Source organism: Empedobacter sp. ULE_I140, assembly GCF_053482575.1.
The window spans coordinates 2,652,885-2,883,570 of record NZ_JBQMTX010000001.1 but is presented as its reverse complement, the minus strand read 5'-3'; the positions used below and the strand labels follow the sequence as shown (position 1 = coordinate 2,883,570).

212 protein-coding genes, 12 tRNA genes, 1 other RNA gene, 5 pseudogenes and 1 riboswitch (1 of these 231 running past the window's edge) are annotated in these 230,686 nt (G+C 31.9%); of the genes and pseudogenes, 111 read left to right on the top strand and 119 right to left on the bottom strand.

The annotated features are described in order from the left end of the window. Positions 1-152, top strand: partial view of a hypothetical protein gene (locus tag ACTS9J_RS13965; RefSeq protein ID WP_448353369.1) — the 3' portion only. 1,048 nt of this gene lie to the left of the window's left edge; the window shows 152 of its 1,200 coding nt (coding positions 1,049-1,200); its start codon lies off the left edge, out of view; the stop codon is at positions 150-152. 85 nt (positions 153-237) lie between these two features. Here the strand turns inward: ACTS9J_RS13965 and ACTS9J_RS13960 are convergent, their stop codons facing one another. From ACTS9J_RS13960 to ACTS9J_RS13935, 6 genes are all read right to left on the bottom strand, one after another. Then, positions 238-3,150, bottom strand: coding sequence for a M16 family metallopeptidase (locus ACTS9J_RS13960; protein WP_448353368.1), 2,913 nt, complete (start codon positions 3,148-3,150; stop codon positions 238-240). A 71-nt stretch (positions 3,151-3,221) separates the two neighbouring features. Further along, positions 3,222-3,602 carry a fluoride efflux transporter CrcB gene (gene crcB / locus ACTS9J_RS13955; RefSeq protein ID WP_448353367.1) on the bottom strand — a complete coding sequence of 127 codons (381 nt, stop codon included), beginning with the start codon at positions 3,600-3,602 and terminating at the stop codon, positions 3,222-3,224. A gap of 70 nt (positions 3,603-3,672) precedes the next feature. Continuing rightward, positions 3,673-5,241 carry an NAD(P)/FAD-dependent oxidoreductase gene (locus ACTS9J_RS13950; RefSeq protein ID WP_448353366.1) on the bottom strand — a complete coding sequence of 523 codons (1,569 nt, stop codon included), beginning with the start codon at positions 5,239-5,241 and terminating at the stop codon, positions 3,673-3,675. Between the two features lie 113 nt (positions 5,242-5,354). Beyond that, positions 5,355-6,548, bottom strand: a complete 1,194-nt coding sequence (locus tag ACTS9J_RS13945) for an aminopeptidase C (RefSeq protein WP_448353365.1) — start codon at positions 6,546-6,548, stop codon at positions 5,355-5,357. A 443-nt stretch (positions 6,549-6,991) separates the two neighbouring features. Further along, entirely contained in the window at positions 6,992-7,774 is a 783-nt protein-coding gene (locus tag ACTS9J_RS13940; protein WP_291064616.1) for a hypothetical protein, read from the bottom strand. A 37-nt stretch (positions 7,775-7,811) separates the two neighbouring features. Next, complete coding sequence (locus tag ACTS9J_RS13935) at positions 7,812-9,395, bottom strand: hypothetical protein (protein ID WP_448353364.1); 1,584 nt, start codon at positions 9,393-9,395, stop codon at positions 7,812-7,814. A 153-nt stretch (positions 9,396-9,548) separates the two neighbouring features. Between ACTS9J_RS13935 and ACTS9J_RS13930 the strand changes: the two genes are divergently transcribed. After that, complete coding sequence (locus ACTS9J_RS13930) at positions 9,549-9,845, top strand: DUF3817 domain-containing protein (RefSeq protein WP_448353363.1); 297 nt, start codon at positions 9,549-9,551, stop codon at positions 9,843-9,845. A gap of 119 nt (positions 9,846-9,964) precedes the next feature. On the opposite strand, the gene ACTS9J_RS13925 is transcribed toward ACTS9J_RS13930, so the two are convergent. The 3 genes from ACTS9J_RS13925 to ACTS9J_RS13915 form a co-directional block, all read right to left on the bottom strand. Continuing rightward, positions 9,965-10,037, bottom strand: a tRNA-Gly gene (locus tag ACTS9J_RS13925). Positions 10,038-10,063: 26 nt separating this feature from the next. Beyond that, positions 10,064-10,147: transfer RNA gene (locus ACTS9J_RS13920), tRNA-Leu, on the bottom strand. A 32-nt stretch (positions 10,148-10,179) separates the two neighbouring features. Beyond that, positions 10,180-10,252: transfer RNA gene (locus ACTS9J_RS13915), tRNA-Gly, on the bottom strand. Positions 10,253-10,395: 143 nt separating this feature from the next. Between ACTS9J_RS13915 and ACTS9J_RS13910 the strand changes: the two genes are divergently transcribed. Further along, positions 10,396-10,584: a hypothetical protein gene (locus ACTS9J_RS13910; protein ID WP_448353362.1), complete on the top strand. Its 189-nt coding sequence runs from the start codon at positions 10,396-10,398 to the stop codon at positions 10,582-10,584. A gap of 138 nt (positions 10,585-10,722) precedes the next feature. Then, on the top strand, positions 10,723-11,439 hold the full coding sequence (locus ACTS9J_RS13905) for a DUF2071 domain-containing protein (protein WP_448353361.1): 717 nt from the start codon (positions 10,723-10,725) through the stop codon (positions 11,437-11,439). 1 nt (position 11,440) lies between these two features. On the opposite strand, the gene cobC is transcribed toward ACTS9J_RS13905, so the two are convergent. The 4 genes from cobC to ACTS9J_RS13885 all read right to left on the bottom strand — a co-directional run bounded on the left by cobC (position 11,441) and on the right by ACTS9J_RS13885 (position 14,404). Beyond that, a complete protein-coding gene (cobC, locus tag ACTS9J_RS13900; RefSeq protein WP_291047139.1) occupies positions 11,441-12,001 on the bottom strand; it encodes an alpha-ribazole phosphatase in 561 nt (186 codons plus the stop codon). Then, on the bottom strand, positions 11,986-12,762 hold the full coding sequence (locus ACTS9J_RS13895; protein WP_448353360.1) for an adenosylcobinamide-GDP ribazoletransferase: 777 nt from the start codon (positions 12,760-12,762) through the stop codon (positions 11,986-11,988). The genes cobC and ACTS9J_RS13895 overlap by 16 nt, the downstream gene beginning before the upstream one ends. After that, positions 12,756-13,775, bottom strand: coding sequence for a nicotinate-nucleotide--dimethylbenzimidazole phosphoribosyltransferase (cobT, locus tag ACTS9J_RS13890; RefSeq protein ID WP_448353359.1), 1,020 nt, complete (start codon positions 13,773-13,775; stop codon positions 12,756-12,758). Before cobT ends, ACTS9J_RS13895 begins: the two co-directional genes overlap by 7 nt. 101 nt (positions 13,776-13,876) lie before the next feature. Next, positions 13,877-14,006: riboswitch (cobalamin riboswitch) on the bottom strand. Continuing rightward, the gene (locus ACTS9J_RS13885) at positions 13,985-14,404 is read right to left on the bottom strand and encodes a hypothetical protein (RefSeq protein ID WP_291047137.1); all 420 of its coding nucleotides are present in this window, start codon (positions 14,402-14,404) and stop codon (positions 13,985-13,987) included. Its footprint overlaps the riboswitch before it by 22 nt. A 344-nt stretch (positions 14,405-14,748) precedes the next feature. Here ACTS9J_RS13885 and ACTS9J_RS13880 point away from each other — a divergent pair, with 344 nt between their 5' ends. From ACTS9J_RS13880 to ACTS9J_RS13860, 5 genes are read left to right on the top strand one after another with little or no spacing between them, the layout of a single operon-like run. Further along, positions 14,749-15,060, top strand: coding sequence for a hypothetical protein (locus tag ACTS9J_RS13880; RefSeq protein WP_448353358.1), 312 nt, complete (start codon positions 14,749-14,751; stop codon positions 15,058-15,060). Positions 15,061-15,119: 59 nt separating this feature from the next. Next, complete coding sequence (locus ACTS9J_RS13875; protein WP_448353357.1) at positions 15,120-18,671, top strand: response regulator; 3,552 nt, start codon at positions 15,120-15,122, stop codon at positions 18,669-18,671. Positions 18,672-18,682: 11 nt separating this feature from the next. Then, entirely contained in the window at positions 18,683-19,039 is a 357-nt protein-coding gene (locus ACTS9J_RS13870; protein ID WP_291047135.1) for a response regulator transcription factor, read from the top strand. A 4-nt stretch (positions 19,040-19,043) separates the two neighbouring features. After that, entirely contained in the window at positions 19,044-20,108 is a 1,065-nt protein-coding gene (locus ACTS9J_RS13865) for a HEAT repeat domain-containing protein (protein ID WP_221854152.1), read from the top strand. A 2-nt stretch (positions 20,109-20,110) separates the two neighbouring features. Further along, positions 20,111-23,539: a sulfatase-like hydrolase/transferase gene (locus tag ACTS9J_RS13860; RefSeq protein ID WP_448353356.1), complete on the top strand. Its 3,429-nt coding sequence runs from the start codon at positions 20,111-20,113 to the stop codon at positions 23,537-23,539. Here the strand turns inward: ACTS9J_RS13860 and ACTS9J_RS13855 are convergent. From ACTS9J_RS13855 to tamL, 8 genes are all read right to left on the bottom strand, one after another. Next, positions 23,536-24,783, bottom strand: a complete 1,248-nt coding sequence (locus tag ACTS9J_RS13855) for a YaiO family outer membrane beta-barrel protein (RefSeq protein ID WP_448353355.1) — start codon at positions 24,781-24,783, stop codon at positions 23,536-23,538. The two genes, ACTS9J_RS13860 and ACTS9J_RS13855, sit on opposite strands and share 4 nt — an antisense overlap. 89 nt (positions 24,784-24,872) lie before the next feature. Then, positions 24,873-24,956, bottom strand: a tRNA-Leu gene (locus tag ACTS9J_RS13850). A gap of 24 nt (positions 24,957-24,980) precedes the next feature. After that, positions 24,981-25,053: transfer RNA gene (locus ACTS9J_RS13845), tRNA-Gly, on the bottom strand. A 29-nt stretch (positions 25,054-25,082) separates the two neighbouring features. Continuing rightward, positions 25,083-25,166, bottom strand: a tRNA-Leu gene (locus tag ACTS9J_RS13840). A 35-nt stretch (positions 25,167-25,201) separates the two neighbouring features. Beyond that, positions 25,202-25,274, bottom strand: a tRNA-Gly gene (locus ACTS9J_RS13835). A gap of 88 nt (positions 25,275-25,362) precedes the next feature. Continuing rightward, positions 25,363-26,211 (bottom strand): acetyl-CoA carboxylase, carboxyltransferase subunit beta, encoded by an 849-nt coding sequence (gene accD, locus ACTS9J_RS13830; RefSeq protein WP_115001651.1) that lies wholly within the window; start codon positions 26,209-26,211, stop codon positions 25,363-25,365. Between the two features lie 43 nt (positions 26,212-26,254). After that, entirely contained in the window at positions 26,255-27,322 is a 1,068-nt protein-coding gene (gene fbaA / locus ACTS9J_RS13825; RefSeq protein ID WP_115001650.1) for a class II fructose-bisphosphate aldolase, read from the bottom strand. Between the two features lie 37 nt (positions 27,323-27,359). Beyond that, positions 27,360-29,963, bottom strand: a complete 2,604-nt coding sequence (gene tamL / locus ACTS9J_RS13820; protein ID WP_448353354.1) for a translocation and assembly module lipoprotein TamL — start codon at positions 29,961-29,963, stop codon at positions 27,360-27,362. 4 nt (positions 29,964-29,967) lie between these two features. Here tamL and ACTS9J_RS13815 point away from each other — a divergent pair, with 4 nt between their 5' ends. The 4 genes from ACTS9J_RS13815 (at position 29,968) to ACTS9J_RS13800 (ending at position 33,146) form a co-directional block, all read left to right on the top strand. After that, positions 29,968-30,711 carry a TrmH family RNA methyltransferase gene (locus tag ACTS9J_RS13815; RefSeq protein WP_280045251.1) on the top strand — a complete coding sequence of 248 codons (744 nt, stop codon included), beginning with the start codon at positions 29,968-29,970 and terminating at the stop codon, positions 30,709-30,711. Positions 30,712-30,799: 88 nt separating this feature from the next. Further along, positions 30,800-32,068, top strand: a complete 1,269-nt coding sequence (locus tag ACTS9J_RS13810; RefSeq protein WP_448353353.1) for a serine hydrolase domain-containing protein — start codon at positions 30,800-30,802, stop codon at positions 32,066-32,068. A 145-nt stretch (positions 32,069-32,213) separates the two neighbouring features. Continuing rightward, positions 32,214-32,597: an HU family DNA-binding protein gene (locus tag ACTS9J_RS13805; protein ID WP_221854157.1), complete on the top strand. Its 384-nt coding sequence runs from the start codon at positions 32,214-32,216 to the stop codon at positions 32,595-32,597. Between the two features lie 180 nt (positions 32,598-32,777). Next, positions 32,778-33,146, top strand: a complete 369-nt coding sequence (locus tag ACTS9J_RS13800; protein WP_219033707.1) for a GxxExxY protein — start codon at positions 32,778-32,780, stop codon at positions 33,144-33,146. A gap of 339 nt (positions 33,147-33,485) precedes the next feature. Here ACTS9J_RS13800 and ACTS9J_RS13795 read toward each other — a convergent pair whose 3' ends face one another. Both ACTS9J_RS13795 and ACTS9J_RS13790 read right to left on the bottom strand, forming a co-directional pair. Next, entirely contained in the window at positions 33,486-34,598 is a 1,113-nt protein-coding gene (locus tag ACTS9J_RS13795; RefSeq protein ID WP_448353352.1) for an ABC transporter permease, read from the bottom strand. Continuing rightward, positions 34,598-36,670 (bottom strand): carboxy terminal-processing peptidase, encoded by a 2,073-nt coding sequence (locus ACTS9J_RS13790; protein WP_448353351.1) that lies wholly within the window; start codon positions 36,668-36,670, stop codon positions 34,598-34,600. The genes ACTS9J_RS13795 and ACTS9J_RS13790 overlap by 1 nt, the downstream gene beginning before the upstream one ends. Before the next feature lie 193 nt (positions 36,671-36,863). Here ACTS9J_RS13790 and surE point away from each other — a divergent pair, with 193 nt between their 5' ends. Continuing rightward, entirely contained in the window at positions 36,864-37,631 is a 768-nt protein-coding gene (gene surE, locus ACTS9J_RS13785) for a 5'/3'-nucleotidase SurE (protein ID WP_219033704.1), read from the top strand. A gap of 82 nt (positions 37,632-37,713) precedes the next feature. Here the strand turns inward: surE and ACTS9J_RS13780 are convergent, their stop codons facing one another. Beyond that, positions 37,714-38,910 (bottom strand): tetratricopeptide repeat protein, encoded by a 1,197-nt coding sequence (locus ACTS9J_RS13780; RefSeq protein WP_221854161.1) that lies wholly within the window; start codon positions 38,908-38,910, stop codon positions 37,714-37,716. Between the two features lie 3 nt (positions 38,911-38,913). Next, positions 38,914-41,487 (bottom strand): DNA gyrase subunit A, encoded by a 2,574-nt coding sequence (gyrA, locus tag ACTS9J_RS13775; protein WP_448353350.1) that lies wholly within the window; start codon positions 41,485-41,487, stop codon positions 38,914-38,916. A 364-nt stretch (positions 41,488-41,851) separates the two neighbouring features. On the opposite strand from gyrA, the gene rpmH reads away from it, so the two are divergent. From rpmH to ACTS9J_RS13755, 4 genes are all read left to right on the top strand, one after another. Beyond that, the gene (gene rpmH / locus ACTS9J_RS13770) at positions 41,852-42,010 is read left to right on the top strand and encodes a 50S ribosomal protein L34 (protein ID WP_019974979.1); all 159 of its coding nucleotides are present in this window, start codon (positions 41,852-41,854) and stop codon (positions 42,008-42,010) included. A gap of 83 nt (positions 42,011-42,093) precedes the next feature. Continuing rightward, a complete protein-coding gene (locus tag ACTS9J_RS13765) occupies positions 42,094-42,786 on the top strand; it encodes a cell division ATP-binding protein FtsE (RefSeq protein WP_291047124.1) in 693 nt (230 codons plus the stop codon). A gap of 81 nt (positions 42,787-42,867) precedes the next feature. Continuing rightward, positions 42,868-43,983, top strand: coding sequence for a hypothetical protein (locus ACTS9J_RS13760; RefSeq protein ID WP_448353349.1), 1,116 nt, complete (start codon positions 42,868-42,870; stop codon positions 43,981-43,983). A gap of 10 nt (positions 43,984-43,993) precedes the next feature. After that, positions 43,994-44,806 (top strand): 2OG-Fe(II) oxygenase, encoded by an 813-nt coding sequence (locus ACTS9J_RS13755; RefSeq protein ID WP_291075815.1) that lies wholly within the window; start codon positions 43,994-43,996, stop codon positions 44,804-44,806. A gap of 21 nt (positions 44,807-44,827) precedes the next feature. Here the strand turns inward: ACTS9J_RS13755 and ACTS9J_RS13750 are convergent, their stop codons facing one another. Further along, entirely contained in the window at positions 44,828-45,946 is a 1,119-nt protein-coding gene (locus tag ACTS9J_RS13750; protein ID WP_448353348.1) for a glycosyltransferase, read from the bottom strand. A gap of 18 nt (positions 45,947-45,964) precedes the next feature. Then, complete coding sequence (locus ACTS9J_RS13745; protein ID WP_115001637.1) at positions 45,965-46,198, bottom strand: uroporphyrinogen decarboxylase; 234 nt, start codon at positions 46,196-46,198, stop codon at positions 45,965-45,967. A gap of 76 nt (positions 46,199-46,274) precedes the next feature. Here ACTS9J_RS13745 and kdsA point away from each other — a divergent pair, with 76 nt between their 5' ends. The 4 genes from kdsA (at position 46,275) to ACTS9J_RS13725 (ending at position 49,701) form a co-directional block, all read left to right on the top strand. Then, entirely contained in the window at positions 46,275-47,084 is an 810-nt protein-coding gene (gene kdsA, locus ACTS9J_RS13740) for a 3-deoxy-8-phosphooctulonate synthase (protein ID WP_115001635.1), read from the top strand. A gap of 73 nt (positions 47,085-47,157) precedes the next feature. Then, the gene (gene hemN, locus ACTS9J_RS13735) at positions 47,158-48,519 is read left to right on the top strand and encodes an oxygen-independent coproporphyrinogen III oxidase (RefSeq protein WP_448353347.1); all 1,362 of its coding nucleotides are present in this window, start codon (positions 47,158-47,160) and stop codon (positions 48,517-48,519) included. A gap of 60 nt (positions 48,520-48,579) precedes the next feature. Further along, a complete protein-coding gene (gene hpt, locus ACTS9J_RS13730; RefSeq protein ID WP_038333090.1) occupies positions 48,580-49,116 on the top strand; it encodes a hypoxanthine phosphoribosyltransferase in 537 nt (178 codons plus the stop codon). 6 nt (positions 49,117-49,122) lie between these two features. Beyond that, positions 49,123-49,701 (top strand): adenylate kinase, encoded by a 579-nt coding sequence (locus ACTS9J_RS13725; RefSeq protein ID WP_125350758.1) that lies wholly within the window; start codon positions 49,123-49,125, stop codon positions 49,699-49,701. Between the two features lie 118 nt (positions 49,702-49,819). On the opposite strand, the gene ACTS9J_RS13720 is transcribed toward ACTS9J_RS13725, so the two are convergent. The 3 genes from ACTS9J_RS13720 to ACTS9J_RS13710 all read right to left on the bottom strand — a co-directional run bounded on the left by ACTS9J_RS13720 (position 49,820) and on the right by ACTS9J_RS13710 (position 51,677). Further along, entirely contained in the window at positions 49,820-50,851 is a 1,032-nt protein-coding gene (locus ACTS9J_RS13720) for a quinone-dependent dihydroorotate dehydrogenase (protein WP_291052576.1), read from the bottom strand. Between the two features lie 117 nt (positions 50,852-50,968). After that, positions 50,969-51,490 carry a hypothetical protein gene (locus ACTS9J_RS13715; protein ID WP_291052573.1) on the bottom strand — a complete coding sequence of 174 codons (522 nt, stop codon included), beginning with the start codon at positions 51,488-51,490 and terminating at the stop codon, positions 50,969-50,971. A 10-nt stretch (positions 51,491-51,500) separates the two neighbouring features. Then, a complete protein-coding gene (locus ACTS9J_RS13710) occupies positions 51,501-51,677 on the bottom strand; it encodes a hypothetical protein (protein WP_181816329.1) in 177 nt (58 codons plus the stop codon). A gap of 209 nt (positions 51,678-51,886) precedes the next feature. Between ACTS9J_RS13710 and obgE the strand changes: the two genes are divergently transcribed. Continuing rightward, the gene (obgE, locus tag ACTS9J_RS13705) at positions 51,887-52,873 is read left to right on the top strand and encodes a GTPase ObgE (protein WP_115001628.1); all 987 of its coding nucleotides are present in this window, start codon (positions 51,887-51,889) and stop codon (positions 52,871-52,873) included. Between the two features lie 23 nt (positions 52,874-52,896). After that, complete coding sequence (locus ACTS9J_RS13700; protein WP_291060570.1) at positions 52,897-53,217, top strand: YbaB/EbfC family nucleoid-associated protein; 321 nt, start codon at positions 52,897-52,899, stop codon at positions 53,215-53,217. Between the two features lie 32 nt (positions 53,218-53,249). Here ACTS9J_RS13700 and ACTS9J_RS13695 read toward each other — a convergent pair whose 3' ends face one another. The 3 genes from ACTS9J_RS13695 to ACTS9J_RS13685 form a co-directional block, all read right to left on the bottom strand. After that, complete coding sequence (locus tag ACTS9J_RS13695; RefSeq protein WP_260392035.1) at positions 53,250-54,029, bottom strand: rhomboid family intramembrane serine protease; 780 nt, start codon at positions 54,027-54,029, stop codon at positions 53,250-53,252. A 73-nt stretch (positions 54,030-54,102) separates the two neighbouring features. Next, on the bottom strand, positions 54,103-55,083 hold the full coding sequence (locus ACTS9J_RS13690; protein WP_125350526.1) for a hypothetical protein: 981 nt from the start codon (positions 55,081-55,083) through the stop codon (positions 54,103-54,105). Continuing rightward, positions 55,080-55,577: a hypothetical protein gene (locus ACTS9J_RS13685; protein WP_125350525.1), complete on the bottom strand. Its 498-nt coding sequence runs from the start codon at positions 55,575-55,577 to the stop codon at positions 55,080-55,082. Before ACTS9J_RS13685 ends, ACTS9J_RS13690 begins: the two co-directional genes overlap by 4 nt. 50 nt (positions 55,578-55,627) lie before the next feature. On the opposite strand from ACTS9J_RS13685, the gene ACTS9J_RS13680 reads away from it, so the two are divergent. From ACTS9J_RS13680 to rnpB, 3 genes are all read left to right on the top strand, one after another. After that, a complete protein-coding gene (locus tag ACTS9J_RS13680) occupies positions 55,628-56,278 on the top strand; it encodes an NRDE family protein (RefSeq protein WP_115001619.1) in 651 nt (216 codons plus the stop codon). Positions 56,279-56,397: 119 nt separating this feature from the next. Next, positions 56,398-58,923 (top strand): ATP-dependent Clp protease ATP-binding subunit, encoded by a 2,526-nt coding sequence (locus ACTS9J_RS13675; protein WP_286494732.1) that lies wholly within the window; start codon positions 56,398-56,400, stop codon positions 58,921-58,923. 83 nt (positions 58,924-59,006) lie between these two features. Continuing rightward, positions 59,007-59,316: RNase P RNA component class A (gene rnpB / locus ACTS9J_RS13670), an RNA gene on the top strand. On the opposite strand, the gene ACTS9J_RS13665 is transcribed toward rnpB, so the two are convergent. From ACTS9J_RS13665 to ACTS9J_RS13635, 7 genes are all read right to left on the bottom strand, one after another. Then, complete coding sequence (locus ACTS9J_RS13665; RefSeq protein WP_219033690.1) at positions 59,316-60,089, bottom strand: LuxR C-terminal-related transcriptional regulator; 774 nt, start codon at positions 60,087-60,089, stop codon at positions 59,316-59,318. The genes rnpB and ACTS9J_RS13665 overlap by 1 nt on opposite strands. Positions 60,090-60,274: 185 nt before the next feature. Beyond that, a complete protein-coding gene (locus ACTS9J_RS13660) occupies positions 60,275-61,216 on the bottom strand; it encodes a transketolase family protein (protein ID WP_180906861.1) in 942 nt (313 codons plus the stop codon). Further along, positions 61,216-61,920: a hypothetical protein gene (locus ACTS9J_RS13655; RefSeq protein WP_180905074.1), complete on the bottom strand. Its 705-nt coding sequence runs from the start codon at positions 61,918-61,920 to the stop codon at positions 61,216-61,218. Before ACTS9J_RS13655 ends, ACTS9J_RS13660 begins: the two co-directional genes overlap by 1 nt. 22 nt (positions 61,921-61,942) lie before the next feature. Next, positions 61,943-63,409: a hypothetical protein gene (locus tag ACTS9J_RS13650; protein WP_219033689.1), complete on the bottom strand. Its 1,467-nt coding sequence runs from the start codon at positions 63,407-63,409 to the stop codon at positions 61,943-61,945. Between the two features lie 24 nt (positions 63,410-63,433). Further along, a complete protein-coding gene (locus tag ACTS9J_RS13645; protein WP_125350518.1) occupies positions 63,434-64,279 on the bottom strand; it encodes a transketolase in 846 nt (281 codons plus the stop codon). A 286-nt stretch (positions 64,280-64,565) separates the two neighbouring features. Further along, positions 64,566-64,811, bottom strand: a complete 246-nt coding sequence (locus tag ACTS9J_RS13640) for a hypothetical protein (RefSeq protein WP_125350517.1) — start codon at positions 64,809-64,811, stop codon at positions 64,566-64,568. A 2-nt stretch (positions 64,812-64,813) separates the two neighbouring features. Next, a complete protein-coding gene (locus ACTS9J_RS13635) occupies positions 64,814-66,343 on the bottom strand; it encodes a sodium:solute symporter (RefSeq protein WP_291064605.1) in 1,530 nt (509 codons plus the stop codon). Between the two features lie 107 nt (positions 66,344-66,450). On the opposite strand from ACTS9J_RS13635, the gene recR reads away from it, so the two are divergent. Together recR and ACTS9J_RS13625 are read left to right on the top strand one after the other, a co-directional pair. Then, the gene (gene recR, locus ACTS9J_RS13630) at positions 66,451-67,065 is read left to right on the top strand and encodes a recombination mediator RecR (RefSeq protein ID WP_115001603.1); all 615 of its coding nucleotides are present in this window, start codon (positions 66,451-66,453) and stop codon (positions 67,063-67,065) included. A 1-nt stretch (position 67,066) separates the two neighbouring features. Continuing rightward, positions 67,067-68,137: a glycosyltransferase family 2 protein gene (locus tag ACTS9J_RS13625; protein WP_291052116.1), complete on the top strand. Its 1,071-nt coding sequence runs from the start codon at positions 67,067-67,069 to the stop codon at positions 68,135-68,137. Positions 68,138-68,156: 19 nt separating this feature from the next. On the opposite strand, the gene ACTS9J_RS13620 is transcribed toward ACTS9J_RS13625, so the two are convergent. The 6 genes from ACTS9J_RS13620 to rsfS all read right to left on the bottom strand — a co-directional run bounded on the left by ACTS9J_RS13620 (position 68,157) and on the right by rsfS (position 73,140). Beyond that, positions 68,157-68,420, bottom strand: coding sequence for a hypothetical protein (locus tag ACTS9J_RS13620; protein ID WP_291052113.1), 264 nt, complete (start codon positions 68,418-68,420; stop codon positions 68,157-68,159). 82 nt (positions 68,421-68,502) lie between these two features. After that, entirely contained in the window at positions 68,503-69,153 is a 651-nt protein-coding gene (locus ACTS9J_RS13615; RefSeq protein WP_219033686.1) for a phosphatidylserine decarboxylase family protein, read from the bottom strand. Then, positions 69,150-69,998, bottom strand: a complete 849-nt coding sequence (locus tag ACTS9J_RS13610; protein WP_286494729.1) for a phosphatidate cytidylyltransferase — start codon at positions 69,996-69,998, stop codon at positions 69,150-69,152. Before ACTS9J_RS13610 ends, ACTS9J_RS13615 begins: the two co-directional genes overlap by 4 nt. Before the next feature lie 2 nt (positions 69,999-70,000). Beyond that, positions 70,001-70,606, bottom strand: coding sequence for a hypothetical protein (locus ACTS9J_RS13605; RefSeq protein WP_448353346.1), 606 nt, complete (start codon positions 70,604-70,606; stop codon positions 70,001-70,003). A gap of 130 nt (positions 70,607-70,736) precedes the next feature. Further along, positions 70,737-72,749 (bottom strand): ATP-dependent zinc metalloprotease FtsH, encoded by a 2,013-nt coding sequence (gene ftsH, locus ACTS9J_RS13600; protein ID WP_038331821.1) that lies wholly within the window; start codon positions 72,747-72,749, stop codon positions 70,737-70,739. 22 nt (positions 72,750-72,771) lie between these two features. Continuing rightward, a complete protein-coding gene (rsfS, locus tag ACTS9J_RS13595) occupies positions 72,772-73,140 on the bottom strand; it encodes a ribosome silencing factor (RefSeq protein ID WP_038331822.1) in 369 nt (122 codons plus the stop codon). A gap of 93 nt (positions 73,141-73,233) precedes the next feature. Between rsfS and ACTS9J_RS13590 the strand changes: the two genes are divergently transcribed. The 4 genes from ACTS9J_RS13590 to ACTS9J_RS13575 are packed head-to-tail and all read left to right on the top strand — an operon-like array spanning position 73,234 to position 75,362. After that, positions 73,234-73,947: a biotin--[acetyl-CoA-carboxylase] ligase gene (locus tag ACTS9J_RS13590; protein WP_448353345.1), complete on the top strand. Its 714-nt coding sequence runs from the start codon at positions 73,234-73,236 to the stop codon at positions 73,945-73,947. A 27-nt stretch (positions 73,948-73,974) separates the two neighbouring features. Further along, positions 73,975-74,490 carry an isopentenyl-diphosphate Delta-isomerase gene (idi, locus tag ACTS9J_RS13585; protein ID WP_448353344.1) on the top strand — a complete coding sequence of 172 codons (516 nt, stop codon included), beginning with the start codon at positions 73,975-73,977 and terminating at the stop codon, positions 74,488-74,490. Positions 74,491-74,502: 12 nt separating this feature from the next. Then, positions 74,503-74,913: a 6-pyruvoyl trahydropterin synthase family protein gene (locus ACTS9J_RS13580; RefSeq protein WP_038331829.1), complete on the top strand. Its 411-nt coding sequence runs from the start codon at positions 74,503-74,505 to the stop codon at positions 74,911-74,913. Then, entirely contained in the window at positions 74,910-75,362 is a 453-nt protein-coding gene (locus tag ACTS9J_RS13575) for a peroxiredoxin (protein ID WP_448353343.1), read from the top strand. Before ACTS9J_RS13580 ends, ACTS9J_RS13575 begins: the two co-directional genes overlap by 4 nt. Here the strand turns inward: ACTS9J_RS13575 and ACTS9J_RS13570 are convergent. Together ACTS9J_RS13570 and ACTS9J_RS13565 are read right to left on the bottom strand one after the other, a co-directional pair. Next, positions 75,359-75,541 carry a hypothetical protein gene (locus ACTS9J_RS13570; RefSeq protein ID WP_038331833.1) on the bottom strand — a complete coding sequence of 61 codons (183 nt, stop codon included), beginning with the start codon at positions 75,539-75,541 and terminating at the stop codon, positions 75,359-75,361. The genes ACTS9J_RS13575 and ACTS9J_RS13570 overlap by 4 nt on opposite strands. Positions 75,542-76,345: 804 nt before the next feature. After that, positions 76,346-77,020, bottom strand: a complete 675-nt coding sequence (locus ACTS9J_RS13565) for a YiiX/YebB-like N1pC/P60 family cysteine hydrolase (protein WP_448353342.1) — start codon at positions 77,018-77,020, stop codon at positions 76,346-76,348. 43 nt (positions 77,021-77,063) lie between these two features. Between ACTS9J_RS13565 and ACTS9J_RS13560 the strand changes: the two genes are divergently transcribed. Beyond that, a complete protein-coding gene (locus ACTS9J_RS13560) occupies positions 77,064-77,426 on the top strand; it encodes a hypothetical protein (protein ID WP_115001578.1) in 363 nt (120 codons plus the stop codon). Between the two features lie 78 nt (positions 77,427-77,504). Continuing rightward, positions 77,505-78,581: a glycine cleavage system aminomethyltransferase GcvT gene (gene gcvT, locus ACTS9J_RS13555; protein WP_448353341.1), complete on the top strand. Its 1,077-nt coding sequence runs from the start codon at positions 77,505-77,507 to the stop codon at positions 78,579-78,581. 284 nt (positions 78,582-78,865) lie between these two features. On the opposite strand, the gene ACTS9J_RS13550 is transcribed toward gcvT, so the two are convergent. From ACTS9J_RS13550 to ACTS9J_RS13515, 8 genes are all read right to left on the bottom strand, one after another. Next, a complete protein-coding gene (locus ACTS9J_RS13550) occupies positions 78,866-79,366 on the bottom strand; it encodes a DinB family protein (protein ID WP_448353340.1) in 501 nt (166 codons plus the stop codon). Positions 79,367-79,455: 89 nt separating this feature from the next. Then, positions 79,456-79,896 carry a hypothetical protein gene (locus ACTS9J_RS13545; protein ID WP_448353339.1) on the bottom strand — a complete coding sequence of 147 codons (441 nt, stop codon included), beginning with the start codon at positions 79,894-79,896 and terminating at the stop codon, positions 79,456-79,458. Further along, entirely contained in the window at positions 79,877-81,685 is a 1,809-nt protein-coding gene (gene uvrC, locus ACTS9J_RS13540) for an excinuclease ABC subunit UvrC (protein WP_448353338.1), read from the bottom strand. Before uvrC ends, ACTS9J_RS13545 begins: the two co-directional genes overlap by 20 nt. Further along, complete coding sequence (locus ACTS9J_RS13535) at positions 81,685-84,795, bottom strand: UvrD-helicase domain-containing protein (protein WP_448353337.1); 3,111 nt, start codon at positions 84,793-84,795, stop codon at positions 81,685-81,687. Before ACTS9J_RS13535 ends, uvrC begins: the two co-directional genes overlap by 1 nt. Positions 84,796-84,976: 181 nt before the next feature. Further along, positions 84,977-86,626: a M56 family metallopeptidase gene (locus ACTS9J_RS13530; protein ID WP_448353336.1), complete on the bottom strand. Its 1,650-nt coding sequence runs from the start codon at positions 86,624-86,626 to the stop codon at positions 84,977-84,979. Positions 86,627-86,710: 84 nt separating this feature from the next. Continuing rightward, the gene (locus ACTS9J_RS13525; protein ID WP_038331851.1) at positions 86,711-87,088 is read right to left on the bottom strand and encodes a BlaI/MecI/CopY family transcriptional regulator; all 378 of its coding nucleotides are present in this window, start codon (positions 87,086-87,088) and stop codon (positions 86,711-86,713) included. Between the two features lie 124 nt (positions 87,089-87,212). Further along, positions 87,213-87,848 carry a porin family protein gene (locus tag ACTS9J_RS13520; RefSeq protein ID WP_291062575.1) on the bottom strand — a complete coding sequence of 212 codons (636 nt, stop codon included), beginning with the start codon at positions 87,846-87,848 and terminating at the stop codon, positions 87,213-87,215. 147 nt (positions 87,849-87,995) lie between these two features. Then, positions 87,996-89,252: a 3-deoxy-D-manno-octulosonic acid transferase gene (locus ACTS9J_RS13515; protein ID WP_291047107.1), complete on the bottom strand. Its 1,257-nt coding sequence runs from the start codon at positions 89,250-89,252 to the stop codon at positions 87,996-87,998. A 100-nt stretch (positions 89,253-89,352) separates the two neighbouring features. Between ACTS9J_RS13515 and ACTS9J_RS13510 the strand changes: the two genes are divergently transcribed. From ACTS9J_RS13510 to ACTS9J_RS13500, 3 genes are all read left to right on the top strand, one after another. After that, positions 89,353-90,468: a DegT/DnrJ/EryC1/StrS family aminotransferase gene (locus ACTS9J_RS13510; RefSeq protein ID WP_313253730.1), complete on the top strand. Its 1,116-nt coding sequence runs from the start codon at positions 89,353-89,355 to the stop codon at positions 90,466-90,468. Between the two features lie 96 nt (positions 90,469-90,564). Continuing rightward, a complete protein-coding gene (gene galE / locus ACTS9J_RS13505) occupies positions 90,565-91,578 on the top strand; it encodes a UDP-glucose 4-epimerase GalE (protein WP_291060545.1) in 1,014 nt (337 codons plus the stop codon). 3 nt (positions 91,579-91,581) lie between these two features. Further along, positions 91,582-91,986: an NUDIX hydrolase gene (locus ACTS9J_RS13500; RefSeq protein ID WP_291062581.1), complete on the top strand. Its 405-nt coding sequence runs from the start codon at positions 91,582-91,584 to the stop codon at positions 91,984-91,986. A 54-nt stretch (positions 91,987-92,040) separates the two neighbouring features. Here the strand turns inward: ACTS9J_RS13500 and ACTS9J_RS13495 are convergent, their stop codons facing one another. Next, positions 92,041-92,493, bottom strand: coding sequence for a copper resistance protein NlpE (locus ACTS9J_RS13495; protein WP_291060541.1), 453 nt, complete (start codon positions 92,491-92,493; stop codon positions 92,041-92,043). 85 nt (positions 92,494-92,578) lie between these two features. Between ACTS9J_RS13495 and ACTS9J_RS13490 the strand changes: the two genes are divergently transcribed. The 7 genes and pseudogenes from ACTS9J_RS13490 (at position 92,579) to ACTS9J_RS13460 (ending at position 98,145) form a co-directional block, all read left to right on the top strand. Further along, the gene (locus ACTS9J_RS13490; protein WP_448353335.1) at positions 92,579-93,085 is read left to right on the top strand and encodes a methylated-DNA--[protein]-cysteine S-methyltransferase; all 507 of its coding nucleotides are present in this window, start codon (positions 92,579-92,581) and stop codon (positions 93,083-93,085) included. A gap of 39 nt (positions 93,086-93,124) precedes the next feature. After that, complete coding sequence (gene lipA, locus ACTS9J_RS13485; protein ID WP_180905058.1) at positions 93,125-93,994, top strand: lipoyl synthase; 870 nt, start codon at positions 93,125-93,127, stop codon at positions 93,992-93,994. Positions 93,995-94,076: 82 nt separating this feature from the next. Next, entirely contained in the window at positions 94,077-94,844 is a 768-nt protein-coding gene (locus ACTS9J_RS13480; protein WP_448353334.1) for a GLPGLI family protein, read from the top strand. 103 nt (positions 94,845-94,947) lie between these two features. Then, complete coding sequence (locus tag ACTS9J_RS13475; protein ID WP_291064588.1) at positions 94,948-95,340, top strand: GLPGLI family protein; 393 nt, start codon at positions 94,948-94,950, stop codon at positions 95,338-95,340. A 36-nt stretch (positions 95,341-95,376) separates the two neighbouring features. Next, positions 95,377-95,589, top strand: a complete 213-nt coding sequence (locus tag ACTS9J_RS13470; RefSeq protein WP_115001551.1) for a hypothetical protein — start codon at positions 95,377-95,379, stop codon at positions 95,587-95,589. A gap of 55 nt (positions 95,590-95,644) precedes the next feature. After that, entirely contained in the window at positions 95,645-96,904 is a 1,260-nt protein-coding gene (locus ACTS9J_RS13465; protein WP_448353333.1) for a CinA family nicotinamide mononucleotide deamidase-related protein, read from the top strand. Positions 96,905-96,983: 79 nt separating this feature from the next. Beyond that, positions 96,984-98,145: pseudogene (locus ACTS9J_RS13460) on the top strand (dicarboxylate/amino acid:cation symporter). A 59-nt stretch (positions 98,146-98,204) separates the two neighbouring features. Here the strand turns inward: ACTS9J_RS13460 and ACTS9J_RS13455 are convergent. The 3 genes from ACTS9J_RS13455 to ACTS9J_RS13445 form a co-directional block, all read right to left on the bottom strand. Continuing rightward, on the bottom strand, positions 98,205-99,440 hold the full coding sequence (locus ACTS9J_RS13455; protein ID WP_448353332.1) for a DEAD/DEAH box helicase: 1,236 nt from the start codon (positions 99,438-99,440) through the stop codon (positions 98,205-98,207). A gap of 76 nt (positions 99,441-99,516) precedes the next feature. Next, positions 99,517-100,608 (bottom strand): RluA family pseudouridine synthase, encoded by a 1,092-nt coding sequence (locus tag ACTS9J_RS13450; protein WP_291072302.1) that lies wholly within the window; start codon positions 100,606-100,608, stop codon positions 99,517-99,519. Between the two features lie 11 nt (positions 100,609-100,619). Further along, positions 100,620-101,585 (bottom strand): PASTA domain-containing protein, encoded by a 966-nt coding sequence (locus tag ACTS9J_RS13445; RefSeq protein ID WP_291091410.1) that lies wholly within the window; start codon positions 101,583-101,585, stop codon positions 100,620-100,622. A 91-nt stretch (positions 101,586-101,676) separates the two neighbouring features. Between ACTS9J_RS13445 and ACTS9J_RS13440 the strand changes: the two genes are divergently transcribed. The 4 genes and pseudogenes from ACTS9J_RS13440 to ACTS9J_RS13425 form a co-directional block, all read left to right on the top strand. Beyond that, positions 101,677-102,666 carry a D-alanine--D-alanine ligase gene (locus tag ACTS9J_RS13440; RefSeq protein WP_416425791.1) on the top strand — a complete coding sequence of 330 codons (990 nt, stop codon included), beginning with the start codon at positions 101,677-101,679 and terminating at the stop codon, positions 102,664-102,666. Then, complete coding sequence (gene coaD, locus ACTS9J_RS13435) at positions 102,654-103,115, top strand: pantetheine-phosphate adenylyltransferase (RefSeq protein ID WP_416425793.1); 462 nt, start codon at positions 102,654-102,656, stop codon at positions 103,113-103,115. Before ACTS9J_RS13440 ends, coaD begins: the two co-directional genes overlap by 13 nt. A gap of 109 nt (positions 103,116-103,224) precedes the next feature. Then, positions 103,225-104,101: pseudogene (locus ACTS9J_RS13430) on the top strand (IS982 family transposase). A gap of 359 nt (positions 104,102-104,460) precedes the next feature. Next, positions 104,461-105,029: pseudogene (locus tag ACTS9J_RS13425) on the top strand (IS982 family transposase); the annotation flags it as partial. 61 nt (positions 105,030-105,090) lie between these two features. Here ACTS9J_RS13425 and ACTS9J_RS13420 read toward each other — a convergent pair. Beyond that, entirely contained in the window at positions 105,091-105,687 is a 597-nt protein-coding gene (locus ACTS9J_RS13420; protein WP_313252838.1) for a ribonuclease HII, read from the bottom strand. Positions 105,688-105,789: 102 nt separating this feature from the next. Here ACTS9J_RS13420 and ACTS9J_RS13415 point away from each other — a divergent pair, with 102 nt between their 5' ends. The 3 genes from ACTS9J_RS13415 (at position 105,790) to ACTS9J_RS13405 (ending at position 111,945) form a co-directional block, all read left to right on the top strand. Then, positions 105,790-109,011 (top strand): SusC/RagA family TonB-linked outer membrane protein, encoded by a 3,222-nt coding sequence (locus ACTS9J_RS13415; protein ID WP_286484830.1) that lies wholly within the window; start codon positions 105,790-105,792, stop codon positions 109,009-109,011. Positions 109,012-109,023: 12 nt separating this feature from the next. After that, the gene (locus ACTS9J_RS13410) at positions 109,024-110,460 is read left to right on the top strand and encodes a SusD/RagB family nutrient-binding outer membrane lipoprotein (RefSeq protein WP_286484829.1); all 1,437 of its coding nucleotides are present in this window, start codon (positions 109,024-109,026) and stop codon (positions 110,458-110,460) included. Between the two features lie 99 nt (positions 110,461-110,559). Beyond that, positions 110,560-111,945, top strand: a complete 1,386-nt coding sequence (locus ACTS9J_RS13405) for a T9SS type B sorting domain-containing protein (RefSeq protein ID WP_448353331.1) — start codon at positions 110,560-110,562, stop codon at positions 111,943-111,945. Positions 111,946-111,987: 42 nt separating this feature from the next. Here the strand turns inward: ACTS9J_RS13405 and guaB are convergent, their stop codons facing one another. Then, complete coding sequence (gene guaB / locus ACTS9J_RS13400) at positions 111,988-113,448, bottom strand: IMP dehydrogenase (protein WP_115002117.1); 1,461 nt, start codon at positions 113,446-113,448, stop codon at positions 111,988-111,990. A 251-nt stretch (positions 113,449-113,699) separates the two neighbouring features. Between guaB and ACTS9J_RS13395 the strand changes: the two genes are divergently transcribed. The 4 genes from ACTS9J_RS13395 (at position 113,700) to ACTS9J_RS13380 (ending at position 119,847) form a co-directional block, all read left to right on the top strand. Beyond that, positions 113,700-117,284, top strand: coding sequence for a glycosyltransferase family 117 protein (locus tag ACTS9J_RS13395; protein WP_448353330.1), 3,585 nt, complete (start codon positions 113,700-113,702; stop codon positions 117,282-117,284). A gap of 190 nt (positions 117,285-117,474) precedes the next feature. After that, positions 117,475-117,741 carry a hypothetical protein gene (locus ACTS9J_RS13390; protein ID WP_448353329.1) on the top strand — a complete coding sequence of 89 codons (267 nt, stop codon included), beginning with the start codon at positions 117,475-117,477 and terminating at the stop codon, positions 117,739-117,741. Positions 117,742-117,795: 54 nt separating this feature from the next. Beyond that, positions 117,796-118,674 carry an IS982 family transposase gene (locus ACTS9J_RS13385; protein ID WP_448353131.1) on the top strand — a complete coding sequence of 293 codons (879 nt, stop codon included), beginning with the start codon at positions 117,796-117,798 and terminating at the stop codon, positions 118,672-118,674. A 510-nt stretch (positions 118,675-119,184) separates the two neighbouring features. Further along, a complete protein-coding gene (locus tag ACTS9J_RS13380; protein ID WP_448353328.1) occupies positions 119,185-119,847 on the top strand; it encodes a porin family protein in 663 nt (220 codons plus the stop codon). A 76-nt stretch (positions 119,848-119,923) separates the two neighbouring features. Here the strand turns inward: ACTS9J_RS13380 and ACTS9J_RS13375 are convergent, their stop codons facing one another. The 3 genes from ACTS9J_RS13375 to ACTS9J_RS13365 are packed head-to-tail and all read right to left on the bottom strand — an operon-like array spanning position 119,924 to position 123,369. Continuing rightward, on the bottom strand, positions 119,924-121,135 hold the full coding sequence (locus ACTS9J_RS13375; RefSeq protein ID WP_448353327.1) for an FtsX-like permease family protein: 1,212 nt from the start codon (positions 121,133-121,135) through the stop codon (positions 119,924-119,926). Continuing rightward, complete coding sequence (locus ACTS9J_RS13370) at positions 121,119-121,760, bottom strand: ATP-binding cassette domain-containing protein (RefSeq protein WP_115001533.1); 642 nt, start codon at positions 121,758-121,760, stop codon at positions 121,119-121,121. The genes ACTS9J_RS13375 and ACTS9J_RS13370 overlap by 17 nt, the downstream gene beginning before the upstream one ends. Beyond that, on the bottom strand, positions 121,750-123,369 hold the full coding sequence (locus ACTS9J_RS13365) for a DUF4836 family protein (RefSeq protein ID WP_448353326.1): 1,620 nt from the start codon (positions 123,367-123,369) through the stop codon (positions 121,750-121,752). The genes ACTS9J_RS13370 and ACTS9J_RS13365 overlap by 11 nt, the downstream gene beginning before the upstream one ends. 213 nt (positions 123,370-123,582) lie before the next feature. Here ACTS9J_RS13365 and ileS point away from each other — a divergent pair, with 213 nt between their 5' ends. The 4 genes from ileS (at position 123,583) to ACTS9J_RS13345 (ending at position 128,501) form a co-directional block, all read left to right on the top strand. After that, complete coding sequence (ileS, locus tag ACTS9J_RS13360; protein WP_448353325.1) at positions 123,583-126,990, top strand: isoleucine--tRNA ligase; 3,408 nt, start codon at positions 123,583-123,585, stop codon at positions 126,988-126,990. A 4-nt stretch (positions 126,991-126,994) separates the two neighbouring features. Beyond that, a complete protein-coding gene (locus ACTS9J_RS13355) occupies positions 126,995-127,381 on the top strand; it encodes a TraR/DksA family transcriptional regulator (RefSeq protein ID WP_115001530.1) in 387 nt (128 codons plus the stop codon). A gap of 9 nt (positions 127,382-127,390) precedes the next feature. Beyond that, a complete protein-coding gene (locus ACTS9J_RS13350; protein WP_448353324.1) occupies positions 127,391-128,035 on the top strand; it encodes a lipoprotein signal peptidase in 645 nt (214 codons plus the stop codon). A 73-nt stretch (positions 128,036-128,108) separates the two neighbouring features. Continuing rightward, positions 128,109-128,501: a hypothetical protein gene (locus tag ACTS9J_RS13345; RefSeq protein WP_188319080.1), complete on the top strand. Its 393-nt coding sequence runs from the start codon at positions 128,109-128,111 to the stop codon at positions 128,499-128,501. Positions 128,502-128,540: 39 nt separating this feature from the next. Here the strand turns inward: ACTS9J_RS13345 and ACTS9J_RS13340 are convergent. The 6 genes from ACTS9J_RS13340 to ACTS9J_RS13315 form a co-directional block, all read right to left on the bottom strand. After that, positions 128,541-128,615, bottom strand: a tRNA-Val gene (locus ACTS9J_RS13340). Between the two features lie 41 nt (positions 128,616-128,656). Continuing rightward, positions 128,657-128,731 (bottom strand) — tRNA-Val (locus tag ACTS9J_RS13335). 50 nt (positions 128,732-128,781) lie between these two features. After that, a tRNA-Val gene (locus ACTS9J_RS13330) sits at positions 128,782-128,856 on the bottom strand. A gap of 50 nt (positions 128,857-128,906) precedes the next feature. Then, positions 128,907-128,981: transfer RNA gene (locus ACTS9J_RS13325), tRNA-Val, on the bottom strand. A gap of 50 nt (positions 128,982-129,031) precedes the next feature. Beyond that, positions 129,032-129,106: transfer RNA gene (locus tag ACTS9J_RS13320), tRNA-Val, on the bottom strand. A gap of 125 nt (positions 129,107-129,231) precedes the next feature. Continuing rightward, positions 129,232-130,125, bottom strand: a complete 894-nt coding sequence (locus ACTS9J_RS13315) for a lysylphosphatidylglycerol synthase transmembrane domain-containing protein (protein ID WP_171622364.1) — start codon at positions 130,123-130,125, stop codon at positions 129,232-129,234. A gap of 121 nt (positions 130,126-130,246) precedes the next feature. Here ACTS9J_RS13315 and ACTS9J_RS13310 point away from each other — a divergent pair, with 121 nt between their 5' ends. The 3 genes from ACTS9J_RS13310 to ACTS9J_RS13300 are packed head-to-tail and all read left to right on the top strand — an operon-like array spanning position 130,247 to position 132,438. Then, complete coding sequence (locus ACTS9J_RS13310) at positions 130,247-131,047, top strand: SDR family NAD(P)-dependent oxidoreductase (protein WP_448353323.1); 801 nt, start codon at positions 130,247-130,249, stop codon at positions 131,045-131,047. 3 nt (positions 131,048-131,050) lie between these two features. Then, on the top strand, positions 131,051-131,503 hold the full coding sequence (locus ACTS9J_RS13305; RefSeq protein ID WP_286494699.1) for a GNAT family N-acetyltransferase: 453 nt from the start codon (positions 131,051-131,053) through the stop codon (positions 131,501-131,503). Beyond that, positions 131,500-132,438, top strand: coding sequence for a hypothetical protein (locus tag ACTS9J_RS13300; RefSeq protein ID WP_286494698.1), 939 nt, complete (start codon positions 131,500-131,502; stop codon positions 132,436-132,438). Before ACTS9J_RS13305 ends, ACTS9J_RS13300 begins: the two co-directional genes overlap by 4 nt. 389 nt (positions 132,439-132,827) lie before the next feature. On the opposite strand, the gene ACTS9J_RS13295 is transcribed toward ACTS9J_RS13300, so the two are convergent. From ACTS9J_RS13295 to ACTS9J_RS13285, 3 genes are read right to left on the bottom strand one after another with little or no spacing between them, the layout of a single operon-like run. Beyond that, positions 132,828-133,718, bottom strand: coding sequence for a DMT family transporter (locus ACTS9J_RS13295; protein ID WP_286494697.1), 891 nt, complete (start codon positions 133,716-133,718; stop codon positions 132,828-132,830). 51 nt (positions 133,719-133,769) lie between these two features. Continuing rightward, on the bottom strand, positions 133,770-134,324 hold the full coding sequence (locus ACTS9J_RS13290; protein WP_225542804.1) for a DNA-3-methyladenine glycosylase I: 555 nt from the start codon (positions 134,322-134,324) through the stop codon (positions 133,770-133,772). 3 nt (positions 134,325-134,327) lie between these two features. Next, positions 134,328-136,331: a thioredoxin domain-containing protein gene (locus ACTS9J_RS13285; protein ID WP_448353322.1), complete on the bottom strand. Its 2,004-nt coding sequence runs from the start codon at positions 136,329-136,331 to the stop codon at positions 134,328-134,330. A gap of 76 nt (positions 136,332-136,407) precedes the next feature. Between ACTS9J_RS13285 and putP the strand changes: the two genes are divergently transcribed. The 8 genes from putP to ACTS9J_RS13245 all read left to right on the top strand — a co-directional run bounded on the left by putP (position 136,408) and on the right by ACTS9J_RS13245 (position 145,889). Then, on the top strand, positions 136,408-137,907 hold the full coding sequence (putP, locus tag ACTS9J_RS13280; protein WP_448353321.1) for a sodium/proline symporter PutP: 1,500 nt from the start codon (positions 136,408-136,410) through the stop codon (positions 137,905-137,907). 99 nt (positions 137,908-138,006) lie between these two features. Further along, entirely contained in the window at positions 138,007-138,288 is a 282-nt protein-coding gene (locus tag ACTS9J_RS13275) for a DUF2750 domain-containing protein (RefSeq protein ID WP_448353320.1), read from the top strand. A 204-nt stretch (positions 138,289-138,492) separates the two neighbouring features. Further along, positions 138,493-140,277 carry a DNA mismatch repair endonuclease MutL gene (gene mutL, locus ACTS9J_RS13270; protein ID WP_038331948.1) on the top strand — a complete coding sequence of 595 codons (1,785 nt, stop codon included), beginning with the start codon at positions 138,493-138,495 and terminating at the stop codon, positions 140,275-140,277. Between the two features lie 4 nt (positions 140,278-140,281). After that, entirely contained in the window at positions 140,282-141,022 is a 741-nt protein-coding gene (locus ACTS9J_RS13265) for a rhomboid family intramembrane serine protease (protein WP_448353319.1), read from the top strand. Positions 141,023-141,025: 3 nt separating this feature from the next. Next, positions 141,026-141,913, top strand: coding sequence for a rhomboid family intramembrane serine protease (locus ACTS9J_RS13260; RefSeq protein ID WP_038331955.1), 888 nt, complete (start codon positions 141,026-141,028; stop codon positions 141,911-141,913). Between the two features lies 1 nt (position 141,914). Next, positions 141,915-142,955, top strand: coding sequence for an endonuclease/exonuclease/phosphatase family protein (locus ACTS9J_RS13255; RefSeq protein WP_448353318.1), 1,041 nt, complete (start codon positions 141,915-141,917; stop codon positions 142,953-142,955). 32 nt (positions 142,956-142,987) lie between these two features. Then, on the top strand, positions 142,988-144,517 hold the full coding sequence (locus ACTS9J_RS13250; protein WP_448353317.1) for a helicase HerA-like domain-containing protein: 1,530 nt from the start codon (positions 142,988-142,990) through the stop codon (positions 144,515-144,517). A 4-nt stretch (positions 144,518-144,521) separates the two neighbouring features. Next, positions 144,522-145,889 carry an exonuclease domain-containing protein gene (locus ACTS9J_RS13245; RefSeq protein WP_448353316.1) on the top strand — a complete coding sequence of 456 codons (1,368 nt, stop codon included), beginning with the start codon at positions 144,522-144,524 and terminating at the stop codon, positions 145,887-145,889. Positions 145,890-145,986: 97 nt separating this feature from the next. On the opposite strand, the gene ACTS9J_RS13240 is transcribed toward ACTS9J_RS13245, so the two are convergent. Then, positions 145,987-147,378 carry an OmpA family protein gene (locus ACTS9J_RS13240; protein ID WP_448353315.1) on the bottom strand — a complete coding sequence of 464 codons (1,392 nt, stop codon included), beginning with the start codon at positions 147,376-147,378 and terminating at the stop codon, positions 145,987-145,989. A gap of 80 nt (positions 147,379-147,458) precedes the next feature. Next, positions 147,459-147,968: a 2-amino-4-hydroxy-6-hydroxymethyldihydropteridine diphosphokinase gene (folK, locus tag ACTS9J_RS13235; RefSeq protein ID WP_448353314.1), complete on the bottom strand. Its 510-nt coding sequence runs from the start codon at positions 147,966-147,968 to the stop codon at positions 147,459-147,461. 13 nt (positions 147,969-147,981) lie between these two features. Between folK and sppA the strand changes: the two genes are divergently transcribed. The 6 genes from sppA (at position 147,982) to rodA (ending at position 155,727) form a co-directional block, all read left to right on the top strand. Beyond that, entirely contained in the window at positions 147,982-149,667 is a 1,686-nt protein-coding gene (sppA, locus tag ACTS9J_RS13230) for a signal peptide peptidase SppA (protein ID WP_448353313.1), read from the top strand. 168 nt (positions 149,668-149,835) lie between these two features. Beyond that, positions 149,836-150,861 (top strand): rod shape-determining protein, encoded by a 1,026-nt coding sequence (locus tag ACTS9J_RS13225; RefSeq protein ID WP_038331974.1) that lies wholly within the window; start codon positions 149,836-149,838, stop codon positions 150,859-150,861. Between the two features lie 14 nt (positions 150,862-150,875). Next, positions 150,876-151,727: a rod shape-determining protein MreC gene (mreC, locus tag ACTS9J_RS13220; RefSeq protein ID WP_038331976.1), complete on the top strand. Its 852-nt coding sequence runs from the start codon at positions 150,876-150,878 to the stop codon at positions 151,725-151,727. Beyond that, positions 151,717-152,232, top strand: a complete 516-nt coding sequence (gene mreD / locus ACTS9J_RS13215; RefSeq protein ID WP_291048795.1) for a rod shape-determining protein MreD — start codon at positions 151,717-151,719, stop codon at positions 152,230-152,232. The genes mreC and mreD overlap by 11 nt, the downstream gene beginning before the upstream one ends. Further along, a complete protein-coding gene (mrdA, locus tag ACTS9J_RS13210) occupies positions 152,229-154,214 on the top strand; it encodes a penicillin-binding protein 2 (protein ID WP_280062860.1) in 1,986 nt (661 codons plus the stop codon). The genes mreD and mrdA overlap by 4 nt, the downstream gene beginning before the upstream one ends. Next, positions 154,183-155,727 (top strand): rod shape-determining protein RodA, encoded by a 1,545-nt coding sequence (rodA, locus tag ACTS9J_RS13205; protein WP_448353312.1) that lies wholly within the window; start codon positions 154,183-154,185, stop codon positions 155,725-155,727. The genes mrdA and rodA overlap by 32 nt, the downstream gene beginning before the upstream one ends. A 58-nt stretch (positions 155,728-155,785) precedes the next feature. On the opposite strand, the gene ACTS9J_RS13200 is transcribed toward rodA, so the two are convergent. From ACTS9J_RS13200 to ACTS9J_RS13135, 14 genes are all read right to left on the bottom strand, one after another. Further along, positions 155,786-157,081 (bottom strand): TlpA family protein disulfide reductase, encoded by a 1,296-nt coding sequence (locus ACTS9J_RS13200; protein ID WP_448353311.1) that lies wholly within the window; start codon positions 157,079-157,081, stop codon positions 155,786-155,788. 60 nt (positions 157,082-157,141) lie between these two features. Further along, positions 157,142-157,387 carry a hypothetical protein gene (locus ACTS9J_RS13195; RefSeq protein ID WP_313360158.1) on the bottom strand — a complete coding sequence of 82 codons (246 nt, stop codon included), beginning with the start codon at positions 157,385-157,387 and terminating at the stop codon, positions 157,142-157,144. Positions 157,388-157,394: 7 nt separating this feature from the next. Beyond that, a complete protein-coding gene (locus ACTS9J_RS13190; protein WP_312350939.1) occupies positions 157,395-159,467 on the bottom strand; it encodes a T9SS type A sorting domain-containing protein in 2,073 nt (690 codons plus the stop codon). Between the two features lie 63 nt (positions 159,468-159,530). Then, on the bottom strand, positions 159,531-160,679 hold the full coding sequence (gene clpX / locus ACTS9J_RS13185) for an ATP-dependent Clp protease ATP-binding subunit ClpX (RefSeq protein ID WP_115001489.1): 1,149 nt from the start codon (positions 160,677-160,679) through the stop codon (positions 159,531-159,533). 238 nt (positions 160,680-160,917) lie between these two features. Continuing rightward, on the bottom strand, positions 160,918-161,583 hold the full coding sequence (gene clpP / locus ACTS9J_RS13180; protein WP_115001487.1) for an ATP-dependent Clp endopeptidase proteolytic subunit ClpP: 666 nt from the start codon (positions 161,581-161,583) through the stop codon (positions 160,918-160,920). 50 nt (positions 161,584-161,633) lie between these two features. Continuing rightward, entirely contained in the window at positions 161,634-162,953 is a 1,320-nt protein-coding gene (locus ACTS9J_RS13175) for a trigger factor (RefSeq protein WP_038331998.1), read from the bottom strand. A gap of 279 nt (positions 162,954-163,232) precedes the next feature. After that, a complete protein-coding gene (accC, locus tag ACTS9J_RS13170) occupies positions 163,233-164,597 on the bottom strand; it encodes an acetyl-CoA carboxylase biotin carboxylase subunit (protein ID WP_115001485.1) in 1,365 nt (454 codons plus the stop codon). Between the two features lie 20 nt (positions 164,598-164,617). Continuing rightward, positions 164,618-165,100 carry an acetyl-CoA carboxylase biotin carboxyl carrier protein gene (gene accB / locus ACTS9J_RS13165; RefSeq protein ID WP_125348723.1) on the bottom strand — a complete coding sequence of 161 codons (483 nt, stop codon included), beginning with the start codon at positions 165,098-165,100 and terminating at the stop codon, positions 164,618-164,620. 125 nt (positions 165,101-165,225) lie between these two features. Then, positions 165,226-165,423, bottom strand: coding sequence for a 50S ribosomal protein L32 (rpmF, locus tag ACTS9J_RS13160; RefSeq protein ID WP_019975824.1), 198 nt, complete (start codon positions 165,421-165,423; stop codon positions 165,226-165,228). Positions 165,424-165,478: 55 nt separating this feature from the next. Beyond that, complete coding sequence (locus tag ACTS9J_RS13155; protein ID WP_125348725.1) at positions 165,479-166,060, bottom strand: YceD family protein; 582 nt, start codon at positions 166,058-166,060, stop codon at positions 165,479-165,481. Positions 166,061-166,132: 72 nt separating this feature from the next. Then, the gene (gene pdxA / locus ACTS9J_RS13150; RefSeq protein WP_125348727.1) at positions 166,133-167,206 is read right to left on the bottom strand and encodes a 4-hydroxythreonine-4-phosphate dehydrogenase PdxA; all 1,074 of its coding nucleotides are present in this window, start codon (positions 167,204-167,206) and stop codon (positions 166,133-166,135) included. Between the two features lie 9 nt (positions 167,207-167,215). Then, on the bottom strand, positions 167,216-167,692 hold the full coding sequence (locus tag ACTS9J_RS13145) for a hypothetical protein (RefSeq protein WP_125348729.1): 477 nt from the start codon (positions 167,690-167,692) through the stop codon (positions 167,216-167,218). Positions 167,693-167,701: 9 nt separating this feature from the next. Next, positions 167,702-168,088, bottom strand: coding sequence for a RidA family protein (locus ACTS9J_RS13140; RefSeq protein ID WP_125348731.1), 387 nt, complete (start codon positions 168,086-168,088; stop codon positions 167,702-167,704). 12 nt (positions 168,089-168,100) lie between these two features. Continuing rightward, positions 168,101-170,713: a putative LPS assembly protein LptD gene (locus tag ACTS9J_RS13135; protein ID WP_448353310.1), complete on the bottom strand. Its 2,613-nt coding sequence runs from the start codon at positions 170,711-170,713 to the stop codon at positions 168,101-168,103. 72 nt (positions 170,714-170,785) lie between these two features. Here ACTS9J_RS13135 and ACTS9J_RS13130 point away from each other — a divergent pair, with 72 nt between their 5' ends. From ACTS9J_RS13130 to ACTS9J_RS13075, 12 genes are all read left to right on the top strand, one after another. Next, positions 170,786-172,081, top strand: coding sequence for an N-acetylmuramoyl-L-alanine amidase family protein (locus ACTS9J_RS13130; RefSeq protein ID WP_448353309.1), 1,296 nt, complete (start codon positions 170,786-170,788; stop codon positions 172,079-172,081). 59 nt (positions 172,082-172,140) lie between these two features. Next, a complete protein-coding gene (locus ACTS9J_RS13125; protein WP_416410818.1) occupies positions 172,141-173,115 on the top strand; it encodes an MlaD family protein in 975 nt (324 codons plus the stop codon). 53 nt (positions 173,116-173,168) lie between these two features. Continuing rightward, positions 173,169-174,494, top strand: a complete 1,326-nt coding sequence (locus tag ACTS9J_RS13120; RefSeq protein WP_291062968.1) for a (Fe-S)-binding protein — start codon at positions 173,169-173,171, stop codon at positions 174,492-174,494. A gap of 71 nt (positions 174,495-174,565) precedes the next feature. Beyond that, entirely contained in the window at positions 174,566-174,994 is a 429-nt protein-coding gene (locus ACTS9J_RS13115; protein WP_125348737.1) for an LNS2 domain-containing protein, read from the top strand. A 39-nt stretch (positions 174,995-175,033) separates the two neighbouring features. After that, the gene (locus ACTS9J_RS13110; protein WP_038332021.1) at positions 175,034-175,825 is read left to right on the top strand and encodes a (Fe-S)-binding protein; all 792 of its coding nucleotides are present in this window, start codon (positions 175,034-175,036) and stop codon (positions 175,823-175,825) included. Positions 175,826-176,005: 180 nt separating this feature from the next. Continuing rightward, positions 176,006-176,473: an ABC transporter ATPase gene (locus tag ACTS9J_RS13105; RefSeq protein ID WP_125348739.1), complete on the top strand. Its 468-nt coding sequence runs from the start codon at positions 176,006-176,008 to the stop codon at positions 176,471-176,473. Positions 176,474-176,587: 114 nt separating this feature from the next. After that, positions 176,588-177,190 carry a LemA family protein gene (locus tag ACTS9J_RS13100; protein ID WP_180904995.1) on the top strand — a complete coding sequence of 201 codons (603 nt, stop codon included), beginning with the start codon at positions 176,588-176,590 and terminating at the stop codon, positions 177,188-177,190. Positions 177,191-177,195: 5 nt separating this feature from the next. Next, complete coding sequence (locus tag ACTS9J_RS13095) at positions 177,196-177,636, top strand: TPM domain-containing protein (RefSeq protein WP_286494678.1); 441 nt, start codon at positions 177,196-177,198, stop codon at positions 177,634-177,636. Beyond that, a complete protein-coding gene (locus ACTS9J_RS13090; RefSeq protein WP_280036030.1) occupies positions 177,617-178,429 on the top strand; it encodes a TPM domain-containing protein in 813 nt (270 codons plus the stop codon). The genes ACTS9J_RS13095 and ACTS9J_RS13090 overlap by 20 nt, the downstream gene beginning before the upstream one ends. Before the next feature lie 17 nt (positions 178,430-178,446). Beyond that, complete coding sequence (locus tag ACTS9J_RS13085) at positions 178,447-178,779, top strand: hypothetical protein (protein WP_221854340.1); 333 nt, start codon at positions 178,447-178,449, stop codon at positions 178,777-178,779. A gap of 79 nt (positions 178,780-178,858) precedes the next feature. Further along, on the top strand, positions 178,859-180,226 hold the full coding sequence (locus ACTS9J_RS13080; protein ID WP_448353308.1) for a deoxyguanosinetriphosphate triphosphohydrolase: 1,368 nt from the start codon (positions 178,859-178,861) through the stop codon (positions 180,224-180,226). Between the two features lie 139 nt (positions 180,227-180,365). Beyond that, positions 180,366-180,818 (top strand): GNAT family N-acetyltransferase, encoded by a 453-nt coding sequence (locus tag ACTS9J_RS13075; RefSeq protein ID WP_115001464.1) that lies wholly within the window; start codon positions 180,366-180,368, stop codon positions 180,816-180,818. 61 nt (positions 180,819-180,879) lie between these two features. Here the strand turns inward: ACTS9J_RS13075 and ACTS9J_RS13070 are convergent, their stop codons facing one another. After that, a complete protein-coding gene (locus ACTS9J_RS13070) occupies positions 180,880-181,410 on the bottom strand; it encodes an RNA methyltransferase (RefSeq protein ID WP_038332036.1) in 531 nt (176 codons plus the stop codon). Between the two features lie 80 nt (positions 181,411-181,490). Between ACTS9J_RS13070 and mutS the strand changes: the two genes are divergently transcribed. From mutS to ACTS9J_RS13040, 6 genes are all read left to right on the top strand, one after another. Beyond that, entirely contained in the window at positions 181,491-184,046 is a 2,556-nt protein-coding gene (gene mutS / locus ACTS9J_RS13065) for a DNA mismatch repair protein MutS (protein ID WP_448353307.1), read from the top strand. Positions 184,047-184,057: 11 nt separating this feature from the next. Continuing rightward, positions 184,058-184,861, top strand: a complete 804-nt coding sequence (locus ACTS9J_RS13060) for a M48 family metallopeptidase (protein ID WP_180904988.1) — start codon at positions 184,058-184,060, stop codon at positions 184,859-184,861. Between the two features lie 97 nt (positions 184,862-184,958). Then, on the top strand, positions 184,959-186,863 hold the full coding sequence (gene acs, locus ACTS9J_RS13055; RefSeq protein ID WP_448353306.1) for an acetate--CoA ligase: 1,905 nt from the start codon (positions 184,959-184,961) through the stop codon (positions 186,861-186,863). A gap of 180 nt (positions 186,864-187,043) precedes the next feature. Next, positions 187,044-187,691 (top strand): O-methyltransferase, encoded by a 648-nt coding sequence (locus ACTS9J_RS13050; RefSeq protein ID WP_286494672.1) that lies wholly within the window; start codon positions 187,044-187,046, stop codon positions 187,689-187,691. Then, positions 187,691-188,455: a C40 family peptidase gene (locus tag ACTS9J_RS13045; protein ID WP_219033619.1), complete on the top strand. Its 765-nt coding sequence runs from the start codon at positions 187,691-187,693 to the stop codon at positions 188,453-188,455. Before ACTS9J_RS13050 ends, ACTS9J_RS13045 begins: the two co-directional genes overlap by 1 nt. Before the next feature lie 140 nt (positions 188,456-188,595). Continuing rightward, positions 188,596-191,091 carry a cation-translocating P-type ATPase gene (locus ACTS9J_RS13040; RefSeq protein ID WP_448353305.1) on the top strand — a complete coding sequence of 832 codons (2,496 nt, stop codon included), beginning with the start codon at positions 188,596-188,598 and terminating at the stop codon, positions 191,089-191,091. A gap of 32 nt (positions 191,092-191,123) precedes the next feature. Here the strand turns inward: ACTS9J_RS13040 and ACTS9J_RS13035 are convergent, their stop codons facing one another. From ACTS9J_RS13035 to ACTS9J_RS13025, 3 genes are all read right to left on the bottom strand, one after another. Further along, positions 191,124-191,894: an alpha/beta fold hydrolase gene (locus ACTS9J_RS13035; protein WP_221854348.1), complete on the bottom strand. Its 771-nt coding sequence runs from the start codon at positions 191,892-191,894 to the stop codon at positions 191,124-191,126. A gap of 91 nt (positions 191,895-191,985) precedes the next feature. Next, on the bottom strand, positions 191,986-192,552 hold the full coding sequence (gene gmk, locus ACTS9J_RS13030; protein ID WP_221854349.1) for a guanylate kinase: 567 nt from the start codon (positions 192,550-192,552) through the stop codon (positions 191,986-191,988). Next, positions 192,552-193,412, bottom strand: a complete 861-nt coding sequence (locus ACTS9J_RS13025) for a YicC/YloC family endoribonuclease (protein ID WP_236688172.1) — start codon at positions 193,410-193,412, stop codon at positions 192,552-192,554. The genes gmk and ACTS9J_RS13025 overlap by 1 nt, the downstream gene beginning before the upstream one ends. A gap of 149 nt (positions 193,413-193,561) precedes the next feature. Here ACTS9J_RS13025 and ACTS9J_RS13020 point away from each other — a divergent pair, with 149 nt between their 5' ends. Continuing rightward, positions 193,562-194,872, top strand: coding sequence for a DUF4026 domain-containing protein (locus ACTS9J_RS13020; protein ID WP_219033615.1), 1,311 nt, complete (start codon positions 193,562-193,564; stop codon positions 194,870-194,872). Here ACTS9J_RS13020 and hutI read toward each other — a convergent pair. From hutI to hemH, 5 genes and pseudogenes are all read right to left on the bottom strand, one after another. After that, positions 194,862-196,091 (bottom strand): imidazolonepropionase, encoded by a 1,230-nt coding sequence (gene hutI / locus ACTS9J_RS13015; RefSeq protein WP_219033614.1) that lies wholly within the window; start codon positions 196,089-196,091, stop codon positions 194,862-194,864. The genes ACTS9J_RS13020 and hutI overlap by 11 nt on opposite strands. A 211-nt stretch (positions 196,092-196,302) precedes the next feature. Further along, positions 196,303-196,533 (bottom strand): annotated as a pseudogene (locus ACTS9J_RS13010) (GNAT family N-acetyltransferase); the annotation flags it as partial. A 491-nt stretch (positions 196,534-197,024) separates the two neighbouring features. Next, positions 197,025-198,077, bottom strand: coding sequence for a DUF3078 domain-containing protein (locus ACTS9J_RS13005; protein ID WP_286494669.1), 1,053 nt, complete (start codon positions 198,075-198,077; stop codon positions 197,025-197,027). 25 nt (positions 198,078-198,102) lie between these two features. Continuing rightward, positions 198,103-199,203, bottom strand: coding sequence for a DUF3078 domain-containing protein (locus tag ACTS9J_RS13000; protein WP_286494668.1), 1,101 nt, complete (start codon positions 199,201-199,203; stop codon positions 198,103-198,105). 81 nt (positions 199,204-199,284) lie between these two features. Next, a complete protein-coding gene (gene hemH / locus ACTS9J_RS12995) occupies positions 199,285-200,268 on the bottom strand; it encodes a ferrochelatase (RefSeq protein WP_286494667.1) in 984 nt (327 codons plus the stop codon). A gap of 108 nt (positions 200,269-200,376) precedes the next feature. Between hemH and ruvB the strand changes: the two genes are divergently transcribed. The 6 genes from ruvB (at position 200,377) to ACTS9J_RS12965 (ending at position 204,759) form a co-directional block, all read left to right on the top strand. Then, positions 200,377-201,414, top strand: coding sequence for a Holliday junction branch migration DNA helicase RuvB (gene ruvB, locus ACTS9J_RS12990; protein ID WP_038332085.1), 1,038 nt, complete (start codon positions 200,377-200,379; stop codon positions 201,412-201,414). Positions 201,415-201,614: 200 nt separating this feature from the next. Continuing rightward, a complete protein-coding gene (queG, locus tag ACTS9J_RS12985) occupies positions 201,615-202,562 on the top strand; it encodes a tRNA epoxyqueuosine(34) reductase QueG (RefSeq protein ID WP_286494666.1) in 948 nt (315 codons plus the stop codon). A gap of 60 nt (positions 202,563-202,622) precedes the next feature. Continuing rightward, entirely contained in the window at positions 202,623-203,303 is a 681-nt protein-coding gene (locus ACTS9J_RS12980) for a hypothetical protein (protein ID WP_286494665.1), read from the top strand. 46 nt (positions 203,304-203,349) lie between these two features. Then, the gene (locus ACTS9J_RS12975) at positions 203,350-203,664 is read left to right on the top strand and encodes a hypothetical protein (protein WP_038332094.1); all 315 of its coding nucleotides are present in this window, start codon (positions 203,350-203,352) and stop codon (positions 203,662-203,664) included. Between the two features lie 52 nt (positions 203,665-203,716). Beyond that, positions 203,717-204,211 carry a hypothetical protein gene (locus ACTS9J_RS12970; protein WP_038332097.1) on the top strand — a complete coding sequence of 165 codons (495 nt, stop codon included), beginning with the start codon at positions 203,717-203,719 and terminating at the stop codon, positions 204,209-204,211. Positions 204,212-204,240: 29 nt separating this feature from the next. After that, the gene (locus tag ACTS9J_RS12965) at positions 204,241-204,759 is read left to right on the top strand and encodes a hypothetical protein (RefSeq protein WP_052217554.1); all 519 of its coding nucleotides are present in this window, start codon (positions 204,241-204,243) and stop codon (positions 204,757-204,759) included. A gap of 52 nt (positions 204,760-204,811) precedes the next feature. Here the strand turns inward: ACTS9J_RS12965 and ACTS9J_RS12960 are convergent, their stop codons facing one another. Together ACTS9J_RS12960 and ACTS9J_RS12955 are read right to left on the bottom strand one after the other, a co-directional pair. Then, a complete protein-coding gene (locus ACTS9J_RS12960) occupies positions 204,812-205,861 on the bottom strand; it encodes an endonuclease (protein ID WP_416410656.1) in 1,050 nt (349 codons plus the stop codon). Positions 205,862-205,941: 80 nt separating this feature from the next. Beyond that, positions 205,942-206,820: a helix-turn-helix domain-containing protein gene (locus ACTS9J_RS12955; protein WP_416410655.1), complete on the bottom strand. Its 879-nt coding sequence runs from the start codon at positions 206,818-206,820 to the stop codon at positions 205,942-205,944. A gap of 196 nt (positions 206,821-207,016) precedes the next feature. Between ACTS9J_RS12955 and hemA the strand changes: the two genes are divergently transcribed. The 4 genes from hemA to hemE are packed head-to-tail and all read left to right on the top strand — an operon-like array spanning position 207,017 to position 210,890. After that, complete coding sequence (gene hemA / locus ACTS9J_RS12950; protein ID WP_219033603.1) at positions 207,017-208,264, top strand: glutamyl-tRNA reductase; 1,248 nt, start codon at positions 207,017-207,019, stop codon at positions 208,262-208,264. 7 nt (positions 208,265-208,271) lie between these two features. Beyond that, entirely contained in the window at positions 208,272-209,198 is a 927-nt protein-coding gene (gene hemC / locus ACTS9J_RS12945) for a hydroxymethylbilane synthase (RefSeq protein WP_221854357.1), read from the top strand. Next, positions 209,198-209,875: a uroporphyrinogen-III synthase gene (locus ACTS9J_RS12940; protein WP_181816324.1), complete on the top strand. Its 678-nt coding sequence runs from the start codon at positions 209,198-209,200 to the stop codon at positions 209,873-209,875. The genes hemC and ACTS9J_RS12940 overlap by 1 nt, the downstream gene beginning before the upstream one ends. Beyond that, a complete protein-coding gene (gene hemE, locus ACTS9J_RS12935; RefSeq protein WP_219033601.1) occupies positions 209,862-210,890 on the top strand; it encodes a uroporphyrinogen decarboxylase in 1,029 nt (342 codons plus the stop codon). Before ACTS9J_RS12940 ends, hemE begins: the two co-directional genes overlap by 14 nt. A 43-nt stretch (positions 210,891-210,933) precedes the next feature. Here hemE and ACTS9J_RS12930 read toward each other — a convergent pair whose 3' ends face one another. Then, positions 210,934-211,560, bottom strand: coding sequence for a hypothetical protein (locus tag ACTS9J_RS12930; protein WP_286494663.1), 627 nt, complete (start codon positions 211,558-211,560; stop codon positions 210,934-210,936). 151 nt (positions 211,561-211,711) lie between these two features. Between ACTS9J_RS12930 and ACTS9J_RS12925 the strand changes: the two genes are divergently transcribed. Continuing rightward, a complete protein-coding gene (locus tag ACTS9J_RS12925) occupies positions 211,712-212,491 on the top strand; it encodes a superoxide dismutase (RefSeq protein WP_286494662.1) in 780 nt (259 codons plus the stop codon). 69 nt (positions 212,492-212,560) lie between these two features. Here ACTS9J_RS12925 and ACTS9J_RS12920 read toward each other — a convergent pair whose 3' ends face one another. The 10 genes from ACTS9J_RS12920 to ACTS9J_RS12875 form a co-directional block, all read right to left on the bottom strand. Continuing rightward, positions 212,561-212,884 (bottom strand): T9SS type A sorting domain-containing protein, encoded by a 324-nt coding sequence (locus tag ACTS9J_RS12920; RefSeq protein WP_115001418.1) that lies wholly within the window; start codon positions 212,882-212,884, stop codon positions 212,561-212,563. Between the two features lie 140 nt (positions 212,885-213,024). Further along, a complete protein-coding gene (gene tsf / locus ACTS9J_RS12915) occupies positions 213,025-213,849 on the bottom strand; it encodes a translation elongation factor Ts (RefSeq protein ID WP_219033598.1) in 825 nt (274 codons plus the stop codon). Positions 213,850-213,963: 114 nt separating this feature from the next. After that, the gene (gene rpsB, locus ACTS9J_RS12910; protein ID WP_038334479.1) at positions 213,964-214,710 is read right to left on the bottom strand and encodes a 30S ribosomal protein S2; all 747 of its coding nucleotides are present in this window, start codon (positions 214,708-214,710) and stop codon (positions 213,964-213,966) included. A 124-nt stretch (positions 214,711-214,834) separates the two neighbouring features. Beyond that, positions 214,835-215,221, bottom strand: coding sequence for a 30S ribosomal protein S9 (gene rpsI / locus ACTS9J_RS12905; protein WP_038334481.1), 387 nt, complete (start codon positions 215,219-215,221; stop codon positions 214,835-214,837). A 9-nt stretch (positions 215,222-215,230) separates the two neighbouring features. Next, the gene (rplM, locus tag ACTS9J_RS12900) at positions 215,231-215,686 is read right to left on the bottom strand and encodes a 50S ribosomal protein L13 (protein WP_416410653.1); all 456 of its coding nucleotides are present in this window, start codon (positions 215,684-215,686) and stop codon (positions 215,231-215,233) included. A 334-nt stretch (positions 215,687-216,020) separates the two neighbouring features. Continuing rightward, on the bottom strand, positions 216,021-216,881 hold the full coding sequence (locus tag ACTS9J_RS12895; protein WP_125348772.1) for a fumarylacetoacetate hydrolase family protein: 861 nt from the start codon (positions 216,879-216,881) through the stop codon (positions 216,021-216,023). Positions 216,882-217,004: 123 nt separating this feature from the next. Next, positions 217,005-218,144 (bottom strand): acyl-CoA dehydrogenase family protein, encoded by a 1,140-nt coding sequence (locus ACTS9J_RS12890; RefSeq protein WP_115001412.1) that lies wholly within the window; start codon positions 218,142-218,144, stop codon positions 217,005-217,007. Positions 218,145-218,196: 52 nt separating this feature from the next. Next, positions 218,197-218,997, bottom strand: a complete 801-nt coding sequence (gene porT, locus ACTS9J_RS12885; protein ID WP_038334485.1) for a type IX secretion/gliding motility protein PorT/SprT — start codon at positions 218,995-218,997, stop codon at positions 218,197-218,199. Positions 218,998-219,023: 26 nt separating this feature from the next. Next, entirely contained in the window at positions 219,024-219,764 is a 741-nt protein-coding gene (gene ubiE, locus ACTS9J_RS12880) for a bifunctional demethylmenaquinone methyltransferase/2-methoxy-6-polyprenyl-1,4-benzoquinol methylase UbiE (protein ID WP_448353304.1), read from the bottom strand. 25 nt (positions 219,765-219,789) lie between these two features. Beyond that, on the bottom strand, positions 219,790-220,353 hold the full coding sequence (locus ACTS9J_RS12875) for a hypothetical protein (protein WP_448353303.1): 564 nt from the start codon (positions 220,351-220,353) through the stop codon (positions 219,790-219,792). Positions 220,354-220,476: 123 nt separating this feature from the next. Between ACTS9J_RS12875 and ACTS9J_RS12870 the strand changes: the two genes are divergently transcribed. Both ACTS9J_RS12870 and aroC read left to right on the top strand, forming a co-directional pair. After that, positions 220,477-221,550, top strand: coding sequence for a 3-oxoacyl-ACP synthase III family protein (locus ACTS9J_RS12870; protein ID WP_291090892.1), 1,074 nt, complete (start codon positions 220,477-220,479; stop codon positions 221,548-221,550). Between the two features lie 23 nt (positions 221,551-221,573). Beyond that, positions 221,574-222,632 (top strand): chorismate synthase, encoded by a 1,059-nt coding sequence (gene aroC / locus ACTS9J_RS12865; protein ID WP_291090890.1) that lies wholly within the window; start codon positions 221,574-221,576, stop codon positions 222,630-222,632. Between the two features lie 133 nt (positions 222,633-222,765). Here aroC and ACTS9J_RS12860 read toward each other — a convergent pair whose 3' ends face one another. Together ACTS9J_RS12860 and ACTS9J_RS12855 are read right to left on the bottom strand one after the other, a co-directional pair. Then, entirely contained in the window at positions 222,766-223,446 is a 681-nt protein-coding gene (locus ACTS9J_RS12860; protein WP_125348776.1) for a LytR/AlgR family response regulator transcription factor, read from the bottom strand. Next, positions 223,433-224,500, bottom strand: a complete 1,068-nt coding sequence (locus ACTS9J_RS12855) for a sensor histidine kinase (RefSeq protein WP_052217739.1) — start codon at positions 224,498-224,500, stop codon at positions 223,433-223,435. The genes ACTS9J_RS12860 and ACTS9J_RS12855 overlap by 14 nt, the downstream gene beginning before the upstream one ends. A 142-nt stretch (positions 224,501-224,642) precedes the next feature. Between ACTS9J_RS12855 and ACTS9J_RS12850 the strand changes: the two genes are divergently transcribed. Then, positions 224,643-225,467 carry a DUF5694 domain-containing protein gene (locus ACTS9J_RS12850; RefSeq protein ID WP_280038012.1) on the top strand — a complete coding sequence of 275 codons (825 nt, stop codon included), beginning with the start codon at positions 224,643-224,645 and terminating at the stop codon, positions 225,465-225,467. Positions 225,468-225,676: 209 nt separating this feature from the next. Here the strand turns inward: ACTS9J_RS12850 and rplI are convergent. The 3 genes and pseudogenes from rplI to rpsF all read right to left on the bottom strand — a co-directional run. After that, positions 225,677-226,174: pseudogene (gene rplI, locus ACTS9J_RS12845) on the bottom strand (50S ribosomal protein L9); the annotation flags it as partial. 21 nt (positions 226,175-226,195) lie between these two features. Next, on the bottom strand, positions 226,196-226,498 hold the full coding sequence (rpsR, locus tag ACTS9J_RS12840; protein ID WP_019976570.1) for a 30S ribosomal protein S18: 303 nt from the start codon (positions 226,496-226,498) through the stop codon (positions 226,196-226,198). An 8-nt stretch (positions 226,499-226,506) separates the two neighbouring features. Then, the gene (gene rpsF / locus ACTS9J_RS12835; protein ID WP_038334492.1) at positions 226,507-226,854 is read right to left on the bottom strand and encodes a 30S ribosomal protein S6; all 348 of its coding nucleotides are present in this window, start codon (positions 226,852-226,854) and stop codon (positions 226,507-226,509) included. Between the two features lie 338 nt (positions 226,855-227,192). Between rpsF and ACTS9J_RS12830 the strand changes: the two genes are divergently transcribed. Continuing rightward, positions 227,193-228,497 (top strand): aminopeptidase P family protein, encoded by a 1,305-nt coding sequence (locus tag ACTS9J_RS12830; protein WP_180904959.1) that lies wholly within the window; start codon positions 227,193-227,195, stop codon positions 228,495-228,497. A gap of 73 nt (positions 228,498-228,570) precedes the next feature. On the opposite strand, the gene pncB is transcribed toward ACTS9J_RS12830, so the two are convergent. Together pncB and ACTS9J_RS12820 are read right to left on the bottom strand one after the other, a co-directional pair. Next, the gene (gene pncB / locus ACTS9J_RS12825) at positions 228,571-229,773 is read right to left on the bottom strand and encodes a nicotinate phosphoribosyltransferase (protein ID WP_280062556.1); all 1,203 of its coding nucleotides are present in this window, start codon (positions 229,771-229,773) and stop codon (positions 228,571-228,573) included. Positions 229,774-229,869: 96 nt separating this feature from the next. Beyond that, positions 229,870-230,625, bottom strand: coding sequence for a hypothetical protein (locus tag ACTS9J_RS12820; RefSeq protein ID WP_286494656.1), 756 nt, complete (start codon positions 230,623-230,625; stop codon positions 229,870-229,872). Positions 230,626-230,686 lie beyond the last annotated feature (61 nt).

Genomic DNA, 230,686 nt, shown 5'->3' with positions numbered 1-230,686 from the left:
AACTCGGTTTCACAGAGAAACAAGTAAATACGATTCTTAATTTTAAACGTTCGTTAGGTGGGAGTTTTAAAGATGCAAAAACATTGAAAAGATGTTATGCGATAAGTGAAGAAAAGTTTAAGGAAATTGAGCCTTATTTGGTGTTTGAGTGATTATTCATTCATAGGTTAGTTTTAAAAAATAAACGCGTTTTAGGATTTCCTAAACGCGTTTATTGGTTTTTATAATGTCTGATTATTAATAGTTAAATAATTCTTCTAAAGTCAATTCTTTTACTTGTCCAAGTTTTTCAACAGATGGCCAGTCTAAGTTTTCTTTCTTACCAATTAAACCAACATTGAAGTTTTGACCTTTGATATGTTTTTGGAAAAATTGATCCAATTGTTCTAATGTTAATTTAGACGTTTGATTATAAATATCTTTATTGATATCATAATTTAGACCTTTATCTTGTAATGATAACCAATAAAAGAACACATTTGCTTTTGTATAACGACTTGTAGCGATTTGCTTAAGTGCTGCTTGCTTAGAATTATTGAATTGATTTTCTGCTTTTGGCATATTATTCATTAATTCTTTCATTGCGTCAACAGCTTGTGGCAATTTGTTTGCTTGTGTTCCAATTACAGCTCTTACATAATTGTAATTATCTTTTTTATTTGCATTAATGTAATAAGAACCAGCAGAATAAGCCAATGATTTAGACTCGCGAATTTCTTGGAAAACGATAGATGACAAACCTCCACCAAAATACTCATTGAAAATTCCTGTAGATGTCAACAAAGTTGGATCATATTTAGTATCACGAGCAAAGAAATTAATTTCCGCTTGTACCATATCGTAAGGAGCAAAATATACTTTACCATCTGTAGTTGGTTGTGGATATTCTTTTTTCTTAGGATAATCTAAATTTTTTCCGAAATTATGATGTTGTTCAATTGCTTTTTTCGTTTCTGCTTCATTATTTCCGTAATAGAAAATTTGGTGTTTGTAATTAAAGAAATCTTTAATGATTTGCGTTAATTCTTTTGGATCAATAGCTTTCAAATCAGCTTCAGAAATAATATCTCTCGAGCGATTATCTGGTCCGTATTGTGCATAAGTATTTAACAAAGAAGAAATCACGTTTTTGTTCTTTTTAGAATTTTCTCTTGATTTCAAAATTGTTTTCACATATTCTTGATACGATTCATTATTTGCAACGGCATCACTTAAAAGATGTTCAAATAATTTGATTCCGCTTGTTAAGTTCTTTTGTAAACCAGTGATATAAAGAGAAGTTCTTTCTGTACCAGGATTAACTCCATAATCAACACCAATTTTATAAAACTCTTTTTTCAAGTTCTCTGGCGAATATTTGGACGTTCCTAAATAATTTAAGTAATTAATCGCTAAACCAAGCTTTTTATTATTGTCCGATCCCATATCCGCGATATAGTAAACAGAGCTAATATCGTTTGTCTTGTTCTGAATCGAAGTGAATTTTGTATTTTTGATTTTACCTTCGTTCAATTCTTTTTTGAAGTCAACAAAAACTGGTTTAATCTCACTTGATTTGATCTTCATGAAATCTTTGTACCAAGTAGATTCAGCATCACGATTCAATTGAATTGGCGTAATTCCAGGATTCGAAACACGTACCAAATCCTTGTTTTCACCTTGACGTTTGTAAACAATTACATAATTATTCGTATAATTATTCTTTGCAAAGTCCATTAGTTCTTGCTTTGTTACACGACCCATATCATCATATTGATCGACAACTTCTGCCCAAGGAACATCATTGATATATGATTTGTACAAACTTGCTGCTAAAGAACGAGTATTTTCCCAGCTTTTCATACGAGATTTTCTTAAATCATTTACAACTGCTTCTATCATCCAATCATCAAATTCCCCTTTTTTGATTTTTTCAATCTGAGCAATTAATAAATCACGTACTTCTTCTAAACTTTGTCCCTGTTTTGGAGATCCTGAAAAAGAATGCATACCATAATCTCTAAAGAAAGAAGAAGAGCTTCCTGCTCCTAATGTTTTTTGCTGTTGATTGATATTTAAGTCGATTAATCCAGCTGTAGAATTACTTAAAATATAATCAATTAATGTTACATATTTTGCATCAGAACTTTTTGCTCCGTTAAAACGGTAAGCAAACTGAACACGTTCCGAAGATGGACTAAAAACTTCGCTTGTTACAATTTTTTTAATCGGCTCTTCTTTTGCAACATATTGTGCAGGAGCTGCTTTTGTAGCATAATTTCCAAAATATTTGTCAATCATTGGAACAGCCGTATCAAAATCGAAATCACCAATCAACATCACAGCCATATTGCTCGCTACATAATATTTATCGAAATAATTATGAATTGCAACCATTGATGGATTTTTTAAATGTTCTGAAGTTCCAATAGTTGTTTGAGTTCCGTAATGCGATTTTGGAAATAAGGTTTGCATTAGTTTATAGTAAACTAAACGTCCATCATTGTCTTGAGAACGATTAAATTCTTCGTAAACGGCTTCTAATTCAGTATGAAAAAGACGTAAAGTTAATTCTCTAAAGCGCTCAGATTCTACTGTTAACCATTTTTCTAATTCGTTATTCGGAATATTATTATGATAAATTGTTTCTTCTAAAGATGTATGCGCATTAGTTCCTGATGCTCCCAAAGATGAAATTAATTTATCGTATTCGTTTGCCACAGCATATTTGGATGCTTCTTGCGAAACTTGATCAATTTTTTTATAGATTTCTACTTTTTTTGCAGGATCTTTTTCTGCTTTGTGCTGTTCGTATAAATCTGAAATTTGTTGGATCAAAGGTTTTTCAACAGCCCAATTTTGTGTTCCGATTTTTGAAGTTCCTTTAAAAACCATATGCTCTAAGTAGTGAGCCAAACCAGTATTGTCTTCTGGATCGTTGTTAGAACCTGTTTTTACAGCTATATGAGTTTGGATTCTTGGTTCGTCTTTTATTTGAGCCAAATAGATTTTCAAACCATTTTTTAGCGTATAAATTCTTGTATTTGAAGGATCATTTTCTACCATTTCGTAGGTATATCCTTTATTGTCAGTTTTTTTCACTGTTTTTAATTGTGCGTGAGTAAATACAGAACCAAAAATGATTCCGCAGATCAAAATAGATTTCCTCATGTATTAATTTTTTAAGTTGCTTAAAAGTAATACATTAAAACGAATAAGAGAAAATTATTTTCGATATAGAGTTATTTTGTTAATCTAAAACCAATCATTGTAAATATTAATCCAATGAGTACACTCAAAAAAATATAAATAATTGGTGCGATGTAATTTTGTTGTTGAATTAAGTTGACATTTTCATACGAAAAACTTGAAAATGTCGTGAAACCTCCACAAAATCCAGTTATCAGTAAAAAATTGAAATATGTATTTCCTAAACCATTTTTGATTGAATATCCATATAAAGTGCCAATCAAAAAACAACCGATAATATTTGTCAAAAACGTAGCAAATGGAAAAGGTTGCGAATAATATTTTCCGATTCCGTATGAAATTAAAAATCTTGCAACACTACCAAAAGCGCCACCTAAACCGACAAATAGTATAGATTTTAAGAGATTCATCATTCCTAAAGATGCGAAGCTGAAATAAGTTCAGCTTGACATCTGTATTTTATTTTGAGTATTAAATATAAAACTATTTTTCGATAAAATTCTTCACAGCAATCGCAACTTTTGCTCCGTCCATTGCAGCAGAAATAATTCCACCCGCATAACCAGCTCCTTCAGCACAAGGAAATAAACCAGCAACTTGCGTATGTTCTAAAGTTTCTTCATTCCTCGGAATACGAACAGGCGAAGAAGTTCTGGATTCTGTTGCGACAATATTTGCGTTTTCGGTATAGTAACCATTCATTTTTTTACCAAATGTTTGGAAACCTAATTTCAAAGATTGATGAACTTCTTTTGGTAAAACTTCGCTCAATAAACCTGATGTTAGACCTGGTAAATAAGAACAATCATTCAATGAATTGGATAATTTTCCTGAAACAAAATCAGTCATTCGTTGCGCAGGCGCTTTTAATTTACCTCCACCAACTTGCCACGCTTTTTGCTCGACCATTTGTTGAAATTTCATTCCAGCCAAAGGTCCAGTAAAACCATATTTAGCAAAATCTTTTTCATCAACAGTTACAACCATTCCCGAGTTTGCAAAAAATCCGTCACGTTTGGAAGGCGACCAACCATTTACCACTAATTCTCCTTCATCTGTAGATGCGGGCGCGATAATTCCACCAGGACACATGCAAAAAGAGAAAACGCCGCGACCTGCTTCTTGTGAAACTAATGAATACGAGGCAGGAGGTAGAAATTCATTGCGCTCCGTTCCAATTGGACAATGGTATTGAGCAGAATCAATCAAGCTTTGGTGATGTTCTACACGAACGCCTAAGGCAAAAGGTTTTGCTTCAATTAAAACGTTCTTTTCATCTAACATTCTAAAAATATCACGAGCCGAATGTCCCGTTGCTAAGATCAAAGAAGAAGTTTTTATCTTTTTATCATGATTGATTTCAATTCCTTTGATTTGATTATTCTCGATGATAATATCCGTTAGTTTTGTATCAAACCAAACTTCACCACCACATTCGATAATTGCTTCGCGCATGTTAGCGATAATTCCAGGTAATTTATTTGTTCCGATATGTGGATGCGCTTCTTGTAAAATACGTTCTGTTGCACCGAAATGTACAAACCATTGCAAAGATTTCAGGATATTTCCACGTTTTGTAGAACGTGTATATAATTTTCCGTCCGAATAAGTTCCAGCGCCTCCTTCGCCATAACAATAGTTTGATTCAGAATTTACTTTTCCTTCTTTATTCATTGCTGCTAAATCACGACGACGATCACGAACATTTTTACCACGTTCGATGATAATTGGTTTCAGACCGTGTTCTATTAATTCTAACGCAGCAAATAATCCAGCAGGACCAGCACCAGCAATATAAACTTCGTGTTTGTTTTCTACATTTTGGAGATTTGGATGAAACTCGAAAGCATCAGAGAATTCTTCATTTACAAAAACATTGACTTGTAATTGGGAAATAATATTTCGGCTTCGTGCATCTAAAGAGCGACGAATAATTTGGTAAGCATTGATATTCTCCGGTTTTGTTTTAACAGCAGATGCTAAACGTTGTTTCAGAAGTTTCTCGTTTGCAGCTTCTGTAGGAGATATGCGTATTGTTACATTTTGAGGCATATTTATTGACTAAAAATTAGACTGCAAAAGTACATCAAACCATTTGAAATATTCGTTTTTAAACAAAAAAAGCTGTCTCATAAGACAGCTTTTCATTATTATATAAATTAAGATTATAATCCTAATTTTTTCAACGTTTGTTTTAGAACACCGTTTTTATGAACTAAAATATTTGTTGTTTTGTATTGAACAAAAGCTTTTGTTACATAAAGATATCCTTCGTAATCGTTAGTTAAACCCCAAGAGTTTTTCACGATATAGTAATCTTTTCCGTTTTGATCTTTCGCAATACCAACAATGTGCATTCCGTGATCATCAGTCGTTTGGTAATCATCAAAAGCAGCCTGACGCATATCTTCTGTAATTACTTTTTCTGGTTTTGGACCTTTGAACATATCTGCTTTTTGTTGCGCATTCATATCTGCAAAATCAACTTCTGGTACATACGCTACACCATTTTTCCAGCTAAATCCTTTTTCAGAAACGTCTGTTGCCCAAGCAACTGTAAATCCGTTTTTCAAAGCATAATCAATGTTGTCAGTCATCTCTGTCATCGGAACATTGTAGAAAGATTCGTACGCCCAGTTATCAGGAATCGCTAATACAAACGGTTTGTAATAGTCATGATCTTTGAAAGATGTAATCGCAACATAATCGTTTGGATTAATTCCTACTACTTGATCAGCAAATGTACGTGGTGTGTATTTTTTTCCGTTGTATGTGAATTCCTTTGGATATTTTCCTAAATAGCTATCCAAAACAGCTGTGTAGGCTTTTTCCCAGTTTGGTGTTAATTTACCATTTGGATTTGCAACAACCGCTTTCAAAACTCCTTCTTGAATGGCAGCCATCTCACCAAATTGATTTGTTTTTGTTCCGTAATTCAAACCTGTGTATACAGATTCTGGAACAGCTCCATATTTTTTGATTGTATTCAAAACATCATAGAAAGAACCACCGTCACCTAAAGTTGTTGCACCGTGCATGCGAACATATTGTTTTCCTTTCTCAACATATGTATTTCTCGCATTGAAAATTGGAGACAATTGAATAGGTTGTTTTCCCATTCTTAACATTTCTGATTCGAAGAAAGAATTTCCTGAATATGACCAACAAGTTCCTGATGAACCTTGGTTTTCTACTGGAGTTTTAGCTAAATTAATAACGTCAGTAAATTTGAAAGCTTCTTTACTATTTTCACTAACGTTTTTGTTCAAAGAATTAACTAAATTGTCTTGTGCAGACGCCAATTGAGCTGAAGCTAAAAATAAAGCTGAAGCTAAAACTGGATAAAAAATTTTACGCATTTTTAAATTTATTTTGTGTGAGTATTTTATAAGTAGCTAATTTCACGAAAATGTTAACAATAAACCTATAAAAATTTAAAGTTTTTTTAATAAAACTTCTTAGTATTCATTCTCACAATACATTTGGTAAGCTAAAACATACTTGTTTGTGATCAACCGAGTCCTCGGGAAAGGTAAAACAGACTTGTTTGTAATTAACTGAGTCCTCGGGTAAGGTAAAACAACCTTGTTTGTAATCAACTTAGTCCTCGGGAAAGATAAAACATATCTGTTTGTAATTAAATTTTCTTGATGAACATTACAAACATACTTGTTTATAATAAACCGAATGCTCGGGAAAGCTAAAACAACCTTGTTTGTAATAAAAGTTTCTTGACGGACATCGCAAACAGATATGTTTTAGATAAATGTAGATTTAAGTTGATTAAAAGTAACCTTTAAGATTAAGGATTTTGTTCAATTAATAAATTGAATTTATTAACGATATTTAAAGGTAAAGGATATTCAATTAGATAATTTTCCCAATAATTATTATAATAATTTGAAATATTAAAGTTGATTGAATTGTATTTTTTTCTTCCATTATCAAAATCAGAAAGGAGTTCTTTTGTTAGAAAAATTTCTGTTACAATCTCTTTTTTACTTCCAAATAAATCTTCATTTTGGATTAAAGTGAAAGATTGAGGAATTCCTTTTTTATCCCATTTTCCTAAATTACTTAATGATATTTTTATATTTTTTTTACGAGAAAAATTTAAAACAAAATTTATACTATCATTCTCAATTCCTTGATAATATTTACCAATTATAGAATCTCTACTGTTATAAACATCAAAATTATCTTTAGAAATTTCTACTTTTTTATATTTTTCATGACGATTATAACTAGGAATATTCCAAAATCCATAATAATCATTCATTATAGATACTTGCGTTTTTTTACTATTACTTTTTATCTCAGGATTATAAAAGTTTCTGTATTGTAAAACATACCTTTTTACTTTTAATTTATCTTTAAATTCTTCCTTTGGATAAAGATAATAAGCTTCACCATCTACAAAATCTGTTAAACTATCATTTTTGATTATCCAACTTCTAAAATAAGATTTTAATAAAATGTATTTTGTTTTATTCTGAATATTGACTTCATTTAAGTTTATAATATCATCTTTTTGACAAAATAAAGTTGGACTAAAGAGTAAAAATAGTAGCGATAAATATTTCATTATACAATGTTTATAAAAACTAAAGTAAAATATTTTTTTAAAACTGACTTAATATCCCAAAATGGATTTTAGATTCTTTGAAGTCGAATGAAGTTTCGTCTGTTTTACCAACTGCATAACTCAAATTGAAAATTCCCATCTTCGTTAAAAAAGAAATTCTAGTTCCGAAACTTAACAATGATGTATTTAGATTTGCGCGTTTGTTATCAATAAAACCATAATCGGCGAAAAGTCCAATATAAAAAGCTTCGCTTGGAACAAAACGATAATCTGCACTCAAAAATCCGTACATATTTGTTGTAATACTTTCTTCGTTAAAACCTCTAAAACTACCAAAACCACCGATTCTGTACAATTCGTTTTCGGAAAAATCATCGTCTTTCGTGAGCAAACCTCTAAATTCTGCACCAGCTTTTAAGAAATGCTTTTTGGATAATTCGAATAAACGAAACGTTTTTAGACCAACTTCAACTTGATTGACGGTTTTATTTTCCAAATCTTCTGTCCACGAAAAATTCTTTTCCTTTTTACGAATCGAATTTACTGCAACATTCAACATCGATTTTCCTTCCATCAAACGAAAAGGATGTTTCAGGAAATAGTGATAACTCAAACCAAAACCAATTTTCGAATAATCGTCGTAGCTCGATTTTAGATAGGAATCATCTTCCAACAAAAAGTTAGACGATTGTATAATTCCGCTTACACCAATATTCGAGTTGAGGTTGAGTTGATAAAATAATCGCTCCGAAAAATCTAAATTCACAAAAACAGAATCTTGCTTGAAAAGCTTGAAATTCGTTTCCGAACCAATCGCAGATTTGAACAAATAAGGTACTTTAACACCAATATTCAACGACGTATTTTTGTTTGCTGTTCCAATCCAATTTAACCTGATTTCTTCCAAACTATTGAACACGTTGTTCAACGAAAGTTGTATATTTCCGTTCAATCTAAAATCGCCGTTATCATCTGTTCCAAAACCTAAAACACCATCAAAATAATTTGAATTTACTTTGCGAGGATACAAATATAAAATCGTAGAATCTGGCTTAAATAAAGTTTGTGGTAATTGCGCTTCTGCAATATAATTGGTTTGTTGCATTAATGTCGAAATTGTTGCCAATTTCTGTTCATTGTATACTTCGCCAGTTTTTATATTGAGTCCATGACGCAAATAACCTTTGGATAATTTTTCGTAACCAACCAATTTTACACCATCAATTTTGCGCTGATTTCCTTTGTCTAAAACCAATTCAATTTTCTGTTCATTTTGTTCAAAACCATTTGGAACAAGTTTTATTTGCGCAAACGGATAACCTTGATTAGTGTTGGTTGTTGCTATTTTATTTAGAATAGAATCTAAATTATTTGTTGGGAAATAATTATTTTTATTTTCGAACAATTCATTGTTTTTCACCCAAATTGTTTGGTACAATTTTCCTTTATTTAGATAAACTTTTTCATTTTTTATAGAATCAATCGTCAACGTATAATAACCCGTTTTTTGAAGCGAATCTAAAGATGAATCAAGATTTTTGCTTTCAAAATCTTTTGTATACGATTTTGTATCATCATTATACCGTAAAAAATGATATGTTTTTTCTTGTCCAAAAAGCAAAATTGTTTGGATAAAAAAAAAGAATATGTAGCCTAAAAATCGCATTCTTGCTTATAATAACGTGTAAAATAGATGTTAAGTATTTGTTTTACTGATATCTATTAGTGTTCGTTTGAAAATTAAAAATTATTTTTGACTTCAAATTTAAGATGAATGTTGAAATTATTTAAAATTACTGGATATTTAGAAGCTATTTCTGCGATAGTTTTGTTTTTTATCGCAATGCCAATGAAATATATTTGGGAAGATCCGATATGGGTAACACACGCAGGATTGTTTATAGCTTATATTATATTGGTTTATTTATTGAAGGAAAAATACAATTGGTCTTGGAAAATTTTTATGATCTTTTTTGTTGCAGCAGTTATTCCTGGAGGAACAATTTGGGCGGAAAAAAGATTAATCGAAGGCAAAAAATATAAACAAATGTTGGCTGAAGAAGCGAAATAAGACAACGATTAGATAAAAAAGTAAAAACCTTAAACGTAATTGTTTAAGGTTTTTTTATGTTTTAGGAATCAAATTTTTCTAAATAAAAAAAGCCGAAGATTAATTTTCGGCTTTTATAGAGCGGGAAACGAGACTCGAACTCGCAACATTCAGCTTGGAAGGCTGACGCTCTACCAATTGAGCTATTCCCGCGTAGATCTTCAAATCAAATTAAAAAGTACCTCAGGCGGGACTTGAACCCGCACGTCCTAATGGACACAGGATTTTAAGTCCTGCGTGTCTACCAATTCCACCACCAAGGCAAAATTTGATTTTTGAATTTAATATTTCAAAGAGCGGGAAACGAGACTCGAACTCGCAACATTCAGCTTGGAAGGCTGACGCTCTACCAATTGAGCTATTCCCGCGTTGTGAGTGCAAATATAAGGTCATTAATATTACTTTTGCAAGTGTTTTTCGAATAAATTTTACAACTTTTTTCTAATAAATTAATTTTGAAATATTTGACTTGTTGATTTTTTTTAAGAAATTAGGGGGAAATATAATTTGAATGACATTTGATGAGTTATTAATACTAATTGAAAGAAATAATTTCAAGTCGAAAGTAGATTTTACGATTGCAATTAAACTTTTTGATGCAGAAAATGATTGGTCCGAAGAATCAATTACAATAAATGAATTTATAAATAACATTGAAATGGAAATTGGAAACGATATTTTATCAAAATTTAGTTTCTAAGTTAGATTCATATAATTCTATAAATAACGCTTGGAAAGTAGAAAGCTTGATGTCAGTGAAAGATATTTTAGAGCTTGATGTAACACGAAATTTCAAATCAATTATTAATGAATTTATTGAAAATAATAAAATAGAGTTATGAAAATTCCAACAATTCATGGTATTATAGAGCGCAGAATGTTAATCAATTTTTGTATAGAACCACATTATATTGAGAAGATTTTACCCCAACCTTTTCGTCGAAAATTGTACAAAGGAAAAACAATTGCTGGTATTTGTTTGATTCGATTGAAAGATATAAAACCAAAAGGTTTGCCTGATTTTGTAGGAGTGAATTCTGAAAATGCAGCGCATCGAATTGCGGTTGAATGGGAGGAAAATGGCGTGACAAAAGAAGGTGTATATATTCCGAGGCGAGATACTTCGCTAAAATTGAATACGCTTGTTGGTGGTCGAATTTTTCCTGGGAAACATTATTTTGCGAAGTTTAATGTTATAGAAGAAAACGATAATTATCATTTAGATTTCACGAGTTCTGACGATACACGAATTGAAATTGATGCAAAAAAATCTGTTGAATTTAATTCGAATTCGATTTTCGAAACGTTGGATGAAGTTTCAAAATTCTTCGAGAATGGTTCTGTCGGTTATTCTCCACATGGAAATAATTTTGAAGGTCTAAAACTCGAAACCTATAATTGTGAAGTAGAATCTTTGGAAGTTTTACATGTGAAATCAAGCTTTTTTGAAAATGAAACAATCTTTCCAAAAGGTTCTGTTCAGTTTGATAACGCAATTCTGATGACCAATATCGAACATGAATGGAAGTCGTTAGAAAAGATAAAATGTTTGTAGTTTATTCTTTGCTCAAAATAAAATCTTCCTCATTTGTTTTTCCTAAATTAAACTGAAACATTTCACCATAATTTATAGGTATTTTGAATGCATTTTTGATTGGTATTTGCAACAAATAACACCACATCAAACGTATGATTCCGCCATGTGTAACAATCAGCACTTTTTCGTGTTGAGTATTTCGTAATTCGTCCATAAAATTAAAAAGTCTTTCTGATATTTCTTGCATCGATTCACCATTTGGTGTTTTAGTTTCGACAAAATCGGCGTACCAAGGTTCTATTTCTAACGAAGGAATTTCGTTCCACGATTTCATTTCCCAATCTCCAAAATTGAATTCTTTTAATCGTTCATCAAAAATAATTTCATTCGAGAAAGTTTCTGCTAATCGTTGACAGCGACTCAGTGGACTTGAAAAAATTATCTCAAAGTCGTTTTCGATCTTAGTATGAATTTGTACTACTTCTTGATGAAAAGTATCAGCTAATTCCACATCAGTTTGTCCGTAACAAACCGATGAAGGAACATTAACTTTTGTATGTCGAATTACAGAAACTTGCATAGAATTAAAACGCCAAGATAAAACAAAACTTCGGTAACTTGTTGCACTGTTCCCAAGCAATCGCCCGTATATCCGCCAATATATTTTTTGAAATACCAGCCCAAATAAACTTTTCCTATGTAACAAAGTGGTAAAATCAACAAGAATTTCCATTCGCTAAAAACAATAAAAGGCAAAAGACAGAAAAGAGAACTTATGACAAGATTTTTTATCGGAAGTGCTTTATTTGCCATAGGTTTCGATTTACTTTTGTCGATATCTGTCACATATTCGTGGGTATAAATCATCATTCCAGAAAAAAAACGACTAACCGAATGTGCTGAAATTAAAGTAAAAATCATCAACCAAAAATTATTTTCTGCAATATGAACCAATGAAGTAAATTTCAATAACAACAATAAGATAACGCCAATTACGCCGTAAGCTCCAATTCGGCTATCTTTCATAATTGTCAAGATTTTTTCTTTGCCATAACCACCTCCAAAACTATCGCAAACATCGGTGAAACCGTCTTCGTGAAAGGCGCCAGTCAACAAAACACTTGTAATCATTGTCATAATAATGGCGATATCAACAGGTAAAATAAATTGACAAATAGTATAAATCAATGCGTTGAAAGCGCCAACTAATAAACCAATTGCTGCATAATATTTTTGTGATTGATTCATAATTTCGTTGCTATATGGAATTTTGAACGGAATCGGAATTCTTGTAAAAAACATCAAAGCTGTTAAAAAATAAGTGATTTCCTTTTTTAGCATTCTACTTCAGTTTCTTTGTTACTAACGCCTGCAGATTCGAAACTTGCCATGTCATTGTAAAAGTTTACAGCACTTTTGATAATTGGATAAGCCAACGCACAACCGGTTCCTTCGCCAACGCGCAAATTGATGTTCAGAATTGGTTCTTCGTTGAAATAATTCAATAAATATTGGTGTCCAGATTCATCACTTTGATGACAGAAAATAGCGTTATTTAAAATTTCTGGCTTTAATTTCGACGCAACTAAAATTGCAGCCGAAGCGATGTAACCATCAATCATCAACAGTATATTGTGTTCGTAAGCAGATAGCATTGAAGCTGTCATTTGAGCAACTTCAAAACCGCCAAAAGTGGCTAAAATTTGTTTTGGATCAGTAATTTTTCCATGTGTTTTCTTCGCTTCATTTAGAATATTCATTTTATTCTGTAATTGCTCATCATTCAAACCTGTTCCGCGTCCTACACATTGCTCCAAAGGTAAATCAGTCAAATAATGAACAAGCATTGACGAAGAAGAAGTGTTCCCAATTCCCATTTCGCCAAAACCAATAATATTTGTTCCGTTTTGAGCGATTTCGTTCACAATTGTCTTCGAATAATCAAAACATTGTTCCAATTGATCGAAGGTCATGGCAGGTTCGTACAAGAAATTTTTGGTTGATTTGGCTACTTTACAATTTTTCAAAACCGAATAATCCGCGAAATCATAATTTACACCAGCGTCAACAATGGTTAAATCAATCTCATTTTGATTACAAAAAACATTAATTGCCGCCCCATTATTTAGGAAATTAAAAACCATTTGAGGCGTAACTTCCGCAGGGTACGCACTAACACCAGATTGTGCAATTCCATGGTCGCTTGCGAAAACAATCAGATGAGGTTTTGTTAATTCTAACTGTTTTTTTTGTTGAACCAAACCAATTTTAAGTGCGATTTTTTCTAATAAACCTAAGGCTCCAAGCGGTTTTGTTTTAAGATCAATAATGTGTTGAATTTCTTCTTTTTGCATTTGATACTAAATTAAATTTTAATAAAAAATGCTTTCGAAATCAAGTGCAATCAATTCAACAAATAATAAAATACATGTAGTTTTGATTGAGCTTCAATCGCGAAAGCATCATCTAAAAAGTGATCTGGCTTATAGTTTTTCTCTACTTACAGTTGCGCGACAGCTCGAGATTTGCACTCGATTCCCTTTTGTGTTAGCAAGGTAATAAATTATTTTTCTGGGACAAAATTTTCATCAATCACTATATCTCCCATCAAAACGACTTGCTCTTCAAAATCAGAAGTGTTTAAATTAACTTTATTCGGAAAATTTTTAAATGAATAAGATTTATAAACTTCTGAATTTATTTCATTTGAAGCTAATCTTAGGTTAAGTTCAGTATTTTTTAAAGTCTCAAATTGTATTGTATATTCCTCGCCAACGTTTAATTTACTTTCTACTAATTCATCATTAATTAACAAACGATATGTTTTGATTTCTAAGTTAGAATTTCCAAAATTAACTTTTATTTTGAATTTTATTTTTTCTTTTTGAATCGAATCATTTTTTGCAACTAAAGGTTCTGTACAATTTGGTTTATCCTGTCCATTTGTACATGAATTTAATAACCCAAAAGCAGAAAAAATCATGACATTATAAATCGTTTTCTTAAAAAGATTTAGACCTAATTGACTTGGATGAAAAATACCACAATGAACGTTGCTTTTCTGAAATTCATTCTAAATTTCGTCATTTGTCAAATTAGAAAAGTCAGTGATTTTATGTTGACATTTTGTACAGAAATTTTTGTTTGTTAATTTCTTTTTGGAAGGAATTGGATTTTTCATATTTTTTAATGTTTAGAGTTATAATAGAGATGATTTTATGAATAAAAAGGTTGATTTTATTTTTAGAAATAATAGATTTAGAATATTTGGATTTATGTAATATCTTTAACCACCTCTACTTACCTTTTAAATAAGATCAATTTTTAATGGAAAATTTTCACATCCCAACGAACGAAAAGCAAAGATTGCAAGCCGTTTACGATTATAATTTGCAAGGACATGATAAAGACGAAGAGTTGGAGGTTTTTGCAAATGCTGCGAGTTTGATTTGTAATGCGCCAATTGCGTTAATTTCTATTTTTGATGAAAATTATCAAGTGATTAAAGCAAATTGTGGAATAGATGTAGATATTGTTCCACGTCAACAAACTATTTGTCAATTTTCTTTAATGGAAGAAGAAATTTTGGTGATTGATGATGTGACGAAATTTGAACCTGCAAAAATATTGCTGGAGTAAAAGCTGCAAATATTAAGTTTTATGCTGGTGTTCCGTTGATTGATGACAATGGAAATGTTTTGGGGACATTATGTGTAAACGATCATTATCCAAGAACGTTAGACGAAAAACAACGCAATTTATTGATTCAATTAGGGAAAAATATTACAAAATTATTGGTCAGTAAAAAACGAAAAAAAGACGCTGCTTACTTTCAAAATATCTATAAAATTTCGAATAATTTAATTGGAGTTGCTGATATTAATGGTGTATTGAAATCAATTAACCCAGCTTTTAAAAAAGTTTTAGAAGTTAAAAATGACCAATTAATTCGTTCAAAAAATTTCTTAGACTTTGTTTCGGAAAAGGATAAGAAAAAAGTTCAAATGTTTTTGGCTGATTTGAAAACTAATTCAGGTTCTATTGACTTCAAATGTTTGATGTGTTCAATAGAAACGAAAGAAGAAAAAATGGTTGAATGGTATACTAAATTAAACACTTCGTATGATAACGAGATTTTCTTATTTGGACGAGATATTACACTTGAAAACTCTAAAAAGGAGGAACTAGAAAACAGTGAACGTAAGTTTAGAAATTTTTTCAATTCTTCGCTTGGTTTAATGACGATTCACGATTTGGATGGTAATATTTTATCCATTAACAAAAAAGGTTTAGAATCGATAGGTTATACTGAAGAAGAATCGAAAGATTTGGATCTTAAAAAATTAATCCCAAAATCTAATCAAAAAGAATATCAAATCTATATAGAGACGATTTTAAGTAAAAAGCAAGATTCTGGTTTGATGAGCTTGATTAAGAAAGATGGTTCGTTAACATATTGGTTATACAATAATATTTTGGACAAAGATAACGAAGGAAATCCTGTTGTAATGAGTACTGCAGTTGATATGACACAAAGGACTTTGTTGGAAAGAGATCTTAATCGTGTTCGTCAGTTACTAGATCATACGTACGAAGTTGCCAATGTTGGAGGTTGGAAATACGATTTAGTTAAGCAAAAATTAATTTGGACTGATATAACGAAAAAAATCCATGAAGTTGAACTAGATTATGAACCAAATGTAGAAACTTCACTCAATTTTTATGAAGCAAAAAGTAGTTATCCAAAAATAAAGAAAGCTTTTAGAGATGCGGTAGAAAAAGGAATCGGATATGATATGGAGTTGCAAATAGTTACCCAAAAAGGAAAAACAATTTGGGTAAGATGTAAAGGAATTCCAGAGTTCGTAAATGGAAAATGTGTTAGCGTTTTTGGAACTTTTCAGGATATTGATGAGAGAAAACGTTATACGTTAGAGTTGGCTCGACAAAAAGCTATTTTCGAAACATTTATTAATCATGTACCTGCATCTGTTGCAATGTTTGATAAGGATATGAATTATCTAACTTTGAGTAATCAATGGTGTGATGAATTTGTAGTAAAAAAGAAAAATGTGATCGGAAAATCTCATTATGAAATGTACAATGTTCCAGAAGAAAGAAAAGCGATTTATGACGCTTGTTTGCAAGGTGAAAGTTATTCGGATGAAGATATGATTTATCGCACACCAAAATATGATACGGATCAACACTATTCCTGGGCGATTCATCCGTGGTATATCAACAAAAAACAGATTGGTGGTCTGATTATGTTTTCGCAAAATATAACAGAATCTGTCAAGAAAAATAAAGAACTTAAAAAAGCTAAAAAGAATGCTGATCTCGCTAGTAAGGCAAAGTCTGAATTTTTAGCAAATATGAGCCACGAGATTCGAACGCCGTTAAATGGTGTGATTGGTTTCTCTGATTTATTGTTGAAAACGCCACTTAATCCGACTCAAAAACAATATTTGAATTTTATTAATGATTCTGCAAATTCATTATTGTCAATAATAAATGATATTTTAGATTTCTCTAAAATTGAATCCGGTCGAATGGATGTTTTGATAGAAAAAAATAATTTGTTCGAGTTAGGAAATCAAGTAATCAATGTGATTCTTTATCAAGCCGAAAACAAAAAAATTGAATTATTGTTGAATATAGATAATAATTTACCTCAATTTATTTGGATTGATGAAGTTCGTCTAAAACAAGTTTTGATTAATCTACTTGGAAACGCTGTGAAATTTACGGATAGTGGAGAAATAGAACTAAAAATTAGTCAAGTTGAACCAATTGTAAAAGGAGAAAAAGTAAAATTGAGATTTTCTGTTCGTGATACAGGAATTGGTATAAAACCAGAAAAACAAGTCAAGATTTTTGATGCATTTACTCAAGAGGATAGCACTGTTAGTAAACGTTTCGGAGGAACTGGTTTAGGTTTAACAATTTCAAATAAGTTGCTAAATTATTTCGGAAGTCATCTAGAATTGCAAAGCGAAATAGATAAAGGTTCTACATTTTTCTTTGATTTAGAAGTTGATTACGAATATAATATTGAGCAACAATTTGATCATTTGGAAGAAATAAATCATGTGTTGATTGTAGATGATAATCAAAGTAATCAAATGATTTTGCAGCATATGTTGCAGTTCAAAAATATAACGTCTGATATTGCGAACAATGGAATGGAAGCGCTTCAGAAAGTTTTGAATGGCAATGTTTACGATGTTATTTTGATGGATTATCACATGCCAGTTTTGAATGGTTTAGAAACAATTCAGAAAATAAAAGAGTATTTTGTAACTAAGAATACAAAAATTCCTTTAGTATTATTGCATAGTTCTTCTGAGGATGAATATCTAATTCAGAAAGCAAAAGAATTGGGAATTACATCGCGATTATTGAAACCAATTAAGTCTGAAGAATTGTTTGATACGCTGCGTAAAACGATTATTGATTCGAAAGAAATTCAAACCATAGAAATTGAAAATCAAGAAGAAATTTCGCAAGATTTTTCGAAACAATTTCATATTTTAATTGCTGATGATAATTTAGTTAATATGGCTTTAAATCAGCAGATTATCAAAAATATTGCACCAAATTCTATTTTGTATACGGCTGCGAATGGAGCGGAAGCCGTATCAATTTGTCAAGAAAATAAGATCGATTTAATTTTGATGGATATTCAAATGCCAGAAATGAATGGTATTGAAGCAACTAAGGTTATTCGTTTATTAAACAATTTTCAAGAAACTCCGATTATAGCAGTGACAGCGGGAAATGTAAAAGGCGAAAAGGAAAAATGTCTTGATGCTGGATTGAATGATTTTTTAGCAAAACCAATTCGAGAAAAAGATATTTTTGATGTTTTAGAAAAATGGTTAGATTTTTCTAAAAAAGAAAAGAATGAAACCAACGATTTTGGAAATCACCTTGATCTTTCTATGATAAATAATTATACGAAAGATGATGAATCATTTAGAAAAATGTTTATAGAAATAATTATTAATGAGTTAGAAAAATCTATACTAGAATTTGAAACTTATTCCAACAAACAAAATTTAGAAGGATTAAATCAATTAGGTCATAAAGTAAAAGGAACAGCAAAAACTGCTGGACTTACAATTTTGGCTGATTTAACCGAACAAATAGAAAAATCGACTTCAATCAATTACCTACAAGAAAACCAGCTGATTATTAAAGTAAAAACCGAAATAGAATTAGTTATTAACTATTTAAAAATTATTTAAAAACCAATATTATGCAGATTTTAATTGCCGAAGACGATGAATTGATTTTAAAAACAATAGAACACAAACTGAAAAAAGAAGGTTACAAAGTTGTTTTAACAAGAAATGGAAAAGAAGCTATCAGTAAGATTGAGGCTGAAGATATTGATTTGATTATTACCGATATTATGATGCCTTTTGCGTCTGGTTTGGAGATTATTAGTGCTGTTAGAAAAAGTAAGAATTCCGAAACACCAATGATTATTTTGTCTTCTTTAGGGCAAGAAGATGTGGTGGTGGAAGCATTTAATTTGGGTGCAAATGATTTTATGGTGAAACCATTTAGCCCTATTGAATTGTCTGTTCGCGTCAAGAAATTATTAAAATAAAAGCATGATTATCCTACAAATTATAACCTATACCGAGTTAATCGTAGGAATTTATATTCTACTTATTTTACTTTTTTTGACAATTATTTATACGTTATTGACAAGTATAATTGAATATAAAATCATTACAAAGAAAAATAAGTGGAATGCGATTATTGATCAAGAAATTTATGAAACAATTTTGGATGATCAATCCAATTCGAATACTGACTTTAATGATTATTTGAAATCAAGTTCATTCAAACATTATTTTATTAAAAAATTACTAAAAGCGGAACAAAATTTTTCTGGAAATTCAAAAGAAAGTATTCAAAATTTATTTGACCATTATGAATTAAAAAAAATATCCTTACAGAAATTAAATAGTCAAAAAAATCATGAAATAGCCGAGGCAATACAAGAAGTTACGACGATGAATCATGTTGAAACTTTACCAAAAATCAAAAGTATGTTACAACATAAAAATGATTTAGTACGATCTGAAGCGCAATATGGTTTAACGAAATTTGCTGGTTTCGAAGGTTTATATTTTTTGGATAATTTACAAGAGCAATTGACGGATTGGCAACAGTTGAAATTGTTGGATGCAATTACAATTTTACCAAATCTTGATGAGGTTGATAAGATAATTTCAAATTGGTTAAAATCACCTAATCAAAGTGTGAAAATTCTAACAATGAAATTAATTCGCAAGTTTCAATTGTTGCAAATGCACGATTTGGTTGCAGATAATTTGCACGATTCTGATGAAAAAGTTGTGGAAGAAACGATTAAAACATTAGTCAGAATCGAAGATGACTCAACCTCAAAGCTATTGATTGAGCAATATGAAACGTGTAACGAAAAGTTTCAAATTCAAATTTTAAAAGCTTTAGAAAAAATCTCAAATCCAGAAAATAACACATTCTTAGAAACTCAAGCAAAGGAAAATCCTTCATTTTCTGTCAAAAAAGCAAGTGTAAAAGCCTTAAATAATTGTTGTTCAAAAACCGATTTACAAAAACTTGCACACCAATCAAACTCTCCTGAATTAAAACAAATTATTAATCAAATTATCCAAGAAAACTAATCATGAATTGGCTAGAAACGGCTTTCGATTTTTTTATTTACGGCTTCCTTTTTTATTCAATCCTATTAATTTTAGTCTACGGATGGATAGGTTTTTATGCAAAAGGAGCGATAAAAATGTATATCCGAAAAAACAGTTTTACGGATTATTCGCTTATTGCAACATCGCCAAATGCGCCTACTTTTAGCCTTATTGCGCCCGCTTATAACGAAGGTGCAACGATTGTGGAGAATGTGCGTTCGTTGTTGTCGTTGTATTACAATCAGCTCGAAATTATTATTGTAAATGATGGTTCCAAAGATGATTCGTTGCAACGATTAATTGAAGCGTATGATTTGATTAAAATTGATTATTTCGTTGAAGGAAACATCGAAACGAAACCAATTAATTCGATTTATAAAAGTACAAATCCTGTTTTCAAGAAATTAATTATTGTTGACAAAGTAAATGGAGGAAAATCGGATGCGCTAAATGTCGGAATTAACATTGCAACAAACGATTATATTGTTTGTATTGATGTCGATTGTATTTTAGAACAAGATGCGATTCTGAAGCTTGCGAAACCTTTTATGGATGAAGCAAAAGCAAAAGTAATTGCATGTGGAGGCGTAATTCGTTTGGCGAATAATTGTACCATTGTTGACGGAAAAATTGTCGATGTTAATTTACCAAAAACTCGTTTAGGAAGAGCACAAGCGTTAGAATATATTCGTGCATTTCTTTTGGCAAGAATGGCGTGGTCGCGCGCCAATGGTTTGATGCTGATTTCGGGTGCTTTTGGTGCTTTTGATCGTGAAACTGTACTCCAATGTGGCGGTTATGATCACGATACAGTTGGTGAAGATATGGAGCTTATTGTGCGAATGCGACGTTATATGCACGAGCAAAAATTGGCCTATAAAGTAGTAAATATTCCCGATCCGCTTTGTTGGACAGAAGTGCCAGAAAGTAAAGAAATTTTAACCAAACAACGCAATCGTTGGATGCGTGGAACGATAGAAACATTGTGGAAACATCGTATTTTATTTTTCAATCCGAAATATGGAAAACTTGGAATGATGAGTTATCCGTATTGGTTTTTCTTCGAATTTTTAGGACCGATTATCGAATATATTGGTTGGATCATTTTCGTAGTTTTATTCTTTTTAGGATTTATTAATTGGCATATTTTCTTTCCTTTGATGGCTTTTGTATTGCTTTATGGAATTTTATATTCGATTTATGCTATTCTGATTGATTTGATGACGTATAACGTTTATTACAAGAATGGTGATATTCCGAAGTTATTTTTTACGGCGTTTATAGAGCCTTTTACATTTCATCCGTTGGTTGTGTTGTCAGGAGTGAAAGGCGTGAAGGATTTCTTTCTGAAAAATAATTCGTGGCGAGAAATGACGCGACAAGGGTTTGGTAGAAATCAAGCGAAAGAATTGTCTATTTGGCAAAAAATGAGACTTGGATTCATGAATCTAGTTCAGCAAACTACGTTTATTTCGTTGGTTTATTTGTTGCTTTTTGGATTGTCATCAATTCTTGAATTTTATCTTTATCAAGAAAATCTCTCAACAACTTCTAATCAAACTTTATTTTTTGACTTATTCGTACATAATATCGATTTTGCTTTAGATAGTATTTTTGTGGTAAGTTTTAAATATTTTTTACTGCAATTTTATTCGATAAGTTGGGCAAAAAAATGGATCATTTTTACGTATTCTTTTTTAATTATTTCGAATATTTTATTGATTAAATATTTTCAAACAACACTCAATTTATTAGGTTCAGATTTTTTTTCTTATACGTTAGAAGAATTGAAATTAATTATTGGTGCGTCAGGTGTTGTAAATGTTACAAACATTCTTTTATCAATTGCTGTAATTGCTATTTTAACAACGATATTTATTTACAGTTATCGATTAAAAATCAATCAAAAAATTCTTCAATTACCATTAATAATTTTGAGTTTTTTATCGCTTATTATTCCAATTAATTTGTATTTAAAAAGTACTCAAAATGATGAGTTTTCATCTAATTTAATTTTGAGTAAATCCTCTTATTTTTTTTCAAATTCGATTGAACAATATGCAGAAGATAAACTTTCGGAAATTGACTTTTTAAATTCAAATTCGAGTTCAAATAAAGAAGATAATCTACATTATTTTGATAAAACTAATTATCCATTTTTGTATCAAGATGAGAATAAAAATTTCTTCGCGGATCAATTTAATCTAACAACAGAAAAACCGAATGTTGTTTTTATTGTGATTGAAGGTTTGGGACGAGCTTTTAGTAACGAAAGTGCATATTTAGGTTCTTTTACACCATATATCGATCAGCTTTCGAAAAAGAGTTTGTATTGGGAAAATGGATTAAGTACGACGGGAAGAACATATGGAGTTTTACCTGGATTGACGGGGTCTTTGCCATTTGCTGAAAATGGTTTTATGGAACAAAAGAGTTTACCTCAACATTACAATTTGTATAATTTGTTGAAAAGTAATGGTTATAAAACGGGGTATTTTTACGGTGGCGATGTTGATTTCGATTTTATGTCAAAATACTTGAATTATTCGGGTGTTGAAACAATTATTGATGAAAATGATTACGAAAATAATTATGCAAAAATTCCGTCGAATAATGGATTTTCTTGGGGATTTGACGATCATTCAGTGTTTAAAAAATATTTAGCAACGCAAAAAGAAAATAATCAACCATATTTTAATGTTTTGATGACGTTAGCGACGCATAGTCCTTTCTTAATAAACAATGTTGAGAAATATAATAAACAGTTTGAAACGTTGATTAAATCTCGAAATTATGATGCGACAACTTTGACGACAGTAAAAAAATATAAACAACAATTGGTGACTTTTTTGAGTGTTGATGAAGCTGTAAAAAACTTTTTCGAAGCTTATCAAAAACGTTCAGATTTTAATCAAACTATTTTTGTGATTACTGGAGATCATCGAATGCCAGAAGTACCGATGGAAACAAAGATTGATCGTTTTCATGTTCCGATTATTGTTTATTCTCCTTTGTTAAAGTCACCGAAAAAGATGTCAAATATTGTGACGCATTTTGATGTTGCACCAACTTTTGTGACATATTTTAGAGATTCATATAAACTGAAATTACCGAATTATGTGACTTGGATGGGACAGAATTTAGAAAACGGTAAAGCGAATTTCAGAAAACAAGGCGTTCCGTTAATGCAGAATAAAAATATTTTAGATGATTATGTTTTTCAAAATTATCATTTGTCAGGAGGGAAGTTATATCGAATTGAAAAGAATTTAACCGAAGATGTTGAACAAAATTCGAAGATGGAAACAGAGTTGAAAAATCGATTGAAAAGCTTTAAAACAAAAAACCATTCTTTGAAAAATACTCAAAAAATGGTTCCTGATTCTATATTTAATCGTTATATCAATTAGAATTTTCGGCTGTACGAAACGCTTACATCAAATTGATTTCCTTTTTGATTTGGACGATATTCTTGATTGTAATAATTCGCACCAATTGAAATTAAGTTTAATTCATTGATCGAAAAATTATAATCTGCTCCAATTTTGAAGGACTTCAGTTTGTAAGTTGTATCTTCTAAAAGATTGTTGTTAAAATCTTCTGGTGAAATTCCTGTACCAATAGCTAAGCTTAAATAATTGTTTGCATCGCCAGTATAATAACGAGTTGTGAATGTATACGAATGCGAAATATTGTTGTTGCTTGGCGTTACAAATGCACGTAAATTGAACCAATAATTTTTATAATATTTACCGATAGATCCTGTGAACATCCAAACATCATCCGAAAAATGAAGTTGACGATAACCTAATTCAGCTTCGAAACTTTTAGGTAAATTAGCGTAAAGAGAGGCTCCTGTGCGATATTTAGGAAAAATTCCATCACTATCCGAATATCCACCGCCAACGTACATGTAAAATGTCTTAGAAAGTCTTGGATAAGCTTCTACTTCATATTGAACACCGTTATCTTTAAACTTGTTTGCGTAATTCACTTTAAAAATCAATGAACCAAGCGAAGTTTGTCTTTTATAACTTACCGAAACTTGATGCCAATCATCTGCAAATTGTTTGTCAAAATGCGAGTAATTGTAATTAACACCAATTGCGTTTTTAGTATTATTGATTTCGATTCGATTTGCTAATTCGCGTGCTTCTGTATTTTTAGGGTTAATTGCTAATAATTCTTTGATTGTTTTTGAAGCTTCTTTATAAGAATTGTTCCAATTAAGAACTTTAGCTTTTAACAGCAATAGTTCTTCATTTTTAGGATATTTAATTAATCCACGATCAATAATAGAAACAGCTTCTTTATAATTATCATTCCAATATTCAAGTGACGTGTAGGCTAAATAGAAATCGGGAGAGGGATCCATGTTTTTTTCGACATTCTGAAAAACTTTTCTCGCTTCTTCGGTTTCATCATTCCAAGTATATATTCGTCCCAAAAAAACAGCGATATCTGCATATTCTGGCGATTGATCTAAAGCCTGTAATGCAAGTTTCTTGGCAGTTGTATAATCTTTTTCTTCAAAAGCTTTGTGACGTGCTTCTTGAAATAAATCATCCGAACTTTTAAATTCCTGGCTATACGAAAATAAAGGTAAAAAGGTAAGAGCAAAGAGTGTCTTTCTTAGAAATGATTTTTGAATCATATGGTAAAAACGTGTTTTTTATGAGTATAAAGATATGATTATTTAGAGCATAAAAAAAGCTCAAGAAAATAAATTCTTGAGCTTTGTTGTACCTCAGGCGGGACTTGAACCCGCACGTCCTAATGGACACAGGATTTTAAGTCCTGCGTGTCTACCAATTCCACCACCAAGGCATCCACTTCTAAGAAAGAAGTTAGAGCGGGAAACGGGACTCGAACCCGCAACATTCAGCTTGGAAGGCTGACGCTCTACCAATTGAGCTATTCCCGCGTGTAAATTGTAAAAATCAAATTAAAAAGTACCTCAGGCGGGACTTGAACCCGCACGTCCTAATGGACACAGGATTTTAAGTCCTGCGTGTCTACCAATTCCACCACCAAGGCAAAATTTGATTTTTATGAATTTTTATATTTCAAAGAGCGGGAAACGGGGCTCGAACCCGCGACCTCAACCTTGGCAAGGTTGCGCTCTACCAGCTGAGCTATTCTCGCGATTGGAGTGCAAATATATAAAATCAATTTCTAATAATCCAAATCAAATTTGAATAAAATTTTAAAAATATATTTGCACTTATTTTAATTAGTTGATAGGCATTAACATATCAGCTACTTCTTTTATTTTATCTTTCATCTTTTTACGATGAACGATCATATCAACGAAGCCTTTTTCTAATAAAAATTCAGAAGTTTGGAATCCTTCTGGTAAATCTCTACCAATAGTTTCTTTGATAACACGTGGTCCAGCGAATCCAATTAATGCTCCTGGCTCTGCCATGATAACGTCACCAATTGATCCGAAAGATGCTGTAATTCCTCCAAAAGATGGATTTGTTAAGATTGTAATATAAGGAATGTTGTTATCTGCTAATTGAATTAATTTAGCTTCTACTTTAGCTAATTGCATCAACGAAATTGCAGCTTCCATCATACGTGCACCACCAGATTGTGTAATAATTACGAATGGAGTTTTGTTTTTGATAGAATAATCAATTGCACGTGCAATTTTTTCTCCCATTACAGATCCTAAAGAACCTCCAATAAATTTGAAGTCCATACAAGAAATTGTAATGTCACGTCCATGAATTTTTCCAGTCGCATTGCGAATAGAATCTGTCATTCCCGTTTTCTTTTTAATCTCTTTTAAACGATCTTTATAAGGTTTTGTATCTGTCCAATTTAATGGGTCTTTACTTTCTACTTTTGTATCTAATTCTGTGAATTTACTATCATCAAATAAGATATCGAAGTATTCTTGAGAACCAATTTGTACGTGATGATCATCCTCTGGACTTACATACGCATTTGCTTTTAGTTCTTCAGTTTCAATAATTTTTCCTGATGGTGTTTTGTACCATAAGCCTTTTTTAACGTCTTTTTTAGACTCTGTAGGCGTTGTAATATTTTTCTTGCTTCTAATAAACCAAGGCATATTCTCTGTTTTTATTTGGGTAAGAATAATCTTAATGAAAAGATTATCCTAAAGTATTAACATTATTTAAATCGTGGAAAGCTTGGATTAATCTATCTTTGAAAGTAACTTCTCCAGCTCTTAACCACACGCGTGGATCATAATATTTTTTGTTAGGAGATTCTGGACCTTCTGGGTTTCCAATTTGTCCTTGTAAATAAGCTGCATTTTCGTCAAAATATTTACGAATTCCTTCCATAAATGCATATTGTAAATCTGTATCAATATTCATTTTGATAACTCCGTAGCTAATAGCTTCTCTAATTTCTTCTAACGTAGAACCAGAACCTCCGTGGAATACGAAGTTTACAGCGTTGTCTACACCATACTTTTCGTTGATGTATTTTTGAGAGTTATCTAAAATTTTTGGAGTCAATACAACATTTCCTGGTTTGTAAACACCGTGTACATTACCAAATGCTGCTGCAATCCAGAAATTATCAGAAATAGATTTTAAGTTTTCGTAAACGTAAGCAACTTCTTCTGGTTGAGTGTATAATAAAGAATTGTCAACATTAGAATTGTCAACACCATCTTCTTCTCCGCCTGTAATACCTAATTCCATCTCCAAAGTCATTCCAACTTTAGACATTCTTTCTAAGTATCTTTTGCACGTTTCTACGTTTTCTTCTAAAGGCTCTTCAGATAAATCTAACATGTGAGAACTAAATAAAGTCTTTCCGAATTTATTAAAATGTTCTTCGTTAGCGTCCATAATTCCATCAATCCAAGGCAATAATTTTTTTGCACAGTGGTCTGTATGTAAAATTACAGTAGCTCCGTAAGACTCAGCTAAAGTGTGAATATGTTTTGCTCCCGCAATAGCACCTTTGATAGCAGAAAGTTGATTTTCTCCTTTTAATCCTTTTCCGGCATTAAAAGCAGCACCTCCGTTAGAAAATTGAATAATAACTGGAGAGTTTACTTCAACTGCAGCTTCCATTGCAGCGTTAATAGTATCTGAACCGATGACATTACACGCTGGTAAAGCGTATTGATTTGCTTTTGCATCATTGATAATATCTTGAACTAATGAACCGGTAGCAACACCGGCAGGAAATTTTCTGCTCATTATGTTAGTATTTTGTGAAACAAATATAGATGTTTTTTTAGAAAGGATAATTAATTCCGAAGTGGATTCTTGGTTTAAGCAAATTAAAATTGTCAAATTGCCAGCGATCACCTAATTCATAAGAAGGGTCATAAATTTTGTAACCCAAATCAAATCTTACAATTGCAAACGTACCAATGTGATAACGGAAACCTAATCCAGAACCAATTCCGAATTCTTTGTAAAAATCTTTGAACTTAAATAATGTTTCTGGTCGATTTTTATTAACACCCCAAATATTACCAGCATCAAGAAAATATGCACCTTCCAAACTTCCAAAAAGATTGAAGCGATATTCAGCATTGAATAATAATTTCATGCTTTCGAATTCTAAACTTTGGTTTTTAGAATCGATACGTGGTTTACTTCCAGGCCCCAATGTTAAAGGTGCCCAACCACGAACATCATTTGCTCCTCCAGCCGAATAACTTCTTACAAAGGGTGCAACATCAGAGTTTCCATATGGTTGAATGATTCCGAATAAGAAACGTCCTGCTACGCTAGAATTTGAATTTAATTTGAATTTTCGTCTAACATCTACATCAAATTTTACGAATTGTGAATAAGGAATTCCAAAGATCAAACCAGCTTGATTTCCTTCTCGATCTGGTTCTGCTTTATTAAAACCAAAAGCCTTGTCTAAACCTCTTAATACATTTCCGGCTAATTCAATTCTTGCTTGAATAAACCAAGGATTACTTTTTGGTCGAAATGAATTTTCTTGATTAAATGTAAATTGATAGATAAAAGAGTTGATTAATACATTTTGGGAAATATTAGCTTTTCTATATAACATATTCTCAAAATCAACATACAACTTTGCGTTTTCTCCAGTTAATGAACTTTGGAATCCTTTGTCAGCCTCGATTGCATCTGTTAATTCATCGTCCGTTAGATAAATTGGTGCATTAGAATTGTATGCGTAGTATAAATCTTTTACTTCGTTTTTTGTATTATTATCTTTTGTAAACACTTCATAATAGCGATCTTTTTTTCGATTACTAATAAATTCTGTGTTAAACAAAGAAACTTTGTGTTGAAACTCCGAACTCGAAATATCCATATCAAAACCAAAACCATAAGTCGTTTTGTCTAAACCTACATTTTTCTGCGTACTTGCATTCATTCGAATAGCAGATTCGGCAGTAAAACGTTTTGGTAAAATATTATCAAGATTAATTGGTGTTAATAAATAAGGAAATTTCAACTTTGTTTCGATAGCGATTTCGTAAGCATTTAAGAATGCTTTATTCATTGAGAAATCTTTGTTGACAGAACCTAAAGTTCCTTTCAAAGTTGTTTCTAAATTTTCTCCTCCTCCAAATAGATTTCTCGAAGTTAAAGTCATCCCGGGAGAAATTGCAAAGTTCATATAGCGAGAAGCATAACTTTCGACAAAGAGATTCAAGTCATATTTCTTTTTTGGTGTAAAGAAAACGTCTACATTTAAGATAGAGTCTTGTTTATTAATTCTGAATCCATGTAAGTTAATGTTTTCTTTCTTGAAAATATTACGTTTTGTCTGAATTTCTTGTCGTTGACGATATAGTTGACCCGGACGAATTACAAATGCATCTGTAAAATATTTTGGTCGATATTCTGGCTCTTTTGTATATAAAACGTTATAATCTTTATATTCTTCTTTGATTAATTTACTTTCATCATCAACAAAACTGCGAGAATCTGCATAAATATTTATCTTCCCAAAACGGTATTGCGTAAAAGGTGTAATACTATCCGTTTTCAAAGAATCTTGAATATATTTATCAATAAACATCGTTACATCAAGGCGTTTGTTACTTTTTAATGTATCCGCTTCAAAATATAAATCTTCGCCCGAATCATTAAAATCATAGTAACCTCTATTCTTTAACAAATCGATGATACGATCGCGTTCTTCCTCAAATTTGTCAAAATTATATTGATCTCCAGCATGCAAAACAGTTTGTTTTCCAAGAGGAGAATTAAGATACTCTTCTATTTTTTGATCAGATATTTTTTGATCATATGTTTCGATATAAGAAGGTTCACCTAACTTAATATCATAAATTGTTTCTGCTTTTTTTGCAATAGAATCTTTATCATAGGAAACTGCTACTTTCGAATCGAAATAACCTTTATCATGAAATAATCTATTTAAGTTCTTTGCCGAAAATTCTGATTGTTGTTCATCCAACAAAACTGGCGCTTCACCTTGACTATAATAAAGACGTTCTTTCCATAAACTGTGTCCAACATATTCGCTCAGGTTATTCTTCGTTAGTAAACTATCCAATAATTTCTGGTTACGAACCGAAGCATCTTGTCGATAATATTCCTGAAAAGTTTCATCAAATTTCGCAGGAGACCAATTGTAAACCCATTGCCAAAGAGGGAAAAAACCAAGAAACTTACCAGCTGGCTTTTGTTTCACATAATCACTTAAGTCTTTGTTGATTATAGTTTTTTTCTTCTTAATATCTGGATCCTCTTTATCGTAGATAAATTTGTTCTTTACAAACAAATATTCTCCTTCAGGAACTTTCTTAGTTGTACTACAGCTATAAAAAAGTAATCCTAAACAAGAGATAAGTGTTATATTTGTTGTAATTTTTTTTTGCATAAATATGTTATCAAATAACGTTATTAAGATAATAACTTCTCTTGGTTCTAAAAAATATAGACAAAAATATAATTTGTTTGTCGTAGAAGGTGTTAAAAATATTGGGGAAGTTATAAAAAGTTCTATAAATATTAAAGAATTATTTATAATTGAAGACTTTTGGCCAGAAGCTACACATATCAAAAAGACTTTTATTGAAGAAAAAGATTTGAAAAAAATCAGTTTCTTAACTACTCCGAATGTAGGTTTAGCACTTTGTGAATTACCAAATTATGATGAAGATATCAAGTTAAATGGTTTGAGCATTGCCTTGGATGATATTCGCGATCCAGGTAATTTAGGAACAATTATCCGCTTGGCAGATTGGTTTGGTGTAGAAGATATTTTGTGTACCAAAGAATCTGTGGATATGTACAACCCAAAAGTTGTGATGTCGACAATGGGATCTTTTACAAGAGTCAAAGTTCATTATATCGATTTAGAGAAATACTTGTCTGACTATAAAGGAAACATTTTCGGGACTTTTATGGAAGGAGAATCCATTTATGAACAAACACTTCCACAAGAAGGTATCTTGGTTATGGGGAACGAAGCGAATGGAATTTCACCAGAAATCGAGAAGTTAACGACAAATAAACTAAGCATTCCGTTCTTTGGGAAAAATGGTTCTACCGAAAGTCTCAACGTAGCTGTTGCAACAAGTGTCATCTTAGGCGAGTTTAAGTCTCAACTTTCGCACAAATCATAAAAAAAACTTAATGTTTCTAAACGGGTAACTATTCCACAAATAAATATATACTTTAGTAGAAACAAACAATAAGATTAAGAAAAAACACATGAAATATGTAGCGGTTGTTCTTGCTTCTGCAATGCTGTTTATGGGAAGCTGTAGCAAGAAAAACGAACAAAAAGAAGAACTTAGAAAGAAGGATCCGCATGCTTTGCGCTATGATTCGTTGGATTGGAAAGCAGATTTCAAGCCAATGAAGTACACACAAGCAGAACTTAATGATTACAGAAATAAACTAAACACCTATTATAAAGACTTTTGGGTTGACGGGAAAGTGAGCGGAGGTTTGTTGGTTGTGAAGAATGGGCAAGTACTTTTAGAGCAATATCAAGGGATGGCAGACGAAAGACATAAGCGTCCAATCACTGCCGAAACGCCTATTCACATAGCATCTATCTCGAAAGTTTTTACATCTATGGCGATACTTAAGCTGGTCGAGAAAGGTAAAATCAAATTAGATCAAAAAGTAAATACAATATTAGAAGGTTTTCCTTACGACGATATCACGGTTCGTAATTTGCTAAATCACCGCAGTGGTTTGCCAAATTATGCCAACGTTTTGTGGAATAACAAGAAGGTAATGATGGATCGCGAGAAACCAATTTCTAATCAAGATGTGTTAGATATCTTTAGAGAATTTGACGTTAAACAAATTCGTCCCGCAGACAAAGGGTTTTATTACTCGAACACCAACTTCGCTTTCCTTGCTTTAGTAATCGAAAAGATTATGAAAATACCTTATCCGAAAGCAATGAAATACATGGTTTTTGACCCTCTTGAGATGAATAACACCTTTGTTTTTGAGTATGATCGCGATAAAGATACAGTAGCTCGTTCTTACAAATACAATGGTTACGAGTGGGCTTGGGATGATTTTGACCGCACGTATGGAGACAAAAATATCTACTCAACGCCAAGAGATCTTTACAAGTTAGATGTTGCCATGTATTCAGACGATTTTTTACCGAAGAAGATCAAGAAAGAAGCTTTCAAAGGATATAGTTACGAGCAGAAAGGTTTCAAAAATTATGGGCTTGGAATGCGCTTGTTAGAATATGACAATGGTAAAAAATTATTGTATCACAATGGTTGGTGGCACGGGAATAACACAGTTTTTGTACACGATGTTAACAATCAATTTACGGTAATTGCATTAGGAAACAAGCAGAATAAGAATATATATAGTGCATTTAAATTGGCTGGACTTACAGGAACTTATCCGCTAAAAGCACCAAATAAAGATTCGATGAGATTGCATCAAAAACCAATTGTACCAAAAAGAACAGCAAAACTTTCGACCAAAGTTTCAAGATAATAGCAAGGCTTTCTTATATAAGAAAGCCTTTTTTATTTTTATGATATAATGTATTTTATTGATAATCAATAGTTTTATTTTGTTAATTAAATATAAAGTATTAACTTAGAGATAATTAACTGTTAATCTATAAATACTTTTAATTATGGCTGTAAAATACAACGTTATTCAGAAGGCTTACCCAGGAGATCCTATGGCGCCTAAAAAGTTCTATGCAAATTCTATTGCAGATGGTGAAGTATCACTTCGAAATTTGAGTAAAGAAATTGCGCAAACCTCATCTGTTAGTGAGAGTGATGTGTATGCAACATTGATTGATTTGGCTAAAATGTTATCGAAACATTTGTCTGATGGAAAGATTGTTCGCTTAGGAGATTTTGGTTCTTTTCAAATAAGTATAAGTAGCGAAGGAATGGATACAATGAACAAAGTAAATTCTGCTTCTATAAAAAGTGCTAAAATACTTTTTAGACCTGGTCTCGATTTACGAGATACTTTAGCTACTTTAAAGTATGAGAAAAAGAAATAGTTAAGATAATTTTTCTAATTTCTAATTGAAGTAAATAAAAAACGTCAAGTGGTTTTCATTAAAATCACTTGACGTTTTGTTTAAAACCTCCTTAGGTTTTATATAAGAGGTAGGTAGGTTTTACAGAAAATTTATTTATATCTCACTTGAATAATCATTAACAACATAGAAACATAGACTATGAAAACTAAAAAATATTTAGATGAATTAACTTATGAAATAATAGGTTCTGCTATAGAAGTTCATAAAATAATGGGTAGAGGATTATTAGAAAGTGTTTATCATCAATGCTTAAAAGAAGAATTAAATCATAGGAAAATAAATTTTCTCACAGAAATGAAGGTTCCAGTTGTCTATAAAGAAAAACTGCTTGATCTTGATTTTCGTTGTGATCTCTATGTAGAAAATAGTATAGTTGTTGAGTTAAAAGCTGTGCAAGATATTTTTCCTACTTATGAAGCTCAATTATTAACTTATATGAAACTACTGAAATGTCCAAAAGGAATACTAATCAACTTCAATTGTTTTAACATATTTAATGAAGGATAAAAAACGTATGTTAATGAGTTTTTTACTCATCTTCCAAATTATTAAACCCATGTATTTATATTATTAGAATAGATAGATTTTTAATTTTGTTTTGGTAAAATATTAACCACATAGAAACATAGAAATTGATTAATTGTGATTTATTTATAAACTTTCAGTTATTAACTTAAGTAAAGTTACTGTGAAAACTATAAGTCTATTCAAATCTTTATCAATATTTAACCTATGTCTCTATGTGGTTAAAAAAGATAAAATATTAACCACATAAAGACATAGATAAAGATATAACTTGTGTTTTAAAGTATTAAAAAAAGAAAAGTATAAAACTTTATAAGCTTCTTACTGCTTAATATCCATAATATCTCGCAATACATTCCCAAAGATATTAAACCCAAGAACCAATAACATAATAGCTAATCCCGGTAGAATTGCCAAATGTTGTTTTCCTAAAATAATATGATTATAATGTTCTTTTATGATATTTCCCCAAGACGGAGTAGGAGGTTGTGCACCAATTCCAAGAAAACTAAGACCACTTTCTACTAAAATTGCCGAAGCAAAATTGGCAGCAGATATAACGATAATAGGTGCAACAACGTTAGGTAATATTTGGTTGAAGATAATTCTTGTGTCCGAAAATCCTAAAGCTTTTGCTGCTTCTACAAATTCTTTTTCTCTGTATGATAGGAATTGTCCGCGAACTACACGTGCAACTTCTACCCACATCGTTAGTCCAACTGCGATAAATATCTGCCAAAATCCTTTTCCAATAGCTAAGGTAATTGCAATAACCAATAGTAATGTTGGGATAGACCACACAACGTTTATCAACCACATTATAATGTTATCTGTTCGTCCCTTGTAATAACCTGCAAGAGCGCCCAAGGAAATTCCTACAACTAATGAAATGAAAACAGCGATAAACCCGATAAGAAAAGAAATTCTTGTCCCGATGATTAATCTAGAATAAAAGTCTCTTCCGTAAGAATCTGTTCCAAGTAAATAGGTTTTTGTATAGATAAAATCCTTCTCTATATCTTGCGTTTTGATGTTATGCTTTGTCCAAGTTAACAAATCTATCTTTATTGCTTCACCACTTAGTCCGTTCCCTATATATGGAATATAAGTAATGCTTTGTCCATCTCTTTTGTAAGATGTAATACTTATTTGTTCGGTATCGATCTCTTTCCCGAATATAAAATTAGAAAAGTTCGTTTTTCCTGAATAATTAGGTAAAGGGATTTCGATTGTTTTTTGCTGATAACCTATAGGTGAATATGCAATGGTTAGGTCCTGTCTGTTTGCATTTTCCGTTTTGTCGGACGCAAACACATAAGCAAAAATAGAAATGATTGCAGCTAATACTATTACACTAAAAGAAAGAACACCAAGGGTGTTCTTTCTTAATTTATTGAATATGATTTGAGAAAATGAACCGTTTTCTTGTTCCATTATTTAATGTCTCTTAAAACGTTAACAGCTTCGTTTAAATAAAAGTCTTTTTGCATTCCTTTGAACCAATTGTTACGTTTAGCTTTTAGAACAGTATCTGTTTTAGTAGTTGCTAAATCGTTTTGATTCATTGTAAATTTGAAATTGTTTTTATACTTGTCTAAAGTTTCGAATTTCTTGATTTTATCTTCGCGTGTTTTACGGTACGTTTTGTAATCTTCTAAGTTCAAAGGAATCTCTTTTACGTCTTCCATTGATTTGATGAACTTGAAACTTTCGTTCATTAATGCTAAGTGAGCATTGTTTGCCAAACGAGTTTTACTGTTCGCTTTAATCTTCGCTAAATCGAAAGCAGAAGGCCATTTTGCAATAACTAATGGTTTGATTTGATCCCAGTTCAAGGCTTCTGGACGAGAAGCTTCGCTGATATCTTCGTAAGTGAATTGATCAACTAATGCAATGTCCGACTGAACTCCTTTCAATTGTGTAGAACCTCCGTTTACTCGGTAGAATTTTTGTATTGTTAACTTAATAGCGCCTAACTCATCACTTCCCGACTGACGATCTAAAGGCAAGATTGTTTGTACAGTACCTTTACCAAAGGTTTGCGGAGAACCCACGATAACAGCGCGACCATAGTCTTGCATTGCTGCAGCAAAAATCTCTGACGCAGATGCAGAAAGCTCGTTAACCATTACTACTAAAGGTCCGTCGTATGCGATAGAATTATCTTTGTCTTCGTGAATTTTAAGCATTCCGTCCGAACGTCTCACCTGAACAATTGGTCCTTGATTGATGAACAATCCAGAGATTTTAACTACCTCTTCAAGAGAACCTCCTCCATTATTTCTAACATCGAAGACAAGACCTTTGATGTTTTCTTTCTTCAAGATTTCAATTTCTTTCTTGATATCATCCGAAGGATAACGTCCGCCTTCTTTTCCCATTGGAGTGTAGAACTCAGGTAAATAGATGATTCCGTATTTATCTCCCTTCTCGTCCGTAATAACAGATGAGCGAGCAAACACTTCCTCTGATTCAATCACTTCACGAATCAAAGAGATTGTTTGTTGAGAACCGTCTTTTTTCTGAATAGTCAAGACAACTTCTGTTCCTTTCTTCCCTTTAATTAGGCGAATAGCATCGCTTAAAATCATCCCAACGATGTTTTTAGCTTCACCATTTTTCCCTTGTGCAACTTTAATGATCTTGTCACCAACTTCTAATTTATTGCTCTTCCAAGCTGGTCCGCCAACAATTAATTCAGCAATTGTAGCGTAACCTCTTTTGTCTTGTATTTTGGCTCCAATTCCTTCCATTTGTCCAGACATTTCGAATTCGAAATCCTCTTTACTTGTTGGAGAGAAGTATGTTGTGTGCGGATCGTATTGTTCTGTGAACGAGTTCATGTAAATAGAAAAATAGTTCTCGCGTTTTGTTTGTTTTATACGACGGAAATAGTCAGAAATCAAGTCTTTAACTTCTTCACGCGCCATCTTTTCTACTTCTGCAAAAGGCGTATCTTTTGTGATTTTCTTTTTCTCATCTGCCAAAGGATCTTTTATAGGTTTTATAGAAGAAGAGTTGTCTAATGTATCTTTCTTTTGACCTTTTAATTCGTCTTGCATTGAAATGATTTCTAACATCACGTTATATTTCAAATATTTGCGCCACAAATCTTTTGATTCGTTCTTATCTTTCGCGAATTTTGATGTTTTATAATCGATGTTGAAATTCTCTTTTTGATTAAAATCAAAAGGTTTTGACAAGGCATCCATCGAATATTTTTCAGCTTCAGCAATACGTTTGTAGATTGTATCGACAGTAGAATTGTAGAAACCTAAGTTTTCTGATTTGTAATAATCATCTAAATTGTGATAATCTTTTTTGAATAGATCATAATCAGATTGCAATAAAAAACGTTTGCTTGGATCAATGTATTCTAAATATTTATTGAAAACATTTTCCGAAAATTTATCATCTACAGTAGCAGGTTTGTAATGTAGGTAAGTTAGGGTGTTTCGTGTATTTTTTACGATTAACTTTTCTCTTTCTTCATCTGTGTCTAGCATGGGTTTGCAAAAGCAAAAAGCAAGCAAACTCATTGATAAAAACGATAGTAATACATACGTTTTTTTAATTAACATATTGCGTTGGTATTATATAAATTAATAATTTAAGACTCCTTCAAATATAAAACAAAAAAGAAATTAGAAGGAAGTTTTTTACATTTGTAAAAATGATGAATAAAAGTAAGAATAAAATATGGAAAGACCGCTAATTTTAGTTACAAATGATGATGGAGTAACTGCGCCTGGAATAAGAGCGTTGATAGAGATTGCAAAAGGATTTGGAGAAGTTTATGTTGTTGCGCCAGATAGTCCGCAAAGTGGAATGGGGCATGCGGTGACAATAAATTCGACATTGTTTTGTGATGAAATAGAAGTTGATGAAGATGTAAAAGAGTATGCGTGTTCTGGAACGCCAGTGGATTGTGTGAAATTGGCTGTTTCGCAAATTTTACCTCGTAAACCAGATTTGTGTATTTCGGGAATTAATCACGGATCGAATTCGTCGGTGAATGTGATTTATTCGGGAACAATGTCTGCTGCTGTAGAAGCTGGAATAGAAGGGATTCCTGCGATTGGTTTTTCGTTGTGTGATTTTGCTTATAATGCTGATTTTAAAGCTGGAGAAGAATTTATTAAAACAATTATTGATCAAGTTTTAAAACATAAATTACCAAAAGGTGTAGTGTTGAATGTTAATATTCCGAAGTTGAAAGAACATGAAATAAAAGGAATAAAAGTTTGTCGCCAAGCTGATGCAAAATGGGAAGAAAAATTTGATAAACGTGAAGATCCTCGTGGAAGAACGTATTATTGGATGAGTGGAGAGTTTAAAAATCTTGACAAAGGTGAAGATACAGACGAACGTGCTTTAGAGGAGGGTTATGTTTCTGTTGTACCAGTTCGTTATGATTTGACAGCCCATCATTTTTTACCAGATTTAAGAAATTGGGATTTGTTCTAAGTTCGTTAAATCTACATTCAGAATGATAAAGCATAAAAAAAGGACTTCAATTGAAGTCCTTTTTTTTAAAATATTGAAATAATTATTTTACTAATTTTTTCTCAGCGTCACGATAGAAATTTTCTTTTTGTTCGTTTCCTAAAGTTTTGTAAGCTTGAATTAAGTTACGAATAACTTGACGATTTTCTGGTTGAATTTCGTACATTTTTTCAAGATAAGGAGCTGCTTCTGTAAACAAAGCTTTGCGTTTTACTTCGTTTGCATTATAAATTTCTTTCTCTTTTTTAGATGTTCCTAAATTGTTGTTCATTGTTTCAACAATTTCTTTGTCTGGTTGCAAAATAGCTAAAACTAAATTGTTGTAAGACTCGAAATGTTTAGGATTTAATTCAATCGCTTTTTTGAACAAGTTTTTAGATTCTTCTGCTTTAGAAGCGTCATCTAAATATAAAACTCCTAAGTTGTAATAATTTTGTGCATCGTTTGGATTAATTTTAATCGCTTCTTCGATACGTTTTGTCATTTTATCAGAGTTTCCAGAAACTTGGTAAATTCCAGTTGCGATATTGTTGATGTCAGCATCTTTTGGATATTTTGTAGTTGCTTCTTCTACGATAGTATCGTATTTTTTCGCATTGTACAATCCATTAAGTGCTAAAACATACATGTCACGGTTGTAATCTTTTGTTTGATTAGCTGATTTACCAGTGAATCCTTTTGCCGCTAATTCTTTCAAAATCGTTAACGATTTATCATAATCAGCTGCGTTGTAAAAACAGATTGCAGCTTGATATTTATAGATATCTTCTTTTGTACCTAAAGCTTCAACTAAGTTGAAAACATTTAAGAATTTTGTTCCAGCCTCAGTAAATTGTTTTGCGTCCATTGCTTTGTTTGCAGCGTCTAATTCTTTGTTTGCTAAATTAGAAACTTCAGATTGCAACAAGAAACCATATTTTGGTTGTAAAGCAACTTCTTTCGCTTTTGCGTAATTACCACTAGCTGTAGCTTTATCTAAATCGGCTTGAGAATAGTAAAATTCGTCTTTTTTAGAGTCTTTATTTTTGACTTGCCAAACTTTACCGTTTTCGTATTTAGATAATTTTGCTAAATCTTGACTTGCTTTTGTAACGTCACCTTTTGCTAAGTTTTCTTTTGCTGATTTATTATATTTTTCAGCTAAAACTGTAGGTTCTGTCGTTAATTCTTCTGTGTTAGTTTGAGCGAATGATGTCGACATTGCTAAAACTAATCCTAAACTAAATAATAATTTTTTCATTGATTATTCATTATTTGGATCCTCAGCAGGCGTTTCTTCTGCTTGAGTTTCGTTGTTTTCGTTTGTGTTTTCTACAACAATTGGATTTCCTTCTTCATCAAGTTCTACTTCGTTTTCCAATTCTTCTTCAACTTGTACTTTTGCAATTGCTGCAATTTCGTCGTTCTTTTTCAAGTTAATCAATCGAACACCTTGTGTTGCACGACCCATTACACGAATTTCATCTAAACCAGTTCTAATAGCAACTCCAGATTTATTAATGATCATTAAATCATCTTCGTCTGTAACAGCCTCAATCGCGATTAATTTTCCTGTTTTATCAGTAATATTAAGTGTTGTTACACCTTTACCTCCACGATTTGTTTCACGATAATCTTCGATAGAAGAACGTTTTCCGTAACCTTGTTCAGAAACAACTAATACAGTTTCTTTTTCTACATCAGTCACAACAATCATCCCGATAACCTCATTATCTGGTTGATCTCCTAAGTTGATTCCGCGAACACCAGAAGCAGTACGACCCATTGGACGAACTTTCTCATCTTCGAAACGGATAGCTTTACCATATTTAGAAGCGATCATAATTTGAGATTTACCATCTGTTAATAAAGCTTCTAATAATGTGTCACCTTCGCGAACAGTAATTGCGTTGATACCATTAACACGTGGACGAGAATAAGCTTCTAAAGATGTTTTCTTGATGATACCATTTTTAGTTACCATGATTACGTAATTATTATTTACGTATTCTTCGTTCATTAAATCATGTGTAAGGATATATGCTTTTACTTTATCATCTGGCTCGATGTTAATCAAATTCTGAATTGCACGACCTTTAGATGTTTTAGAACCTTCTGGAATTTCGTACACACGCATCCAATAACATTTTCCTTTTTCTGTAAAGAATAACATGTATTGGTGGTTAGATGCCGAAACCATATACTCTAAGAAATCTTCGTCACGTGTTGTAGCGGCTCTATTACCAACTCCTCCACGAGATTGTTTGCGGTATTCAGAAAGTGGTGTACGTTTGATGTAACCCATGTGAGAAATCGTTAAAACAACTTGCTCATCAGGAATTAAATCTTCGATATTTAAGTCTCCACCTGCGTAATCGATATCTGTACGACGTTCGTCACCATATTTTTTACGAATTTCTAATAACTCATCTTTGATAATTTGCATACGTAAATCTTCGTTTGCTAAAATATCTTTCAAATGGTTAATCATTTTCATGATTTCTTCGTACTCTTCACGAATTTTATCAATCTCAAGACCAGTCAATGTACGTAAACGTAAATCTAAGATTGCACGTGCTTGAATTTCTGATAACTCGAAAGCTTCCATTAATCCTGTGCGCGCTTCGTCTGGTGTTGCAGATTCGCGAATGATTTTAATTGCACGATCAAGATCATCTTGTGTTCCGATTACTTTCATGTAACCTTCTAAGATATGAGCTCTTTCTTGCGCTTTTCTCAATTCGTATTCCGTACGACGAACAATCACTTCGTGACGATGTTCTACGAAATGATAAATCATGTCTTTCAAATTCAATTGCTCTGGTCTACCTTTTACCAACGCAATGTTATTTACACTGAAAGATGATTGTAATTGAGTAAATTTATATAGTTTATTTAAAACGACGTTAGGAACCGCATCCATTTTAAGGACATAAACGATACGCATACCTTTACGGTCAGATTCGTCACGAATCTCAGAAATACCATCTAATTTACCATCTTTTACCAACTCAGCAGTTTTTGCAATCATATCTGCCTTGTTAACTTGGTAAGGAATTTCTGTAGCGATAATACAATCGCGACCATGTACTTCTTCGAAATTAGTTTTTGCACGTAAAACAACACGTCCACGTCCAGTTTCGAAAGCTTGTTTTACACCATCATAGCCATAGATAGTACCTCCTGTTGGGAAGTCTGGCGCTTTGATGTATTGTGTTAATTCGTCAATTGTAATCTCACGATTGTCGATGTATGCAATTGTTCCGTCAATAACTTCTGTTAAGTTATGTGGCGCCATATTTGTTGCCATACCAACCGCAATACCAGATGCACCATTTACTAATAAGTTTGGAACACGAGTAGGTAATACAGTAGGTTCTTGGATAGTATCGTCAAAGTTTAGTTGAAAGTCAACTGTCTCTTTATCTAAATCAGCTAATAATTCGTCTGAAATTTTTTGAAGTCTTGCTTCAGTATAACGCATTGCAGCAGGTGGATCACCATCTACAGAACCGTAGTTACCTTGTCCGTCAACTAATAAGTAACGCAAAGACCAAGGTTGCGCCATACGTACCATTGTGTAGTAAACAGAACTGTCGCCATGTGGGTGAAATTTACCTAAAACTTCCCCTACAATACGTGCCGACTTTTTGTAAGAACGATTAGAAAAAACACCTAATTCATACATTCCGAATAATACTCTACGGTGTACAGGTTTTAAGCCATCACGCACATCCGGAAGCGCACGAGATACGATTACCGACATCGAATAATCGATGTAAGCGGATTTCATTTCATCCTCAATGTTAATTGGGATTAGTCTTTCTCCTTCAGTCATATTGTTTTGTTATATAAGGTGGCTAATATACGAATTTTAAGCTAAAAAAAGATTGATAAAAACAAGATATTTGATGTTTTATGAAAGTTTTAAGGAAACTTTTCTAATCCTTCTAAAAATAGCTTTGTTTTATCCTCGTAAATGATATTGTTGATAAGTTTTAATTGTTATTGTTTTAATTTTCTCTTGCTTAACAAAAAAATGTTTTTATATTTGCACTTCGAAAATTACAAAGTGTAGAACGGAACGCGGTTTACTATTAATTCAGCTTTTTTGTAATTTTCTATCAATTTGATTTTTGAATTAATAATAATAACTGTATATTTGCAACCCATTCGAGTAATGGATTAGAAACTTAGTAAAGATGAGTAAAAGAACATTTCAACCAAGTAACAGAAAAAAAAGAAACAAACACGGATTCCGTGAGCGTATGGCTTCTAAAAACGGGCGCAAAGTATTAGCTGCTCGTAGAAAGAAAGGAAGAAAAGCATTAACTGTTAGTGAAGTAAGAGCTAAAAGATAATCGCTACAATTCATAAAAAATAAGCTTGAAGGTCGTTCTTTCAAGCTTTTTTTTTACATTTGTTTTAAAGACTGTAGAAAAGTATGGAAGCTAAAAATGTAATTGAGTTAAGTCAATCATCTATATATCAAAGAAATCATTTAGTATTATCTGACGTTAATTTTACACTTAATGAAGGAGAATTTGTCTACCTTATTGGAAAAACAGGAAGTGGAAAAAGTAGTTTGTTGAAAGTGCTTTATGGTGATTTACCACTTCAATCGGGACAAGGTTCTGTGGTTGGAATGGATTTGAAATCATTGAAAACAAGTAAAATTCCTGATCTTAGAAGACATTTAGGAATCGTTTTCCAAGATTTCCAATTATTAACAGATCGTACAGTTGAGCAAAATTTAACGTTCGTTTTGAAAGCAACAGGTTGGAAAGATAAGGCTACAATCGATAAACGTATTGATGAGGTTTTAGATTCGGTAGGGATGTTGTCAAAAAAGAAAATGATGCCTTTCCGTCTTTCTGGAGGAGAACAACAGCGTGTTTCTATTGCTCGTGCTTTATTAAATCATCCTGAATTAATTTTAGCAGATGAGCCTACAGGAAACCTAGATCCAGAAACGTCAAATGATATTATGGATTTATTGTTGTCGGTATCGAAAGATAATAATTGTGCAGTTTTGATGGCTACACACGATTATGAAATTATTCGTCGCTATCCTGCGCGTAAAGTGCGTTGTGAAGACGGAAGATTATTTGAAGTTGCGGAAGCGATATCAGAATAAGATAAATTACACAATATAATTTTAAAGAAAGAGTTTACTTAGTTGTAGACTCTTTTTTTTTGTTAAATAATTAACTGACTAATGTATCAAGGTAATAAACTTCATTTTATAAGTATGGATGTTCCATTTCCTCCCAATTATGGAGGCGTTATAGATGTTTTTTTTAAATTGAAAGCATTTCATCAACTTGGGATTGAAATTCATTTACATTTGTTTGGGTTTAACGAAACAGAAAGAGATGTTTTAAGGAAATATGCTAAAGAAGTTTATTTTTATCCAATACATCAGATGCCTTATTATATTTTTCAGAAATATCCTATTTCAGTAAAATCGAGGGATAGCAAATTATTGTATGAACGAATTAAATCGTTGAAAGCACCTATATTTTTTGAAAGTCTAAAAACAACATTTATTTTGAATAAATATACTCTTGAAGGTTATTCTAAATATTTGAGACTACATAATATTGAGCAAAATTATTTTTCCGGATTGGCTGAAAGCGAAAAGAATCTAGCGAAAAAAGCATTGTTTTATATTGAGGCAAAAAAATATATCCAATACGAAAATATTATCCACCAGTTTGATGAAGTTTTTACACTTTCTAAATTTGAACAAAATTATATTCAAGAAAAATATAATAAAGGAAAATTTGTACCTGTTTTTCATGGAAATGAAACTTTTCAATCATTAAGTGAAAAAGGAGAATTTGCTTTGTATCACGGAGATTTGAGAGCTTCGGACAATTGTAAAGTAGTCGATTTCTTGATAGAAGTTTTTAAAGAAATTGATTATCCTTTCGTTATTGCTTCAGGTTCTAGAGAGGATTGGGTAAAAGCAAAAATTAAAAATCATCCACATATACAATTTGTTAAATTGAAAGATTTTAATCATTTGAAAAAACTTTTCGCAAAAGCTCATCTTAATATTGCGTGGTCTTTTCAGGAATCTGGGACAAAGCTAAAAGTAATAAATGCATTATTCAATAGTCGTTTTTCGATAATTAATGAAAATGTAATAGATGATGAGAAAATTAGTGGACTTTGTGTTCAAGTTTTGAATAAATTAGAGTTGATAAAAGCTATTAATCATTTAAAAAATAAACCTTTTTTAGGGTCAGAAGAATATATTGATACGCTTGAATATGATTTGAATGATAAATTGAATGCCAAAATTATTTTGAAACAAATTTTTAATTAACTTTATGATTATGAACAGAAATCAATTTGCAGATATAATTTTACAACGATTAATTGATCAAAAGGAAGAAATAAGTCAACAATATAATAGTAGCAAAGATAAGATCGGTTATTTTTGGGTTGATGATCTATTACCAGAAGAATTAGTTTTGGAGATAAATCAAGTTTTTCCACAAGAAAAAGAAATGGTGTTGAAAAAAAGTTTGAAAGAAGATAAATATATTGCTGTTCAAATGGATCAATATCATCCTATTTTAGAAGAAATTATTTACGCTTTTCAAGATGAAAGAATCGTAAATTTGATTGCTGAGATTTGCGAAATAAAACAACCTATTCCAGATTCATCTTTGTATGCTGGAGGTTTGTCTATGATGGGAAATCGTCAATTTTTGCAGCCTCATTTGGATAATTCTCACGATGCGAAAAGAGAATTGTGGCGTGTGTTGAATTTATTGTATTATGTAACGCCAGACTGGAAAGAAGAATATGGTGGTAATTTAGAAATTTGGCCAAATGGATTGAAAAATGATCAAATTACGATTTTTAGTAAATTCAATCGATTAGCGGTAATGGCAACGCATAATGATTCTTTGCATTCGGTTTCTCCAATAAAGTTTGAAGGTTTTAGAAAATGTGTTTCAAATTATTATTTTTCTAAAGAACCTTTAAGAGAAACAGATTCTTTTCATGTGACTTCGTTTAGAGGTCGTCCAGAGCAAAAGGTTTTGGATCAAGTTTTGCAAGTTGATAATGCACTAAGAATGGGCGTTAGAAAAGTATTTAAAAAAGGAGTAGTGGAAAATCCGCATATTTATAAAAAATAAAAAAGTAGATTAAATTTTAATCTACTTTTTTATTTTTTCAAAAATCTCCTTCAATTTCAATTCTTCATTTTCCCAACAAAGTTCGTTTGCAGCATTTGCAAGATTTTCTTGGTAACTTCTTTTTCCTTCGTCTAAGATTTCTTGTAGTTTTTCAGCCAAATGTTTTGGATAGTGGTTGTCAATCACTTTTCCAACTTTATACTCTTCGACTATTTTTTTTATTTCTGGTAAATTTGTTGCTAAAATTGGTACTCTAGCTTGAATAAAGTCAAATAATTTATTCGGTAGAGCGTAGCGATAGCTTAATCCTAAATCTTCTTCCATACTCATTCCTACATCAGCTAAAGGTGTTATAGTTTTTAAAGTTTTTGGGGGAATATTTCCTAAAAAATGAATGCGATTAGTTAAGTCTAAATCTTTTACCAATTGTTCGTATTCAGTTTTTTTAGGCCCTTCGCCAGCAATCCAAAATTGACAATTATCAATGTATTTGAAAGCTTTAATCATTCTGTCAATTCCTCGACTCATGTTAATTGCGCCTTGATACAATAATATTTTATCGTTTGTTGGATTTTCGGGTAAGCGAAAGAAAATTAAATCTTGTTTATCGTTAAGTTTTGTTCGGTTGGGAACATTTCTAATCACAGCCGGATTAGCACCATATTCCTTGCGAAACCAATTGGCATATCCATCACTTACTGTATAAAAATATTTGATTTTTGGAACAAGAGAACGTTCTAAAGTTTTCCAAACTTTTTTTGTTTTAGGACGATTGTGTAATGATGGCAATTCTGAATAAATTTCGTGACTATCAAAAACTAAAGGAATTTTTTTGATTTTACTTACCAAATAAAAAGGAAGTAAACTATCCAAATCATTCGCTAATAAAATAGTCTGTTTATCCGCTTTTTTAAGCAAAGTGAAAAATAATTTGTAATTGAATTCAGCATACTTTTTCATTGTTGATTGATTCTTTTGTTCCATCAAAAATGTCTTGTACGGTTTATTCAATTTCGGTCTACCGTTTATAGTCGCGCCAATCAATTCTACATCGTATCCAAATTTTAACAAAGAATGGCAAACTTTATCTAATCTTTGATCCGTTTCAATATTATTTAGTACAGCAGATAGGATTTTCAATTTTATGGTTTTTGAAGATTATTTTCCAGGTTTGAAGATGATATAATACGCCTGAACTAAAAATAAAATCGCATTTGGAATAAGGACTGGCCAAGCCTCGATCATAGCAGCATAAATTACAAAACATACACAACCAATTGCATTGATAATGCGGATAATTGTAATCTTCGAAAAAAAGAATGCTAGTACAATAAAGACTGAAGCAAGATAGCCAAAAATATCAGCTATACCAATGTTAGATAAAAAATCCATAAAACGATAAATAAGAATGATAAAGTATAGGCAAAATTATGAAAAATAAGTCGATAACTTTGTGTAAATTTGCACAATGATAGAAACTTTATCAAAGATAAAACACAAAGATTCGCCAAACTTCTTTTTACTTGCTGGTCCATGTGCCATCGAAAGTGAAGATATGGCTTTGAGAATTGCTGAAAAAGTAGTAACAATTACTGATAAATTAGAGATTCCTTATGTTTTTAAAGGATCTTTCAAAAAAGCAAATCGTTCTCGTATTGATAGTTTTACAGGGATTGGAGATGAAAAAGCATTGAAAATTATTCAAAAAGTTGGAGAAACTTTTGATGTTCCAACAACTACAGATATTCACGAACCTTTTCATGCAGAAATGGCGGCGGCTTATGTAGATGTGCTACAAATTCCTGCTTTCTTGGTTCGTCAAACCGATTTAGTGGTTGCAGCTGCACAAACTGGAAAACATGTTACGTTGAAAAAAGGTCAATTTCTTTCGCCAGAAGCAATGAAATTTCCTGTAGAAAAAGTAACAGATTCTGGTAATAATAATGTAGCAATTATCGAGCGTGGAACAATGTTAGGTTACGGAGATTTAGTGGTAGATTATCGTGGAATTCCTGTGATGCAAAATTATGCACCAGTTATTTTAGATATCACACATTCTTTACAACAACCAAATCAGGCTTCAGGTGTAACAGGAGGAAAGCCAGAATTAATCGAAACGATTGCTAAAGCTGGAATTGCTGTTGGTGCTGATGGTATTTTTATCGAAACGCATCCAGATCCTAAAAATGCAAAAAGTGACGGTGCAAACATGTTACAATTAGATTTGTTAGAAGACTTATTAACTAAATTAGTTAGAGTTCGTCAGGCAATTCTATAAAAATAATTTTTAAAGAAAATTTATTAAATAATACTTAGTCAAGTTGATTAAGTATTTTTAATTTTTTTAGATAATGGATAATTTAATTCAGAAATATAATATTCCAGGACCTCGTTACACAAGTTATCCAACTGTTCCGTTTTGGGACAATGATGATTTTACTAAACAAGGTTGGATTGAAACTTTTCAACGATCTTTCGATGAAAGTAATGTAGAAGAAGGAATATCAATTTATATTCATTTACCTTATTGCGAGTCGTTGTGTACGTTTTGTGCATGTAACAAACGTATTACGAAACAACATTCGGTAGAAGTTCCGTATATTGATACAGTTTTGAAAGAATGGAGATTATATGTGGATTTATTTTCATCTCGACCAAAAATTAAAGAAATTCATTTAGGAGGAGGAACACCAACGTTTTTTTCTCCAGAAAATTTGAAGAAATTAATTGATGGTATTTTTGAATATGCGGATGTAGCTGAAGGACACGAATTTAGTTTAGAAGGTCATCCAAATAACACAACAAGAGAACATTTACAGGCTTTATACGATTTAGGTTTTAGACGTATTTCGTATGGTGTACAAGATTATGATCTAAAAGTTCAGGAAGCGATTAATCGTGTCCAACCTTTCGAGAATGTGAAAAGAGCAACAGAAGAAGCGCGCGAAATTGGTTTTACATCGATTTCTCACGATTTGATTTTTGGTCTTCCACATCAAACAATGGAAGGAATGATGGAAACTATTAATTTGACAAAAGAATTAAATCCAGATCGTATTTCGTTTTACAGTTATGCACATGTGCCGTGGATAAAAGGTGTCGGACAACGTGGTTTTCATGACGGAGATTTGCCTTCACCAGAATTGAAACGTGCATTATATGAAGAAGGAAAGAAAATGTTCGAGGAAATGAACTATTTCGAAGTTGGAATGGATCATTTTGCCTTAGAACAAGATTCGATGTATCAATCGATGAAAAACCATACATTACATCGTAATTTTATGGGATATTCTTCTTCGAAAACACAATTAATGGTTGGTTTAGGAGTTTCTTCTATCAGCGATTCTTGGTATAGTTTTGCACAAAACGAGAAAACGGTAGAAGAGTACGAAAAATCAATTAATAACGGAGAGTTATCCGTTTTCAAAGGACATATTTTATCAGAAGAAGATTTGATTATGCGTCGTCATATTCTAAATTTAATGTGTAATTTAGAAACTTCTTGGGCTGATGATAACATGAAATTTGATGATGTAGATCGTATTAAAACTATGTTGCAAGATATGGTTGACGATAATTTGATTGAATTTGTAGAGAATGGTTTGATCGTAAAAGAAGAAGGACGTCCATACGTGAGAAATGTGTGTATGACATTCGATAAGAGAATGATAGATAACGAGCCAGAAACACGCATTTTCTCAATGACAATCTAATAAAATAGATAAATGTTTTAAACTTTATCAAAAAAAGTATATATTTGAATATCTCAAACAATGAAAGAAATAGAAATTCACGGTAAAAAATTTATTCCGTACATCGCTTTTGAAGAAATAGAACACGCCATCAAAAATATGGCAAACGAAGTTTACGAAGAATACAAAGACGAAAGACCGATTTTTGTTGGTGTATTAAACGGAGTTGTAATGTTCTTCAGCGATTTCTTAAAACAATATCAAGGAGAATGTGAGATTTCGTTCTTGAAATTAAAATCTTACGAAGGAACAGAATCAACAGGGAAAATTACTATTGAGATGGATATTCCGATGAATGTTGAAGGACGTCACGTAATTATTTTAGAAGATATTGTAGATACAGGTAATACGTTAGTAGAGTTGCACCGAATCTTGAAAGAGAAAAAGGTAAAATCATTAAAAGTAGCAACTTTATTATTTAAGCCAGATGCTTACAAAAAAGATTTAAAAGTAGATTTAGTAGGAATTTCTATTCCTGATAAATTTGTAGTAGGTTATGGATTAGATTTTGACGGATTAGGAAGAAATTTACCAGATATTTATCAAATAAAACATTAAAACAAAATGCTAAACATTGTATTGTTCGGACCTCCTGGCAGTGGTAAAGGAACACAAGCTAAATTTTTAGAAGAAAAGTACCAAACTCCTCAAATTTCTACTGGAGACTTATTTCGTTTCAACCTTAAAAATGAAACAGAATTAGGCGCTCTTGTGAAATCTTACATGGACAAGGGACAATTAGTTCCAGATGAGGTAACAACAAATATGTTGGTTGATCATTTAGATAACAATCCAAATGCGCAAGGATACATTTTTGATGGATATCCACGTACAACATCTCAAGCAGAAGCTTTAGATAAAATCTTAGCAGATAAATACGAAAGCGAAGTTTCGATTACATTAGCATTAGTTGTGGATGACGAAATTTTGGTTCAACGTTTATTAGAACGCGGAAAAACTTCTGGTCGTGCTGATGATGTGGACGAAAAAATTATCCGTGATCGTATTACAGAATATTACGAGAAAACTGCAATTGTAGCAGAACACTACAAAGCGCAAGGAAAATGGGTTGAGATTGATGGAGTAGGTTCTATTGAAGATATTACCGAAAAATTGAACGCAGCAATTAAAGAAGTTTTATAAGAACAACTTTTACATAATACTAAAAATGCTCCTTTTAATTAAAGGAGCATTTTTTTATTATTATCATTTCTGAATGTAGCTTTTTGTGAAATGAAGAACCGACATCAGAATGACTTTTCTATTTTCCTTCAACCAAGCCTTTACAAATGTTTTTTACAACAGCAGGACCTTCATAAATAAAACCTGTATAAACTTGTAACAAACTTGCACCAGCTTCCAGTTTTTCTTTAGCATCTTCGGCTGTATGAATTCCGCCAACTCCAATGATAGGAAATGCTTTGTTCGATTTTTCAGAAAGATAACGAATCACTTCTGTTGAACGATTTTTAAGTGGTTTTCCCGAAACTCCACCAGTTTCTTTTACAATTTCTGGATCAGATTTTAATCCTTCTCTTGAAATGGTTGTATTTGTAGCAATCACTCCAGCAATTTTAGATTCTAATACAATATCTATAATATCGTCCAATTGAGAATCTGTTAAATCTGGTGCGATTTTAAGTAAAATTGGTTTCGGTTTTTCGTTTTGATTATTGTATTGTTGCAAATAATTAAGAATGTACAATAAAGGTTCTTTTTCTTGTAAATCGCGTAATCCAGGTGTGTTTGGAGAACTTACATTGACTACAAAATAATCAACATAATCAAACAATGCATTGAAACATTTGATGTAATCGTCAACAGCATCTTCATTTGGTGTCAATTTGTTTTTACCAATATTTCCGCCAATAATATAGTTTTCACGATTTTTTAATTCTCTAATTTTCGAAACAGCAAAATCAACACCTTTGTTATTAAATCCCATTCGGTTGATAATCGCTTCATCTTCTACCAAACGAAACATACGCGGCGCATCATTCCCTGGTTGAGGTTTTGGTGTAACGGTTCCAATTTCGATAAAGCCAAATCCGAAGTGGTTCAATTCTTCAATATATTCAGCATTTTTATCAAAACCAGCAGCTAAACCAATTGGATTTTTGAATTTAATTCCAAAAACTTCTCGTTCTAAACTTGGATGATTGTATTGATAAAATTTATCTAATAATTTTCCAACTCCAGGAAATGCAGCATAATTTTTTAGATTTCGCGTAACGAAATGATGCGCATCTTCGGGTTGTAATTGAAATAAAATGTTTTTGAATTGTTTGTACATGCTACAAAATTAATCAATCCTATTCATTATAAAAATATGTTTTGATTACTTATTTTTTGTGATTGATTGTATTGTGCTAATTGGAGAAATTTCAACAGTTTTTTGACCTTTTCCAACTTAAAAATAGTAGAGACTATTGGTATTGATAAGGTAGATTTCTTTTTTCTCACCAGAATTGAAAGTTAAGGTTTGTCCATATTTTTCGAATTTTAAATCTCCATTTTTTATTCGTTTTGATAAAAAATTACCACCACCAATTCCAAAACCTAAAAAGAAACAAATCAGCATAACAAAAAAGAATTCAATTGAATTTTGATTAATTTTCTTAGTGAATTCTTCATTCGTGAGGTTATCAGTTTCTTTAATCTTATAATATTTCTTAATGAATTTTTTCTCTGGATGTTTCAATGAATACTGTTTAAAACTATAAAGTAGAAAAATAAGAAGAATAAAAAAGATTAGTAGGAAAGGATGTGCGGTAATTTCAGAAATTGGACTTATTAAGATATCCATAATGCTCGAAAATTTCAGAATATTAATATCCAATTGATAGTAAAAAATAGATTCTTTAATAATTCCCATGATGACTAAATAAATATAACCAAAAGGAAGTAATCGTTGTAAATGTTCGTTATTCATACTATTGAATCTATTTTTGGCGCGATTTTATTTCTTTGTTAATCATAGAAAGCCTTATGACCAAAGGCATCAAAGTAGTTGAAGTTCTGCAAGCAACGGCAATTAATGCATAATTTTTTGATTTTATTGCTGAATATACCAAGAAGATAGAAATCAAAAACATCAAACATCCAAAAGTAATTACCATTGTTTTGGTTTGTTTTTGCTTTTTCAGAAGTTAGTCATCAGTATATTCGGACAAATTTTTTTAGTATTCATGATAGTGTGTTAATTAATTGAATAAATATAAATAAAAATCTGAGTCATTATAAATTATTCATTCAAAATAGATAATACAAGATTTTAATAAACAAATTAGAAATTGTACTTTTGCAGACTAATTAAAAGAGAAAAATTATGCAATCAAATTTTGTTGACTACGTAAAAATAAATTGTAGAGCCGGACATGGAGGTGCGGGTTCAGCAAGTTTGCATCGCGAAAAATATATTGACAAAGGTGGACCAGATGGTGGAGATGGTGGACGTGGAGGAAATATCACGCTTCTTGGAAACTCAAATCTTTGGACCTTGTTAGAATTTCGATTCAAAAGACATTTCCGTGCGCAAAACGGTGGACGTGGAGGTAAATCTCGTTCTACTGGTGCTGACGGTGAAGATATTATTTTGGAAGTTCCGATCGGAACAATTGCCAAAGATGACGAAGGAAATATTATTGGCGAAGTAACAGAAAATGGGCAAGAATTAATTATTGCGCAAGGAGGAAAAGGGGGGCTAGGAAACTGGCATTTCCGTTCTGCAACGCGTCAAACGCCTCGTTATGCACAGCCAGGTTTGGATGGTGACGAGCGTCAAGTTACATTGGAGTTGAAAATTTTGGCAGATGTTGGTTTAGTTGGTTTTCCAAATGCAGGAAAATCTACTTTATTATCAGCTGTTTCGGCTGCTAAACCAAAAATTGCAGATTACGCATTTACAACGTTAACACCTAACTTGGGAATTGTAGAATACCGTAATCATCAGTCATTTATTATGGCAGATATTCCTGGAATTATCGAAGGTGCGGCAGAAGGAAAAGGTCTTGGACATCGTTTCTTGCGTCATATTGAGCGTAATTCTAACTTATTATTTTTAATTCCTGCCGATACAGAAGATTATAAAAAAGAATATGAAATTCTGTTGAATGAATTGAAAAAATTCAATCCTGAATTGTTAGATAAAGAACGAATTTTAGCTATTTCTAAGTCAGATATGTTAGATGATGAATTGGAAGCTGAGATTAAAGCACAATTACCAACTGATATTGATACGATATTTATTTCGTCTGTTTCTGGAAAAGGAATCACAGAATTGAAAGATTTATTGTGGAAAAAACTACACGAATAACTAATTATTAAAGATAAAGACAAATGTTTAGAAATTTTGGAGACATCATGGGAATGATGGGAAAAATCAATTCATTTAAAGATAAATTTTCTGATTTGAAAAATGAATTAGATGGAGAAATTTTTACAACGACTTCTAACGATGGAAAAGTAAAAATTACAATGTCTAAATTAGCAACAATAAAAGATATTGAACTTGCTGAAGGAATGGAAAAAGAAGAAATTGAAGATTTGTTAGTGATGACGTTAAACAAAGCGTTGGAACAAGTAAAAACAGAAGCAATTGACAGAGCGAAAAAAACAGCTCAAGAAAATTTACCAAACATTCCTGGAATGCCTTTCTAAGAAGAATTTGAAAAAATAAAACCCCCTGAAAATTAATTTTCAGGGGTTTTTGTTTGATAATTTGGTTCAATATTTTTATCATCTTTCTCATCCAAAGATTCAAGATATTCTGCTTTCAAACGTTCTTGTTCTTGGTAAATATCCCATAAACGCTCGGCTTGTGGATCATAATAATTTTCTTGATCCCATTTCGGAACTTCTTTTTGTGGACCAATATTTCTAAACAAATAAGCAAAAAATGCACCCGAAATAAATCCACTTAAATGTCCTTCCCAAGAAATAGAATTACTACTTGTATCTGTTTTTAATTGTGGTAAAATTTCTTGAGGAACCATTCCCCAAATCATTCCGCCGTATAATAAAATAATGATTAATGAAATCGCCATTAAACCGCGTTCTTTTCTAATAATTCCACTGAAAAATATGAACGAAGCCAATAAATAAACGATAGAACTTGCTCCGATATGGCAACTTACATTATCATCTAAAAAAGGAGGATTTCCAATCATCCAAAGAATAATTCCTGATAAAATCCAACCAAAAAAAATAACATAATAAGCTAATCTATCGTACATCAATAGTGCGATAAAGCTAAGAAATGCTAACGGAAAGGTATTACTGATAATGTGTTTCCAACCCGAATGAAATAAAGGTGAGAGCAGAATTCCTTTCAATCCTACGAAAGTTCTCGGAATAACGCCGTAACAACCGTTTAAATTGTATCCGTTTTGTTGGAACAAAAAGATAATCCACATTGGTATAAGCAGTAGCAGAGGAATTATAATAGTTTTCTTCGGAAAAGGATAACTCATAAAATTGGTTTTGAAAACATCATTCAATCTTTATTCCTTTCCAGAAAATCTGCCAATTTTGGTCAAATTAAGTTTAATAGCGTTTTATTAATTCTCTCGCAAGCAATTTCCAATCTGTCCATTTCACGCCTAATTGATGATTTTGAACAGCAATTTTATGTTGGTAATTCAAATGCTTAATCACTTCCTTATAAGCTTTTATCAAATTAAAATTCGGATCATAAATATGAGTTGCTTCAGAATTTGCACCATTAATTTCAAGTATGACAAAATTTCCGTTCTGAAAATCTTCTAAACTTTTTGCTTTCAAATCGATACGACCATAATAAAAACCATCAATTTTTTGTGCGATTTGATCTATAGTTTCTTCTAATTTAGACGTTTTTAGAGAAGATCCATCTAAAAAAGTTGTTCCTCGACTATGATTTCCTATTGGTTCAACCAATAATTTTTCATCTTTTTGAAGAACTGAATTTAGTTCGTTTTGTAAACGTTTAAACAAATAATCTTTTCGGTAAAAAGCTCTTAAATTTTGTTCGATTAATTCTTTCAAAGTTGATTTTCCATCACCCGTAAACGTCAAAAAATCTTTTGCTGTTATCGACAGTATTTTACCATTTTTTTCTTTTGGTAATCTAACATAGAAAACACCAAACTCAAAGTTTGATTGAATATATTCTTGTAAAATTAAATCTCGATTATTTTGCTCTAAATAATTTTTCCAATCAATTTCATTTCTGATTAATTCTACACCAATTCCACGTTCACCAAGATTTGGTTTTGCAATAAAGGGAAAATTAAACGGAATTTCTTGTGTTGTAAATTCATCAAAAAAAATGGTTTTTGGCTTATAATTTTTATCAATTTGATTGAGTAAATCAATTTTAGAATAATCAATAAATCCGCCCCATTTCATTGTAGGATTTGCCGAGCAAAAGTAAGCTGGAGCGCCTGTTTGAAAGATTTTATAAATGTACCAAGGTGTCAATGGCGCATAAAATAACCAGAATGGCCAAAATTCGTATCGTGTCCATTTTGTTATTTTCGGATTCATTTTTCTTGATTTTGAAAAGCAATTGTAGAAGATGCAATTCCAAAATTTTGTGGAATTTTAATCGTTGAAAAATGAGTTTCGATCGCAATTTTAATCAACGCAAAATGATGAATGCTATGATCAAAACAATACATTAATTCGCGATAATTTGTGGTATTAATTGTGAAATTCTCTCCGTAATAATTCTGTTTTAGCTGAATTGTTTTTTCTAAATCTAAACGTTCTATTTGTGATTTTAGATGATTCAGCGTATTCAAACTTTCAACAACCGAATTTTCTAAAGCACGATTTCGCTCTCTATCATCATAACAAATACAATTGTTTTTTTGCGCTTGTAAAAAGCACGAATAAAACTCGATAATATGACGAAAATGTTGACCAACAGAAGCACCAGAAATGATTTCTAATTCCTTTTGAAAAGACAGATCGTCAAATTGCAAAAGAATCGATTTCATTTCATCAAAGGAATGCGCTATAGTTTTCTGAATACTCATAATTCTTTGCAAAGATAAATTTTTACATTTGAACTAAATTGAAAAATGAGATGTGTATAATCAGTTTTTACAGAAATGAGGATGAATTTGTGTTGACGCACAACCGAGATGAGGAAATAAATCGTTCTTCTTCTAAAGAGATTGTGGAGCAAAAGCGTTTTGATAAAACTTATTTTTCGCCTGTAGATGAGCGCGCAAATGGAACTTGGATTTTTTATTCGGAACAATATGTTGCGTGTATTTTGAATGGAGGAATCGAAAAACCAATGCATTTCAAAGAAAAATACAGAGAAAGTAGAGGAATTATCTTATTAGATTTATTGAAATATAATTCTGTAAATGAGTTTATTAATTCGGAAAATTTGTCAGGAATCGCACCTTTTACAATTTTTGTTTTTGAAAGACTAACTAAAAATGCTTACCTTTTGTTTTGGAATGAAAATAAACTGAGCGTAAAAGATATTTCGCAAGAAAAAATTGTGACATGGTGTTCGTCGACATTGTACAGTCCTGAAAGAAGAAATGAAATTGATGAAATTTTTAATCAAAATAATGATTTAAAATCCGAAGAAATTTTAGAACTTCACGATGATTTGAAAATGAAAAAAGGTGATTTGTACGATTTTTTAGCAACGACATCTATCTCTCAAATTATTATGAATTCTTTAAGAATTGATATGAAATATTGTCAGCTATTTTGAAATTAATAGACAATAATTCGTTATTTTAAGGAATCATCAAATCATTTCGGACATAGGCATAATTTATGCTATAGTCTATCAGAATAATTATATTTGTTAAAGACAGCTTAAATAATAAAATGAACGATAATTTCTCACAACAAGTAAAAGACGTTATTTCTTATAGTAAGGAAGAAGCGTTGAGATTAGGCCACGACCAAATAGGAACGGAACACCTTCTGTTGGGGATTATTCGCGACGGTGAAGGGAAAGCCATTTCTGTCTTAGAAGCATTGAATGTCGATTTAGACGAAATGCGTCAAAAAATAGAAAACCTAAACCCAGCAAAAGAAACTCCAGGTAATAATATAAAAAATTTGAGTTTGACAAAACAAGCTGAAAGAGCGTTGAAAACAACATTCTTAGAAGCAAAATTGTTTAAAAGTCCGACTGTAAATACAATTCACTTATTATTGTGTATTCTTCGTAATGAAAACGATCCGATTACAAAATTGATGAATAAGTTGGATATTGATTACAATACAGTAAAGGAGGAATTCAAATTTCAATTTCAAGATGAGGAAATTCAATCTCCTCGTGCAGAAAATCCATCTTTTGATGGAGGTGATTCTGATAACGATTTTGAGCGTGCATCTACAAGTAAACCTACTTCGAAAAGTAAAACACCAGTTTTAGATAATTTCGGACGAGATTTGACAGCGATTGCGCAAGAAGGAAAATTAGATCCTGTAGTTGGACGCGAAAAAGAAATAGAACGTGTTTCGCAAATTCTTTCTCGTCGTAAAAAGAACAATCCATTGTTAATTGGAGAGCCAGGTGTTGGTAAATCTGCAATTGCAGAAGGTTTAGCGTTAAGAATTGTACAACGTAAAGTTTCGCGCGTATTGTTCAACAAACGTGTGGTAACATTAGATTTAGCATCATTAGTTGCTGGAACTAAATATCGTGGACAATTTGAAGAGCGTATGAAAGCAATCATGAATGAATTAGAGAAAAATGATGATATTATTCTTTTCATTGATGAGTTACATACAATTGTTGGAGCAGGAGGAGCTACGGGTTCTTTAGACGCTTCTAACATGTTCAAACCTGCTTTGGCGCGTGGTGAATTACAATGTATTGGAGCAACAACGTTGGACGAATATCGTCAATATATTGAAAAAGATGGTGCATTAGTTCGTCGTTTTCAAAATGTGATGGTTGAACCAACAACTCCAGAAGAAACATTACAGATTTTACATAATATCAAAGATAAGTATGAAGCGCATCATAATGTAAATTATACAGATGAAGCGTTGCAAGCTTGTGTAAATTTGACAACACGTTATATTACAGATCGTTTCTTGCCAGATAAAGCGATTGATGCTTTAGATGAAGCGGGTTCTCGCGTGCATATCAAGAATATAAAAGTTCCTCAAGAAATTTTAGATCTTGAAGCAAAATTAGAAGAAGTTCGCGAAGAGAAAACGAAAGTTGTAAAATCTCAAAAATACGAAGAAGCTGCTCGTTTACGTGATTCAGAGAAACAAATAGAAAGTGATTTGAAACGTGAGCAAGCAAAATGGGTACAAGAATCGAAAGAGAATCGTGAAACAGTTACAGAAGAAAATGTAGCGGAAGTTGTTTCGTTGATGTCTGGCGTTCCTGTACATCGTGTAGCTGAAAAAGAATTGAAAAAATTGGCTCAGATGAATGAGTTAATGAAAGGAAAAGTAATTGGTCAAGATGAAGCGGTAACGAAAGTTGTAAAAGCAATTCAACGTAATCGTGCAGGATTGAAAGATCCGAACAAACCAATTGGTTCATTCATTTTTTTAGGAACTACGGGTGTTGGTAAAACACAATTAGCGAAAGTTTTGGCGAAAGAAATCTTTGATTCGAATGATGCGTTAATTCGTATCGATATGTCAGAATACATGGAGAAATTTGCCGTTTCTCGCTTAGTTGGAGCACCTCCGGGCTACGTTGGTTACGAAGAAGGTGGACAATTGACAGAAGCAGTTCGTCGTAAACCATATGCGGTAATTTTGTTAGATGAGATTGAGAAAGCGCATCCAGATGTATTCAATATCTTGTTACAAATTTTGGATGATGGTCATGTAACAGATAGTTTAGGTCGTAAAGTTGATTTCCGTAATACGATTATCATTTTAACGTCTAACATTGGTACAAGACAATTGAAAGAGTTTGGAGATGGTGTTGGATTTGGAACTTCATCTAAGAAAGATTCTGCTGATGAACGCGCAAAATCAACAATTGAAACAGCTTTAAAACGTGCTTTCGCGCCAGAATTTTTGAATCGTATTGATGATATTATTTTCTTTAATTCATTGACAAAAGAAGACATCATGAAAATCATCGATATTGAATTAGCAAGTTTAATCGAGCGTTTAATAGCTTTGAATTATCATATTGAATTAACAGAGGAAGCGAAGAATTTTATCGCAGACAAAGGATTTGATAAAGATTATGGAGCTCGTCCGTTGAAACGTGCTATTCAGAAATACATCGAAGATCCAATGGCAGAAGAAATTATCAATGCTGTAATTAGTGAAGGAGATGAATTAACTCTTGATTTAAATGAAGCAAAAGATGGTGTTAAAATTTCTGTAAAAGGAAAAACGAAAGAAGAAAAATCAGAATAATTTCTAAGTTTCTATAATAGAAAGGCTTGAACATTTTTGTTCAAGCCTTTTTTATTTCGGTAACTTTTGCCGTACATTTGCGCTCAGCAAGCCACTTTGTCGCTTCATGTATGTGAAGAGGAAAGTCCGGGCTCCAAAGAGTAAGCATAGCGGGTAACGCCCGTCCGTCGAGAGGCGAGGACAAGTGCAACAGAAAGTATGTACAGTTCGGCTGTAGTGAAACCAGGTAAACTCTATGCGGAGCAATGCCATGTATACCAGCAGTTAAGAGCTACTCGTTCGTTGCTGGGGGGTAGGCAGATTGATATTTTAGGTAACTAAAATACTAGATAAATGACAAAGCATCTTGATTTATTAAGGTGACAGAACCCGGCTTATCGGCTTGCTTTTTTCTATTTTTTGAAGTAAAGACTAAATAATTCTGAAGTATTAGAACAGTTGTTCTTTTTCAAAATATTTCTTCGATGCGTGTCAATAGTATGTTTACTTAAATCTATAGCGTTTGCTATATCCTGACTTGTGTAGCCTTTAATCAGAAATTCGATAATCTCCGTTTCTTTTTTTGTAAGTTGTAAAGATGAATTTGTTTTTGAATTAAGAAGATTATTCAATCCATCTTTGATGTTGTAAATATGCATAATAGGCTTTCCTCCAACCTTTATTTGTGTGATGTCAGTCGCTAAACAAAAAACTCGATTTGGTAAAAAATTTTTACTTAATTCGTAAAAGAAATGTTGCAAATGAATTTGATGAATTTCTCCTTTTTTATCTATCACACGAAAATCATAAGTAAATTTATAATTCATTCTTTCTTCAGGGACAATTTCCATACTAAAATTTGCAATTCGTTGCTGAATATCAATCACATGTTGCAAATCATCGGGATGTACCATTTGAACACATAATTCAGCTGTATATTCGTCAGGAAGATAACCCAAAATATCTTCGCATTGAGGAGAAACATATTCGAATGTTGCAGAATTAGGATTGATGAAATACATAAAAGATTCACCAAGAGCAAGACTTCTTAAAGTTTGTAAATAATCATTAATCGATTGAAAACTCTCATTTTTTTCGTTTAAGGTTCTACGATCTGTATTTTCACTCCATAGTTTTTTTACAATACTTGCATATTCAGTAATAGATTTTTGATTTGCTTTTTTCATATGCTTACAAGTAAAAGTTAATAAAATACCATTAAATGAGTATTTTTTAAGTTAGTAATATAAACTAATTTTGCAAAATATATATAGGATTAAAGCAGTTTTGCTTTTTCAACCAACCTATTTTATATTTAACCTATAAAAAAAGGAGCTAAATTTTTTAGCTCCTTTTTAATATTATGATGGAATTAAAGTAAAGATTTTACTTTCTCGATTACAGCAGTAGAATCGATTCCATATTTTTTCATTAAATCTGAAGGTGTTCCAGATTCACCGAATTTATCATTAACCGCAACAAAAGCTTGTTTTGTTGGTAATTTTTGAGCTAAAACTCTTGCAACAGATTCACCTAAACCACCTAAAATATTATGTTCTTCAGCTGTTACAATTTTTCCTGTTTTCTTTACAGAGTTTAAGATAATTTCTTCATCCAATGGTTTGATTGTATGAATATTGATCACCTCACAAGAAATTCCTTCTTTTTCTAACTCAGCAGCAGCAACCAAAGATTCCCAAACTAAGTGACCTGTCGCAACAATTGTTACATCAGAACCTTCGTTCATTAAGATACCTTTACCAATTTCAAATTTTTGGTCAGCTGGTGTGAAAACTGGAACAGCAGGACGACCGAAACGTAAGTAAACAGGACCTTCATATTCAGCTGCAGCAATTGTAGCCGCTTTAGTTTGATTGTAATCACAAGGATTGATAACCACCATTCCTGGTAACATTTTCATCAAACCAATATCTTCTAATGTTTGATGAGTTGCACCATCTTCTCCTAACGTTAAACCAGCGTGCGATGCAGCGATTTTTACATTTTTGTTAGAGTAAGCGATAGATTGACGAATTTGATCGTACACACGAGCTGTAGAAAATTCAGCGAAAGTTCCTGTGAAAGGAATTTTACCTCCAATTGTCAAACCTGCAGCAATTCCCATCATGTTTGCTTCAGCAATACCAATTTGGAAAAAACGCTCTGGGTTTTCTTTGATAAATTGATCCATTTTCAATGAACCAATCAAGTCAGCACACAATGCAACAACGTTAGGATTTGTTCTTCCTAACTCTGTCAATCCATCTCCGAATCCACTACGTGTATCTTTTTTTTCTGTGTATGTTAAGTCTATCATTGTTTTTGTTTTTTGTATTCGTTTTTGTATTTTTCTACTTCTGTTTTTTCATCAAATTGATAAATAAAATCATTTGGCGAAACATTAATTTCTTCTTCCTCTTCGGCGCTCTTTTTTATCCAATTTTCTAAGATTTCAACATTTTCTAACACAATATTATGTCCAACTCGATAAATCAAGCCTTTCAAATTTAGTTCAGAATTGATAAACGGAACGGTGTTGATGTTAGAATTTGTATCGATGCAAATTTCTGTACCATTGTCGTTGTCATTATCTTTTCTGAAAATGTTATACACTTCACATTGTTTATTTAGAATCGTTTCTTTTTGACCAGTTCTATTCGCAACATAACTATTTCCGATTGCGGAATTTGTTAAACTTGGATTATTAGTCGCTAAAAAAGAATTTCCTAATAAATCTTTTGTGCCTTCGAAATCAATTTTAAAAACCTTCGGATTTTCTTCTTCGCTGTAAACAGAATACATATTGTCGTTTACTTTTAATGAAGCGAAGTTTCCCATCGGTGTTCGCGTAATCATCAAATGTGCTTTGTAATCTTTGGTTGATAAAATGTCCAAAAAATCTGAATAGAAATCACTTTTGATACGATATTGAATAACGTTTTCGAATTTATACGATTGCATTTGAGCGAAAGTTAAACATGTAAAAAGCGTTAATATAAAACTGATTGATTTTTTCATTATCGAATTGATTTGATAAGTATTAATCCAAAGAATTCAAGAAAGTAGTTAACTTATCTTTGTCTTCTTTTTTCAGTTTATCATATTTGTTATTGATTTCTAAAACACTTTTTCTTATTGCATCAATTGTTCCCGAAAGAGCAACACTTCCGCTTTGATAAATGTACATATCGCACACTTGTCCTGCGTAATTGTAAACCAAATTTCCTAAATCTTTATCTGTAAAAGTCGGAATTTTAGCTTTCAAATTTTTGCAATGTTCTGGTGCAACTTTCATGAAATCTTGAATGTCTGGATTGTCGATTGCCAAATCGATTTTGCTAATATCTGTCGTTTTGTAAGCAGATGTATAAGGATCATAATATTCGGCTAAACTAACTTCTGTTGCAGCAACAGCAGAATCTACTGCTACAGCCGCTTCATCATAATCTGTTGAAACTTCTGTTAATTTAAACTTTTTAGCATCATCGAAATACGTTTTGAAAAGGTTATTTAATTCTTTTACTTCGCTTTTGTTTGCTAATTTATTCTTTTTGAATTGTTTTACCAATTGATTTGTAGAACCTTGCGCAGTTGCCAAAGCTTTAGAACGCTCTATATCAGGATTTCCATCATAATCACTATCATTATAAATCAAGCTATAATTTAATGAAGCAACAGTTCCAAAAAGACTATTTACGTTATCACTTTCTGATGTTTGATAATTGTAATAATTAATAATAGGATCCTCGTAACGATTGTCTGGTGAATAAGCTACTGCTTCGGCTGCATAAGCCGTATCTACAGACGACATCATGTTATCGTATTCTTGTTTCTTTTTTGCCAATTCGTTAGTAAAACTTTCGATTTCTTTTTTCTCATCAAAAGTTACTTTTACGTTAGAATTTGCAATATTTTGAATCGTTAATCCATTAAAATCTCCTGCGTCATATCTAATTAAAAGCCCTTTCAATTTTGTTTGAGGAAACATAATCGCAACGTTATTAATTGCATTTTTTTCATCAACACATAATGTAGAAGATTTTGTTTCGAAATCTGTTTTAGATGTTAATTCGTATTCATTACACTTATATCCATTGATCGTTGTAGATGAATTTAGATTTTTAACTGAAATAAATTTCTCGAACAAGTTATCTGAATAAGGTTTTAAACTATCATCCGATATACCTTCGTAATAATAAGGGGCTTTTATCGATAATTGATTTTCTAATGAATTGGCATATACTTCGAAAAACTTGCTGTTGTTGATAAAGAAAGCATCTTTATTAAAGCTTCCTGAAGTATAAGGACCTCCTTCCGAAGTTCCTAAAACAGCGTCTTTAGAAATATAGGTTACAAAAAATAAATCTTTTTGACCATCTAAATAAGTCTGATATTCTTCTGGTAAATTGATTTTATACGATACTTTTTTGTCAAAAGAATATGTTTTTTCCTGCCCAAAGGCTGTTAAAGAACAAAGCGTAAGTATAGAATAAAATAACGTTTTCATAGTATTTTGATTGTGTTGAAATTATTAATAATCTGTCAATTCAGTTTCAGGATTTTGCTCTAATGCAGAAGCTAATTGCTCGTCGTTAGGCGCTTTTCCGTGCCAAGAGTGGCTTCCCATCATGTAATCAACTCCATTACCCATTTCTGTGTGTAATAAAATTGAAACTGGTTTTCCGTTTCCTGTTAATGTTTTAGCTTCTTCTAAAATAGCAATTACTTTTTCTAAGTTATTTCCATCTTTTTCTTCTAAAACAATCCATCCAAAAGCTTCTAATTTAGCTTTCAAATCTCCTAATGGTAAAACGTGGTCTGTATCACCATCAATTTGACGACCATTGTAGTCAATCGTTGCAATTACATTATCCACTTTTTTACCAGCAGCATACATAAAAGCTTCCCAGACTTGACCTTCTTGTAATTCACCGTCACCATGTAATGTGTAAACTAATTTATCGTCGTTGTTTAATTTTTTTGCTTGAGCAGCACCTAAAGCAACTGATAAACCTTGTCCTAAAGATCCAGAAGCGATACGAATTCCAGGTAAACCTTCGTGTGTTGTTGGGTGACCTTGTAAACGAGAATCTAATTTTCTGAATGTAGCTAATTCGCTAACAGGGAAGAATCCTGAACGAGCTAATGTGCTGTAGAAAACTGGTGAAATGTGACCGTTTGATAAGAAGAATAAATCTTCTCCTTTTCCGTCCATAGAGAAGTCTGTAGAGTAAGTCATGATTTTACCGTATAATGCAGCAAAATATTCTGCACAACCTAATGATCCACCTGGGTGTCCACTATTTACGGCATGTACCATTCTCAAAATATCTCTCCTTGTTTGTTGTACTTGTGTTTGAAGTTCTTGAAGTGTCATTGTTTGTTTATAAAAATTTGAACAAAAATAATTCTTTTTTGTAGGGCAAAAAAATCGTAGAACATAAATCACTACAATTGGGGAGAATAATCGGTAATAATAGCTAACCTACTTATGAGACTATAAAAACCAGCGCTGAAGTTTATAAAGAAGAAGCTTGAAGTTAGTTAATAAGAAGGCAAGAGTTTTACAACGTTTATTTATCTTTTTGTAATCTTCTAATTGTAAAGGGTACAGAGAGATGTTTTTTAATAAAAAAGACGAAGCAAAACTTCGTCTTTTTTATTTATTCTTCTTCCACATGCCATTCGCCACGATGAGGTATCAAAGCGTCACGGACTTGTATCATTTCAGATTCTACCACCACCAAATAAGCAACTGCATATTCTGGTTCAACCTCTACAAATTCAGAAAATGTACTTTGTAACTTTTCTTTTTCTGCATATTGTTTCAAGTGAATTGCATGATGTTTTGCAGTTGGTATAGCATCGGGACCATAAAAATCCCAGATTAATTTTAATTTCTTTTCCATTTTTAATTTAATTCTTTTTGACGATTAGAGCTTACCAACCATAAACCGATGAAGGTTAATAAACCATTTAAAATGATTAATTCAACACCAATTTTGTAATCGGTAAAATTAATCACTAATTCGTTGATGATATAGGTGAAAATAGGCGCTAAAATCGCAACTGTAATAATTGAATATTTTTTGTAAATGTTACGTTTCGTTAAAATACCGAAAGCAAACAATCCTAATAACGGTCCGTATGTATAACCTGCAATTTCCATCACAAGATAAACAATTGATTTGTTGTTAATCGTTTTAAAAACCATAATCAAGATAAAGAAAACTACCGTGAAAATTAAGTGAACACGAATACGAATCTTTTTCTTTTCTTTTTCTGATTTTTCTTTGTCTTCGTTGATGTTTAATAAATCGACACAATATGAACTTGTAACTGCTGTTAAAGCTCCGTCAGCAGAAGGAAATAAAGCAGAAATTAATCCGATAATAAAAATTACAGAAATAATCATTGGGAAATGATGTCCTAAAAGCGAAAGCGCAGGAAACATATCATCACCCATAATATTTTGTCCGCCTTGTTCCATAAAGAAACCGTCAGCAGTATAAAAACCACCTTCACTCATTGCGTATAAATAAAGCAATCCACCCAAAAATAGGAATGCTAAATTAACAATCAATAATGTTCCAGCAAACGTCAACATATTCTTTTTTGAGTTTTGAAGATTATCAACCGAAATATTTTTTTGCATCATTTCTTGGTCAAGACCAGTCATAGCAATTGTGATAAACATTCCGCCTAAAATAGTTTTTAAGAAATATGTTTTCGAATTTGGATCAAAGTTAATGAAATGCGTATAATTTTTGGCTTGCATCATATCGTAAGCTTCACCAACAGATAAATTAAGATGCGAAAGGATAAACCAAATACAAGCAATCAAACTAATGATCATAAACGATGTTTGCAAGGTGTCGGTTACGACAATTGTTTTTACTCCACCTTCGAACGTGTATAATAATATCATCAATAATAAGACAAATGTTGTTGCCCAAAATGGTACGCCTAAATTGTCTAATAAAAATATTTGTAACACATTTACAACTAAATATAAACGTGCTGTTGCGCCAATTCCACGAGAAATAATAAAGAAAACCGATCCCATTTTATGTGCTTCAACATTGAAACGTTTTCCTAAATAGGTGTAAATTGAGGTTAGATTCATTCGGTAATAGAGTGGAAGTAATACCCCCGCGACGATAAAATAACCAAGAAAAAATCCGATAACCATCATATAATATTCGAATCCTCCATAAATATATTCGGAACCAGTTAATTTTCCGACCGTACCCGGAACCGAAATAAAAGTAACGCCACTAAGGCTTGTCCCAATCATTCCGAAAGCCACCAACCACCATTTACTTTTTTTGTTTCCGTTAAAAAAAGATTGATTGTCAGAATTTCGACTGGTGAAGTAAGAGATCACTAAAAGTCCTACAAAGTATACGATAACACAAAGTAGTAAAATTGTTGAGTTCATAATTTATTTAGTAAATAAGCCCAAATTTAATATTTTTGAGTGAATGATGATAGATTAATTTTCCGAAGATAAAATTGTAAATTTGTTGTCTATAATTTTTTGAACGAATGAATTACCCAAGCAAGGTTTTAGAGCGAGCTGTAGAAGAGATGTCAAATTTGCCAGGAATAGGAAAGAGAACAGCTTTGCGACTTGTTTTACATATGTTAAATCGTCCCAAATCTCAAACGACGGCTTTATCCGAAGCGCTTTCTCATTTAGTGGATGATGTTAAATATTGTCAACATTGTCATACGATTTCTGATGATGAGATTTGTGATATTTGCAATAATCCATTGCGAGAAGAAACTATAATTTGTGTGGTGGAAGATGTGCGCGATGTGATGGCAATTGAAAACACAGGACAATTTAAAGGACAATATCACGTTTTAGGAGGAAAGATTTCTCCAATGGAAGGCATTGGACCTGGTCAATTGAATATTCAAACTTTGGTAGATCGTGTTCAAAATGAAAATGTGAAGGAAATAATCTTTGCTTTAAGTTCTACAATGGAAGGAGATACAACTGTTTTTTACTTGTATCGACAATTAAAGAATGCCGAAATTATTTTTTCGACCATTGCACGAGGTCTTGGTGTAGGAGATGAGTTAGAATATGCAGACGAAGCGACGTTGGTTCGTTCTATACAACATCGAATCCCATATTCAGAAAATAAATTTTAAAATGAAATTATCGATAATTATTGTTAGTTATAATGCGCCAAAACATTTAGAGCTTTGTCTTGATTCGTGTCAGGAAGCTTTAAAAAATGTAGATGGCGAAATAATTGTAATTGATAATGATTCATCGGAAATTGATTTTATATTCCTAAAAAAAACTTTTCCTACTGTAAATTTTTTACTTCAGAATGAAAATCTTGGTTTTGCAAAAGCGAATAATATTGGGGTTGAGAATGCTTTGGGAGAATATATTCTGATTCTTAATCCAGATACAATTATTCCAGAGAATTTATTCGAATCTTTGATTGAATTTCATCAGTCAAAAGAAAAAATAGGTTTTGTGGGAGTACGAATGATAGATACAAACGGAAATTTTCATCCAGAATCAAAACGTAATATTCCGACAGCTAAAAATTCATTTTCTAAGTTGTATAGTCGATTTAATCATTCAAAGAAAAATAATTATTACAAATTAGAAGTTGATGAATTTGAAATTGCTCCTTGCGAAATTTTAGTTGGTGCTTTTATGTTCACCACGAAGAAAATCTATCAGGAAATTGGAGGATTTGATCCACGTTATTTTATGTATGGAGAAGATATAGATTTGTCTTTTAGTGCAGAATTGGCTGGTTATAAAAATTATTATAAAGGAGATATAACGGTTTTACATTACAAGGGAGAAAGTACGAAAAAAGATAAAAAATATTATAAACATTTTTTTGAAGCCATGATGATTTTCTTAGCAAAATATTATCAAAAAAATTGGTTGCATTATCAACTTTTACGTTCGGGAATTTTGATTAAATATTTAATTCAATTATTTAAATTTTCTTTACATTCACCTAATAATACTTCTAAAATAGAAGTAAAAGCAGAAAATTTATTTTGGATTGATAAGAAATCAGATTTCAAATCTTTATCAAATAATGAAATTGCAATTGATGCAAGTTTTTTTACTTATCAAGAGATATTATCAATCATTTCTGAAAACAACTCTTCTTCACGTTTATTTTATATTCGTCCTAAAAATAAAAATTATGTAATAGGCGATGATAAACTGATTATAAATCTATAAAAACAAAAAAAGCTGAATCTTAATGACCAGCTTTTACAGTATCTTTTTTCTCAACTTTCGGAGTTTCTGCCGTTTTTGTAGAATCTTTCACTTCTTCGTGTTTTTCTTCAACAGCTTCCTCATGTTTTCCGTGACCTGCGTGAGCAGCTTCAGATTTGTGGTGCATTTCTTCTGCAGTAGCTGGTTCGTGAACAACTGGAAGAACTCCGTGATTTACACTTGCTTTAGAGTTACAAGAAGTAGCGAATGCTGCAACAGCTACTAAAAGAATTAATTTTTTCATGTCTTACAAATTTATTGTATGGGTATATTATTATAATTGTTTTGACAAAATTAGTTAAAAACATTGAGTTCAACTAACTGATTTATTTCAATTGTGCAATTTTCTGAATTCCACCTTTTGTTTTATCTCCAACCTTTACACTGATCTCTGTATCAAGTGGTAAAAAGATATCAACACGCGATCCGAACTTGATGAAGCCATATTCTTTACCCGCAACAGCATCGTCATTCTCTTTACTGTAACAAACAATTCTTCGTGCAACTGCACCTGCAATTTGTCTGAAAAGAACTTTTGTATGATCTGCATTCTCTACAACAACAGTTGTTCTTTCATTCAATTCTGATGATTTTGGATGAAATGCAACCAAAAACTTTCCTGGATGATATTTCGAATAAATCACTTTTCCATTCACAGGATAACGCGTTACATGTACGTTAAGAGGGGTCATGAAAATTGATAATTGAATACATTTTTGATTCAAAAATTCGCTTTCAAATACTTCTTCTAATACAACAACTTTTCCATCAACTGGTGCGATTACGCAATTTTCTGACGAATCTGATTCACGAATTGGGTTTCTGAAAAACCAAACGATAAATCCGTAAAGTATCCATAATGGTAAGGCAAAGTAAAAACCATATACAGGAAAAAAGTAATGTAATACTCCTGTAGCGATTGCAAATAAAATTAAGCAACCTATCAAAATTGCTGTTCCTTCTCTGTGAAGTTTCATAAAGTATATACTAATAAATAATATAAATAAACAAATGGTACGACAAATATAAAACTATCTAATCGATCTAAAAAACCGCCATGTCCTGGAATAAGGTTAGAGCTGTCTTTTACATTGAAAAATCGTTTTAATTTAGATTCTGTCAAATCTCCCAATGGACCTAATGCTGCAACGATCAAACCAATAATCATCCAGTTTCCGTGCAAGTTCTCTCCAAAATATTTCTGAATTAAGAATCCAGCGATAATGGTGAAAATAATTCCTCCAAAAAAACCTTCCCACGTTTTTGCTCCCGAAATTTTAGGTGCTAATTTATGTTTTCCAATTAAGTTTCCTGTTAAATATGCAAATGTATCACTGCTCCAAAGTAATAAGAAAACGAAAAACACTTCGTAATGCATCACTTTTTCACCTAAATTATAATCAAAACTAGGTAAAGTTAATGCTAAGACAAATGGTGCGATAACGTATGTTAAACCTAAAGTAGCTTTTCCAAAATCGTTCAACAATTCGTTGGTTGATTTGAAAATAATATAAATACTAAAAACAAATAAAACTGGAATGATGAAGTACAAACTTCTTAAATGAAAATAGTAATGATTCGAAGTTTCGAAAGCTTCTAAAAATTCTTTTCCATAATAACCAAAAACAACTAAGGCAGCTAAAAGTGCTCCTAATTGATAAAGTTTATTGGTAAGATTAGTAATTTTAAAAAATTCGTACAAACAAAAAAGTCCAAAAACCATCATCAAAACAATCAAACCTTTTGGGTTTATCGTTGTCCCGAAAAATATAATAAGTGCGTAAATAAGTCCAGAGAAAGCTCTAATTGCTAAATTTTTCATAGCTAATCTTCAACCAATAACAAATAAATATTCTTCGCATTGTCTACGTTCGGAAATTTGTGCATATTTTTTCCACGAATCGAAGTTATTTTAGATGGAAGGTTGTCTTTTTTTAATGTTCGTAATTTCTGTAATGCCACACTCACATTTTCCACTAATTGTGACGGGCGTGCATAGATAATAAAATTTGACGGAAAATCAGCAATATTTCTACCATAAGTTTGATGTGCCGATAACATAATACTTCCATCAAAAGCAATCAGAAATTCGCAACTAAGAAAACTAAGCGTATAACGAGAATCACATGGATTTTTGACAAAAGGAATATTGACTGAATTAAGAATTTGTTGTAAGCGTGGATCAGGACAAATTAATTCGGTCACATTTTCGTAATTGACAATCTCTTTAAGGTTTTTAGAAGCCTCTTCTATATTATCACAAAATAAAAAATGTCCACCACCTACATTAAAGTTTGTAGCAAAGACTTCGTCCATAGAAATCTTTTGGTCAGCATAATTCGGATGAAATAAATCAATGTGATTATCATCTGAATTCTCTGCTGATTTTTCAGTAGCTTTTTTAAGTAGGTTTTTAATTGCTTTCCACATGAAAACTCATGATTTTATATGAAATTAATCAATTACAGCCTAAAGGTAATAATTTTTAACAATATAATAAGAAGTAAAAAAAAAATCGTCCGATTTGGACGATTTTTTCTATTATTTTGAATGAATTTGATTAAATATCATTTCCAGCTTCTGGTTGAATCACTTGTTCTGGACCAGCTTCTATAGCTTCTTCTTGTTTTTCTTCGATTTGATCCAATTCGCTTACAAATTTTCTTGGTCCGAAAATTTCTTCCAAATCTTCTCTAAAAATCACTTCTTTCTCAATTAATTTTTGAGCCAAAACATCTAATTGATCGCGATGTTCACGTAAAATATCTTTTGCTCTATCATATTGAGCTTCGATCATTGTTTTTACCTCTTTATCAATTACCTGAGCAGTTTGTTCTGAATAAGGCTTGCTGAAACCATACTCATTTTGTCCAGATGAATCGTAATAAGAAACATTACCCACTTCTTTGTTCAATCCGTAAATACTTACCATTGCAGAAGCTTGTTTTGTTACTTTTTCCAAATCACTTAATGCACCTGTCGAAATATTATTGAAAACAACTTCCTCAGCCGCACGACCACCCATTGTCATACACATTTCGTCTAACAATTGTTCTGTCGTTGTAATTTGTCTTTCTTCTGGCAAATACCAAGCAGCACCCAAAGAACGTCCACGAGGAACGATAGTTACTTTTACCAATGGCGCAGCGTGTTCTGTTAACCAACCAATTGTAGCATGACCTGCTTCGTGATAAGCGATACGTTTTTTCTCAGAAGGTTTAATCACTTTACTTTTCTTCTCTAATCCACCAATAATACGGTCAACAGCGTCTAAAAAGTCTTGTTTTTCTACGACTTCTTTGTTTTTACGAGCAGCAACTAAAGCCGCTTCATTACAAACATTGAAAATATCTGCACCAGAGAAACCTGGCGTTTGTTTTGCTAAAAATTCGATTTCTACATCCTCACCTAATTTTAATGGACGTAAGTGAACCGCGAAGATTTCTTTACGCTCGTTTAATTCAGGTAAATCAACGTGAATAATACGGTCAAAACGACCTGGACGCATCAATGCTTTATCCAATACATCAGCACGGTTTGTTGCAGCAATCACAATTACGTTAGATTCTGTTCCGAAACCATCCATTTCTGTTAATAATTGGTTTAATGTATTTTCGCGTTCGTCATTAGAACCTGTAAAGTTAGATTTTCCACGCGCACGACCAATTGCATCAATCTCATCAATAAAAATAATTGAAGGAGATTTTTCTTTTGCATTTTTGAATAAATCACGTACACGAGATGCACCAACTCCCACAAACATTTCCACGAAATCTGATCCTGATAATGAGAAGAAAGGAACTTTCGCTTCTCCAGCAACAGCTTTTGCTAATAAGGTTTTACCTGTACCTGGAGGTCCTACTAATAAGGCTCCTTTAGGGATACGTCCACCTAATTTTGTGAATTTTTCTGGGTGTTTCAAGAATTCAACGATTTCTTCAATTTCTTCTTTTGCACCTTCTAAACCTGCAACATCTTTGAAAGTTGTTTTGATATGATCATCACCTTCAAATAATTTCGCTTTCGATTTTCCGACAGAGAAAATTCCTCCGCCTCCTCCAGCAGATCCGCCTCCACCCATTCGTCTGAATAGTAAGAAGTAAATTAATCCGAAGAAAATTAATGAAATGAAAAGATTCATAAACAAACTTCCAAAACCATTTGAAATTTGTGTGTTAAGAACGGCAGTTTTATTCGGACTCTTTTCTACGTTAGCATAAAAATCTTTTTCAAAATTTCCTGCATCAGCAACATTGAAAATAAAGTTTGGAGCTCCTGTAGCAAAAGGATTTAAAGTTTCGTTTGATTTTTTAAACTTTTTAAATTCTTCAGTATTCAGAGCTGCGTCCGTTAAATATACACTTACACGTCCTGATTCTTTTTCTAGATTGGCTTCTTTTACGTAACCTTTTTCTACATAAGAAAGGAAAGTCGTACGGTCTATGTTTTTAGTAGTTCCGCCGGCACCTCCAATGTTATCAGAAAATAATAGAAAGGCAATCAGTAATAATCCAATAATGGCATATATCCATGTAGGATTAAACCCCGAAGGTTTAAAATTATTTTTTTTCAATTTTTTTTGGTTTCAGTTATGATTAATATTCCATTTCGATACGCGTCTCTACAGCATCACCCCAAAGACTTTCGATATCGTAATATTCTCTGTATTCTTTTTGGAAAATATGGACAATAACATTAGTGTAGTCCAACAAAACCCATTGATTATTTTGCGTTCCTTCTACATGAAAAGGTCTTTCTGACATTTCTGTTTTTACAGTTCTTTCAATCGAACCTGCTAAAGCACTAACTTGTGTATTCGAGTTTCCGGTACAAATAACGAAGTATTGACAAAATGCATTTTCAATTTCGCGTAAATCTAGAATTGTAATTTCTTCTCCTTTAACATTTGTAATTCCGTCAACAATGCTATCTAGCAAGTCTTTTGTATATTGAGTATCTATCATCTTTTATTTTGTAATTCGCAAATTTAGTGAATCCTTATTAAAGTTTAAACTTTTTAAAATAACTTTAACCACTCTATAAAAATAGTAAAAAAAATGTATTTAATTAGTTTTGATTCTTTGCCTAATACGAATGAGTTCTTGGTGGATTTGTCCAAAAAAGATGCCAATAGTTGGACTGTCATACATGCTAAAAATCAAACAAAAGGAAAAGGTTACGCAGGAAATGAGTGGAAAGTTGTCGCAGGAGAAAATTTAACCTTTAGTTTTTTGCTGAAAACAGATTATAGTTTTCAAGAATTAATTTATTTTAACGAATGGATTTCGAATGTTATTTGTCTATTTTTAAAACAATTTCACCCAAAATCAAACGTAAAATGGCCAAATGATATTATTTTAAATGATAAAAAGGTTTGCGGAATTTTAATAGAAAATCATCGTTCTAATGGAATAATGAATTCTGTGATTGGAATAGGAATTAATGTCAATCAAGCTGATTTTAATCACTTACCAAAAGCAACATCTATTTATAGAGTAACTGACAAAGAATATGACATCGAGGAAATTTTGGCAGATTTAATGCATCATTTCGAGAATGAATATTCAATTTTAGAACAAAAAAAATTCGAACAAATTCATCAAACTTATTTAGATAATCTATTTAGAAAAGATGAAATTTCGCATTTTAGATTAGATGGAGTAGAAGTGGACGGAATTATTAGAGATGTAAATGAAGCGGGAAATTTACTGATTGAAATCAATCAAGAATTGCGAGAATTTAAGCACAAAGAGATTGAACTTCTTTTTTAATCCTACATAAATGGTTATTTTTGTTTTATGGAAGAATTTGTAGTTTTAGTTGATCAGGACGATCAAAAATTAGGATTGATGGAGAAGCAGCAGGCTCATATAGCTGGTTTGTTGCATCGTGCATTTTCTGTTTTTGTATTCAATTCCAAAGGAGAATTGATGATTCAGCAACGAGCTGCGAGCAAATACCATTCGCCAACGTTGTGGACAAACACATGTTGTAGTCATCCGCGCGATAATGAAACATACGAACAAGCGGCGCACAGACGTTTGGAAGAGGAAATGGGATTTGATTGCGAATTAGAATATAAATTTAATTTCATTTACAAAGCACATTTAGAAAATGATTTGATTGAGCATGAATTAGACCATGTTTTTATCGGAACATTTGATGACGAACCAAAGCTAAATCCTGATGAAGTGATGGCATATCGTTGGGTAGAATTGGAGGATTTGAAAAAAGATATGGAAAAAAATCCTCAGAATTATACAGCTTGGTTCAAAATAATTTTTGAACATTACGTTTCGTATATCGAAGAATAAAAATTTATACAGATGAAAGTTACTGTCAACAGAAAAGCACATTTTAACGCTGCGCACCGATTGTTTAACAAGAATTGGAGCGATGAACAGAATTTTGAAGTTTTCGGAAAATGTTCTTACCCAAATTATCACGGACACAATTATGAAATTATTGTGGCGGTGAAAGGTGAAGTTGATCCAGAAACAGGTTTTGTGATGAATTTGGACGAATTACGAAAAATTATCGCGGTTGAAGTTGAAGATTATTTGGATCATAAAAATCTGAATGTTGATATTGAAGAATTTAAAACTATCAATCCAACTGCCGAAAATATTGTGATTTTGATTTGGAATAAAATTAGAGCAAAATTAGCGACTGATTTAGAATTGAAAGTAACCTTATACGAAACTCCACGTAATTTCGTAGAATACGCAGGCGAATGAAATTAGGTGATCACATTCCAACTTTTTCGTTGGAGGATAATAAAGGAAATTGGTTTAATTCGGACGAGTTTTTGTACAAAAAATATTTTGTTTTATTCTTTTATCCAATGGATTTTACGCCAATGTGTACAAAAGAAGTCTGTCAATTTCGTGATGTAAATGCAGAATTTAATGCTTTGGATGCTGTGATTGTTGGAATAAATGGACAATCAACATCTTCTCACGAAAAGTTTTATACAAAACATCAACTCAACTTTCCGTTACTTTCTGATAAAGGCGCAAAGTTGTCGAAATTGTTAGGAATTAAAAAGAAATTTGGCTTAATCACGCCGCGAGAAACTTTTGTATTCAATAAACAAGGAAAATTAATCAAACACATTGTTTCAAATGTTGCCGAAACGCATATCGAGGAAGCGATGCAAGCAATAAAAAAAGACCAAGGAAATTAGTTTTCTTGGTCTTTTTGTTTGTATAACATTTTTCTTACAACAACGCGATAAATAAAAAAGATAACCGTTCCAATTGCCGAATAAACTAGCATTGTTTGTACATCGCTTTTATCGAACAAATATTTTAGTCCAAACAACACGAAAAAGAAAATGATACTATAAATGATATTTTGTTTCATGTGGTAAAAGTAGGGATTATTGGATGATAATTGATAGAGTTAGTTAACAGCTTTTATTGTATTATTTTTCTTAGTTGATAATATTTCAGTTTGTAGATTCGTGTCATTCATTAATATAATTTGGAATATAGTAATTATAGTAGGAAAGATGATTTTAAAAATGAATAAACGAACTGTTTTAATCATCTTAAAATTGTCAATATTATCATTAATTGGACTAAGCTTTAGGAATAAATTCAAGAAAATAATTGAACTTGAAAATATTAGAATAATAAATAAGATGATTGGATTATCGAATGTTTTTAGATAAATGTTTATTCCTAAAAATATTAGAGTTAGAAGAATTATTAAACCTATTTTTAAAAACATTTTAGAGTTTTTAAAGCAAAGTATTATCAAAATATTGATGATAATGATTAATGCTATATTAAATATGTACATTTTATTAATTTATAATGTTTAGGGTTGTTTTAAAACTTTAACTCTCTAATTCGAACTTCGAAACTTGTTTCTTTTGCGGTTAATGAAAAGTAAAGGTTAGAAACTAGATATTTGTTAATGCCTCATATTACTTTCTAATATAATACCCTTTTTCATTGGTTTGATTATTTTTTATAATTAAAATATATCCAAAACAATACTGAGTTTCATTGTTAGAAACTTCTTTAGATTTTTCCAAGATATCTCCAATATGATATCCATTTCTATATTTCCAATTCTGATTATTTATATAATAGTTAGAATTGAAATAGAGAAATATGCAACATAGAATTAGAAATACAATTCCTATTATTTTTTTCTTTTTCATAAAGTCAACTCTCCAACCTTAACTAATTTCTTAGAAGTTGCCAATTGATTTGGATTTGTTCCTGGTTCGTCTTGCGGAACTTCTTTTCCTTTTTTACGATAGAAATCTATCCAAAAATCATCAATAATTCCGGTTTCTTTGTTTTTGAAATTCATCGAAATTAGTTCAAAAACTTTATCATCACGAAAAGCTCTTTCTACAAAATCGGAACAATATAATTCGTCATCATTCAAAATGTATAACCAATTATAAGGTTTTCCGAGCATTGTTTTAGCTTTTTCAATTGCATGAGGAATCGTAGATTGATATTTATTTTTGAGACGATAAATGACAATTTTATTATTCTTTTCGGTTTGAGAAGTGTAAAAATGATGAATTTCCTCTCGTTGCGATCCGCCCATTGGAGCAGCATGTAGAACAAAAATAGAATCAACAGTTTTTTCGATCAATCCAACATGATCAAAATTGGTTTCGTCATTTATTTTTGTCACTCTATTTATCGCACCCGAAAGTTCCTCTGTTTGCGCACCAACAAAAATCAAATCTCCATTTAGGATATTTTGTAATGAAATTGAATGTTTTTCTTTTAATATTTTTGCTTTTGTACAACTATTCATTGTCAATGTAAATAGAAGTAAAAAGATAGGAAATAAAACGAATATTTTTTTCATTCGGAATGAATTATTACTTTTAATCTACGAATTAACCAAAAAGATGGATTTTAAAAAAATTTTGACCATATCAATTGTCGTTTTATTGATTTTAGTTGGTGCTGCAATTATTATTGGAAGTAACAAAGATCGACGTGTTTTCTTTATTGAAAGCTTCGATAAACCAATTGAAAATGTTATTAATTCTCGTTTGGATACAGATTATTCGTACGAAATTGTAAAAGTAAAAGGTAAAACAAACGATACTATTTTGATTATTCCTTGCGAAGGTTGTCAACCGTTGAAATTATCAGGAAAAATAAACGAAAAGTTTATGAACAAATTTGGTAAAGGAAAATCGGTTATGCGTTTCGAGCCGTATAAAGCGACGGAAGGGAATTTAAAAATTATTCACAAAATTAGATAATCTTCTATTTAAGAAATTTTCCTAACAATTAATTCCTTATTTTTGGGAGAATTATAAACTTATCAAAGCAAACAAACAATGAAAGTAACTGCATTAAACCAAAAGCACAAAGATTTAGGTGCGAAAATGGTTCCTTTTGCTGGATATGAAATGCCAGTGCAATACGCAGGTGTTAACCAAGAACACTTTGCTGTTCGCGAAAAAGTTGGTGTTTTTGACGTTTCTCACATGGGACAATTTTTTGTAAAAGGAGAAAAAGCAACAGACTTATTACAACACTTATTGACGAATGATGTAACGAAAGTTGCCATTGGTCAAGCTCAATATAATGCAATGCCAAACGAAAAAGGAGGAATTGTAGATGATTTAATCATTTATAAAATCTCTGATGATGAATGGATGGCAGTTGTAAATGCATCTAACATTGATAAAGATTGGGAATGGATGAACAAACACAATACGTTTGGTGCAGAATTAACAAACAAATCTGATGAGATGTCTTTGTTAGCAATCCAAGGTCCAAAAGCGATTGAAGCAATGCAGTCGTTGACAGATGTTAATTTAGCTGAAATTCCGTTTTATCATTTCGCAATTGGTACGTTTGCAGGTATGGAAAATGTAATTATTTCTGCAACAGGTTACACTGGTTCTGGAGGTTTCGAGATTTATTTCGCGAATGAACAAGCAAACGAAATGTGGGACAAAGTTATGGAAGCTGGAAAATCTTTCGATATCGAGCCTTGTGGTTTGGCTTCTCGTGATACGTTGCGTTTAGAGAAAGGTTACTGTTTATACGGAAATGACATCAACGATGATACAACTCCATTAGAAGCTGGTTTAGGTTGGGTTACGAAATTAGATACAAACTTTATTTCTTCTGATATTTTGAAAGCTCAAAAAGAAGCTGGAATTGAGAAAAAATTAGTTGGTTTCAAAATGATCGAAAGAGGAATTCCTCGCCACGATTATAAAGTTGTAGATGACAATGAGAATACAATCGGTATTGTAACTTCTGGAACGCAATCTCCAATGTTGAAACAAGGGATTGGTTTAGCATACGTTCACACAGATTTTGCTAAAGTTGGAACAACAATCAGAATTCAAATTCGTGATAAAAATGTATTAGCGGAAGTTGTAAAAACTCCTTTTGTTTAAAACAATATAAAGTCAAAATATAAAAAAGCTTTCGAGAATTTCGAAAGCTTTTTTTATGAATTCATATTAATTGATACTTTTATAGATGTCTTTTTTAGATAAAATTAATAAAATAGATTATTAACTACGAATATTATAAAATTGTTAATATTTCTTAAAAAAAACACAACTTAGATTTGTTTAAATATGATATATGTTATATTTTTGAGATAACAATATTACTGATCAGTAATACAATTAACACTAATTATGATTTTGAGACCTCTTATTTAAGAGGTCTTTTTTTATTGAAACTTCTGAAAATCAGCACTTGGTCCATAACTAGAAGGTAAATCTATTCCCAATAAACGATAAAATACCCCTAATTGTGCGCGATGATGTGTGATTTGATTTAGCGCATGACGAATTGCTTCATATTTTGTGAAATCCGCAAAGATTGTATCACCAGCAACAATTTTCCAATTATTATTCAATTCTTCATCTGTTGCGTTTTTCAAGGCATTTTCACCCACTTCGTAATCATCGTCTAATTTCTTTAGTAAATCTTGCACAGAAGTAAAATTTGTTGGTTTGTAATCTCCTGCAGCAAAATCTAATTTATCAGTTGTTAAGATCAAAGCTGGCCACGCAAATATTTCGACGATATGATTCGTCAACATTGTAATGTCCATACTTTTTTCGTGAGGTTTGTATGTCGTTTTATCCTCAGGAAATCTTGCAATAAATTCTTTGGTAATTTTATACTCGTTTTGCAATTCATTTGCTAATAATTCTACTATTTTCATGTTGTTTTGATTTGTAGTTAAAAGGTACAAATTTTTGAAATAATTCATAAAAAAAACTGCTTTACTAAATTGTAAAGCAGTTTATATTTTTAGATATCGTCTGTGTATAAATCAATAATTGGACGAGGCTTTTTTCGCTTGATTTGAGTCAACCAATAGACAAAAATTCCTATTCCATTTCCAAAAATAATAATCGTAATCCAGACCAAGCGATCATCACTTTTTATCAAATTTGGATTCTTTAAAGCGTGTACAATAAAGTATACAAAAGAAATCACACCAGTGAAAAAACTCATCAATACCAAGAAGATAAAAATGATAAGATTTCCTAATAACGCACTCAATAACGATTTAGAACTTCCTAAATGTCCTAGCTGCGCATCGAGCGTGCTAAACATCGAATAAAAAATTCCAAAATAACTTAACAAGCCAAGTACAAATAAAGTGATAGGAACAATTGCCAAAGTGCCTTGTAGCTTTGGATTGTTCAAAAGAGACGTTAAATCTCTGTCAATTAGTAGATTTTTCATCATTCGAAAAATAATCTTTTATTTTTTTTGCTTTAGATTTCCCTATACAATCGGTTAATTCTAACAAAGATGCATTTTTTATTCGTTCGACCGATTTAAATTTTGTTAATAATTCTTTAATTGTTTGCGGACCGATACCTTCTATTTCTTCCAAAACCGAATTATAAGCGTTTTTACTTCGACGATTTCGGTGGCGTGTAATTCCAAATCGATGCGACTCATCTCGCACATGTTGAAGCACTTTCAAGGTTTCAGAATTTTTGTCCAAATATAACGGATAAGGATCATCTGGATAATAAATTTCTTCTAAACGCTTCGCAATTCCAATTACCGAAACTTTTCCACGCAGACCTAAACGATCAATCGATTTTAGAGCCGAACTTAATTGCCCTTTTCCACCATCAATCAAAATTAATTGAGGCAAAGATTCTCCTTCAGCCAAAACTCTCGAATATCGTCTTTCAATCACCTCTTCCATCGTTGCAAAATCGTTCGGTCCTTCTACGGTTTTAACATTGAAAATGCGATAATCTTTCTTACTTGGTTTTCCATTTTTGAACACCACACAAGCCGAAACAGGATTCGTTCCTTGAATATTAGAGTTATCAAAACCTTCGATATGTCGAGGTTCTGCAGGTAAACGCAAATCAACTTTCATCTGATTCATGATACGATTTGTATGACGATCAGGGTCTACGATTTTAGTTTGTTTGAGCTGTTCTAAACGATAAATTCGAGTATTTTTTAGCGATAAATCGACAATATGTTTTTTATCGCCAATTTTTGGTACTGTAATTTTTCGGAACGGAATCTCTAAACTCAATTCGAACGGAACATAAATTTCTTTAGAAGTTAAATTAAATCGATCTGAGAAATCAATAATTGCACGTTCTAATAAATCTTCGTCCGTTTCATCCAATTTCTTTTTCCATTCCTCTGTATGTGACTGTATGATTGCTCCGTGATAAATTTTCATAAAATTGACATACGCATATTCTTCGTCCGACGTAATCGAAAAAACATCAACATTTGTAATCGTAGGCGAAACAATTGTAGAACGAGATTGATAATTTTGTAACGCTTCGATTTTTTCTTTAATCATTTGCGCTTTTTCAAACTTCAAATCCGATGCATATTTTGTCATTTGATTGACCAAATATTGTTTTGCTTCGTTAAATTCTCCTTTGATAATATTACGAATTGCCGAAACTTGCTCGTTGTATTCTTCTTCTATTTGATAAGCTTCACAAGGTCCAAGACAATTACCAATATGGTATTCTAAGCAAACTTTGAATTTATGATTTTCGATATTTTTCTCACTCAAATCATAAGAACATGTTCTTAGTTGATACAATTCTTTGATCAAACCTAACAAAACTTTCATCGCTTTTCCATTAGAATATGGCCCGAAATATTCCGAACCATCTTTGATAACATTTCGAGTCGAAAAAATACGTGGGAATCGTTCATTTTTGATGCAAATCCAAGGATAGGTTTTGTCATCTCTTAACAGAATATTGTATCGTGGCTGATGCTCTTTAATCAAATTATTCTCCAACAACAACGCATCATATTCAGAATTTACGTTGATCGTTTCGATGTTATCAATATTACTCACCAAAACACGTAAACGTTTCGAATCGTGCTGTTTATTGAAATACGAATTCACGCGACGCTTCAAGTTTTTCGCTTTACCAATGTATAACAAATCTCCTTTTTTGTTATAATACTGATAAACACCGGGCGTTTCGGGTAAACTCGCTAATTTTAATTTTACATTTTCATTCATCAAAATACCTCTACAACATTTATTTTTTGCTGCTCATCATCAATATAAATCAAGATTTTGGTCTGAATATTATAACCTAAATTTCTAAAAAAATCGGCATATCTATTCACTTGAAAATGATGATCTAAATCTGGTTGACCAGTTTTATAATCGATAATCGAACAATTATTTTCTGCATCAATTACCACACGATCGGCTCTGAAAATTTGTCCATTTTCATCAATAAAATCGCGTTCATTTAAAACGGTTAAACCTTCAGCAAAATATGGAACTAATTTAGCATCTTGTAATAAATTTTGCAAGGTTTTTTGTAGATGTTCTACATTTTCGGCTGAAATTGTACCATGTTGTTTTTCACTTTCAATGATTTTTGGCAAATCATTTTGTGTGACAATTTGTGATAAAATGTTATGAACTGTATTTCCAAATTCGGTGAATTTCAACTTTTCTTGCGCTTTTTCCGAATTCGTATTAATCACTAAACGCGTATTCCAATCCGAAGAATAAATTTTTAACTCAGCCGAAGAATTTTCTATAATTTTTGGAGTTGAAATTCGTTCTGGAGAACCTTTCAAAATAACTTCATCCTCAGAAAAACCTTTACTGAAAACAAATTCGTGTAAATAATTTGCAATATTTTTAGATTTCGAAGACTCTTTTGGTTTTAGCGCAATCATATACAATTGCTCTTTTGCACGCGTTGTTGCAACATAAAGTGTATTAATTTCATCCAATTGAACCAAATTTTCTTCTTCATCAATCTTCGATTTTATCACTTCATTTTTGATTGATTTCAATTCATTATTAATTCCAACATAAAATGTTTCAAACGGATTTTCCTCATCTTTTTGTAATGGAATCCAAATTTTAGAATTCTTACTTTGCCAATCTAAAAACGGCAAAATCACAACTGGAAATTCCAATCCTTTTGATTTGTGAATCGTCATAATCTGAATCGCATCGACACCTTTTGGCGTTTTGATACTCGCTTTATCTTTGATTGTCGACCAAAATTCTAGAAATGAATTCAGATCCGATTCATTTTTCGATGAATATTCTAAAATAACATCCAAAAAACTCAAAATATAAGCGGGCGAACGTTCTTGTAAATGTAAAGTTCGAATCGCTTTTTCTGTAAAATCATATAACGAAAGGTTTTGATCTTGAATAAAATCTAAATCAATTCCAATTGATTTGGTTAATTTTAAAAACTTTGGTAAATCTCCTTTTAATGCTTTTTCGACAGTGATTGTTAAATCATCTGTTTTGAATAATTCTAATTCATAAGCCACCATCAAAAAACGAATTTTCGATTGTTCATCTTGTGGATTTGACGTGATTTTGAACAAATATTCAATCAACTGAATTTCGAAAGAATTTTTTAACAATAAAGCTTCATTGGAAATCACAATCAAATTATTTTCGGTCAAATATTTCGCTAACAAAATCCCTTGCGCATTACTACGAACCAAAATCGCAATATCATTTAATGAGAAACCATTTGCTCGACAATCTTCAATTGTTTTTAGAACCAATTCTAAATTTTGTTCTTTAAATAAATCTTTCGAACGACCTTCTTGTTCAATGAAATTTATTTTGACAAAACCATCTTTTTGATTATTAGTTAATTGTTTATTTCCGATTTCGTACAAATATTGAAAACTCGGCAAATTGAGTTGTGGTGCGATAAACGAATACAATTCATTGTTAAATTGAATAATATTTTCGTGACTTCGCCAGTTTTTTTCTAACTCTTCAACTTTTATATTCTCTTCTTCTTTTCGATCAATTAAATCAATCATTTGCGCAGGATTTCCACCTCGCCAACGATAAATAGACTGTTTTGCATCGCCAACCAACATAATTGTGTCAGATTGCGCGCGCGCATTTTCCACCAACGGATTCAGATTATTCCATTGTAACGTCGATGTATCCTGAAATTCATCTATAAAATAATGATTGTAGCGCGAACCAATTCGTTCGTAAATAAAATTGGCTGGCTGTTGTTGCAGATTTTTACTGATAATGGTATTAAATTCATTAATCAATAAAACATTTGAATCTTTTTTGATCGAATCCAATGATTTTTCAACTTCATTAATCAATGAAATCGAGGATATATTTTTTTGAATTGAAGTTAATAAAAGTAAGTGATCGTTGATATTCGCAGTTTTTTCGAACAAATCTTTCACTTGAGAAAAAATAGATTTAGCAGTTGCATCTTTCACTTTCGAAAGGTAGCCGCCGTCCAAAATATCTTTTGTATTCGCATCGGTTGGTAAAATCAAACCAAAACCATCAAAGTTTTTTAATTTCTGGAAAAAAGCGGCAATTCCACGACTTTTTCCTGGTAATTCATTTACCGAAATTCCATTGTTTGCAAGCAATTCGAAAAACTCATTTCCGATTGTAATCAAACCATCTTTCAAAGTTTTTATATCATCAAAAATAACTTTTCGATAACGAATAAATTCATCCAACGAAATGTTTTTTAATTTTTCTAAATCTTGTAAATGTCGATCATTAGAAATGTCCGAAGTGTCTGAAGAAAGCGTTTTTCGAATATCCCACGATTTATTTTCGTCCATATTATCCAACGCAATTTTGATCATTGTTTGCGTTAGTTTTTCGTCTTCCCCAATTTTTGAATACAACAAATCAACGGATTCATTAATGATTTCATTCGTATTCATTTCGACATCAAAATTCATTGATAAACCTAAATCTTGCGCGAAAGATTTCATCAATCGAAGATTAAATTTATCAATCGTAGAAATAGAAAATTTGGAATAATTATGAAGAATCGCAATCAGAATATTGTATGCTTTTGTCTTAATGATTTCAGGCTTCAAATTCAGTTCCGAAGCTAATTCTAGAATATATTGATCTTCTTTTGGATTAGGATTTTTTGCAATTTCTTCTAAAGTTTCGATGATACGTTCCTTCATTTCACCCGCCGCTTTATTCGTAAACGTAATAGCTAAAATGTGTTCGAAATGATAATCGCTTTCATTCGTCAATAACAACGAAAGAAATTCCTTTACCAAAGTGTAAGTTTTACCTGCTCCAGCGGAAGCATTGTAAATTTTGAAATCGCCTGCTTGTAACAAATTCTGAATTTTTAGGAAAGTTAAACAATCTTCTCAAAAATAGAAAATCAGAATGCCAAAACATGACGTATAAAAAAAGGAAACTCGTGCGAGTTTCCTTTTTTTTGAATATGTTATATATACTATGAAATTTTGATTATTTCTTAATTTCTTTTTTTAGCTGTTTTTGCCTTTTCTCAATCTATTTTAGCATTTTCTTAGTGTTTTTTTCTTGTAATTCAAGTTCTTTCTTTTTTTCTTCAAGATGTTTACTCATTTCTTTAGGATCTTCAGAATAGAATGTTTTTACAGTAAATGAACCTAATTTTTGTATTTCGGGATTTTTAGTATCAGTTTTTATAGCTGTAATATCATAACCTCTTGCTTGTGCTTCTTTTAATTGTTTTTCTATTTCCGCTTTATCAACTCCTTTATTTTTTGAAAAACTTAGACTATAACCATTATCAATTTCTTTTGATTTTAATTGATTCTCTAAATAAACTCTATCAATTTCAGAACTAATAATTTTGTGCTCAACACCATTTTTATCTGTATAAATAGAGTAACCATTTTTCAACGTAATATTATTTTTTACTGTTGGCATTTTAGCTGTTTTTACTTTTTTATCGATATTCGGAATGTCTTTTTCAGAATTGAAAATTTTGATGATGCTTGAATCTTTTTTGATAACTTCAATAAAATCTTCACCTCCGCTTTTTCTTACAAAAACTTTTTCGATATCTTTTGGATCAATTTTTTGCAAAACTTTTCCGTCCGTTCCATATAAAATTGTAGGAACCATATTTTTCTTCAAAACAATATCTTTTATTTTGATAGAATCATTCAGAATAATATCTCCAGCATCATTCAAGATAATTTTGTTTTGTGCATTACTTTTCAAAATCATTTTTAACTCATCTTTCGTAATCACTTTTTCTATTGGAGTTGTTGTTTTAGCTTGATCTGTTTTGAGAAGCGAATCTCTCAAAGTAGTTGCTTGTCCAAGAAGAATTTCGGCTTGCGATTGAACAGGTTTTTCCAACGCTTGTTCCACTTTTTGAGCTTTTATCTCAACTTCTTGCGCAAACGATTTTTGACTAAAAAGTACAAAAGCACTCAATATAAAAGGCAACGAAGCAAAAGATAGAATTTTCACTTTTCGTTTTGATGTATTTTTTGTCATCATAAGCAGGCGTTTTTTAGTTAGAATAAAATTGAAATTACTTGCCATCATCGATGGATTTTGCGTTGCAATACAATCCAAAATTTGATGTTGGTAAGTTTTTAAATCTGAGTTTCTTTTCAATACATATTCATCTGCCAAAAACTCGTGATTTAGTTTGATTGATTTTTTATAGAAATAAATAAACGGATTGAACCAAAAAAGAATTTGAAAAATTTCAATTAACAAAATGTCCAAACTATGTTTCTGAATGCAATGCGCTTTTTCGTGATCAATTAAATTTTGATGTAAACTTTTTAGTTGCTTTTTCGGAATAAAAATATATTTCCAAAAACTATACGGCTGATTCGAATCTAAATCAAGAATATATGTAATTTCTTGATCTTTGATTTTTTCCTCAGTCTTAATTTTGAACATCAATTCGTACAAATTGTAGATAAATCTTACAAGAAATATTACGCAAATCAAAATGTAAATAACAGTCAAAATATCACCAAAATTAATTCCTTTTTCTTGTTGCAACAATTTAGGATTTTGCATTAGAAAAGCCAATAATTCGGGCGAAATATTTGTTTCTGTCGCTGTGATAGGCAAATCAATTTTGTACAAAGGCGCGATTAACGAAAATATCAACGAAAACAACAGATAAAAACGATTGATTTTATACATGCTTTCGCGTTCCAAAAAAAGTTTATAAAACGAATATAAAAATCCGGAACAAAGAATAAATTTTATAAAAAAAGCAACCATAGGTTATTTCTTTTTGCGATCTATTTCGTTGTCAATTATATCACGTAATTTTTCTAATTCTTCGACCGACATATTGTTCGATTTTGCAAAAAATGAAGCAAATTGTGTTGCCGAATTATTAAAGAAGTTCGAAATCATTCCTTTTACTTCTTTCGAAAAATAATCATCTTTTTTCACCAAAGCATAGTATCGTCGCGAGTTTCCCATTTGTTCGTAATCAATATAGCCTTTGTCATGCATCCTTTTTAATAAGGTTGAAATTGTAGTATTTGCAGGTTTTGGATCGTCATACGAATCGATAATATCTTTCGCAAAAACTTGTTTTCCGCTCCAGATAACTTCCATTACTTCCTCTTCTCTTCTTGATAATTTAACTTTCATATCTACAACTGTATTTTTATTACTACAAATATAGAATTTAATTTGACAAGGCAAAATTGTTTTACAAGTAATCACAAAAAAAAAGGAGCTAAAAGCTCCTTTGTATATTTTGATTTGAAATAAATTACATTTCAGCTAATTTATACGCTATACCAACACTAAAGTATGTGTTAGTAATTTTGTAATTGTCATTTATTGTTTGTGAATAATAATCATTAATATTTGATAATCCTTTTGTAAAACGAGCATTGATTTCTAATTCATCTGTAATTTTATATGCTGCACCAAAATTTAATCCGAAATCAAATGTTTTGAAATTATCTACAAATTTTTCTTTTTCATTAATTTTTCCTTCTTCAGTTTTCTTTTTAGCAGAAACTAAGAAACCTAATTGTGGACCAAATTCAACATTTAATCCATCCATAATTTCATAACGTCCCATCAATGGAATATTAATATTATGTGTAATTAATTTAGCTTTTGAGTTATCATTTGTTTTCAATCCAGCTCCTTGTTTAGAATATAATAACTCTGGTTGAAAACTAATTTGATCTGTTATTTTGTAGTTTGCATAACCACCAATATAAAAGTCAGTTCTAAATTTAGTTCCTAAACCATTTCCCTGACTATCAGAGTAAATTTTTCTAGAATCACCAGATAAAGTCGGGAAGTTAAGACCTCCTTTTACTCCTAAATCAATTTGCGCATTTGCTGCACTTAATCCACCGAAAAGTGCTATTCCTAAAATAAGTTTCTTCATTTTTTTATTACTTAAGTCTGAGTTATTATAATTAATTCAAAAGTAAAGTTTTATTCATACAGAAGATTGATTTACACTTTAAAAAAATCAATAATGCTTTTTTGATTCACAATTTCTGTGCCTTTTTTGTTAAAAATTGATAAAATTTTAAGATTTACAAATATCATCTAAATATTCTAAAATAATTTTAGTTGCATTTGGTGAATTTTGAACAAAATCTCCAGCTTTTTTTCCACTTTCTTTTCGGAAATTTTCATCGTTCATCAAACGATTCATAATTGTATCAAATTCATGTCGATTAGCAATAGAAAATCCTCCGCCAACTTCTATCAAATCCACAGCTTCCTGAAATTTCTTGTATTTAGGACCAAAAACGACAGGATTTCCAAATGTTACAGCTTCTAACGTGTTATGAATTCCTGCACCAAAACCTCCGCCAATATAGGTAATATCTGCATAAGAATAGACTTTTGATAAAATACCAATTGTATTTAGAATAAATATTTTCGAATCGATTAACTCTTGATTGGATGTTTTTTCTAAATCAGAAAATTTAACAGCTTTTTGGTTGATTTTATTCTGAAAAGAATTGATTTCAGCATTATTCAAATTATGTGGTGCAAAAACAATTTTCCAATCATTATTTAATTTTTGGTTGATTAAATTCACAAATAATTCTTCATCTTTTGGCCAAGAACTTCCAACAACAATTAATTTCGAATTTTGTTTAAAATCATTCATAAAATCCAATTCATTATCTTGATGAATGATCTGTTTGACACGATCAAATCGCGTATCGCCTGCAATTGTATTTTGTGTGATATTGATTGAATCCAGTAAATCTTTTGATTTTTGATTTTGAACAAAGAAATGATTTATCAAACTTAATTTTTTCGCAAACCAATTATTTCCGTCTTTTTTGAAAAAATTTTGACTCTCTCTAAAGATTGACGAAACCACTATTGTAGGAATGTTTTGCTGATGTAATTCGATAATCAAATTAAACCAATATTCGTATTTCACCAAAATCAAAATTTCTGGATGAAGCACTTTTATTAACTTTTCTGCATTTGATTTTGTGTCCAAAGGCAAATAAAAAATAACGTCTGCGCCTTGATAATTCTTTCTAATTTCATAACCAGAAGGAGAGAAAAATGAAACAGCAATTTTATGTGTTGGATAGTTTTCTTTCAATGCTTCGATCACTGGTCTACCTTGTTCAAATTCGCCTAAAGATGAACAATGTACCCACAAAACTTTATCGGTTTCTGAAATTTTAGAAGCTATTTTTTCTTCCCAATTTTTTCTTCCATCTACCCAAAGTTTTGCTTTTTCGTTAAAATTCGAAGCCAATTTTAGCGCCATTCCGTACGCTTTAATTGATGTGTTATAAAATCCTTGCACAATGTTGCAAAGTTAAAAATTTAGAATGAGCTTTTTTTGTACATTTGTTGTAATAATAACGACTTTTTAAAGTTGTAGATTTTGAAAGATTCATTAAGTTATGAAAAAAATACAAATGGTTGACTTACAAAGTCAATATCAAAAAATAAAAGGAGACGTTGATGCAGCAATTTTGAATGTTTTGGATTCGGCTGCTTTTATTAATGGACCAGAAGTAAAACAATTCGAAACTGAATTGCAAAATTACTTAAATGTAAAACACGTAATTCCTTGTGGAAACGGAACTGATGCGTTGCAAATTGCTTTGATGGCCTTAGGTTTAGAGCCAGGTGATGAAGTAATTACGGCAGATTTTACATTTGCTGCAACAGTAGAGGTTGTTGATTTATTGAAATTAAATTCGATTTTAGTTGACGTTGATTATGATACTTTTACAATTGATACAGAAAAATTAAAAGCGGCAATCACGCCAAAAACAAAAGCAATTATTCCAGTTCATTTATTTGGTCAATGTGCGAATATGGACGAGATTATGGCAATTGCAAAAGAACATAACTTATATGTTGTAGAAGATACTGCACAAGCTATTGGAGCGGATTACAAAGGTCGAAAAGCTGGAACAATTGGTCACATTGGTTGTACATCTTTCTTTCCTTCAAAAAACTTAGGTTGTTATGGTGATGGTGGAGCAATTTTTACAAATGATGATGATATTGCACATCGTTTACGTGGAATTGTAAATCACGGAATGTACAAACGTTACTACCACGATGAAGTTGGTGTTAACTCTCGTTTGGATTCTGTTCAAGCAGCAGTTTTACGTCGTAAATTACCTTTCTTAAATGATTATAACGCTGCTCGTAGCAAAGCTGCGGCTTATTATACAGAAGCTTTTAAAGATATTGATGCATTATTAACGCCTGTAAAAGGAGAAGACACAACTCACGTATTCCATCAATATACGTTACGTGTAACAAATGGTAAACGTAATGAATTACAAGCTTTCTTGAGTGAAAAAGAAATTCCTGCGATGATTTATTATCCTGTTCCATTACGCAAACAAAAAGCGTATGATAACGGGCATTATAATGATGCAGATTTTCCAAATACAAACAAATTGGTAGAAGAAGTAATGTCTTTACCAATGCACACAGAGTTAGATGAGGAGCAATTGGCTTACATCACTTCTGTTGTTCGCGAATTTTTTGGAAAATAATTTATCCTAAAAATAATACGAAAAAGCTTCTGATTAGTTTCAGAAGCTTTTTTATTTTCCTAAATTTGATTTCACTATAAAAACTAAATATTAAAAATGAGTAAAATATTAGTAACTGGAGGTTTGGGTTATATTGGCTCGCACACAGTTGTAGCTTTACAAAATGCAGGTTATGAAGTTGTGATCATAGACGATTTATCGAACACAGAAATTGGTGTGTTGGATAAAATTACTTCTATTACAGGAACAAAACCAACTTATTTCGAGATTGATTTAAAAGATCAAGAAAAAGTAAACGAATTTTTCAAAACAAATAAAATAGATGGAATTATCAACTTCGCAGCGCATAAAGCAGTTGGAGAATCTGTTGAAAAACCGTTGATGTATTATCGAAATAATCTTTTAGGTTTAATTAATCTTTTGGATGCAATGAAAGATTTTGATGCTAATAATATTATTTTCAGTTCGTCTTGTACAGTTTACGGACAAGCGGATAAAATGCCTATTGATGAGCAAACTCCACTAAAAAAACCTGAATCTCCTTATGGAAAAACGAAACAAATGGGGGAAGAAATTTTAGAAGATTTCTCAGCAGCATTTGATAAAAATGTGATTTGTTTACGTTATTTCAATCCCGTAGGTGCACACCCAACAGCTAAAATTGGAGAATTACCAAAAGGAATTCCAAATAATCTAATTCCTTATGTTACACAAACTGCGGCTGGAATCAGAGAAGCATTATCAGTTTGGGGAGATGATTATCCAACGCGTGATGGAACGGCAATTCGTGATTATATCGATGTAAATGATTTGGCTGATGCACACGTAAAAGCCGTAACTCGTTTGATCGAAAATAAAAATAAAGCAAAGCTAGAATTCTTTAATCTTGGAACTGGAACAGGATCTACGGTTTTAGAAGTTGTTCACGCATTTGAGGATGCCAATGATTTGAAATTGAAATACGAAATCAAAGAGCGTCGCGCAGGAGATATTATCGAAGCTTATGCAAATAACTCTTTAGCAGAAAAAGAATTGGGTTGGAAACCTGAAACAAAACTATCAGAAAGTATGCGTACTGCCTGGGAATGGCAAAAAAGTTTAGAAAAATAAAAGATGATTCAATTACCAACAGCGGGTTTATTAGTTATTAAAAATAATAAACTGCTTTTGACATTTAGCAAAAATAAAAAAGCGTGGTATTTACCAGGTGGAAAAATTGATAAAGGTGAAAATTCTGACACAGCTTTGGTAAGAGAAATAAAAGAAGAATTGAGTTTGGATTTAGTAAGAGAAGAGCTCAATTTTTATTGTCATATTACAGCTGAAGCATATGGAGAACAGAATCTTTTGATGGAACAAGATTGTTTTCTGTACGATTTGAACGAAGAAATAAAACCAACAAATGAAATTGAAGCTTACAACTATTTTACTTTTGAAGAATATTTACAAGAAGAAATTCAAGTAATTGGTGTAATTAAAGTTTTTGAAAAATTGACAGAAGATCATTTATTGAACTAAAATAATTTCAAAAATAGAAGGCAATCCGTAATCGAGATTGCCTTTTATTTTTTATTATTTAGTCTTTTTCAAGATGTATTTATCTGTCAAATTTCCTGTAATTTCTTTTCCTTGTTGATCCAAAACTTTCAATCTGTTTTCTTCAACTTTCAACACTAATGGACTTATATTAGAATTTAAATGTAAAACATTTCCAGAAGCATCCCATTTATAAAATCCTTCGTCTTGATAAACTGTTTCTTTTCCTAAATATTCTTGCTCAATAAAAAAGTTACCATCTTTTTTCAATTCAACAATATATTTTATTCCTTCGCAATCGGCACAAGGTAAAATTCCTTCATATTTCCCAGCCCAATCCAACGAATTCATAGAATTGTGTTCTTTTTTTACAGCTTCTGTAATTTCTTTGAAAGAATCTGTATTTTTTTGTTCTTGTTGAACACCTTTTGATTGACAAGAGAATATAATGAAAGATGCGAAAATACTCGCGAAAATAGATTTTTTCATAAATTAATTTTATGATATTTTTAACGACAAATTTGATACCAAATTACGACTATATTTTTCTAACTTTCAACTAAAATTTTATAAAATGTTTCGCTCAAAAAAAATACAAACACCTCTTGGAGAAATGCTTGCAATAAAGTCGGAAAAAGGAATTTGTATGTTAGAGTTTTTTGATGGAAAATCGACCGAAAAACAACTCAAAGAAATAGAAAACTTGGGTGAAATTTTAGAAAAAGAAGATGAGGTTTTGAACCGTTTAGAAAATGAATTGAACGATTATTTTGAAGGGAATTTAAAAGTGTTTACCATTCCGCTTGATTTGATTGGAACAGATTTCCAGAAAAAAGTTTGGAACGAATTAATCAAAATTCCGTTTGGAGAAACAAGATCATACAAAGATCAATCGATAGCTGTTGGAGATTTATTAGCGATACGAGCAGTTGCAAATGCGAACGGGAAAAACAAAATTGCAATCATAGTACCTTGTCATCGTGTAATTGGTTCGGATGGTTCGTTAACTGGATATGCAGGCGGAAAGAAACGCAAACAATTTTTGTTAGAATTAGAATCGCAACAATTGAATTTATTTTAGAAAAATAAATTGTAAATTAGCCAATCAGAAAAGTAATGTATGAGTGTTGAGCTATTACCAGATGGAAGAGTAAAAAAACCTGAATGGTTGCGTGTAAAATTGCCTACAGGGAAAAAACATCGTGAATTAAGAGGTTTAGTTGATAAATATAAATTGAACACAATTTGCCAAAGTGGAAGTTGTCCTAATATGGGCGAATGTTGGGGTGAAGGAACAGCAACATTTATGATTTTGGGAAATGTGTGTACACGTTCTTGTGGTTTTTGTGGCGTAAAAACTGGTCGTCCAGATCAAGTGGATTGGGCAGAACCTGAAAAAGTAGCGCGTTCTATCAAATTAATGCAAATAAAACATGCGGTTTTAACGTCTGTTGACCGTGACGATTTAAAAGATATGGGATCTATTATTTGGGCAGAAACGATACATGCTGTTCGTAGAATTAGCCCAGGAACAACGATGGAAACTTTGATTCCAGATTTTCAAGGAATTGAAAAACACATCGATCGTATTGTAGAAGCTGCACCAGAAGTGCTTTCTCATAATATGGAAACGGTTCGTCGTTTAACACGAGAAGTTCGTATTCAGGCAAAATATGATCGTTCGTTAGAAGTTCTACGTTATGCAAAAGAAGCAGGTCAACGTCGTACAAAGACTGGAATCATGCTTGGTTTAGGTGAGTTTGAAGACGAAGTTTTTGAAACAATTCAGGAAGTTGCTGATGCAAATGTAGATGTCATTACAATTGGTCAATATTTACAACCAACGAAAAAACATTTGCCTTTGAAAGAATTTATTACGCCAGAACAATTCAAAAAATATGAAGACTTCGCTCGTGGATTAGGATTCCGTCATGTAGAATCAGGACCTTTGGTTCGTTCTTCTTATCATGCAGAGAAACATATTTTATAATCAAAATTATTTCATCATATTTTAAAGAGACACAAGTTATTGTGTCTCTTTTTTATTATATTTAAATCTTAATTAAACTACTATGAAAAAACTATTAACACTAATTATCATCATTATTATTTCAAGTTTTGCGCAAGCGCAGTTTTATGAAATTACTTACGAAACACAAGTTCAAACGCATTACAATGAAGAAGGATTAAAATGGTTTGAAGAAGCAGTTGGCGGTGATAAGCTGCAAATCAAGAAAATGATTGAGATGAATCAAAATCCACCAAAGGAAACATTTAAGTTTATTTACAATGAATCGTTAAGTAAATCGGAATATATTCGTCGTATAAATAATAATCAAGATAATGAATCTATGATTTCTAAAGTACCAATGAATATGGGAGGGATTGTTGTAAATGATTATAAATTGAATCAATTCTCATACGAAATAGACGTTTATGGTAAAAATTATTTAGTTAAAGATAATTTAATACCGATTAATATTACTGATACAGGAAAAACAAAGGATATTATTGGTTTTAAAGCTTATGAAGCTACAGGGAAATTAAACGATATAGATATAATTGTTTGGTACACAAAAGATATTCCATATTTATATACACCTGATATTTATTCAACAAAAAATGGTTTTATATTAGAATTACATTACAAAATGAAAAATGATGAAAGTGAAATGATAAATTCTTGGTTAGCAATCGATAAAAAAGAAATTAAGAAAGCTCCAAAAATTTCGGTTCCTACAAAAGGAAAAATTATTAAACTTGATGAAGTTGATAAAATTTGGGATGATGCAAATGAAGTATTTAATAATATGAATTCCGAAGGAGTTGATAAAAAATAATTAACATGAAAAAACTATTAATACTAATCATTCTCATTTCAAGTTTTGTGAATGCTCAATTTTATGAAATAGATTTTGAATTACGGATAAAGCTTTAGAAGCGATGAAGCAATATTATCCAGATCAAAAACAAAGAGACGAAGTTTTAGAAATGTCTAAAAATATTCCTTCGATTAATTATCAATTTTCCTATAATAAAACTCAAAGTCAATCAGTAAATATTCAAAAAATAGATAATTCTCAACAAGCACAAGGAGGCTCAATGGGAATTAGTCCAGATATAGGAGAAAAACCAATTTTTGATTACAAAGAGAAAGTTTTTTACAATGAAACAGATTTGTTTGTAAAGAAAATGATCATTTATGATTCGCTGAATTATATAAATTTTACTGATACTGGAAAAAGTAAAACTATTCTTGGAATCGAAACCAAAGAAGCAATCGGGAAATACAAAGATGTTGATGTTATTGCTTGGTATGCGCCTTCAATTCCTTAGTCATATTCGCCAGATAAATATTATGGTACAAAAGGTTTGATTTTAGAATTGCATTATAAATACACGAAAGATGATGTAGAAGTGATGATTTCATGGAATGCGACAAAGAAAAAAGAATTAAAAAAAGCACCAATTTTTACAATAAATAATAAGTTACAAAAGGTATCCTATTCAGAATTTATGAGAATGATTGAAGAGGATAATCAAAAACAGCGCGAATTACATAATCAAGGTGTAGATAGAAAATAAAATCATATAAATAATGAAATCAAACTTGCTTAACTTTAAGCAAGTTTTTTTATATATGAAAATTAAAGCGACATTACTCACAATTGGTGACGAGATATTAATTGGTCAAATTGTAGATACTAATTCTGCATTTATCGCCAAACAATTGAATACGATTGGGATTGAAGTGGAAGAAATTATTTCTGTTCAAGACGAAATGAGTCGTATTATTGAAGCTTTCGAACGAGGAATTTCTAAATCAGATATTGTAATTGTAACAGGAGGTTTAGGACCTACAAAAGATGATAAAACTAAAACAGCTTTGTGTCAATTTTTGAATTGTGAACTAGTTAAAGAGCCTAAAGTTTTAGAAAGTATTGTTCAATTATTTGTTGCCAGAGGTTACTCAAAAGAGTTAAATAGTTTGAATCAAGATCAAGCGTTAATTCCAGAAAAGTCTATATTTATTCAGAACAAATATGGAACAGCACCATGTCTTTGGACTACAATTAATGATAAAATTATCATCAATTTACCAGGCGTTCCTTTTGAAATGAAAGGTTTGATGCGTGACGAAATTATTCCAAAATTACAAGACCAATTTCAATCAGAAATTATTGTTCATCGTGATATTTTGGTGAGTGGAATTCCAGAAAGTGATTTAGCAATTTTGTTAGAAGATTGGGAAAATAATTTGCCCGAATTTATTCATTTGGCGTATTTACCGAATCGAACTTCTATTGATTTACGATTTTCAGCGTTTGGAACAGATAAAGAATTTTTACAAAATGAAATTCAACATCAGATTAATCAATTCAAATTAATTGCTGGTAATTATCTAATTTCAGAAAATTCTGGAAATGCGCAACAAGTTTTGGGTGATGTTTTAAAAGAAAAAGGATTGACAATTTCGACTGCCGAAAGTTGTACTGGAGGAAATATAGCAAGTTTGATCACATCTGTTTCGGGAAGTTCTGCTTATTATTTCGGAACTATTGTTTCATACGACACTTCGGTAAAAGTAAATTTGCTCAATGTAAATCAATCTGATATTGATGAATTTACAGTTGTTTCGGAAAAAGTTGCTGAACAAATGGCTAAAGGTGTTAGAAATCAATTAAAAACGGATATTAGTATTTCTACAACTGGTGTCGCTGGTCCAAATAAAGGTGAAGATGGAAAAGAGGTTGGAACGGTTTGGATTTCGATCACAAATGGTCATACAACATTGAATAAAAAATATTTTTATCCCTATTTAGATCGAGAAGATTTCATCAAAATTGTTTCCAATAATATACTTAATTTGGCAATTCAGTTTGTGAGAGAGGAGTGTTAATAGAATTAAAGATATTTTCTAAAACATATTTAGTCTATTAAATTAATAGAGTTTATATTTGTCGTAAATTTTGTGTCAAATGTTAAAAAAGATTGCGAGCAATACATTATTTCGATTGCTTTTGGGTGTGATTGCCGGTTTGGTTTTAGGAAATTATCTGAACGAAAATACAATTCAAGTTGTTTTATCCTTAAAATATTTTACAGGGCAATTAATTTTCTTTTTGGTTCCTTTAATTGTAATTGGTTTTATCGTCTCTTCAATTACGAAATTAAGAGAAGGTTCTGCTAAAATAGTAGGTTTTTCATTATTAATTGCAAATTTTATCTTCAATAGGAGCGGGGTTATTTTCGATAATTGGAGGTTATCAAATCATTCCAAACTTATCCATTCCAACTTCTGTTGATTCGTTGCGAGAAGTTCCAAAAATTTTATTTCAATTAGATATTCCGCCAATTTTTTCGGTGATGACAGCGTTGGTTATTTCGTTGATGTTAGGAATGGGAATTTTGATTACAAAAGCGAAGGAATTAGAAAAGATTTTTGATCAATTCAAAGACATTGTAATTCTTTTGGTAAATAAAGTTTTGATTCCGATTTTACCTTTTTTCATTGCTGCAAATTTTGCAATTTTGAGTTATGAAGGTTCTATTGAAAAACAATTACCAGTTTTCTTGAAAGTAATTTTAATCGTTATTATTGGTCATTTTATTTGGATGACATTAATGTATACAATCGCAAGATTTTATCATAAGACAAATCCATTCAAACTTTTAAAATTCTATCCACCTGTTTATTTAACGGCAGTTGGAACAATGTCTTCGGCGGCGTCTTTGGGAGTTGCGGTAAAAGCGGTGAATGATAGTAAGGTAATAAAACCTACGATTTCTAATTTTACGATTCCATTTTTCTCGAATACACACTTATGTGGCTCGGTTTTGACGGAAGTTTTCTTTGTGATGACGGTTTCGCAAGTCTTATATGGTCATATTCCAGATGTTGGAACAATGGTAACTTTTGTCTTGCTTTTAGGCGTTTTTGCTGTTGGTGCACCTGGAGTCCCGGGTGGAACAGTTGTCGCTTCGTTAGGATTAATTTCAAATGTTTTAGGATTTGATGAAGCTGGAGTCGCTTTAATCTTGACTATTTTCGCATTACAAGATAGTTTTGGGACGGCGTGTAATATTACAACTGATGGTGCATTGAGTATGATTGTAGATAAATATGCTGAAGAGAAATAATTTCAATTTATCTGTAAAGCAAAAAAAATCACTTCATTTCGAAGTGATTTTTTTATAAACTATTTTCTTCTTCCTCGATGAGGATTCTTTGGTTTTGTATCTTTTTTAGGTTTAAAACCAGTATTATTTTTCTTGAAATTATTATTGTTGCTATTCGCGTCAGGTAATTTATAAAACTCTTTTGGCGTTTTAATTACTGTTACATAATTACCAATTAATTTCTCAATATTTGCCAAATCTCCTCTTTCGTCAGCAGCACATAAAGAAATAGCTTTTCCTTCACGTCCTGCACGACCAGTACGTCCAATTCGGTGTACATAGGTTTCAGGAACATTCGGTAATTCGTAATTGATCACATAAGGTAATTGATCAATATCGATTCCACGAGCAGCAATATCAGTCGCAATTAATACTTTTAATTTTTCTTCTTTGAAATCATTTAAAGCACGTTGTCTAGCATTTTGAGATTTATCACCATGAATTGCAGCAGCTGGAATTCCTACTTTTTCCAAGTGTCTTACTAAACGATTTGCGCCGTGTTTTGTACGTGTAAAAATCAAGGTACGATCTTCTGGATGTTCATTTAAAATGCTAACCAAAAGTTTTACTTTCATGTCTTTGTCTACATGATAAACAAATTGCTCAACCGTTTTGGCAGTCGAAGAAACAGGTGTTACGCTGACTTCTTTTGGACGACGAAGAACTGAATGAGAAAATTTTCGAATGTTTTTTGGCATTGTTGCCGAAAAGAAAAGTGATTGTCTTTCTTTTGGAATGATTTCTAAAATCTTTTTGATTTCATGAACAAATCCCATATCCAACATACGATCGGCTTCATCTAAAACAAAAATCTCTATTTGATTAATTTTTAAATGTCCTTGACCAATCAAATCCAACAAACGACCAGGCGTTGCTATTAAAATATCAACACCATTTTTGATGGCTCCAATTTGTGGATTTTGATTAACACCTCCAAAAATCGCTAAATGTTTTAATGGTAAATTTTTACCATATAATTTGAAACTTTCGTTGATTTGAATGGCTAATTCACGTGTTGGCGTTAAAATTAATGTTCTAATTTTTCTTCCTTTACTCGGAGAATTTGTTAAGTTTTGTAGAATAGGAATTGCAAAAGATGCCGTTTTTCCTGTTCCTGTTTGTGCGCAACCAATAATATCATTTCCTTCTAAAACTAAAGGAATAGATTGCTCTTGAATTTCGGTTGGTTCTGTATATCCAGCTTCTTCAATTGCTTTTAAAATTGGTTCAATTATATTTAATTCTGAAAAATTCATTGATTAAAATCGTGTAAGTTTATATATAGAAATAGACAAGCACTTCCGTAGAAGTGCTTTATAATTAAAAATAAATCTATTCCATTTCTTTTGCGTTGCGATCAATTTTTTCATCAGGTTCTGTTGCATGAACAGAGTTTACTGAATAATTTCTCCAACGTTCTAAAATATCTATCATATCAGCAGGCATCGGAGATTCGAAATACATACGTTCTCCTGTTGTAGGATGATCAAATCCTAATGTGCGTGCGTGTAAGGCTTGGCGAGGACAAGCTGCAAAACAATTGTCAACAAACTGTTTGTATTTGTTGAATGTTGTTCCTTTCAAAATACGATCTCCACCATAACGAGCATCATTGAATAATGGATGTCCCAAATGTTTGAAATGAGCACGAATTTGATGTGTACGACCTGTTTCTAATTTACATTCGACCAATGTAACGTAAGAAAAATTCTCCATTACTTTATAATGTGTCACAGCATGTTTACCTTGATCTCCTTCAGGAAAAACTGCCATTTGCATACGATCTTTTAAGTGTCGACCAATATGTCCTATAATTGTTCCTTCTTGTTCTGCCAAAACTCCCCAAACCAAAGCATTGTATAAACGGTCTGTTGTGTGAGCTGCAAATTGTTCTGCTAAACTTGTCATCGCAACTTCTGTCTTCGCAATAACCAAAAGTCCGCTTGTGTCTTTATCGATACGGTGTACCAAACCAGGACGCTCCATTTGATCTGACATTGATGGTAAATTATCAAAATGAAACTTTAAGGCATTTACCAAAGTTCCTGTATAATTTCCATGTCCAGGGTGAACAACCATTCCAGGTTCTTTATCAATTACGACAACTTGATCGTCTTCGTAAATAATTTTGATCGGAATATCTTCTGCTATAACTTCATTCTCGCGTGGAGGAGTTTCTAACATAATCTGTATAAAATCTCCAGGCTTTACTTTATAATTCGATTTTACAGATTCATTGTTAACTAAAATGTTTCCGTTATCAGCTGCTTGTTGAATTTTATTTCTTGTTGCGTTCTCAATTCTAACCATTAAGAACTTATCTATACGCAATAACGATTGACCTTTGTCAACCGTTATTGAAAAATGTTCGTATAATTTATTGTCGTTTTCCTCTTGTAAGAAATCTTCTAAATCTTCTGTCATTTATTCTCTTTCTATTCTATAATAATCTCTTCTGGAGCTTTAGGTGTTTCTGTAGGCTTTGGTTGCTCTGTTGTTGGATTATTTTGTTGTTGCTGTTGCATATCTTTGATTTGCTTTTCAGCTTTTTGTGTTATAATATCTCTGTATTGAGTACCGCTAATAGTATCTTCGCCAAAATTTTTGTACTGAATATCTAGTTCTCTTAGCTGTGTCCTAATTTTTTCTCGAGGTTCTGTTGATAACCAAATATCAATTGGCTGACCTTGATCATATGTATCTGTTGCAAAAGGAAATTGATAAACTACTCTTGCATTGATTGTATCATGAGAAGCTCCAATAAATTTGATTTGACCAATCTCGAAGAAATTATCTTTAATTGATTTTTTAGCTTCTGTCAATGTTAAATTAACCAAATTAGGCATTCTAACACCAGATAACATTCCACGTCCTAATACCAAATCAACTGTTGCAAAACGAGGTAATTGTTCGCCTGCTTTTACAATTTTTCCGTTGTATAATATTTTAAGAACTGCATCTTTTGCTAAATCTGGTTCGTAAATGATTTTTCCAATTTTAAGACCAGAAATTTCTAATTGTGTAAACGCCAAACGTTTTGATTTTCCAATTAAATCTGGTAATTCAACTGGACGATAAGTTTTCGGATTTGATTTAATAAAGATACGACGACCTTCTTTTACACGCGATTCTGCTGCTGGATAAAAATCCATAATTGCAAAAGGTTTCGTATTTGGATCAAAACGAGAACTATCTACTTCGTATGTCAAACCAAGTTCTTCTAACTTAGCTGTAGCATCAGTAATATTCATTTTTGATAAATCCGGAACTTCAACAAATTCATTGTGATTTGTATACGAATCTAACCAAACGTTAAAAATAAAATGGTAAAGCCCAAATGATAGCGCTATTACAATAGCTACATTCAGCAAAACTTGAATGATTGATTTAACTCCTTTCATTGAAATGATAAATTGTCGCACAAATATAGTTTAAAAATAATATTTATGATTGATGTCAAAGTTCTATATTTGAATAAATTTTAAATTAAACATGTTAAGAGTAGCAGTTGTAGCAGGTGGATATACGGATGAAAGCGTGATTTCGTTGAAAAGTTGCGAGTTAATTTACTCAAGCCTAAATCCAGAAAAGTACGACAGAACAAGGGTTCGAATCTTAAAAGAAGGTTGGTTTGCCGAAATTGAAGATGAAAAATATCCAATCAATAAAGGAGATTTCTCATTTGAAAAAAATGGAGAAAAAATTACGTTTGATGTCGTCTTTAATACAATTCATGGTACGCCAGGAGAAGATGGTTATTTGCAAGCGTATTTTGAAATGATTGGTTTACCATATAATGGATGCCCTTTTTATCAATCTGCCTTAACATTTAATAAAAAAGATTGTATAGCAGTATTGAGTAAATATGGAATTCCACATGCAAAATCGATTTATATTAATCAAGGTGATCAATATTCTGCAAAAGAAATTATAGATCAAGTAGGTTTACCTTGTTTCGTAAAACCAAATCGTTCAGGATCTAGTTTAGGAATTTCGAAAGTTCATAAAGAAGATGAATTTGAAGCTGCAATGCAAAAAGCTTTTCTTGAAGATAAAGAAGTTTTGATCGAATCTTTCTTAGATGGAACTGAGATATCGGTCGGAGTTTTAAATTACAAAGGAGAAACAATGGTGTTGGGAATTACAGAAATTGTTTCGCACACAGAATTTTTTGATTATGATGCAAAATATAATGGTTTGTCTGACGAAATTACACCAGCTCGTTTAACACCAGAAGTTGAAGCAAGAGTAAGAGAAATTGCGGCTAAAGCATATAAATGTATTAATATGTCTGGTTTTTCGCGTTCAGAATATATTATTGTAAACGGAGAGCCGCATTTTATTGAAATGAATACGTTGCCAGGTTTTTCTCCTGCAAGTATTTTTCCTCAGCAAGCTGCTCATGCAGGAATTGCTTTGGAAGATTTGATGGATAGTGAAATAGAATTTGCTTTAAATAGACCTTCAGCATGGATAGAATAGCCGTTTTTCCTGGATCTTTTGATCCAATTACTTTAGGGCATTTAGATATTATAGAGCGTGCAGTTCCTTTATTTGACAAGATTATTGTTGCTATCGGTACAAATTCATCAAAGAATTATATGTTCTCTTTGGAGCAAAGAATTAAGTTTATTGAAGATTCTGTTGCGAAATTCGATAATGTAGAAGTAATGGCTTACAAAGGTCTGACTGTAGATTTTTGTGATGAAGTAAATGCACAATTTATTTTACGAGGACTTCGTAATCCAGCCGATTTCGAATTTGAGAAAGCGATTGCGCACACAAACCGAGCAATTACCAATCATAATATCGAAACAATCTTTTTATTAACATCTTCTGGTAAAGCTTACATCAGTTCAAGTATTGTTCGTGATGTCATGCGAAACGGAGGAAAATATGAGATATTAGTTCCAGATGTTGTGAGGATTTAGAATAACGTTGTATAATATTATATACCCGTTGTGCATTTTGATTAATAAATAATAAAGTTGTTCATTTTATTGAAAATAAGTAAATTAATTTAACTTTAAAATATTTACAATGAACAACTTAGTTGCTAATTATGAAAGAATATTGGTAGTTCTACGAAAATATCCACAGATACACTTTTAATTTATCAACGTAGAAGACCTAAACTTTTTGATTTAGAACTCATAAGTCTTGTTTTAACAGCTGAATTTATGGGTATTGATAGTGAAAATCATTTATTTCGAAATCTTCCTAAAGCGCTAAGTTGTAAAATTGAGCGTAGTATTTACAATCGTAGAAAACGTAGATTATCAGAGTAAATTAATAGTATTCGCCTCAAATTAGCGAAAGAATTTAATGAATTTGAAAATTGTTTTATCGTTGATAGTATGCCCTTGGAGGTGTGTAAAATAGCAAGAATTAATCGCTCAAAAATTTGCAAAGAACATCAGTCAGTGCACCAAATAGAGGTTTTTGTGCTTCTCAGCAATTGTCTTTTTATGGCTATAAACTTCATGCTGTTTGTTTTTTAAGAGGTGTTTTCTAGAGTATTGATATTAGTCCCGCATCTGTTCATGATATTTATTTTTTGAAAGATATAAAATCTCAACTATCAGATTGAGTTCTACTTGGTGATAGAGATTATTAGTTGCAAACAATTCAAATTGATTTATTTAATGAAGTTCATATACAATTAGAAACACCGAAAAGATCCAATCAAAAAGATTACAAACCTCAGTCTTATCCATTCAAAAAGTATCGAAAAAGAATTGAAACTTTATTTTCTATATTATGCGATTAATTTATTATTATAGGCAATTATGCAAAGACTTTTGAAGGGGTTAAAACCAGAATTCTAGCTAAAATTACTGCACAAACATTGAATCAGTACATTATTAAAATACACTTAAATCGAAATATTAACAAGCTAAAAACTCAAATTATTTAAAGTGAAAAACGGTTAAAAAAACCTATGTTTATATTTTGCTTAGAGAAATAGTGTGTTAAAAAGTGTTAAATTCCTGTATCGGTGTATATCGAAAATGACACTTTTCTGTATCGGTTGTGTATCCGCGCTGTATCCATTCTGTATCCATTGTATATCCGTTCCGTATGGTTTGTTCGGTGTTCGTGTATCGAAATGTAAACATTATGTTTCTAGATATGAGTATTGAGAGGGTTGGATATCTCCCTGAATTTTCCAGTATAAATAAAGCTACATATTTTAAAAATTGTAAATTATTATTAAACTCAAAGATCGTATTATAACTGTTATGCATTTGATTGAAAATAAGTAAATTAATTTAACTTGATAGTATACCATTGGAGGTGTGTAAAATAGCAAGAATTAAACGCTCGAAAATTTGCAAATAAAATCAGTTTAGTGCACCAAATAGAGGTTTTTGTGCTTCTCAGTAAATGTCTCTTAAGGCTATAAACTTTATGCTGATTGTTCTTTAAGATGTGTTTTCTAGAGTATTGATATTAGTCCTGCATCTGTTCATGATATTTATTTTTTGAAAGATATAAAATCTCAACTATCAGATTGAGTGCTACTTGGTGATAGAGATTATTAGTTGCAAACAATTCAAATTTATTTATTTAATGAAGTTAATATATGATTAGAATCACCAAAAAGATCGAATCAAAAAGATTACAAACCTCAGTTTTATTCATTCAAAAAGTATCGAAAAAGAATTGAAACTTTTTTTTCTCAACTATGTGATCAATTTATGATTATACGCAATTATGCAAAGACTTTTGAGGGGTTTAAAACCAGAATTCTAGCTAAAATTACTGCACAAACATTGAATCAGTACATTATTAAAATACACTTAAATCGAAATATTAATAATCTAAAAACTCAAATTATTTAAAATGCACAACGGGTATTATATATAAAACGAGAGCATTATATAATGCTCTCATTTTTATTTTCTATAAATCTAAGCTTAATTGATCTGGTAATAATTTAAATGTCATTCTATGATAAGGAGTAGCTCCATATTCTTTTATTGCTAAGCGATGAGCTTTTGTTGGATAACCTTTATTTTTTTTCCAATCGTACATTGGAAATTCTTCGTGGATTTTTTCCATATATTCATCACGATACGTTTTTGCTAAAATAGATGCTGCCGCAATATTCATATATTTTGAATCACCTTTTATAATACACTCGTGTGAGACATCATGATATTTATTAAAACGATTTCCATCAACAACAATCAAATCTTTCGGACAATCTAATTGATCTATTGCTCTATGCATGGCCAAAAAACTAGCGTTTAAGATGTTTATTTCATCAATTTCATTTGGCCAAACAATTCCAATTGCCCAATATTTAGCATTTTCTTCTATAAATGTTCTCAACGAATTTCTTTTCTTTTCAGATAATTGTTTTGAATCATTAATAATATCGTTTTCAAAATCTTCTCCCAAAATAACTGCTGCTGCTACAACTGGACCACTTAAACACCCCCTTCCTGCTTCATCACAACCTATTTCATATTCGTGATTTGATAAAACTTTATACAATTTTTTATTTTTTTAACAAAGTTATCAAAATTTAGCATAAAAAAGTTTTGTAAATGTTATAGAAATCTTAAGTTTATGAAAGTTTTAAAAATGTTTTAACAGATGAGGAGAAATTTAAAAAACTTGTTTGTATTAGGAGGGCTTCTTTTAGGAGCTTCTTTATATGCGCAAGAAAAATCAGTTACAGGTACTGTAACTGATGGTGATGGTTTTCCAGTTGCAGATGCAGTAGTGAAAAGTTCTTCTGGAAAAGAGGTTTATACTGATGAGAATGGTAATTTCAGTATAGAAGCAGCTTCTGGAGAGAAAATCACAGTAGAATCAATAGGGTTGAGTCAAACTTTTACAGTAGGAGCTTCAAGTACTTATAATGTATCTTTGAAGAAATCAGAGATAGTTGAATTAGAGGGTGCTGTAGTAACTGCTTTAGGTATTACTCGAGATAAAAAATCGTTAGGATACTCTACTCAACAAGTTTCAGGAGAAACTATTTCTGCTGTTCCAGTTTCAAATTTTGCTGATGCTTTATCTGGGGAAGTGGCTGGTTTAGATGTTAAATCTTCAGGAACTATGGGAGGTTCATCTAATATGGTTATCCGTGGTTTTGGTTCATTATTTGGAAATAACCAAGCTTTAGTAGTTGTAGATGGAACTCCTATAAATAATGGTACTAATAATACTAGTGATCAAACTACTGGTCGCGGGGGATATGATTATGGTAATGCTGCTTCAGATATTAACCCTAATGATATTGAAACATTGAACGTATTGAAAGGAGCTGCGGCTACTGCTTTATACGGGTCGCGAGGTCAGAATGGGGTTATAATGATTACTACAAAAAGAGGTAAGAAGAACAAAGGTATTGGAGTTGAATTTAATTCTGCTGTAACCGTAGGTTCTGCAGATAAATCTACTTTGCCAAGATACCAAAAGAAATATGGTGCTGGATACGATGCAGAAGGTTCGTCAACAGTAAATCCATATTTTGATGCAGCTCCTGGAGGTTCTTTAGCTACTCAATTTGGTGCTGATGCATCTTATGGTGCAGCTTTTGACCCTAATTTAATGGTTTATCAATGGAATTCATTATTTGAAGGATTATCTACATATGGAAAAGCTACACCATGGTTAGCTGCGAAAAATGATCCTAATTCTATTTGGGGAACATCTTCAACTTATGTTAATTCAGCTTCTTTCTCGGGAAGTAATGAAGATGGAGGTTTCCGTGTTAGTTTTACTAATAATCTAACAAATGGAAATTTAGCTAATAGTGAATTGAAAAGAAACACTTTAAGTTTTAGTGGAGATTATAAAATTACTGATAACTTAAAGGCTACTGCAAGTATTATTTATACAAATAATAAAGGAAAAGGTAGAGTAGGTACGGGGTATGATGGTCTTAACCCTATGCAAGCTTTTCGTCAATGGTGGCAAACAAATGTTGACTTGAAAGAACAAGAACAGGCTTATTGGTTAACAAAAAGAAATGCATCTTGGAATGTAAAAAGTTTAACTAATTCATCTCCGCAATATACTGATAACTATTATTGGGTTAGATATGAAAATTATCAGAATGACTCAAGAGATCGTTATACAGGAAATGCAGCATTAGATTATAAAATTAATGATTGGTTAAGTGTAACAGGACGATATGCTTTTGATAATTATGATGAATTAAGAGAAGGTAGAGTTGCTGTAGGATCTGCAGGTTCTTTAGGAGAATATATGTACTTCAAGCAGTCTGTTTCTGAAAACAACTATGACTTAATTTTAAATATCAACAAAAATATTACAGAAGATATTAGTTTAGATGCTAATGCGGGTTGGAATTTAAGAGTAGAAAAAACTGATCGTTTCGTAGGAAATACAAACGGAGGATTAAGTATTCCAGGTTTATATACTTTAGCAAATTCAAAGAATGCATTAACAGCGGCAGATATAAGTCAATTTAGAGGGACTAAAAAAGTAGATGGGATGTATGCTCGTGCTAGTTTAGGATTCTACAATATGTTTTATTTAGATGGATCTATTAGAACAGACAGATCATCTTCTTTATGGAGTGGAGCTCAAAATAGATATTGGTACCCTTCTGTATCTGGAAGTTTTGTGTTCTCTGAGTTGACAAAAGGAACTTTTGTTAATTTTGGAAAATTAAGAGCTAACTACGCTATTGTAGGTAATGATACAGATTTATATAACCTATATAATACATATGCTTTAAATGCATCATTTGAAGGAGTAGGTTCAGCTACTAACCCTTCTCGTTTCAAGAATCAATTTTTAAAACCTGAGACAATGAAAGAGTTTGAGGTTGGTTTAGAAATGGGAATGTTTAAAAATCGTGTAACATTTGATGTTTCTTATTATAATAGAAAAACAGTTGACTTAATTACACCAGTAGATGTATCATCTTCATCTGGAGCGTCTTCTATTTGGATGAATGCAGGAGATATGGTCAACAAAGGTATTGAAGCTTCATTAAATGTAATACCTGTTAAGTCAGAAGACTTTTCTTGGAGATTAGGATTCAATTTTGCTAAAAATAAAAATGAGGTGTTAAAATTAGCTGAAGGAGTAGATTATCTACAGTTAGCTAGCATGCAAGCGTCTATTTCTATTGGAGCTCAAGTTGGAGAAGCATATGGTGTTATTAGAGGTACTGGATTTGTTTATGATGATAATGGAAACAAAGTTGTTGGAGCGAATGGACAATATTTAGCATCACCTACAACTACTGTTATTGGTAATATGAATCCTGATTGGACTGGAGGTGTTAAAAATACATTCTCATATAAAAACTTAAGTTTAAGTTTCTTAATTGATTTCCAAAAAGGAGGAGATGTTTTCTCTCTTGATACATGGTATGGATATGCAACAGGTTTGTATGATAACTTTACTACAGGATTGAATGACCTTGGAAACCCAGTTCGTAATTCTATTGCAAATGGTGGTGGAGTTATTTTACCAGGTGTGAAAAAAGACGGATCTGTAAATGACGTTAGAGTAGAAGCAAGTACTGGTTATAATAACCCTTGGGGATATTTAAGTGGAACTGCACCTAGAGAGGCTCACGTATACGATGCATCTTTTGTTAAATTAAGAAATGTTACTTTAACGTATGATCTTCCTGAGAAGATGTTAAATAGTACATTTATTAAGAAATTATCAATTTCAGCTATTGGTCGAAACTTATGGATTATTCATAAGAATGTACCTTTCTCAGATCCTGAAGCTGGTTTAAGTGCGGGTAATATTCAAGGTTATCAATCAGGGGCACATCCAACAATTAGAGAAGTTGGAGCTAGTATTAAAGTTCAATTTTAAAAGAATTATCAAATGAAAAAGATATTATTAGGAATAGTAACAGTTTTTGCATTAAATTCTTGTACAGATGAGGAGTATGATAAATTAAATCATGATCCTATTAACCCGGAGGCTGTGCCTGCTAGTTATTTAGTGACAGGAGCGACGACAAGTTATTTTTATAGAATGATTTCGACAAACGTAAATCAGAATATATTTAGATTAGTTTCTCAGTATTGGAATGAAACTCAATATACACAAGAAACAAATTACGATTTAGAAGGGAGAAGTATTAGTGACAATTTATGGAATGAAATTTCTATGAATGTTCTTTATGATCTTAATGAAGCTAAAAAAATGGTTGATAATGATAAAACATTATCTCAAGCTCAAAAAGATAATCAAAAAGCTATTATAGACTTAATGGAAGTTCAATCTTGGCAATTGTTAGTTGATACTTTTGGTAATATACCATATTCTGAAGCTTTTCAAGGTGCATCTAATGTAAATCCTAAGTATGATGACGCTAAGACTATTTATGCTGATTTGATTAAGAGAGCTATAGCTTCTACAAATAAGTTAAATGTTGGTGCTGCAGGTTTTGCTGGAAATGATATTATTTATAAAGGGGATGTATCTAAATGGAAGAAGTTTGGAGCCTCACTACAGCTAAAATTAGGTATTCAATTGGCTGATGTTGATGCTGCTTTAGCTTCTTCAACAATTATAAATGCTGTTAATACTGGTGTATTCACTTCTCAAGCTGATAACTTTACATTAGTTTATACAGGTGCTGAACCTTATACAAATCCATTATGGATTGATTTAATCAAAAGTGATAGACAAGATTTTGTTGCGGCAAATACAATTGTTGATTATATGAACGGATTGAACGATCCTCGTAGAGCTAAATTTTTTAGACAAAATTTAGGTGCTGGAGTTTATAAAGGTGGAGTTTATGGGCAAGCTACTCCTTTTGGAACGCATACTCAAATTTCAGCTACATTAGAGGATATTAAATATCCAGGGACTTTATTAGATTATACAGAAGTTCAATTTATGTTAGCAGAAGCTGCTGCAAGAGGAATTGCTGTAGGTGGTTCGGCAGCTGATTTATATAACAAAGCAATTAAAGCGTCTTTCGAATTTTGGGGGAATACAACAGCAGAAGCTGATGCTTATTTAGCTCAACCAAATGTAGCTTATGCAACAGCGGCAGGTACTTGGAAAGAAAAAATTGGGACTCAGTATTGGATTGCAATGTATAATAAAGGTTTTGAAGGATGGAATGTGTGGAGACGTTTAGACGCTCCTAAGTTTAATGTTGCCCAAGCAACTAAAACTCCAGTTCCTTTCAGATATACATATCCTGTACGTGAAAGAAACCTTAATAAAGTTAATTACGAACAAGCTGCTTCAGCAATTGGAGGAGACAAAATGGAAACTAAACTATTCTGGGATAAATTTTAAAAAAAGAATAGTTATTTAATTATAAACCACCTCATATGAGGTGGTTTTTTTGTATTAATGATTTATTTTTTTGTAATTTAAATTTTCATTAATTGCTATATGAGTCCATTAAAATTTTTTGGTTTTTTATTTTTTATTTATTCAGCTATTTACGGTCAACAAATTGATGTTAAAAATTTAAATTTAATTGAATGCATTGATCAGAGACCTGGTGAATATATTTACGTAGGGAGAAGTTATTTAGCTTATTTTCAAAGAGAATTTTTTAAACAAAATATTGAATTTCAGGCTGGTGATTGGGAATTAAATGGGTCTTTGTATAAAACACCCGAAAGTGCTAATTATAATTCAGATCCAGATCCTTATAGCTTTGATAGTGATTCTAGGAGCTATATGGTACCATATAGTAATCCATTAATAATATATCTTAGATTGAATGAAGTTACAATTCCTCCAAGAGAAGATAATAAACATTATGTTGTAAAGTCGGTCACTAATTTTTTAATTAATCCAAGAGTAATAAACACAACATTAGATGGTTGTAAAATTGATGATAATACACAAAAATTTAATCTTAATGATGATTATTTAATTAAAGAATATCGCTCAACTGTAGGAAATCCCTATAAGTTTGAAATTTTTAGAAATAGAACAGATACAAATCCAATACCAGAAACAGAATGGATTAATTTTATTTTAAGAAAAGGAGAATCAAATAAATTATATGTAAAAGTAACTTATTTAGATAATGCTAATCCCTGTCATAGTTTTTATGAGATGACTTTAAAAGCAACAGACTATTCCATTCAAATGGATAAAACTGAATTTGAGTTTTGTGGAACTCCTTTTGTGGTTAATGGTCCAGATAATCAATCTAATTATGAATGGTATTTTAATGGCGATTTAAAATCAACTCAAAAAGAAGTGAAAGTTGATGCCTTGGGAGAATGGATTGTCTATTTTGATAATGATTTGGGTTGTAAATCAAGTGTCAAAATTAATGTGATTCCGGAGAAAGAAAGATCGCGTATAGAAAAAGTAACTGCAACTTCTAATAGTATTACGATAATTCCTTTTCCAAATGCTAATATTGATAGTTATTCTTTAGATGGTATTACTTTTCAGAATAGTGGTACATTTTTCAATCAAACAGCAGATTTAATAAGCATTTGGTATAAAACTAAATTAGGTTGTGTTTTTGGACCTATACCTTTTGATATTGCTAACGGCTTCAATTTTTTATCACCAAATGGTGATGGAATTAATGACACTTGGAGTTTGAGAAATAAAGATTTTTATAAAAATGCTAAAATTCAGATTTTTGATCGATATGGAAAAATTGTTGCGAATGGAATCGTAAATGATATTCTACCTTGGAATGGTAAACATAATAATTTTATATTGCCAATAGGAACTTATTGGTTTATAATAAAAGATGATAAAGAGACGCTTAAAACAGGATATATCGTTTTAAAAACAAAATAGCAAGCCAATTGGCTTGCTATTTTGTTTAATATATTGATATTCTTAATTCGAATAATTGGGAGCTTCTTTAGTGATTACAACATCATGCGGGTGAGATTCGTGTAACCCAGCGCCTGTGATACGTACAAATTTTCCGTTTTCAATTAAATCTTGAATTGTTGGAGTTCCGCAGTAACCCATTCCAGCACGTAATCCACCGCATAATTGGTAAACAACTTCTGCAATAGAACCTTTGTGAGGAACACGACCTTCAATTCCTTCTGGAACTAATTTTTTCGCATCAGCTTGGAAATAACGATCTTTAGAACCACGTTTCATTGCAGCTAATGATCCCATTCCTTGATAAGCTTTAAATTTACGACCTTGGAAAATAATTTCTTCTCCTGGCGCTTCATCTGTTCCAGCGAATAAACTTCCTAACATTACCAAGTTTGCCCCAGCAGCAACCGCTTTTACAATATCACCTGATAATTTGATTCCACCATCTCCAATAATCGAAACATTTCTTGTTTTTGCATAAGAATGTACATCATGAATAGCAGAAAGTTGAGGTACACCAACACCAGCTACAACACGAGTTGTACAGATAGAACCAGGTCCAACACCAACTTTTAAAGCATTTGCTCCAGCATCAATCAAAGCTTTTGCTGCTTCAGCAGTTACAATATTTCCACCCACGATATCTAATTCAGGGAAAGCATTTCTAACTTCAGCAACTTTACTAATAACTCCAGCAGAATGTCCGTGAGCTGAATCTAACGCTACGATATCAACACCTTTGTTTACTAAAGCTTGAACGCGTTCTAATGTATCAGCACCAACTCCAACTCCTGCACCAACACGTAAACGACCTTTTGTATCTTTACATGCATTAGGGAATTCAGTTAAATTGTCAATATCTTTTATCGTAATTAATCCGATTAATTTATTGTTTTCGTCAACGATTGGTAATTTTTCGATGCGGTAACGAGAAAGAATTTCTTTTGCTTTCTTAAGGTCAGTATCAATATCAGAAGTTACGATATTTTCTTTTGTCATCACGTCTTCTACCAATTGATCGAAGTTTTCTTGGTAACGAATATCACGATTTGTAATAATTCCAACCAATGTTCTATCTTCTTCAACAACTGGTAAACCAGAGATTTTGTATTTCTCCATTAAGTTTACTGCATCTTGCAACTTGTGATGACGAGATAAAGTAATTGGATCAGAAATCATTCCGTTTTCTGAACGTTTTACCATATCAATTTCATTCGCTTGTTCTTCGATCGACATATTTTTGTGAACGAAAGATAAACCTCCTTCACGAGCTAATGCAATCGCTAATCTTGCTTCGGATACAGTATCCATCGCAGCAGAAACTATCGGAATGTTAAGGGTGATATTGTCTGTGAATCTTGTTTGTAGAGATACTTGGTTCGGTAATATCTCTGAGTAGGCAGGCACTAATAACACATCGTCAAAAGTGAAGCCCGTTTGTAGAATTTTGTCTGTTAAAGGCATTGCTTTTTGCATTGCAAATTTAGATGAAAAAAGTTTAGAATCAAAACTATTTGAGAAAATGTATCTTTATTTTGAAGGATTTGATGTTTTGTTAATATGTAAATGAATCGATTAGAAACTTTAAAATTAATTTTAAAATATTCGATAAATCTATATTGTTTAGATGAGATTCTAATCAGAATTTAATCATTTCAATCCTAAGCTATATCAATTTTTTATCTTATTTTCGCAAGATAGTTTATTAAAACAAAATGGATATAAATTTCAAAAAGTGGAACAACATCTTGGGTGTTGCGATGTTCTTGATAGCGACAATATTGTATTTGGCATCGATGGAACGTTACCTGAGTTTGTGGGATTGTGGTGAGTACATTGTATCATCAGCAAAATTGGGAATTACGCATGCACCAGGAGCAGCTTTGTTCCAAATAATGGGAGCAGTTTGGTCTGGTTTAGCTTTTGGTGACGGAAGCAAATACGCCATATTAATCAACAGTACATCTGCCTTGTATAGTGCAGGAACAATTATGTTTTTGTTTTGGACAATTACATATTTTGCTCGAAAAATGTTTGCAAAAACGCAAGATCCAATGAATGTCGATGCGATTGAACTAAATGCTTCTCAAAAAATTATAACATTAGGAAGTGGATTAGTTGGAGCTGCAATTTTTATGTTTAGCGACACATTCTGGTTTTCTGCGGTAGAAGGAGAAGTTTATGCAATGGCATCTTTCTTTACTGCGCTATTATTTTGGCTGATTACAAGATGGGATCAAGTCGCAGATACACCTAGAGGAAACAAATGGTTGGTAATTATTTCGTTGGTGATTGGTTTATCGGTTGGTGTTCACTTAATGGCAATGTTAGCAATTCCAGCAGTTTGTTTTGTATACTATGCTCGAAAATATAGATTTACAATCAAAAGTTTCTTAATCGCAAATGTTATTACATTGATTATTTTAGCTTTTGTATTCAAAATAATTTTCCCAGTTGTAATGACTTTCTTTGGTAGAACAGAGATTTATGTAGTCAATAATTTGGGAATGCCTTTCAATTCTGGGACAATTATCGCCGCTATTATTTTAATCGCAGTCTTCTATTTTGCGATTAAATTAACACAGAAATATGGTTCAGCATTATTGAATACAATTTCGTGGTGTGTGATTTTTATGTTGATTGGTTTCTCATGTTGGTTAGTTATTCCGATTCGTGCAAACGCAAATCCTCACATGAATTTGAATGATCCTGATACAGCTTTGGGTGTTTTAGATTATTTTAATCGTGAACAATATGGTTCTTGGCCTGTGATGTACGGACCAGTTTTTACGGCTCATATTGCAAGTGACGGAATCAAGCGTGATACTAATGGAGCGCCAGAAAGTACAGTTCGTAGTTCTGAATATATTAAGGATAAACGTACAGGAAAATATTTGAAAGTTTCGGATCGTTTAGATTATACATACGAAGATAAATATGTGAAGTTTTTCCCTAAAATGTTCAGTCCTGACCCAGGTGTAATGGAGAATTATGCAGCAGTTTATGCTTTTCCAAAATTCTCTTTGAATGCACAATATGCGGGGGATAAAGAAGCGCAACAAATGTACGCGCAATTAGTAGAGAAACGTCAAAACAGACAATTAAAAGTTGCAGAACTTAAGAAATATGGTGAGATTTTAGATATCGAACCACCTACATTTGGTGAACAATTTAATTACTTTATTGATTACCAAATCAACTATATGTTTATCCGTTACTTTATGTGGAATTTCTCTGGTCGTCAAAACGATTTAGAAGGTAATTTCGAGATTACAAAAGGTAACTGGATTTCAGGAATTCCATTTATTGATAATCCACGTTTAGGAGATCAATCAAAATTACCAGATGAATATAGAAATGATGGAACAAATGTGTATTTCATGTTACCATTATTCTTAGGTTTAATCGGATTATTTACACAATTAAACAGAAATTTTGTCAACTGGTGGTCATTGTTGTCATTGTTTATTTTAACAAGTGTCGGAATCATCTTTTACACATCTGTAAAACCTTTCGAGCCTCGTGAACGTGATTATGCATTGGTAAGTTGTTTCTATGCATTTGCGATTTGGGCAGGTTTAGGTGTGCAAGGAGTTTATTTATTACTTCAGAAATTGATGAAGCAAGAGCTGAAACCATCTTTAGCAATAGGAACGACTGTAATTTTAGCTGGTATTCCAATTTTAATGGGAGCTCAAAACTGGGACGATCATGATCGTTCAGAGCGTTCTGTAGCTTATTCTTTGGCGTACAATTATCTGAATCCGCTCGATAAAAACGCTATTCTTTTTGTCTATGGTGACAATGATACTTATCCACTTTGGGGATTACAAGAAACCGAAAATTTCCGTGATGATGTAAAAATTGCGAATTTAACGTTGGCTGCTTCTCCATGGAATTTAGAGCAATTATTACGCAGAACGTACAATGCAGCACCACTTCCAAGTGATTTGAAACCGAAAGATTATCAATCTGGAACTAACGATCAAATTTTTGTGGTTGGAGGTTCAATTAAAAATATTTTTGATCAAATAAATGGTTTCATCAAACCAGGATCTAATCAAACATTAGAAACGTTAAGTCAAATGCCAATCGAGCAAGTTGCTCAATATTTATCTGATCCTGAAATTGATCCAAACCAAGTGATGTCAGTTTATAAAAGTTTAAAACCTTTACAAAAATATTTAACGACAGATAGTATGACCGCTAAAGAAGCGATGGATTTTATTTTAGATAATAAATCACCAGAAAAACAAGCTTTAGCAGATTATTTTGGTTATCCAATTGGTGGAGCAAATTATTTACCTGTTTCTAAAATTGTAGTTCCTGTAAATAAAGCAAACGCGCTAAAATATGGAATTGTAAGTGCAAAAGATGCCGATAAAATGGTTGATTCAATCACAATTAATATCAAAGCGTCAAGTTTGTTCAAAAACAATTTATTGTTGTTGTCAATGATGGCGAAATACAATTGGGATCGTCCTATTTACTTTAGTGGTGGAGGAATTTCTGATCCAGAAAATACATTCTACATGAATGATTATTTATTGAATGCTGGAATGAGTTATAAATTAGTTCCGATTTATACCCCTTTTGGTAAAGGAGGAATTATTGGAGCTTCTGATAATGATATGTTATTAAGAACATTTAATTCATACAAATGGTCTGGATATAATAATCCTGATGCGTCATTTAGTTTGACAGAACGTAACTACACATCTTCTTATAGAAATACTGCGGTTCGTTTGGCAGATGATTTATTGAATGCTGGACGCAAAAAAGAAGCGATTGCAGTTTTGGACAAAGTGATGTTAGAAATTCCTGCTTTAGCGAAATACGACATTGGTTATGGAGTAAGTAGAATTGTCGGAATTTATTTGAAAGCTGGAGAGGATAAAAAAGCACAAGAATTGTTTGCACATGTTCGTAAAGAAGCAAATGCGAAAATAGCTTTCTTTGAGTCGTTGCCTTCAGGGAAAGGATATTCAATTGGTTCAGATTTAGCCGCGGCTAAAAATGATTTGATGATGTCAATCTACAACGAAGCTTCCGCTTTAGGTGAAAGAGGTGATAAAGAAAAAGCATTGAAAGTTTTCGAATCTGCTTATAATCCTGTATTGAAGAAATTCGAAACCTTATATAAAGAAGTTGTGGCAGATGGAAAAGTTGACGCAGCTGATCAAGCAAAAATCATGAATCAGTTTAATTATTTAGACGAAATGATTGGTGTAGCTGCAGAAATTGATACCAATTATGCGAAACAACAACAGAATATTTTATACAAAATGGTCGGACAATAAGTCAAATCAATAAACACAGAAAAGCTCCAAAAATTATTTTGGAGCTTTTTTTGTGAAATAAAGTTCTGAATATTAGGTTATTGTTAATTTTAGTATTTTTTATCATTATCTAGTTTTTAACTTTGGCACATAAATTGAAATTATGCAAATAAGTTTAACAAAATTGTAAATATTTTAAAACATTATAAAAATGAAAAAAGTATTATTAACAGCTGCTTTCGCAGTAGCAGGTATGGTAGGAGTTTCAGCGCAAACAACAGGTATAGAAGGTACAGTTCACGTAGGTATTCCAGTAGGAGAGACAGCAGATGTATCTTCATTTAATATCGGAGTAGATTTAGCTTATTTACATCCTATTGCAAATAACTTTAAATTAGGTGCTAAAGTAGGTTATGATCATTTTATTGGAAAAGAGTATAAAATTAACCCGTTGTGCATTTTGATTAATAAAGAATAAAGTTGTTCATTTGATTGAAAATCAGTAAATTGTTTTAACTACAAAACATTTACAATGAACAACTTACTTGCAAATTACGAAAGAATATTGGAAGTTCTTCGAAAAATATCAAGAGATACACTTTTAATTTATCAACGTAGAAAACCTAAACTTTTTGATTTAGAACTCATAAGTCTTGTTTTAACAGCTGAATTTATGGGTATTGATAGTGAAAATCATTTATTTCGAAATCTTCCTAATGCGTTAAGTTGTAAAATTGAGCGTAGTATTTACAATCGTAGAAAACGAAGATTATCAGAGCAAATTAATAGTATTCGCCTCAAATTAGCGAAAGAATTTAATGAATTTGAAAATTGTTTTATCGTTGATAGTATGCCGTTGGAGGTGTGCAAAATAGCAAGAATTAATCGCTCTAAAATTTGCAAAGAACATCAGTATAGTGCACCAAATAGAGGTTTTTGTGCTTCTCAGCAAATGTCTTTTTATGGCTATAAACTTCATGCTGTTTGTTCTTTAACTGGTGTTTTCCAGAGTATTGATATTAGTCCCGCATCTGTTCATGATATTCATTTTTTGAAAGATATAAAATCTCAACTGTCAGATTGTGTGCTACTTGGTGACAGAGGCTATTTGTCACAAACAATTCAAATTGACTTATTTAATGAAGCCAATATTCGATTAGAAACACCGAAAAGATCCAATCAAAAAGAGTATAAACCTCAGTTTTATCCATTCAAAAAGTATCGAAAAAGAATTGAAACGTTATTTTCTCAACTATGTGATCAGTTTATGATTAGACGAAATTATGCAAAGACTTTCGAAGGATTTAAAACCAGAATTTTAGCTAAAATTACTGCACTTACTGTGGTTCAGTACATTAATAAAACATACTTTAATCGAAATATTAATAATCTAAAAACCCAAATTATTTAAAATGCACAACGGGTTAAAATTAATAATGTAGTTGTAGCTGAAAAAGATGATGTTGGATTTATTCCATTAGCAGCAACAGCTAAATACGAGTTTGGAAATAATTTATTTGTAGGTGCTGATTTAGGTTATGCTTTCGCTACAACTGACGGTTATGAAGGAGGTTTATTTTGGCAGCCTAAAATTGGCTATTCTGCTTCAACATGGGATTTATATGCAGGGTATAAAGGAATTTCTGCTGGTCCAGAAAATAATAACACTGTAGATTGGAAATATAATGCAGTATCTGTTGGTTTTGCTTATAAATTCTAATAGAAAATAACGTATAATTTATAAAAGCTATATCGAAAGATGTAGCTTTTTTTTATTAATATGCTTTTATGAATGTTAAAATTAAATGATTAATATATTTAAAATGAGTTAATTAATATTTGTAGTACTCTTTTTTAACATTATTTGGCACAAGACTTGAAATTATGCATACATCATAATTAGAACTATAAAATTTAAAAGATGAAAAAAATATTTTTTATTGCTGCTGCAATGTTAGGAGTTGTAAGTTTGAGCGCACAAGAAAAAACTACATCGCCACAATTTGGTATTAAATCCAGTGTAAATATGTCTTCTTTCAATGGAAAAGATGTAAATGATAATGATTATAAAGTAGGTTTTAGCGCAGGTCTTTATGGACACTTTCCAATTACTGATCAATTTGCCGTTCAACCAGAGGTAAATTTTACAAGAATGGGAGGAAAGTACAAAGACGAAGTAATGGAAGTAGGAAATACAACTGTAAAAAGTAAAAACAAAACGACTTTAGATTATATTCAAGTTCCAATCATGTTCAAATACTATCCTGCTGCATCTCGTTTTAATATAGAGGCTGGTCCACAATTTGGATTTAATCTGTATGCGAGCAACAAACAATCTACAAGTACATATGCGAATAATACCGTTTACACAACAGAACAAAAGTTTGATGTAAAAGATGATGTAAAAAACTTTGACTTTGGTGTTAACTTCGGTTTGGGATATAATGTAACAGACAATATCAATGTTGGAGCGAGATATTATATGGGATTAACTAAAATAGGAGATAATAAAAACAATAACAATGTAGAAGTTGGAGATGTAAAAAATCATTCGTTTTCTGTAGGAGTTGGATATTCGTTCTAATCGAGAATATTAAGCATAAACAAAAGGATTCTGAAAATTTTCAGAATCCTTTTTTGTGTTTTTATAAAATTTAGTATTAATCTTTCAAAGCAATTTTTTTGACGGATTGTGTCAAAATTATTTTATTAATGATGAATAAAATGATCACGATGATTAATCCAAAACCGATCACTTCCCAAACATGCGAAGTTTCTGTTGCCATAAATTTACCGACTTTTTCTTTGATGATATCCAAAATAAAATAAACCAACGGAATCGAAATAATATAACTGATTAACATAAATATAATCGAAAATTTAAGATACGGACGAGCCAATTGATTGATGTTATATCCAATCAAAAATAAATCTTTCGTTTTGTGTTTATTCTTTTCAATCATCAATTGAAAATTGATAATCATCAACCAAATCGCTGCAAAAACAATGATTAAACCAATAAATAAAACCAACGAAAAAGCTAATTTTAGATAATACGTCAATTCATTATTTTTCAATTCATCTTTGTTGATATCATAATTTTGTTGCTCAAAATAAGTCGAAGCATTTTCGTCACCTTGAGATTTCGTTTCAACAACAATTCTTGATGGTGCTAAACTTTTTAGAGGTGCATACGTTTGATTTGCCCACTCCAAAAAGTTTTCGGGAACTAAAATGGTATTAATTTTAGTCGTAAAATCGACAATTCTTGCTTGATATACTTTCTGATTTTCTCCTTTTCCTAAAATCAATTGAAAAGGAATTTTAGTAAATAATCCTTCCGAAACTTGTGGTAAACCTTGACTTGTTGCAAAACCGAAATTGTACAAATTCAAATAACTTTTCGGAATAATAATCGGAATAAAATCTTGTCCTTCTTGCCATTTCCAATCTGATTCTTTTACATCAATAAAATCTTCAGGAACAGATTCAAAAAATAAATCAGTCGAAAAACCACGAATTCCAGCAACACCACCAACTTGCAATTTTACAGGAAATTGACTGCTTTTGAATGTTCCAACTTTTGCAACAAAATTCTGTGATTTCAAATCATTAATTTCATTTTCACTAAAACTTGGTTTTTCACCAGTCAACGTTTGTAAAGACGATATTTTTTTGTTTAAGACCACATAATTTGCTTTCCAAACTGAACTATCTTCTCCAAAATTTTTGGCATAATCCAAATAAATTGTTCCAGCCAAAATCAAGATGAAAAATCCAATGATTGAGAAAAAACAAAAGGTTGTAATTCGCAAGAAACTTAGGTTTTTACGAACTAATTTTTCGATTAAAGTTTTAGAGTTGAATGACATTTGCAAGGCGTTTATCGTGAATTTCGTGTAAGCTTGTAAAGATGATTCCAGCGTTATTTTTTGTAGCTTCTTCGGTAACCAAATCAATCAGAAGTTGTTGATTTACTTCATCTAAATGACTAAAAGGTTCGTCCAAAAGCAAAAAATCAAATGGTTGACAAAGTGCACGAATCACAGCAATTCGTTGACGTTGACCATAAGAAAGATGAATCGCTTTTTGATGTAAATGACTTTTTAAACCAACTTTTTCGATCCATTCAATAATTTGATTTTCGGATTGATGTTGCGTTAATACATTTTTTAATTGAATATTTTCCATCAAAGTCAATTCTTCAAACAAATGTAAACCTTGAAAAACATACGCAATTTTTTCACGTCTAATTTTTGTCCAATCATTCAAAGAATAATTCTTAATATTTTGTCCATCAAATAAAACTTCTCCGTCATAATCTTTTCTATCACCGTACAAAATATTAATCAACGTCGATTTTCCAACACCAGAATGTGCAACGATTTGATAAATATTTCCACTCGAAAAAGTGTATGTATTTTTCCAAATTTCAGATTGTTCGAACCCAAATTCCTTCAAAGGATGCGGAACAAGTTGACTGATTTTAATTTCCATTTTGTTGTGCAGCTTGATTGAAAAATAGTGAATAAGCTTGGTCTAAAAGTAAGAAAATCACTTCCAAACTATTTTTATCCGTCTTTTTCATATGTATTTTTCCTGTTTTTGTGTATTCATTCGAAACGCGGTAATCGATGTGATCAAAATAAGATAAAACCGTTTGCATTTCTTTCGTATTTCCGAACGGAATTTGTTGATAAATATAATTTTGAACTTCTTTTGGATATTGATCAAAATTTAAATTCACGTAACCAAACATCGGATTTGAAGCATTTGTAGCATATTCTGATGTAACAAAATTTGAAGAACTTACCATGTTGTTTAAATATTGATTCATGATCGATTGATTATTTGTGATGTACATCAAATTGTTTTTGTACGTCATATAAATCTTCATATTTGTCGAAAGTGGCAGCATGTAATAAGATCCAATTTTCTGAATATTTTCTTGATGGGCTTTAATAAATTCGTTGAAGAAAAGATCATTTTTCATTTTTCCACCCAAAACAAATTGCGGATAAACAACCTGCTTAATAAAAGCTTCTTTCTTACCAAAAAAATCATTTGGATTAAATGCTTTTCCGATCTCAAAATCATAAACACTAAACAAAGCTTCGCCTTCAAAACTTTGTTCTAATTTGTTCAAATCAATTTCATATTGTTCTAAAAAAGTAGTCAAGAAATTTTGATTTTCGAACACATAACGCGTGTTGGCAGGATAAATTCCAAGTCCAATATTCATGTAACTTTGTGCAGGAAAATATTTAAAAAAATCAGTATTGATTTTTGATTTCCACATCGGATGTTTTTGCAATTCAACTTTTGTAATTGCATCTGGATGAAATTTTTGTGTAAAACTAATTCCGTCCGAAGTAAAGGAAATAAAATTAACCCAAGAACTTTTTGTGAAATCAAGGTTTTTCTTTTCAGAACTTTCGTGTTTTGAGAAGTTTTTCAAAAAGTTTCCAGTGTACCAAATGTTGATATCCTGCGAGTTTTTAACAAAATCTCCAAAACTATTATTTTCCTTCGCAAGTGAATGTTTATCGTTGATAATTTTCGTAAAATAATCTTGAATTGCTTTTTCTCCAACACCAAATTCAGAAACAATCAATAAAAATTGAGATTTATTCCAAGCCATAAACGGTTTATTGAATCCAGAAATCGTCGTAAAACCATCTTTCTTTTCAAACGAAATATTTTTTTTGTATAAACCTTTGTAAATGGTTGATAAATGTTTTTCAAACTGATCTTTGTCGCGCATATTTGTAATCAACGCAACCATATTTTTTCCATTAATTTTTTGCCCAAAAAGGTAAATAGGACTGATAATATCTACGCCTGCTGAGGTCGGATTGTTTTTGATATCATTTAATAATTGATCAAAAGTCGGATCTTGATTTTTAAGTTCGCCTTCGGCTAATTGATAAATTTTGTATTGTTCTAATTTCTGAAAATTACCTTTTTCTGCAATTGATTTTGGATTTATCAACGCAACAAAATCTGCATCAGTTGGAATCAAAACCGTATAATCTTCGTTTTTGGAACAACTTGCAAAAAGCAAAATAATGAATAGAATCGAGTAATATTTGAAGCCTTTTTTCATCGAAAAAATATCTTTAAAAATTGTTGTTAATTATTTGGTTAATGCTGAATTAAATCTGAAAACATCTGATTTTTATTCAAGAATTGTTAAATCTATAATATCGGGATAAATTTAAGCAATTATTAATATGATTTTCGTTTCTATAACAATAAAAATATGTAAAAATTTCTTATATTCGCACTCCTTGATTTAGAAGAAATAAGAAAGAATTCGATGGCAAAAAAGTTTAGAGAATATAAGCACTTAGACTTGGTACAAGTCTCAAAAGAAACGTTAGAAGAATGGAAACAAAATAATGTTTTCGAAAAAAGTATTTCTACGCGTGATGGAAATCCATCTTTTGTGTTCTATGAAGGTCCTCCTTCTGCAAACGGAAAGCCAGGGATTCACCACGTTTTAGCACGTTCTATCAAAGATATATTTTGTCGTTACCAAACCTTGAAAGGAAAACAAGTTTTTCGTAAAGCGGGTTGGGATACGCATGGTTTACCAGTAGAATTGGGAACTGAGAAAGAATTAGGAATTACCAAAGAAGATATTGGAACTAAAATTTCAATTGAAGAATATAACGAAGCGTGTAAACGTACAGTAATGCGTTACACAGATTTGTGGAATGATTTGACTGAAAAAATGGGTTATTGGGTGGATATGGAAGATCCATATATCACGTATAAACCAAAATATATGGAGTCTGTTTGGTGGTTGTTGAAGCAAATTTATAACAAAGATTTGTTGTACAAAGGTTATACAATTCAACCATATTCTCCTAAAGCTGGTACAGGTTTATCTTCACACGAGTTAAATCAACCAGGAACTTATCAAGATGTTACAGATACAACGATTGTTGCTCAATTTAAAGTAAACAAAGATTCTACAGATTTATTCAATGATTTTGATGGAGATGTGTATTTCTTAGCTTGGACAACAACACCTTGGACGTTGCCATCAAATACAGCGTTAACAGTTGGTCCAGATATCGATTATGTTGTAGTTGAAACATTCAATCAATATACATTCGAGCCAATTCGCGTAATTTTAGGAAAACCATTGGTTGCTAAACAATTCGGTAAACCATATTTCTTAGCAGAAACAGAAGAAGATTTTAAAGTTTATGCGGCAGGAAATAAGACAATTCCTTATAGAATTGTAGGAGAATACAAAGGTGCTGATTTTGTTGGAACTCGTTATGAGCAACTATTACCTTGGGCGTTGCCTTACGAAAATGCAGAGAATGCTTTCCAAGTAATTCCTGGAGATTTCGTAACAACAGAAGATGGTACAGGTATCGTACATACTGCGCCTACTTTTGGTGCGGATGATGCGCGTGTTGCAAAAGAAGCTGGTGTTCCACCAATGTTGGTATTAGATACGCATGGAAATGCTGTTCCTTTAGTAGATTTACAAGGTCGTTTTGTGGCTGATTTACCAGAAGGTTATGGAGGTAAATATGTAAAAAATGAATATTACGATGATGGAACTGCTCCTGAAAAATCGGTTGATGTAGAAATCGCGATTTTATTAAAAGAGCAAAACAAAGCCTTCAAAGTAGAGAAATATAAACACAGTTACCCACATTGTTGGAGAACAGACAAACCTATTTTATATTATCCATTAGATTCTTGGTTTATCAAGGTAACGGATGTGAAAGACCGTATGGTTGAATTGAATAAAGAAATCAATTGGAAGCCTAAAGCGACTGGAGAAGGACGTTTCGGAAACTGGTTAGAAAATGCCAATGATTGGAATTTATCTCGTTCTCGTTATTGGGGAATTCCATTGCCAATATGGAGAACTGAAGAAGGGGATGAAGTTACAGTAATTGGTTCCGTAGAAGAATTAGTTGCTGAAATTGAAAAATCAATTGCGACAGGCGTAATGACTTCTAATCCTTTCCAAAATTTCGAAGTTGGAAATATGACAGAAGAAAACTATGATTTAATCGACTTACACAAAAATGTAGTAGATGAAATTACATTAGTTTCTGAATCAGGAAAACCAATGAAACGCGAAGCGGATTTGATTGACGTTTGGTTTGATTCTGGAGCAATGCCTTATGCGCAAGTTCACTATCCATTCGAAAATAAAGAATTGATTGATAATGGAACAATGTATCCAGCTGATTTTATTGCAGAAGGTGTCGATCAAACACGTGGTTGGTTCTATACATTACACGCAATCGGAACATTAGTTTTTGATTCGAAAGCATATAAAAATGTAATGTCAAACGGATTGGTATTAGACAAAAATGGTCAAAAAATGTCAAAACGTTTGGGGAATGCTGTCGATCCATTCGATACATTGGCAACTTATGGTCCTGATGCAACACGTTGGTACATGATTGCGAATGCGCAACCTTGGGAAAACTTAAAATTTGATATTGCTGGAGTGGACGAAGTTCGTCGTAAATTCTTCGGAACATTATATAATACCTATTCATTCTTCGCATTATACGCGAATGTGGACGGATTTACATTTGAAGAAGAAGAAATTCCTGTAAATGAAAGAGCTGAATTAGATCAATGGATTATTTCTGAATTGAATACATTAACGAAAAAAGTTGATGCCTTTTTAACAGATTATGAACCAACAAAAGCGGCTCGTGCTATTCAAGAATTTGTAATTGATAATTTATCAAATTGGCACGTACGTTTATCAAGAAGACGTTTTTGGAGAGGTGATTATTCGAAAGATAAAATTGCAGCTTACCAAACATTGTACAAAGTTTTAGAAACGGTTTCAATTTTAGGTTCTCCAATCGCACCATTCTTCATGGATCGTTTGTACAAAGATTTGAATGCAGCTACAGGTAAAAATCCTGCAGAATCTGTGCATTTAGCAGATTTCCCCGTTGCAGACGAATCATTGATTAAAACCGAATTAGAAGAACAAACGCATTTAGCACAAACGGCGACAAGTATGATTTTATCACTTCGTAAATTGAGTGATAACAAAGTACGTCAACCATTACAAAAAGTAATGATTCCTGTATTGAATGATACGATGAAAGCTAATTTGGAAGCTGTATCAGAATTATTGAAACAAGAAGTTAACGTTAAAGAAATTCAACTTTTAACAAACGAAGAAGCATCAAGTCTTTTAGTGAAATCTATTAAACCTAATTTCAAGACTTTAGGTCCGAAATATGGAAAAGAAATGAAAGCTATTTCGGCTGCTACAGCAGAATTAACGAATGAAGAAATTGTTAAATTAGAGCAATCAGGTAAAATAGATTTGTTAATTGACAACAAAACATTAACTTTAGATTTAGAAGATTTTGAAATCGCTACAAAAGACATCCCAGGATGGACTGTTGCTTCTAATTCTACATTGACAGTAGCACTTGATTTAAAATTAACTGAAGTATTAATTAATGAAGGTGTTGCACGTGAATTGGTAAATAGAATTCAAAATATACGTAAAGAAACCGGACTAGAAGTAACCGACAAAATTATACTTAACTTAAAAAATGATGAATCAATCGTAAATGCAGTCGAGCAAAACAAAGATTACATTTGTTCTGAAACATTAGCTGAAGATCTTGTTTTACAAGACCAAGTTGCAAAGGGAGCAGAGGTTGAAATTAATGGATTGATGACGCAAATTGCGATTACAAAACTGTAAGCGTATGGCAACAACAGATGAAAAAGTAAGGTACTCTGATGCAGAGTTGGAAGAGTTTAGAGCAATAATTCAAGAGAAATTAGATCAAGCGATAAAAGATTACGAATTATTGAAAGAAGCTTACACGAACGATAGTAACAATGGTACTGACGATACGTCTCCAACGTTCAAGGCGTTTGAGGAAGGTTCTGAAACCATGTCGAAAGAACAAAATGCACAATTAGCAGCACGCCAAGATAAATTTATCCGTGATTTGAAAAATGCATTGTTACGTATTTCGAACAAAACATACGGTATTTGCCGTGTAACAGGAAAATTAATTAACAAAGATCGTTTGAAATTAGTTCCGCATGCAACATTAAGCATCGAAGCTAAAAATATGCAACGTTAATCAAGTATTTTGAAAAAAGTAGTACTCATTACCATTTTGGTTTTAATCATTGATCAAATTTCAAAATTTTACGTAAAAACACACTTTTTTTTAGGTGAAGACGTAGATGTTTTGGGTTGGTTTAAAATAGCATTTGTAGAAAACCCTGGAATGGCATATGGAATGCATTTCGGAGGAGAAACAGGAAAAATAGTTTTATCACTTTTACGAATTGCTTTAATCGGAATGATTATCTACTATATTAATGCATGGTCGAAAAAACTAAATAATAACTTCTTTATCATTCCGATTGCGCTTGTTTTGGCAGGTGCAATAGGGAATGTACTTGATGGAATTTTTTATGGCGTTATTTTCGATAAAGGAACTACTTACAATGAAATGTTTCAGGATTGGGTAGGATATCAAGGTGTCGCACAAGCAAACTTCGCTGGTTATTCTAGTTGGTTTACGGGCTGTGTCGTAGATATGCTTTATTTCCCAATTGTGGAGTTTGATTGGCCTTCTTGGATTCCAATTATAGGCGGACAACATTATAAGTTCTTTCAGCCTGTATTTAATATCGCAGATTCGGCTATTTTTATTGGAGGACTTACTTTGTTCCTTTTCCGTAAAAAAGCCTTTACAACCGAAAATGGTGTAAGATTAAGATTTTAAAAAGATAAATCCTCGATAATTAATTATCGAGGATTTTTTATGTTTGTATTCGATGGCATTTATAATTAAATAGATGAATAAATTTTATTTTAAAAATCAACTTTTAATAGCTTTTGTATTGTTTATTTTCTCGTTTTATGAAATTTATACCTTAAGGGTAAATGATTTAGTGATAAATGATAAAAACAAGAAAGAAATAACTGTATCAGAAATGAACTGTGGTGTAGGTAATGGAGCTTACTCAATTACATTTTTATATAATGATAAAAATTATAATACTAAAATATTAAGTGAACCATGTATAAATATGAATATTGGAGATAAATATGAATTATATTATTCAGATAAAAACGATGAATTTATAGATTATCATTCTTTCGAACATAGTAAAAAAGGAGTTGTTTTTTCTGTTCTAATTTTAATCTTATTTCTAATTCCTTATAAATCATTATTCAATAAAAAATAACATAAAAAAACGCTTTACAAATTGTAAAGCGTTTTTTTGTGGTCCCTACTGGATTCGAACCAGTGACCCCCTGCTTGTAAGGCAGGTGCTCTGAACCAACTGAGCTAAGAGACCTGTTTAGAATTTTATTTGAAAGACTTTCTATTGTCTTTATGTGGTCCCTACTGGATTCGAACCAGTGACCCCCTGCTTGTAAGGCAGGTGCTCTGAACCAGCTGAGCTAAGAGACCTAAGGTTCATTTTAAGATTTTTTTCGAACAGACTTCTTATTGTCTAAAAGTGGTCCCTACTGGATTCGAACCAGTGACCCCCTGCTTGTAAGGCAGGTGCTCTGAACCAGCTGAGCTAAGAGACCTAAGGTTCATTTAAGATTTTTTTCAAATAGACTTCTTATTGTCTAAAAAGTGGTCCCTACTGGATTCGAACCAGTGACCCCCTGCTTGTAAGGCAGGTGCTCTGAACCAGCTGAGCTAAGAGACCTAAGGTTCATTTAAGATTTTTTTCGAATAGACTTCTTATTGTCTAAAAAGTGGTCCCTACTGGATTCGAACCAGTGACCCCCTGCTTGTAAGGCAGGTGCTCTGAACCAGCTGAGCTAAGAGACCTTCGTAATTGGATTGCAAATATAGGGCTGTTTTTGAATAATCCAAATAGTTAAAATGAAAAATTTAAAATAAAATTCACACTTTTATCATAACTCTTTTCATTTCAAATAAATAATTTTAAGATTTTAAAAAGAAATTTTCGTCTTTTTCTTTTTCTCCTCTATTTTGACTCCTTTAAACAGGTAAATAATCCCAATAAATGAAATTGAAATGGTGATAATAGAGAAAATAAATGCTGCACTTGTTGCTAAAGTTTCATCGAAATGAAATCGCTGAGCTGCATACATAAACACTGCTTCTCTAATTCCGAAACCACTAAACGAAATAATCGATAAAATTCCTGATATTAAAAAAATCAATAAATAAATACTGAAATTCTCGGGATGAATATTCAATCCTTCCAAAACAAAATACAACATACCAACTTGTATCAGTTGTAAAACAATAGAATAAATCATCGAGTTGTAAAAAGTACGTTTATGGATAGGGAAAATTAAACCTAAAATAAAAGGAACAGTAATAAAACCAATCAGAGAAATGGCTAAAGAACCATATTGTATCCATGGATAATCTGTTAGATTAGATAAGAAAACTAAAAATACAATAATGAGCAACATTGCTGAAAGTCCAATAATTTTATCGAGAAAAACAGCTTGAGAAATTTTCTTTAAACTGATTTTATAATTTTTATTTAAAACATAAACTTTGTACGCATCGCCGCCAATTCCACCCGGAACAAAAGTGTTGTAAAACATTCCTAAGAAATACAAGCGTGCATTTGATTTATAAGATAAATCAAGATGGATATCTCGAAAATAATAATCTAATCGAAAGACAGATAAGGCTTGTGAAATAACGTACAGAATTACGGCAATAAAAATATAAATCCAATTGGCATTTTTGTAATGGCTAAAAATATCGAAGATATGTAGTTTTACAAAAAATATATAATAGATTAAAGCAATACTAATTGTAAGTTTAATTCCTGTAATGATGTATTTTTTAGTTTTTGGATTCAATTGAAATCTTTTGATAATTAACGCACAAATTTAGAGAATCTTCTATTAATCCTTCAAAAAATTATTTATCTACCAATATTTGTCTGATATTATGTAGTTTTGCGGATAAATTAATCGAATCATGCAATCAAAAGTTATTGTAATTACGGGCTCTTCTTCGGGGGTAGGATTGACTTTGGCAAATTATTTTCACGATAAAGGACATCAAGTTTATGGTTTATCAAGAACATCTAAAGGTCAAGAAAAATTTAAACATATTGCGACAGATGTTTCGGATAAAGAAAATGTAAAACGTAGTTTTCAGCAGATTTTTTCGGAAACAAATAACCAAATTGATGTGTTGATTAACAATGCCGGAATTGGAATGTTAGGCGCTGTGGAAGATGCTTCGAAAGCTGATATCGAGAAATTATTGGAGGTTAACGTCTATGGTCCAATTTATACAATGCAAGAAGTTTTGCCTACAATGCGCGCGCAAAAAAACGGTTATATCCTGAATGTTTCGTCGATTGCGAGTAACAATGGTTTGCCTTTTAGAGGATATTATTCGGCTTCGAAGGCGATGATTGATCGTTTGATTGAATCGGCTCGTTTGGAAAATCGTCACACAGGAGTAGAAATTGCTACGTTGAATTTTGGAGATATCAAAACCAATATTGCAGAAGGTCGTGTGAAAACTTTTGTGTCAAAATTTTATCAAAAAAGATATGATGCAATGGTTGCTGATATCGATCACGAAGTGCAAGATGGTACGCCAACAGAAGATTTGATTCCAATTATTGAAAATATTATGGCTCAAAAGAATTTGAAACCACATTATTATATTGGAAAATCGATGCAGAAATTTTCGGTAATCTTGAAAAATATTTTACCTCAAAAAATGTTCGAAAATATTATTGCAAAATATTCAAAATTAGATTAATAGATGGAAAAGGTTATTTGGCATTATAAATCTTTTGACGATTTAACATCGAAAGAGCTATATAAAATAGTGCAATTGCGTAACGAAGTTTTTGTGATTGAACAAAATTGTATTTACCAAGATTGCGATGATAAGGATTTGGTTTGTGGACATCTTTGGGCAACGATTGGCGATGAGGTTGCAGCGTATTCTCGAATTGTTCCGAAAGGAACTTCATACGAAAACGAACCTTCAATTGGTCGTGTAATTTCGAATCAAAAGTTTCGTCGTTATGGATTAGGGAAACAATTGATGAAAAATTCGGTTCAAATCATTGAAAATCAATTTAAAACGTCTTCAATCCGAATTTCTGCTCAATCTTATTTGAAAGAATTTTATTCTTCGTTTGGCTTCGAGCAAGTTTCGGAAGAATATTTAGAAGACGATATTCCGCATATCGAAATGTTGAGAAAATGAAATTTCTAAAATACTTTTTCATAACGCTATTTTCAGCTTTCATTGCATTGGTTTTGGTTGATGTTTATTATTCGAATCAACTCAAAAAAATGGCTTTGTTTAGCGGAGAAGTGCAAGAATGGAATCAAATAAGAGAAGGAAAAACGAAGGTTGAATTGGCTATTTTTGGTTCTTCTCGAGCATTTATTCAAATTAATCCGAATATTTTAGAACAAGATTTAAAACTGACCACGCATAATTTTGGATTAAACGGAAGTAAATTCAAAATGCAATTGTATCGTTTCAATTTGTATTTGAATCATAATCCAAAACCAAAAATAGTTGTTTGGAATTTAGATACTTTTTCGTTTTCACACATTGATGAAGTTTTTCAGCCAAATCAATATGCGCCATTTATGTTATGGAATTTTAAACTTTATGGTGCATTAAAAGAATATAAAGATACGAAATTGGTTGATTTTATTGTACCGCTTTATCGTTACAGAGATCAAACGTATTGGAAAGATCAAATTGTAAGGGCTAAGAAAGAAAAATTGCATAAAGACGGACTTTTTCGTGATGATGGTTTCAAATCATATAACCGAAAATGGAATGTTGATTGGGAAAAAATGAAAAAGAAAAACTCTGATTTTGACTTCTCAGATTATACTTTATTAGAAGAATTAATTGCGAAATGTGAGCAAGAAAATATTCAGCTTATTTTTACAATTGCACCCGAATTTTACAAAGGTCAAGATTATATGTTGAATCGAGAAGAAGTGATTAATCGTTATCAAACAACATTACAAAAGCATCATCTTCCGTTATTAGATTATTCGACTGATTCGATCAGTTATCAACAAAAATGGTTTTACAATACCACCCATTTAAACGATAAAGGGGCGGATGAGTTTACCAGAATATTAGCAACAGCTTTAAAACCTTATATGCAATAGGTGTACAATATAATTAACGCATTCAAAAAGACACTGTTGGAACAAAGTTCCAGTAGTGGTTTTTTGTATGGGATACCTAAAAGAAGAAAGGAAGGATTCGGAATTTTTAGCGAAAAATCGTATTTTTAAATCCGTAATTTCAACCCCTCTTTAGGCCACTTTATTTTCTTTCACGGCCATTGTTCAGTATCGGTTCTATGACGCTTCTATGCCGCCTTTATGCTACCTCTATGCTGCCTTTGTACCGCCTCAACTTCGCCTCAATCAGGAGGTTTCTCTTGTCTTTCTTCGGTGATGCTCTTGTCTTGCTTTAAGTAAAGTTCTCCTATGAAATGAATGCGCATAAAAAATCCTCATTCCAATGAATGAGGATTGATCGTATAGTACCGTTAAATGGTTTCGATTTGTTTTTTGTTTGGTTTCTGCGTCAAATACACACCTGATAATATCATAGCAAAGCCAAATAAATGCATGAATGTGATTTGTTCTCCAACTAAAAATCCCCAAAAAACAGAAACAATCGGCATCAAATAGGTGACCATTGAGGAGAACATCGAGCCAGTGGCTTGGATTAATTTGTAGAATAAAATCATTGCTAATGCAGTCCCAATTAAGCCTAATATGGCGACATATCCCAAACTTTCTAATTGTTGAGGTGTACCAACAAAGTCAGTGAAAAAACCGGATAAAAATAAGATTACAATAGAAGGTAATAACCAGATTGTAAATAATGCTGATGACAATTGGAATGATGGTACATCGTTTAAATAGCGAGTTAAAATCAAACTATTTAGTCCATACAAAGCAGTTGCTAATACAATTAATAAACAATGTAATAAACTGTTTTCACCTGAAAAACTATCTCCACTAATTAATAGAACAGCTCCTAAAAAACCGATCAACGCACCAATTATTTGATTTTTAGTTCCTTTGATATTGAAAAATAAGGCTCCAAATAGTAAAATAAATAATGGAACTAAGGAATCTAAAATTCCAGCCATTGAACTAGAAACGTGTGTTTGCGCCATTGGAAATAAAAACATTGGAATGAAATTTCCACAAAAACCAGCTAATGCAACATATTTTAATTTGTTTTTTGGAATCTTAAATAAACTTGGAATTCCCCAAATGGCTAAAATTCCTCCTGCGATAGATAGACGTAAGGCGCCTACTTGATAGGGTGTGTAAGAAACCAATCCTTGTTTGATTAGTATAAAAGAACTTCCCCAAGTTAAAGCTAAAATACCGAGGATAATCCAATATTTTAATTCGATTTTCATGTGCTAAATTTGCGCAAAGATGCGAAAGTTAGCTGTTTTTACAAACATAATTTATTTACAAAAGCAATCGTTGGTATGATCGTTAACCATTCCGGTAGCTTGCATGTGCGCATAAATTGTTGTTGAACCAAAGAATTTAAAACCTCTTTTTTTCAAATCTTTCGCAATTTTGTCCGAAATTTCTGTGGTTGCAGGAACTTCTTTGATTGAGTTCCAATTATTGATAATAGGTTTGTGGTCAACGTAACTCCAAATAAAATCAGAGAACGATCCAAATTCTTTTTGTATTTCGATAAACAACTTTGCATTGTTGATTGCTGCAGAAATTTTTCCCCGATGACGAATAATTCCTTCATTTTGGACTAATTCTTCGATTTTAGTTTCATCAAAATTGGCTACTTTTTTGACATCAAAATTTGCAAATGCTTTTCTAAAGTTTTCACGTTTTTTGAGAATAGTAAACCAACTCAATCCCGCTTGAAAAGATTCGAGAATCAAAAATTCAAATAAAATTTTATCGTCTTTTATAGGTTTTCCCCATTCGTTATCGTGATAATCGATGTAATCTTGGTCTTTATTTACCCAAGCGCAACGTGTTTTTTCCATGGTTTATAAATTTTTATAGGCTTCTTCAATAGAAAAAATTGGTAATTGACATGCATAATTTTCGCAAATATGAATGGATGTTTTATTTTCAATCAATCTATTTTTAGTAATCTCTAATTGTTCTGTTTCTGAAGCAACAAAAATCGCATTCGGTACATAACATTGTTGGATTTGTTTCGAATATTTTTGAGCTTCATTACCAACGATAACAATTTCTTTGAACGGATAACTGAAATTTAAATACAACTGAATCCAATTTGCAAAACCAGTTGGATAATCGTGAATTTTTTCATCAATATTCGTTAACATTTGCTTGGCTTGTTCGATGTATTTTTCTTCATTTAAAATTTTTCCTAATTTAAATAAATTAGTTGCCATGACAGAATTTGAAGAAGAAATAACATTGTCATAAATCTCAAATGTTTCATTAACCAAAGGTGTGTCATAATGCGACTTGTACGCAAACATTTTGTTTTTAGGATTATAAAATTGATTGAAAACTTCTTCTGTTAAGGTTTGAGCCGTTTCTAAATAATGCATTTCCGAAGTGACTTCATAAAGCTTAATTAACGCTTCAATCATTAGGGCATAATCGTCCAAAAATCCTGGAATTGTTGTTTGGTTATCTTTATAATTTCTAAATAAAATTTCACCATTCCATTGATTTTCTAAAATAAAATTGGTTACATTTTTTGCTAAATCAAGATATTCATCATTTTCAAAAGTGATAGATGCATCGCACAAACCTTTTATGGTTAGCGCATTCCAAGAAGTTAAAACTTTTTCGTCACGATGAGGTTTTATACGTTGTTCACGAATTTGATTAAGGATTTTTTTCCATTCAGAAACTTTGGTTTGAAGTTCTATTGTTGTAATATTCTGTTTAGATGCAAAATCTTCGTCATCTGTCAACCGCATCAAAATATTATTGCCATGTTCCCATTCGCCAAATTCGTCTATGTTATAATAGTTCTGAAACAAATCAAAATCTTCTTTTAAAATCAGTTTCAATTCATGCGATTTCCAAACATAATATTTTCCTTCTTCACTTTCAGAATCAGCGTCAATTGCAGCATAAAAAACATTTTCTGGCGAAAGCATTTCATCTTTTAGCCAATTGATGGTTTCTTTTACTATATTTTCATATTCTTTTTCGTTGAAAACTCGATAAGCATTTGAGTATAGAGAAAGCAGTTGTCCATTGTCGTAAAGCATTTTTTCGAAATGTGGAACTTTCCAATACGGATCGACTGAATATCGCGAAAAACCTCCTTTCAATTGATCGTAAATTCCTCCAAAAGCCATTCTGTCTAATGTTATTTTGGTTTGAATTAAACAGTTTTCGTTTTTAGTTTGAATTCCATAACGTAAAATAGTCTCCCAAGCATTTGGTAACATAAATTTTGGTGCACGATTAAAACCGCCCCATTCGTCATCAAATTGTTGTCTCCAAAATTCGAATGTTTCGTCGATTTTTTCTTTCGAAAAAAAATGTTCAGATTTCAATTCAATCGTTTCCATTTTGTGTAAACCATCAGCAATAGAGTTGACATATTCCATTGTTTTAGCTTTATTGTGATGATACAAATGATTAATATTTTCTAATAATTCAATCCATTGAACTTTTGGGAAATAAGTTCCGCCATAAAAAGGATGACCATCAGGCAAAGCAAAAACATTCAGCGGCCAACCACCAGATTGATGAATTATTTGCGAAACATTCATGTACAAAGCATCTAAGTCAGGGCGTTCTTCACGATCAATTTTAATACAAACAAAATTATCATTCATTACTTTTGCAACTTCTTTGTTTTCAAAAGATTGATATTCCATCACGTGACACCAATGACAAGCCGAATATCCAATTGAAATAAGCAAAGGTTTGTTGACTTTTTTTGCATGAATCAAAACTTCGTCACTCCAACTTTGCCACCAAACAGGATTATTTTCGTGTTGTTTCAAATACGGACTTGTCGCTGATTTTAGATTATTTTGTTGAAAATTCATGATTCTTGTTTAGAAATTTAAAGTTCGTACATTTTTTGTGGACGAAAAATTATATTTTCGATAAAAATTAAAACACATGAACATTTACGAATACATTTCTATTGTCGCATATATGGCTCTGATGATTGGAATCGGGATTTACTCCTACCGAAAGTCAACAAGTAATTCCGAAGATTTTTTGATTGGAGGAAGAAAAATTGGAGCAGCTGTTACGGCGCTTTCTGCTGGTGCTGCTGATATGAGTGGTTGGTTGTTAATGGGCGTTCCAGGAGCAATGTATTTTACAGGTTTGTCGAGTGCGTGGATTGCAATTGGATTGACAACAGGATGTTTTTTGAACTATATTTTTGTCGCACCGCGATTACGAATTTATACAGAAATCGCTCAAAATTCGATTACATTACCCGTATTTTTTGAAAATCGTTTCAAAGATAAATCGCGTTTATTAAGAATTGTTTCTTCAATATTAATCTTAGTATTTTTTACATTATATACTTCTGCTGGAATGGTTTCTGGAGGCAAATTGTTTGAATCTGCTTTTGGATTAAATTATATGACTGGACTTTGGATGACAAGTTTTGTAGTTGTATTATACACTTTTTTAGGTGGTTTTTTAGCGGTAAGTTTAACTGATTTCGTACAAGGGACGATTATGGTTTTGGCTTTGGTTATTGTTCCGATTGTAGCAATTTCTGAAATTGGTGGAGTTGGTGAAACCTTTTCGTTGATTAATGATAAAGGCGATAAATATTTAGATTTATTTAAAGGTACAACAACAGTTAGTATATTATCCTTGATGGCTTGGGGGTTAGGATATTGTGGTCAGCCCCATATTTTAGTACGTTTTATGGCGATTGGAAACCCGAAAGATTTAGCGAAAGCTAAAGATATTGGAATTACATGGATGATTTTTACAGTAGGTGGAGCACTTTTAGTTGGTTTAGTTGGTATCGCATATTTAATGAAATTTGATCAAACAACAATGTTAAAATTTGATGGGTCTAAAACAGAAGCAGAAACGATTTTTATTTATTTTTCACGTGTTTTGTTTCATCCATTAGTTGGTGGATTTTTATTATCAGCAATTTTAGCAGCTGTAATGAGTACAATTTCTTCACAATTATTAGTAACATCAAGTTCGTTAACAGAAGATATTTACAAAGCATTTTTGAACAAAAAAGCAACACCAAAACAGTTATTAACAGCAAGTCGTTTATCGGTTTTAATTGTAGCATTAATCGCGGTGTTGTTGTCATTAACACCAAAAGATTCTATTCTAAATTTAGTTGGAAATGCTTGGGCAGGATTTGGATCTGCATTTGGACCAGTAATCGTTTTCTCTCTTTTTTGGAAAAAAACTTCTTGGCAAGGAGCTTTAGCAGGTATGTTAACAGGAGGAATTGTTGTCTTAGCTTGGGTTTATGTAAATCACGATTACAAAGATTGGTATGAAATGATACCTGGGTTTTTATCTTCGGTTATCGCAATTTATGTCGTTTCGTTAATGACTCAAAAACCTAATAAAGAAATTGACAAAGAATTTGATGAAATGAAAGCTGTTTTGAAAGAGAATTAACATGCATCCAAAAGAAATGGAAAATATATTAAAGTTAAATCATTTTGAGCGCTATCAATATTTATTCGAAAAATTGCTGACGGGGAAACTGCTTATATAATGATTTTTCCTGATGGTAATTATGCTATTTCTATAATTAATGATAAAAAAATATTTCCAATTTGGTCAGCGAAAGAATTTGCTGAATTATCTAAAATAGACGGGTGGGAAAATTGCGAAATATTGAAATTGACTTTAGATGATTTCGAAGAAACTCTTTTCTATTATATTGATGAAAATAATTTATTGCTAAATGTTTTTCCTACAGATAAAACTGGTTTTGTCGTTAGTTTAGAAGAATTCGCTAGAGATTTAAAAGATGAATTAGAACAATATCAATAAAATATCAATAAAAAAGGTAGACAAATGTCTACCTTTTTTATTGATGAAAATTATGAATTTATTATTCAAAAGTTAAATCTCAAAACTTCAACAATTGTTGATAAGTTTCACTTATAGAGAATAAGGTCAAAAGAGAGATTTGTTTGTATATTTGTAAAGTTTGATTAAAAAATTAGTCAAAATTAAATCAATTTATACGAAAAGATGAACGATATTATTCAATTACTGCCAGATCATGTAGCCAATCAAATTGCCGCAGGAGAAGTCGTACAACGACCAGCTTCTGTCATAAAAGAATTGATTGAAAATGCGGTGGATTCTGGCGCAACTTCTATTCAGGTGATTGTAAAAGATGCTGGAAGAAGCTTGATTCAAGTGATTGATAATGGTTCGGGAATGAGTGTAACAGATGTCCGAATGGCTTTTGAACGTCACGCGACTTCAAAAATCAGAAAGACAGAGGATATTTATAATATTCATACAAAAGGTTTTCGTGGAGAGGCTTTGGCATCGATTGCTGCGGTTGCGCAAGTAGAAACGAAAACGCGTCGAGAAGATGATGAGGTTGGTTCGCAATTGGTGATTGAAGGCGGAGAAGTTCGCAACCAAGATCCGGTTGTTTGTCCAGTTGGAACGTCTATTTCAGTAAAAAATCTTTTCTATAATGTACCTGCTCGTCGTAATTTCTTAAAATCAAATCAGGTTGAATTTCGTCATATTCAAGATGAGTTTCAACGTGTTTCGATGGCACACGAAAACATTAGTTTCTTTTTACATCACAATGATGCAGAGGTTTATCATTTGAAAGCCGGAAATCTGAAACAACGTATTGCTCAAATTTTTGGAAAAAAATTAAGTTCTCAAATTATTTCGGTTGAAGAAGATACAGAAATTGTAAAAGTAAAAGGTTTTGTAGGAAAACCAGATGCTGCAAAAAAATCGCGTGGAGAGCAATTTTTCTTTGTGAATAATCGCTTTATTCGTAGCGGATATTTGCACAATGCAATCGTAGATGCTTTCGAGAGTTTGTTGCCAACGGGTTATAGTCCTTCTTATTTTTTATATTTAGAAATTGATCCGTCAAAAATTGATATTAATATTCATCCAACCAAAACAGAAATCAAATTTGAGGATGAAGCGTTGATTTTCACGATTCTTAGAGCGGCTGTAAAACATGCTTTAGGACAATTTAATGTAATTCCTTCGTTAGATTTTGAACAAGATCCGAACTGGGCTTTTATTCCGTCAGCGACAGAAGATACAGAAATTAAAATGCCAGAAATTACGGTTGATTCAAGTTTCAATCCTTTTGAGCATCAACAAACAAGAGCGCCAAAACCGTCTGATATTCGTGCGAATATGGATTTTTATAAGGATGCTGTTGAGTTAGAAATCGAAAATAATCATGCGCATCAATTATTTGAATCTGAAGATTTTCATGATAGTTTTGAAGTCATTCAATGGATGAATCAATATTTGGTAGTGGAATACCGTGGCGAATTGTTAATCATTGATCAACATCGTGCGCATCAAAAAATATTATTCGAAAAATTTATACATTCAAATAATGGAAGTGCTTTGGTACAACAAATGCTTTTCCCGATAGAGTTGGAACTTTCGCCAAATGATCGTCAGAAATTAATTAATGTAGAACATCAATTGTTGAGTTTTGGTTTTGATATTTCGTTAGACGAAGAAGCGATACAGATTAATGCGATTCCTGTTGATGTGCAACAAGAGGATGTTGTGTCTGTTTTTATGGATTTTATCGAGGAATTGGAATACCAAGAATCAATTGAATTAGAAAATACGTTTGCAAAAATTTTAGCAAAAAATGCAGCTGTTAAAAAAGGAGTTTCATTAAAATCTGAACAAATGCAAACTTTGGTCGAAGAATTGCTAAGACTACCAAATCCGAATTATACGCCATACGGACGCCCAATTTTTGTGCAGATGAATACGGCTGATATCAAAAAAACATTACAATAAACGAATGAGACAATCTATACCACCGATTACAAAGAATTTACTAATTATAAACGGTTTGTTCTTTCTAGCGACTTTTGTTTTTAGTACAAAAGGAATCGATTTGAGAGTGATTTTAGGTGCTTTTTATCCAGAATCTCCCAACTTCAAATTTTGGCAAATTTTGACGCATATGTTTATGCATGCCGATTTTTCGCATATTTTGTTTAATATGTTTGCATTGTGGATGTTTGGTTCTGTGGTTGAACAAACGTTTGGACCAAAAAAATTCTTGATACTTTATTTGTTAGCTGGTTTAGGTGGTTTTATATTGTTTAATGTTGTAAATTATTTTCAAATAGAGCACTTAAAAGATGTATTAAATTCACAATCTTTTCCTATATCAAAAATACTTCAATATTCTGTTAGAGGTTTAGACGGATCTTATTTTAGTAATGGTTTAATTGACAGTAATATTAATGCTAAAGAATTACAAGGTTATTACTTGAGTAATATGGTTGGTGCTTCTGGTGCTATTTATGGTTTGTTATTGGCTTTCGCGGTTTTATATCCAGACGAAAAATTAATGTTAATCTTTTTCCCAGTTCCTGTAAAAGCAAAATATTTTATTCCAATTATGGTATTAATTGAGTTTTATATGGGATATCAAAACATTGGAAATGTAGCTCACTTTGCACATTTAGGAGGTGGATTGATTGGCTTCTTGTTAACAAGACATTGGAAAAAGAATTTATATAGATGGAATTAAAAAATGGCAAATAATATCTTAGACGATTTAAAATTAAAATATTCATCAGGAAATAGTGCAACAAAGTTGATTTACATTAACGTTGTGGTGTTTTTTACATTGTTAATTATTGATTTTGTTCTTCGAACGATAGTAAATTCTACGATTACAACAACAGGTTTGTTTGCTTTGTCATCTTTCGATGATTTGATTGTAAGACCTTGGCAAATCCTAACATATTCTTGGTTACATGGCAATCTTTTTCATTTGATAATGAATATGGTTTTGTTGTATTTTGTTGGACAAATGTTTTTGCAACAATTTCAAAACCGAAATTTAGTTACATTCTATATTTTTGGAGGGATCGCTGGCGGAATTTTCTTTTTATTGTTTCAGAACGTTTTCAATTATTCACATTTATTAGTTGGTGCTTCGGCAGCGGTTTACGCAGTTTTTTTTGCTATGATTTCGTATAATCCGAAAATGCCTGTTCGTTTGTTGTTGATTCCTACTTCATTTCCATTATTGTATGTTGGTTATGTATTTATCGCTTTTGATGTGTATAATATTATAGCTAATCAAAACGCGGGTGGTAGTATTTCACATTTGGGAGGTGCTATTTTTGGTTATCTTTATATGAAACAATTTGAGAGAGGAAATGATTTTTTAGGCAATTTTATTTTCAAAATAGAGGAGTTATTTAAGAAAAAAGAGAAATCAACTTTCAAAACATATAAAAATATTTCTTCAACTTCTTCGCGATCAAATGTTCCGAAAGATGATTACGATTTTAATCATCAAAAAGTTGAAAAACAAAAGAAAATTGATGTAATTTTAGATAAGATTTCTCGTTCAGGTTACGAGAGTTTGTCCAAAGAAGAAAAAGACTTTCTGTTTAGAGAAGGTAGGTAAAATGAGTATAATCAGTAAGTTTAAACTAAATTATTTCAATCGTTTAGTACTAACAATTAATATCGTTTTTTTGTTAGTGGCTTATTGTGTCTATTTAAATAAAATTTTTACGCCTACAGAAATTCCATATTTTAACTTTATTTCGATTGGTTTTCCAATATTATTTGCATTTGGAGCAATGTTTTTACTGTATTGGTTACTGTTTAGCTGGCGACACTTTTTGTTAATTTTAGTTCTTTCAGCCGGATTATTTTACCCAATTTATCTTTCATATCCAATTGTACAATTCAATAAAGTTAAAGATAAAAAAGCTGATTTATCTGTATTGACATATAATGTACATGGTTTTAAAGAAGAAGGAACAAAAGAACTTTTGATTAAGAATAAGGCAGATATTATGCTGCTTCAAGAAGCGTATGAAGGTCAACAGAAAAGTCTAAAAAATAAAGAATTCAAAAATTACTATTCAGAATTTTATGGTTTATTGACAATTTATAGTAAATATCCTATTATTCAAACCAAAAAAATAACGCCTGATGATAATGATGAATTGAATGGTCTTGCCGCATATGCAGATATCGATTTAGGGAATGATACGATTCGTGTAATTAATGTTTATCTTGAACCAATGTACATTGATAAAGCGATGGTAAAAGAAATTATTCAATCCGATGATTCGAGAAATGCTGAAATTTCTAGTCGAAAAGTTGAATTGAAATTGGTGCAAGGTATGCAAAAACATCAAAAACAGTTAGACGCAATTATCCCGTATATCACATCTTCACGTTATCCAGTTATTTTGGGAACGGATCTTAATTCGACTCCAGTTTCGTACGAATATGAGAAGTTAAAAAAATATCTTCACGATTCTTATATAGAAGTAGGAAAAGGAAATGCGACAACTTTTCATGGATTTAAATTCCCTATTAGAATTGATTATTTATTTCATTCTAAATTATTTAAGCCTGTTGAAGCACACGTTATTCGAAAAAAATTCTCTGATCATTATCCAGTAGCTGTAAAATATAAAATTTCAGAATAATTTTTCCTATATTTATTCAATAATCAATCAAAATGAATCAGAAAGAAAGCTTTATTCAAGAGGTACAAAGTCGTTATTCTTATAAAAATGATAAAATAATTTTAGGCAAAGCCAAATTGGATGGTGAAATTGTAGAAGAAGTTGAAATTTCAGTAGCATTAAAAACAATGAATCGTCACGGATTGATTGGTGGAGCAACTGGAACAGGGAAAACAAAATCTTTGCAGATTATCGCCGAGCAACTTTCTCTGAAAGGTGTTCCAACTTTGTTGATGGATATCAAAGGAGACTTATCTGGAATTGGAGCTGCTGCAAATTCGGAAGATAAAAATGCGCAAGAAAGAATGGAGGCGCTTAATTTACCTTTTGATCCGCAAGCTTCTCCTGTCGAGTTTTTGTCTATTTCTGATGAACCAGGTGCAAAACTTCGTGCAACTGTAAGTGATTTTGGTCCAATTTTATTCAGTAAAATTTTGGAACTGAATGAAACACAAGAAAGTATTATTTCAATTATATTCAAATATTGTCAAGATCGTAATTTACCTTTGATTGATTTGGAGGATATTCGACGTGTTTTGCAATATGTGACAGATTCTGATGAAGGAAAATCTGAATTAAATTCGAATTATGGAACAATTGCGCCAGCTTCTTTGGGAGCTATTTTGCGCAAAATTGTTGCATTAGAACAGCAAGGTGCAACAAAGTTTTTTGGAGAACCAAGTTTTGATGTTCAGGATTTATTGAAAACGAAAGACGGAAAAGGAATTGTAAATATTATTCGTTTGATTGATATTCAAAATCAACCTAATTTATTTTCAACTTTTATGTTGAGTTTATTGAATAAAATTTATTCTCAATTCCCTGAATCTGGAGATTCTGATAAACCGAAATTGGTGATTTTTATTGATGAAGCACATTTGATTTTTAAGGAAGCTACGAAAGCTTTATTGAATCAAATTGAAACAATGGTAAAATTAATTCGCTCTAAAGGTGTGGGATTATATTTTGTAACGCAAGTTCCTGGTGATGTTCCTGATGCAGTTTTGAGTCAATTAGGTCTTAAAGTTCAACATGCGTTAAGAGGTTTTACTGCGAAAGATCGAAAAGAAATAACAAAAGCAATCGAAAATTATCCGACAACAACCTATTATAAAGCGGATGAGGTCATCACGCAATTAGGAATTGGAGAGGCTTTTGTGACAGCTTTAGACGAAAAAGGTATTCCAACTCCTTTGGCGTATACGTATATGCGAGCGCCAAATTCGAGAATGGATATTTTGACTTCAAATGAAATCGATACGATTACCTCAAATTCAGATTTAGTGATAAAATATGCAACTGATATTGATCGTGAATCTGCAAATGAAATTTTATCGAAAAAATTAGAACAACAAAAAAATATAGAGAAACCTGCTGCTAAAGCAACTTCAACAAGAAGTGTTCCTAAGGAAAAAGATTGGACAGATAATCCTGTTGTGCGTGATGTAAGTCGTACTGCAACTCGAAAATTGATGGATTTTGGAATGAAAATGTTAACTAATTTTTTAAAAGGAAAAAAATAAGCACGTGTACGCGATTTTAGATATAGAAGCGACTGGCGGAAAAGTAGGGGAAGAGTCAATCATAGAGATTGCGGTGTATAAATATGATGGAAAAGAAATTGTCGATCAGTTTATATCATTAGTCAATCCCGAAAAAAAGATTGACCAATATGTACAAAGATTAACGCATATTTCGGATAAAATGGTGCTGACAGCGCCTAAATTTCATGAAATAGCAAAACGTATTGTTGAGATTACAGATGATTGTATTTTAGTTGGACATAATGTAATGTTTGATTATAGAATGCTAAAACAAGAATTCGATCGTTTGGGTTATAATTACGAAAAAGAATGGATTGATACGTTCGAATATAGCGAAAAATTGATTCCAGGATTACCTTCATATTCTTTGGGAAAATTATGCGAATCGCTTGGAATTGTAGTGACAGATAGACACAGGGCTTCTGGAGATGCAAGAGCGACAATTTCTTTGTTTAAATTATTGTTAGATAAAGATTCGGAAAAAATAATCACGAAGAAAACAGGTTTAAAACAACCTAAAAAAGCACATTCTAAGTATCAGAAACTGCTTGAAGGTTTACCTAATTCTATCGGGGTTTATTATTTATACAATAGCCGAAAACAACTTATTTATATTTGTCGAAGCAATAATATTGCACGATCTATTAATCAAATTTTTACATCAAAAACTCTAAAAGCAAATAAACTTAAGCGTTATACTCGTTCTATAAAATTCGAAGAAACCGGAAGTGGTTTTCTTGCAGCAATTAAAGAAAATAATGAGGTTTTGAATAATCAACCAATGTATAACCTAAAGTTGGTAGAGAATAAAGTTTATCCTTTTGGATTGTATTATTTAGAATCTAAACGTGGTTATTCGAGATTAGAAATAGGGAAAGTTAGAAAGACACAACCTGTTTTGAAATTTAAAACTAAAGAACGTGCAAAAGAGGTTTTAGAGAAAATTGTGAATGATTATAACCTTTGTCAACAAGTAAATGCTGGAATAAAATCTGATGATTCGTGTTTCCAATATAAAGTGAACAAATGCAAAGGAGCTTGTATTAAAGAGGAATCTAAAGAAGTTTATAATGAACGAATTCAAAGTTTTATTAAAACAACTGAATATCCTTCCGAAACTTTTTTGATTATTGATAAAGGACGAAAAGGAATTGAAAAATCATTTTATTTAGTGGAGAATGGAGAATTTAAAGGATATGGTTATTACGAATATCATCATCAAATAAAAACGCTAGAGAAGATTCTTAATATCTTAATTCCGATTCATGAAACAGAGGAAATAAAAAATATGCTTAAATACTTTTTGTATAAAGTTTCTTCTAATCCTAATCAAATCATTATTCTTGAATAATTAATTTAAATAATATTCTTTAAAAGAAGAAAGTATAAAACAATAAAAAAGCTCAGTTATATTTAACTGAGCTTTTTTTGTATGATTAAATTTTAGACTATTTAATTTCTTTGAAAATTACACGTCTGTTTTCTAAGTTTTTCCAAGCAGGACAATTTGTAACAGGATTACATTCTGGCCATTTTAAATCAGATTTACCTTTTCCTACAGACGACAATTTAGTTGTGTCAACACCTTTGTTAGCTAAGTAACGAACAACAGAAGCAGCACGTCTTTCAGATAATTTTTGGTTATAATCAACACCACCAGCAGCATCTGTATGACCTTCTACTACGAATTTGAAATCTGGATTTGCTAACAATACCTCAGAAGCATGATTTAATTTTTCATAAGATTGCTCTCTGATACGATCAGAGTTGTAATCGAATTCGATACCCTCTAAGTATGCATTAATTGTTGTTGCAACCTCTTCATCAGAAATTCTGATTACTTTTTCAGGACAACCACCATTTGTAGGAGGTCCAGGAATTGTAGGACATTTATCACCATCTCCATCAGAATCTAAAGAACATCCTGATCCGTCTACGCGAATACCTTCTGGAGTTCCAAGACATTTATCCCATTGGTCACAAACACCGTCACGGTCTTCGTCAATACATTCGAATGGAGTTTGTTCTACAGGAGCTTTGTAAGCTAAAGGAGATACCCATTGTAATGCATCTTTGTGTTTACCAATTTTATAGTGTAATCCCAAAGAGAATGTTATCATATTGTCATCACGACCTTCTTCAGTATCAGCGGCAGTCATACCACCTGAGTTGTGATAAGGCATTGGTTTTCCTGATCCATCAAATTCTTCATCACCAGACATATAGTACATTCCACGTAACTCTAAATCAAATTTGTCATTCAATTTGTAACGTAAACCAGCACCAACTTGAGAATAAATAGATTTATCAGAGATATCTTGATCAGTTATTAATGTAAAGTTAGGATCTCCTTGAGGAGCATAATTATTTCTATAAGCTTTATAGCCATGTATTCCTACTCCAGCATATAAATGCATAGCCCATTTAAATTCAGTTCTGTTATCAACTCTTCTTAGTAAATTTGAAGCATTTAAATCAGCTAAAACTCCAATTGCTTGGTATTTAGTTTTACCATACGCATATCCATGATATCCACTTAAAGCAGAATCATCAATATTACCTTTTTGTCTAGTTTTACCAAATTCATATTGTAAACTAAGACCAAAAGCATGAGAGATTTGTTTATTAACTTGTAATTGAACATCATATCCTGGAGTGAAATATTTTCCCATCCAAGAGACTAAGTCAGTATTTTGTAATGCATTCAATCCACCAAAAGCAGAAACAGACCAATCGTTGAATTCTTTTTTACTATTGTTGAATGGTTTTTCATCGTACTTGGTCTGCGCACTAGCACATACCGCAGCACCTAAGATTAATAAAGATAAAAGTTTTTTCATAGGTTAGAATTATTTTTATAACTAATATAAAGCATATCTTAATATAATTTTACAAAACTAATGAATTAATAGTTAATATCTTAATAAAAAGATAAACTTTTGATAAATTCTCTTGAGTAAATTTGAGGATGAGGAATTTTTAAATAATTGCAATTAATTAAAAGCTTATTATAGAATAATATATCAATATCTATTAAGCGATCAACGTAAATTTCATTTTCTTTAGGTTGAGAATAGATTCTCCCCATTTTTTGTTCAATTTCTTTAATTTTCTTCAAAACCTCAAATGGAGAATAACTTGTATTGATTTCTATTTTCTGATTTAAGAATAAATGCTCTGTAGTAAATCCTTCAGCTTTATTTTCAAGAATATTTGATTCTTTTTTTATTCCGCCTACCTCTTTGTTTATAAGGTTTTTAGCGATTTCTAAATTATTTTTTTTGTCACCTAAGTTTGTACCGAGTAACAAAATGACTATATTTTGCGACATATTAGGCAAAAGTAATAATAAATTAAAAATGAAAAACTTTTTCGGGAGAGTATTCTCAACAATCATAGGAAATCTATTAACGATTAGTGTATTTGTCATACTACTTTTCGTTTTGATATTTGTTTCAGCATTATCTGCTCCAACAAAAAGTGTAAAAGACGGTTCTGTTTTAGAAATTTCGTTAGAAGATCCGATTATGGAAAGTGATATGGATCGTTCCGTTTCTATTTTTGATATGTCAGAAGATCCAAATGTTTTTTTACAAGATATTATTCATTCGATTGAAGAAGCGAAGAATGATGATAAAATAAAAGGAATTAGTTTAAAATTGGATAAATTTTCTGGTGGAGCTACACAAGCGACTGATATTCGTAATGCGTTAGAAGATTTTAAGAAATCTGGGAAATTTGTGTATTCATATTCTAATTCAGGAAGTCAGTTGTCATATTATATAAGTAGTGTCTCTGATAAAATTTATCAAAATCCTTTGGGAGGAACTTTATTGCAAGGTTTAAGTTCTAATATTATGTTCTTCAAGAATGCAGGAGATAAATATGGTGTAGATTTTCAGGTGATTCGTCATGGACAATTTAAGAGTGCGGTTGAGCCGTATTTGAGAACAAATATGTCTGATGAAAATCGTTTGCAATTATCAGAATTATTGAATGATGTTTGGGGTAATGTTTCAAACTCGATTACAAAATCGCGTAAAATTTCTCCTGAACAATTCACAACAGTTACAGACAGTTTGTATGCTTTTATTCCAGAAATAGGAAAAGAAAACAAGATTTATGATGTATTGGCGCAAGAAAATGAGTATCAAAAAATGTTATTCGCAAAACTTGGGTTGAAAGAAGAAAAATCAAAAACTGATTTTGAAGTTCTTGAAAAACATATCATAAAAGTGGAAGATTATTTCGAGACCTTATCAGATAAATCTGAAAAAGATAAAATTGCAGTCTTATATGCATCAGGAACAATTTCTGAAGGAGATGGTTTTGATGGTATTCAATCAAAAACTTATGTGGACGCGATTCGTAAAATCAGTCAAAACGATAAAATCAAAGCTTTAGTTTTACGTGTAAATTCTCCTGGAGGTAGCGCAAATGCATCAGAAGAAATTTTATATGAATTGATGCAATTGAAAACGAAAATGCCAATCGTAGTATCTTTTGGAGATGTTGCAGCATCTGGTGGATATTACATTGCACAAGCTTCTGACAAAATTTATGCTCAACCAAATACAATTACTGGTTCGATTGGAGTTTTCGGAATGATCCCAAATGCGCAAAAATTATTCAATAATTTTGGATTAGATTTTGACGAAGTAAAAACAAATGCAAACGCAGATCAGTTGAAAGATGTGATGACGCCAATGTCTGCAACGGCAAAAAATACAATGCAAAAATCGATTGTATTGATTTATGGAAAATTCGTAAATCACGTTGCAACAAATAGAAAATTAACATACGAGCAAGTTGATAAAATAGGTGAAGGACGTGTTTGGTCTGGAACTCGTGCAAAACAAATTGGTTTGGTAGATGATTTTGGGAGTTTAGATACAGCGATAAAAGAAGCTGCTAAATTGGCTAAAATTGAAAAATATTCGACAGAAAATTATCCAAAAAGAAAAGATTCTTTCGAAGAATTTATGGATAATCTTCAAGGAAAAAATACTGAGGCAGCAATTGCAAAAGAATTAGGTTCGGACGGAATCCGAATTTACAAAGAAATAAAGATGATGAATGAGCAAAAAGGTGTTCAAGTTAGGCTACCTTACGATATTCAAATTCAATAAAAATCATAAAAAAGGGTTAAAATATTTTTAACCCTTTTTTATTGTTAAAATCTTACTATTTTAGTAAAAATATTTAGATGATTAAAAAATTAAATTCTCTTTTATAATCATCTAAATTTATTATACTTTTGTACATTCATTTTTAATAATACTGAGACATAATCAACGATGGGATTATTTGATTTTTTCACGCAAGAAATTGCGATTGACTTGGGGACTGCTAACACTTTAATTATCCACAATAATAAAGTTGTAGTAGATAGTCCATCTATCGTCGCTATACATAGAAGAACAAATAAAGTTATTGCTGTTGGAGAACAAGCAAAACACATGCAAGGTAAAACGCATGATGATATAAAAACAATTCGTCCTTTGAAAGACGGAGTAATTGCAGATTTTGAAGCTTCAGAATTCATGTTGACAGAGTTCATCAAGAAAATTCCTGGAATTCAAGGAAAATTATTTTCACCTTCATTGCGAATGGTGATTTGTATTCCTTCTGGAATTACAGAAGTTGAAAAACGTGCCGTAAAAGATTCTTGTGCACGTGTTAATGCTAAAGATGTTCGTCTTATTTACGAACCAATGGCTGCTGCGATAGGAGTTGGAATTGATATCACTCAACCTAAGGGTAACATGATTATTGATATAGGTGGTGGTACAACTGAAATTGCTGTTGTTGCATTAGGTGGTATTGTTTGTGACAAATCTGTGAAAATTGCAGGTGATGTTTTTACAAATGATATTGCATATTACTTAAGAACCCATCATAATTTATATATCGGAGAAAGAACTGCCGAGCGTGTTAAAATTGAAGTTGGAGCTGCTGTAGAAGAATTAGAGCATGCACCAGATGATATGCCAGTACAAGGACGTGATTTGATTACAGGAAAACCAAAAGAAATTACTGTAAACTACCGCGAAATTGCACGTGCGTTAGATAAATCAATTTTACGTATCGAAGATGGTGTAATGGAAACGTTATCTCAAACTCCTCCAGAATTAGCTGCAGATATTTACAACACTGGTATCTATATGGCTGGTGGTGGAGCTATGTTGAGAGGTTTGGATCAACGTATTTCTAAAAAAACAGGTTTACCAGTTTTCTTGGCTGATGATCCTTTACGTGCTGTTGTTCGTGGAACAGGTATTGCACTTAAAAATATTGATAAATTCACTTTCTTAATGAAATAGAAGAGTAAAGAGCAATGCAATATATTCTGAATGCCATTAGAAGAAATGGAATGCTATTAATTTTTGTCTTTTTAGAGTTAATTGCGTTGTTTCTTGTCTTTAAGAAAAATATTTATCACGAAACTATTCTTGCCTCTGCAAGCACTTCGTTTACAGGTTATGTGGATGATAAAATTGCAAAGGTGACAAACTTTATTAATTTACCGAGTACCAACAAAGATTTGATGGACGAAAATGCCTTTTTGCGTGAGCAATTGGTGCATTTGGGGATTAAAGATGCGAAAACTAAAAAGTTTTACAAATCGGATACCTTAGGTTATCATCAAACGTATTCTTTTGTACCTGCTGAGATTGTTAATAACTCGATTATCAAAACGCAAAACCTTTTGACGATTGATAAAGGAACAAATGACGGAATAGAAAAAGGTGACGGAATCATTACAAATAATGGTGTAATTGGTATTGTAACTTTTGCAGGGAAAAATTATTCTCGTGCAATTTCGTTGTTAAACAAGGATATCAATATCAATGCACGTATCAAAGGAAATCAATATTTCGGGACAGTGAAATGGGATGGAAAAGATCCTCGTTTTGTCCAGTTATATGAAATTCCGAAATACATCGAAGTGAAAAAAGGTGATATCATCGAAACAGATGGTAAATCGCCAGTTTTCCCAGAAGGAATTATTATAGGTAAAGTTGTAAGCAAAGGAATTGACGAAACTGGAGAAATGAAAGTTCAAGTAAGATTGAAACAAGATTTCGCCAATTTAGCACAAGCTTATGTGGTTACAAACCTTAATAAAGTTGAAATTCAACAAGTAGAAAAATCAGATACAATAACAAGTCCAAAGAATGTTCAATAAAGATTTTTTAATCAATATTATCAAGATTATCGTTTTAGCTTTGTTACAAGTTTTTGTGTTCAATCACATCAACTTTTTAGGAAGTTATCAACCATATATCTATATTGTATTTGTATTATTTTATCCGCCTTATCAAAATAAATATGCCTTACTAATCTTATCATTTATGTTAGGATTAATGATAGATATTTTCGAATACACAGGAGGAATTCATGCTTTTGCATTAACACTTATCGCATTTCTTAGAAATCCAATCATCAAACTTTTGGCAGGAAAACAAGATTACGAAATGGAATTTTTCTCTTTCAATTCGTTCAGTTTTGCGCAATGGTTGTTTTATTTGATTATTCTAATTCTTGCACATCATATTATTTTATTACTTCTTGAGAATTTTAAACCATCAGGAATTGGATCTTTGATGCTAAAAGCATTAATCAATTCGGGAATAACTTTTGTGTTTGTCTTTATTTATAAAATTTTATTTAAAAATAAAGTTGGAGTATGAAAAAGTTGATGGTTGTTTATGCACTCATCCTGTTTATAGTGTTTCTATTTATAGGACGTTTGGCGTATTTGCAATTATTTACAGATCGTTATACGTTAAATGCATTTAATACTTCGATCAAACAAGAAATTATTTATCCTAATCGTGGTGATATTCTTGATCGAAACGGAAAATTGTTGGTGAGTAACACATATTCGTACGAATTAGACGTTATTCCAGGGAAATTAATTGACAGTTATGGAGAATATATGAATGGTTTTGATAAACCTAAATTCTCTAAAATGATTGGAATTTCTACACAACAATTTGATTCTATTTTAGATAAAATTGTTACTGCAAAAGATTACAAAAAATTATCTCCATATCCTTTTTTAAAGAATATTTCGCGCGAAAATTTTGCTCGTATGCAAGAGCAATTGTATCTGTATCCAGCGTTTAGTATCATCAAACGTCCTGAGCGTAAATACATGGTAAATTCTGCCGGGAATATATTGGGCTATATAAATGAGGCCAATCAAGCATATATCAAAACAGATTCTACCTATTATCAACCTGGAGATTTAGTAGGAATTGCTGGAGTTGAGAAATCGTATGAAAAAGATTTGCGTGGAGTAAAAGGTGTAAAAAACTGGATTGTAGATCGAACAATGAATGTTGTTGGTCCATATAAAAATGGTGACTATGATCGACCTGTAAAAAGTGGGAAAACAGTTCATTTGACAATTGATTATAGATTGCAAGAATTAGCAGAACAAATGCTTCAAAATAAGCGTGGAGCAATTGTCGCTCTTGATCCTAATAATGGTGAAATTTTGGCTTTAGCATCTGCTCCTACAATTAATCCAAATGATTATTTGAATACAAAGTTAAGAAGTTCATTAATCAACGATTCTATTGCTCGTCCAACTTATGATAGAGCTTTACAAGGAACTTATCCTCCAGGTTCTACATTCAAAATGGTAACGGCTTTGGCTGGTTTGCAAATGGGAACGATGACAGAAAAAACAACATATGTTTGTAAACACGGTTTCCGTTATGGACGTATGCACATTGGTTGTCACTGCGGAATGTATTATTCTCCACAAGGTTTAGAACATGCGATTGGAAAATCGTGTAACAACTTTTTCTCAGAGGCTTACCGAGATATTGTTCGTAAAGATCCGAATGATTATAGTGTCGGAATTAATGAATGGGCTTCTATCATGAATAGTTTCGGCTTAGGTAAATTTATGGGAACAGATTTACCTGTTGGTAGCAAAGGTCTTATTCCGACAGCCGAGTTTTACGACAATCGTTTTGGAGAAGGTGTTTGGAATCCTTATCGTATTATCTTTAATGGTATGGGACAAGGAGATATTAATACAACTCCGCTGCAAATGGCAAATTATACGGCGATTATTGCTAACAAAGGTTTTTTCTTTACACCACATATTGTACATAGTATTGATGGAAAACCATTGACGGATTCTACTTATATGGTGAAAAAAAATACATTGGTTGATCCAAAACATTTTGACATCATTCAACGCGGAATGCGTAATGTATTTACAATGGGTACTGGTCGTAGTTTCGAAACTAGTTTATTTACTCAAGCAGGTAAAACGGGAACTTCTCAGAACTCTCATGGACAAGATCACTCATTGTTTGTATTGTTTGCTCCGGCAGATAAACCAAAAATTGCGATTGCTGCAATTGTAGAGAATGGTTCTTGGGGTACAACTTATGCTGGACCAATGGCGAGTTTGATGGCTGAATTGTATGTAACAGATACAATAAAAAGAACTCCTTTATTGCAACGTATGAAAAATGGTAATCTACAAGGCGAATATCGTCGTCAATGGATAGATTATCTGAAAAGAAAAGGATTATACGTAGAACCTGTTAAAAAGGATTCGATCGGAAGTAAAATAGATAGTTTAAAATTAAAAAAAGATTCAACAAAACTAAAACATGAGCCAAAGCAGATTACTAAAAGGAATTGATTGGACCGTACTGATCCTTGGGTTTCTGATAGTAACTTTCGGGATTATGAATGTGTATAGTGTAAATCCAGATTTAGGTGTAAAACAGCTAATTTGGTTTGGACTTGGAATGGTGATGATATTGATTTTGATAATTGCGAGCGGAAACAATCGTAATTTCTTCGAAATTTATAGTCCTGTTTTTTACATTATTTCCCTCGTTTTGCTCGTCGGAGTTTTGATTGTTGGAAAAGAAATTAATGGTGCAAAAGCGTGGTATCGTTTTGGTCCTCTGAGTTTGCAACCAGCCGAATTTGCGAAGATTGGTACAGCTTTGTTGATTGCTAATTTTATCAATCATTCAAATGCAAATCTAAAAGACTTAGGTTTTATAGGAAAAATATTGTTGATTATCGCAATACCAGTAGTTTTAATCCTTCTTCAACCCGATTTAGGATCAGTAATTATTTTCTGTTCATTAAGTATTGCTTTATACAGAGAAGGGCTTAATCCATGGATAATTTTAGCGCCAATCATATTATTAATCATTTTCTTGATTTCGATTGTACAAATTCCTTTTTACGTTTTATTAGTTTTTGGATTTATAATTCTTACAATAGCTTTATTAATTTTAGCTTTCAATTATAATCAGAATGTAGTTGATGCAATGCATGGTGTTTTAATCGGTTTATCAATTTTCTTTTTATTATTGATTGGAATTTGTTATTTGGTTGAAGATTTATCAGAAACAACAAGAGAATCTTTCGGACATTTATTTCCAATGCGTTCTTTATTTTTCTCAGAACCGATATTTTTTAATACAACTTTCTTTGGTTTAATAGGATTCTTTATATCAATTATTCCAGTTTTAATTTTAAAATTAACCGAACAAAAAGAAATTAATGATTCACCATTCAAAACACAATCTGGATTAGCTGCAAATGTTCTGAATTTTAGTATTATTGCGTCTATTGTGTTGTTATTATTTGCAAGTACGGTTAGCTTTATTTCGCCTATTATTTTCGAAAAATTACCAAAACACCAAAAAGAACGTGTAATGGTTTTGTATGAAGGAGAAGCTAAATACCGCGATACTTCGGGATATAATTTGTTGTATGCAAAAACAGCGATAGGTTCGGGCGAATTATATGGAAAAGGATACAATCAAGGAACAATCAAAAAAGGTCGATTTGTACCAGAACAACAAACCGATTATATTTTTACAACAGTAGGAGAAGAGTGGGGATTCATTGGTAGTACAGCCTTGGTGATTGTTTATGCAGTTTTCGTAGGACGATTATTTTTCATAGCCGAAATCCAAAAAAATAGATTTGCACGATTTTATGGATATGCAGTCGCCTCTATTTTATTTTTCCACTTCTTTATCAATATTGCAATGGTAATTGGGCTTTTCCCAACGGTTGGTATTCCGTTACCGTTTTTCAGTTATGGAGGAAGTTCGTTATGGGGATTCACAATTCTGATTGGAATTTTCCTAATCATTCATTACAAGAATAGTCAAGGATTTATTTAGAATAATAATTCAATAAAATAAAAAAGCTACATTGATTTTCAATGTAGCTTTTTCGTTATTATTTAGATACTTCTAACTCAGAAATATGATGAACTTTCTTAATTAATTTATTGTCTTTATCAACCAAAATTAGAGTAGGAGTAGACTCTATTCCAAACTCAGCTGCGATTGGCGAATCCCATCTCAAAAGATCAGTATAATTGTACCAAGGTAAATCCTTTGTAGCGCTATTAAACGCTGTTTGATCGTAGTCTAAAGAAATGGCAACAATTTCTCCGCCTTTTGATTTAAAGTTCTTGTAAAACTCTTTAATATGCGGAATTTCTTGTTGACAAGCAGGACACCAAGAAGCCCAGAAAACAATTAATTTTTGATCTGCTTTGATATCATACAATGATTTTTTTCCATTAACAGGTTGAGGAAAGGTGATATTCGGAACTTTGCTTCCTGCTTGCATAGAAGCGCTTTGTCCTACTTTCTTTTTCAATTGATCTGTTACGTTAGAAGTCAAACCTTTTACTTTATCTACGTATTTTTTATGAAAATTTGCATATTCTTTTTCAGGAACAAAGTTTAAGATAGTCGTCAATACATTTTGACCTCTTGTAGTTTTGATATCTGTTTTAGCCAAAATTTCGTCTGTAGCAGCAATTAAATTTCCTTCAACATCTTGATTATTAGCAGCAGCTAATTTTCCATTAATATAAGCAAAAACTAAATCATTAAACATTCCAGATTGCTCCAATCGTACATCATCTTTTACAAAATGATTTACAATTTCATTTAGGGTTTCAGCATCTTTATTTGTTTGAGCTTTTTGTTTCAAATCATTCAACTCATTAATATAGGTAATTAATGGTGAAAAATTTTCGTTACGTTTCAACTCTTTTATACGCTTATCTTCTTTTACCATTGCTGTATAAAACTCGTCAGTCGGCTTATACATTTGCATTAAATAAGGAAAAACTTGATTCTGAATTTCATTTAATGGTTGAAGTGCTAAAACTTTATTGTATTCTTTTTGCGTATTTCCTTCTAAAATTTCAAGTTTAGTAGACATTTCTTGTCCGCTTACCGTTTTGAATTTTAGATTTTTGTTGTCAGTTAATAATGAAAGATTTTCTCCAGTTGGTAAATCAATACGTACAAAACCATTGTATGCTTTCGGAACTTTTACAGAGAAATTTCCATTGTTGTCAGTAATCGCATTGTTGATTAATTTCATTTCGGCATTCTCGAAAATCTTAACCAAAACAGGTTTGTTAGCATAATTTTCTATTTGTCCAGAAACGTTAAACTGTCCAAAAACAGAACTTCCTAAAACAACAAGCGGTAGTATAAATTTATTTTTCATAGTTTGTTTGATATAATAAAAAAACCTCAATCGAATAGATTGAGGTTTAAAAGTATGAATTTATTTTTTAATAATTTGTCTTTGTCTGTAGGAAAAATAGCCTGCAATTGTTACAGCTGTAACGATTAAAATAGGCGCATAATCATGAATCGGAACTTTTCTTCCTCCAGTTCCCCCTCCTTCTTCTTCACCACCACCAGAGCATTCAAAACCTGGTTCACAAGGCTCAGGTAAATTAGCAGCTTCTAATGTAGTAAAACTAAAAAATATTGTTATAATCAATATGTGTTTTAAAAAAAATTTCATAGTTAGGTTATTTGTTAATGGTTTTCTTCGTTACTACTTTACCATCTTTATATGTTATTTTAACAACATACATAGTAGGTATATTTGCTAGATTAAGTTTATAATCAGTATTTGTCATAATATTTGTTTTATAAAATATTTGACGTCCAGTTAAATCAAAAATTGAAATATCTGCTGTTGTATTTTTATCTTCAAATCTAACATACTGACTTCCATTATTTGTATAAAGAAAAGTAGCGTCAGTTCTAGTTAAATCACTTGTTCCTAACGTAGTTGGGAGTTCATTCCAATAAAACTCAAAACGTTCGTTAATTTTATCATCAGCAACAAAACTTAATTCAGTAGCCTCACTAACATCTATGGCTTTTTTTGTAACATTATCATATAAATAATACTTACCTAAGCTTAGGTTTTGTACTTTGTTTAAGATAGAATATTCATAAAGATTTAGGTTTAGTCGATAGTTTTTACCATTTTCTAAATTATAAAAACCTATTCTTAAAGGTTTACCAACATAATCTTCATTATTGAATTGATTAGTTAATGTTTGAGAATCTAACAATACATTTCCTTCTTTGTCTTCTTCATAGAAAAAAATAGGATTAGTAATTTTAGCAGGATTAGAAGAGCCTGTAGCCATAAAGTTAGCATTTAACAAATAGGCCGCATTTCCTTGTAATTGGTTATCTTTACTCAAATACAATTCCAATTGTGTAAAATCAAAATCTGTTACTAAACCATTTTCTTTTAATTCTTGATTATCAAGTAATGTGGTGTCTTGATTTGTTTGATTTTGTGAACTTCTACTATAAACAGGACTAGAAGTTCCTGTTGTGATAAAATTACTATTAAATGTTTTATTACTATCTTTAAGGTTTACATTAGCACTAACAATACGTCCTCCATTAACAGATGAATTAATAGCGTAATAGTCTACATAGAATGATTCATATGGTTTTACTAATAAAGCCTCAGGACTTCCTATCCAAAAATAATTATTATTTGATCCATTTTTTGATAAGTAAGCACTAAGTGCAGTTGTATTTCCTGTACTAGTATTTCCTGAATTACTATTCCATTTAATTATGTAATCATTAGCTACCTTGAATACTCTAAATCTTAATGCTCCCCAAGCATTTGCTGGTGATTGATTTGAGCCAGCAGTTGTAGCAAATGTAATCCATGAAGAATTAGTATTTACATTTGATAAATCTAAATTTGATGTAAATGGATTTGCTAGTCTATGTAAGTTTTTTCCAAAAAGTACATCAGTATCATATTTAGTTCCTGTTTGATTTCCTAAATAAGAATCATAAGACTCTGCATAATTATTGATTCTATTTTTCCAATCTTTCCAAGCAAGATTTGCAAAATCAGATGATTTTCCTTTTAATCCACTTTTTAGAGTATAATTTGTTTGATTGTTATTAGGAATACCAGCAAATACTAACGAATTAACAGCTCCTAAAGAATTAATTGTAGACTTTACATTAGTTCCATTTCTTAAATTTAATAAATATCTACGTTCTGGAGTAATAGTATGATTGTTATCAACAGCATCATATTCTGTTTCTTCTACATCCCATACAAAAAGAGACTGAGTATACCTTTTGTCTAAACCACAATCTACATTAATAGCACAATTTCCTGAAAAGAAATTACCTCCAGTCATAGAATTTATAACATCTTTTGCTAATGTGTTTTTGTATGGTAAAGAGATAATATATTCATCATTTGTTAAATCAGGAACAGATCTTTCAATAGCTACTTTTCCTGTAACACTACTAGCATCTTTAATGATTAATTGACCATAAGATGTTGAGCTAGTGTACTTGTTTACAAAGTTTTTTCCAGTTTCATTTACGTTTGTAAAACCACCTTGAATTTGGATATTCCCTTGATTAATTATTTTCTCAGTTGTAGCAGTTATTTGATCTGTACTAACATTTACATTTCCTCCGTTATAGAATAAAGTATTAGGATTAACTTTGACTATCACAGCGTCTTTGATATACGTATCTTGCGCAGAAGCGCTATATATCGCACCAAGTACGAATAAAGCAAGTAGATTCTTTTTCATAAATTATGTTATTTTTGGTAGGTTTCTATAAAAATATTTATTAATAAGTTACTATACAACAGATTATATTATAACTTTTTCTGGTAAATCTTTAATGTTATACATTAAATCAGTAAAGATTTCTTCCGTAACTGCTCGTAATCCTCGAGCTCCTAAACCCAGTTCATTGGCACGGTCTACAATTTTATTTAGGGTTTCGTCCGTCACTACAAGCTCTTTTCCGTCTAAGGCAAAAAGTTTTGTATATTGTTTCATCAGAGAGTTTTTTGGTTCTGTCAAAATAGCTCTCATTGCTTCTTTATCTAATGCTTTAAGATACGTAATAATTGGTAAACGTCCAATTAATTCTGGAATGATACCAAAGTTTTTCAAATCTTGTGCATTTACTTCATCCAAAAGATTTTCGATTTCTTTGTGATCTTCGTTCTTGAAACCAATTACGTGTTTCTTCAAACGATCTGCGATGTGTTTTTCTATTCCAGAAAAAGCTCCACCAGCCACAAATAAAATATCTTTTGTATTAACTTCTATAAATTTTTGATCAGGATGCTTACGTCCTCCTTTTGGTGGTACGTTAACAATAGTTCCTTCCAAAATTTTAAGTAAAGCTTGTTGTACTCCTTCACCAGAAACATCTCTTGTAATTGATGGATTATCACTTTTACGTGCTATTTTATCTACTTCATCAATAAAAACGATTCCTTTTTCGGCAAGCTCTACATTATAATCTGCAGATTGTAAAAGACGAGTCAAAATACTTTCTACATCTTCTCCTACATATCCAGCTTCTGTAAGTACAGTTGCATCAACGATTGCAAATGGAACATTCAATAACTTAGCAATTGTTTTTGCTAGTAATGTTTTTCCACTTCCTGTTTCTCCAACTAAAATAACGTTCGATTTGTCAATCTCTACATCATTTTCTTTATCTAATAATATTCTTTTATAGTGATTGTAAACAGCGACAGATAATATTTTTTTAGCCTGATCTTGACCAATAACGTAATCATCCAAAAATTCTTTAATTTCTTTAGGTGATTTTAAAGTTAATGGTTTTATCAAATCGTTATTTTCGTTAAATTTCGATTCTTCTAAAACTATACCATGAGCTTGTTCAATACAATTATCACAAATATTACCGTCGATTCCAGACACTAAAATATTTACTTCGTTTCTGCTTTTTCCGCAAAAAGAGCACTTATTTTCTTCCAATTTTCTATACTTAATTAAGATGCAAAGGTATTTATTTTCTTTTAGATAGAAAATATTTATTTGTTAATTTCTATCAGTATAAATTATGGTAAAATAAAGGATTAAATTATCCTATTTTAGACTATTGTTTTTTATGCTTCATTCTTATGATTTTACAAATTTTTAAGTATTTGTAAACGAAAAAAAGGATACTCAAAATTTTGAGTATCCTTTTTTTGTATTTGTATTGAATTTAAAATTATTTACGAGGCAATAAAACTTCGTCAATCATTCCATATTCTTTTGCTTCTGTAGACGTCATCCAGTAATCACGTTCACCATCTTTTTCGATTTGCTCGAAAGTTTGACCAGAATGAGTTGCAAGAATATCATATAATTCTTTTTTCAATTTCAAGATTTCCTTCAATGTAATTTCCATATCAGTTGCTTGTCCTTGAGCTCCTCCTAAAGGTTGGTGAATCATCACGCGAGAATGTTTAAGTGCCGAACGTTTTCCTGCTGCACCTGCACACAATAAAACTGCTCCCATAGAAGCTGCCATTCCTGTACAAATTGTTGCAACGTCAGGTTTTACTAACTGCATTGTGTCGTAAATTCCTAATCCTGCATAAACACCACCACCTGGTGAGTTAACATAAATCTGAATGTCTTTTGTCGCATCCACACTTTCTAAGAACAATAATTGCGCTTGAATAATATTGGCAATTTGATCATCGATACCTGTTCCTAAAAAGATGATTCTGTCCATCATCAAACGAGAGAAAACGTCCATTTGTGCAACGTTCAATTTTCTTTCTTCAACGATGTAAGGCGTTGTATTTTGGATGTAACTCTCCATATGTAAAGAGCTAATTCCTTTGTCTAACAGCGCATATTTTTTAAATTCTTCTCCTACGTTTTTCATTATTAAATTTAGATTTTAAATGAAAGGTATAAAGAATTTTTTAGAAGTGATTAAGCTTCTGCTAATTCTTTATTTTTTTCTGTAATAATGTCAACAAACTCGTCAAATGTTACTTCTTTCTCGTTCAATTTTACATTGTTTTTGAAGATGTCTAACATTTTGTCTGTAAACACTTGGTATGATAAACGGTTGTATTCTTCTTGATTCTGTAAAGCAGACATTGCAATTTGTTGTAATGTTTCTTCTGGAATAGAAGTTTGACCGTACATTTTTAATTGATCTTTGATTGCAGCAAAAGCAGCTTCTTTTACTTCCTCAGCATTTACTTCTACATTGTTAACTTCAGCAATTTTAGCTTCGATTAATTGGTAACGTAAACCTTTGTCCATTTTTACCAATTCTTCTTTCGCTTGCTCTTCAGAAGTTACATTTTCGTTAGAAGTGATTAACCATTTTGTTAAAAATTCTGTTGGTAAATCAAATTGAACTGTATCTAATAATTTAGCTACAACATCATTGATAATTTGTTTGTCAGATTCTTTGTTGTACATGTTTTCTGACTCTTCTTTGATTTTGTTACGGAAAGCTTCTTCTGAATCTACAGCTCCTTCTCCATAAACTTTATCAAATAATTCTTGGTTAACTTCAGCTTTTTCAGCTTTGTTAATTTCTTTGATTGTATACGTAACGTTAGTTCCTTCTTCAGAAACTTCTGTGTTCAATTGTTGTGCAGCTTCTTCAGCAGTGTCAAAAATATCGTTAGAATTTACTTCTACAACATCACCAGCTTTTTTACCGATAAATGCAGAAGCATCTTTCAATTCTTCTAAACGGATAAATGTTGGTTTAGCTTCTTGCCCTTCTACAGCAGCTTCTACTTTCAATACAGCTTCAGCTTCAGCTTCAGTTAAAGATTTTAATGATCCAAAACGAGCAGCGAAATTATCTACATATTTTTGGATTTCGTCGTCAGCAACTTTTACTTTGTAGCTTTCAACTTCTACTTTAGATAAATCAACATCAAATTCTGGAGCTAATCCTAATTCGAAATCAAATGATAATTGATCAGCATCCCAATCAACATCTTTCATTACTGGAACTGGATTTCCTAATATTGATAATTTTTCTGTGTTGATGTACTCAGATACACTTTTTTGTAAAATTTCGTTAACTGTATCAAAAATAACAGCTTGTTCGTATTGTTTTTTTACAAAACTCATTGGAACTTGTCCTTTACGGAAACCTTTGATGTTAGCTGTTTTTCTGTATTGGTTTAATACGTCAACTACTTTTTCTTGATAATCTGCCTTATCAACAGTTACAGTTAATACTGCGTTTAATTTGTCTGTTGTATTTTTAGTAATATTCATCTACCTTAAATTTGGAGTGCAAATGTATAAATTATTAATGATTTTTAATAGTAAAAAGTAATATTACAATCAATTCATTCACTATAAATTAACAATTCGGATTGAATCTTATCAAATAGTTTAGATTTTGATTTTAGATACAATGATTGAATTGATTATTTACTACTTTTCTGAGGTGATATTTTCAACAATTAAGCCATTTGATTTTTGCTGACACAATGACATAAAAAAATCCAGAACGAATGTTCTGGATTTTTAATATTTCGAAAATTTAATTTCTTATAATTCTCCGTAATTTGCGTAAGATTCGTCAAAAACAAAATCCTCCATAAATTTAGTTGTGTAGTTACCCGCGATAAAATCTGGGTGATCCATCAACTGTAAGTGGAAAGGGATTGTAGTTTTGATACCTTCGATATAGAATTCTCCTAACGCACGTTTCATTTTTGCAATTGCTTCTTCACGTGTTTGTGCAGTAACAATGATTTTTGCAATCATAGAATCGTAGTTTGGTGGAATAGAATATCCAGCATAACAATGTGTATCTATACGAACACCATTACCACCAGGAATATTAATATTTGTAATTTTTCCTGGAGAAGGGCGGAAGTCGTTGTAAGGATCCTCTGCATTGATACGACACTCGATTGAATGTCCGTTTGGATAATAGTTTTGACCAGAGATTGGCTCACCAGCAGCTAACATAATTTGTTCGCGAATTAAATCGAAACCTGTTACTTGCTCTGTAATTGGATGTTCTACTTGGATACGAGTATTCATCTCCATAAAGTAGAAATCTCCGTGTTTGTCAACTAAGAATTCAATTGTACCAACACCTTCATAACCGATATATTCACAAGCTTTAACTGCTGCATCTCCCATACGTTGACGTAATTCGTCTGTCATGATTGGAGATGGAGTTTCCTCTGCTAATTTTTGATTACGACGTTGAATAGAACAGTCACGCTCTGATAAGTGACAAGCTTTACCGTTTTGGTCACTTGCAACTTGAATCTCGATATGACGTGGTTCTTCGATCAATTTTTCCATGTACATTCCGTCGTTACCAAAAGCTGCAGCAGCTTCTGTACGAGCAGATTCCCATGCGTGTAATAAATCTTCTTCTTTCCAAATTGCACGCATACCTTTACCACCACCACCGGCAGTAGCTTTCATCATAACTGGGTATTTAATTTCGCGCGCAACCTCTAAAGCTTGCTCATAGCTTTCTAATAAACCATCAGAACCTGGTACTACAGGAACACCAGCTTCTTTCATAGTAGCTTTCGCATTGGCTTTATCTCCCATACGGTCGATATTATCTGCAGAAGCACCGATGAATTTGATTCCGTTAGAAGCACAGATTTTAGAAAAAGTAGAGTTTTCAGATAAAAACCCATAACCTGGGTGAATAGCATCCGCGTCAGTAATTTCTGCAGCCGCGATGATGTTAGCCATTTTTAGGTACGAATCTTTACTTGGAGCAGGACCAATACACACAGCTTCGTCAGCGAAACGTACGTGTAATGAAGTCTCGTCTGCTTTAGAGTAAACGGCAACCGTTTTGATTCCCATTTCTTTTGCAGTACGTATAATACGCATTGCAATTTCACCTCTATTAGCGATTAATATCTTTTTAAACATAATTTTTTAGATGTAATTGATTAAGCTGGATCAACTAAGAATAATGGTTGATCGTACTCAACTGGACTAGCGTCGTCCACTAAGATTTTTACAATTTTTCCAGAAACTTCTGATTCGATTTCGTTGAATAGCTTCATTGCTTCAACAATACATAAAACTTTACCTGGAGCAATAGCATCACCTACATTAATAAAAGGTTCTTTACCTGGTCCTGCAGCACGGTAGAAAGTACCAATCATAGGAGATTTAACTGTAATTAAATTACTATTTTCTTCTTCTGTTGATGTTGTAGAGTTATTTGCTGGTGCAGCTGCTGACGCTTGAGGAGCGGCAATTGGAGCTACAGGAGCTTGTGGTACATAAATTTGTTGAGATGCAACTTGTGCAGGTACGCTTGCTAAAGTTTTGATTTTGATTTCGATGTCATCTTGTTTGATGCTTACTTCAGCAACTTCTGCTTTTGATACGAATCTAATTAAATTTTGAATGTCTTTAATGTCCATATAATGCGGTTTTTTATTTGACCTTTTATGTTTGTTTTTTATAAAACGATTTCAAAGGTATTGAAAAAAAAATAAAAAAAGCTGTTTCTTTTTAGAAACAGCTTCAAAATCTTTCGAAGATTATATTATTCAGTAACTTCTTGTACTTTCTCTAATACTACTTTACCTTTGTAGTATAATTTTCCGTCAGACCAGTGAGCTCTGTGATATAAATGTGCTTCACCTGTTGTTTTATCGATTGCTAATTGTGGAGCTTCGATTTTGTAGTGTGTTCTACGTTTATCTCTTCTTGTTGACGACTGTCTTCTCTTAGGATGTGCCATATCTAACTACTTTTTTTTCTTTATTTCTATAATTTATTTTAATAATAAAAACCAATTAAGGTTTCAAATCTTTCAATTTTGCCCAACGAGGATCAATGTCGTTATTATCGTCATCGTCATCATTGTTGTTGTCTTCATCGTAATGCTCGTATTCTTCATCTTCGTCTAATTCGTAAATGCTGTATTGGTCTAACAATTCAATCATTTCAGAATCGCTTTTGCCATTCAAGACATCGGGATGAATTCGTTTTGTTGGTACTGATAACATTGCCAATTCATAAAGAACTTGCGCAACGTTGATTTGGTATTCCTCTCTTGGAATTACCCACATTTCAAAATCAGTATCGTCAAACTCGTTTCCAAATTTAACAATTAATTCTGCATTATTTGAAATTTCTTGTTGAAACAATTCTCCAGTCAAATCACAAGGGACTGTAATGTCTCCTTTTAAGCTGATTTCTAACTCAAGCATTGTTGATTTTTTATCTAAAATAATTGTTGCAATTAAATTAGGATTGTCAAAATCTTGCTCAATTTCAAATAAATCAAAGAACGATTGTGATAATTCGAATGTAAAATCACTCTTACCAAAAGGCAAGCTTGTAAATACAATATTATAATTTTTTAACTTGTCCATACCACAAAAAGGTGTGCAAAGATAATCTAATTTATTTAAAATTAATAGCTCTTTGCAACTTATTTTAAATTTTTATTCTTTATTATCGCCTTTTTCTAATTTTAGATGGATATGTTGCAATACATTTTTTGTTAGCTCTTGGTATTCGTTTCGATTTTTATATAATTCGATCGCTGAAAAAATAGCTTCCTTAAATGATTCTTCGTTTGCAATTCCTTTTCCTGCGATGTCGTAAGCCACACCATGATCTGGCGAAGTTCGTACAAATTTTAATCCAGCTGTATAATTAACGCCTTCATCAAAACTAATTGTTTTGAATGCCACCAATCCTTGATCGTGATACATGGCCAAAACCGCATCAAAAGCGTCTAAATTACTTGGATTGAAAAAACTATCTGCCGAATAAGGTCCAAAAACTAATTGATTTTCGTTAATGCAACGCTCGATAACTGGCGAAATAATTTCTTTTTCTTCTGATCCTAACAGACCATTGTCACCTGCATGAGGATTAAGACCTAAAACTGCAATTTTTGGTTTTTCGATGGCGTAATCTTCAATCAAACTTTTATGAATTTGTTGAATTTTTGCATAAACAGATTTTGGATTAATTTGTTTTGCAACTTCGCTAATTGGAATATGTTGCGTTACTAAACCAACTCTCAATTTTTCTGAAACTAAGAACATCAAAGGTTTTCCTCCCCAAATTTCTCCTAAATATTCGGTATGACCTGGGAAATGAAATTCTTCGGACTGAATATTATCTTTATTAATTGGAGCCGTTACCAAAACATCAGTAAAACCATCTGAAACAGATTTTGCAGCCGCTTTTAATGATTGATAAGCGTGTTCACCAGCTTCTTTGGTTACTTTACCATAATGTACATCAATTTGATCTTTCCAAAGATTAACCACATTGATTTTTCCGTCTACAATTTGATTCGCATCTTGAATACCTTGAAAATTGATTCGGTCAAATTTTAAACGATCTTTTTGATACGATAATAATTTGGTTGAACCGAAAATAACAGGCGTAAAAAACTCTGTTATTTCTTTTTCTTGTAAGGTTTTTAAGATAACCTCAATTCCGATTCCGTTATAATCACCAATCGAGATGGCAACTCTAATTTTTCTATCTTTTTCAGACATAATGTTAGTTTAATATGATTGGCTGGATGGTTTGTATTTTTTTAAAAATCTTTTGTAAATTAAATCTACAATTAAACCTCCAATCCATGATGAAAAGAATAAAACTGGACAGATCGCAATTTCGTACCAAGTTGGGTGATAAGGCGTGATAAGAACGTCGCCTAATGCAACGATTAACACAATAAAACCTACAAACATCGTGTAAGCTTGTTTAGCTCTTCTTACGATAAGTGCTGTTATAACACCTCCAACTAAAGCTGCAATTCCACTAATTGCGAGCATTGATCCAAAAAATTGAACTTCGAATTTTTTTCCTTCTTGGTGCGAAAAGTATTTGATGATGTGTCTCCATTCCGGAAAAACTTTGTTGTCCCATCCCAATCTATCCGCGTTGTATATAAGACCAAATTGTATGATAGCGTAGATAACAGCTAATCCTACTATTACAGCAATTGTGTTTCTTAATACAGTTTTGTCTTTTAGCATAATATTTTATTAGTCTGCAATAGCGATTACAGAAATTTCAACATTTACGTCGCGTGGTAAACGAGCAACTTCTACACATTCGCGTGCAGGATAATTTTCGTCATTAAAATAAGAAGCATAAACTTCGTTAACTGCGTTGAAATCATTCAAATCCTTAACAAAAATTGTTGTTTTTACAACTTGGTCAATTGTTGTTCCGCCAGCTTCTAAAATTGCAATTACATTTTTCATTACTTGATGAACTTCATCTTGAATACCTGTTGTAACCAATTCATTTTTTTCTACATTGAAAGGAATTTGTCCTGATGTGTAAATAAATCCGTTGTATTTTACACCTTGTGAATAAGGTCCAATTGCTTGTGGTGCTTTTTCTGTATGAACGATTTGTTTTTTCATATTAATATTTTTTTAGTAATTAAGTCTTGATCTATCGTTGTATTTTAAATCTTGTAAGATTGATGCTTTGATTCCGATAAAGAAATCATAACTTTTATATGTTCCCATTGGTGTCCAGTTGAATGATAAGGTAAAGCTTCGTAAATCTCTTTCAAAACCAAAACGTACATAAGTTATTTCACTTTTGATGAAATCGTAAGTTGCATTTGCAGAAATTGCCCAATATGGTGTTGGCGAAATTTTACCATTCATTGCAATAGAACCTGTGCTACTTCCTTTTCGTTCTGTTCCTTTGCTATAATTATAACTTAAATTAGCTGTTAAACTCCAAGGAATAGCAAATTGCGCATAATTATCGCTGTCATAATAGAAATTTTCATCACGAACTGTTCCACGTTTTTTATAGTTCTTGGCATCGAAACGTTTTCCGCCAAATGTACTATTGTCAAATGTATAACCAGTTCCTAATGTCATATTCGAAATACGAAGATTTCCTAAGCCAAGTTCATCAATGTATTGAGCAACTTCACTTCCTTCAGCATTCATGTAACGTTGAATTTTATATGGATTAACAGTTGACGAAAATTGTACGTTTACTTTTCTATCAAACAAAGATGTCATTCCGTTAATACTGATTGGAGAAAGTTTAAATTCATCTGCAGAGAAGTTATAAGATGAACTCAAACGTAAATATTCAAATATCTTTACTTTTTTGAAACCTTTCGGGTCATTTGCATCTTTTACTTTCATCTCTAAGTTGTTCGAAATTCCAAAGTTTAATGAATTTGTCAAACCAGGAATTGATACACCATACAACATGTTTTGATATTGATTGTACCAAACTTCTTCTTGATTTTGGTTTTGATAAGCTTTGTAATATCCCCAAGATTGACTTTGGAAATCCGGCGTATAACTATAACCAATAGATGGTGTAATCACGTGCTGAATTCCTAAAATCTTAGCATCTTTATTTGGATTAAGATATAATCCATAAATATTAGTTGAAACAGAAGCATTGAAATTAAATGTTCGATATGAATTGAATCCTTTCAATGTTGTGTCCTCTATTTTTCCGTTAACAGAATTGTAATTTTTAATCAAACGATTATCACCCCAAACTTCATTATAGTCAGAAGAAAGTGTTAATGGGAAATAATTAGCAAGTGTAATACCTGTCTGCAAACCAATTTTGTGATTCGCACCCATTCGCATTTGATCTTTCCACATTTTGTCTGTAAAGATGTCTTTGTCGTTGGTGTTAACTTCATTTCCAGCTTGCATACTATACGTTAAACCAAGATTCTGAATTAAACCTTCTTTTGGCATATTTTTCTTTGCAAACGGGAAAATACGAGACATAGTCAAGTTGAAACGAGGAAATGCAATGTTAATATCTCCAGTATTGTAATTTTGAGAGTGCGACATACTCAACTGAGCTGTTAGTGGAGCATTCTCAAAGTTTTTTGTTAAGTTAATAGACGAGTTAACGTTGTTTGTAAAAACTTGTCCAGTATTAATGTATTGATTTCGTACAGATTCACGGTAATATTTCGAACTCGAAAAGTTAACATTGGCATTGAATAACCAATATGGATTTGCTTTCGGATCTTGGCTATGTGACCACATAACACCAAACATACTTTGTTTAGAAAAGGCATTAGAGCCTTCTGTAAGACCTTTGATACCAGTTAAGCGATTTTCTACATTCGCTGCAAGTCGCCCATTGTATTTGTAACGTTTTTTATAGGTAGACTCGGCTCTAGTAGCCCAACTACCTTTTGTATAGATATCTCCCGAAAGTTTTAAATCAAAATTATCTCCAAATGGAACATAAAACCCTAAATCTTCGATAAAGAAACCAAGATTTGTACGCTCACCTGGGCGAGGCATCAAAATACCTGCGGCACGTTTTGCACCCATCGCTGGGATGTAACCAAATGGCAATGCTAAGGGCGTTGGTACGTCATAAATCCACATATTGATAGGTCCGGTAATTAATGTTTTCTTACCATTTTTATCAATCATTTTTCCTTCTTTGGCGCGAAGAAAATAATCTGGTCGAGTATCTTTTCCTTCTTTAAAATAAGTATCCGTTGTAAAATCGGCACGTTTTAGTAACATTACCGAATCGTTGACACGTTTCGCTTTATCTGCAATGATGATTCCATCTTCTTGCGTCATGCGAATGTTATATGCAATTCCAACTTTCGTTTTGAAGTTTACTTTGAAAGCATCTTGCAAAATTTCTTGTTGACCTTGTGTAAACTTTGTTTTTTCAACAATATTCCCAATAGAATCGCGCTTACCTTCGGCATATACATCACCTGTATCCCAATTTAGTTCAATATAATCTGCATCAATAGCCATATCGCCGTAAACTACATGTGCCTTACGCAAAAGGTAAGTCATACGTTTTTTACGATTATGTATTTCGTCCTCGGAATTGTGCTCTACCACAAACTCTAATTTCTCTTTTACAGGTATAATAGTATCTAATTTTACAGAATCAGAAACTATCTTAGAGTGATCTTTATCGTTATTATTTTGCTTAACTTGTCCAAAAGAAACGGTGCAAACCATTACTGGACTAAAAAATAAAATCGATTTAATTGCCTTTGTAAACAAATTGAAAAACTTATTTTTTATAAATTGCGTCAAAATTAATCAAAAAAACAAACCTATAGTATGAGTTTAAAAATGATTAACATACAAAAGTATTTATTTTTTGCGATGATGATGGTATTTTCTACATTTTCATTTGCACAAAAAAAGCAAAATTTTGTAATTGTTATTGATGCTGGTCATGGTGGACATGATGCTGGAGCAAGGGGAGTCGCTGATTATGAAAAGAATATTACGTTAGATGTTTCGAAAAGATTGGCGGAATTAATTAAGAAAAATCACAAAGATGTTAAAGTTGTTTTAACACGTGACACAGATATTTTTTTAGAATTATGGGAACGTACACGAATTTCAAATGATAATCATGCGAATTTATTTGTCTCGATTCACTGTAATTCGGCTGATAACAAAAGTGCAACGGGAACAGAAACATTTGTAATGGGATTGAAGCGATCTAATGAAACAGATGAGGTTTCTAAACGTGAAAACTCGGTTGTGTTTTTAGAGAAAGATCAAGAACGTTACGAAAAATTTAATCCAAATGATCCAGAAGCGGTTATCGCTTTCGAGATTATGAATGCAGCTTACAAAGAACAATCTATTCGTTTTGCAGATTTGGTAGAAAAAGGTTTTGTGAATCGTGATTTCAGAAAAAGTAGAGGTGTTAAACAAGCAAACTTTCACGTGTTGAGAGGAAATGCTTCCCCATCTGTTTTGGTTGAGTTAGGATTTATTTCGAATTATGACGAAGGAACTTTTTTAGCATCTGATGAAGGAAAAGAAAAATCGACTAAAACAATTTATGAAGCATTCAAACAATTCAAAAAAGAATACGATCGTAGAAGTGGAGTAGAGGACGAGGACGAAAAACCTAAACCAGTTAAAAAAGTTGAAAAACCTGTAGAAGGAAAAAAATTGAAGGTAAGGGTAATGGAGTCTAAAATGAAATTTTCTTCAACTTCGCCGCAATTAAGAGGTTTAACAGATTTAGATGTAATTCAGGAAGGTGATAATTACGTGTATTATTACGGAGAAACAGATTTACAATCTCGTGCAGATGATTTGTTGCAAACGATAAAACGTAAAGGATTTTCTGGTGCAAAAATTGTAGAATTTGAAACGAATAAAAAATTAGAAGGTGGTAAAAATTATCGTGTTCAGTTTATGACATCAAATAAAAAATATAAAGACAAAGACGAAAAATTTAATGGATTGACAAATGTGTTGCGAGTAAAAGAAGGTGGACTTCAGAAATATTATTATGGCTCTGATAAAACAATGGAATCTGCTCAAAAAACATTGAAACAAGTACAAGACAAAGGTTTTAGAAACGCCTTTATCGTTACATTTAATGGTGAAGAACCAATGTAAACGTAATATAAAATGTTTCTTTACAAATTAAATTTTATTTTTGCATAAAATCATAACAAGTGAAGTTATCTAAAGAATTAAAAATAGGAGTTGTTACCATCTTAACCTTAGTAGGTTTTTTCATGCTATTCAATTTCTTAAAAGGTCAAAATATTTTTTCATCAGGACGTTTGTTTACAGTGAAATACGAAAATGTAAGCGGATTAGCTCCTTCTAAACCTGTTTCTGTAAACGGTTTGAGAGTTGGTCAGGTGAAAGAAATTAAAATTATAGATACTGCAAAACCTATCTATTTTGAAGTCGTGATTTCTGTCGAAAAAGATATTCAATTTTCAAAAAAAACAATTGCAGAAATTTACGAACCAGGAATTATGTCTGGACCAGAAGTTAGACTTTTATTAGACTATGGACCAGATGTAGCAAAAGATGGTGATTATTTACAAGGTCGTATTGCAGGTGGAATGTTAGATGGTTTGACAAAACAATTAACGCCAACACAAGCAAAATTAGATAGTGTTTTATTAAGTTTTAATCAAACATTAGGAAGTGTAAATAATGTTTTGGATCCGTCAACTCAACAAGATATTAAAGCAATGTTGAGAAATTTGAATCATACAATTGATTCGTTCGACAAAACAGCGCAATCGTTGACTGCAACATCAAATAGTGCAAATAATTTGATCAAAACAAACGAAAAGACATTGAACACAACGCTTAACAATGCAAGTGCTACAATGGCTTCTGCAAAAGCTACAGTTGACAAATTTGGAAAAACTGCGGATAAATTAAACGCGTTAGAATTGGATCAAGTGATTAAGAATTTCGAAAATGCATCTAAAAACTTAAATACATTGTTAGAAGATATGAACAATGGAAAAGGTTCTTTAGGAAAATTAGCAAAAGACGAAACACTTGCTAACGAGCTTGAAGCAACAATCAAAAATATGAATGAATTCGTAACTGACTTAAAGAAAAACCCAAGTCGTTATGTTAATATTTCTGTTTTTGGTAAAAAGCAACCAGTTCAGCCATAAGATCAAAACTAAAATTAAATACTCAAAACTCATAAAAAGACTAATAAAAAATGATGAAGTACATTCCAAATGTAATCTTTCTTCTAATTATGATAGGAAGTATTTGGTTCTTTGCGCAAAACGTAAAGAAACTTATACGTAACATCAAATTAGGGAAAGAAATCGATCGTTTCGATCATCCTGCGGAAAGGTGGAAAACGATGGCTCGTGTGGCTTTAGGACAAGGTAAAATGATTGTTCGTCCTCTTGCTGGTATTCTGCATATCTTTGTTTATGTAGGATTTGTTTTAATCAATATCGAAGTATTAGAAATTATCATCGATGGTGTATTCGGAACACACCGTATTCTAAGTTTCTTAGGAGGTTTCTATAACGGAATGATTGGGTTTTTCGAAATTTTAGCCTTTTTGGTGATGGTTTCGTGTATCATTTTCTTCTGTAGAAGAAACTTTGTAAAAGTTGGGCGTTTCTGGAAACCAGAAATGAAAGGCTGGGCAAAAGACGATGCAAATTATATCCTAATTATGGAGGTTGCATTTATGTTGGCTTTATTTACAATGAATGGTGCAGATCAAGTGTTACAAAAAATGGGTGCACCTCATTATATCGAAACAGGATCTTTTCCAATTTCTTCCTGGTTAACAGCACCAATTATTAGTCAATTCAACGACATCACATTTATTACAATTATAGAAAGAGCAGCGTGGTGGTTTCACATCATCGGAATTTTCTTTTTCTTAAATTATTTATATTATTCAAAACATTTACACATCATTTTGGCTTTTCCAAACACATGGTTTTCTAAGTTAGAACCAAAAGGAGAATTCAATAATTTACAATCTGTAACAGATGAGGTAAAAATGATGATGGATCCAAATGCAGATCCTTACGCAGCTCCTGCTGAACCACAGGGGGAACCAGAAACATTTGGAGCAAAAGATATTTTTGATTTAAATCGAGTACAATTGCTTAATGCCTACACATGTACAGAATGTGGACGTTGTACATCTGAATGTCCAGCAAATTTGACAGGAAAAAAATTATCTCCACGTAAAATTATGATGGATACACGAGATCGTTTAGAAGAAGTAAGCAAAAATATCGATACAAATGGTAAGTTTGTTGATGATGGTAAAATGCTTGTTAACGATTATATTACACCAGAAGAATTATGGGCATGTACATCTTGTAATGCATGTACACAAGCTTGTCCAGTAAATATCGATCCTTTATCAATTATTGTTGATTTACGTCGTTATTTGGTAATGGAACAATCTGCTGCACCAAACGAGTTGAACATGATGATGACAAATGTCGAAAACAATGGAGCTCCTTGGCAATTTAACAATGCGGATAGATTGAATTGGGCAAACGATTAAAATTGTAAAATACAATTACTCATTCTCAAAGAACTATTAATTTTTGTACATAACACACAAACACAACACACATGGAAAATTTCTTAGAGGAAAAAATTGAAAACGGAGAAAGAGTAAGTCCTATTTTACCAGAAAATGTTAAAAATTATTTAATTGACATTGATGGAACAATTTGCGATGATATTCCAAACGAAGAACCAGAACGTATGCTAACAGCAGAATTATATCCAGATGCTTTAGAAACGTTAAACAAATGGTACGACGAAGGACATATTATCACATTTTTTACATCACGTACAGAAGAACATCGTGAGTACACAGAAATTTGGTTGAAAAAACATGGTTTCAAATACCATGGACTTTTAATGGGAAAACCTCGTGGAGGAAATTATCATTGGGTTGACAACCATTTAGTAAAAGCGACACGATACAATGGTAAATTTACAGATTTGGTTGAAAAAAATGTTTCGATTCAAGTTTTTGATGATGGAAAACATTAAACTAAATCCATTCAAATAACACAAAGACTACAAAAAAATATGTCAAATATTACAGTTAAAACAATGGCTCAATATATGGCCGAAGGCAAACAACCAGAAGTTTTGTTTTGGGTTGGTTGCGCCGGAAGTTTTGATGACAGAGCTAAAAAAATAACACGAGCATTCGTTAAAATTTTAAATAATATTGGCGTAGAATTCGCCGTTTTAGGAACAGAAGAATCGTGTACAGGTGATCCTGCAAAGCGTGCTGGTAACGAATTTGTTTTCCAAATGCAAGCTATGATGAATATTGAAGTTCTGAATGCTTACGAAGTGAAAAAGATCGTTACAACTTGTCCACATTGTTTCAATACGTTGAAAAATGAATATCCAAGTTTAGGTGGAGAGTATGAAGTTTTGCATCATTCTCAATATTTACAGCAGTTAATCAACGAAGGTAAATTGAAATTAGAAGGTTCTGAAACGTTCAAAGGAAGACGAATCACTTTCCACGATCCTTGTTATTTAGGTCGCGGTAACGATGTGTACGAAGCGCCTCGCGAATTAATCGAAAAATTAGATGCCGAATTAGTCGAAATGAAACGTTGCAAAACACGTGGATTATGTTGTGGTGCTGGTGGAGCGCAGATGTTCAAAGAACCAGAAAAAGGAAACAAAGACATCAATGTAGAACGTACAGAAGAGGCTTTAGAGAAAGAGCCGCACATTATCGCAACAGGTTGTCCATTTTGTAATACAATGATGACAGACGGTGTAAAACACTTCGAAAAAGAATCAACGGTTATGGTAAAAGACTTAGCTGAATTGATTATGGAAGCGAAAGATTTATAATCGAATTTATAAAAATAATATAAAAAAGCCATCTCTTTGAGATGGCTTTTTTATGTAAAAATTTTAGCTTTCTAACATCTAACATCTAACATCTAACATCTAACATCTAACATCTAACATCTAACATCTAACATCTAAAATTTCCGTATCTTTGAAACACAAATTTTAAACAAAGAGAAAATGAATTTAGCAGACGATTCAAGAATTTGGATTTTTCAAGCCAATCGTAAATTCTCAACAGAAGAAAAGCAAGCTATTACAGCTAAACTAAATACTTTTATAGCGGATTGGAATGCGCATGGCGCTGAACTTTTAGCTGATTTTGATTTACCTTATGATCAATTTATTGTAGTTGGTGTAGACGAAAATCAAGCGACAGCAAGTGGTTGTTCTATCGATAAATTAACGAAAATCGTACGCGAAATTGATGCAGATTATTCGTTCGATTTATTGAACAGAATGTTAGTTTCGTATGAAAATGAACAGGAAGTTTTTATCGAAAAATTACCAACATTCAAACAAAAAGTAAAAGAAGGAGAAATCAAAAATGTAAAAGTTTTCAATAATGGAATTTCTTCTTTGAATGATTTTAAGCAAAATTGGTTATTACCGATTGAAGAAAGTTGGGCGAAAACATTATTAAATTAAACGCTTAAAATCCAAAAAATATTAAAGCCGAGTTTAGAAATAAGCTCGGTTTTATTTTTGATAAAATATTGTTTAAAAAACACTATTTTTACGTAATAATAAATTAAAAATACTATGAAAAACAAAGGATGTCTTATTGGCGGAGTGATTCTTTTACTTCTTGCAGGAATCGTTTTCTGGGGAATTGGAGTTTCGAATACGATCAAAACAACAGACCAAGGTGTGCAAAAACAATGGTCGAATGTAGAAAATACATATCAAAAACGTTCAGATTTAGTTCCAAATTTAGTGAACACGGTAAAAGGTGCTGCGAATATGGAAAAAGAAACGTTAACAGCTGTGATTGATGCACGTGCAAAAGCGACTTCTAATCAAATTAAAATTGATGATCCAAGTCAATTAACAGATGCAAATATTGCGAAATTTCAACAAGCTCAAGATCAATTAGGATCTACATTAAGCCGCTTATTGGTTTCTGTTGAAAAATATCCAGATATTAAATTCAATCAAAACTTTACTTCTTTACAAGCAGAATTATCTTCTATCGAACAAGAAGTTTTATTTGAAAGAAAAAAATACAACGATGCTGCAGAGAAATTTAACAACATGATTGTAACTTTCCCTAACAGCTTAATCGCTGGTTTTACAGGTGCTACGAAAAAAGGTTATTTCAAAGCTGCTGCAGGATCTGAGAATGCTCCTAAAGTAGAATTCTAATCATTATGGGAAATAAGAAACATAAATTTCTTTCCTCTAAAGATGAAAAAAAAATAATCGAAGCCATCCAAAAAGCGGAGAAAAATACAAGTGGGGAAATTCGAGTTCATATTGAATTCGAATCTTCTCCCAATCATTTTGACAAAGCTTTAGAAGTTTTCGAGCAATTGGAAATGCACAAAACCAAAGATAGAAATGGTGTGTTGTTTCATGTTTCACCAACCGATCATAACTTTACAATTATTGGTGATAAAGGAATTGATCAAGTGACACCAGATGATTTTTGGGATGATATAAAAGAAGAGGTCATCAAGCATTTCAAAAAAGAACATTATGTAAAAGGGCTTTGTGAAGGAATAAAAAAAACAGGCAAAGCACTTAAAAAATATTTTCCTTATCAAGAGGATGATACAAACGAATTACCAGATGAAATTAGCTACAGTTAAATACTTTTTTCTAACTTTTTTTCTTTCAATTTTAACCGTTTTTGGGCAGACACCGGATGAATTGGTGAAGATGGAACATCCGCCTAAAAAGCTTGTGCAAGATTATGCACATGTTTTTGATGCAATGCAATTGGATGAATTAGAACGAAAATTAGTAGCCTATGATGATTCAACATCTACTCAAATTTTGGTATTAACAGTGAAGTCTCTAGATGGTTATCCGTTAGAAATGTTTGCAAATGATATTGGTGAAAAATGGAAAGTTGGTACACAAGGAAAAGATAATGGAGTTGTAATTGTTTTAAGTGAACAAGATCGTAAGATTACGATTAGAACAGGTTATGGAGCTCAAATTTATTTACCGCCAAGTGTCAACAAATCGATTATTGACAATGTTATTATTCCGTATTTCAAACAAGGTGATTATGCTGGTGGAATAAATGCTGGAGTCAATTCTATTTTTCAAGCTTTTGCAGGAAAATATAAGCAAGACAAACCAAAATCGCAAGAACCAGAAATGGATTGGCTTGCATTGATTTTTGCCATAGGATTTTTCATTTTTATCTTTATTATTATTTCGAAAGGTAAAGGAGGAAATAATGGAGGAAATGGTGGCAGACGAAGAAGTTTGTTAGATGATATTATCATTATGAACACAGGAAGTTCTGTTTTCGGTGGCGGAGGTTTCGGCTCAGGAGGTAGTTCTTGGGGTGGATCATCTGGTGGCGGAGGCGGCTTTGGTGGTTTCGGAGGCGGAAGCTTCGGAGGCGGAGGAGCATCTGGTAGTTGGTAGAAATACTATTTTGATTAATGAATTTTAAAATTGTCACAAATATTGAAACTGATATTTTTTATTTAATTATTAATGAATTAGTAAAAGATAAATGGAAAATTATTTGTGAATATGATGATGAAATTTTTGATAAATCAATTGATTTCGACTTTTACAAATTAGCTAAAAATGAAAAAATAATTTTGTTTGCTTGGGACAACTGGTTTGAAGGAGAGATAAAAGCTGAAATTGAAATTCTAAAAGAGTTAGCTGTTCAATATAAGTTTGATTTAAACTTTAATGAAGCAAATTTTCTTCAAGATGAATATATTACAGAAAGAATGAAAAATCTTTTAAAATTTCACGAATAAAACCAAAAATCCGAACGAAACCGTTCGGATTTTTTTATGACTGAACATTATTCGTTAAATTCGTTTTCTAAATCAGTTTATGGAACTTCTAAATCATATTTACACCAATCAACGCAGTAATACAAACGATACATCGGATGCGAGATCAGAATATCAGCGTGATTATGATCGTATTATTTTTTCGTCTGCCTTTCGTCGTTTGCAGAACAAAACGCAAGTTTTTCCTTTGCCAGGAAGTGTATTTGTCCACAATCGATTGACGCATTCGTTAGAGGTTTCGTCTGTTGGACGCTCGATGGGAAATTTGGTAGGAAAGTTTATTTCCGAAAATTATAAATTAACAAAAGAATCACAAGAATTTTATAAATATAGTATTCACGATGTTATTTCAGCGGCATGTTTGTGTCACGATATCGGAAATCCAGCTTTTGGACATTCGGGCGAAGATGCAATTGCTTCTTATTTTGATCGCCATGAAACAGATTTGAAACAATATTTTACTGAAGCCGAATGGGCTGATTTAATCAATTTTGAAGGAAATGCGAATGCAATCCGAATTTTGACACAACAACAAAACGGAAAATCGGAAGGTGGTTTACGTTTGACGTATTCAACATTGGCTGCGATTGCAAAATATCCATGTGAATCGGTTGCAAAAGATAAAAATCAATTGCATCGTAAGAAATTTGGATTTTTTCAGGCGCAAAAGGAAGCTTTCCGAACAATTGCTGAAAAAACGAATATGATTTTGGAACAAGATTCACCAATTATTTACAAGCGACATCCGTTTGTGTGGTTGGTAGAGGCGGCAGACGATATTTGTTATTCGATTATTGATGTCGAAGATTCGCAACGTTTAGGAATTATTGACCATGATAAATGCCGAAAATTATTCTTGAATTTAGTCGAATCTTTAGATCCATCTCAAATTGATAAAACAAAAAATACATTGAAATTAATTTCAGATAAAAATGATCGAATAGCGTATTTACGCGCCAAATCAATTAACTTATTGACTCAAAAATCGGTTGAAGTTTACCAAAATAATTTTGATCAGATTGTAAAAGGAGAATTTAAAACAGCTTTGTTAGATGTCATTAAAAATGAAACAGAACAAGTTACCAAAAGGGTTTTGGACGAAATTCAACGTTTCTCTATTGAAAATATTTACAATCATCGTTCTGTTCTTGAAATTGAAAATGCAGGTTATAATGTAATGTCCGAATTGCTTTCACAATTTATTCCACCAATTTTGAAAGATGAAAAAGAACGCAAAACCTTTGAGAAAAAAGCCTTGCGTTTAGTTCCTGCTCAGTTTCTATATGAGAAAGGAACAAAGTATCAAAAGGTAATGGGAATCTTGGATTATGTTTCGGGAATGACTGATAATTACGCAACTGAATTGTATCGCCGTATCAAAGGAATCGAAATTGGAATGACAATTTAAGTACGAAATTAGAAGTTAGAAATTAGAAGTTAGAAATACGAGGTAGGAATTTCGTTATATTTTTAAATAACTAATTTCAAGTTTCGTAAAACGAACTTCGAGTTTCGAATAACGAATAACTAAATAACATCACACAATAATGAAAAATGTAACAATACGAGAAGCAAGAAAAGAAGATTGTCCTCGAATTTTAGAGTTAATTCACGAATTAGCTTTATACGAAAAAGCACCAGACGAAGTAACGGTAACCTTAGAAGAAATGGAAGAATGCGGGTTTGGAGATAAACCAGTTTGGGGTTCTTTGGTTGCAGAAGTGGACGGAAATGTGGAAGGAATTGCGTTGCATTACGATCGTTATTCGACTTGGAAAGGACGCAGATTATATTTGGAGGATTTGATTGTAACCGAAAAAATGCGCGGTTCTGGAATTGGTAAATTATTATTGGATGAATTAATTGTTTATGGAAAAGCGAATAATTACCACGGAATGGTTTGGCAAGTTCTGGATTGGAATGAACCTGCAATTAATTTCTATAAAAAATATAACGCAGATTTTGATCCAGAATGGATTAATGTTTCAGTGAATTTTTAAACAATAAAAAAGACTCAAATCATATGATTTGAGTCTTTTTTATTTTGCTTACCGCTTTCCGTTATTTCATAAATCCTTCATACCATTTCCATAAAATAATTCCTGTACAAACCGAAACATTAAGCGAATGTTTTGTTCCTGATTGTGGAATTTCGATACACGTATCACATTGATCAATGATTGATTGTTGCACACCATCAACCTCATTTCCCATCACAATTGCATATTTCTGAGATTGGTCAACTTCAAATTCATTTAACAAAACAGAACCTTCCGTTTGTTCAATCGTTACAATTTGATAACCATCTTCTTTTAGTTTTGCAACCAATTCATTCGAATCTTTCACATATTCCCAATCAACAGAATTTTCTGCACCAATTGCCGTTTTATGAATTTCTTTATGAGGCGGAGTTGCTGTGATTCCACACAAATAAATTTTATCAATTAAAAATGCATCCGAAGTTCTAAAAACCGCACCAACATTGTGCATACTTCTTACATTATCCAACACCACAACAATCGGATGTTTTTCAATAGCTTTATATTCTTCCGCAGAAACGCGACCTAATTCGTCTAATTTTAGTTTTCTCATCACTTCGTTTTTAACTAACTTAGCTGTTCAAAATTTATAATAATTTGACAAAAGTAGTAAAGAATAAGGAAACTCCTCTAATGAAACAATATAACACTATCAAGGCGAAATATCCTGATGCGATGTTGTTGTTCCGTGTGGGAGATTTTTACGAAACATTTGGAGAAGATGCTGTGCGAGCTTCTCGCATTTTAGATATAGTTTTAACAAAACGCGCCAATGGTTCTGATAATAGTGCTTTGGCAGGGTTTCCTCATCATAGTTTGAATACTTATTTACCGAAATTGGTGAAAGCTGGTTTGCGTGTTGCAATTTGCGATCAGCTCGAAGATCCAAAAATGGTAAAAGGTATCGTAAAACGTGGTGTTACAGAATTGGTGACGCCTGGTGTTGCGTTGCAAGATGAGGTTTTATCGTCGAAATCGAATAACTTTTTGATGGCTGTTCATCAAGGTGATAAAGCTTTTGGAATTGCGTTGTTAGATGTTTCGACGGGAGAATTTTTAGTTTCTGAAGGACATGAAGATCAAGTGGCAAAGATTATTCAATCGTTTCGACCAAGTGAAGTGATTTACCAAAAACGTGTTAAATATAATTTTTCTGATGTCAAAAGTAAATTTTTGTTGGATGATTGGGCTTTTCAATATGATTTTGCAGTTGATAAATTAACCAATCTTTTTAAAACTAAGAATCTAAAAGGTTTTGGAATCGAGGATTTAAAAGATGGAATCATTTCTGCGGGTGCAATTTTAGCTTATTTGGATGACACACATCACTTCGAAATTCAGCATTTAACATCTATTCAGCGTCTTAATCAAGATAGTTTTGTGTGGATGGATCCATTTACGATTCGCAATCTCGAATTGGTTTATTCTCCACATCCAAAAGGTGTTACGTTATTAAATGTTTTAGATGATACTAAAACTCCGATGGGTGCTCGTTTGCTGAATCGTTGGATGGTAATGGTGTTGAAAGATTTGAAGTCAATTCAACGTCGTCAAAATATTGTCGAATATTTCTACAAATTTGGAGATTTACGTTACGATTTGCGCGAAAAATTAGGTCAATTAACCGATTTAGAGCGTTTAGCTGGGAAGGTTTCGACAGGTAAAATTACACCTCGTCAATTACAACAATTAGCACAAAGTTTGAAAATTTCGGAAGAAATAAAAGAAGTTGCTGAACAATCGAATATCAAAGAAGTTGCAGATTTATTTTCTCGAATCCAACCAATTGATGATTTAACGCAAAAGATTTTTGATACACTTACTGATGAACCACCACATCAAATTGTAAAAGGAAATGTGATTAGAGAGGGTGTTTCTGATGAGTTAGATCGATTGAGAAAGATTCAGTTTTCTGGGAAAGATTATTTGGATCAAATGTGTCAACGTGAAACAGAGCGAACTGGAATTTCGTCCTTGAAAATTGCATTCAATAATGTGTTTGGTTATTATATCGAAGTTCGAAATACACACAAAGATAAAGTGCCAGAAGAATGGATTCGTAAACAAACTTTGGTGAATGCAGAGCGTTATATTACTGAAGAATTAAAAGAATACGAAACACAGATTCTTGGAGCAGAAGAAAAAATTCTTGCAATAGAAAATCAATTATTTATTGAATTGTTACAAGAAATTATCACTAAACTTTTACCGATTCAACAAACAGCAAAAGCAATTGCATTTTTGGATGTTTTGTCAACTTTTGCAGAAATAGCAGAGAAAAATATTTACACAAAACCTTCTCTTAATGATGGTTTTGAACTAAATATAAAAGAAGGTCGTCATGCTGTGATTGAGCAACAATTACCAATTGGTGAACAATATGTGTCGAATAATGTTGAGTTAAATTCGGATCATCAGCAAATTATTATGATTACGGGACCAAATATGTCTGGTAAATCGGCACTTTTACGTCAAACTGCTTTGATTGTTTTGATGGCGCAAATGGGAAGTTTTGTTCCAGCTCAAGCAGCCGAATTAGGAATTATTGACAAAGTTTTTACTCGAGTTGGTGCTTCAGACAACATTTCTTCAGGGGAATCGACATTTATGGTCGAAATGAATGAGACAGCAAGTATTCTAAATAATATTTCGGAACGAAGTTTGATTTTATTGGATGAAATTGGTCGAGGAACTTCGACTTACGATGGAATTTCGATTGCATGGGCAATTGCAGAATTTTTACATCAAAGTGCCTTGAAACCTAAAACATTGTTTGCTACACATTATCATGAATTGAATGAGATGTCAAAATCAATGGAACGCATCAAAAATTTTAATGTCAGTATCAAAGAAACAAAAGATACAATATTATTTTTGCGTAAATTAGTTCCAGGAGGTAGCGAGCATAGTTTTGGTATACATGTTGCTAAAATGGCTGGGATGCCGAAACGAGTGGTGGACAGAGCGAATGATGTGCTAAAGGTTTTGGAAGCAACGAAAACAGATGAAGGAATCTCGAACAAAACGGAGAAAATAACGCAAGATAATATGCAATTAAGTTTCTTTCAGTTAGATGATCCAATTTTAGAATCGATTCGAGAAGAAATTATGAACACAGATATCAATACTTTAACGCCTGTTGAAGCATTGATGAAATTGAATGAAATCAAAAAGAAACTCGGTAAATAAACTTAAAAAATATGAAAAAAATAATTTTAACCGCTGCAGGAGCTTTAGTCTTAGCTTCTTGTGCTACAAATCCAGTTACAGGACGTAAATCGTTGTCATTAGTATCGAATGCAGATTTATTTCCGACAGCTTATAATCAGTATTCTCAAGTTCTTAAACAAGGTAAAGTGATTACTGGTACTGCTGATGCAAAAATGGTGCAAACAGTAGGGGAACGTCTAAAATATGCCGCTGAAAAATATTATCAAGAAAAAGGAATATCTTCTCAATTACAAGGTTACCAATGGCAATTTACATTGTTGAATGCAAATGAAGTAAATGCTTGGTGTATGCCTGGAGGTAAAGTTGCAGTTTATTCAGGTATTTTGCCTGTTACCAAAGATGCAACGGGATTGGCTGTTGTTTTAGGTCACGAAATTGGTCACGCTTTGGCTGGTCATAGTGCGGAGCAAGCTTCTCAGCAAATGGCAGCACAAGGTTTAGGACAAATTGTAGGTGGATCGATTGGAAATGCAGAATATGCAAAAGTTTTTGAACAATTATATCCTGTAGGTGCACAAGTTGGTTTACTAAACTATTCTCGTAAAATGGAATTAGATGCTGATGTTACAGGATTGTATTTAATGGCGATGGCGGGTTATGATCCTTCTCAAGCAATTCCTTTTTGGGAACGTATGGCTGCGAAAAGTGGAAACGCTGGAGTTTCAGAATTCTTGAGTACTCACCCTTCGGATGCGACGCGTATGGCTAAAATAAAGGAAGCCTTACCAACTGCTTTAGCATATTACAACGCGAGTCCGTATAAAGGAAAATAGAATAGTTTTTATTCATTTATAAAATATAAGCGAGTTAATTTGATAAATTGATTCGCTTTTTTTATATTTAGTATTCAAAACCACAATTAAAATTAAAATGATTAACAATTTTAGAATCAATTCGTTTTCTGAATATAAGAAAGCGTATAAAAAAAGTGTCGAAGAGCCTGAAAAATTTTGGGATAAAATTGCTGGAAACTTTGTTTGGCAAAAGAAATGGGACAAAACACTTGAATATAATTTTGAACAAGCAGATTTTAAATGGTTTCAAGGTGGACAACTAAATATTACCGAAAATGTTTTGGATCGTCATTTGGAAAAAAATGGAAACAAAACAGCTTTAATTTGGGAATCAAATAATCCTTTAGAGGAATCTAGAATTATTACATATCGTCAATTGCATTCAAAAGTTTGCCAATTTGCGAATGTCTTAAAAAATAATGGCGTACAAAAAGGAGATCGTGTGTGTATTTATATGCCAATGATTCCAGAATTAGCCATCGCGATGTTAGCTTGTGCTCGTATTGGCGCGGTACATTCTATTGTTTTTGCAGGATTTTCTTCTGCTGCAATTGCCTCTCGTATCAACGATGCGCAATGTAAGGTTTTGGTGACAGCAAACGAAGTTTTTCGTGGAACGAAATCAATTAACTTAAAAGCAATTTGTGATGAAGCCTTAAAAGATTGTGCTTCTATTCAGTCGTGTATTGTTTATCGACGTGCTATCGAGCCTACTTCTATGGTTGGTGGACGTGATAAATTTTGGATTGATGAAATGCATAAGGTAGACGATAATTGTCCTGCGGAAATTATGGATGCCGAAGATCCTTTGTTTATTTTGTATACTTCTGGTTCTACAGGAAAACCAAAAGGAATGGTGCATACATGTGGTGGATATATGGTGGAAACGGCTTATTCGTTCGATAATATTTTTCAAATGGAGCACAACGATATTTATTGGTGTACAGCAGATATCGGTTGGATTACAGGACATAGTTACATTATTTATGGACCTTTGGCTTGTGGAGCAACTTCAGTAATGTTCGAAGGAATTCCAAGTTTTCCTGATTTTGGACGTTTTTGGGAAATTGTCGAAAAATTAAAAGTGACACATTTCTATACAGCTCCAACAGCAATTCGTTCGTTAGCTCGTGAATCCTTAGATTATGTCGAGAAATATGATTTATCAAGTCTTAAAGTTTTAGGATCAGTTGGTGAACCAATTAACGAGGAAGCTTGGCACTGGTTTAATGATTATATTGGAAAAGGAAATTGTCCAATTGTAGATACATGGTGGCAAACAGAAACGGGATCTATTTTGATTTCGCCATTAGCAGGAATTACGCCGCTTCGTCCAACGTTTGCAACATTACCGCTTCCAGGAATTCAGCCAGTTTTAATGGATGAACATGGAAAAGAAGTAGAAGCAGTAAATGAAAAAGCAGAAGGACGTTTAGCAATTAAATTTCCTTGGCCATCTATGGCTCGTACTATTTATGGTAATCATAAACGCTATGTAGAAACCTATTTTTCAACATTTCCGGGATATTATTTTACAGGAGATGGAGCGTATCGTGATGTAATGGAAAATTATCGAATTACAGGACGTGTAGATGATGTAGTGATTGTTTCTGGACACAATTTAGGAACTGCACCAATAGAAAATGCGATAAATGAACACGAAGCTGTAGCAGAAAGCGCGGTTGTTGGTTATCCTCATGATATCAAAGGAAATGCATTGTATGCTTATGTGATTTTGCAAGATGGAGTACAAGGTTCACCAGAACTTGAAGCAGAAATAAAAAATGGAGTTTCTAAATTAATTGGAGCAATTGCAAAGCCAGATAAAATACAGTTTGTTTCAGGTTTACCAAAAACGCGAAGCGGAAAAATTATGCGTCGTATTTTAAGAAAAATAGCAAGCAACGAAACTGATTTTGGCGATACATCAACATTATTAGATCCAGATGTTGTAACTGTTATTCAGAAAGGAAAAGTTTAAAGTAAGGCTGAGGTTAAGATTTAGTCTAAGCTTATCAAAATAATTTTCAAAACAAAAAGCATTACCCAAAAAGTAATGCTTTTTTGGTTTGATTATTTTGGATAAATTTTCTCTTCTAAATTTCCTTTATATAGCCGATATTCAATGCATTTTTTGTAATTTTGTTGACTTTTTAAAGGTATGATAAAAATTTCACCAGTTTTAGAATCGTATTTAGATCATCATGTGGATCAAGAACCTGAAATCTTGAGCCGTTTACGTGTTGAAACTTATCAATGTACAACGCAGCCACACATGATTTCGGGAGAATATCAAGGTCGTTTGTTAAGTATTTTGTCAAAGATTTTAGCCCCAAAAACTATTTTAGAGTTAGGAACTTTTACAGGTTACGCAACATTGTGTTTGGCAGAAGGTTTGATTGCTGATGGAAAAATCATTACGATGGATAAAAATGATGAATTGGAATATTTGTGCAGAAAATATTTTGATGAATCTGAATTTGCTTCAAAAATTGATTTTAGAATCAATGATGCACGCGAAGAATTAGAAACAATCGAGAAAAATTCTGTAGATTTAGCTTTTATTGATGCTGATAAAGAGAGTTATCCTTATTATTTTGAAAAAGTTTTAGAACTTTTACGTCCAGGAGGAACCATGTTAGTTGACAATGTTTTGTGGTACGGAAAAGTAATGATGGAAGAGGAAGATAAAAAAGATCCTTCGACAAAAATTTTGAAAGAATTTAATGAAATGGTAACGAAAGACAAACGAGTAGAGTCGATAATTTTACCAATTCGTGACGGAATTACGTTAATTCGAAAAAAATAATGAAGTACGCCATTTGTCAAGTAAGTGTTGCGCCATTGCGCTACGAAGCAAGAGATTCATCAGAAATGGTGAGTCAGGTTTTGTTTGGAGAAAAGTTGATTATTTTAGAAGAATTAGAAAAATGGACTAAAGTTCAGTTAGCTTTTGATGGTTACGAAGGTTGGCTAGATCCAAAACAAATTGTAGAAATTTCGGAAGAAGAATATAATAAAGATTCGATCGAGAAATTTGCAATTAATCCGTATAATCATGCGATGGAAAATGGCTTGCCAATGACGTTGACAATTGGAGCTGAGGTTCGTACTTTGAATGAAAGTAAAATCAAAATTGGTCCAAAATGTTTTGAATATTTTGGGGTATATACGTCTGGTAAAAAATCAAAAGATCAATTGGTAGAAATTGCAAAAGCCTATCTAAATGTACCTTATTTGTGGGGAGGAAAATCTTCGTTCGGTATTGATTGTTCTGGTTTAACGCAACAAGTGTACAAAATAGGTGGCTATAAAATTCCAAGAGATGCTTATCAACAAGCGGAAATGGGTGAAGTTTTGAGTTTTGTAGAAGAAGCAGAACCAGGTGATTTAGCTTTTTTTGATAATGCAGAAGGTCTAATTATTCATGTCGGAATTATGTGTGGCAATGGAAAAATTTTGCACGCACACGGAAAAGTTAGAATTGATCCAATCGATACAAATGGAATTTTCAATACCGATTCTCAAAAATATTCGCATAAACTGCGATGCATTCGAAAATTAATTCCTTAATAATAGAGCAAAAATCATTTCGAAAGAAATGATTTTTTTGTTTTAATTGAAATCAAATCTAAATAGGATATAATCAAGTATTAAACTATTTTTTAATTGGATTTAGCTGTAACTTTAGTAAACACTAATCGATTGAAATAATGTCTATAAAAATTCCTGAAAATTTAAAAGGGTTATCTGATTCTGAAGTCAAAAAAGCTCAACAACAATACGGAGATAATGCTATAAAGGGTGAACAGAATTCTGCTTGGTATAGTTTATTATTTGATATTCTAAAAGAACCAATGACGCTAATTTTGATTGCTGTATCAATTATTTATGTGTTGGTTGGTGATTTGGGCGAAGCTGCATTTATGTTTGTGGCTATTGTTGCTGTGACAGGAATTTCATTTTACCAAGGTTCTCGTAATCAAAAAGCTCTGCAAGAGTTAGAAAAGTTGAACGAACCTTTGAGTTCAGTTATTCGTAATGGACGATTAGTTGAGATACCAACACACGAAATTACAATTGGTGATTTGTGTGTGACGGAAGAAGGAAAGATGATTAATGCTGATGGAAATATTGTTCATAGCAATGATTTTTCGGTGAATGAATCTGCTTTAACAGGCGAAAGTATGTCAGTTTTTAAAGATATAGATCATTCAGAAATTTACAGTGGAACTTTGACAGTTTCTGGTTTGGCTATTTTTGAAGTGACAGCCATTGGAGCAGAAACGAAGTTGGGAAAAATAGGAATGTCAATTTTATCTATAAAAGAAGAAAAATCGCCTTTGCAATTGCAGATAGAAAAATTTGTGAAAGGAATGGCAATCATTGGAATTATTGTTTTTGCAATGGTTTGCGGATTCAATTATTTTCAAACAAATGACATTGTAAGTAGTTTATTAAACGGTTTGACTTTGGCAATGTCTATTTTACCCGAAGAAATACCAGTTGCATTTACTACATTTATGGCATTGGGTTCATGGAAATTATTACGCGAAGGAATTATTGTAAAAAAGAGTAGTGTTGTCGAAACTTTAGGAAGCACAACTGTTATTTGTAGTGATAAAACAGGCACAATTACCGAAAATTCGATGAAATTGAATGCAATTTATGATGCAAAAATGTGTACGGTTTTTGATGAAAATCAATTCAATGATGTTGAAATTTCTGAGATTATACAATATGCGATGTGGAGTAGTGAACCTGTTCCATTCGATCCAATGGAAAAAACGTTACACCGAGTTTACGAACAAACACAGGTTGATGAGCGCAATCAATATCAAATGTTTTTCGAATATCCTTTATCTGGGAAACCTCCCATGATGACGCATTGTTTTAAAAATAATGAAAATCAACGAATAATCGCAGCCAAAGGTGCTCCAGAAGCAATTCTGAATGTTTCAAAATTATCAGAGGAAGAAAAAAATCAATTAAAAAAAGTCATTGATGATTTTGGATTAAAAGGTTTTCGACTTTTGGGTGTTGCTAAATCTAATTTTGAAGAGGATAATTTTCCAAAAATTCAACAAGATTTACCATTCGAGTTTTTAGGATTTGTAGTTTTTTATGATCCTCCTAAAAAAGGAATTAATACAGTGTTTCAACAGATTTATGATGCGGGAATTAAAGTAAAAGTGATTACGGGTGATAATGCCGAAACAACAAAAAGTATTGCTGAACAAGCTGGAATTTTACATGTAGAAAATAGTATTACAGGAAGTGAAATTACACAACTTTCCGAAAAAGAATTATTAAAAGAAGCTCGTGATAAAGTGTTGTTTGCGCGTATGTTTCCCGAAGCGAAATTGGCTGTAGTAAAAGCGTTGAAAGAAGATGGAGATGTTGTGGCAATGTTGGGTGATGGCGTTAATGATGGACCAGCCTTGAAAGCGGCTCATATCGGAGTGGCAATGGGTGAAAAGGGAACAGAAATAGCGAAACAAGCTGCACAATTGATTTTGACGAATGATGATTTAGGTAAATTAGTTGTTGGAATTGCGGCAGGAAGACGTATTTATACGAATCTCAAAAAAGCTGTTCAATATATTATCTCTATCCATATTCCGATTATTTTAATTGTTTCGCTTCCATTATTTTTAGGTTGGGCTTTTCCACAAATTTTTACGCCAGTTCACGTTATTTTCTTAGAATTGGTTATGGGACCAACATGTTCTATTGTGTATGAAAATGAACCATTGGAAAAAGATTCGATGAAAAGAAAACCTCGTCCAATGACCGAAACTTTTCTGAATTGGAAAGAACTTTCAACAAGTATTATTCAAGGAATTATCATCACATTAGGATTGCTTTTTGTTTATCAATACACTTATCAGTTAGGCGGAAATGAAGAGAAAACCCGAGCAATGGTTTTTACAACGTTGATTTTCTCAAATGTTTGGTTAAGTTTAACGAATAGATCGTTTTATTATAGCTTGTGGTCAAGTTTTAAAAATAAAAATAATTTAATGGTTGGCGTTACAATTCTTACATTGCTTATACTTTTTGCAATACTGTATATAAAGCCAATTTCTTTATTTTTTAAAGTTTCTTCGTTGAATCTAAAAGAATTAGGAATGGCGATGCTTGTAGCAATGTTATCTGTATTGTGGTTTGAAGTTTATAAATGGATTAAACGTAGGAGAAAAAATTGAGTAAAATGGTAATATTTAGGTTTATTGATTCGTTATAACGAATCAATAAACTCAACTGTTTTTGCCAAAGTCGGCGTCCTATTCTCTTTGTAAGGTGTATGTTTTGCATCAGGAACAAGATAACTTTCTTTTCTTCCTTTTACATTGTTGATAATTCCATTTACTTGCTCAATCGAACCATATTCATCATCAATTCCTTGAATAACCAAAGTTGGACATTCGATGTTTTGCAATTCTTTTCGAATATCAAAATCAATAAAATCTGGGCGTAACCAAGTTTCTGTCCACATCTCAAAAACTTTCTGCGTTTTATCGCCATGATATTTTGTCAAACGTTCTTTCAAATTAGTTTCTGCATATGCAATTTTTGCATCTCTGATTCCTTGTAAAGAAATTTCTTCTACAATAATGTGCGAACCAACTACAACAATTCCTTTTAAATTTTGATGATATTTCGAAGCATAAAGTAACGCAATCGATCCGCCATCGCTATGTCCAAATAAAATAATGTCTTTGAAGTTGAAATATTGAACCAAATCATTTAGAAAATCTGCTTCATCATGCATGTAAGTCAATTCGCGACGATCAATGGTAAAAGGCGACGATTTTCCATAACCTTTTCTATCGTAGATGAATAAATTACAATTTGTTTTTTCGGCAACTTCTTTTGGGAAATCTCTCCAAAGTTGGGTGCAACCTAAGGAATCGTGTAAAAAAATAAGTGTTGGATTTTCTGGATTTATTTCGTGGTGAACATAATGAATATTGGCGTTGTTGATTTCTAAACTATTTTCTATTTCCATTTTATGTAGTGATTTTTTCGAAAGCTAAAGATAACAAAAATGCCTCGATTTTATTTATTCGAGGCATTTATATCATGATGATTAAAAATTATTATTTAATAAAATCTGTAATAATTTCTAAGGTTTTTGCTTTTGCAGTTTCTAAATCGTCGTTCAATAAAATGATATCAAACTCTTTAGCTTTTTCCATTTCAATTCCTGCTTTATCAATACGTTGTTTCAATTTATCTTCGCTTTCTGTGTTGCGAGAAATTAAACGTTCTTTCAATATTTCCAAAGATGGAGGATTTACAAATACTGTTAAACATTGATCTCCGTACAATTTTTTGATATTCAATGCACCAATAACATCAATATCAAAAATTACAGAATTTCCTTCAGATGTAATGCGATCAACTTCCGATTTTAAAGTTCCGTAAAAATTATCGCGGTAAACTTCTTCGTGCTCTACGAATTCGTCGTTTGCAATTTTTGCCTTAAATTCTTCTGGTGTTAAGAAATAATAGTCTTCTCCGTGAGTTTCACCTTCGCGTTTATCTCTAGTTGTACAAGAAATAGAAAATTTGATATTCTCCAATTGTTCTAAAGCGTAACGAACCAAAGTTGTTTTTCCTGCGCCTGATGGAGCCGAAAAGACGATTAATTTTCCTTTTTTCATTATAAAATGTTTAACGATTGTTCTTTAATTTTTTCTAATTCATCTTTCATCTGAACAACAATTTTTTGCATTTCAGAATGATTTGATTTAGAACCTAATGTATTGATTTCACGACCAATTTCTTGCGAAATAAATCCTAGTTTTTTTCCATTTGATTCAGTTCCAGCTAATTCTTTTAAGAAATATTCGCAATGGTTTTTTAGACGAACTTTTTCTTCTGTGATATCAAATTTCTCCAAATAGAAAATTAATTCTTGTTCGAAACGATTTTGATCAACATCAACTTTTAATTCTTCTAAACGTTTATTGAAACGTTCTTTTATAGTTTCAATTCGTTCTTTTTCAAAAGGGACAACTTGTGTTAAAAGCTCAAGAATGTTATTCAAGTTTAAAGTCAAATATTTCTCTAAAACTTTTCCTTCATCTAATCTAAATTGATTTAATGCGTCGATCGCATCAATAATTGTTGCGCGAATTTGATTCCATTCGTCTTCACTCAAATCGTCTTGCGTGTACGAAATAACGTCTGGAAGGCGCATTACTACAGGCAATAATTCACCATCAGTCACATTTGGTGTGATTGATTTAAATTCTGCCATATAACTTTTGATTAATTCAGCATTTATATTTTGATTTCTTGCAGCAGGATTTAACTCTACTAACATCGAAAAATCAACTTTTCCACGTTGAACTTTTTCTGAAATAAGGTTTCTGATTTCTAATTCTTTTTCACGATAAAAAGAAGGAATTCTCGTGTTTAAATCTAGTGTTTTACTGTTTAAAGAACGGATTTCTATCGTTACTTTTTTCTCAGGTAATTCCAATACGGATTTACCGTAACCTGTCATAGATGCTATCATAATTGTAAAATTATGCGAACAAAATTACAATAAATTAACGTAATGCGAACTGAATTATCATCTTTAATCATTTTAAAGTTTAACATTTTGCTAAAATTTTGATGAACTTAAAACATTTATCTTTAACAAAAAACAAACTAAAAATAACTATGACAAATCAAGAATTGTACAAAGGAATTGCAGAGGATGGATTGAGTTTACCTTCTACAATGGGAATTTTTCCTTCGTCGAAAGATTTTGTATTTTCAAGAGAATCAATTGAAAAAAGTCTAAAATCAACCGATTATTTTCAATTAATCAATTTTGATCTTATCGAGATTGATAAAGACGAAAATGGAGCTGTAAAGCAAGAATATCAACTTGTAGTGTCTTATTTGGAGGAAGAATTTGATGTGAATTTGTATGTTGTGGATGCGAGAAGTAACGATTATTCTGAATTTGGTTTTGGAAATATGATTTCGGACGAAGAAATGGAAATTGCAACGCAACAAGATTTTTATTTGGAATCTGTGATGTATTTTGGAAATGATGCATTGGATAGTTTTCATTTGCAATTAAAAATTATGCAAGCAATTGTTGAAAACCCGTCTATTGTTGTCGATTTTATGCCTTATCGTTTGCTTTCTGGTAAATGGGCTAAAGTGACAGCAGAGTCAGAAATTCCGCCTGCGCCTTCGTATTTATATGTGATTCATGGCGTTTATGATGAGGATGAAAATGGCGATCGCGTGTATTGGATGCATACGCATGGTTTGCATCGTTGCGGTTCTGTGGAGTTGGAGATGTTGAACATCAAAGATGGAGTAGAGCAGATGAATTCGGCTTTGGATATGATTGTAAATGCGTTTATCAAACCAGATTTTCGTTCGCCAGAAAATGAAGAATTTAATATTGGTTATGATGGTTTGGATATTACATTTTGTTGGAAACGTTGGGAAGATGTGGTGAAAGATTATCCTGCTAAAATTCCTGGAGGTTACAATGAACGTCAGCCAGAAAACGAAAATTATGAACCTTGTGGCGTTTTGTTAGCGGTGCAAGAAGGACATACATTGACACCAGAAGTTTATGCGGCGACAATTGCAGATAATCCGATTTTCTTTATCAGCGATCAGGAAACGGAACGAATGTCAGCCTTGGCTTATCAACGTTTTGAATTGTATAAAAAAGCATTTAACACATATTTTAATCCAGAAGCAGATGAAGAAAATTATTATCGATTTTTAATTAAATTAGGATTTGATGTCGATCATGAAATGAATAAGGAACACATTTGGTTTGATGTGTACGGAATCAATGAGAACAACGAAATTTTTGGCGTTTGTTTGAATCGTCCTTATGCTGTAGAAGGTTTGAATGAAGGAGATGAAGGTCTTTATCCGCAAGAAATGATTACCGATTGGTTAATTTACACGCCGACAAACACCATCACTCCTGATAATATTTACACTATTGATTAATCAAAGCACCATTTTTCCATACATTTGTTGGTTGTAATTGTCCTTGATAATAGATAATATTACGATAATCGAAGGTAGAGAAGCTGATAAAATCGGCTTTTTTACCTTTTTCTATTGTTCCACGATCAGCTAAATTTAAAGCCTTTGCAGCACGAAAAGTAATTGCAGCTAAAACTTCTGCCATTGATAATTTCTCAAAAGTAGCCAAAACAGAAGCTTGTGTAAGAAGATTTCCCATTGGAGCTGAGCCAGGATTCCAATCCGAAGCAATCGAAACGCAACAACCAGCATCTAACAATTTTCGAGCAGGTGCATATTGCATTCCCAAACCGATAGAAGCGCCAGGTAAAACAGTTGCAACAACATCAGAATTGGCAAGTTTTTTCACTTCTTCTTCTCCTGAAAATTCTAAATGATCTGCACTCAAAGCATCGAATTTTGTAGCTAAATAACTTCCTCCAGCTGTAAATTGATCAGCGTGAATCGTAATATCAAAACCTTGATTTTTTGCTTCGTTTAAGAAATAATCGCCTTCCTCAACAGAGAAAGCAGATTGTTCCACAAAAATATCGATACGATTTGCTAAATCATCAGATTTTAATTTAGGAAAAACTTCTTTCACCAAAAGTTCTAAATATTCTTTGTTCGAACCTTCAAAATCTTTTGGTTTCATATGCGCACCTAAAAAAGTAGGAATCAAATCAATCTCACTTTCTTGATTCGCCATATTTATCGCTTCTAACATTTTAATTTCACCCTCAACAGAGAGAGCATAACCAGATTTTACTTCAGCAGTTGTGATTCCTTGTTTAGCTAATTGGGCAATATGTTTTAGCGTAATATCTTTCAGTTCGTCAACTGTTTTCTTACGTGTTTCTGTCACAGTAGACCAAATTCCACCACCACTTTCGGCAATTTCTAAATAGGTTTTTCCGTCCAAACGCATGGCGAAATCTTTGGCACGATTTCCTCCAAAACAAACGTGTGTATGCGAATCTACAAATCCAGGAAGAAGAATTTGTTCCGTTTCGATATGTTCAATTTCGATAGTTGGATGTTGTTGAGAAAGCGTTTCGAAATTTCCTATTTCTACAATTGTTTCATCATCAATAATAATTCCTCCATCTTCGAGAACTTCGACTTGGTTTTCGTGAATAGCACCTTTTAAAGGTAAATTGGCAAGTGTTATAATTTGTCTGAAAGGACCGATTAATTTCATTTTTGTTGTTTTATAACACAAGTTTACGAAATTTAAGGGAGAATTTGTAGATAAGCTGAACTTGTTATCAAATAAGATATGATTCTAAAATGAGTTTGCAATGACTTAATTTTTATCGTAAGTCAGTCGATAAAATAGCGTAGCCATAATTATCTGCCCAACCAGATTTTAGAGGAAGAAGCTTTCTGGTATGTGCTTCTCGAATCATTCCAACTTTTTCAAGAACTTTGTAAGAACCAATATTTTCAATTGCGCATCCAGCTTCGATTCTATGAAGATTTAACGTATTGAATCCAAAAGAAATAATTTCTCTTAAAGCTTCTGTTGCAATTCCTTTGTTCCAAAAATCTGGATGAAGTTTAAACCAAACTTCTGCATTCTTGTATTTAGCCCTACCTAAATTTAAAGAAATTAATCCATCAAATTGATTGTCATTTTCGATAACAAAAGTATAAGCTTGTGGTTGTTCTCCTTGATTAGATTTTACTAAATCTTTTACATGAAGAATTGTAACCTCTATATTTTCTGGAATTCCTACGTGTTGTATTAATCAACTTCTTCGATAGAATATAATTGATGAATTGTTTCAGTATCATCAAGTGTGACTGGTCTCAAAGTTAAACGTTCAGTTTTAAGAATTACATTTATATAAATTACTTTTTCTTCAAATAAGTTGGGTCGTTGGGATATTTAATTACCTTGAGTAATGTAATAATTGTAAAAATAACGAAGATTAATATCACGATTGCGCTAAGAATGATGCGGTTATTTTGTTCGTTGTTGAACCCAAGGTAAAGCTCGAAAGCTGCCCAAACAATTATTAAAATTTGTGGTAAAAGTGCGCCGAAAATATTTTTTGTCATTTTATTCTTCTATTGAGTTATAAAAATAAGAAAAATAAAAAACCTGCTTATTAAAAGCAGGTTAAAAATATTATTGAGTGACTAATTTTGTTTCATTAAGAATTGGTTCTCTTTTTAGAATATTTGTTGCTACTTCTACAGTTTCTTCTTTTTCTTCGAAAATTGGTGCTTCTTGCATAAATGCAATTGCTGGAGCTTCTTCTATTTTTGGTGGCGTGTTATCAAATTTGTAATTAAATCCAATTCCAAGTGTTTGTTTAATCTGTGTTTTTTTGATTTGATCTTCATCATACAATAGGTTGACACTTACTTGTGCCGAAACAAACTTGTTCACTTTCATATCCAAAATTCCTTGATAAGCAACGTCCATATTTCCGAAATTTTTCAGGTAATCTGCATAGATTCCGACACGGTTATCATAAGAAATTCCTTCCATAATTTGTAGTTTATATCGCGCACCTAAATATGCACCGAATTCAAATAAAGTATTGTCTCCATCATTTTTAAGTCCAAAATTTCCTTTTTTCTGTAAATCTTTGTCTAAGACAAAGGTCATTCTTGGTGTAAATGGGTGAATATTAATTTGAAAATTTTCGCTTGGTTTGTAATCAATACCCAATCCTAAACTTAAATAACCTGGAGCCATCAAGGCTGAAATCTTCGTTTTTGGATCTCTTGAATAATCAAAACCATCTGTAAATTGTGTGCGAAAATTCATAGAGGAAGCTAAATACCAATGATTTCCGATGCTGTAACCATAAGAAGAAGTTAAGTCGATAACATCATTTGTTTTGCGAGAACTTTCGCCTTTGTTAGTCTGGATTCCGTATCCTAAAACAACACGATTATCCCAAATATGTTTCTCTTTTGTCAAGTTAAATTCGTAATCTAAACTTCCGTTCAGCGCAAACGAATTTACACCTCCCGCAACCCAATTACTGAATGCACTTTGAGAAAATAAAAGTGAATTATTTCCCGAAACGAACCATCCTGGTTGACGGCCATCAAATTTTTGATCTTTTAAATAACGCTTGCTATCAGTAGCTACTTTACCATCTTTTACTGTTTGCGCAAAAGTTGTAGCACTTCCTAAAATTGCTAATACAAATAAAAATTTTTTCATGTAGATTTGATTGATTTATATTAACTTACTCCAAAAATATGGATTCTGATTTAATATATGTTGATTTTTCGTCAATTGTATTTTTATCAAAAACTTGATCATAGTTTTGTTTATCCAGTTTTATTCTAGGTAATTTGACTGGGGAAATGCCAGATGTATCGAAATATGGGAGAATTTCCTTCTTTCTACGTTTCTTCTTATCTTTTTTCTTAGTACTGTCTATTTTATATGTTAAGCCAATTCCGAGGGCTTGTTTAAATTGTGTTTGAGTAACTTGATCTTCATCATAAATCAAATTGATGGTTAATTGTGTGGACATAAAATTATTAATTTTCATGTCTAATAATCCAGCATATACAATATCGAGGTTATAAAATTTGTTCGAATAATTAGAGAAAATTCCAATATTATTATCGTAAGTTACGTTATCAAAAAGTTTCATTTTGTATCGACCACCTAAATATGCTCCAACTTCAAAAAGAAACGTATCTCCATCGTTTCGTAAACCATAAGTTCCTTTCTTTTGCAAATCTTTGTCTGCTACAATTGTTGTTCTTGATGTTAAAGGTTGAAAACTGACAGAAAAATTAGAATTTGGCGTATAATTCGCACCGACCCCAATTGTTACATATGCAGGCGCAAATAAGTTTGATAGTTTTGTTTTTGGAGTTGTTCCGTAATTGTAACCTGTAGAAAACTGTGAACGAATATTAAGTGATGAGGTTAGGTACCACTTTTCTTTTATCAAATATCCATAAGAAGTTGTGATATTTAGATTGTCAGCAGTTTTACGCGTTCCATTGGTTTTATTGTCTAAAAAACCATATTCAAAAATAAAACGATTGTCCCAAAAGTGTTTCTTTTTTCGGAAATTAAATTCGTAATCAGCTTTAGCATTTAGTGAAACCGAATTTTCACCACCTGCCATCCAATTGGAAAAGGTATTTTGATTAACGGTTAAAGTATTTGCACCATAAATTTCCCAACCCGATTTTCGTCCTGTAGTATCCACTTTGGATTTCAGATATTTTCGACCATCAATAATTAGATTTCCACTAGTATCTAAAAATTGAGCCGAACTAAAAAGTGATAGGACTAAAAATATAATTGAGAAAATTAGTCTCATTTTAAAAAAAATATCTTTGTTTAAAATTGAAAAATTCCAAACAAAGATATCTAATTTATTTTGTAAGGCTAAAAACCTTTCTTAATTATTTTGCCAACCTTTCAACCATTTCACTAATGTATCCACCCAATCTTGACGATCATTCAAACAAGGGATGTATGTAAATTGCTTACCACCAGCTTTTAAGAATTCTTCTTGTCCTTCCATCGAAATTTCTTCCAAAGTCTCCAAACAATCCGAAACAAAGGCAGGGGTGCAAACCGCTAAATTCTTAACGCCTTGTGCAGGAAATTCTTCTAACATGTGGTCTGTATAAGGTTTAATCCAAGGGTCACGACCTAAACGAGACTGAAAAGAAGTGGTATATTTATCTTCTGGTAATTGCAAGTATTCGGTTACCAAACGTGTTGTTTCAAAACATTGATTACGATAAGTTTCAATAGGTAATTTGCTCGCTTTTGCAGCACGAAGTGCTTTATTATCGTGACGTTCTGGAATTCCGTGATAAGAAAACAATAATTTATCAAAATTCTCAGGTAATTTTTCTTTGATAGAATCTCCTAAAACCTTGATATAATCTGGATGATTGTAAAAAGCTTTCAAGAAATTAATCTTAGTGTCTTTGTAACTTTTTTTCTGAATTTCAAGCACTTTATCCGCAACAGTTTCTGTAGAAGACATTGTGTATTGAGGGTATAAAGGAACAACCAAAATGTCGCGAACACCTTTGTCATAAAGCTCTTGTAAACCAGCTTCTATCGAAGGGTTTTTGTAACGCATTGCCAAAACAACTGGAATATCCATTTGTTTTTGTATCATATCTCTCAAAATTTTAGAGTAAACAATTAAAGGAGAACCTTCTTTTGTCCAAATTTTTCGGTAAGCTTCAGCAGATTTTTCGGGTCTTTTTGGTAAAATAAATAATTCAACAATAGTTTTACGAATAATCCAAGGAGAATCCAAAACTTTCTTATCCATTAAAAATTCGCGTAAATAAGTTCTTACGTCTTCAACATTGGTAGAATCGGGCGAACCTAAATTCACTAATAATATTCCTTTGCTCATAATTCTTTTTATCTAAAAAAATATTGCGTTCTTTGTAGTTGTAAAAGTACGGAGGATAATTTAATTTGTCCTTCGTAATATCATCATTATAATTTATATCATCATTTTATGTCAGATTTATTAAATCCTGATAAAGAATTTTATCCAGATGACGATCTAAATCACGAAAATACTGTTCGTCCGCAAAGTTTTGATGATTTTGCTGGACAAGCGCATATTCTAGAGAATTTAGAAGTTTTCGTAAAAGCGTCTAAACTTCGTGGCGAAGCATTAGATCACGTTTTGTTGCACGGACCTCCAGGTTTGGGAAAAACGACATTAGCAAATATTATTGCGAATGAATTAGGTGTAGGAATCAAAATTACATCTGGACCAGTTCTCGATAAACCGAGTGATTTAGCTGGTTTATTGACGAATTTGGAAGAAAATGATGTGCTTTTTATTGATGAAATCCATCGTATGTCTCCCGTTATCGAAGAATATTTGTATTCGGCAATGGAAGATTTTAAGATTGATATTATGATCGAATCTGGACCAAATGCACGTTCGGTTCAAATTGGTTTGAATCCTTTTACATTAATTGGTGCAACAACGCGTTCTGGTTTATTAACTGCGCCGCTTCGTGCTCGTTTTGGAATTAATTTCCGTTTCGAATATTATAATGTTGAATTATTAAGTACGATTGTTGAGCGATCTTCTCGTATTTTAGACACACCAATTGACGAAAGAGCGGCGATAGAAATTGCAGGTCGTAGTCGTGGAACTCCTCGTATAGCAAATGCTTTATTGAGAAGGACTCGAGATTTTGCACAAATTAAAGGAAATGGAAAAATTGATTTATCAATTGCTGAATTTTCTTTAAAAGCTCTAAAAGTTGATGATAATGGTTTAGATGAAATGGATAACAGAATTTTATCAACAATTATTGAAAAATTTAAAGGTGGACCAGTCGGAATTACAACTTTAGCAACAGCAGTTGGAGAAAATGGTGGAACATTAGAAGAAGTTTATGAACCGTATCTCATTCAAGAAGGTTATTTGATGCGTACTGCTCGTGGACGTGTGGCAACAGAAAAAGCTTTCAAACATATTGGTGTAAAATATCGTGGAGAAAATTCACCTCAAACCGATTTGTTTGATTTGTAATTTTGTTCTAAGTCATTCTGAGCTTGTCGAAGAATCTTAACGATTTTCTTACTCTAATAAATCGAAAATGGCTCACACGACATATTATTCTTGCGTTAGGAGGAATCTAAGATTCTTCATTTCACTCACGTTTCATTCAGAATGATAAAATTTAATCTCGTCGATATAATAATTATAAATTCATAATTACGAATTAACTAATGCTCCTTCAAACAGAAGAACATATCAAAATAAAATGGTCCCATCGAATCAAAGAAAAAGCTGAAGCATTGGGATTTATTTCGTGTGGTATTGCCAAAGCAGATTTTTTGGAAGAGGAAGCTCCACGTTTAGAGTCTTGGTTAAAGAATAATTATCATGGAGAAATGCAGTATATGGAAAATCATTTCGATATGCGACTGGATCCTCGAATTTTGGTCGAAGGAGCAAAATCTGTGATTTCGTTGGCGTATAATTATTACCAAGATTTAGATCGAAATCCTAATTCTTACAAAGTTGCGATGTATGCGCAAGGCGAAGATTATCATTTTGTCGTGAAGGAAAAAGTGCGCGAGTTGTTAGATTTTATTCAAGAAGAAATAGGGGAGGTGAGCGGAAGAGCTTTTACCGATTCAGCACCAATTCTGGAACATGCATGGGCGAAAAAAGCTGGAATTGGTTGGGTTGGAAAAAATTCGTTGACGTTATCTAAACAAAAAGGTTCGTTTTTCTTTTTATCCGAATTAATTATTGATTTGGATTTAGCTTATGATTCTCCAATTGAAACTGATCATTGTGGAAAATGTACGCGTTGTATTGATGCTTGCCCAACTGAGGCAATCTTACCCAATAAAACAGTGAACGGAAGTCAGTGTATTTCGTATTTTACAATTGAATTGAAAGATCAAATTCCGACCGAAATGAAAGGAAAATTTGATGATTGGATTTTTGGTTGTGATCTTTGCCAAGAAGTTTGTCCATGGAATCGTTTTTCGTTGCCAACGAAAGAAACTCGTTTTGTTGGTCATAAGAAAATTAATCAATTCTCGAAGAAAGATTGGGAAGAAATTACAGAGGATGTTTTTCGAGAAATTTTTAAGAAATCACCTGTAAAACGTACAAAATTTGATGGTTTGAAAAGAAATATCGATTTTGTAAAATCACTATAATTCGTGAAAATTTTTGGTTTAGATTTTGTTAGCTTTACTTCAAGAAAATCGAATCAAAAAATGAAAAAAAGTTTATTCATTCTTACTACTTTTTTAGGCTATTTTGTGCAAGCTCAATTTGGGATTGTGCAAGATAAAGATGGTTTTGCAAATGTGAGAGATGATAAAAATATTTCGTCTAAAATTGTTGCTAAAGTCAATTCAAATTCAATTTATCCAATTGATTCTGATGAAGAAAACTCGAAATGGTATTTAGTTGAATATCAGCCTGAAAAAGCTGGTTTTGTTTACTATGATCGAATCAAAAAGTTAGAAGATTTTGAAACTATTTCACCAACTTCAGTCAATGATTCTAAAATAGAATTTTCGGTTGCTGATTATACCATTCAGCTCGAAACGCAAGAATTTAATTCGAAAAAACATAAAATTTTCAAGGAAAGTGATTTTGTTTATGCGATTGATGAAAAAGATTTTCTTGGTTCGGATGGAATGATTCCTCAAACAGAATTCAAATCGTTTAAAATATCATTCAAAGGAAAAGAAATTATCATTCCAAAAGAATATTTTATCAATTTATATAATGCGAATTTATCAGCAACAAAACTTACTTACAATAAAGAGTTAAATCAATATTATTTGTTCGGTACATATAGCGATGGAGCTGGTGTTTATGATGCACTTTGGGTTTTGGATAATGGAAAAATTGTAAAACATATTGCTCAAATTAATGCTTATGCTTAGTCGATTTTTTTCAATTTTAGGGTGCTTCTTGCTATTCACTTCGATAATGTTTGCTCAAAAAGTAACGACTTCCAAATTTGGAGATATTTCGTACGAAATGAAGCAAAAACAAGTTGCAGCTTTAACACCAAATCAATTAGCTCTTTATGATGTAAATAATGCAGAAATGCCTGAACAGGACATTGAGTTGAATGGAATTAAATATCATATTTCGTACTATAAAAATTTGAAAACAAAACAATTCGAAGTATGTATGGTTTCGTCTGTCAGCTCTAAACTTTTGACTTTATCAGGAATAAAAGTTGGAAGTTCGTTGGACGATTTATGGAAAGCGTACAAAAAATATGATATTTCGGTGTAAGATATTTTTGAAGATGATGAGACAGAATCGGGATATTTAAACAATAAAATTTATGAGGATTAAAATAACTTTATTAGGATTTTTCTTGCTTTCGGTTGTTGGATTTGGTCAGATTTCTACAACACGAATGAATGAACTGAAAATTGGTATGCGTCCGTTCGAAGTGTTGAAATTGTTAGGTGAAGAAATTGCTGCAATTGTTGATGAAGGAGAAACGAATGTCACCCTAAAAGGGATTGATTATACAATCGAAATAAGAAGTGGTTATTTGAGTAAAACAGAAAATGACACCTATTTAAGTTCTATTTCTACAACAAGTAAAAATATCAAAACTTTGTCTGGAATTGGAATTGGTAGTACGTTGGAGGATTTGTGGAAAGCTTATTCGTCAAAATATAATGTGTTTTTGGATAAATCGAATAATAATAACAGAGAATTTAGAATTGATGATAGAGAAAATGGTGTTATATTGACTTTTTCTTTGAAAAATGAAATTGTAACAACAATAAGATTGAGTTCTTATAACCCAGAAGAATGTACACTTTAAAATAATGATTAAAACCTAAATACATAAAAATGAAAAAAATATTTTTTATAGCTGCTTTTGTAGCTGGAATAGCTTTGCAAGCGCAAGTTTCTACAACTCGTATTAATGACGTAAAACTTGGAATGAAATTGTCTGAATTAGAAAAATTAACTGGACAAAAATTCAAAATAAAATTGAATGAATATGGTTATCCTGATGGTGATGTAACAATTGTCTCTAAAGGAGTAACATATAAAGTTGGATTGACAACAAATGGTGAGGAGACAGCAGGTTCTTCTACTTTAACTGTATATAGTGTAAAGTCTTCGGATTCTAGTCTTAAAACATTATCTGGAATTAAAATTGGCTCATCTTTGGATGAGTTAATTAATAAATATAAAAATCTGAATATTTCTATTTTCGATGGTTATGATGATAAAACGGATAAAAGAACAAAAGCTTTTCGTTATTTTAATGTTGAAGATTATGATAATGGATCGATTCTACAATTTTATTTAGTGAATGATAAAGTAGTTTCTTTCGATGTAATGTATAATGAAGGTTGTTAAAATGAATAAACAAAAAATTCCAACTCTTAGAGTTGGAATTTTTTGTTTAAAATTATTTTTTAATCACTTTTTTTGTGACGATGTTTCCATCTTTTAGGTGAATAGATAAAATATACATTCCAGCTGGATAATTTTTCAAATTAACTTCCGAACCTAATTCAATTCCAAGTAAACGACCGTTAAAATCATATAAATTCACATAATCAAAATTCTTAGCATTAATCTTTACTTTGTCTGTTGTTGGATTAGGAAAAACTTCTACAAGCGTTTGTTGATAATTGTAATCGTTCGCAGATAATTCAGTCCAAGTATTTTCGGCTTTATCTCCTCCCCAAATCAACGTTGCTAAATACGGATTATCAATAAATGGATTTCGACTTCCTTGTGTTTCGGCAATAATTTCGTTTCGCACTTTCTCAAATTCAGATACTTTATCCTGCACATTCCATTTCAAGAACATATCAGGCATTCCATCAGTATTGGTTGTTGTCGTATTGTTGTACGCAACTAATTGCGGATCGGTTTGCAACCCATAATGTACATACATATACATAATAATTCGCGCCACATCTCCCGTCCATTCATCACCAGGATAAAAACCTCCATTGATTAATTTAGCTTGCCCTGTCACATCTTGTGCCCATTTTTCACGATAAGCATTGTTACTTCTAGTTGAATTTAATTGTCTATCAACTGCACGTAAATTGTGCGCATCAGTGCCTATACCAGGAATTTGCTCATTCATTTTTGGACTTGCCGATGATTTAGGAAAAACGTGTTCGCGTTCCCAAGTACCGGGAGCCGAAGAACCCGTATTTCTATTGTTGACATCGCATGTGCGCTGTTCAGCATAAATAGTAGAATTGTCAGTAAAACCATAAATCAATAAAACCCTGTCTTTAGAACCAATCTCTAAATCTGATTTCATTAAAATATTCCAAACACCAGGTGTATACTTCACTGCATGATGCGTAGCATTGATTAAATTCTGTAATTCTTCCTTTATCGTTTTTCCATTTTGTTTAAAATCAATCCCTTCATAATAGTCGGGTTGCTGCGCAAAAGCGGCAAAAGGAAATAAAAGAAGTAAAAATTTTTGCATAATTATTTATAAATATTTGACAAAAGTAAGTATTTATAAGTAGTTAAACCGGAATATTTAGATTAGAAATCGTTAAACTTTTACTGAAATTGTTTAATGTATTGTTTAGGCGTTAAGCCATATTTTTTCTTAAATGCTGAGATAAAATGAGATGGATTTTCGTAGCCAATTTCAAACGAAATATCCTTTACCATTTGTTGATTTTCTTCTAGTTTATGCAACGCATATTCCAGTTTTTTATCCAACAAATAACCATAAACAGTTGTTCCATAAAGTTCTTTGAAACCTTCTTTCAGATGATATTCTGAGATCGAAAATTTTTCGCAAAGTTGTTTGATTGTTGGCGGATTTTTAAAATCAGCTAATAAATAATCTTTGATTTCTTTGATTCGTTTTCCTTCATTTTCGTCATTCAAGAAAGGACAATGTTCAGTTTGACTTTCGATTTCAGAAAAATAAAGCGTGAACAATTCATACATTTTTCCAATCAAAAATAAATTTTGAAATTGTGGAGAAAGTTTCATTTGTTCAATTTGATTCAAAACTAATTTTATAGCTGGACCAATTTCGCGTTCAATATAAAATTTTTCTTGTGTCATGCTCGAAATCAAATTATTCTGAATTTGATATTCTGCAAACAATTGATGCAATTTCTGAATAGACAAAACCACAATATAAACCTTACTTTCTGCATTTATATTCAATGATAATGGAATGTCTAATGTCGGATAATAGAACAAAAAACTTTTTCCTTCGTTCAAATTGATTTTATAAATACCATTATTGAAATTAAATGTCAGCGAACCTTTTGTACAAAAATAGAATTGTATATAGCGCTTGTCAATCCCTTTCAGAATCGTGTCTGTATAAGCTGTAAAGTTGTCTATTTGAGCGATAAATACGTCTGTTGACAATTTATACTCGTTAATTTTACTTTTATGGGTATTTTTTAAATCCATTTCGAATGATGAGGTTTGTCATATAAAAAACGTGATAATTGTCAACTTCGCTCTTTATAATGGTTTACATACAAATATAAACCTTTAATTTATAATTATTCTAAAAAAGCAAACTTTAATTTTTAGCGTTATTTTTTCTTTTTAAAGTTATTTTTCGAAGAGTTTTGAAACTACTTTTGTATCAGTATTTGAAGAAATGGCAATTAGAGGTAATAAAACGGAAGAAAATTTTTACGTAATCGGAATCAGTTATGAAAAAGCTGACGCCATTACACGTGGTAAATTTACATTTTTCCCGGAACAAGTTGAAACGTTTACACAAGATTCTAAAACGAATGGTTTAGAAAACTTTTTTATTGTATCAACTTGTAATCGTACTGAATTTTATGGTTTTGCAGAAAACGAAGATCAAATCGTTGAGCAATATTGTAAATATACAGAAGGTAATGCAGATGAATTCCGTCAATTTATGATGGTAAAAGAAGGAGAAGAAGCGATTACACATTTATTCCGTGTTTCGTCGGGATTAGAAAGTCAGATTTTAGGTGATTTTGATATCATCGGACAAATCAAAATTTGGTTTTCTCGTTTCAAAAAACAAGGTGCATCAAATGCTTTTTTAGAGCGTTTGGTAAATACTGCGATCCAAATTAGTAAAAAAGTAAAGAACGAAACTTTTTTAAGCAATGGTTCAGCTTCGGTTGCATATTCTGCGGTTAATTTTATTCAAGCAACGCAAGGAAACTTAGTTGACAAAAATATTTTGTTGTACGGAATTGGTAAAATTGGTCGTAATACGTGTGCTAATTTGGTCAAACATTATCCAAATACAAACATTACGCTAATCAATCGTACAAAAGAAAAGGCAGAAATTCTTGGACTGAAATACGATATTACCGTAAAAGATCACAGCGAATTAAAAGAAGAATTACAAAAAACAGATATTCTAATTGTTGCAACGGGAGCAAGTAATTACACGATTACAGAAGAAATGATTCCGTTCGATAAGGAAATGACGATTATTGATATGTCAGTTCCAGAAAATGTAATTCATACATTGGCTGCTCGCGAATCTATTCAATTGGTAAATGTAGATGGATTATCTAAAATGGTAGACGATACAATTGCGCAACGTCGCAATGCAATTCCAGAAGCATTGGCAATTATAGAGGAGCATTCTACAGAGTTTTACGAATGGTTAGAAACCAGAGAATTGGTTCCAGCTATTCAATCTTTCAAAGATAGATTAGACTTTTTTCAGAGTTTTGCTTTAAATAACTTGAAAAAAGACAATGTAAATATCGACGAAAATGAAACGATTTTAACTGAAAAAGTAATTCAGAAAATTACAAATCAGTTTGCTTCTTATTTGATCGAAAATAAAGAAAACGCAGACGAAACAATTCAGTTAATCGAAAAAATGTTTCATTTAAAACAAGCTTAATACAATCATGAAAACAATAAAAATTGGTACACGTCAAAGTCCGTTAGCGCTTTGGCAAGCCAATAAAGTTGCTTCTATTCTTGAGGCAAAAGGTCATCCAACAGAAATCGTTCCGATTACTTCTGAAGGCGATGCAAATCTAAAACAACCCATTTATTCATTAGGTTTAACAGGTGTTTTTACGCGTTCATTGGACATTGCTTTGTTGAATGATCAAGTAGATATTGCGGTTCATTCGTTGAAAGATGTGCCAACTGTTTTACCAGAAAAATTAGAGTTGATTGCATATCCAGAACGCGCAAGTTCTGCGGATATTTTGGTGTACAAATCGGAAGATATTTTCGAGAAAAAACATCGTGTTATCGCTACTGGATCTTTGCGTCGTAAAGCATTTTGGAATCATAAATATCCAAATGATACGATTGTAGATTTACGTGGAAATGTGCAATTACGTCTGAAAAAGTTGCAAGATAATGCAGATTGGGACGGAGCTGTTTTTGCTTTTGCAGGTTTGGATCGTTCAGAAATTTTAGATGAATTGGCAGAAAAAGGTCTTCATTATAAAGTGATTGATTGGATGATTGCTGCACCATCACAAGGAATTTTAGGAATTGTAGCCAAAGAAGGTTTGGATTTGAGTGATATTAATAATCCTCAATGTGAACTTTTTGCAACGGTAGAACGTCAATTTTTGAATGTTTTAGAAGGTGGTTGTACAGCGCCAATTGGAGCATTAGTTGAGAAAATTGATGAAGAAAATTACTCCTTCAAAGGAGCAATTTTAACCATTGATGGACAAGAAATGATTTCAATCGAAAGACAATTCAAAGCAGATGAATATTTGACGAAAGGTCGCGAATTTGCTGAAGAATGTATTGCACAAGGTGCAGCAAAAATGATTGAACAAATAAAAAAAGAAATCGGAACGAAATAGTGCGAACGAAGGTTTTATTCACGAAGTTAATTTCTTCTGAATTGCTTGAAAAAGAATTTGGAACTGATGTTGAGGTGGTTTGTAAACCAACTTTACAAATCGATTTGACTTCGAAAAATGAAATTTATGCACAGATTGATGAATCCGTTCATCAGTTTATCGTGACGAGTCAAAATACTGTAAATGCCATTCAAGATTTGGAATTGAATGGTCATTTTTTTGTTGTTGGAAAAAAAACGGCAGAAAAACTAAAAGCGCAAAACAGAGATGTTGTGTTGGTTGAAGATTATGCAGAAGATTTAGCTTCGAAATTAATTTCAGGAAATTATTCTCCGAAATGGAATTTCTTATGTGGTTCTTCCCGTCGAGATTTGTTGGTGAATGAATTATCAAAAGCAAATCACGAAGTCAATCAAATTATAACATATCAATCAGGGCAAATTGTTTATCAATTAAATGAAACATTTGATGTGTATGCTTTTTTTAGTCCGTTGTCATTCAAAGCGTTTCATCAACAAAATGAAATTTCAGAAAGTTCGCGTATTTTTACAATCGGAAATACAACAACTTCTGCGATAGAAGAAGTTTATCCAAATCATGAAATTATAACTGCGCAAACACCATTGGTGGAAGTAGTTATTGAAAATATAAAAAAATACATCAATGATAAAAAATGATTTGCTTTTAAAAGCATTGAGAGGTGAGGAGGTAGAGCGTCCGCCAGTGTGGATGATGCGTCAAGCAGGACGTTATTTACCAGAGTTTATCGAATTGAGAGATAAATATGATTTCTTTACACGTTGTCAAACGCCAGAGTTAGCGGCTGAAATTACAGTTCAACCAATTCGTCGTTTTCCGTTAGATGCAGCAATTATCTTTTCAGATATTTTGGTTGTGCCACAAGCAATGGGAATGAATTTCGAGATGAAACCTGGTGTTGGTCCTTGGTTAGAGAATCCTATTCGTACAGCTCAAGATGTAGAAAAAGTTTATATTCCTGATGTTGAAGAAGAGTTAGGATACGTTTATGCAGCGATGGATATTACAAAGAAAGAGTTGGACAATAAAATTCCGTTGATTGGTTTTGCAGGTTCGCCTTGGACATTGTTGTGTTATGCAGTGGAAGGTCGTGGTTCTAAATCTTTTGATCAAGCGAAAGGTTTTTGTTTCCAAAATCCAGTTGCAGCACACCAATTATTAGAAAAAATTACACAAACAACGATTCAATATTTGTTGAAAAAAGTGGAACATGGTGCAAATGTGATTCAGATTTTTGATTCTTGGGGTGGAATGTTATCGCCAAAAGATTATGATGAATTTTCTTGGAAATACATCGAGCAAATTGTAAACGAAGTTTCTAAAGTAGTTCCTGTAACTGTTTTTGCAAAAGGTTGTTGGTTTGCTTTAGAGAAAATGGCAGATTCTAAAGCATCTGCTTTGGGTGTTGATTGGACGATTACGCCACAATTAGCGCGTGAGTTTACAGGTTTCAAAAAGACGTTACAAGGTAACTTTGATCCTTCTCGTTTGTTATCGCCACCAGAAACTATTCAGCAAATGGTAAAAGAAATGATTGACGATTTTGGTCCGTATAAATATATTGCCAATTTAGGTCACGGAATTTTACCAAATATTCCAGTTGAAAATGCACAAGCTTTTATAGAAGCTGTTGTAGATTATAAAAGAGATTAAGAAACTCTATATAACAAGAAAACCTTCCGAATGGAAGGTTTTTTTATTTTATGGTCTTTTTTGCTTCGGTCCAATAATTGATTTGATTAAAAATAAATAATGAAATAGTAATCATATCAGATACAATTTCTACTTTTTCTTGATGTGAATAATTTTCGAAATTACCTATCTCTACACGAAATTTTACATTTTCAATATTAGGAAAGGTTTTTATTCTTTCTAAATGTTCGTTACTAAAATGAATAAAGCCACAGTATTTTTTGTATAAAATTTTTATTTCTGGAAATTTTTTTGAAATTTGTTCAACTAAATAAGCATCATTGAAATTCTTTTTTAAAATGCTATCGCGGAATTTTCTGATTTCTTTTCCGTCTAATATATAATCAATATAACTATCGTCTTTAGCAACTAGGATAGAATTATATCTAATTAGATTATCCATTTGTATTCTAATTAGATGAGTTGCAGAGTAAAAATTATTTTCTTGAAATAATAATCTAAAACCTTCATTAATTGACATAGCTCTATTTAAAATACTAAGAGCAATAAAATCAACTTTCATAGCTTTATATTTAAAAATTTCTTTAGCCAAATTTTTATAATCTTCAGTTAATAAATATAATTTATCAACTAGATCATTTAATTCTTCTTTATTAATTTCAATATCCATGAATCAAATATACAAACAAATTACCTTTATTGATTTAGATGATAATCTCCATTTTAACAGAAAATTAAAAGAAATCAATTTTATATTCGATAGTTTTAGTATATTTTAGTAGAAATATTAATATCATAAGTAAACTACATAAAAGAATAAGATGAAAAAGGGTATATTTTTGATGTCAGTTTTGGGTGTTCTTTTCTTTGTTCAGTCATGCGAAACGAAGAAAGAAAATGCTGACTCAACAACTAAAGAAGTTGTAAAACAAGATACAGTGCAAGCTGTTGCAGAGCCTGTTGGAAATCCTACAGATGTTAAAGCTGACCCAGGAACTTTCCAAATTAAACCTTTGAAATATGGTTACGATGAATTGAACGAATACATTGATGCAAAAACAATGGAAGTTCATTTCTCTAAACATTATTTAGGATACATCAACAAATTGAATACAGCGCTAAAAGAAGCAAATATCAAATCGAATGATATTGTAGATATTTTGAAAAAAATGGATATGAATAATGCTGCTTTACGCAACAATGCTGGTGGATATTACAATCACATGCTATATTTTGATATTATGTCTCCAACGCCACAGAAAGCCCCTACAGGAGATCTTAAAGCGAAGATTGAAGCAACATTTGGTTCTACAGAAGAATTAATCAAACAATTGGACGAAGCGGGTTCTAAACGTTTTGGTTCTGGTTGGGCTTGGTTGGTTGTGAAAGCGGACGGAAGTTTGGCGGTTACAAGTACAGCAAATCAAGATAATCCATTGATGCCAGGAGCAGAGATCGCAGGAACGCCAATTTTAGGAATTGATGTTTGGGAACATGCTTACTATTTAAAATACCAAAACAAACGCGATGATTATTTGAAAGCGTTTAACAATGTTTTGGATTGGAAACAAGTTGAAGAAAATTATAAGAAAGCAAAATAGTCTTTCTAATTACAAACAAAAAAGCTTCTCAAATTTTGAGAAGCTTTTTTGTTTTATATATGAATAATCTTAATTCTTAATCAAGGATTGTGTTTCTGTTGTTCCATCTTCATTAAAAACGCGAACAATGTATTTTCCTTTTTTCAAACTTTGTACGTTAAAGTTTGCTTTTTGGCTTCCGTCTAATTTTTTATTCATCACTTCATTTCCAATAATCGAATATATCGACACCGAACTTGCCTTTGATGGATTGTCAAATTTTATTGTAAATGTAGAACTCGCAGGATTTGGATAAATACTAACAGAGCCTTTATCCTGATCAAATCTCGACTGAGCTGAAGCAGATGTTATGGTGAATAAAAATATAGTTATAAATAGTATAAAGTGTTTCATATGCTTGTAATCCTAACAAATATAAAAGTAAATAATTATAAAACAAACATTTCAAAATATATACCAAACAAAAAAGTGATGCTAAAATTTAGCATCACTTTAAGATATATAATAAAAATTATAAACTTATTATAAGCTTATTATAAGCTGTAACGGATAAATCCAGTTACTTTCAAGTCAGCGTTAACAGCTTTAACGATATCTTGAACAGAAGTTTTTCCGTCTTTGATTGACGCTTGGTGAACTAATGTATTCTCTTTGAAGAATTTTTGTAATTTACCTTGAGCGATGTTTTCAATCATGTTTTCTGGTTTACCTTCTGCAACTAAAGTTTCTCTAGCGATAGATAATTCAGTGTCAATTACAGATTGAGCAACAGAAGTTTCATCTAATGCTACTGGGTTCATAGCAGCAACTTGCATAGCAACGTCACGAGCTACTTCAGAAGCACCTTCTACGTTAGCAGATAAAGAAACTACAGCACCAATTTTGTTACCAGCGTGGATGTAAGAATTAACGATAGCACCTTCGATAGCTTGGAAAGTACCAATTTCGATTTTTTCTCCAATAACACCTGTTTGCTCAGTTAATTTTTCACCAACTGTAATTCCTGCGAATGGTAAAGCTAATAATTCTTCTTTAGAGTTAACTGTCAAAGCTAAATCAGCGATTTCGTTAGCCATAGCAACGAAAGCTTCATTTTTAGCAACGAAGTCAGTCTCACAGTTCAAAGCGATAACGATACCTTTAGTTTGGTCAGCGTTAACTTTAGCGATAACTGCACCTTCTGTAGAATCACGGTCAGCTCTTTTAGCAGCTACTTTTTGTCCTTGTTTACGTAAAACTTCTACAGCTTTATCGAAATCTCCACCAGCTTCTTCTAAAGCTTTTTTAGAATCCATCATTCCCGCACCAGTTGCGTTTCTTAATTTACTTACCTCAGCGGCTGTTGCTTTGTAGCTCATAGTAATATTTTTATTTTGTTTCTTAATATTTTAAATAAAAGTAGCTCGTACACCACAAAGTGGTGTAGGAGCTACAAGGTATATTATATCGATGAATTGATCATCAAGTTAATGTTAAGCTTCTTTTGTTTCAGCTCCTTCTTCTTTACCTTCTTTTGCTTTTTCTTTTTCTGCTTTACGTGTAGATAAACCAGCTTTGATAGAATCAGCTACTGTAGATAAGATGATATCGATAGATTTAGAAGCATCATCATTTGCAGGGATTGGGAAATCTACTTGACGAGGGTCAGTATTTGTATCAACCATTGCAAAGATTGGAATACCCAATTTTTGAGCTTCTGCTACAGCTATGTGCTCACGTACGATATCTACAATAAATACTGCAGATGGTAAACGTGTCATATCAGCGATAGAACCTAAGTTTTTCTCTAAAGATGCTCTTTGACGATCAACTTGTAATCTTTCTTTTTTAGATAGTGTTTCAAACGTACCGTCTTTTTTCATACGATCGATTGAATTCATTTTTTTAACTGCTTTACGGATAGTAACAAAGTTAGTTAACATCCCACCAGGCCAACGTTCTGTAATATAAGGCATGTTGATTTCTTCAGCATGCTTAGCTACAACATCTTTTGCTTGTTTTTTAGTTGCAACAAAAAGAACTTTACGTCCAGATGCAGCAATTTTTCCTAAAGCTTCAGATGCTTCATCTAATTTCACTGCAGTTTTGTGAAGATCGATGATGTGGATTCCGTTTTTCTCCATAAAAATATAAGGAGCCATAGCCGGATTCCATTTTCTTGTTAAGTGACCAAAGTGCACACCAGCACCTAATAAGTCCTTTACATTTACTTTTGCCATTTTCTTTTTTTTAGTTTACGTTCCGTTATCTCAACAAGCAACAAACAAGTGGTCGAAGAATTCTAGCCTTATTTGTTTAGATGCTAAACCAACGGAAAATGGATTTTTTAATGAATTGAATAAATTAACGTTTAGAGAATTGGAATTTCTTACGCGCTTTCTTTTGACCGAATTTTTTACGTTCAACCATACGTGGGTCACGTGTTAATAACCCTTCTGGTTTTAATTGTAAACGAAAATCTGCGTCAACTTCACATAAAGCTCTAGAAATAGCTAAACGAATTGCTTCAGCTTGACCAGTGATTCCACCACCAAATACTTTGATATCTACATTGTATTTCTCTTTTGTACCAGTGATTAAAAATGGTTGTTCTACTTTGTATTGTAATACTGCTGTAGGGAAGTAGATTGCTAACTCGCGCCCGTTAATGAAGATTTCTCCATTACCTTCTTGTAAGTATACACGAGCAACAGATGTTTTTCTACGTCCGATTTTATGAACTATTGCCATGGAATTAGATTATAAATATTCGTTAATATCGATTTGTTTTGGTTGTTGAGCTTCGTGATTGTGCTCAGTACCAACAAATACATGTAAATTAGTTAATAATTTGCTACCTAATTTGTTTTTTGGTAACATCCCTTTAACTGACTTTTCAATTAAACGAGCTGGATCCTTAGCAAAAACTTCTTTCGCAGTTAATGATCTTTGTCCACCTGGGTAACCTGTGTGACGGATGTATAATTTGTCATCCCATTTGTTACCTGTTAATTGAATTTTGTCAGCGTTTAAAACAATTACATAATCTCCACAATCTGCATGAGGAGTGAAGTTTGTTTTGTGCTTACCTCTGATAAGCTTCGCAACACCTGACGCTAAACGACCTAATGATAAGTCAGAAGCGTCCACAACTACCCATTCTTTCTGAGCAGTTTCTTTGTTGGCTGATGAAGTTTTGTAACTTAACGTGTCCACTATCTTGATTTTTAATATTTTATAAATTACCGACAATCCGATCGGGGTGCAAATGTACAAAATGATTCTGTTTTCCCAAAAGATTTTAGGAATTATTCGTCATTTTGATGGATTTGTACCATTTAGATGGTTGTCAAAACGTTTGCAAAATTACGTTAATTAATTGAATATCCAATATTTTTTTCGAATTAGACGTTCTATTTAATCGATTGATTGTATGAAAAAGAATTCGTTTTATTGTTTAATCAATTAAGTATGACGCTAAACAAAATTTAAAAACCGTGCAATTCAAAATTTAAATTGCACGGTTTTTTTTATTGTAAGATATCTTATTTTAACCTCTTGAGAAAGGTAAAATAGTTTGAGTTGTAGAACCTAAACCTTCAATTCCATATTCGATAACATCTCCTGGTTTTAGCCAAACTTGAGGTGTTTTTCCCATTCCTGATCCTGCAGGTGAACCTGTAGAAATAATATCTCCAGGTAAGAAAGACATAAATTGAGATAGGTAAGAAATTAATTTAGGAATACGGTAAATAAAATCACTTGTATTACCATCTTGCATTAATTCTCCGTTTAATTTTAACCAAACACGTAAATTATTTACATCCTCGATTTCGTCTTTTGTTGCAATAAAAGGTCCAACAGGTGCAAATGTATCACATCCTTTTCCTTTGTCCCAAGTTCCTCCACGTTCTGTTTGGAAAGCACGCTCAGAAATATCATTAATTAAGGCATAACCATATACGTGATTCATTGCCTCTTCTTCCGTTACATTATTTGCTTTTTCACCAATAATAATACAAAGTTCTGTTTCCCAGTCCATTTTTGTAGAACCATTTGGTTGCATAATTCCGTCTTCTGGTCCGTTAAACGATTGATTCGCTTTGATAAACATAATCGGTTCTGCTTGTTGTTGTAAACCTGTTTCTTTTACGTGATCATCAAAGTTAAGACCTACACAAACAATTTTTCCTGGGCGAGTTAAAGGTGTACCAATACGTACATCATCTTCAACTAATGGCAAGCTGTTAATGTTAAGCTCGATATATTTTTGTAAAGTTTCTTGTTTTTCTGTATTTCCAAAAAAATCATCATCATAAATAATTCCTGATGCTGAAACATCGAATTTTTTCTCATCGATGATTACACCTGATTTCTCCTGACCTTTTGGTCCGAATCTAAAAATTTTCATCTTCTTTATATTTTTTCCGCCACAAATATACGACGTATTGTTTTTTGATTAAATAAATAAAAAAAGACATCTGTCATTAACAGATGTCTTATAAAGATAAAAAATAATTATATTTATTTAAAATTATTTAGCAATTCCTCTCGAAATTACAATTTTTTGAATTTCTGATGTTCCTTCGTAAATCTGAGTAATTTTTGCATCGCGCATCATACGTTCTACATGATACTCGCGAACATAACCATTTCCTCCATGAATTTGAACGGCTTCCGAAGCAACTTCGTTCGCTGTTTTAGAAGCAAATAGTTTTGCCATTGCACCAGAAATAGAAATATCTTTTCCTTCGTCTTTCTCAACCGCAGCTTTAAAACATAACATACGAGCAGCTGTAATATTAGTTGCCATATCTGCTAATTTGAATGCAACAGCTTGGTGATTGATGATTTCTGTTTTGAATGCTTTACGAATTTTTGCATAATCTAACGCTAATTCATAAGCACCTTGTGCAATTCCTAAAGCTTGAGAAGCGATACCAATACGTCCTCCGTTTAAGACATTCATTGCGAAAGCAAATCCAAATCCGTCTTCACCAATACGGTTTTCTTTTGGCACTTTAACATCATTAAAGAATAATGAATGTGTGTCAGAACCACGGATTCCCATTTTTTGTTCTTTTGGTCCAATTTCGAAGCCTGCCCATCCTTTTTCTACGATGAAAGCATTGATTCCTTTGTGACCTTTTTCTGGATCAGTTTGAGCGATTACTAAATAAGTAGAGGCTGTTCCACCATTCGTAATCCAGTTTTTTGTACCATTTAATAAATAGTGATCTCCCATATCTACTGCAGTAGTTTTTTGAGAAGTCGCATCAGAACCAGCATCTGGCTCAGATAAACAAAATGCTCCAATCACTTGACCAGAAGCTAATGGTACTAAATATTTTTGTTTTTGATCTTCGTTACAATATTTTTCCATACCAGCACAAACCAAAGAGTTGTTAACTGACATGACAACAGCAGCAGAAGCATCAACTTTAGCGATTTCTTCCATTGCAATGACATAAGAAACGCTATCTAAACCAGATCCTCCGTATTTTGGGTCAACCATCATACCTAAGAATCCAAGTTCTCCCATTTTTTTTACTGCATCAGTTGGGAAAGTAGATGTTTCGTCGCGTTCGATAACTCCTGGTAATAATTCGGCTTTAGCGAAATCACGAGCAGCTTCTTGAATCATTAATTGTTCTTCCGATAATTGAAAATTCATGTGATTATATTATTTATGGTTTTTATTATTTTATGATTATGACTTTAAATTTTTATTCAAATTTTAGAGAAAAAACAAATGCTCTGGTTGATAATGAATTCAAACTTCCTGTCCAATAAGGATCTGTAGAAGGTTTATCAGGAACAATTTCATTATTAAAGAAGAACATACCTTTTAGGGCTGGTGTAAGTTTAAATCGTTTGAAATAAATTTCAACACCAATTTCTGCTTGCCAGTTAAAGTTATTCGTTGTTGTTCTGAAAACTCCAGTAGCGTTATCGTCTTCTTTATTTTCGTTCGATTGTAAATTCATTAGATAACCCAAACCTCCTTGAATATATGGACGTGTATTGAACCAACGATCTCCGTGAAAGTTAAGTAACAATGGGATTTCGATATAAGTAGATTTTACTTCGCGTTTTACATTAGAATCTTCTAAATCTCCTTCGTAAGTACCAGTTGATGTTCCAGCTAAAGGGGCGTTACGAAAATGTAAAATACGTTGTGCAAAATGCAATCCTGGTTCAGACTTTAAGTCGATGTAATCATTCACACGCATTTTAGCGATTAATCCAACAGAGAAACCAGCTTTACTTTCTTGATCTAAATAAACTAAACCGTGTTCATTTACTCCATCATCTTCTGGAATTTGAGGAGCTCCAGGGACAGGGTTAGTTTGTGCTTTAGGAACAATCTTGTAACTCATCATATTAGTTCCCAAGAAATATCCAAAACTAAATTTTTTCTGATCAGTTTCAGTTCTGTTTTCGCTTCTGTCATTATTAGGGCGAAACTGTGCATTTGCAATGCTAGCAACAGTTAACGATAATGCGATGATTAGATTTTTTCTCATAGACTTTCAACGAATAACAAGCAAATTTATTTTATACTTTTATAAATGCTTGCAATACCAAAAGTAAGTTTTTTATCAATAGGTTGTGTAAATTTTACACTTTTCAGAATGTTTTTCATTTCTTCTCCATGTGGAAAAGCACGAACTGAATCTGGTAAATAGGTATAAGCACTTTGATCTTTCGAAACCATTTTACCAATTGCAGGTAAAATATTTTTAGAATAAAAAGTATACAACTGTTTCATTGGAAAAGCTGTAGGATAAGAAAATTCTAAAATAACAAAAGTTCCTCCAGGTCTTAAAACACGATTAATTTCTGCTAAACCTTTTTCTAAGTTTTCAAAATTACGAACACCAAAAGAAACGGTTACACAGTCAAAAGTGTTATCAGGAAAAGGTAAATTTTCAGAATCTCCTTGTACCATGTCGATACGTTCTTCCAAACCTGCTTCTTTTACTTTTTTGCGACCAACTTCCAACATTCCGTTAGATAAGTCTAATCCAGTAATTTTTGCACCGGTATTTTTACCCATCATAATCGCTAAATCTCCTGTTCCAGTCGCGATATCTAAAATCGTTTGTGGTTGAGAAGCTTTTACCATTTTGATGACATCTTTTCTCCACTGAATATCAATTCCCATTGATAAAACGCGGTTTAATAAGTCATATTTAGGAGAAATGTTATCGAACATTTGTTCGACTTGTTTCTTTTTATTTAGATCTGATGCTTCGTAAGGAGTTACTGCATCGTGTTGATGATTTGCCATTTTGTAAAGTTATAAAATCTAAATCTTATTCGTAATTCTCGAAATAAAATTGTTTAAAATCTTCTTTGTTAAATATTTTCGATAAATCAGTTGCTTTCTCGCTTCCACTACTTTTTATGAACATTTTAGGATAATCTTGATCGATGTTATAGTAAAAGTTTTCGATGTATAATTGAGAAGATTTTTCGATAATTCCGTGATAAATCTTGTTATCTATTGCAATATTGTGTGATAAAAAGATAGAATCTTTGTTTTTTCTAACACCATAAGGTCGTGTAAATGTATAATATTCTTGATGCGTTGGATTTATAAAACCATTTGCTCTCGTAATATCTACAACTGTATCTACATTTTTGTTATTAAAACTATAAACGATATGCGCTTTTCCTTTTTTCAAGTCTACTCTTGCATTTTGTTGCGGTGCAATTGTAAAATCTTTATCGTTAATTTTGATTGTCAAGGTTTTGTTTGATGGATTATCAATCACATACCCATCTTTTTTGCTTAGAAAAGTGTTATAAATAACAACGATTAAAGCAGCTAATCCACAGACGATTAAAAGACCAATTAATGAAGGATTTTTTTTCATGCTGCTAAATTAAATATACTTTATTAATTTCGGTATGAGTTATTACATATTTTTCATGACTATTTTAATGAAATGTGTAACTTTGTCGCTATTATTTTTTTATTAAAATTGAACAATATTAATATGATAAACTCTGTAATTACAGGTTCTGGACACTATTTACCGAATAGAATTGTTACGAACGAAGATTTTGTTAACCACGAATTTTATGACGAAAGTGGAAATCGTTTGGATAAAACTGGTGAAGAAATTACGCGTAAATTTGAGGAAATTACAGAAATCAGAGAAAGAAGATATGTAGAAGATGATTTATTAAATTCTGATATCGCAACTTTTGCTGCTAAAAAAGCAATTGAAGAATCTGGTGTTAATCCAGAAGAATTAGATTATATAATCGTTGGGCACAACTTTGGAGATATTGATCCTGTTGGTCATCAAATTGATATCATGCCGTCAATTTCGGCAAAAGTAAAACACAATTTAGGAATCAAAAACCTAAAATGTAAGCCTTATGATATGACATTTGGTTGTCCAGGTTGGATAGAATCATTGATTTTAGGACATCAATTTATTCAAGCAAATATTGCAAAGAAAGTTTTGGTAATCGGTTCTGATACGTTATCTCGTGCTGTAGATCCGCATGATCGTTCTGCGATGATTTTTGCAGATGGAGCAGGAGCAGTTGTTTTGGAAGCGAAAGAAGCTGATTATAAATATGGAATCATCAATCACGAAACGTTAAGTTATACAGGTGATGAATTGGCTTACTTGACAAATGGACGTTCTGCAAATCCAGATTATAAAGGTTCAATCAAAACGATTAATATGAAAGGTCGTAAAGTTTACGAATTCGTATTAAAAAATGTTCCACCAGCAATTAAAGAATTGTTAGATGAAACAAATTTATCAATTACCGATATTGATAAAATTTTATTGCACCAAGCAAATGCAAAAATGGATCATGCGATGATAGAGCGTTTATATAAATTATATGGTGTAGCTGTTCCAGAAAAAATTGATCCAATGACAGTTCAATTCTTAGGAAATACATCTGTAGCAACGGTTCCTACAATGTTTGATTTAATAAAAAAAGGAGAATTAGCTCCTCATCAATTTCACGCAAATGATAAAATTATTTTAGCTTCTGTTGGAGCTGCAATGAATGTTAATGCAGTGATTTATCAATTCGAAAAATAAAAATAAAAAACACATATACTATTGTGAATACATTCGGAAGACTATTTAAAATTTCGACTTTTGGTGAAAGTCATGGTGTAGCGATTGGAGGTGTAATTGATGGTGTTCCAAGTGGAATCGAATTAGATTTTGATTGGATACAAGCGCAATTAGATCGTCGTAAACCAGGACAATCTGCAATTGTGACACAACGAAAAGAACCAGATAGAGTACAATTTCTTTCAGGTATTTTTGAAGGAAAAACAACAGGTGCTTCTATCGGGTTTATTATTCCGAATGATAATCAAAAATCTCACGATTACGATCATATAAAAGACGTTTTTCGTCCTTCTCATGCCGATTTTACATACGAAACCAAATATGGTGTTCGCGATCATAGAGGTGGAGGAAGAACTTCTGCGCGCGAAACGGCTAATTGGGTTGTTGGTGGCGCTGTTGCAAAACATGTGATTCCAAATATCAATATTACAGCTTATGTAAGCGGAGTAGGTGAGTTGAAGTTGGATAATGATTATTCTACATTAGATTTTTCTAAAATTGAAGATACTGCGGTTCGCTGTCCAAATTTAGAAATGGCAGAAAAAATGATCGATCTTATCAAAGAAATTCGCAAAGAAGGTGATACAATTGGTGGTGAAGTTACCTGCGTTATTCAAAATGTGCCAGTAGGTTTAGGTGAACCAATTTTTGATAAATTGCATGCTCGTTTAGGGCAAGCAATGATGTCGATAAACGCGGTGAAAGGTTTTGAATACGGCGAAGGTTTTGATTCAACATCAATGAAAGGTTCAGAAATGAATGATCAATTCAACCAAGATGGAACAACAAAAACCAATTTTTCTGGAGGAATACAAGGTGGAGTTTCAAATGGGATGGATATTTATTTCAAAGTTGCTTTCAAGCCAGTTGCGACATTAATGCAAGAACAAACGACGTTGAATGCTGATGGCGAAATGGTCGAAATGCATGGAAAAGGTCGTCATGATCCTTGTGTTGTTCCAAGAGCCGTTCCTATTGTAGAAAGTTTAGTTGCGATGGTTTTGGCTGATATGTTGCTGATACAACGAACAAGAAATATATAAATAACAAAAAACTCCAACTGTAAAAGTTGGAGTTTTTTGTTATTGTCATTCTGAATGCAGTGTTAACGAAATGAAGAATCTGAGATTTTTCGACAAGCTCGAAAAGACAAGTATTTTTTGTTCTTAATAATTCTTAACCAAAATCCTTCATTTCTTTTCGATAAGTTTCTCCAATTGGTAAAATTTTCTGATTGAGATAAACAGAATTTCCATCAATAGAAGTTAAAAAATCAAGATTGATGATATACGAACGATGAATTCTTTTGAAATGATTTGGTAATTTTTCTTCGAAAGACTTCATGGTTTCTAAGACTAATATTTTTTCAGTTTTGGTATGAATTCGAATATAATCTTTCAAACCTTCAATGTAAATTAAATCTGAAAAATTAATTTTTACTTGCTTTCCATTTGCTTTTACAAACAAATAAGTCGACTGATTTTTAGTTGATGTCGTTTGAAAAAAATCAACATATTTTTTTATAGAGGCATCAAAACGTTCTTTCGTAATAGGTTTCAATAAATAATCAACCACATGAAAATTAAAACTTTCTAAAGCATAATCTTGATAAGCTGTTGTGACAATGAATTTCTGAGAATGATCAAGGATTTTCATCAACTGAATTCCAGTCAATTCGGGCATTTGAATATCTGTGAAAATAAGATCAACTTTATTATTTTTGAGAAAATCAATTGCTTCAAAAACTTCAGTTGTTGCAAGTGAAACAATTAAATTTTCATTTTCAGAAGCATGTTTTTTCAATAATTCAACAGCTAAAGGTTCATCGTCTAAAATAATACACTTAATTTTCGTCATTTAATGGAATTTTTAAGTAAATATGAAAGGTTTCATAATCGTTTTTAATTTCGAAAGTATAATTATTTCCGAAATAATAATTCAATCTTTTTTTCAAATTCGTTAATCCAATTCCTGAAGTTTCATCTTTTTGATGTTGATTAATTTTATTTGAAACGGAAATCTCAAGGTATTCAGAATTAGTTTTTAAATTGATTTTAATTGGATGATTAATGTCTTTTACAACACCATGTTTTATTGCATTTTCGATTAAAGGCGAAATAATATATGGATGAATTAATTTTTTAGAATTCTCAATCAAAAATTCTTTTTCGACATAAAATTTTTCTCCATAACGAATCTGCTCCAAATCTAAATATTGATTGATGTAATCAATTTCTCGTTCAATTTCAATTTTATCTTTATTGGTTTCGTAGGTTGTAAAACGCATAATTGCACTCAAATTTTCGATTGCTTTTAACGAATGAGGAGAATTTACACTCACCAAACTATAAATATTATTGAGTGTATTAAACAAAAAATGAGGATTAATTTGAGATTTGAGAAAATTAATTTCAGCTTCTTTTTTCTCTTTTTCAATGATGTTATTTTGTTTTAGTGTATGGATTGAATGGAATGTCATCCATAAAAAAAGTGACGAAAAAACGATAAAAGAACCATAATGTAAATTGTCGTAAATGTAAAAACTAATCGTTGTTCCTTCAAAATAATTGACTTTATGGAACAAAAAATCTGTAATAATTTGCTCAATAAAATAACGAACAATAATGAATGTTGTAAAGGAACATACTATAGAGAATAATATCGATTTCCAATTTATTTTTTTAAGAAAATAGGGGGCAATAAAAAAATAGATAATAAAAATTGTAATTAACTGAACAATATACATTGTTGATGCAAATAATGTAATTGATTTAAAAAATGAATTTCCGTTAGTTAGATTAACTAATCCAATTGTTATGTAATCAAACAGAATGTAAATAACCCAAAAACCTAAAAGTATAAATACGCTTTTTTGATTTGAGAAGCTTAAATTTTTTTTATCATCTTCCATTGTTTTTGTTTTTTGTAAAATTAGATTCTTTTCTACATAAAAGTGAAGTGATTCGTCGATTATTCAAATGGGTTAGTCGATAAATAAAAGTCAATTTTTTCAGAATCATAGAAATTTGAATCATAATTAAAAATTAACTCAAATGAAAAACTTATTTATTGCAATTGCTACATTTATTGGTACTATGAATTTATCTGCTCAAACAAAATATCAATTTCAAACAAAATTTGATGATGCTATTCCAGTTCTTAATATGGGAACTTTTCACATGGGATATACTCCAGATGCAAGTACGACTGAATTTGATGAGAATAACCAAGATAATGTTCGTCAAATACATGAAATAGCAAAGCAGATTGCGGCTTTTAAACCTACAATTATTTTAGTTGAACAAAATCCTTCTCGCAATAAAGTGTTGAATAAACTTTTTCAAGATTATTTACTTAATCCTAAAATGAAGTTTGAAAATCCAAACGAAGTTGAGTTATTGGCTTATGAAGTTGGGAGACTAAGCGGATCGAAGAAAATTTACGGAATTAATTATCAAGAAGATTATCTTTATATGCTTGGTGATTTGTTGAAAGAGCAAGATGATTCGATTACATTCAAAAGATACATTGAAATGTTCCGAAATAATGAATCGAAAAATGGAGTAACAAAAAAAGATGTAAAATTAAAAGAGTTATTGCAGTACTATAATCAACCAGAATTTTTAGATTTTTCTGTTGCAGTTAATGCGGATATGTTAACGACGGTTTCATACAAAAAATATCCAGTAGGAGCAGAGCAAGCGGCGAAATATTATCATAGAAATTTAGCCATGTTCTCAAATATGAATAATGTGCCAATAACAAAAGACGATCGTATTTTTGTATTAATGGGAGCTACACATACGGCTTTCTTTAAAGATTTCTTACGACGTTCACCAAAGTTTAAAGAAGTAAATACGTTAGATTATCTAAAATAAAAGCATAAAAAAAACCTCGCAAATTGCGAGGTTTTTTTTATATAGTTGAATAATAATTATTCTTCTGTAGATGGAGTTTCTTCTGTCGCAACTTCTTCAGATACTTCCTCTTTTTTCGCTTTCTTGTCGTTAGCGTAAATTGGGTTATCATAGTTGAAGAAAGAACCTTCTTCTTTAGTAGCATTAGCTGCTTTTTGAGCATCTAATTTAGCTAATTCTGCTCTAGTTTTAGCAGCTTCTTCAGCAGCTTTGATAGATGCAGCATCTGGTACAATTTCAAATCCGAAATCTACTTCAACATCTCTGTGGAAACGAACTTTAGCTTCGTATTTTCCTAAACGTTTGATAGTATTTCCAGGGATTCTAATGTTTTTCTTCTCGATTTCAACACCAGCTTTTATTAAAGCTTCTGCTAAATCTGCATTGTTGATAGATCCAAATAATTTGTCTCCAGAACCAACTTTAGCGTCGATTTTAACAACTAAACCATCTAATTTAGCCGCTTTTTCTTTCGCTGCAGCGATTAATGTAGCTTCTTCTGCTTTACGAGCTTCTAAAACTTCGTTTAATGCTTTTACGTTATTTGGAGTTGCAACTGATGCTAATCCACGAGGGATTAAGAAGTTACGTGCGTATCCAGGTTTTACTGAAACAACTTCAAATTCAAAACCTAAACCTTCTACATCTTGTCTTAAAATTACGTTCATGATATTTTAATATTTAGGTTATTATTTTAATTGATCACCAATAAATGGCATTAATGCTAAGTGACGAGCTCTTTTGATCGCTTTAGAAACTTTTCTTTGGTATTTTAAAGATGTTCCTGTGTAACGACGAGGTAAAATTTTACCTTGCTCATTCACGAATTGAATTAAGAAATCAGCGTCTTTATAGTCAACGTATTTGATTCCAAATTTTTTGAAACGACAATATTTTGAGTTTGATTGTGTTTCGATATCTAAAGGAGATAAATAACGGATTTCTGATTCGCTACCTCCAGCTGCTTTTTTTGCTAAATCGTCAATTGCCATAGCTTTGCTTATTTGTTAGAGTTAGACTTTAATTTTGTTCTACGTTTTTCTGCCCAGTCCATACCGTGTTTGTCTAATTTCACAGTTAAGAAACGGATTACACGCTCATCACGTTTGTAAGCAACTTCTAATTGAGAAACTAACTCGTTATTGTCTGATTTAAATTCTACTAAGTGGTAGAATCCATTTCTTTTGTTTTGAATTGGGTAAGCTAATTTTTTTAAGCCCCAGTTCTCTTTTGCTACGATTTCACCACCGTTAGCAGTAACAAAGTCATTGAATTTATTAACTGCTTCCTCTACCTGAGAATCAGATAGAACGGGAGTCAAAATGAAAACAGTTTCGTAATGTGTCATTTTTAACTTCTTTTAAGTTATTATTTATACTAAAATTCGAGGTGCAAATATATAAATAATAATCCAAATATTACAAATGAATATTTATTGAATTTTTATTAATACCTTATTTATTGAATATTATCGTTTTATCATATTGATCTTCAAAAAATATTGACTTTTTTTAAAAAAAATTTGCAGTTTAAAAAAAGTAGCTTACATTTGTCAACATAAAAGGCTAATGGCTTTTTCATAGGTTTAGGTTGGTTAAGGTTAAAACCCTCGTTTCTGCGAGGGTTTTCCTTTTTTTTCTAAAAACATCTTCTTAAATTTGGTCATAATAATTAATGTAAAATTTTATGACAACAAAATACAATCCTATTCCAAGCGAGTTATTCGTAAAGAACAGAGCGAAATTTGTAAAAGCAATGAAACCTCGTTCTCTTGCTATTTTCAATTCTAACGATATTTATCCAATTTCTTCAGATTCTACGTTACCGTTTGCACAACATCGTGATATTTTTTATTTATCTGGAGTTGATCAAGAAGAATCTATCTTATTAATTTTTCCTGACGCTTACGATCCTAAATATAAGGAAGTATTATTTGTTCGTGAAACAAACGATCATATTGCAGTTTGGGAAGGAGAAAAATTATCAAAAGCTCAAGCAACAGAAGTCTCTGGAATCAAAACTGTACTTTGGTTACAAGATTTACCAAATGTTTTGCGCAAATTGATGGTAGAAGCAGATAATGTTTATGTAAATAAAAATGAGCATTATCGTGTAACAGAAGCACCTCAAGTAGAAACGCGCGAAGATCGTTTTGTAAAACAATTGAAAGTAGATTATCCTGGACATACTTATTTACGTTCAAACCCTATTTTGCAACGTTTACGTTCTGTAAAAGAACCAGAAGAAATTCAATTGATTCAACAAGCGTGTGATATCACAGAAAAAGGTTTCCGTCGTATTTTAAATTTCGTAAAACCTGGAGTTTGGGAATTCGAAATCGAAGCTGAGTTTGTTCACGAATTTCTTCGTAATCGTTCAAAAGGTTTTGCATACACGCCAATTATTGCGTCTGGAAATAATGCAAATGTGTTACATTATATTCAAAATAATCAAGAATGTAAAGACGGTGATTTGATTTTGTTTGATGTTGCAGCTGAATATGCAAATTATTCATCAGATATGTCACGTACAATTCCAGTTAATGGAAAATATACAAAACGCCAACGCGAAGTTTATGACGCAGTTTTACGTTGTAAAAAAGAAGCGGAAACGATGTTAGTTCCTGGGAATAATTGGTACAAATACCATGAAGAATTAGGAAAAGTTTATACTTCTGAATTGTTAGGTTTAGGTTTGTTGGATAAAGCAGATGTACAAAATGAAGATCCAGCTTGGCCAGCTTACAAAAAATACATGATGCACGGAACGTCTCATCATATGGGATTAGATACACATGATTATGGTTTATTGACTGATGATTTTGTGGCAGGAATGGTTTTCACAAACGAGCCAGGATTCTATATTCCAGCAGAAGGTTTTGGAATTCGTTTGGAAGATGATTATGTAATTCAGAAAGAAGGAAAACCTTTCAACTTGATGCAAAATATTCCATTAGAAGCAGAAGAAATCGAAGATTTAATGAATAAGTAATCTTTCATTATATTAAATGATAACAAAAATGGAACTCAATATTGAGTTCCATTTTTTATTTTAAAGAATATTCTTAATCATTTTCTGGCGCATCATGTGATGGAATGTCATCTAAATCTAACATTTCTTTTGCAAGAGCAATCATACGTGGCGTTCCGGTATGTTTATTTTTTTCGTCCGAAAGTTTTACAACACCTGTCCATTTTATATCAATAGAAGAAATTTCGGTCAATTTCATCACGATATTCATAGGTTTTAAATCAGTGTCGTTTGTTAAGTTGGTTCCAATTCCAAATGATAATCCAATTCTTCCTTTGAAAGCTTTTGTAATCATTTCCACTTTTTCTGAATTTAATCCATCCGAGAAAATAATCGTTTTGAATAAAGGATTGATGCCCATTTTTTCGTAATGCGCAATTGTTTTTTCTCCAAACTCAATCGGATCTCCAGAATCATGACGAACACCATCAAATAATTTAGATAATTTTTTATCAAATTGTCCAAAGAAAACATCCGACGTATAAGTGTCAGTCAAAGCAATTCCTAAATCACCATAATAAACTTTTACCCAACGATCTAAACTGATTGAATTCGCGATTTTGAATCCGTAACGTGCACCATGAAACATAAACCATTCGTGAGCGTGTGTTCCAATTGGTTTTACACCATATTTATGCGCAAAGTGAACATTCGAAGTTCCAACAAAGCTTTTTCCTTTATGGTTTGTTAATTCTTTCATTACCACATCATGAACTTCGTAACTGTGACGACGACGGGTACCAAATTCCGCAACTGTAACGCCAAGACGATTGTATAAATCAACTTTATCGCTTGTACGTTTTGTGATTTCTTCGTTAGAAATGCGTTGCGCATTTGTTAATTTATAGAAAATTTCACTAATCAAACACAAGATTGGAACTTCCCATAAAATAGTACGATACCAATATCCTTCTACGTGAACTTCTACATCAGTACCGTTTTGAGTGATTTTTACTTCATTTGGATCATAGCGATAACCTTGCAAAAAATCTAAATAAGCAGGACTTAAATAAGGGCAATTTATTGTGAAAAAATTTTTTTCGTCTTTGGTTAAAGAAAGCGAAGCCATTGCATTGATTTCTTTTTGCAGTTCTTCCGCAAAACCTTCAGGAAATTGATGTTCACCACGGTTAATGAATTTATAGCGCGCCATTACATCTGGATACAATTTTGTAACGCCAAATTGCATGGTGAATTTATAGAAATCGTTATCGATAATAGATTTTATTATACTCATTTTTTAGGTTTAATTCTAATACATTTTGAAATTTAAAGATAAAAAAAAACCATCAATACAGATGGTTTTTGTAAGATTATCTTATTTTGAAGATAATTATTCTGTTGTTCTTTTTTCGATTTTAGGTAATTCGAAATTGAAAATTATAGTTGCATCTCTATAAGCTGAAAATTCAGTCAATCCTGTGCTTGTAACATAATATTTGTTTCTCGCATAAGCTAAACGAGAAGGTAAAATAATTACACCTTGAAAGTTATACAAGTCAGTTGTAGCACGTTCAGTTGTTTTGAAATGTTTTAATCCTTCTACAAAGTTTTTTAATTCGATGTGTTCTCTTTTTACCCCATTTTTAATTTCAGTTGCTGTTGGTGTAAAGTAATAAAAAGTTGGATCTTGCGTAGCAGAACCATCTCCAGTATTTATACTTGAGTAATAAAACTGATCCAAAGAACCATATTTTCTTTTGTAGTCTGTACTATTTGTTGCAACAAAATATGTTGAAATAGAACTTAGATAAATAGAAGTACTATCATTAGAAATAATAGTTTTTCCTGTTCCTTTATGATTAGGATTTTCGGCATACCAAATTCCTAATTCATCTTGCTTTGCTAAAGATTTTAATGTTGGATAAGCATCATCTTCGTTTCCTTTGATGGTATCAAATTTTGTAAGTACACCTTTAGAGTTGAAGTAAAAATCTTCCATGTATTGTTGAATCGCTTCATCATCTAATGCATTACGTTCTTCAACTGGAATCTTAGTTTCTTTATTCACACCGTTATCATCATCATTATTACATCCTACTAAAACAGCAGAACATGCAATTAAAGTAACGAAGAATTTCTTTATCATGTTATTTCGATTTATATTGCGAATTTAGAAAAAATATTAGTTTAACCTAACAAATATTCAG

Excerpts from the sequence above, each read along its gene's own strand:
- ACTS9J_RS12975 (WP_038332094.1), top strand. The coding sequence starts at position 203,350 with ATGTTTGCTCAAAAAGTAACGACTTCCAAATTTGGAGATATTTCGTAC.
- obgE (WP_115001628.1), top strand. The coding sequence starts at position 51,887 with ATGCAATCAAATTTTGTTGACTACGTAAAAATAAATTGTAGAGCCGGA.
- ACTS9J_RS13580 (WP_038331829.1), top strand. The coding sequence starts at position 74,503 with ATGAAAGTTACTGTCAACAGAAAAGCACATTTTAACGCTGCGCACCGA.
- ACTS9J_RS13025 (WP_236688172.1), bottom strand. The coding sequence starts at position 193,412 with ATGATAGCATCTATGACAGGTTACGGTAAATCCGTATTGGAATTACCT.
- ACTS9J_RS13005 (WP_286494669.1), bottom strand. The coding sequence starts at position 198,077 with ATGAAAAAATTTTTATTTGTATTAGCAATTTTAGGAAGTGCTACAACT.
- ACTS9J_RS13490 (WP_448353335.1), top strand. The coding sequence starts at position 92,579 with ATGTTTCGCTCAAAAAAAATACAAACACCTCTTGGAGAAATGCTTGCA.
- ACTS9J_RS13640 (WP_125350517.1), bottom strand. The coding sequence starts at position 64,811 with ATGGAAAAGAAATTAAAATTAATCTGGGATTTTTATGGTCCCGATGCT.
- ACTS9J_RS13060 (WP_180904988.1), top strand. The coding sequence starts at position 184,058 with ATGAAAAAAATAATTTTAACCGCTGCAGGAGCTTTAGTCTTAGCTTCT.
- ACTS9J_RS12920 (WP_115001418.1), bottom strand. The coding sequence starts at position 212,884 with ATGAAACACTTTATACTATTTATAACTATATTTTTATTCACCATAACA.
- surE (WP_219033704.1), top strand. The coding sequence starts at position 36,864 with ATGGAAAGACCGCTAATTTTAGTTACAAATGATGATGGAGTAACTGCG.
- galE (WP_291060545.1), top strand. The coding sequence starts at position 90,565 with ATGAGTAAAATATTAGTAACTGGAGGTTTGGGTTATATTGGCTCGCAC.
- ACTS9J_RS13290 (WP_225542804.1), bottom strand. The coding sequence starts at position 134,324 with ATGGAAAAAACACGTTGCGCTTGGGTAAATAAAGACCAAGATTACATC.
- ACTS9J_RS13105 (WP_125348739.1), top strand. The coding sequence starts at position 176,006 with ATGAATTTAGCAGACGATTCAAGAATTTGGATTTTTCAAGCCAATCGT.
- ACTS9J_RS13310 (WP_448353323.1), top strand. The coding sequence starts at position 130,247 with ATGCAATCAAAAGTTATTGTAATTACGGGCTCTTCTTCGGGGGTAGGA.
- idi (WP_448353344.1), top strand. The coding sequence starts at position 73,975 with ATGGAAGAATTTGTAGTTTTAGTTGATCAGGACGATCAAAAATTAGGA.
- ACTS9J_RS13815 (WP_280045251.1), top strand. The coding sequence starts at position 29,968 with ATGTTATCAAATAACGTTATTAAGATAATAACTTCTCTTGGTTCTAAA.
- ACTS9J_RS13305 (WP_286494699.1), top strand. The coding sequence starts at position 131,051 with ATGGAAAAGGTTATTTGGCATTATAAATCTTTTGACGATTTAACATCG.
- ACTS9J_RS12965 (WP_052217554.1), top strand. The coding sequence starts at position 204,241 with ATGAAAAAAATATTTTTTATAGCTGCTTTTGTAGCTGGAATAGCTTTG.
- ACTS9J_RS13790 (WP_448353351.1), bottom strand. The coding sequence starts at position 36,670 with ATGCTAGACACAGATGAAGAAAGAGAAAAGTTAATCGTAAAAAATACA.
- ACTS9J_RS13645 (WP_125350518.1), bottom strand. The coding sequence starts at position 64,279 with ATGACACTTCAAGAACTTCAAACACAAGTACAACAAACAAGGAGAGAT.
- hemH (WP_286494667.1), bottom strand. The coding sequence starts at position 200,268 with ATGAGCAAAGGAATATTATTAGTGAATTTAGGTTCGCCCGATTCTACC.
- ACTS9J_RS13885 (WP_291047137.1), bottom strand. The coding sequence starts at position 14,404 with ATGATTTTTTCTGCTTTTGGGTTATTAAATTCATGTACAAATGGACAG.
- ACTS9J_RS13050 (WP_286494672.1), top strand. The coding sequence starts at position 187,044 with ATGATAAAAATTTCACCAGTTTTAGAATCGTATTTAGATCATCATGTG.
- ACTS9J_RS13610 (WP_286494729.1), bottom strand. The coding sequence starts at position 69,998 with ATGAAAAATTTAGCAATTAGAGCTTTCTCTGGACTTATTTACGCACTT.
- ACTS9J_RS13080 (WP_448353308.1), top strand. The coding sequence starts at position 178,859 with ATGGAACTTCTAAATCATATTTACACCAATCAACGCAGTAATACAAAC.
- ACTS9J_RS13940 (WP_291064616.1), bottom strand. The coding sequence starts at position 7,774 with ATGAAATATTTATCGCTACTATTTTTACTCTTTAGTCCAACTTTATTT.
- ACTS9J_RS13365 (WP_448353326.1), bottom strand. The coding sequence starts at position 123,369 with ATGAAAAAAGGCTTCAAATATTACTCGATTCTATTCATTATTTTGCTT.
- ACTS9J_RS13100 (WP_180904995.1), top strand. The coding sequence starts at position 176,588 with ATGAAAAACAAAGGATGTCTTATTGGCGGAGTGATTCTTTTACTTCTT.
- ACTS9J_RS13440 (WP_416425791.1), top strand. The coding sequence starts at position 101,677 with ATGTTAAGAGTAGCAGTTGTAGCAGGTGGATATACGGATGAAAGCGTG.
- cobT (WP_448353359.1), bottom strand. The coding sequence starts at position 13,775 with ATGCAAAAAGAAGAAATTCAACACATTATTGATCTTAAAACAAAACCG.
- ACTS9J_RS13345 (WP_188319080.1), top strand. The coding sequence starts at position 128,109 with ATGAATAAATTTTATTTTAAAAATCAACTTTTAATAGCTTTTGTATTG.
- ACTS9J_RS13415 (WP_286484830.1), top strand. The coding sequence starts at position 105,790 with ATGAGGAGAAATTTAAAAAACTTGTTTGTATTAGGAGGGCTTCTTTTA.
- recR (WP_115001603.1), top strand. The coding sequence starts at position 66,451 with ATGAATTACCCAAGCAAGGTTTTAGAGCGAGCTGTAGAAGAGATGTCA.
- ACTS9J_RS13395 (WP_448353330.1), top strand. The coding sequence starts at position 113,700 with ATGGATATAAATTTCAAAAAGTGGAACAACATCTTGGGTGTTGCGATG.
- ACTS9J_RS13000 (WP_286494668.1), bottom strand. The coding sequence starts at position 199,203 with ATGAGACTAATTTTCTCAATTATATTTTTAGTCCTATCACTTTTTAGT.
- hemA (WP_219033603.1), top strand. The coding sequence starts at position 207,017 with ATGGCAATTAGAGGTAATAAAACGGAAGAAAATTTTTACGTAATCGGA.
- ACTS9J_RS13275 (WP_448353320.1), top strand. The coding sequence starts at position 138,007 with ATGATTTTTCCTGATGGTAATTATGCTATTTCTATAATTAATGATAAA.
- ACTS9J_RS13355 (WP_115001530.1), top strand. The coding sequence starts at position 126,995 with ATGGCAACAACAGATGAAAAAGTAAGGTACTCTGATGCAGAGTTGGAA.
- ACTS9J_RS13715 (WP_291052573.1), bottom strand. The coding sequence starts at position 51,490 with ATGAATAACGAACATTTACAACGATTACTTCCTTTTGGTTATATTTAT.
- ACTS9J_RS12875 (WP_448353303.1), bottom strand. The coding sequence starts at position 220,353 with ATGAAAAAAAATCCTTCATTAATTGGTCTTTTAATCGTCTGTGGATTA.
- ACTS9J_RS13405 (WP_448353331.1), top strand. The coding sequence starts at position 110,560 with ATGAGTCCATTAAAATTTTTTGGTTTTTTATTTTTTATTTATTCAGCT.
- ACTS9J_RS12855 (WP_052217739.1), bottom strand. The coding sequence starts at position 224,500 with ATGGAAGATGATAAAAAAAATTTAAGCTTCTCAAATCAAAAAAGCGTA.
- gcvT (WP_448353341.1), top strand. The coding sequence starts at position 77,505 with ATGAAAGTAACTGCATTAAACCAAAAGCACAAAGATTTAGGTGCGAAA.
- ACTS9J_RS13075 (WP_115001464.1), top strand. The coding sequence starts at position 180,366 with ATGAAAAATGTAACAATACGAGAAGCAAGAAAAGAAGATTGTCCTCGA.
- ACTS9J_RS13625 (WP_291052116.1), top strand. The coding sequence starts at position 67,067 with ATGAAATTATCGATAATTATTGTTAGTTATAATGCGCCAAAACATTTA.
- ACTS9J_RS13575 (WP_448353343.1), top strand. The coding sequence starts at position 74,910 with ATGAAATTAGGTGATCACATTCCAACTTTTTCGTTGGAGGATAATAAA.
- guaB (WP_115002117.1), bottom strand. The coding sequence starts at position 113,448 with ATGCCTTTAACAGACAAAATTCTACAAACGGGCTTCACTTTTGACGAT.
- ruvB (WP_038332085.1), top strand. The coding sequence starts at position 200,377 with ATGTCAGATTTATTAAATCCTGATAAAGAATTTTATCCAGATGACGAT.
- queG (WP_286494666.1), top strand. The coding sequence starts at position 201,615 with ATGCTCCTTCAAACAGAAGAACATATCAAAATAAAATGGTCCCATCGA.
- crcB (WP_448353367.1), bottom strand. The coding sequence starts at position 3,602 with ATGATGAATCTCTTAAAATCTATACTATTTGTCGGTTTAGGTGGCGCT.
- ACTS9J_RS13495 (WP_291060541.1), bottom strand. The coding sequence starts at position 92,493 with ATGAAAAAATCTATTTTCGCGAGTATTTTCGCATCTTTCATTATATTC.
- rpsF (WP_038334492.1), bottom strand. The coding sequence starts at position 226,854 with ATGACACATTACGAAACTGTTTTCATTTTGACTCCCGTTCTATCTGAT.
- ACTS9J_RS13635 (WP_291064605.1), bottom strand. The coding sequence starts at position 66,343 with ATGAACTCAACAATTTTACTACTTTGTGTTATCGTATACTTTGTAGGA.
- ACTS9J_RS13190 (WP_312350939.1), bottom strand. The coding sequence starts at position 159,467 with ATGAAAAAGAATCTACTTGCTTTATTCGTACTTGGTGCGATATATAGC.
- ACTS9J_RS13590 (WP_448353345.1), top strand. The coding sequence starts at position 73,234 with ATGTATTTAATTAGTTTTGATTCTTTGCCTAATACGAATGAGTTCTTG.
- ACTS9J_RS13870 (WP_291047135.1), top strand. The coding sequence starts at position 18,683 with ATGCAGATTTTAATTGCCGAAGACGATGAATTGATTTTAAAAACAATA.
- rpmH (WP_019974979.1), top strand. The coding sequence starts at position 41,852 with ATGAGTAAAAGAACATTTCAACCAAGTAACAGAAAAAAAAGAAACAAA.
- ACTS9J_RS13800 (WP_219033707.1), top strand. The coding sequence starts at position 32,778 with ATGAAAACTAAAAAATATTTAGATGAATTAACTTATGAAATAATAGGT.
- ACTS9J_RS13175 (WP_038331998.1), bottom strand. The coding sequence starts at position 162,953 with ATGAATATTACTAAAAATACAACAGACAAATTAAACGCAGTATTAACT.
- ACTS9J_RS13745 (WP_115001637.1), bottom strand. The coding sequence starts at position 46,198 with ATGGATTTTTTATCTAACATTGGTATAGCTGATATTTTTGGCTATCTT.
- ACTS9J_RS13255 (WP_448353318.1), top strand. The coding sequence starts at position 141,915 with ATGAGTATAATCAGTAAGTTTAAACTAAATTATTTCAATCGTTTAGTA.
- ACTS9J_RS13455 (WP_448353332.1), bottom strand. The coding sequence starts at position 99,440 with ATGAATTTTTCAGAATTAAATATAATTGAACCAATTTTAAAAGCAATT.
- ACTS9J_RS13945 (WP_448353365.1), bottom strand. The coding sequence starts at position 6,548 with ATGCGTAAAATTTTTTATCCAGTTTTAGCTTCAGCTTTATTTTTAGCT.
- uvrC (WP_448353338.1), bottom strand. The coding sequence starts at position 81,685 with ATGAATGAAAATGTAAAATTAAAATTAGCGAGTTTACCCGAAACGCCC.
- ileS (WP_448353325.1), top strand. The coding sequence starts at position 123,583 with ATGGCAAAAAAGTTTAGAGAATATAAGCACTTAGACTTGGTACAAGTC.
- ACTS9J_RS13250 (WP_448353317.1), top strand. The coding sequence starts at position 142,988 with ATGAATCAGAAAGAAAGCTTTATTCAAGAGGTACAAAGTCGTTATTCT.
- ACTS9J_RS13300 (WP_286494698.1), top strand. The coding sequence starts at position 131,500 with ATGAAATTTCTAAAATACTTTTTCATAACGCTATTTTCAGCTTTCATT.
- rpmF (WP_019975824.1), bottom strand. The coding sequence starts at position 165,423 with ATGGCACATCCTAAGAGAAGACAGTCGTCAACAAGAAGAGATAAACGT.
- ACTS9J_RS12955 (WP_416410655.1), bottom strand. The coding sequence starts at position 206,820 with ATGGATTTAAAAAATACCCATAAAAGTAAAATTAACGAGTATAAATTG.
- ACTS9J_RS13910 (WP_448353362.1), top strand. The coding sequence starts at position 10,396 with ATGACATTTGATGAGTTATTAATACTAATTGAAAGAAATAATTTCAAG.
- mreC (WP_038331976.1), top strand. The coding sequence starts at position 150,876 with ATGCAATATATTCTGAATGCCATTAGAAGAAATGGAATGCTATTAATT.
- ACTS9J_RS13095 (WP_286494678.1), top strand. The coding sequence starts at position 177,196 with ATGGGAAATAAGAAACATAAATTTCTTTCCTCTAAAGATGAAAAAAAA.
- ACTS9J_RS13550 (WP_448353340.1), bottom strand. The coding sequence starts at position 79,366 with ATGAAAATAGTAGAATTATTAGCAAATGAATTGCAAAACGAGTATAAA.
- ACTS9J_RS13710 (WP_181816329.1), bottom strand. The coding sequence starts at position 51,677 with ATGGTAATTACTTTTGGATGTTTGATGTTTTTGATTTCTATCTTCTTG.
- ACTS9J_RS13140 (WP_125348731.1), bottom strand. The coding sequence starts at position 168,088 with ATGAAAAAACAAATCGTTCATACAGAAAAAGCACCACAAGCAATTGGA.
- ACTS9J_RS13530 (WP_448353336.1), bottom strand. The coding sequence starts at position 86,626 with ATGTATAAAATCAATCGTTTTTATCTGTTGTTTTCGTTGATATTTTCG.
- ACTS9J_RS12925 (WP_286494662.1), top strand. The coding sequence starts at position 211,712 with ATGAAAAAGGGTATATTTTTGATGTCAGTTTTGGGTGTTCTTTTCTTT.
- rodA (WP_448353312.1), top strand. The coding sequence starts at position 154,183 with ATGAGCCAAAGCAGATTACTAAAAGGAATTGATTGGACCGTACTGATC.
- mrdA (WP_280062860.1), top strand. The coding sequence starts at position 152,229 with ATGAAAAAGTTGATGGTTGTTTATGCACTCATCCTGTTTATAGTGTTT.
- ACTS9J_RS13700 (WP_291060570.1), top strand. The coding sequence starts at position 52,897 with ATGTTTAGAAATTTTGGAGACATCATGGGAATGATGGGAAAAATCAAT.
- pdxA (WP_125348727.1), bottom strand. The coding sequence starts at position 167,206 with ATGTCTGAAAAAGATAGAAAAATTAGAGTTGCCATCTCGATTGGTGAT.
- ACTS9J_RS13865 (WP_221854152.1), top strand. The coding sequence starts at position 19,044 with ATGATTATCCTACAAATTATAACCTATACCGAGTTAATCGTAGGAATT.
- hutI (WP_219033614.1), bottom strand. The coding sequence starts at position 196,091 with ATGAAATTAATCGGTCCTTTCAGACAAATTATAACACTTGCCAATTTA.
- mutS (WP_448353307.1), top strand. The coding sequence starts at position 181,491 with ATGAAACAATATAACACTATCAAGGCGAAATATCCTGATGCGATGTTG.
- ACTS9J_RS13765 (WP_291047124.1), top strand. The coding sequence starts at position 42,094 with ATGGAAGCTAAAAATGTAATTGAGTTAAGTCAATCATCTATATATCAA.
- accD (WP_115001651.1), bottom strand. The coding sequence starts at position 26,211 with ATGCCTTGGTTTATTAGAAGCAAGAAAAATATTACAACGCCTACAGAG.
- ACTS9J_RS13675 (WP_286494732.1), top strand. The coding sequence starts at position 56,398 with ATGAACGATAATTTCTCACAACAAGTAAAAGACGTTATTTCTTATAGT.
- ACTS9J_RS13410 (WP_286484829.1), top strand. The coding sequence starts at position 109,024 with ATGAAAAAGATATTATTAGGAATAGTAACAGTTTTTGCATTAAATTCT.
- ubiE (WP_448353304.1), bottom strand. The coding sequence starts at position 219,764 with ATGGCAAATCATCAACACGATGCAGTAACTCCTTACGAAGCATCAGAT.
- rpsR (WP_019976570.1), bottom strand. The coding sequence starts at position 226,498 with ATGGCAATTGACGATTTAGCAAAAAAAGCAGCTGGAGGTAGCGAATCA.
- ACTS9J_RS13795 (WP_448353352.1), bottom strand. The coding sequence starts at position 34,598 with ATGGAACAAGAAAACGGTTCATTTTCTCAAATCATATTCAATAAATTA.
- ACTS9J_RS12895 (WP_125348772.1), bottom strand. The coding sequence starts at position 216,881 with ATGAAAATTTTTAGATTCGGACCAAAAGGTCAGGAGAAATCAGGTGTA.
- coaD (WP_416425793.1), top strand. The coding sequence starts at position 102,654 with ATGGATAGAATAGCCGTTTTTCCTGGATCTTTTGATCCAATTACTTTA.
- hemN (WP_448353347.1), top strand. The coding sequence starts at position 47,158 with ATGGATAATTTAATTCAGAAATATAATATTCCAGGACCTCGTTACACA.
- ACTS9J_RS13725 (WP_125350758.1), top strand. The coding sequence starts at position 49,123 with ATGCTAAACATTGTATTGTTCGGACCTCCTGGCAGTGGTAAAGGAACA.
- tamL (WP_448353354.1), bottom strand. The coding sequence starts at position 29,963 with ATGCAAAAAAAAATTACAACAAATATAACACTTATCTCTTGTTTAGGA.
- ACTS9J_RS13265 (WP_448353319.1), top strand. The coding sequence starts at position 140,282 with ATGAGACAATCTATACCACCGATTACAAAGAATTTACTAATTATAAAC.
- mutL (WP_038331948.1), top strand. The coding sequence starts at position 138,493 with ATGAACGATATTATTCAATTACTGCCAGATCATGTAGCCAATCAAATT.
- porT (WP_038334485.1), bottom strand. The coding sequence starts at position 218,997 with ATGAGAAAAAATCTAATCATCGCATTATCGTTAACTGTTGCTAGCATT.
- ACTS9J_RS13615 (WP_219033686.1), bottom strand. The coding sequence starts at position 69,153 with ATGAAACTTCACAGAGAAGGAACAGCAATTTTGATAGGTTGCTTAATT.
- ACTS9J_RS13930 (WP_448353363.1), top strand. The coding sequence starts at position 9,549 with ATGTTGAAATTATTTAAAATTACTGGATATTTAGAAGCTATTTCTGCG.
- rpsB (WP_038334479.1), bottom strand. The coding sequence starts at position 214,710 with ATGGCAAAAGTAAATGTAAAGGACTTATTAGGTGCTGGTGTGCACTTT.
- ACTS9J_RS13035 (WP_221854348.1), bottom strand. The coding sequence starts at position 191,894 with ATGGAAATAGAAAATAGTTTAGAAATCAACAACGCCAATATTCATTAT.
- ACTS9J_RS13960 (WP_448353368.1), bottom strand. The coding sequence starts at position 3,150 with ATGAGGAAATCTATTTTGATCTGCGGAATCATTTTTGGTTCTGTATTT.
- ACTS9J_RS13855 (WP_448353355.1), bottom strand. The coding sequence starts at position 24,783 with ATGATTCAAAAATCATTTCTAAGAAAGACACTCTTTGCTCTTACCTTT.
- ACTS9J_RS13385 (WP_448353131.1), top strand. The coding sequence starts at position 117,796 with ATGAACAACTTACTTGCAAATTACGAAAGAATATTGGAAGTTCTTCGA.
- ACTS9J_RS13115 (WP_125348737.1), top strand. The coding sequence starts at position 174,566 with ATGGAAAATTTCTTAGAGGAAAAAATTGAAAACGGAGAAAGAGTAAGT.
- rpsI (WP_038334481.1), bottom strand. The coding sequence starts at position 215,221 with ATGGCAATAGTTCATAAAATCGGACGTAGAAAAACATCTGTTGCTCGT.
- ACTS9J_RS13200 (WP_448353311.1), bottom strand. The coding sequence starts at position 157,081 with ATGAAAAATAAATTTATACTACCGCTTGTTGTTTTAGGAAGTTCTGTT.
- ACTS9J_RS13500 (WP_291062581.1), top strand. The coding sequence starts at position 91,582 with ATGATTCAATTACCAACAGCGGGTTTATTAGTTATTAAAAATAATAAA.
- ACTS9J_RS13805 (WP_221854157.1), top strand. The coding sequence starts at position 32,214 with ATGGCTGTAAAATACAACGTTATTCAGAAGGCTTACCCAGGAGATCCT.
- ACTS9J_RS13370 (WP_115001533.1), bottom strand. The coding sequence starts at position 121,760 with ATGGAAATTAAAATCAGTCAACTTGTTCCGCATCCTTTGAAGGAATTT.
- ACTS9J_RS13655 (WP_180905074.1), bottom strand. The coding sequence starts at position 61,920 with ATGAAAAAATCAATCAGTTTTATATTAACGCTTTTTACATGTTTAACT.
- ACTS9J_RS13520 (WP_291062575.1), bottom strand. The coding sequence starts at position 87,848 with ATGAAGAAACTTATTTTAGGAATAGCACTTTTCGGTGGATTAAGTGCA.
- ACTS9J_RS13510 (WP_313253730.1), top strand. The coding sequence starts at position 89,353 with ATGAAAAAAATACAAATGGTTGACTTACAAAGTCAATATCAAAAAATA.
- ACTS9J_RS13720 (WP_291052576.1), bottom strand. The coding sequence starts at position 50,851 with ATGTACAAACAATTCAAAAACATTTTATTTCAATTACAACCCGAAGAT.
- ACTS9J_RS13665 (WP_219033690.1), bottom strand. The coding sequence starts at position 60,089 with ATGAAAAAAGCAAATCAAAAATCTATTACTGAATATGCAAGTATTGTA.
- ACTS9J_RS12830 (WP_180904959.1), top strand. The coding sequence starts at position 227,193 with ATGACAACAAAATACAATCCTATTCCAAGCGAGTTATTCGTAAAGAAC.
- ACTS9J_RS13110 (WP_038332021.1), top strand. The coding sequence starts at position 175,034 with ATGTCAAATATTACAGTTAAAACAATGGCTCAATATATGGCCGAAGGC.
- folK (WP_448353314.1), bottom strand. The coding sequence starts at position 147,968 with ATGACAAATACACTAATCGTTAATAGATTTCCTATGATTGTTGAGAAT.
- ACTS9J_RS13445 (WP_291091410.1), bottom strand. The coding sequence starts at position 101,585 with ATGAAAGGAGTTAAATCAATCATTCAAGTTTTGCTGAATGTAGCTATT.
- ACTS9J_RS13380 (WP_448353328.1), top strand. The coding sequence starts at position 119,185 with ATGAAAAAAATATTTTTTATTGCTGCTGCAATGTTAGGAGTTGTAAGT.
- ACTS9J_RS13240 (WP_448353315.1), bottom strand. The coding sequence starts at position 147,378 with ATGAAAAAACTTTTATCTTTATTAATCTTAGGTGCTGCGGTATGTGCT.
- ACTS9J_RS13465 (WP_448353333.1), top strand. The coding sequence starts at position 95,645 with ATGAAAATTAAAGCGACATTACTCACAATTGGTGACGAGATATTAATT.
- ACTS9J_RS13685 (WP_125350525.1), bottom strand. The coding sequence starts at position 55,577 with ATGAGTATTCAGAAAACTATAGCGCATTCCTTTGATGAAATGAAATCG.
- ACTS9J_RS13545 (WP_448353339.1), bottom strand. The coding sequence starts at position 79,896 with ATGAAAAATCTACTAATTGACAGAGATTTAACGTCTCTTTTGAACAAT.
- fbaA (WP_115001650.1), bottom strand. The coding sequence starts at position 27,322 with ATGAGCAGAAAATTTCCTGCCGGTGTTGCTACCGGTTCATTAGTTCAA.
- ACTS9J_RS13020 (WP_219033615.1), top strand. The coding sequence starts at position 193,562 with ATGACAAATCAAGAATTGTACAAAGGAATTGCAGAGGATGGATTGAGT.
- ACTS9J_RS13040 (WP_448353305.1), top strand. The coding sequence starts at position 188,596 with ATGTCTATAAAAATTCCTGAAAATTTAAAAGGGTTATCTGATTCTGAA.
- accC (WP_115001485.1), bottom strand. The coding sequence starts at position 164,597 with ATGTTTAAAAAGATATTAATCGCTAATAGAGGTGAAATTGCAATGCGT.
- ACTS9J_RS13295 (WP_286494697.1), bottom strand. The coding sequence starts at position 133,718 with ATGAAAATCGAATTAAAATATTGGATTATCCTCGGTATTTTAGCTTTA.
- ACTS9J_RS12860 (WP_125348776.1), bottom strand. The coding sequence starts at position 223,446 with ATGACGAAAATTAAGTGTATTATTTTAGACGATGAACCTTTAGCTGTT.
- ACTS9J_RS13620 (WP_291052113.1), bottom strand. The coding sequence starts at position 68,420 with ATGAAAAAATTAATTCTTTTAGTAGCTGTTGCAGCATTCGCTACTTCT.
- ACTS9J_RS13450 (WP_291072302.1), bottom strand. The coding sequence starts at position 100,608 with ATGACAGAAGATTTAGAAGATTTCTTACAAGAGGAAAACGACAATAAA.
- ACTS9J_RS12870 (WP_291090892.1), top strand. The coding sequence starts at position 220,477 with ATGATAAACTCTGTAATTACAGGTTCTGGACACTATTTACCGAATAGA.
- ACTS9J_RS13045 (WP_219033619.1), top strand. The coding sequence starts at position 187,691 with ATGAAGTACGCCATTTGTCAAGTAAGTGTTGCGCCATTGCGCTACGAA.
- ACTS9J_RS13195 (WP_313360158.1), bottom strand. The coding sequence starts at position 157,387 with ATGAAATTTTTTTTAAAACACATATTGATTATAACAATATTTTTTAGT.
- ACTS9J_RS13950 (WP_448353366.1), bottom strand. The coding sequence starts at position 5,241 with ATGCCTCAAAATGTAACAATACGCATATCTCCTACAGAAGCTGCAAAC.
- ACTS9J_RS13780 (WP_221854161.1), bottom strand. The coding sequence starts at position 38,910 with ATGAAAAAATTATTATTTAGTTTAGGATTAGTTTTAGCAATGTCGACA.
- hpt (WP_038333090.1), top strand. The coding sequence starts at position 48,580 with ATGAAAGAAATAGAAATTCACGGTAAAAAATTTATTCCGTACATCGCT.
- ACTS9J_RS13695 (WP_260392035.1), bottom strand. The coding sequence starts at position 54,029 with ATGAGTTATCCTTTTCCGAAGAAAACTATTATAATTCCTCTGCTACTG.
- putP (WP_448353321.1), top strand. The coding sequence starts at position 136,408 with ATGAACATTTACGAATACATTTCTATTGTCGCATATATGGCTCTGATG.
- ACTS9J_RS13130 (WP_448353309.1), top strand. The coding sequence starts at position 170,786 with ATGATTAACATACAAAAGTATTTATTTTTTGCGATGATGATGGTATTT.
- ACTS9J_RS12820 (WP_286494656.1), bottom strand. The coding sequence starts at position 230,625 with ATGATAAAGAAATTCTTCGTTACTTTAATTGCATGTTCTGCTGTTTTA.
- pncB (WP_280062556.1), bottom strand. The coding sequence starts at position 229,773 with ATGAGTATAATAAAATCTATTATCGATAACGATTTCTATAAATTCACC.
- ACTS9J_RS12960 (WP_416410656.1), bottom strand. The coding sequence starts at position 205,861 with ATGCAAAAATTTTTACTTCTTTTATTTCCTTTTGCCGCTTTTGCGCAG.
- ACTS9J_RS13880 (WP_448353358.1), top strand. The coding sequence starts at position 14,749 with ATGGAAAATTTTCACATCCCAACGAACGAAAAGCAAAGATTGCAAGCC.
- ACTS9J_RS13680 (WP_115001619.1), top strand. The coding sequence starts at position 55,628 with ATGTGTATAATCAGTTTTTACAGAAATGAGGATGAATTTGTGTTGACG.
- ACTS9J_RS12980 (WP_286494665.1), top strand. The coding sequence starts at position 202,623 with ATGAAAAAAAGTTTATTCATTCTTACTACTTTTTTAGGCTATTTTGTG.
- ACTS9J_RS13895 (WP_448353360.1), bottom strand. The coding sequence starts at position 12,762 with ATGCTAAAAAAGGAAATCACTTATTTTTTAACAGCTTTGATGTTTTTT.
- ACTS9J_RS13260 (WP_038331955.1), top strand. The coding sequence starts at position 141,026 with ATGGCAAATAATATCTTAGACGATTTAAAATTAAAATATTCATCAGGA.
- ACTS9J_RS13085 (WP_221854340.1), top strand. The coding sequence starts at position 178,447 with ATGAATTTTAAAATTGTCACAAATATTGAAACTGATATTTTTTATTTA.
- ACTS9J_RS12850 (WP_280038012.1), top strand. The coding sequence starts at position 224,643 with ATGAAAAACTTATTTATTGCAATTGCTACATTTATTGGTACTATGAAT.
- ACTS9J_RS13810 (WP_448353353.1), top strand. The coding sequence starts at position 30,800 with ATGAAATATGTAGCGGTTGTTCTTGCTTCTGCAATGCTGTTTATGGGA.
- ACTS9J_RS13905 (WP_448353361.1), top strand. The coding sequence starts at position 10,723 with ATGAAAATTCCAACAATTCATGGTATTATAGAGCGCAGAATGTTAATC.
- ACTS9J_RS13155 (WP_125348725.1), bottom strand. The coding sequence starts at position 166,060 with ATGGACAAGTTAAAAAATTATAATATTGTATTTACAAGCTTGCCTTTT.
- gmk (WP_221854349.1), bottom strand. The coding sequence starts at position 192,552 with ATGAAAAAAGGAAAATTAATCGTCTTTTCGGCTCCATCAGGCGCAGGA.
- ACTS9J_RS12890 (WP_115001412.1), bottom strand. The coding sequence starts at position 218,144 with ATGAATTTTCAATTATCGGAAGAACAATTAATGATTCAAGAAGCTGCT.
- ACTS9J_RS12930 (WP_286494663.1), bottom strand. The coding sequence starts at position 211,560 with ATGGATATTGAAATTAATAAAGAAGAATTAAATGATCTAGTTGATAAA.
- rsfS (WP_038331822.1), bottom strand. The coding sequence starts at position 73,140 with ATGATAGATACTCAATATACAAAAGACTTGCTAGATAGCATTGTTGAC.
- ACTS9J_RS13475 (WP_291064588.1), top strand. The coding sequence starts at position 94,948 with ATGAAGCAATATTATCCAGATCAAAAACAAAGAGACGAAGTTTTAGAA.
- accB (WP_125348723.1), bottom strand. The coding sequence starts at position 165,100 with ATGGACATTAAAGACATTCAAAATTTAATTAGATTCGTATCAAAAGCA.
- ACTS9J_RS13565 (WP_448353342.1), bottom strand. The coding sequence starts at position 77,020 with ATGAAAAAAATATTCGTTTTATTTCCTATCTTTTTACTTCTATTTACA.
- ACTS9J_RS13225 (WP_038331974.1), top strand. The coding sequence starts at position 149,836 with ATGGGATTATTTGATTTTTTCACGCAAGAAATTGCGATTGACTTGGGG.
- cobC (WP_291047139.1), bottom strand. The coding sequence starts at position 12,001 with ATGCAAGTTTCTGTAATTCGACATACAAAAGTTAATGTTCCTTCATCG.
- ACTS9J_RS13605 (WP_448353346.1), bottom strand. The coding sequence starts at position 70,606 with ATGTGGAAAGCAATTAAAAACCTACTTAAAAAAGCTACTGAAAAATCA.
- hemC (WP_221854357.1), top strand. The coding sequence starts at position 208,272 with ATGAAAACAATAAAAATTGGTACACGTCAAAGTCCGTTAGCGCTTTGG.
- ACTS9J_RS13560 (WP_115001578.1), top strand. The coding sequence starts at position 77,064 with ATGGATTTTAAAAAAATTTTGACCATATCAATTGTCGTTTTATTGATT.
- ACTS9J_RS13480 (WP_448353334.1), top strand. The coding sequence starts at position 94,077 with ATGAAAAAACTATTAACACTAATTATCATCATTATTATTTCAAGTTTT.
- ACTS9J_RS13650 (WP_219033689.1), bottom strand. The coding sequence starts at position 63,409 with ATGAAAACGTTATTTTATTCTATACTTACGCTTTGTTCTTTAACAGCC.
- ACTS9J_RS13145 (WP_125348729.1), bottom strand. The coding sequence starts at position 167,692 with ATGCTAAAAGACAAAACTGTATTAAGAAACACAATTGCTGTAATAGTA.
- ACTS9J_RS12970 (WP_038332097.1), top strand. The coding sequence starts at position 203,717 with ATGAGGATTAAAATAACTTTATTAGGATTTTTCTTGCTTTCGGTTGTT.
- ACTS9J_RS13525 (WP_038331851.1), bottom strand. The coding sequence starts at position 87,088 with ATGAAAGTTAAATTATCAAGAAGAGAAGAGGAAGTAATGGAAGTTATC.
- ACTS9J_RS13690 (WP_125350526.1), bottom strand. The coding sequence starts at position 55,083 with ATGAATCCGAAAATAACAAAATGGACACGATACGAATTTTGGCCATTC.
- gyrA (WP_448353350.1), bottom strand. The coding sequence starts at position 41,487 with ATGACTGAAGGAGAAAGACTAATCCCAATTAACATTGAGGATGAAATG.
- mreD (WP_291048795.1), top strand. The coding sequence starts at position 151,717 with ATGTTCAATAAAGATTTTTTAATCAATATTATCAAGATTATCGTTTTA.
- ACTS9J_RS13090 (WP_280036030.1), top strand. The coding sequence starts at position 177,617 with ATGAAATTAGCTACAGTTAAATACTTTTTTCTAACTTTTTTTCTTTCA.
- ACTS9J_RS13755 (WP_291075815.1), top strand. The coding sequence starts at position 43,994 with ATGAACAGAAATCAATTTGCAGATATAATTTTACAACGATTAATTGAT.
- ACTS9J_RS13570 (WP_038331833.1), bottom strand. The coding sequence starts at position 75,541 with ATGAAACAAAATATCATTTATAGTATCATTTTCTTTTTCGTGTTGTTT.
- ACTS9J_RS13375 (WP_448353327.1), bottom strand. The coding sequence starts at position 121,135 with ATGTCATTCAACTCTAAAACTTTAATCGAAAAATTAGTTCGTAAAAAC.
- hemE (WP_219033601.1), top strand. The coding sequence starts at position 209,862 with ATGATAAAAAATGATTTGCTTTTAAAAGCATTGAGAGGTGAGGAGGTA.
- lipA (WP_180905058.1), top strand. The coding sequence starts at position 93,125 with ATGAGTGTTGAGCTATTACCAGATGGAAGAGTAAAAAAACCTGAATGG.
- ACTS9J_RS13760 (WP_448353349.1), top strand. The coding sequence starts at position 42,868 with ATGTATCAAGGTAATAAACTTCATTTTATAAGTATGGATGTTCCATTT.
- ACTS9J_RS13120 (WP_291062968.1), top strand. The coding sequence starts at position 173,169 with ATGAAGTACATTCCAAATGTAATCTTTCTTCTAATTATGATAGGAAGT.
- kdsA (WP_115001635.1), top strand. The coding sequence starts at position 46,275 with ATGATAGAAACTTTATCAAAGATAAAACACAAAGATTCGCCAAACTTC.
- ACTS9J_RS13390 (WP_448353329.1), top strand. The coding sequence starts at position 117,475 with ATGAAAAAAGTATTATTAACAGCTGCTTTCGCAGTAGCAGGTATGGTA.
- acs (WP_448353306.1), top strand. The coding sequence starts at position 184,959 with ATGATTAACAATTTTAGAATCAATTCGTTTTCTGAATATAAGAAAGCG.
- ACTS9J_RS13070 (WP_038332036.1), bottom strand. The coding sequence starts at position 181,410 with ATGAGAAAACTAAAATTAGACGAATTAGGTCGCGTTTCTGCGGAAGAA.
- ACTS9J_RS13860 (WP_448353356.1), top strand. The coding sequence starts at position 20,111 with ATGAATTGGCTAGAAACGGCTTTCGATTTTTTTATTTACGGCTTCCTT.
- tsf (WP_219033598.1), bottom strand. The coding sequence starts at position 213,849 with ATGAGCTACAAAGCAACAGCCGCTGAGGTAAGTAAATTAAGAAACGCA.
- clpP (WP_115001487.1), bottom strand. The coding sequence starts at position 161,583 with ATGAAAAACGTAGGAGAAGAATTTAAAAAATATGCGCTGTTAGACAAA.
- ACTS9J_RS13285 (WP_448353322.1), bottom strand. The coding sequence starts at position 136,331 with ATGAATTTTCAACAAAATAATCTAAAATCAGCGACAAGTCCGTATTTG.